Origin of the sequence: Dokdonia sp. Asnod3-C12 (assembly GCF_045063975.1) — a bacterium.
Taxonomy (GTDB): domain Bacteria; phylum Bacteroidota; class Bacteroidia; order Flavobacteriales; family Flavobacteriaceae; genus Dokdonia.
Map to the genome: position 1 here is coordinate 2,669,655 of NZ_JBEFNY010000003.1, position 230,686 is coordinate 2,900,340.

The following is a 230,686-nucleotide window of genomic DNA, read 5'->3' on the forward strand; positions in this document are numbered from 1 at the left end:
CGTCTTCTCTAGTTCCTGTAGCAATAAGACTTTGATCTACCTTCCAGGTAAATAAGTATGAGATAAAAGAGAACAGCAAGCCAAGACCGAGTAAGAATAAAAAGCATCCTAAAATGATTTGCTGCTGGCGCGTCAATTTAAAGGAGATAGATTTTCTAGGAGTCTTAGTATTTGTTTTTTTAGCCGTGGATTTCTTTTTTGCCATAGAAGCGTTCAAGGTTGTTTTTTGGTGGGAGATAAAAGTACAATATTGAAACGGAAAAATAGGTGGTTTGGTGCGTTGTAGAAGTGATAATTGTAGAAGGAAATTTTCTACAATTATTTTGAGTTGTAAATCAACAAGAAAGAATCACTATGCGTAAGATTATTTGTGTAGAAAAAATAACTCTATATAGTTGGTGTACATCTAGAAGGCAAGATGCTTAATTTCTACTAGGGCATCTAAAAAATGCGAGGTATATAGATAATCCCAGCCACAATCACAGACGCTAGCGCTGCAATACCTACCGCACCTGCAGCAATATCTTTAATGCGACCTATCTTCTCATGAAAGTCTGGATGTATAAAATCTGCAATTCCTTCTATGGCGGTATTGAGACCTTCGGCGGTCATTACGAGGCCTATGCATAATATTTGAGCAATCCACTCTGTGCGTGAGATGTTATAGTATAATCCAGCAATAGTAATTAGTATGGCAACGCCAAACTGTACTTGGATACTAGCCTCAGAGCGTATAAGTTGTATACCTCCTTGAAGAGAGTATTTCATTCCCTTAAGTCTTCCAGTAATAAATTTAATAGGCAATGGAGTGGAGGTGTATAGTTAAAAAAAATGCTGAGTATATCAGTCTGTGATATACTCAGCATTAAAGGTATGTATATTATTTAAGAGCGCTCATTGCACCTTCATAGTTAGGTTCTTGACCTACTTCTGGTACTTGCTCTGTATAAATTACTTTTCCAGCTTCATCGAGTACGACTACAGCTCTTGAGTGAAGACCTTCAAAGGCTCCACCTTCTATAGTTACCCCATAGTTTTTTCCGAAATCACCAGATTTAAAGTCAGAAAGAGTGTGTACATTTTCTAGACCTTCGGCTGCACAAAAACGAGCCTGTGCAAATGGTAGATCACGAGAAATACAAAGTACTTCTGTATTTTCTGCACCTGAAATTTTTTCATTAAATGTGCGTACAGATTGTGCACAAACACCAGTATCAACCGATGGGAATATATTTAATACCACACGTTTTCCTTTAAAGTCTGCAAGACTTGCAGTAGACATGTCATTTTTTGAAAGTGAAAAATCTGGAGCTGTTGTTCCTACTTTTGGAAGTTCTCCTATCGTTGTTGCAGCGTTTCCGCCTAAAGTTATATTTGCCATATTATTTTTTTTGGTTACGTAAAAGTACAGAAATGCGAGAGCAATTTTATTAAAAGTATGGTAAAGAAATTTTTAAGAAATAGAGTGTATCTATAAGGATGCTTCTGGTATTTCCCCTTTTACGGGACCTACAATCTCATCAGTAATCCACCCTCCATAAAAACCTCCGGGTTGTGGGCGTACTTTCTCGTCATCTATATAACAATCTAGAATCGCTGGGTAAAACGAGATACTATTACTTATGTCTATAAATTCTTTATAAGGATCTGGATAACTCCACGCAGCATTTTTAAATGTAGTTGATGGTAGTATAATGTCCCAATAAGCTGCAGCTCCTTTCCACTCACAGTGCGAACTACCAACGACCTCCTCAAGCAATTCCATATCTATATCCTCTTGCGGAATATAATATGTGGGCGGGCTAGCAGTTTCAGTAATTCTAAAAGCTCTAGTAGTAGCAGCGATAACAGTTTCTTTGTGCTTTACAATAATCAGCCTTTGATCTATCGTAATTTTTGGTGGTCTTGGGTAGTCCCATACAGATTCCTGATCCTCACTAGGAGTGATTGCAAATGGCGGTCTTTTTTGACCTCTATATTCCCAAGAGTCGCGGTGTTCTAGTATCCAGCTAGGTGCTTTTTTCATTTTTATTCTAAAGATAACTTTAAAAGAACGTATAAAAAAAATGCGATGTCTGTAAGACATCGCATTTTAAAATTTATGTACTCGGTAGACTTAATTGTCTATAGATCCCATCACTCGTTGCATGAAGCCGTTGAGAGCTTCTTTCTTTGCAGTACCGCTTTGTATGTCTTTGTGCACTTCAAGCGCACCATACATATTTGAGATTAGTTCGCCTATAACGTCTAGCTCTTCATCTTTAAGAGAAGGAACTTCTGTAAGGTTTTCTAAAGTCTCCACAGTCTCAATAAGAAAATCTTGATCATTTTCTTCTATAAAACTTACGAGGTGTTTAATTACTGGTAACTTCATTTACGAGATCTTTAAGTACGTCAAACTTGTTAGTTTGCACTTGGTTTTTAAATGCTCCTTTTGTAAACGTTGCAAATGTAGGAAGGTTATCTACCGTTGCCATTTTACGTGACTCTGGATTCTTCTCTGCATCTACTATTACAAATTTTACATTTTCATTTTCTGAAGCTAGTTTCTTGAACTTAGGCTTCATAATACGACAGTTACCACACCATGTTGCACTGTACTGTACAATAACAGTATCATTATCTGCAACAATCTGGTTAAGGTTATCTTGATCTAATTCTTGAATCATAGCTTCTTTATTATTTAGTTAGCGTGTGCAGCAAGGTAGCTAGCAACACCATCACGGTTTGCGCTCATTGCATCTTTTCCATCTTCCCAGTTTGCAGGACAAACTTCTCCTTTTTCTTGTACGTGTGTGTAAGCATCTACAAGTCTCAAGAACTCTGCTACATTACGACCAAGAGGCATGTGGTTTACACCTTCGTGAAAAACAGTTCCTTCCTCATCAATAAGGTAAGTTGCTCTATAAGTAACATTGTCACCATCTACCATAACATTTCCAGTCTCTTCATCAAAACGCTCGTTTGTCACGTCAAGAATCCCAAGTTGGTTTGCAAGATTACGGTTAGTATCTGCAAGAATAGGGTATGTTACACCTTCTATACCTCCATTATCTTTTGCAGTGTTTAACCACGCAAAGTGTACTTCTGGAGTATCACATGAAGCTCCTATTACAAGCGTATTACGATCTGCAAATGCTTGTTTTGCTGCCTCAAAAGCATGAAGCTCAGTAGGACAAACAAATGTAAAATCTTTCGGGTACCAGAAAAGAATGATTTTCTTTCCTTCTTCCTTAGCTTTTTCTAAGATATTTAATTTAAAAGTATCTCCCATTTCATCCATTGCGTCAACAGCAAGGTTTGGGAATTTTTTACCAACTAAAGTCATTGTTCTAGGTTTTTTTATTCGAGTGCAAAAATACCTAGAAAAGTGTTGTCATTGCATATAGTAAAATGGGATAATGTTATAGTAGTATTGATTTTACTTATGCCTGCTCTTTAGGAGCTGTAAATGTAGTAGTTACGCTTTCGCGAAAGCGTAAAAACCTATTTTGAAAAGAGGTCATCACTTGTTCCAAATTTCCTATCTCTACCTGCCGAATGTACAGAAAAACCATTGCTTTTCACTAAACGATATGCTGTTCCCCAAGAGTCCGTCTTCCAAGTTTTAAGTAGCGGTCTACTTTTGATTAAATCGTTAATTGATTGGATTTGCAGATTTTTAGCTTCATAAGATTGTATACGAGTGAAGATTTGAGACATTTCTAGTTCGGTATCCCGAACGTTTAAAACTCGATCTTTATAACTAAAGTAGATTATGGAAATTGTTGCGGTAAGAAATATAGAAATAAAGATTACTATGGAAGTAGGTTGACCAAAGAATTTTTTAAAAGGCTTACGTTTGCCTTCTTCTTTTTCTTCAATTTCTATAGATTTCTTATGCTTATAGTCTACAGAAATAAGTCCAAAATCCACTAATAATGTTAAAAGAAATTCAATCATTAAGCCGCCGAACGAGCATCTTTAAGTTGTCTGATTTTAATATTAAAAGCAGCAAATAGTAAAGTCATAAATGGAGAAAGCCAGTTAAAGATGGCGTATAAGAAGTATTCTCCCACACCTACACCTAACACACTACTTTGATAAGCACCACAAGTATTCCAAGGGATAAGAACAGAGGTAACAGTTCCCGAATCTTCTAGCGTACGAGATAGGTTTTCTGGAGCAAGACCTTTGTCTTCATATGCTTTTTTAAACATCTTACCAGGGATGACTAAGGCAAGGTATTGATCTGATGCAATAGCGTTGAGGCCAAGACAAGAGATCACTGTACTAGCAAAAAGTCCAAAAACTGTGTCTGCAACGCTTAGCAATGCTTTAGTAATACGAGCTAATGCTCCTATACCATCCATAATTCCTCCAAAAACCATAGCGCAACATATAAGTAATATTGTCCATAGCATACCAAGTATTCCTCCTGAACTAAAAAGCTCGTTTAGTGTTTCATTAGGAGTCTCAATAGCGGTATCTGTCCAGATAGCTGTGAGAATAGCATCTGTTTTTGAAGTAGATAGTATGTTTAAAATGTCTGGCTGGAAAATGTAAGCAAACACTGCAGCAAGAATAACTCCTACTCCTAGGGCAATTAATGGTTTTGTCTTCGTTACAATGAGTGCAATCACAACTCCTGGAACAATAAACAGGAGTGGAGTGATATTAAAGGTGTCATCTATTACACTTAGAAGCGCAGTGATATCTGCAGTACCAGTAGTGTCTATACTCAAGCTGATGATAATGAAAACAATGAGTGTAATCACAATAGTAGGTACCGTTGTGAGTGTCATGTATTTTATGTGTGTAAACAAATCTGTTCCCGCCATGGCTGGGGCTAGGTTAGTAGTATCACTTAGTGGTGACATTTTATCGCCAAAATATGCGCCAGAAATCACAGCTCCCGCTATCATTCCCGTGTCGATACCCAGTGCTTGACCTATACCTATAAGTGCAATACCTACGGTTGCAGAGGTGGTCCATGAGCTTCCAGTTGCAATTGAGATAATGGCAGCGATAATTACTGAGGCTGGTAAAAATATAGTAGGGTTAAGTACTTGAAGTCCATAATACACCATTGCTGGTATGATACCACTCACAAGCCAACTACCAGCTAGCGCTCCTACGAGAAACAAAATCATGATGGGTACAAAAACACTTTTGAGGTTTTCCCATACTTCGGCAAGCATTGTGCTCAGTGTGGATTTATTTAAGAAGCCTACAATAGCTGCTACCGCTCCACCCATTAAAAGGATATATTGATTTGAATATTCGCCAAGCCACTCACCATCCTTAAAGAAAATATTATAGGCTAATAAGCACATAAGAATCACCACTGGAATAAGTGCTTCCCATAAATTTAATTCGCGATTGTTAACAATATGATGGTTTTTTTGATCTTCCAGTTCTTTATTCATGAGAGTGTGCGGTTTCTATCCGTAATGTTACAATAATAGGAGGTATTCTGCAAGGTGTATGCTCAAAAACCAGCGATGTAACATCATATAGTATTTCAAATAAACATAACTCAAAGCGCTATCTATTTGAGTTATCACAAATTACTTGTCTTTAAAGTGCCTAAAATAGATCGGTTCAAAAAAAAGCGAGCACAAAGCGGTTATGCTTCATCCTCGCATATCAACAAAATTGAAAAAAGTTATGCCACTACAGATTGTAAAACACCTATCTCTTCCATACAAGACTTCATCATCTCATAGGTACGTTCTATATCTGCATCAAGACCTATTGAGAAGCGTATAAGACCATCTGTAAGTCCCATCGCTGCTTGCTCGTCTTCTGGAATTTCTGAAGAAGTCGAAGTTCCAGGAGCGCTAAAAAGTGTTTTATAAAAACCTAAACTCACTGCTAGGTATCCAAGATTCTTTTCTTGCATTAATTCCATCAAAGCATTTGCTTTGTCTAGAGAGCCTACATCTACTGTGAGCATTCCTCCGTAACCGTACTTGTCATTCATATGTCTATTAAACACATCGTGACTAGGGTGAGAAGGGAGTCCTGGATAAACCGTTCTTAATCCTAACTTTTCAAAACGCTCTGCGAGATACATCGCATTGTGACTGTGTTGCATCATACGTATGTGCAGAGTGCGTAAATTTTTAAGAACAGAAGCAGCGCGTAAACTATCCATTGTTGGCCCTAGTAACATACTTGCTCCGTCATTTACATTGCGTAACGCATCTATAAATTCTTGTGTACCGCACACTACACCACCTACCGTGTCTGAAGAGCCGTTTATAAATTTAGTAAGACTGTGTATCACCACATCTGCTCCATGTTGTACAGGAGAAATAGAAAGTGGAGAGAACGTATTATCTACCACAAGTTTCAAGTTATGCCTTTTGGCAATTGCTGAAAGTGCTGCAATATCTGCAATTTCTAAAAGCGGATTACTAACAGACTCACAGTACAGCACTTTTGTGTCTTCTGTAATAGCTGCCTCCACTACTTCAAGATTTGTGATATCTACAAAGCTCGTTGTAATATTAAGTCTTGGTGCAAAATTCTTTAAGAATGCATACGTTCCTCCGTAGATAGTACGGCTAGAGACGATGTGATCTCCAGCTTCACAGAGTTGTAGTAATACAGGTGTAATCGCTCCCATACCACTAGCGGCAACGTTTGCCGTTTCTGTTCCTTCCATTGCGGCAAGAGCTGCACCTAGATATAAGTTTGATGGAGTGCTGTGTCTAGAGTATAAATAACATCCATCTGCATTTCCTTCAAAGGTGTCAAACATTGTTTTTGCCGAAAGGAATGTATAAGTAGAGCTGTCTGATATAGAAGGGTTTACTCCTCCAAATTCTCCAAAATATTGTAAATCTTGAATCTCGTTTGCTGGTTTAAATTTCATGGTTGATATCGGTTTTTGTATTAGAGACCTGTTGAGGCTTTCTAGTACATTGGTTGTTAGTGTTACAGGATCAAAGTAATTGTCTTTTAATTATTAAGCTGGGGAGCTTGTGATTGTGTTTAGTAAATGTATGTGATTGTAGATTTATAGTCAACGTAAGGGGTTAATTATAGATTTTAAAACTGTATTTTTGATAAAAAATAGAATTTAGCTTTCGAGAAAGCGTAAAATAATAATCCTCACTGATAATTTTTCTACCATGAAACTAGACGAGATAGACAAAAAGATACTAGGTTACCTTCAACATGATGCCAAAATCACAAATAAAGAACTCTCTGCAAAGTTGAACCTTTCTGTAACTGCTATTTATGAGCGTGTAAAAAAGATGGAGCGCTCTGGTGTTATCTCACAATATATTACACTCATTAATAAGGAGATAGTGGGACTTGGTTTTCAAGTGTTTTGTCATGTTAAACTAGAAAAACATGCGAAGGATGCTATAGATTCTTTCGAGAAAGAGGTGACCGCACTTGATGAGGTGCTAGAGTGTTTTCACGTAAGTGGTGACTATGATTATCTATTAAAGGTGCTTGTGAGAGATATGGAGCACTTTCGTAATTTTATGGTAACCAAGCTTACTACGCTTAAATATATAGGGAGTACGCAGAGTTCCTTTACGATAAGTGAGGTGAAGAATACCACAACAATCTCCGTGTAATGAATAGCAAACACTATGTGCTTTCGGAGTTTTTTGTGCTCTTTGTGTTATTGCCATTAAGCCTCTTGCTGCCTTATGATTTCAAAATAAAAGTAGCTAGTGTACTCATAGGCTTCACCTATTTACTTATAATGCTTTTTAAGAGTGGTTCTGTAAGCTTCAAAGTGGAACGCTCTATAAATTGGCCTTCTTTTTTTAAGGAGACAGCTGCGAAGCTTCTTGTTATAGCCATTGTTACCACCATTTATGTTTATGTGGTGCAGCCATCAAGTTTGTTCTGCGTGCCATTAAGCAATCCAGGATTGTGGGTGATGATATTATTGTTTTATACTTTTCTGTCAGTATGGCCACAAGAAGTGATTTATAGAACCTTTTTCTTTAATCGTTATGGCAGTTTCTTTAAAGACAAGCGATTACTTATTGTGGTAAACGCTATTGTGTTTGCAATGGCGCATTTGTTCTTACGTAACACTTTAGTGATTGTGCTTACATTTTTAGGAGGATTATTATTTGCTTATACCTTTAAGAAAACAAGATCTACCACACTGGTTTCTATAGAACACGCATTATATGGTAACTGGTTATTTACAGTAGGGATGGGGCAGATGCTTGCATTCCCAGGGATGGAGGCTTGTTAAAAAATACTTATTAGATATAAAAAAAGCCAATCTTTCGATTGGCTTTTTTTTATTTAAAATTGATCCTTTTTAAAGCTCATCACTCGCTTCTTCTTGACCCATCATCATTAGGTATCCTTTTAAGAAAAGGTCGATGTTTCCATCTAGAACAGCATCTGTATTACCCGTCTCTACGCCGCTACGTACATCTTTTATGAGTTTGTAAGGATGTAATACGTAATTACGTATTTGTGATCCCCATTCTATAGCTTTCTTATCTGCCTCAATGGCATTACGGGCTTCCATTTGCTTACGTAGTTCAAGTTCATATAGCTGAGAACGTAGCATCTGTAATGCTTTTGCACGGTTGTCGTGTTGTGAGCGCGAGTCTGAACAAGAAATTTGTATACCAGTAGGGTGGTGGGTAAGTTGGACCTTAGTCTCAACCTTGTTTACATTCTGCCCTCCAGCACCAGAAGATCTAGCAGTAACAATATCATAGTCTGCTGGGTTAATTTCTATCTCGATACTATCATCTACAAGTGGATACACGTATACAGAGGCAAATGAAGTATGGCGTTTTGCATTACTGTCAAAAGGGGAGATGCGCACCAGTCTGTGTACACCGTTTTCACCTTTAAGCCAGCCAAAAGCAAAGTCTCCTTCTATCTCTAGCGATACGGTTTTTATACCCGCAACATCACCTTCTTGAAAGTTAAGTTCTTTCACCTTCCAGCCTTGCTTTTCTGCATACATTAAGTACATGCGCATAAGCATTGCTGCCCAGTCGCAACTCTCTGTGCCACCAGCACCAGCGGTTATTTGTAAGACACAGCTAAGCTCATCACCTTCCTCAGAAAGCATGTTTCTAAACTCGATATCTTCTATAAAAGCAGCTGCCTTGTCGTAACGATCTTGCACATTTTCTTCGGGAGCTTCTCCTTCTTTTGCAAATTCATACAAGACTTCAAGGTCCTCTATAAAAGTTTGAGCATCCTCATAATCTGTCACCCATTTCTTTTTAGAACGCAAAGCCTTCATAAAAGCTTCAGCTTCCTTAGGGTCATTCCAAAAATTTGGGTCAAAGGTTTTTTCTTCTTCGTTTTGTATCTCGATGCGCTTACGATCTACGTCAAAGATATCTCCTTAAGCCGTCTACGCGCTCTTGGAGTGATTTTATGTGATCTGTTGTAATCATATGTTTCCCAGAAAGTGGGTGTATTTAAATTGATAATGTATGTAGTAAGAAACCAAGTGATGTTAATTGTTGAGGTTGCGCTTTCGCGAAAGCGTACTCATTACTCATCTAGTAAATCCGGTCTTCTTTCTTTTGTTCTTTGGTATGCTTGTTCTTCTCGCCATTCTTCAATTTTAGGAGTGTTACCACTTGTTAAAATCTCAGGGACTTTCCAGCCTTTATATTCTGCTGGGCGTGTGTAAATAGGTGGAGCGAGTAATCCATCTTGAAAACTATCTGTAAGCGCCGAAGTCTCATTACCTAGCACGCCAGGAATTAATCGTATCACCGCATCGCAAAGTATAAGAGCGCCAAGCTCTCCACCACTCAAAACGTAGTCTCCTATGGATATTTCTTTAGTAATAAAATGATCTCTCACTCGCTGATCTACTCCTTTATAATGACCGCACAAAATGATGATATTTCCTTTGAGAGAGATGGTATTTGCCATCCCTTGATCAAGGGTCTCGCCATCTGGTGTCATATAGATCACCTCATCATAATCACGCTCAGATTTGAGCTTAGAGATACATTTATCTATAGGCTCAATCTGCATTACCATTCCCGCACCACCACCAAACTGGTAGTCGTCTACTTGCTTATAATTTGTATCTGTGTAATCACGTAGATTATGAAACTGCACATCTACTAATCCTTTTGCAATTGAGCGCTGCATGATAGAAGCTTCAAAAGGGCTTTTAAGTAAATCTGGTACAACGGTAATGATATCTATTCTCATAATCTTGATAAGGTTGAGCTATTGTAATTGGGGTATTATACTAGCGAGCCCAAAAGTAATGTAAATCGGGGTCTTTATTAAATCCTAGGCGCTCATAAAGTTGTTGAGCAGGGTTTGTAGTCTCAGTTTGTAAAACGATGCCTTTTTGCTGTAACGATACGCATAGTTCTTTTGCGCTGTTTATGAGTAATGTACCTATACCTTTTCCACGGTGAATTGGGGTTATATATAAATCATTAAGCAGCAGCATGCGCTCCATGCTCACAGATGAGAAAAGTGGGTAAAGCTGAGTAAATCCTACAGCTTCCGTTTCTTCTTTGTCATGAAAGGCTATAAGAATAGTACTCTCATTATGGGTAAGCCTTTCCGTTAGAAATACGCCTGCCCCTTCAAGGTCTGATGCTTGTCTATAAAACTGTCTATACCCGTCAAACAGTGGTGTTATGATGTCTAGGTCTTGTAAGGTGGCTTTGCGTATATGCATAAAAAAAATCTGTACTACAAAGTACAGATTTTTTGATTTTCTTAAAAATAAGCAGACTATCCTTTTGCAGACTTGAGTGCTTTATTACGCTCGTCTTGAAGCTGGCGTCCTAATTTTTGTTCTTTTTCTAGTGCTTTGCGACGGTACTCATCAAACTCAACTTCTGTTTCATCAAGTTTGTGCTGTGCTTCTTTAGTGAGTACGTTGCTGCTTCTAAACTTGAAAATAAAAAACACAAGTCCAAGTAATAGAAGTCCAATAATACTCCACATCATGGTCTGGTAACTTCCTTTACTCATCTGGATGCCAAAGAAGTTTATAGAGTCTTTTTCCTCTTCAGTTTCTGTAAGTGTTAGTTGTATTTTTTCTAAGTCGGCGCTTACTTTTGAGGCAGCTGTTTGCTGCTTATTCATTTCAGACTTAAGATTTTCTATTTCTGACTGCAATACATCAATACGTGCTTTTGCATTTTGTTGCAAGCGCGTCATTTTTACTTTATCAATAACCTTAAATTGCTGGTAGTTATTAGAACCCTCGATGACTTCGGTAAATTGTTCGTCTATTGTTTTAGTAGCATCTTGAGCATGTGTCACAGAAAATGACAGGAGGAATATAAAAGCAATTGCTCTAGTAAAAAATCTCATATAGGTTGTTGTTTAAATATAATTGCGGCTAAAATATAGCTTTAATGCTTGCCTCGGTTTACAAAAATACGTCAAAATATAGCTTTTGGACTTTTTTATTAAAAATTAAGAACCATCTCAATCACTTTAACTTTTTGCAAGGCATTTTGGTGTTAGTTATTTTAATGATAAAGCCACCTGGTGAGGTGGCTTTATGTGTATGCTTAAGATTACTGTGAAGCAATCTATCTTGTGTTTACATCACGCTTTCGCGAAAGCGTAACAACTACAAGTATAATCCTAGTAATATGTAAATCTGCGCACCTTTGCTATGTACTTAGCAAGGCGTATAACTTGATGGCTATATCCATACTCGTTATCATACCAAACGTAGAGCACAACGTTTTTACCGTCCTTACGTACTATCGTAGCATTACTATCATAAATACTAGGAGCAGATGATCCTATGATGTCGCTAGATACGAGTTCGTTATCAATAGAATACTTGATTTGCTCTACAAGAGCTCCTTCAAGCGCATATTTTTTAAGAAGCGTGTTGATTCCCTTTATGCTTGTTTTCTTATTGAGTTCGAGGTTAAGTATCGCAAGTGAACCGTTAGGCACAGGAACGCGTATCGCATTTGAAGTAAGTTTCCCTTCAAAATGAGGAAGCGCTTTACTTACTGCAGCTCCAGCACCAGTTTCTGTAATCACCATATTAAGTGCAGCAGCGCGACCTCTACGGTACTTGCTGTGCATGTTATCAACTAGGTTTTGATCGTTAGTATAAGCGTGTATCGTTTCTAGGTGTCCTGTTTGTACACCTAAAGTATCATCAATCGCTTTAAGAATAGGAGTAATGGCATTAGTAGTACAAGAAGCTGCAGAGAAAATATTGATTTCATCTGGGTTATTCTCTAGGTGGTTTACACCGTGTACAATATTAGGAATCCCTTTTCCAGGAGCAGTAAGAAGTACTTTAGCAGCTCCTTTGCTTACTAAATGTCTACTTAACTGTTCTTTATCACGGAAGGCTCCAGTATTATCAATAATCAACGCATCGCTGATTCCGTATGCAGTATAGTCGATATCTTCTGGTGCATTTGCACTGATGAAGTTTACCGTAGTACCATTGATAATAAGTGCTTTATTTTCTACATCTATAGACACAGTTCCAGTAAAGTCACCATGTACAGAGTCACTTTTAAGAAGACTTGCTCTTTTTTCAAGAACTGTTTGATCTACAACACCACGAGTAACTACAGCTCTAAGACGTAGCTGACTACCTTTACCAGTGCGAGTCATTAACTCTCTTGCAACAAGACGACCTATACGTCCAAAACCGTAAAGAACAACATCCTTAGGCTCAATAGGAGTTACATTTTCGGCAGGCTTTAAGCGCTGCGCTACAAAACTAGTTGCATTTGCATTATCCTCTAGGTGATACTCATAAGTAAGTTTACCTATGTCTAACTTAGATGGAGGAAGGTTAAGTTGCTTGATTGCTTCTGCAATTTCTACACTATCAAAAATTGAGATAGGCTTCCCTACAAAGGCACCTGCATACTCGTGTAAATCTAGAATCTGGCTCACGTTGCGATCCATTACTTGATTTCTAAATACTACAAGTTCTATGGCGCTGTCGTACCATAAATCACTAGCAATTTTAATAAATTCTACAGTTGCTCTACGGCGATCTGCTTGAAAGGATAGTTCTTTTTCGTACGTTTCTGATTGACTCATTACGATGTAGTTAAAAGGTTTGTTTTGGTTTTACGAAAATGTAAATTCACTTAAATTTTCGGCAAAAGTATATATTTTAAGTGGGTACGCAAACGATTTCGTTGTTGAATTTGATGTAAAAAAATAACCCCTCCGGTATGGAAGGGTTATTTGCTTTACGTGTGTTATGCTTAATCGAAGATAAAGCGGTTGCGTTCTCCTTTTTGGTCTACAAAAACGATGCTTACTGGCTCGTTTGCACTTTTATTTTTAAAGATGTTTTTTACGTCTTCAATTGAATTTACCATTACGTCATCTATCTCTGAGATTACAAGACCCTCGATTCTATAACGTTTCATAGCTTCTGTGAGCGTCTGGCTTATTACCACGCCATTTTTGGCTTTGTATTTTGCAAGGTCTTTTGGCGATGCATTTTTAACTTGTATCCCTAATCGCTCAATGTCAAAAGTGATTGACTTTATTAACTTGACAGGTAGTGTCATTTTAGTATCGTCTCTTAATATTTCAACTTGAACAACATCATCAGGTCTCTTTGAATTAATGTATCCAGTGAGATCAGAAAATTTTGTGATATTAATATTGTCTAATTTCTTAATGATATCTCCAGTCTTTAATCCTGCTTGTTCTGCGCCACTTTCAAACTCTACACCAGCTACATAAAAGCCTTCGGCAGTTTTTAGGTTTTCGGCTTTTGCAATTTCGGCTGTAAGTGTACCACCACTTACTCCCAAGATTCCTTTTTGTACCGAACCAAACTGCATGATGTCTTCCATGATCTTACGAGCATTATTTGAAGGTACGGCAAATGCGTATCCTACGTAAGATCCAGTTTGTGAGGTGATGGCAGTATTAATACCAATTAACTCACCAAAGATGTTCACCAAAGCTCCACCGCTGTTTCCAGGGTTGATAGCTGCATCTGTTTGTATAAAAGACTGGTAGTTTGCATCGCGTTCATCTATATCACGAGCTTTTGCAGATACAATCCCTGCGGTTACTGTAGAGGTTAAGTTAAATGGATTACCTACGGCAAGTACCCATTCTCCTACTTTTGTGTCGTCACTATCGCCAAATGGGATATAAGGAAGTTCCTCACCAGCATCTATTTTTAATATTGCGATGTCTGCCTTTGCATCTTTACCTACCACTTCTGCCATGAAGGTTTTGTTGTTGTTTAAAGTGACTTCTACTTCTGTAGCGCCATCTATCACGTGGTTGTTTGTGATTATAAAGCCATCGCCAGAGATGATAACTCCACTTCCTGCACCTACAATGCCTTTGTTTGCCTGGCCGCCTCCTCTCAGATATTCCATCATGTTACGAGGTTGTCTATATTCTTGTACGTTTTTAACGTGTACGACTCCGTTTACCGTCCTTTCGGCAGCTTCAGTAAAATCTACCCCACTTGCAGCAGCAGTAAGTGCTTCATAATTGACCGGTTTATAGGTAGGCGTGTTATCTATTTGAGTAGGGTAAGAAGCTACTTGTGTAGGCTGCTCAATAAAGAGTTTATATGATCCTAGCGTGATTGCGCCTGCTAGTACGGCGATTAAAAGTGTTCCTGCGATTTTTTTCATAGTCCGTTGCATTTAATCAATAATCGTTAAAATTAAAAATTTAGTATATCTACGGTTTCTATTTAACTGCCATTTAACACGAGAAACGAAATCGAGATTTGCTATTTTTGTCGTAATAAAGCATTAAAAATGACAATCCCATTTTCAAAATATCAAGGTACTGGCAATGATTTTGTAATCATAGATAACCGTACTCAATACTTTCCCAAAGATGATACCAAACTCATCTCAAAGCTCTGTGATAGAAAGTTTGGCATAGGAGCAGATGGATTAATGCTGTTAGAAAACCATCCTTCGGCAGATTTTAGAATGGTGTACTATAATGCAGATGGCAATGAAAGTAGCATGTGTGGTAATGGTGGACGCTGTTTGGTAGCTTTCGCGAAAGCGTTATCTATTATAGAAAACAAGGCAACCTTTGAAGCGATAGATGGTCTACACGAGGCAAGCATAGAAGGTGATATCGTGCAACTGAAAATGCAGGATGTATCTGAAATTAAGAAAGAAGCTGCTTACACATTTCTAGACACAGGCTCTCCACATCATATTGCAATGGTAGATGATGTAGAAAAAGTAAACGTAAAAGCTGAAGGAGCAGCATTGCGTTACGGTAGTTTATATGGTGAAGCGGGAAGTAATATCAACTTTGTACAGCAATTAGATAATGCTCATTTTGCAGTGCGCACCTATGAGCGTGGAGTAGAGGATGAAACGTTGAGCTGTGGGACAGGAGTGACAGCTGTTGCAATCGCAGCACATACAAATGGATTAACCACTAGCAATAAAGTAGCGCTAGATGTACAAGGTGGGAAACTGTCTGTACAGTTTGAGAAAACTAATGATGGGTATTCTAATATCTATTTAATAGGTCCTGCAACATTTGTTTTTAAAGGAGAATGGCAATGAAGACATTGCAAGGCACCCATTGCTATTTAAGAGCACTAGAATCAGAAGATATTGATCACGTGTATCGTGTAGAAAATGATGAAGGTTTATGGAGTGTGGGAGAGACGCTTGTTCCGTTTTCTAAATATGTGCTCAAAGAATACTTAGCAAACAGCCACCGTGATATCTTTGACGTACGTCAACTGCGTTTAGTAATATGTGATAGTACTTCACATAATTTTGTAGGTCTTATTGATGTATTTGACTTTGATCCACATAATTTAAGAGCAGGCATAGGTATAGTAATTGCTGGTGAAGAACATAAGAGAAAAGGCTATGCCACAGAGAGTATAAATCTTCTCAAAAATTACAGCAATACACATCTCAATTTACATCAACTATATGCTAATATAGAAGAGGATAATAAGGCGAGTATCTCACTATTTGAAAAAGCAGGTTTTGAGTTAATAGGTATTAAAAAACAGTGGAGACGTAAACGTAGTCTCACTACAGGAAAAGAATCATATATAAACGAATTACTATACCAACACATATTCTAGATGTACATTAAAAAGATTTTACTACTTATAGTTGCCATAGGCATTGTTATAGGAGGCGTATTTGCTTACACAGTATACACTTCTATTTTTTCTGACAATACTGCCTTTAACAATGATCGCGCGCACTTATACATTGCAACAGGATCTGCTTTTAATGATGTGGTGGCAGATCTCTCACCACTCTTAAAAGACGAATCATCATTTATAACGGTGGCAGAAAAGAAAGGGTATAATGATAATGTGAGACCTGGTCATTACATTATAAAGAAGGGGATGAGTAATAATGAGATCATCAATACCATCCGTATTAAAAATACACCTGTAAAAGTGGCTTTTAATAACCAAGAGCGTTTACAAGATATGGCGGGGAGAGTAGCAACCCAAATAGAAGCAGACAGTACATCGCTTATAACAGCGATGCTAGATACAAACTTCTTGAGAGAGCATGACTTTAATAATGATACTGCACTCACAATGTATATTCCTAATAGCTACGAGTTTTTCTGGAACACGAGTGCAGAAGATTTTAGAGCAAGAATGCTTAGTGAGTATAAAAAATTCTGGAATGCCACGAGATTAGCCAAAGCTGAAGCGCTTAATCTAACTCCACAAGAAGTATACTCGATAGCAGCCATTGTGCAAAAGGAAACTGCCAAAACTGACGAAAGACCTAGAGTGGCCGGTGTGTATTTAAACAGACTTAGAGATGGTATAAAACTAGATGCAGATCCTACTGTTATTTATGCCGTAAAGAGAGAAAAGAATGATTGGGACATGGTAATAAAACGTGTGCTTTATAAAGATCTAGAAGTAGACTCTCCATATAACACTTATAGAAATAGAGGTATTCCTCCAGGGCCTATATTCATGCCAGATGTAACGGCTATCCAGGCCGTGCTCAATCCAGAAAAGCATAACTACTATTACTTTGTAGCAGATGTAGAAAACTTTGGATATCACAAGTTTGCTAAGACATTGTCACAACACAATGCAAATAGCGCTGCATACAGACGCTGGATCAACAATAAGGGTATCAATCGTTAAGTCCTTGTTAACTTTCATGTTAACAGGTATTAAATGATATTTCTAACACACTAAAGCTCCTTATATTGAAGTTGTTACCGTGATTCTCATAGAGACGCGGTTAACAGAAAATTCCTGTAACAGGAATATGTTCTTTTAATTACAATAGAATAATGGCAAGCCGCGCTTGCAAGCTCTTATGAGAATTACTAAAGATTAGATCACACTAAGTGGTCGGTAATTGTAAACTTTAATTCGATTCATTATATGAAGAGACGTTATTTACTATTAGTAGTATTGCTACCTGTGTTATTTATAATATCTACAGGTTTCATTGTAAAAGATGATAATGGCAATGCGATAGCCGCAATGTGGTTCAAAAACCAGGCAGATACTTTTGTAACTCCTACGCTTGAATCATTTGTACCCGATTTTCCAGGAGGATTTAATAGTCCTGTTTTGGGAACATCGTATATAGGCTTTAAGGAAGCTTTGGCTTTTAGTGAGTCCAGTGGTAATTATTTTGCAGTAAACAGACTTGGTTATAAAGGCAGATACCAGTTTGGTCAATCTACTCTTAAGTGGGTAGGTGTAGACAGTGCAAGAGATTTTATGAATTCTCCAGCCATGCAAGAAAGTGCATTTGATGCGCTTGTTGCAAGGAACAAATATGTTTTACGTGAGTATATCAACGCCTTTGATGGTAAAACAATAGGAGGTCATAAAGTTACCGAAAGTGGTCTCATAGCTGCGGCACATTTATGCGGAGCAGGAAACGTCAAGAAATTTCTTGACTCTGGTGGTGAGGATGTATTTGCAGATGCAAATAATGTACCTCTCACATCTTATCTAAGTCGCTTTGGCAACTTTGATACATCAATTATCCCCGCAAATGCGTCGGCAAAAGCTACTTTATAATTACTAAAAACCCAGACACTAATAGGTCTGGGTTTTTTATTGCGCATTATTTAAGGATCTATATAGTTGAATGCCTTATGTTAAAGTAGTGTTATGTCTTGCTATTGAGGAAGTTTTCTGGTCTACTTTTGCACTGTTATTGTATCGTCTAGTAGTGTAAATTGACGTTTTGAAGTGGGATTGATTGTAGAGAGGTGAGCGTTTTTAAGTCTGTTAGGTGTCGTAAGAGGTGTGAATAACCTCATAAATGCAAGTAAATGAGCACAGAACAGTGCTTTTGAGTGATTTGCCGATTAGGCTTGTCCATTACTCAAGATAGTTGTATTTTTGCGCGCCGAAATAGAGAGCACTTTAAGAAAGGTTTTAATTATGACCTTTTGGCGATCGAAAAGCAACCCTATGCTAAGAAACTTGACTAAAGTTACTGTATTACCTTTTATGTTAGGTATTCTGATGATTTCCCCAACATCTGACGAAACATATGATTTTACTCACTACGCTACAGATGGAACATCTCTAGATTATAGCGTTGCCCTTCCTAATGAAACTGAAGAAGTTCCATTTGTTTTTAACCCCACACCACTTACCGGAAAAAATTATACAGGTTTTAAAGAAGCACTTGCTTTTAAAGAATCGAGAGGTGATTACTTAACAATTAATCGTTTTGGTTACCTTGGGAAGTATCAATTTGGTGCATCCACTCTGGACCTTTTAGGTATTACAGATGGATCTGAGTTTTTAGAAGATCCGCTACTTCAAGAACAGGCTTTTTTATTAAATGCTTCCCGTAATAAATGGGTTCTTAGACGTGATATTAAGCGTTTTGAAGGACGATGGATTGCAGGAGTACGAGTGACGGAGTCCGGTATACTTGCCGCAGCTCACCTTGCTGGACCTGGTAGTGTAAAGAAATTTTTAAGATCTGGTGGAGAAATAGGTTTTGCAGATGCCTTCGGTACTAACATACGTAGCTATATGAAACGATTTTCTGGTTATGATGTGTCTAATGTAAAAGCAGTAAAATATCCATCTATTGACAAATTAACGGCTAGTCTATAAAGTATATAGCTTAGTGTAAGAATATATAAAACATCCAGTATCGTATAGATGCTGGATGTTTTTTTTTACGCTTTCGCGAAAGCGTTATTACTCACACTTAAAACTCTGTCATTGTAGGTGTATTACTAGATAGAAACAAGAAGCTACCATCTTTAAAAGGTTGTAAAATGTCAGTTTGTCACTTATGTCGTTGTGGTACTTTTTTCGCTTTAAGCGAGAAAGAATTATTACAAATCAAAACACATATAACATGTCAACAGGAAAAATTAATGTATCGGTAGAGAATATCTTTCCGCTTATTAAAAAGTTCTTATATAGTGATCACGAGATCTTTCTCCGTGAGCTCGTTTCAAATGCAACAGATGCAACACTTAAACTAAAGCACTTAACTTCAATAGGAGAGGCTAGTGTAGATTATGGAAATCCTAAAATTGAGATTAAGATTGATAAAGAAGGAAAGAAACTTCACATTATCGATCAAGGCCTTGGTATGACACAAGATGAGGTTGAAAAGTACATCAACCAACTAGCATTTTCTGGAGCAGAGGAGTTTTTAAATAAGTATGAAGAAGGAGCAAAAGATACTGGAATTATAGGTCATTTTGGTCTAGGTTTCTACTCTGCTTTTATGGTAGCATCTACCGTAGAGATTATCACAAAGTCTTATAAAGATGAGCCAGCAGCACACTGGACGTGTGACGGTAGCCCTAACTTTACACTTGAAGCGGCAGATAAAACAGATAGAGGAACAGAAATCATACTACACATTGCAGATGATAGCTTAGAGTTTCTTGAAGAAAACCGCATCTCTGGATTACTAGCAAAGTATAACAAGTTTATGCCAGTGCCAATTAAGTTTGGTATGAAGACAGAAACACTTCCTAAGCCAGAAGATGCAAAGGCAGAAGATCCAGCACCTACACAAGAGGTAGATAATATCATCAACAACCCAGAACCAGCATGGACTAAGCAACCTGCAGATCTAGAGGATGAGGATTACAAGAACTTCTACCAAGAATTATATCCATCACAATTTGATGAGCCATTATTCAACATTCACTTAAATGTAGATTATCCTTTTAACCTAACAGGAATTTTATACTTCCCTAAGTTAGGACAGGATATGAACATGCAGAAGGATCGCATACAGTTATATCAAAACCAAGTTTTTGTAACTGATAATGTAGAAGGTATTGTACCAGATTTCTTGACAATGTTACGCGGAGTAATAGACTCTCCAGATATTCCACTTAACGTATCACGTAGCTATTTACAAGCCGATGGTGCCGTAAAGAAAATCTCTGGTTACATCTCACGAAAAGTAGCAGATAAGCTTAAGTCATTATTTAATAGTGATCGAGCAGACTTTGAGAAGAAATGGAATGACATTAAACTCGTAATCGAGTACGGAATGTTATCTGAAGATAAATTCTTTGAAAAAGCAGATAAGTTTGCTTTATACCCTACTGTAGATGATTCTTACTTTACATGGGAAGAGCTTGAAGCAAAAATAAAAGACAACCAGACGGATAAGGATGGTAAAATGGTGGTGCTTTATGCAAGTGATAAAGATGGGCAACACTCTTACATAGAGAGTGCAAAAGCAAAAGGATATGAAGTATTATTACTAGATACTCCTATTGTACCGCACTTAATCCAAAAACTGGAGACAAGTAAAGAGAATGTGAGCTTTGTGCGTGTAGATGGAGATCACATCAATAATCTTATCAAGAAAGAAGAAGAAGAGATTTCTAAACTTTCTGACGAGGAGATGGAAACTGTAAAAACTACCATTACAGAAGCGATAGGGACTACTTCTTATACGGTTCAAGTAGAAGCGATGGACAGTAGCGCTGCACCATTTATCATTACTCAACCTGAATTTATGCGTCGTATGAAAGAGATGCAGCAAACTGGCGGTGGCGGTGGTATGAACATGTTTGGTAATATGCCAGAGATGTACAACCTTGTCGTAAATGGTAACCATGCACTTGTGTCAGAAATTCTCAATGCAGATTCAGAAGACACTAAAAAGCGCTTAATCACACAGTCATTTGATCTAGCAAAGCTTTCTCAAAATCTTCTTAAAGGAGAGGAACTTACTAGCTTTATCAAACGTTCTTACGAGATGATTAAATAATTTTACTCGATATTATTTATATCTAGTAAGAAGTAAATTTTATAAAAGCCACTTTTCATTTATGGAAAGTGGCTTTTTGATTTTATAAAAGCGTAACTTTTTAAGTAGCTTACCGTCCTATGAGATAGTAGCGCAATAACTTCACTTGTTATTTTGCAAACGACTACATTTAATAAATAAAAAATATCATGTCACTTACTCCTTCTACCATGCTCGATCTGGGTACAAAAGCTCCAGAATTTCAACTTATAGATACAGTTACAAATCAGCTGTGTAGTTACCACGACATAAAAGGAGAACGCGGTACCGTGGTGATGTTTATATGTAATCACTGTCCTTTTGTTGTTCATGTGATAGACGAGATTGTACGTATTGCAAATGATTACCGCGTGCTTGGTTTTGGGTTTGTTGCCATAAGCAGTAATGATATTGTTAAGTATCCGCAAGATGGGCCAGAGATAATGTGGCAAAATGCTCGTAAAAACAACTTCACATTTCCTTATCTACTTGATGAAACACAAGAGGTAGCAAAAAACTATAAGGCGGCATGTACTCCAGATCTCTATGTTTTTGGACCTAATGACAAGTTAGTATATCGTGGTCAGCTTGATAATAGTCGTCCGGGTAATGGAATTCCTGTAAATGGACGTGATCTTAGAGAGGCGCTAGATAACATTTTCAATAGTAAGCCCCAATCTACCCTCCAGAAGCCAAGTATGGGTTGTAACATCAAGTGGAAATCATAAATAGTGTAGTGGGATTAGTACGCTTTCGCGAAAGCGTGACTCAATAAATATATCTTTTAAAATTCTTAAATATCAGTAAGCGTTAGAGTCGCAGTCTAGAAGTAAGCCGAAAGTAAAGACCGCAAAATCAAAGTAGTGCCACTTAAAATTAAGTTTTTAGGTGCTAGATTTTTTGCTCTCCCTTTTTCTGCTATTTTTACGTAAATCCTAGACTATTGGAAATTTTAGAAAATCTGCGCATCTTAGACGGTATCGACATTTTGCTCGTTGCTACCTTGATGTTTTACTTATACAGGCTTGTTAAGGGTACAGTTGCTATAAATATCTTTATAGGTATTGTGGTGATTTATCTTATCTGGCAACTCACAGTACTTCTCAAAATGGAAATGCTTAGTACCATACTAGGGCAGTTTATAGGCGTAGGTATGTTTGCGCTCATTGTAGTATTCCAACAAGAAATTAGAAAGTTTTTATTACTCATAGGAAGCACAAATCTCACGAAGGGCGGACTATTTAAAAACTTTAATTTTTCAAAAAAAGAAGGTGTTCTCAATCTAGATATTCATGCAATTCTAGGAGCTTGTGAGAATATGAGTAACACCAAGACAGGTGCACTTATCATAATAAGAAGGGCAACGAGTCTAGAATTTGTAAAAGATACGGGAGACCGTATGGAGATTGAGGTAAATAGACCTATTATAGAAAGTGTTTTTTATAAGAACTCTACGTTACACGATGGTGCAATGATTATTGAGGATAATAAAATAACAGCAACTCGTGTTATTTTGCCTGTAACTCAAGAACGCAATATTCCATTACGCTTTGGACTTAGACACCGAGCAGCAGTTGGAATTACAGAAAAGACAGACGCACTTGCTCTAGTGGTAAGTGAAGAAAGTGGTGCTATAAACTATATAAAGGATGGTGAATTTGTGCTTTTTGATACCATAGATGAGCTGCGTGTTTTATTAGAACAAGAATTAATGTAACGCCATGTCTAAGAAACCATCAGATAATAGTAAGCTAGATAAAAAGAGTAGTAAGCTTGCTAAAAAAATCAGAGATGTCCTCGTAGTTTCTGACCACTGTAAAAACTGCGGAACCCCATTACAACTAGACCAGCGATTCTGTTCTCATTGTGGAGCAAAGCGCATGTATAATAGGCTCAACACCCGTAATCTTCTAGAGGACTTCACAGAACGTTTTCTCAATATTGAGAATGTATTTTTAAAAACGTTTATCGTATTATTTACCGCACCAGAAGATGTAATCCATGGCTATGTAGAAGGTCTTAGAAAAAGATACATGTCTGCCTTTGGATATTTTGCTGTAGCACTTACAATAACGAGTGTCTATACCTTTTTCTTTAGAAATTGGTTTATTGATTCTGAGAGTTTTTCAGAGTTTTCAAATGGATTTGCTAGCGGATTCAAATCCCCTGATACTACAGTATTGAATGATTACATGGACTTTGTGTTTGATTATCAAAGTCTCTTTAGTTTTCTGTGTATTCCGCTGTATGCTGTGATTTCAAAACTGGTTTTTTGGAACTATAAGCAATATAATTTTATAGAGCACATTGTCATCTATTTATACACCTATTCTCAGGTTCAGATTTTAATGTCTGTGCTTGGTATGCTCTTCATCTGGTCAAATATGGCACAGATGATACTAGGAGTGGTGACTACTGTATTTCCTATAATTTATACGATTTATGTACTCTATAGAATATTTGATTTAACAATCGAAAAGGCTATACTTAAAACTATATTATTTCTTGCCATACTATTACCGCTATCATGTCTTTTTATGAGTGCTGTGGGTGGGATTATGTATACCACTGGTATGCTTGATGAGTTTGTAGCAGATGTAAAACAGCAATCTGAAATAGCCAGAGCAGCTAGAGAAGCCGCTGTAAAAGCAAAGGACTCTATACGTGTAGATAGTGTCAAAGCAGCTGTGCAAATCGTAAAAGATACGCTCAACTAATCTCTTGAATATTAAAACCAACCTATGTCTAAGTTATCTCGCGCTGAGAAAAAAGCTTTAAAAAAGAAACAGAACCAACTAGAAGTAAAGGATACCTGTGTAAACTGCGAGCAATTTATAGCACTAGATCAAAGGTTTTGCTCACACTGTGGTGGTAAGCGTATTTACAATAAACTCACATGGCGTAACCTACTAGAAGACTTTGTAGATCGATTTTTTAATCTAGAAAATTCCTTTGTAAAAACATTTGTAGCAATGTTTCGCCAGCCAGAAGATGTGATAGGTGGTTACATTAATGGGATGCGCAAGAAGTACCTTCCGGCTTTTAGTTATTTTGCTATAGCGATAACCTTGAGTGGATTTTATTCATTTATACTAAAGGGTTGGTTTCTTGAGGATTTTATATCTGCTCAATCTAGCTTCTATGGAGTAGATGCGGCAAGTGCTCAAATAGAAATGACCGAGACTGTTACAAACACTATGATGGAATATCAGTCCATATATATGTTTCTTAGTATTCCTATTATGGCGCTTATATCTAAGCTTGTATTTTGGAATTATAAAAATTATAATCTAGTTGAACATTTTGTAATATATCTGTACACATATTCTCATATATCAATAATATCAGTTACTCTTAACCTATTGGTTATTTGGAACACAACACTACTTTTTGCATTTAGTTTTGTAACTGTTTTCCTATTATTTGTATTTACTGTGTATGTGTTGAAACGACTATATCAACTAGATAACGCCAATGTGATTTTGAAGAGCTCCTTGTTTTTAGTCATTATACTAGCGTTCTCTTGCTTTTCAATTATTCCTCTTATGATATATGGAGCAGCGCAAGGTGTCAAGATTGCCAAAGGGGAGAAGTTAGACATTGATGAAAATTCATTTATGGGCAATATGATGAAGCCAGCTCTTGAGCAAGCAGAACGTAGAAAAATCAAAGACTCCATAAAACAAGACAGCCTCAAACGTCTAGAGTATGAGCTAGAGATCACTCCAGATATGATTAAAAATAGACCTCAGTAGATATACGCTTTCGCGAAAGCGTAACAACAATAAATTTTCTCACAAATATCTCTTAAACGAGTAGTGATTGTTAGTATATATAAGGTACTTTGATAGACGCAGCATAAGATAATATATGAAACTATTTAAAAAAGAATTTACCAATAATGAGATTCTATTCTATGTAAGGCGTGCCTTGTGGATTCTCTTTGCGTGGATGCTGGTTGCAAATATTATTTTTCTTTATGACTACGCAACACTCGTATCTGCAGATGCACTTACATCAGATTTTGATTTTGAAGTTTCCTTTAAGGCAAACTTACTGGTGTCTATCATGGCAGGTTTAATAGGAGGTATTTTTACCGTTAATATTATGGAGCTGTGGTTACGTAAATATGCTTTTTGGAGAGCACTTATTTACATCACGTTGCTCTATGTCATTATAGCGTTTATTGTAGGTACGGTTGGTGCATATTACTATTATGCAGATTACCTAGGCTTACAACTTACTAGTGATTTACTTTATGAACGTGTGATTTCCTTTTATACAGAGCACATATTTATTAAGAATTTTGTGGTGTGGCTGTTTATTGTCATTCTAACGCTTATCATCCTTATGATTAATGATAAGTATGGTCCAGGCGTTTTTCCAGATTATTTGATGGGGCGTTATTTTCATCCTAAAACTGAGACGCGCATTTTCATGTTTGCAGATATAAGAGATGCCACCAGAATCGCCGAAAAACTGGGCGAACAAGAATACTTCAACTTTTTAAAGGATTTCTTTAATGATATCGCTCCAGCTATTATGCAAACTAAGGGCGAGGTATATCAATACGTAGGTGACGAGGTTGTTATCACTTGGAAGATGAAGAACGGCGTAAAAAATGCAAATGCCTTGCGCTGCTATTATCGTATGAAAAATACAATCTACAAGAAATCTATAAAATATTACAAGCGCTATAATGCCTTGCCAGATTTTAAAGTTGGCTTTCATTATGGCCAAGTTACAGTAGGGGAGCTGGGCAAAATAAAGAGAGATATTGCTTTTTCTGGAGACGTACTTAATACTACGGCACGTATCCAGAGCATGTGTAATGAGAAGGGTGTTGATATACTCGCGTCAAAAGCATTTGCAAGTATATTACCTAAGTTGCCAGGCACTACGCGAGTAGTATCTATGGGTGATGAGCTTCTTAAAGGTAAAAAGGAGGAGGTATCGCTAGTAACTTTTGAGCAAGGTAATATTGACTAATCTTTGCAAACTATATACGCTTTCGCGAAAATGTGCTTAACAGATTAATAGTCAGAACTAGCTAGCCTCTGCTTGTGTAAACTGTACTTCATAAAGATTACGGTAATGTCCATCTTCCTTAGCGAGAAGTTCTTTGTGTGTTCCTTGCTCGATGATTTTACCTTTTTCCATTACAATAATTTGATCTGCTTTTTTAATAGTAGCAAGACGGTGAGCAATGACAATAGAGGTTCTTCCTTTAGTAATTTTATTAATCGCTTTTTGGATGAGTTGCTCACTGTGTGAGTCTACAGATGAAGTAGCTTCATCTAGTACAAGAATCGATGGATTACTTACATAGGCTCTTAAAAAAGCAATAAGCTGGCGCTGGCCGCTAGAAAGCATAGAGCCACGCTCTTTTACGTTATAGTGATATCCATCAGGAAGGCTAGAAATAAATTTATGAACGCCTATGGTCTTTGCACTTTCTATCACCGTTTCCTCAGAAATGTCAGGATTGTTAAGCGTGATATTGTTTAAGATAGTGTCGGCAAAGAGGAATACGTCTTGTAACACGACAGCAATCTCATTTCTTAGATTGTTCAGTTTTATGTCTTTAATGTCTGTCCCGTCTAGTAATATCTTACCGCTATCTATCTCGTAAAACCTACTAAGTAAGTTGATGATAGTAGATTTTCCAGCACCTGTAGATCCTACAATGGCAATGGTTTGCCCTGGTGCTGCAGTAAGTGATATTCCCTTGAGTACTTCTTCATTCTCTACGTAAGAAAATCTAACATCTTCAAAGTCTATTTTACCTTGTACGTTGTCAAGTTCTAAGGTTCCTATATCTTGTATAGAAGATTGCGTGTCTAAAATGCCAAAAACACGATTTGCAGCAACCATTCCCATTTGTAGGGTGTTGAATTTATCTGCTATCTGTCTAAGTGGTGTAAAAAGCATCTGGATATAGCTTATAAACGCAGTGATTAATCCTATGGTGATGATGTCACTTTGCGCAGCTTTAAGACCTCCGTACCACACGATGAGACCTATGGTGACAGAAGTACATATCTCTGCAATAGGGAAGAAGATGGAGTTGTACCAAACCGTCTTGTTCCACGCGTCCATGTGCTTTTTATTAATCGCTTGGAATTTTTTATGTTCGATAGCTTCACGGTTAAAAATCTGTACGATTTTCATCCCAGTCACACGTTCTTGTACAAAGGTATTAAGGTTTGCTACTTGCGTGCGTACTTCCTCAAAAGCTACTTTCATCGCTTTTTGGAATACACGAGTTGCATATAAAATCACCGGGAAAACAGCAAGAACAATGAGCGTAAGTCTCCAGCTCTCATAAAACATAAATGCAAGAACGACACTCATCTTCAATAAATCTGCAATAATCATAAAGAGACCTTGAGAGAAGATACTTGAGATGGTCTCAATATCACCTACAGCTCTAGTTACTAATCTCCCCACTGCCGACTTGTCAAAATATTGCATCTTGAACGTAAGCATGTGATCAAAGAGTTTTACTCTTATATCCTTAATTACTTGTTGCCCTATCCAGTTAGAAAAATAAATGAATAGCAGCTGAAATAAAACCTCACCAAAAAGTACAGCGGCCATAAGCCCTAGATAATGGAATAAATCATCACTAGATCGTTGTGAGATTCCTAAATCTATGGCGTTTTTAAGGAAATATGGGCGGAGCGCAGCACAAAGAGAAAGTACTACGGCAGCTATAGCAGCTATATATAATCTACTGCGATACGGTGTCGTAAAAGCGAGTAAACGTTTAAATAATTGCGTATCAAAAGCTTTTCCTTTAGTCTCTGCCATGATCTTTATAAATTGTTTCTGGGTATAAAATCTCTGTCAAGTACAAACCGCGTCCGGGAACTGATTTTCCAGCCTGTGATCTACTCTTGCCAGTTATTACCTCGTGCATCCATGCGATGTCTCTCTTTCCTTCGCCTATTTCTAGTAAAGTACCTACAATGGCTCGTACCATATTACGTAAAAATCTATTTGCCGTAATGTGAAAATGATACTCATCCTCGGTCTCTATCCACGTTGCACGTGTAATATCACAAAGATAGGTGTTCACGTCAGTATTTGATTTAGAAAAACACTCAAAATCACTATAGTCAAGCAGGATCGCTGCCGCCTTATTCATAGCTTCAATATGCACTTCATTCCGTACTGTTGGGGCGTGATCTGATGTAAATGGGTTTTTTTCTTTCCCTATGCGATACACATAAGACCTACTAGTGGCGTCAAAACGTGTATGTGCTTTGTCTGCCACTTGAAAAATGCGTTTAAAGGCTATATCTTTTGGTAAAAGACGATTGAATTTATGGGTAAGTTTTTCTATGCTTTCTTGAGTAGTAAACTGCTCGCCATCCCAATCAAAATGTGCATACATCTGTGTGGCATGCACACCAGCGTCAGTGCGTCCAGCACCCATGATTTGGACTGGTTTTCTCAAAATCATAGATAGTGCCTTCTCTATCGTTTCTTGCACGGTAACGGCATTAGGTTGACGCTGCCAGCCGTGGTAGTGTTTTCCAAAGTAAGAAAGCTCGATAAAATAACGCACTGTGTTGTATTTTTGTGGCAAATATACGCTTTCGCGAAAGCGCACTCAAATGAAAAAGATACTCCTACTAAGCGATACACATAGTTACATAGATAATCATATCTTGGGTCACGTCGATTGGGCAGATGAGGTCTGGCATGCGGGTGACATAGGTGACTTAAAAGTAACAGACGCTATATCAAAACGGAAACCGCTACGAGCTGTTTTTGGAAATATAGATGATACCGAGGCACGACAAGAATTCCCGCTCAATAATAGGTTTACTTGTGAAGGGGTAGATGTTTTGATTACTCACATAGGCGGTTATCCAGGAAGATATTCGCCAGCAATACGCGATGAGATATATAGTAACCCACCTAAGCTGTTTATTTGCGGGCATAGTCACATCTTAAAAGTGATGCCAGATAAAAAAAGAGGCCTCTTACATATGAACCCAGGAGCAATAGGAAAACATGGTTTTCATAAAGTGCGCACCATGCTTAGATTTACGGTTCATGCAGGCAAGATTGAGAATCTTGAGGTGATTGAGGTAGCGCGGTAGCTGTTGCTCTTAGCTATTGATAATCAATTTGTAAGACTTGCAAGTTAAGCCTTGTATTACTTGAAGCTGACAATGTGGAGGTTTGTAATATTTTCGCGCAAGCATATTTGCCTTCCCACTAGTAAATAGTATCTTTGCAGCTCATTAAAAATAAGGATAATGAAAGACGGAATTTACGCAAAGATACATACGCCAAAAGGCGAAATCATTTTAAAATTAGAGCACGAGAAGACACCAGGAACGGTAGGAAACTTTGTGGCGCTAGCAGAAGGAAATCTTGAGAACTCACAAAAGCCTCAAGGAACTCCATATTATGACGGATTAAAATTTCACCGTGTAATTCCTGATTTTATGGTTCAAGGTGGTTGCCCACTAGGAACAGGAACTGGTGATGGAGGATACAAATTTGATGACGAGATTCACCCAGACTTAAAGCATGATGCTCCAGGAAAACTTTCTATGGCAAATGCAGGTCCTGGAACAAACGGAACTCAGTTTTTTATTACACACATCCCTACAGATTGGTTAGACGGTAAGCACACTGTTTTTGGAAACGTTGTAGAAGGACAAGAAGTTGTAAATGCAGTGGCTCAAGGTGATGAGATGACAAAAATCGAAATCATTAGAGTAGGAGCAGAGGCAGAAGCATGGAACGCAGTTGAAGCTTTTAGAACTTTTGAAGGTTCAAGAACAAAACGTGTTGAAGAAGAAAAAGCTGCACAAGCTGCAGAAATTGAAGCGCTAGCAACTGGTTTTGAAACTACAGCTAGTGGACTACGCTACCAGATTATACAAAAAGGTACTGGTGCAAAAGCAGAAAAAGGTAAAACAGTTTCTGTACACTATAAAGGAGCACTTCCTGATGGGACTGTGTTTGATAGCTCATTTAAAAGAAACCAACCTATTGACTTTCAATTAGGAGTAGGGCAAGTAATTCCAGGATGGGATGAAGGTATTTCTTTATTAAACGTAGGAGATAAAGCACGCTTAGTAATTCCTTCAGATTTAGGATACGGAAGCGCTGGTGCAGGTGGAGTAATTCCTCCAAATGCAACATTGGTGTTTGACGTAGAGCTTGTTGCTGTAAAGTAATTAGTTTTTGATACATATTTAAAAGGTCTGACTTGCGTCAGACCTTTTTTTATGGAATTGAGTCAATAATGTTTTGTATCGCAAAGCTTTGCTATTTTTGATGATATGGAAACACTACAATATCCTATAGGAAAATTTCAAGCACCTGCGCAAATTACTCAAGAGCATCTCACAGCGTGGATTGATACTTTAGACCAATTACCAGCTAGACTACGAAGCCTCACAAAGGATTTAAGTGACCAGCAGCTAGATACTCCTTACCGACCAGAAGGATGGACAGTAAGACAAGTGGTGCATCACCTAGCAGATAGTCATCACAATAGTTACATACGTTTTAAATGGGCACTTACAGAAGATAACCCTATTATCAAGGCGTATGACGAGAAGGCATGGACATTACTGCCAGATCTAGAAGCATCACCTATAGAATGGTCATTGCGACATCTTGAGGTGATCCATCATAAACTGGTGCAATTACTAAAAGTAATGACAGAAGCACACTATAAAAGAACCTTCACGCACCCAGACGGAAATAAGATAGTTACTCTAAAAGAAAACCTAGGACACTACGCATGGCATAGTAACCATCACTATGCGCATATTGAAAATTTAGTAAAAAGGAGCAATTGGTAGTGATATGTTTAACACATAAAAAAATCCCACATAGTTTACTATGTGGGATTTTTATTTGACAGCAATGTACTAGTTACAAGTAATTACCATTTTATAATAGAGCTGGCCCAAGTGAATCCGCTACCAAAAGCAGCAAGGACAACAGTGTCACCTTCTTTGATTTTACCATTTTCCCAGGCTTCTGTGAGTGCAATTGGGATAGAAGCTGCGGTTGTGTTACCGTATTTCTGGATGTTGTTGTAAACTTTATCATCGCTTAACTTAAACTTTTTCTGCACAAATTGTGAGATACGTAAGTTGGCTTGATGAGGGATAAGCATGTCAATATCTTCTACCTGTAAGTTATTTTTTTGTAATCCCTCCATAATCACTTCAGAGAAGCGTACTACGGCGTTTTTAAATACAAATTGCCCGTTCATGTGTGGATAATATGGAATATCCTCTTGTGGATTGGTCTCTATAAGCTCTGGAACCCATTGCTCTGTGCTTGGTCCTTTAAGAGAAAGCTCTAATGCATGCTCACCTTCACTATGTAAATGTGAAGAGAGAATACCTTTACTATTGTCCTCTTCACGAGAAAGTACCGCTGCACCTGCACCGTCACCAAATATGACAGACACACTACGGCCTCGAGTAGTAAAGTCTAATCCTCCACTATGATTTTCTGACCCTATGACAAGTACATTTTTATACATGCCAGATTTTATAAATTGATCTGCCGTTGCTAGGGCATATATAAATCCAGAACACTGGTTACGCACATCTAGTGCAGGAACCGTCTCCATACCCATCAAGTGTTGTACTTGAACACCACATCCAGGGAAGTAGTAGTCTGGACTAAGCGTTGCAAAAACAATCATGTCGATATCCTTGTTTGTCAAGCCTGCACGTTCTATTGCGATTTCGGCAGCTTTTACACCCATTTTGGCAGTAGAGTTGCCATCACCTTTTTTTATATGTCTTCTTTCTTTTATACCCGTACGTTCTTGGATCCATTCATCATTAGTATCCATCAGTTTTGATAGATCATCATTTGTTACGACGTTTTCGGGAACGTATTTACCAAGACCGGTAATTTTAGAATTATACATAGTGTGTGATGTGTGTTTGAAAGAGGGTTTTGTGAGTAGATACGCTTTCGCGAAAGCGTATTAATCAATTTCTCGGGTGTAAAGATACTTTTTTACACGGCGGAGATAAAGCGTAAATGTGTCAATTGCTATGCACGCATAGTTTAATGACATGAAGACATAAAAAAGAGCGCCCGACTAAAAGCGCTCTTTTAAAAAACAACCTAACCAATAAAGTACCGTAAAAGATTACGGTACACTTATTACCGTTTATGCTACAGAATCTGTAGCGATATAATTTTTAAAATTATTGACCTTAATTTGTGCCTTTAAGTCATGCATCAAATTATAAAGTCCAAAAAATGTTCTGTTTATATACAAGAAGTGCTTACTTCCTCTATTTCCATTCATTTTGCGTATTTCTGTATCCTTACTGTATTTCTCACTTAGCACTGCTATTTGATCAAAGAACGTACTATCTCTAAAGTCAAAATCTTCTTGTTGCATGGGTTGTGTAAATAAACTCAACATCTCGTGGAAGAGTGCCGAAAAGAATGTTACAGTATCTGCATCATCATCTTTTCTCAGTATTTCTAGCTGATATAGTTTCTCTTCAAAAACAGCAGGATTATTAATATTTGCAGGCTCTGCTAGTTCGAAATAAGGAATATAAAAGTCCTCTGGAACATGCTTAATACAACCAAAGTCTATTGCGATAAGATTATTATCATTATCTACCATAAAATTCCCAGGATGCGGATCTGCATGTATACGTTTGAGCACATGCATTTGATACATATAAAAATCCCATAATGATTGTCCTAATTTATCGGCAGCTTCTTGATTGGTGTTATGTGCTACAAATTCGCTCAGGTGCTCGCCATCCATCCAGTCCATAGTAAGGATGCGCTCGCTTGATAAGTCTTCATAATACTTAGGAAAGGTAAGATTAGGTATTGCTGCACAGTCTTCTGTCATGGCAATACTTTGGGCAAGCTCAAGGTTGTAATCTGTTTCCTCGAGAAGCTTGTCTTCTATCTCTTTAAAGAATTTTTCTTTTCCTTCACCTTGAAGATTAAACATCTTTTTTGCAATAGGTTTTACTAATGCCAGATCACTACTGATACTGTCTGCGACTCCTGGATATTGGATTTTCACAGCAAGTTTTTTCCCATTTAATGTCGCTTGGTGAACTTGGCCTATACTGGCCGCGTTCACACTTTGAGCCGCAAACGTATCAAATAGATCTTCTGGGTATTTACCTAAATATTTTTTAAATGTCTTACGCACTAAGGGTGCAGAAAGTGGAGGAACTGAAAATTGTGATAAAGAAAATTTTTCTACATACGCTTTAGGCATAATGTTTTTCTCCATACTAAGCATTTGTGCTACCTTAAGTGCACTACCTTTTAAACTCTTTAAGCCGTCATAAATATCCTCAGCATTATCTTCATTGAGTTGATCCTTTGTTAAGGAAGGATTAACCACTTTCTTGCCGTAATACTTGGCATAATTAGCGCCTACTTTTACGCCAGTGGTAACGAGCTTAGAAGCTCTCTGGAGTTTATTAGTAGGTATGTGGTCTATTGTTTTCATATATGGAATCCCAAGAGGGATGTGTATTAAAATTTATTATTTAAGAACTTAGTCTTTATGATTTTGAGCCAAAGTTTTCTTTGAACAAGAACTTGCCAAAATCAATAATACTTTCTAAAGGTGTAGTCTCAAAAATGTCGAAAATTGCATTGACAGATTTTTCAATAGCTACATCTGTTTTCTCAAATCCTGGAGAGTTATCACTCATCCAATATTTTAATAAGAATAAGAATTGTACCCATGCTCCTTCGCTAAATAAACGAACAGGATTTTTTGTAATCTTATAGTTCTTATCGTCATTGCCAGCTTCAATAAGGTTTGATGCATATGAAGTGAGATGTCCTCTCAACTCCTTGAGCTGACTCATATTCTTAAGCATGTTTTTATGCCTGTCTAGAGAAAATAAGACATAACTTCTATTTGCTGTGAGCAATTCAAACATCGTAAAGAAGTAAGAAAGCATCTTTTCCTTATTTGGATAGCTGTCATAATCACTGTCCATATGTAGCACAGCTACAGTATTGGTGTGAAAAGCATTCCAAATACCAGCTTTAAGGTTATCAAAAGATCCAAAAAATTGATAGAATTCTGATTCTTCAATTTTTAGGTCTTTGCAAAATTTATATATAGTCTTTGGCTCCTCCCCATGTTCTAATACATAATCCATATATGCAGAGATAATCATGGTAGAAGTAACTGCTTTCTTTTTGGCAGTTGTTTTTTTAGTCGGTGTCTTTGTAGTTGCCATAATACTTGTTGTTTGATGTAAAGATACATTATGTTTATCATTGTGGCGATTTGATTAAACAAAAGTTAAGTTAAAATTATTTCAAATTATATGAAACTCTATGACTGTAATAGAGATGCATATTTGACGCTATAGATATATAGGAGAGTGTTAGAAGTACGCTTTCGCGAAAGCGTAACAACATTATACACGCATCTGTCTTATAATAGCTAGCTGCATATGCCTAGCTGTGACACCTTGTCATACTTTCTCTAGTGGCATACTCCTTGTCTATTTGTGTTTGTTGAAAATTAATAACACTTAAATACATATATAATGAGTAAAATAATAGGAATTGACTTGGGTACTACCAACTCGTGCGTTGCTGTAATGGAAGGTAACGAACCAACGGTAATCCCTAATGCAGAAGGTAAGAGAACTACACCATCTGTAATCGCTTTTGTAGAAGGCGGTGAGATTAAGGTGGGAGACCCTGCAAAAAGACAAGCTGTAACAAACCCTACAAAGACGGTTGCTTCTATCAAGCGTTTTATGGGAAACAAGTACAGCGATAGTACTAAAGAAGCAGATCGTAGTGCTTACAATGTTGTAAAAGGTGATAATGACACTCCACGTGTTGATATTGATGGACGTTTATACACACCACAAGAGCTTAGTGCAATGGTTCTTCAAAAAATGAAGAAAACTGCCGAAGATTATCTAGGACAAGATGTAACTCGTGCGGTAATTACTGTACCTGCTTATTTTAATGATAGTCAGCGTCAAGCTACTAAAGAAGCTGGAGAAATCGCAGGTCTTAAAGTAGAGCGTATCATAAACGAGCCTACTGCAGCAGCACTAGCTTACGGACTTGATAAGAAAGATACAGATCAAAAAATCGTTGTATTTGACTTTGGAGGAGGAACGCATGATGTTTCTATCCTTGAGTTAGGTGACGGAGTTTTTGAAGTATTATCAACAGATGGTGATACACACTTAGGTGGAGATGACGTAGATCAAAAAATTATCGATTGGCTTGCAGATGAGTTTAAAGCTGAGGAAGACATGGACCTTCGTAAAGATCCTATGGCACTACAGAGACTTAAGGAAGCAGCTGAGAAAGCAAAAATTGAGCTTTCATCATCTACATCTACAGAGGTAAACTTACCTTATGTTACTGCAACAGCATCTGGACCTAAGCACTTAGTACGTACATTAAGTCGTGCAAAGTTTGAGGCACTTATTGATGATTTAGTAAAAAGAACTATCGAGCCATGTCAAACAGCACTTAAGGCTGCTGGATTAAGTACAGGCGATATAGATGAAATTATATTAGTAGGAGGATCTACTCGTATTCCTGCAGTACAGGCAGCGGTAGAAAAATTCTTTGGTAAAGCACCATCAAAAGGAGTAAATCCTGATGAGGTTGTAGCTGTAGGAGCTGCTATCCAAGGAGGTGTACTTACTGGAGATGTAAAAGATGTTTTACTTCTTGATGTAACTCCACTTTCATTAGGTATTGAAACAATGGGTAATGTATTTACAAAGCTTATTGAATCTAACACTACCATCCCTACTAAAAAGTCACAAGTATTCTCTACTGCGGCAGATAATCAACCAAGTGTTGATATCCACGTACTACAAGGAGAAAGACCAATGGCTGCAGATAACAATACAATAGGACGCTTCCAACTTACGGATATTCCACCAGCACAGCGTGGAGTACCTCAAATTGAAGTTGTTTTTGATATTGATGCAAACGGAATCATTAAAGTTTCTGCAATAGATAAGGCTACTGGAAAATCTCAAGATATTCGTATCGAGGCATCTTCTGGTCTCTCTGAAGAGGAAATTGCAAAGATGAAAGCAGAAGCAGAAGCAAATGCAGAGTCTGATGCAAAAGCAAAAGAAACTGCAGACAAAATCAACGAAGCAGATGGTATGATTTTCCAAACGGAAAAGCAACTAACTGAATTTGGCGATAAATTATCTGATGATAAGAAGAAGCCTATCGAGGATGCACTTGCAGAATTGAAAGCAGCTTATGAAACTAAATCTGTAGATGCTATTACTCCAGCACTTGATAAAATCAACGAAGCTTGGAAAGTAGCCTCTGAAGAAATGTATAAAGCACAAGCAGAAGGAGCTGGACAACCAGGACCTGATGCACAAGCTGGAGGAGATGCAGGAGCAGATACCGCTAGTGATGTGGAAGACGTAGACTTCGAAGAAGTTAAGTAGCCTGTGCTGAGCGAAGTCGAAGTATAGATTTTGAGGAAGTGAAGTAATCATTTTCGCGAAACTGGAATTATTTGAGACGTATGATTTAATATCCCATACAACTTCAAATCAATAATAGAAAAGTCTCACAACGTATGTTGTGAGACTTTTTTTATGTCTTTTTTTCTAATTGTATTTATACAACAACTTGGAGTTTATCTAATTCTTATGTTCTTACAATTAAATCTGAAGTGATATTTTAGATGTTTTTCATATGGTAATGTCCATATTTACAGTGAATTACTGTAAGTTTTTTCTATGTTTTTGATATTAGAAGAAAATATTAAGATTTGTAATTAATTGATAATCAATAATAGCGAAGTGGTATAGCGGGAAAATTGTGTATTTCGTCGATATTAATTAACATAAAATTAGGTTTGTATAAGCGGTCTGATTTATCTTCGTTGCACCTTAATCCAACTTAACTATGGGGAAATTATACCTTTTTCTTACTTTATTGTTATGCTCTACGGTAACGGCTTTTAGTCAGTGTGCCGAGGTAGAGACATTTACTGTGTGCGACATGACTGTTGTAGATGGTAACGGTGATTCAATTCCAGATGGAATCATAAATCTCTATGAAGAGTTCTCTGCAATTACCGGAACAACAATCACTCCTGCAGATGGGATGTGGTTTGATCCTAACTTTAACTTTGCGCTTGATGTGGTAACTGGAGATCTGTATCTATGGGATCTTGATAGCTCATCTGAAGATATTGCAGACTATCAGTTCGAGTTTCTTAATGGAGCTACAGGTTGTCCAGATGATGTGCAGTTTTTATTCAATGTGGTATTAGGACCGTTTGCTGGAAATCCAGTACCTCCATCTGGATCTGGAATGGCAAATGTATCTGTTTGTGAAGCTGGATTAGTGGGTTTTGATTTGTTTCAAGTATTTGGGTCGATTCCAGCTCCTCATGAGAATGGTTTTTGGACTTTTATAGGTAATGATGGAGATCCCAGCAATTTTCAGTTCTTATCGCAAAATGGTAGGTTCGGAGCAAGCATTCCATATACACCGAATGACGGTAGTTTAGTGGATTCTGATGTTTTTGAGTTTACTTATACAGTACCAGGAATATCACCTTGTGTGGCAGAGTCTACTTCAAATTTTCGAGTGGAGGTCGTTAGAGATGTTCAGGCAGGAGATCCTGGTTCAGAGTTTATTTGCCAGTCAGAAATGGTAGCGGGAGGAATTTGGGATAGAGATATAAGGCTTGCAAGTGAATATTTAGTCAACGAGGATATAGAAGGAACGTGGTCGAGTGATTTTGATCCAAGTGGTCAAATTTCAGGACCTGGGGATGACGTTATAAATATTTACGAAGCTTATTTAGACTTTGTTACTAATAATGGACAAGATATTGGATGTCTAACATTTGGTTATACATATACTGTCGAACCTAGAATAAATTTAGCAAATTGTAATGAGAAATTATCAACGATAACATTTACTATAGCCGAAGAAATAAGACCTTTCTTTCAAGACAATCCATACGAAATTTGTGAAGATGCAGATACTCCTAGCACTATTAACTTATATGATCAATTAGAATTTACAACTGAAGTCTGGAATAACCCTTCAACGGGGATGGATCAGGATATTCTATTTGACTATCCAAATGAAAATTGTACTAATTGGGAGCTTGTGTCTGGCCCTTCTGGCTTAGGAATCTTAAGTAATACTGGTATGGTACCTGGAACTAGTTCAATCGATTGGTGTAGTGCCTATATATTAGGTATTGGTTGGACTACTGATTACAGGTCAACAGGAACTATAAATTTTCAATCGGCCGAGCCTGGAACTTACGTTTTTAGATATACGGTGTTGCCTTCATATCATTGTCAAGTTGTTGATACTTGCAATACCGACGCTAGCTGTACTCATCCTTGTGATATACAAACCGCGGATGTAACTGTTATTGTTCATCCTAAAAACTATGCAGGAGAAGACACTGCAGATCTTGAGATTTGTGAAACAGAGAGTCCTATAGTACTTACAGACTTATTAGATGTAAATGAAACTGAAGCTTCTATTTATGTAGGTGAAGACGGGGTATGGACTAATACTGCAAATGGAGACGTAGTTGATAATAACTTTGAAATACCTAGTATTACAGACTCTCAATTATTCAACTTTGAATATAATACTATAACAGAAAACGGATGTGAAGACAGTGCTACATTAAGCTTTACTGTATATGAGCAATACGATCCAGGAGAAAGTGGACCGCTCGCAGTTTGTAGTGATGCAGCTGAGGTTGATCTCTTTACTCTTTTAGGGGGAACTCCGGATACTAACGGTACTTGGTCTGGCCCTGATGGTTTTACAACCACAGATAACGTTGCTCTATTTACACCTGGGACAAGTGTTGAGGGTGAATATATTTATACCGTACCAGCAAATGGAACGTGTCTAGAAGCATCTACAACGGTAGATGTGACTTTAGGAGATGCAATATATGCAGGGGAAGATACTACGGGTGTTGAGTTATGTAATACAACGACAACTGTAGATTTAATTACACTTCTAGAAGATAACGGCACAGACACTATAGATACTAATGGTGATTGGACTGATAGCTCTGGAGCGGTTATAGTAAATCCATTTACAATACCATCGATTACAGATTCTCAAACTTTTGAGTTTATTTATACTACTGGAGGTGGTGGTTGTGAAGATACAGCGACTTTATCTTTTACAGTTTTTGAGCAAGGTGATGCTGGTATAGATGCAGCTTATGAAACTTGTGAAGATGGAACCACTATAAATCTCTTTACATTATTAGGAGGTACACCAGATATAAATGGAACTTGGTCTGGCCCTAATGGATATACCACTACGGATAATGAAGCTAACTTTGACCCATCTGTAAATACAGAAGGCGCTTATATTTATACTATAGCAGCAAATGATGCATGTGAAGCGGTAACTGCTACGGTGACGGTTTCATTCTTTGCAACAAATTATGCTGGAGAAGATACTACGGGAGTGGAGCTTTGTGATAATAGTTTTACAAATCCTCTTGATCTAATTTCACTATTAGAAACTAACGGGACAGATGCAGTTTACGTTGGAACACAAGGAGTTTGGACAGATACTGTCACCGGCGATGTAGTTAGTAACCCATTTACTGTCCCTGCTGTAGATGGGCAGCAAGTATTTAACTATACGTACACAACAACTACAGATGATGGTTGTGGAGATGCAGCAACATTATCTTTTACAGTATTTGAACAAGGTGATGCTGGGCTAGATGCAGCTTATGAAACTTGTGAAGATGGAACCACTGTAAATCTCTTTACATTATTAGGAGGGATGCCAGATACTAATGGTACTTGGTCTGGACCTAGCAGTTTTACAACAACAGATAATAATGCGGTTTTTGACCCATCTGTAAACTCAGAAGGCGCTTATATTTATACTATAGCCGCAAACGGAGCATGTGAAGCAGTAACAGCGACAGTTACGGTTTCATTTTTTGCAACTAATTATGCTGGAGAAGATACTACGGGAGTGGAGCTTTGTGACGATAGTTTTACAAATCCTATTGATCTAATTTCATTACTAGAAACTAACGGTACAGATACGATTTACGTTGGAACACAAGGAATTTGGACAGACACAGCTACCGGTGCGGTAATTTCTAATCCGATTACAGTTCCTGCGGTAAATGAGCAGCAAGTGTTTGATTTTACCTATACAACAACTACAGATGATGGTTGTGGAGATGTAGCTACATTATCTTTTATTGTTTTTGAAAGTAGTAATGCTGGAACTGGAGGTACTTTTCAGGCTTGTGAGGATGGTGCTATTGTTGATTTATTTACAATTTTAGGAGGAAGTCCTGATATTAATGGTAGCTGGTCTGGTCCAGAAGGATATGCTACAGCAGATAATAATGGTTCTATTGACCCAATGACCGCAGTGAACGGTGACTACGTGTATAGTATTGCAGCAAACGGAGCATGTGATGCGGTGAGTGCAACGATATCAGTAAGTATTGTACCTGTCTCAAACGCAGGAGACGATATAGATACGTTTGTTTGTGCAGGAGATTACACAACTTCTTTATTTGGATTATTATCTAATGATGCTCAGCTTACAGGAGAGTTTATAAATATCGATACATCAGAAACTGTAATAGATGGATTAATTGATGTGGGAGCCTTAGGTGAAGGTACTTTCTCATATCTATACATAGTTTTTACAGATGCTTGTGGTCAAGATGATGCAACTATTACATTTACTATTACACCGGTTATGGCGCCTACAGTAGTATTAATTGAGCCATTTATCTGTATTAATGATGGAGTTACCTTAGGGAATCTTGTTGTTAGTGTAGAAGACTTTGTTTGGTACGCTTCCGCGGAAGGTGGAGATCCATTACCATTATCTACTTTATTAGTAGATGAGACAACTTATTATGTAAGTGCGGTAGATGACAACGGATGTGAATCACCTAGAGTACCATATCTAGCAGATGTTTTACCACTAAGCGACGGAAGATGTCAGATTCAAATCTCTGATGGAGTGTCAGACAATGATGACGGTCAGAATGATTTCTTAGAATTAGGAACTTTACCAAATATCTTCCCGAATTTTGATATTCAAATTTTCAATAGATACGGAACTATCGTTTACAGAGGAAATAGAAATACTCCACTTTTTGATGGAAGTTCTAATACAGGATCTGGATTAGGTGATCAACTACCTACAGGTGTATATTTTTACATCTTCTATCCTAATGATTCAAACTCAGAACCGATAGACGGATCTTTTTACTTAAGTAGATAAAAAAACAACCTCAAGATGAAATTTAAAATATTCATACTAGCGGCATTTTGTAGTTTATCTACGTTTGCTCAACAAGAACCACAGTACACTCAGTACATGTACAATCAAGGTGTGGTAAATCCAGCCTATATGATTAATGAACCAGGACTTATAAGAGTAGGTAGTTTGTACCGCTCTCAATGGGTAGGTCTAGATGGTGCGCCAAAAACTGCAAATGTTTTTGCAAATATTCCTCTTAACGAGCGTGTAGAAATAGGCGTAAACTATGTGAATGATCAAATAGGAGACGTACTCACTACAAATAATTTTAATGTAAATTTTGCTTACAGAATTAATGTAGCAGAAAGTACAAACCTATCTTTTGGATTAAAGTTAGGTGTAGATAATCAGAGTCTTGATTTTACAGGTCAAAATGTAGGCGGAGATTTAGCTTTTCAAAATGGAGAAACCACCTCGCTAGATGTTGGTGTAGGAGCTTTTCTTTTTAAAGATAATTACTACATTGGGTTAAGTTCGCCAAGCGTGATACCGTATAAAATTGAAAATTTAGGCAATGGTGATTCCTCTATTCTATATAAGAAGGATCCTACTGCATATTTAATGGCAGGTTACGTGTATGATGTGAGTGATGTGCTTAAAATAAAGCCTTCTGCTGTTGCAAAATGGATAAGCGGGGCACCATTAACCTACGACCTTTCATTAAATGCCTTGTATGACGAGAAATTTGAACTCGGGTTTTCATACAGACATCAAGATGCTATCGCAGCACTAGCAGGATTTAATATTACAAATGATTTAAAAATAGGATACAGCTATGACTTTAATGTGAGCGATCTTAATCGTTTTAACAATGGAAGTCACGAGGTAGTACTATTATACACATTTGATTTGCTAGGCTTACAAAAACGTTACATCTCACCAAGATTTTACTAAGATGAAAAATATATACACATTACTTATTATACTCTGTGTAAGTGCAAGTGCATTTGGGCAAGTACAAAAGGGAGATCGTTTTTTTAATAAAGGAGACTACGCTAGTGCTGCAAAGTATTATGAAGTGGCTTTAAGAAAAAATAACTCTAAAGAAATACTAGGGAAACTTATTGACGCTTACTATTTAGATCAAGATTATAGAAGCGCATCTATATATCTTAATCAGCTAGTAGGACAGCGATTTAATGACGAGGATAGAACATATGATAATGAGTTTAATTTCAAAATGTTTCACGTACTTAATACTACTTTAGATTCTGATCAGGGTATTGACTACCTTGATATTTATTATAAAAACAAAGGTGAAGACTTTGATAAAGTCGCTGCTATTAAATTATTGGAAGATTTAATGAAGAAAAATCCAAAATTTGACGCTACCAAGAGTAATATAAGCTCAGAAGCAGACGACTTTGGACCCGTAAGAGTAGGAGATAGTGTTTTCTTTACATCAGATAGATTAAATGACGATGTGCTTAGAACCTTATTTGCAAGGCGTTTTAAGACTACACAAAGACCATTCTTAGATATTTACGGAGTACGAGTTAATGACAAAAATGAACTCGCAGGTGAAGCTGTAAGACTTAAGCAAGGAGTAAACTCACCACTTCATGATGGTAATCTGTGTTTTAACACAGCAGGCGATGAGATGTACTTATCTCGTAGTGCTTATAAAAATGGAGATAGCGGGAAGATGTTTGATGAAGAACAAACTAATAGGGTTCATCTTTATAAAAGTGTTCGTATTGATGGAATATGGAGAGATGCAGAACGTCTGTCATTTGTAAATGAAAATTATTCTTACATGCATCCTACACTTACTAGAGATGGAAAGCGTTTGTACTTTGCCTCAGATATGGAAGGAGGTCTTGGCGGGTTTGATATCTACTATGTAACCGTACAGCTAGATGGCACCTATAGTACTCCGGTAAATTTAGGGCCTACAATTAATACTATTCATAGAGAGCAATTTCCATTTGTTTCAAACACAGGGGATTTATATTTTGCTACAGATGGACGTTTAGGTTTAGGTTTGCTTGATATTTTTGTAGCACCACTCACAGTAAAAGGGTTCACAGAGCCTATTAACCTAGGAGCACCTATTAATTCTAAATATGATGATTTTAGTCTAAGTTACTATTCTGATAATAATGGACTGTATGCCACTAATCGTAGCGGAAAAGATGACGATATTTATAGTTTTGTACAAACTGGAGAAATCATAACTCGCGAATTTAAAACGCAGTTTGAAGTGCGTGATGCAGATACTGATGAACTTATCTCAGATGCAACAATACAGATCCTAGGATATCAAGGTAAGGAAGTTTATTCAGATCGTAAAGAGGATGCTGCGCCTTTCCAAGTGCCACTTACTGTAGATGATTATACTTTTATAGCCTCCGGAGATAATCATGAAGAAGGGCGTATGGATATTCAAATACGAGGCGTACAGACTGCACCTTATGTAATCAAAGTAAAGAGAATATTTACAGACAGTGAGCTCGCTCTTATGAAAGAAAAGAATCTTTCTAAAGATCTTAAAGTGAAAGATCCAAGTCGTTTTGAGTTGCTTACAGATGTAAATGCGCCGCAAGTAGTAGAGAGGGAAGGCAAGCTGTTTATGGATGTAGCACCTATTTATTTTGATTTTGATTTACATGTAGTACGTGAAGACTCAAGAGCTGTACTTGATAGACTGGCAGCTAAGCTTGTCAAATACGAGCGTATTAAAATAAAAGTAAGTTCTCACACAGATAGTCGTGGTCCAGCAGCATATAATATGCCGCTATCAGAAAAAAGAGCAAAAAGTACCTTTGACTATCTAGTTAGTAAAGGAATTGATGCTTCTAGAATACAATACCAAGGATATGGCGATACAGAGCCTGTGATTAACTGTCCTGTAGGTAAATGCACAGAAGATGATCATCAGCTTAACAGGCGTAGTGAATTTGAAATCACTGGTTATTAATAAGCATTTCTTTAAATAACAAAATCGGCAATTCAATAGAGTTGCCGATTTTTTTTTGTTTTACGCTTTCGCGAAAGCGTAACCTACACCATTAATTTACTCTTCCAGTGCAGTTAATATCTTTGGGAAGAATGATGTGTGAACCTCATGAATTCCAGAAAATACAACAACTTCAAGACGATTGCCAAAAAGAGCAGAACCGTTGAGATGCTGTTCTGTAACACGAGCTTCTGTGATATATTCGTCTTTATCTCCATAAATATATGTGACTGGAGTTGTGGTAGAAAGATGCTCAAAATCCGTCGGATTTAACTCGGCTGGTATCGCGCCAGAATGTAGTAAAAGATAGGAACAATCTATTTTTCTAGAAGCAATCCATCTGGTGACGATAGATACACCTTGAGAATACCCCATCATGATCACGTTTACAGCACTTTTATCGATAGATGCTAGTTCTGTAGTCCATAGCTCATCAAGGTAATTAAAAACATTGTCCTTCTCTGTTTCTGTATTTTCTTTAGTGAGCCAGCTAGCGCCTACATATTTAAAACGCTTGTCTTGGTAATATTTACTAGGTGCCTGTGGGGCTATGATGTAATTCTCTTCTGGTGGAAGCTCCTTGAAGTAATTGATAAAATACCTTGACAAGTAGCCCATGCCGTGAAAAACGAACCAAATATTCTTAGTTTTTTCTGATAGCTCGTTAAGGGTGGAGTACGTATTAGTATGTGTGTAGGGTATATTTTTTTCTATCATGAATAGTGAAAAATTTTATAGGATATATGTTTCAAGGTAATCTCGCAATATTGCATAAAAAAAAACCACTCATGGAGTGGTTTTTAAATAGAATAGGATCACCTATATGTTAATTCCTACAGGTAGTAATTTTTTGTATTTACGTCTGTTAGAACGCATGAATTTTGCAATTTCAGGACTCGTAGGTACGAGGCTTATTTCTCTCTCTGCAACTTCATTAAATACTGCTATAATAAATTCATTCATGTGCTCCTCTGTGCCTTCTGGCATGAAGATTTTTGTCAGGAAGATTTTACGCTCTTGTAACGAGTATTCCATTTTTGCCATTTTCCCTGCAAATGTTGCTTCAAACTGTCTTTGGAACTCATTATCTGTCAATTCAACTGCTGTCGTCGCTTCCATAAATTTTGAAAAATATTTAAAGTATTTGTAAAATTATTAACGGGGTTATTAGAAATCTCTCCTTAATTTTGACCCCTAAGAGGCAAGAAATAATAAGATAATCAAATCTTAATAATTTCTTTTTGAGAAAGTCTTGCAAATGTATAAAAAATTCCCGAAATAGAGCGCTTCTCTTATGTTAAACCCTTACTTATAAGTTAGATGACGCACGTGTATTTAATGCCAGGTATGGCGGCCAATCCTTCTATTTTTGAGAATATAAAGTTACCCGAGGATTCTTATCAAATTCATTTGCTAGAATGGTTCATTCCAGAGGTAGATGAGTCGCTACAAGACTATGCCTTGAGAATGACAACTCATATTAAGCATGACAATGTCGTATTGCTAGGCGTTAGTTTTGGCGGGATACTCGTACAAGAAATGGCAAAGCATATTAAGGTGGCAAAGCTTATCATTGTAAGTAGTGTTAAGACTAAGCATGAGTTACCACGTAGAATGAAGCTTTCGCGAAAGCTAAAGTTATACAACATATTGCCTACGAGATTAGTAGAAGATATAGATACACTTGCAAAATATGCCTTTGGCGAGACTATAAAAAATAGAGTGGCACTATATAAAAAGTACCTATCTATGAATGATAGAAGGTACTTGAGTTGGGCAGTAAAAGAAATGGTCTGTTGGGATCAAGAAACTGCGCCGTCAGGAATTATTCACATACACGGAAGTGCAGATAAGGTCTTCCCATTGAAGTATATAGATAACTGTATTAATATAGAAGGAGGGACTCACATTATGGTGATAACTCGAGCAAAATGGTTTAATAAAAACTTAATCGAACTGATTGAAAATGATTACATTGATTTAAAATAGAAAAGATGATGATAATGATAAAGAAAGTTGTTGCAGGTATTGCAGTAGTAGCTATTGCAGGCCTAGTTATAAACTCTGCACAAGCACCACAAGAAGAAGTGGTAGAAGAAAAAGGAGAGGTGCAGAATGAAAAAATGACATCAAAGAGGTTACTTAATGACTATAACGTGTATGCCATCCCAATGCCAGATGGATTAAACTTTGCAGGTGAGGCAGTTCCTGTTGAAAATCCGGATATACTGGAACGTATGGATCGTGAGCTCCTTGTGAACACGTACTGGCAGTCTAATGCGTTACTTATTTTTAAAAGAGCAAATAAGTATTTTCCAACGATAGAAAAGATTCTAGCAGAAGAAGGTGTGCCAGATGATCTTAAATATCTGGCAGTAATAGAAAGCGGACTGACACAAGCAGTTTCTCCTGCTAGAGCGACTGGTTTCTGGCAAATTCTAAAAGAAACTGGAAGGGAATACGGTCTAGAAGTAAACGATAATGTAGATGAGAGATATCATGTAGAAAAATCTACACGTGCTGCTTGTAAATATTTAAAGCAGTCTAAGGAGAAATTTGGAAGCTGGACAGCTGCAGCAGCTGCTTATAATGCAGGTAATTATGGAGTTTCTCGTCGTTTTAAAGAGCAAAATGTACAAGACTATTATGATTTGCTTTTAGGAGAGGAAACTGGTCGTTACGTATTTAGAATTATTGCTCTTAAGGAGATTTTAAGCAATCCAAAGAAGTATGGTTTCAACTTTAGAGCAGAAGATTTATATGCAGAGGTACCTACATATAAGGTTGAAGTAGACACAGCAGTGACAGATTTTGTAAAATTTGCAGAGCGCTTTGATATCAACTATAAGCTTCTTAAACTTCACAACCCTTGGTTACGTGAGACTAAACTCAATAATAGTTCAGGAAAGAAATATTATATAGAGATACCAGAAAAAGGTGCTTACACACTAGGTAGATAATACTCATAAATAATCAATTAATAAATAGGCATCTCATTTTATAAAATGAGATGCCTATTTTTATTTATAACACTCTCTAATATGGTATTTTTATTGAAACAAAATTTAATAAAATGAATGCATCAGTTATTATAGCGCTTATAGCCATAGGTCTTATTGCCGGAGTGTTGAGTGGTGTTATGGGAGTAGGTGGAGGTGTTATTATGATACCTCTTATGATTATGTTACTGCACTTTAATCAGCATGAAGCTCAAGGTACGAGTCTTGCTGTGCTTGCAGTTCCGGTAACATTCCTTGCTGCTTATAATTACTATAACGAAGGCTATGTAAACTGGAAATATGCTGCGGTTATCGCTGTGTTTTTTGTGGTAGGCGGGTTTCTAGGATCAAAACTAGCTGTAAATCTTGATCAAAAAACGCTTAAAAGAATTTTTGGAGCGGTGCTTCTCGTTCTTTCTATAAAAATGCTGTGGGGTAAATAACTACTAATTGATAACTATAGGATCATCACTTAGTAGTTGCTGGTTGTACAGTAACTCTGTAAGCATCCCTTTGTATAGTTCAAAATTATTGGTAGTAGATAATGCTTCATCTTGAGACAGCTTGTTAGATAGACGTCTTTTAATATCTATAATTTCCTTATCTGAAGTAATTGTGTAAGCAAGAGGAAGCCCTAAAGAATGCTTAAGGTTCTTGATAACCAAAGAGTAATTATTCTCAGAATCATCAACATAAAGTATGTCTATATTGCGATCGTAGTCTTTACTTAATTTTTTTACTTGCTTAACATCTCCCCAAAATAGAAGTACGATCGCTACATCATCACCATATTGATTTGCCAGCTCATTAAGAGCAGCTTGCTCTCCTTTGCTACTTATTCTCCAGCTAGAATAGGTGAGTAGCATTACAGGTTTATTATAATCTGCTAAAGATTTACTTTTCTTTGAAGTGGTTTTAACCTTAAAATTATTCATCAAAGATCCCACAAGTTTATCCTCTACAAGATTATCAAAAAGCACTTTGACTTTGTCTTGTTCAAGATTTCTAATAGCTTCTTCGGCTTGTAATAAATAAGAAGGAAGGTGAGCGTCTAGCGCTTCAGAAAAGAACATCTGAGAGTTCTGTGCTGATAGGTTAGAAATTGCTGTAAATACGAGTAAAAGTAATAATTTTCTCATAGTCTAATGATTTGGGACTATAAAGATAGGAGGGAAGAAAGGTGTAGAAAAATATTTTCGTTAACTGACTTATAAATTGGGTTAAAACGCAATAATCTGTACTATATTGATTCTTTTAGATGCGTAAAAACTTGATATTTAGTACTTTTTGTAAGAATGTCATATTCTTGTTAGTTTCCCTTATGAGAATTTCACTTCAAATATTGCCTGTTAATTCCCGTCTTTTTTAACGGATTTTAATAGTCTTGGTGTGTTCATCAAGGTTGGATTTTGAGTGCGTTGTGTAGAGGTGTTTTGGTTACGCTCTAATAAAGCTTCTTTCTCAAGTTTGCTCTTTTCATCTAGATTTTCTTGTCCATATTTTGGTTTATTTTCTTCTCGATTTTCTAGAGTTCCTTCTTTTATATCTGAGCTTTCAGATAGCGGTTTGATTGTTGGGTCATCAGTAGTTGAAAAGAAACCAGCATCAATTTCGGGTAGGGGTATTCCTTGAATTTTAGTAAGCTCAAACGGAGCTTCTCCTTTAAAAATATCCTCCTTGCTCAACAACTCTTCATCACCTCTCCAGTTAAAGCCCTCAAAAGTTTGTGGTTCATTCTTAAATTGTGATTCGGGAAAAATGGTTCCTCCCGGGCTTTTAAGTTTATTAATCTCGTCTATCGTATTTTCAAAAAAAGTAATTTCTATACGAGCAGAGGTTCCTCTGTCTATGCCTGTAAGGTCACCGTTTTCTTCACGCATATACATTATTGTCTCTGCGTTGTTTATAATATCTACCTGCTTAAGCTGATTTTCATCATCAAAAAAGCCATATAGTTTTTGTCCTTTGACTTGGTTAAATCCAGAAATCGTGTCTTTCTGAGCGATAAACGCATTATCAAAAACCTTTAGAGAATCTATTTTTTCTGTTTCTAGATTATTGAGAAGGTGAATGCTATCTCCTGTAATTTGGCTTTTCTCACTCCATAGTATAGGCTTTCCTATCATTTGAGTAAGTCCTGTGCGCTGGTTACTATGCAGGGAGTCGCTTTTACCACTCATATTACTCTTATAAAGTTTTACGTTCTTAAAAGCTCTTATAATTCGGTTCTCCGGCTTTCCAGTAAGTAAAAGTCTGTCGCCATGTACGTACACAGAGTCATTATCTTCTACTGTGATAGCAACTGCTCGTTGTGTGATTAAAACAGAATCCTTTGCTCTGTACACTTCTGCATAATGTCCTTTTACAAGACTTTTATTTAAGGTGTCAAGAACTTTGATGTTGTTAGTCGCACTTGCAAAGTTTCTATTTCTGTCAAAATAGAGGCTATCTCCATATACTTGCCTATTGTCATAATCTATTCTCGAGTTCTTTACAAAATAACCATAATCATTTGCAGTGTCATAAAACCCGCGCTCACAATATACCTTAGATGTTGAACTCGTGATTGTGGTAGGGCCATACAAATAAGCATGTTCTGGGACGCTGTAAAAGTCTAGTTGCTCGCTATTAATTACGTACTCAGTATTTGTAACCACAACATCGTTAATAAAAGAGATTTTATCCTGCTCTATATAGTAGCGACCTACGCGGCTAGTTATTTTACTATTAGGTGATGTGACAACTCCTCCTGTGCGATAGTACGCTTGCTGGCTTATGCGATTAAAGTACATGGTGTCTGTGGTTACTGTTGTAGTGTCTTTCTTTAAGAAGACATCACCTGCTGCATAAGCAAACTTAGTATCACCATTATATTCTATATATCTACCACGCATCGAGATAGAGTCACCTTGCTTTAAGCGTACGTTTCTGTATGCTTTTACAAAGTTCTCATCTTTATAATAAAAAGCAAGATCGCACCACATTTCGGCACCTTCGTGTTGTATGTATACTTGCTTGTTTGATTTCTGAAAAATAATTGCGCCAGGAAATTCTTCTTCATTGATGCGTTCAATGTCAGATTCTATGAGGATTTCTTTAGGTTGGTTTTGTTGCGCTTTCGCGAAAGCAGAACATAAAAACATCCCAGTAAGTAAAATGTAAAAGTAATTTTTCATCAGTGTCAAAAATAATCAAATTGCCTGCCGAAATCGATAACAGTTTATCAAAAAGGATGTGATACCGCCTTGTATCTACATTAGGGTATTCTTTTAACGTAATTTATTTGAGATAAGTGTATATAAAAAGCCTCCAGATATGAATCTGAAGGCTTTTTTATAATTTGAAATTTTGTAAGCTTATCTAAGTATGGTTTGTGTACGATCTGGTCCTACAGAAACTATTTTAATAGGTGTCTCAAGTTCTTTCTCAAGATAATCTATGTAATCATTAAGAGCCTTAGGAAGTTGATCTGCAGTAGTCATACCTGTTAGATCTTCAGACCACCCAGCCATTTCTTTATAAACTACTTCAACGTTTTCTGGCTCAATATTATAAGGAAGGTGCTCGATAGTCTCTCCTTTATATTTATATGCAGTACATACTTTCAAGGTTTTAAATCCAGAAAGTACATCACCTTTCATCATCATAAGTTGAGTAACCCCGTTTACACGTACGGCATATTTAAGAGCTACAAGGTCTAACCATCCACAACGACGTGCACGGCCAGTAGTAGCGCCAAATTCATTACCTACGCGTCCCATAGTCTCACCATCTTCGTCAAAAAGCTCTGTAGGGAATGGTCCAGAACCTACACGAGTGGTGTAAGCCTTAAAGATTCCAAATACTTCGCCTATTTGATTAGGAGCAACACCAAGACCTGTACAAGCTCCTGCTGCTGTCGTGTTTGAAGAAGTCACATAAGGATAAGTACCAAAGTCAATATCAAGTAGTGATCCTTGAGCACCCTCTGCAAGTATAGACTTACCAGATTTTTGTGCTTGGTATAAATACTCTTCTGAGTCTATAAACTTAAGGGTCTTAAGTGTTTTTATAGCAGCAAAGAATTCTGTTTCTAGTTCGTCTAGATCGTAATCAATCTTTGCATCATAAAAATCAATCATTGAGATATGCTTGTCTCTTAACGTAGCATAACGCTCTTTCCAGTCTGCAAGTTCTAGGTCTCCTACACGTATACCGTTACGACCAGTTTTATCCATATAAGTAGGACCTATTCCCTTAAGAGTAGAACCTATTTTAGCCTTTCCTTTTGAAGCTTCAGAAGCTGCATCTAGTAAGCGGTGTGTAGGAAGTATAAGGTGGGCTTTACGAGAGATCACCATTTTTGCTTTATAATCTAGTCCTTCAAACTTATCAAGATTTTGAAGTTCTTTCTTAAAAATCACAGGATCTATCACAACGCCATTACCTATGACATTCATAGCATTGTCATGAAAAATTCCAGAAGGAATCGTATGTAATACGTGCTTTATACCGTCAAATTCAAGAGTATGACCTGCATTAGGTCCTCCTTGAAAACGTGCAATAATATCGTAGTCCTTCGTAAGAACGTCTACAATTTTTCCTTTTCCTTCGTCGCCCCATTGGAGGCCCAGTAGTAAATCTACAGCCATTGTTATGTTAATTAGTCGTGTTTTTCTTTCCGTAAAAATAAAGTGAATGCTTGTCTATAGTAATATCAAAAACCTCTTCTATGGTTTTTTTAATAGACTGTATACGAGGATCGCAAAATTCTATTACTTCTCCTGTATCTGTAAGTATAACGTGATCGTGTTGCTTATCAAAGTACGACTTTTCATACTGCGCTTGATTATTGCCAAACTGATGTTTGCGCACGAGCCCGCATTCTAGTAAAAGTTCTATGGTGTTGTATAATGTCGCACGGCTCACCCTATAGTTCTTGTTTTTCATACTAATGTAGAGCGTCTCGATATCAAAGTGCTCTTCATTGCTGTATATCTCTTGCAAGATTGCAAAACGTTCAGGTGTTTTGCGGTGACCTTTTTCTTCTAGATAGGCTGTAAAAACGCCTTTTACAACGTCTTGATCCTTATTAATAGTAGCTTTTAGTGGCATCGTTTTTAGTAAAGGACGAATTTACGGATTTATACTCGAGTCACTTGGTCGATACCGTCTATTTTTTTAAGATTTTCTATCAAGGTTTTCAACAATTCATTGTTTCTCACTAGTACCGTTATTTTCCCTTTAAAAACACCTCCTTGCGTAGTGAAATTTATACCCTTTATTTCTACGTGCTGGTGCTTTGAAATCTCTGCCGTTACTGTATTTACAAGTCCTAAGTTATCAATACCTGTAAGTATAATGTCTGTTTGATAACCAGTGTCTGATGAGTCTACCCATTTTGCCTTAATAATTCTATAGGCATAATTACTTCTCATCGAGATTGCATTAGGGCAATTATTTTTATGCACCTTAATGCCGTCGTTTATAGTGGTAAACCCAAAAACTGGATCGCCAGGTATCGGGCTACAACACTTTGCAAATGAATAATCGAGTTTTTGATCTTCTGGGCCAAAAACTAATGAGTCATAATTATTGGTAATCTCATCTTTATGAACATCTGGCGGACTATTAGGCTTGCGTATTTTACTTTTTATAAATGACATCAAAGCATTGCTGCGTTGTGCGGCAAACTCTTTTATCATTTTGTTGTCTATGGTTCCGTTACCTATGCGATAAAATAAATCAAGACTAGTGTTTAACTTGAAGTACGAGACTAGTTCGTTTATAGTTTTCTCGTTAAGAGGTATTTTCTGAGATTTAAGTTTACGATTCAAGATAGCCTTTCCATCATCTGCAAGTTCTTTCTTTTCATCTTTGAGAGATGATTTTATCTTAGCTCGCGCTCTTGCTGTTGTGGCATAGTCAAGCCAGTTATTTGTAGGATGCGCAGATTCTGATGTGATGATTTCTACCTGATCACCACTTTTAAGTTCATGACTTAGCGGCACAAGTCTACCATTTACTCTTGACCCGCGAGTGTGTAATCCTATTTCTGTATGTACACTAAAAGCAAAATCTAGCGGAGTTGCACCTTTAGGGAGAGACTTGAGTTCTCCTTGCGGGGTAAATACAAAGATTTCCTTATTGTATAGATTGAGTTTGAAGTTTTCAACAAAATCCACAGCGTTTTGATCAGGATTTTCTAGCGCTTCTTGCAGTTTATTAATCCAGTCGTCTAGTGTAGAATCTCCGTCGTTTCCTTGTTTATACTTGAAGTGAGCTGCATATCCCTTTTCGGCTATTTCATTCATTCGTTCAGAACGTATCTGTACTTCTACCCATCGTCCTTTAAGACCCATTACTGTAATGTGCAGAGCTTCATAACCCGTAGTCTTAGGAGAAGAAATCCAGTCTCGCAAACGAGTAGGGTTAGGTCTAAAGTGATCTGTAACGATAGAATATATTTTCCAGGCTAAGAATTTTTCATTAGCCTTATCACTCTTATAGATGATACGTATCGCAAACTTGTCATACACCTCTTCAAAAGTGACTCCTTGCGCAAGAATCTTACGCCTTATACTGTATATCGATTTTGGACGTCCTTTGATTTGATAATTTAGTCCTTCTTCGTCTAGAGAGTCTTCTATAACTTTTTTAAATTCCTTAATGTAATCGTCTTGCTGTGCTTTGCTCTCTGTGATTTTACCAGAAAGATCTTTGTAAACTTCTGGTTCGGTATATTTTAAACTTAAATCTTCAAGTTCTGTCTTTATATTATATAGCCCCATTCTATGAGCTAGAGGCGCATATATATAAAGAGTCTCACTTGCTATTTTTGATTGCTTATCTGGACGCATGGAATCCATGGTCTGCATATTATGGAGGCGGTCTGCTATTTTTATTATGATTACCCGTGGATCATCATTAATAGTAAGCAGCATTTTTCTAAAATTCTCTGCTTGTAATGACACATCTCTATCCTTTTTTAAGCTGGATATTTTAGTAAGGCCATCTACAATACGAGCGACAGTCTCTCCAAACATTTGCTCAAGATCAGATAAAGTGTAATCTGTATCCTCTACCACATCATGAAGCAATGCACTAGCAATTGATGTAGCGTCAAGGCCTATCTCGCTAGCAACAATCTGTGCCACGGCAACTGGATGAAAGATGTATGCTTCGCCAGATTTTCGACGTTGTGATTTGTGAGCATCTACAGCTACGTCAAATGCTTTGCGTATCATTTTTTTATCATCCTCTGATAAGGTTTGATAGCTTATGCGCAACAGTTTTTTGTACTGTCTTGTCAGCTCCTTATTCTCTGCCTCTATAAATTCTGTCGTTAATTCCATATGATATCTTAAATGTACCATTTTCTCATAAATGAACAATATATAATAACAACATCTTGTGAGGATTTATGTAACGATGTCTTTTTAAGATATATGGAGTTTATTTTTTTATAACGCTTTCGCGAAAGCTTACTAACATTACCACTATCGCCTCTTGTTTATTCTCAGTACACATGACTGTTAATTCTTATCTTCGCCTTTAAAATTAGAATTTATGAGTATTTTTTATATCCTAGTGGGCTTAGTATTACTAGTAGTAGGAGGTGAGTTCTTAGTAAGGGCATCTGTAGGATTGTCATTTAAACTCAATCTTTCTAAGATGGTAATAGGTCTCACAGTTGTATCATTTGCAACCTCTGCACCAGAGTTGTTGGTGAGTGTTCAAGCAGCATTAGACGGTAGTTCTGATATTGCGCTAGGTAATGTAATTGGGTCTAATATTGCAAACATAGGTCTCGTTTTAGGTATCACTGCAGTGATTTCGGCACTTGCGATAGATCGTGATTTTTACCGTTTTAACTGGCCAGTGATGATGTTCTTTTCTGTAGCCTTGTTTTTCTTACTCTCAAATGATGGAAAACTCACCGCTACCGAAGGTGGAGGACTACTTACAGCACTTGGTGTTTATTTATATTTCTTATTGCGTAGAGCTAGAAAAAGTGCAGCCCTAGAAGAAAGTGATGGCGTAGACGAGGGTTTAGGACAAGCATCTTATTTTAAAATAATTCTCTGGCTTCTTATAGGTGGTGCGGCATTATATTTTGGTTCTGAGTGGCTTGTCTCTGGAGCAAAAGAGCTTGCAACGGCTGTTGGTATAAGCGAGTATGCTATTTCTGTTACTGTTATCGCAATAGGTACTAGTGTTCCAGAACTTGCGGCATCTGTAATTGCGGCATTAAAGAAAGAAAAAGCTATTTCTTTAGGAAACTTGATAGGGTCTAATATTTTTAATATTGCCTCAGTACTTGGGATAACATCGCTTATTAAGGATATTAACGTTGTAGATGATGCTATTTTAGGCACTAACATTTACTGGATGATAGGTTTTGCAGCCATATTATTGCCACTTGCATTTATACCTACAAAACTACAGATAGGGAGAATTAAAGGCTTAGTGCTTGTAGGAGCTTATATATTGTTTATAGCGCTTGCATTTGCAGCATAGCTAATGCCTTTTTTAGAATACGATTAGGTTCTCAATATTCTAGTCGTCTATCTAGATGTTTATAAATGATTTTAAGTATGCTTTCGCGAAAGCGTAACACAAAAAAAATGCTCAACCTAAGTTGAGCATTTTTACATTTATATATAAATCAGAATTAAACCTTTGCAGTTTTTACAGTTTCGATAATACGACCTGCTACGCGATATGGATCTGCGTTTGAAGCTGGACGACGATCTTCTAACCATCCTTTCCATCCTTGCTCTACAGTGATAATAGGAATACGTAATGATGCTCCACGATCTGACACTCCATAAGAGAAATCTGTAATAGAAGCAGTCTCGTGATCTCCTGTAAGGCGCTCTTCATTGTGAGCTCCGTATGCTTTAATGTGTTCTTTTGTTACTGGACGGAATGCTTCACAAATCTTATTGTAAGTTTCCTCAGATCCACAAGTTCTTAGTGTTGTATTTGAGAAATTTGCGTGCATACCAGATCCATTCCAATCTCCTTTTACTGGTTTAGGGTGATACTCAATGTACCATCCGTACTGCTCAGTAAGACGATCTAGAAGGTAACGTGATACCCAGATCTCATCTCCAGCTTTTTTTGCACCTTTTGCAAATAGTTGGTATTCCCATTGTCCAGAAGCAACCTCTTGGTTAATTCCTTCAAAGTTAAGACCAGCCTCGATACAAAGATCTGCGTGCTCTTCTACAAAATCACGACCGTGTGTATGGCGACCTCCTACAGAACAGTAATACATTCCTTGTGGTCCTGGATATCCACCTATTGGGAAACCTAAAGGTAGTTGAGTTTCTCTATCCATGATAAAGTATTCTTGCTCAAAACCGAACCAGAAATCATTATCATCATCATCTATTTTTGCTCTGTGGTTTGATGCATGTGGTGTACCATCTGCACTTAGCACTTCTGTCATTACTAAGAATCCATCAGTACGTTGTGGATCTGGGTAGATAGCTACTGGCTTTAGAAGACAGTCTGAAGCTCCTCCAGATGCTTGCTTAGTAGAAGACCCATCAAAAGACCATATAGGACAGTCTTCTAATTTTCCGCTAAAGTCGTTTACAACTTTAGTCTTGCTTCTCATATTTTGTGTGGGTGTGTACCCGTCTAACCAAATGTATTCTAGTTTTGACTTACTCATAATAGCATTTAATGTTTTAGTTAACGAAGACAAATATAAAATAATTTTAAAAGGCAATTGGTATTTTAGGGCTTAGTTATTAAAAAATATTGATTTTTATGAACAACCCCTCAAATTTTAGGGGGTATGTAATATTTGGCTATAATTTTTATATTTCCCTTATATTTGTGCCCTAGTTTAGGGGTGTTATTGGGTTTTTAGCAAGAGCTATGAATGAACATCTTATAAAATATTAATAATCATTGTGTTACAATAGTTCGTCTCTAGTTTGGTAGAAAATATTGTTACCGTAATAATGTAAGATCAATTATGTCAAAAATTCGTTTTAAAGCTTTGCATGATGTGCAGCATAGACCAGCCGTAACTTTTGAATCCTTAGGAAGACCGTCTTCATTATTTAAGTCTAACGTATTTGGAGAGCAAGCTATGCGTCAATTCTTGTCTAAATCTACCATAGACAGTGTGCAGACAGCGATACGAAAAGGAGATAATATAGATCGCATCACCGCAGATGCCATTGCTACAGGAATGAAATCTTGGGCACTTGATAAAGGAGCTACTCATTACACGCATTGGTTTCAACCGCTCACAGGTGCCACGGCAGAGAAGCATGATGCTTTTTTCGAAATTACAACAGATGGTCATGTTATTGATAAATTTGACGGTGGGCAGCTAGCACAGCAAGAGCCAGATGCAAGTAGTTTTCCTAATGGAGGAATACGCAACACTTTTGAAGCAAGAGGATATACCGCTTGGGATCCTACTTCTCCAGCATTTATATATGACAATACTTTATGTATTCCAACGGTTTTTGTGGCATACACAGGAGAAGCACTTGATTATAAGACACCTTTATTAAAAGCCCTTAATACTATTGATCAAGCTGCCACAGCAGTCGCTCAATATTTTAATAAAAATGTAAATAAAGTGACAGCTACCTTAGGGTGGGAGCAAGAATTTTTCCTCATAGATGCATCACTAGCAGCTGCGAGACCAGACTTGATGCTTACAGGGAGAACATTACTAGGTCATGCAGCTGCAAAAGGACAGCAACTAGATGACCATTACTTTGGATCTATTCCTATCAGAGTGCTGGCATATTTAAAGGAGTTAGAGCAAGAATGCTTGTTACTTGGTATTCCTTTAAAGACACGACATAATGAAGTAGCGCCTAATCAGTTTGAGATGGCTCCTATTTTTGAAGAAGCAAATCTAGCGGTAGATCATAATGCATTACTCATGGATGTAATGCAAAAAGTAGCGCAACGTCATCACTTTAAGGTACTCTTTCATGAGAAACCATTTGAGAATATAAATGGTAGCGGAAAACATAATAACTGGTCACTAGCTACAGATACTGGAGTAAACCTACTAAGCCCAGGAAGTACTCCGATGAAAAATTTACAATTCCTCACCTTTTTTGTAAATACTATTAAAGCGGTTCATGAACATGAAGCTTTGCTTAGAGCTTCTATTGCTAGTGCGGGTAATGATTACCGCCTTGGTGCAAATGAAGCACCACCAGCCATTATATCTGTATTTATAGGTTCGCAGCTTACTCAGGTACTGGACGAATTAGAAAAAGTAACAGATGGAAAATTATCTCCACAAGAAAAAACCGATCTTAAACTCAATGTAATAGGTAAGATTCCAGAGATTTTACTTGATAATACAGATCGCAATCGTACTTCACCTTTTGCATTTACTGGAAATAAATTTGAGTTTAGAGCCGTAGGTGCTACTGCAAACTGTGCAAACCCTATGACGGTTCTTAACGCAATCGTGGCGCAGCAGCTTATTGCATTTAAAAAGGAGGTAGATGCTCTCATAGATAATAAGGACATGAAAAAGGACGATGCTATCTTTAATATCCTTAGAGAGTATATAAAGGACAGTAAGAAAATAAGATTTGAAGGAGATGGCTATGGAGCTTCTTGGGAAAAAGAAGCAAAAAAGCGCAAGCTTAGCAATAATAAGACTACAGTTTCTGCTCTTGAAGCTCGTATAAGTAAAAGTACAGTAGTATTATTTGAGTCTTTGGGTATTATGAACAATGTTGAGATTCAAGCGCGTTACGAGATTGAACTAGAAGAATATGTTAAGCGCATACAAATAGAAAGCCGTGTGCTGGGTGATGTAGCTCGTAATCATATTATTCCTACAGCTTTGAGGTATCAAAATGTTTTGATAGACAATGTAAGAGGTTTGAAAGAAATATATGGTGAACATTTTACCGCTTTCGCGAAAGCGCAAACAACCATTATTAAATCAATCTCAGAACATACCGCTAGTATTAATAGTCTCATAACGGAAATGATAAATGCTCGAAAAGAAGCAAATGCACTTGACCTTAAAGACAAGGCAGGCAGTTATGCTGCGAAAGTGAAACCATTTTTTGAACAGATAAGAAGAGATTGTGACAAGCTAGAACTTTTAGTAGAAGATGAGTTATGGCCTTTACCAAAATATAGAGAATTACTCTTCGTAAATTAAGGGATGTTTTTAATTTAAGTCGCAAGGCTTTATAATGTACAAGTATAAGACGACTGTAAGTTTCTTATAGTCAGCGTACTCGTAAGAAAAATCTGATTCTAATATAGCTGCACCTATAAAGGGGTGTTTACCCCTACGTGCTTAGACACTGTAAACACTAGTGCTAACCAAAAAATGTTAAAAATACCATAACGTTTCATCGAAAACAGCTGGTAACTTCTTGGAAGAGAGATAGATTTCCCTAATTTAGTACTCGTATTACAGCCACTATCTTCCCCCTTTGTAATACTTACTCCCCCGTAATAATAGATTAAAAGACGCAATTGCGATGACAATGACGATGATTTGTTGTGTCTTATAAATATGTATTTATTAACCATTTATATATTATTAACTTAAACTCAATTATTATGAAAAAAGTAATTTTTAGTGCCGCGGCACTTATGATCGGAGCAGTTGCTTTGGGGCAGACAACCACAGAGGCGACTGAGGCAAATTTCCAGGACACTCCAGTACTAGTAACGGCAGGTTTTCCATTAACTAGTTCGGCAACTATTGAAACTGCCGACGCATTACCACAAGCTTTTGGAATAGGACCTAATACTGGTTATTCTACACAAAACGGCAATAATAACTTGGTACGAGCTCGTCAGGCTGGTGATTTAAACTCTATGTATGCAACTCAAGACGGTGATGGAAACCTTGTTTCTATGCGTCAAACAGGTAACACTAACAACGGAGGTTTCTTCATAAGCGCCATTGATAATGATGCACAAGCAAATCAAGTGGGTGATCAGAATGATACCCGCATTGAGCAACAAGGAGATTTTAATGATGCTCAAGTATATCAAGAAAACTCGGTAGCAGGAACAACAGGAAACTCTGCAGATATTCAACAAGGTACTGCTCAAAATGCAGAAAACAATTATGCAGGTGTAGATCAAAGAGGTAATGATAACTCTGCTAGAATTTTACAAACTTGGGATAACAGTGATGCATTAGCGCTACAAAGTGGTACAAACAATGCGGTTGAAATTAAGCAACAAGCAGATCCAGAAAACAGCTTAGGTCAAGAAGCGCTTTCTGAGCAAGTAGGTGTGGATAATCAAGGAACTATTAATCAACTTTCTGACGGTACTTCTGGACGTAATTATGCAAGACTTTTCCAAGAAGGTAATAACAACATGTCAAATCAAACTCAGACTACGGATGATAACGTTTTAGGAAATGAGGCATTAGTTAATCAAGGTAGTAATATCCTTTTAGATGATGCTAACACTGCAGCTCAGTTTACTGCTGTAAACGGTGTAGACGATATCTCTAACGGTATTGAAAGTCAAGTTTCAAGTTGGAGTAAAGCTATCCAAGTACAAGAAGGAAATAGCAATTTAGCTGAGACTCATCAATTTGGGGATGGTACTAGTGATACTAACGGAGATTATTCTGAGCAAAATCAAGACGGTGTAGGGAACGAAGCTTATGTATTTCAAAACATTTTTGGATCACCAACAGGTCGTGGTAACTCTGTAGTTCAAAACCAAACTGGAGACGATAACTATGTAGCGACTGGTCAAAATGGCCGTCGTAACGATATCACAATCGATCAGCAAGGAACAAACAACTACGCTATTTCTACTCAAAGAGGAAAAGATCACGTTGTTGATGCACTTCAAACAGGAGATTTTAACGCTTTAGAAACTGCACAAAGAGGAGATATGAACACTATCGTTGTTCGTCAAGATGGAGACATAGGACAAAGCTGGAAAGCTGAGCAAAATGTACCAGGAGGACTTCCTGATGGAGGAAATACACTTGATGTTTTCCAAACTACAGGTTTCTCAGGAATCTTACCTGCTATAGGAACTTCTCAAACTGCTAATATGGTTACAAGAGCTGCTATGGCTGCTCCAGCAAGAGCTAGATCTGGTTCAGGTCTATAAATCAATTGATTGAATTTTAGATTGGGTCATTTTTATTACAAAATAATGATTTACATCTAAATTAATAAAAACTTGGACATACTTGATATCAAGTATGTCCACTGTTTTTTTAAATATTTTATCTGAATTAACTTAATATGATAGTATTATGAAATTATATATAATGTGTTTTGTGTTTTTTTTTACGATGATTTCTGTAAATGCACAAACCTATAATGAGGATATTAAAGGAACTACTAAACTCACAAACGTAGAACTTGTAGAGAAAGATATTGTAACAAAAGCTGCTCTTGGTGATTTTGGAATAGGTACTGCAAAGAATACTAGGAATGCTACAATTCAGGGAAATAGTGTTTTTATTACGCAAATAGGAGACTTTAATGCTGCGTTGTTAAATGTAAAAAGTAGAGCAAGTGAAGTAAATATAGAGCAAAATGGAGACTTTAACTTTACGGGTTTGAATTATAATGTTGAAACTGTAATCACAGATATTAAACAGGAGGGTAATAGAAATGTAGTATTTGATATTGTTCAAGACAGAACAGCAAATATTTCATTAGATCTAGAGCAACAAGGAAATAATCTCAATTTTCAAAGATTAGGTTCTAATAGCCTTACAGAATCATTACAATTTATTCAAACAGCAGCATCACCATCATTAATAATTAGAAGTAGTACTAACGGAACACCAGATAATTAAAATTTTAAATACAGAGATAATTTTGAAGTTGTTTAAGAAGCTTATGTTACTGTTTTTCTTTTCATCCTTAGGGATGCAGGCGCAATATTATAATAAAGAAGTAGCTGCATCAGTAAGAATAGAAAGAAATAGCGAGTTTTTGAAGTTTTATGCATTAGCAGAAAATAAAACACCTGTCGAGTTACCTCTTGAATATGAATTTTTGATTTTCAAAACACAAGATGATGGTACTATACAAAAGGATAGTGATAAACAACGTTTTGTTTTAAAGCCGTATGAGAAAAAGGTATTGCAAACGTTGGTTTTGGGAAATGCGGTTACAAATAAAACAGTACTCGCATTACTCATTTTTGATAAAGATGGTAAACCTTTAGGTAAAGATCGAATAGTTCTAGAAAATGGGAGTCTTTCGGAAATTGATATCCAACTACCTAAGATGGATCTTTTTAGATCGAATGATCAAGCAAAACCGCAAGATGGCTTTGTCATAGAGGGGTTAGTAATCCAAAAAACAATTACAAAAGCGGGGAGAGATTTTTTTAAATATTTCTACTCGTTATACTTTAATAAATCTATCAAGTCACCTAAAGATATTATCATCGAAGAAGTGCCTGGTAGATCAAGAACAACATTAATAACAGTTAAGATTAACAATCAGATTGTATGGAAATTTTTCTCTCAACCTCAGCGTAAATTTTTGGAAGAGCAGGCACAGATTACAATTAGTAGAGTAGGTAAGTTATTGCAAGTTTTAGAACAACAAAAGGATCAAAAAATACAATATTGATATGAGAATACTACTTTTTTTATTCATGGCAGTAGGAGTTTCTGCTTTCGCTAAAGCACAACAATTTTCTTATAAACCTATAAGCCCTTTTTTTGGAGGAGATACTTTTAATTATCAGCAGATTATAACTTCTGTAACATTACAAAATAGCCTTTCGGAACCTGTTGATGAGCAAGAGGAGTTGTCAGAGTTACAACAATTTGGTAGAGAGCTTAATAGGAATTTATTAAATGCTATTGAGAGTCAGCTAAGCCAGGCACAACTAAACGCTTTAAATATTACTGAAGAGGGAACTTTTACATTTGGATCGCTCAATGTAGAGGTGTTTGAAACCTTTGAGGGATTAGTTATAAATATTTTGGACACCAATAATGGTGAAGAAACGCAAATAGTAGTACCTAACTAGAATTAACTGAATGTTTATGAGAATTTTACAAAAGTTGACACTTGTGACTGGCTTCTTTTTATTGTCTTCGTGTGGAGCTTATTTTAATCAGAAATTTGACCAGCAGCCTGCTCGAGTGGGGGAGTTTTCTAAAACTACAAAAAAGTTGTTAGATCTTCCAGAAGCATCATTGCCTGTAGAAGTAGCAGTTTATAATTTCAGTGATCAAACAGGCCAGTTCAAAGCTATTGAAACAGGAAGTACTTTTAGCACAGCCGTTACTCAAGGTGGAACAACTATTTTGATAAAAGCACTTGAGGATTCTGGATGGTTTAGACCTATTGAAAGAGAGAACTTAAGTAATCTATCTACAGAACGTAATATTATACGTAACACAAAACAGGAGTATATAAAAAACTCAGACCCCAATGAACCTCCTTTACCACCTTTGTTGTATGCAGGATTACTTCTAGAAGGAGGTATAGTTTCTTATGATACTAATATAGTTACAGGAGGTCTTGGCGTTAGATATTTTGGGTTAGGCGGATCTGCTAAATACAGACAAGATAGAATTACTGTTTATCTAAGAGCTGTATCAACAAGTAATGGTGAGATCTTAAAAACAATTTATGTTTCAAAAACAATATTATCACAGGCATTAGACGCAAGCTTTTTTAGATTTGTTAAGTTTCAACGATTGCTAGAGGCAGAAACGGGAATTACTCAAAATGAACCTGTTCAGATTGCTGTAAAAGATGCAATAGAACGGGCAGTACACGATTTAATAATGGAGGGGCTCATTGATCAATATTGGAGTGCAAAAGATGGTCGTGAAGTAAACGAAGAGCTCATTGAAAATTATTTGAAGGAAAAGGAGTTAGAAGAAAGTTCAGGTCTTTATGATAGAATGTTTGTAAATGATGAGTATGATACTCATGTTACACTTCAAGGTGGTGTGAACCTAATAGATGGTGATTTAACTCCAAATAAACCTGGTTTTATGTCAAAACTCACCATAGAGCAAGATGTTACAGATAAATTTAGTGTTGGTCTTTCTGGGAGTGTTTTTGAATTAAATAATGGTGACGCATACTCAAATATTATGGGTAGTGTAGATTTAAATGCAAGAATATTTTTATTGCCGAAAGATGATTTTGGTCCATATATATTTGGAGGACCTGGTCTGGTAGTTGATTTAATAGACTCTGCACAAGATGGATTAGGTCTTGGTAAAACTTTTCCAAAATTACAATACGGAGCAGGTTTACAATACAAGTTTTCACCTAGATTGAGCTTCACTGCTTTTGCCGAACATAATGTATTACTTAATGATGATATTGATTTCATTGATCAAGGTAAGCGCAATGATTTCTACTATAATTTTGGTTTTGGGTTGAGATACGGGCTAAATTTTAAAAGTCAAAAGAAGAAAGATAATGAGTCATTAGTAATTGAAAATTGAAGAATTTAAAGATGTCAATAATGAATAAGTACTTTTTAGTAATAGTCGCATTTGCAGTTTTATTATTCTTAGGTTGTTCTGAAGATACCATAGAGGCAGATGTATTCGGGTCAATCTCAGGAGTTGTTACAGCAGAAGACACAAACGAGCCATTAAATAATGTAAAGGTTTCTACTAGTCCTGCTAGTAATACCGTTTTCACAAATGAAGAAGGGAAATTTAGTATTTCTAATGTACTTGTTAATTCATATTCAGTGGAAGCCGAATTAGATAACTATAATACGGAGTTTGAGGGAGTAGAAGTTTTAGAAGGACTAAATTCTGAAGTTGCTATAGAATTAGTGCTCTCAAATACAGGAAATGGAGCTCCTAGTACACCTATTCTTCTAAGTCCTCTTGATGGGGCTATAGATGAGTTACTAGAAATTGAGTTTGCATGGAATTCAATAGATCCTGAGGACGATGAACTTACTTATACAATTCAATTAAGAAATGGATCTACAAATGAGATGGAAGAATTTCAAGTAGTGGGAGATACTACTTATACAGTAAATAATTTGAGTCTTGAGACCAATTATTTTTGGCAAGTTTCTGCAAAAGATGAACTTAATGAATCAGTAAGTTCAGGAATAAGTTCTTTTACTACATTTTCTGCTCAAAATAATCCTTTCTTATTTATAAAAAGAATAGACGGAAATAGTGTTATATTTTCTGGAGCAAATTCTGATGAGGTTAATGAAACCACTGATGCAAATGTTCTACAGCTTACAGATGAATCTAAAAATAGTTTTCGACCTAAGCGAAATAACAACGTCGGTAAAATTGCATTTCTAAGAACTATAGGAGGAGAAAATCAAATTTTTACAATGAGTCTTGCTGGAGCAAATGAACAACAAATCACTTCCACGGTTCCTGTTGCTGGATTTAGACAGGAAAGTATACAATTTACTTGGGCTGAAAATGGACAAAAATTTTATTATCCAAACTTTGACAAACTATATGCTATTAATAATGATGGTAGTGGGTTATCTCAAATATATCAAACGAATGATGGGTCATTAATATCTGATGTAGCTGTTTCGTCATTCAATCCCGATACTATTATTTTAAAAACCAATGATGTTGACGGTTACAATGTTAGAGTATTTGCTATTTCTCAGAGCTCAGGTCAACTATTATACACAGTTTTAGAAAATCAACTCGGTGCAGTTTCGGGAATAGATGTAACTGCAAATATGGATAAAGTCCTCTATGCGCGTGATGTTTCAGGCTCAGAAAATGGAGATTATAGAATTTTCACAAGTCGAATTTTTGAATATAATGTAAATACTCAAGAGACCTCAGTGGTAGAGACAGAGGTAATAGCAGGGGAGAATGATCTTTTTCCTAGTTACTCTCCTGACGAAGGGAGAATTATATTGACAAGAGTTTTAAATAACCAAGGAGCAATACCTTCAATATATCTCGCCTTTCTGAATGATTCTGATGACAATGATGAACTATTTACAAACTCTCTTATGCCAGATTGGGAATAATAACGGTGATCAATGGTAAGTTGTTTATTAATATATAAACTCACAGGAATTTTATACGAAAGAGCGCATTTATTTAAGTGCGCTCTTCTTATTTACTTAATATTCTTTCTATCTATTTCGCTCGCATTGCTTTCTTAAAAACGCTTCTTGTAGTTTTATTTAATGCATAATCAAGTGGTTTCTTGCCTTTGTGATTCATTTGACTTAAGTCTGCACCATTAGTTATCAAAAGTTCAATTACAGGTAGCGCATATTCTTTTTGACTTGCTAGAATATGTAATGCTGTATTACCAGATGGATCTTGAATGTTTATGCGAGTGCCAAGTTCAATAAGCATCTGCATAATTAATTTACTGTCTTCAGTTAATGATCTACTTAGGGTATGTATTGGGTAATTACCATTATTAAAAGCAGTATTTAAATGTATTTCTGGCTGTTGCACAAGTAGTAAAACTCCTTCGGTAAAATGATAATCTATAGCTATTCTTAAATGCTCTTGACTGCATATAGCTCCATTTTTAATAAGTTCTTTAAGCGAACCTATCATTTTATAGCGAATTGCATCTTCAATAGCTAGGGAAGAATTTGCTCCATTAGATAGTAATCTTTTTAGAACTGATAAATTTCCTTTGCGGGCTGCACTGCGAATGAATTCGTTGCCTTCTAAACTAGAAACATGATCCATTAGCAATAAAATGAGAGGTTCATTTTTAGTTTCCATTGCATTTGCTAGTGACTCATCAGCTTTAGCACCGCTTTTTAATAAGGAGCTTACAATTTCAATATTTTCTGTTTCTGTTGCGTCAAGTAATGCTTGGTTGAGGTTAACGTCTCCTTGGTTCACAAGTAACTCAACAAGACCTAGGTTTTCATTTGTAATTGCCGACTCAATAAGAAGTGGATCTGTGGTGTCTGCTCCCATAGAGATTAAGTACTGACTTATTATTTGGTTTTCTATTGTTATTGCTTTATTAATCCCTTTACTTGGGTTACTATCATTAGAAACTAACAGTTTTACCATATCAACATTCTCACCTGCTACAGCAAGTGGTAACAGATTATCAACATTCACTCCTTCTTTCTTTGTAGCAATCACAGACTCTGCAAATGGGAGATTATTTTCCTTAATTGCTGCTGTCATAGCTACATCTGGATTTCCTTTATAAAGGTGAAGTACATCATTAAATAATTGAGCATCATCTTTCTGAGCAGCATAAAATAAGGCGCTGTCTGGAGCTGCCTTATTTTGAAGCGCAATATTGATAGCTTTGATATTATCTTTTGTGATGGCATACTCTAATGACTCAGAGGCATTTCCACCATTTTTAAGTGAGATATCTAGAATTTCATAATTATTGTTGTCTGTTGCTATATTGGAGATTTTATTACTGCTTATACGTGCATTCTTATTGATAAAGTAATTGAATAACTCTGTGTTATCAAGCATTGATGTGACTTCGAGGGTATTTTCATTTGCTTCAGTTACAGGGATGATTATGTTTTTAAGCTCTTCATTACCATTTCTCAGAGCGCTATCTAAAAGAGATGCATCTGCGGTTGCACCTAGTATTGTAAATTTTTCAGCGAGCTCAGCATCATTGTTTTCCACGGCTAGAGATAGTTCTTTTTTACCTGCTTCAAATGCATCAAACTCAACACTCATTAAAGCTTTGACAGATGGATAGTGATAGGTGTCTAGTGCAAATGATAAATCATTGTTTACAGGAGTAGCTCCTTCCCTCAGTAGCGCATAAATAATAGGTTCACTTTGAAAAGCAACTGCTTTATAAATCATATTATTTTTAAAAGGAGCACCTCTTTCTAAAAGGATTAATACTTTTTGTTCATCAAAATACTCTTTGAGGAACAGCAAGTCGAGATCCTCACTATTTGGTATTACTCCTTTATCTAGTACAAAATTTAGTATTTGTGAAGATTGTTTTGAAGTAATAATAGCAGCGATTAAACCCGGGATTCTCCTAGTTGCATTTTGTGCCAATAAAGTTTTCATGCGAGCTAGATCGCCTATGTTTGCAGCTCTTACAATTTCTGTTTGTAATGCAGTATTGTAATGTTGTGCGCTATTTTCTAATAATTTTTTTTCCTTTTCTAGAGACAATACGTAAGCCACTTCATAAATATCGCCGTCTATAGTTGTTATCTCCACATCTTTATGAATATCCCTTACGAGTGCTTCTTTATAAAAAGTTTTTGCTTCTTCCGGACCAGAAACTCGTAAGCGCTTGCGTTCTCTGCTTTTGACTAGTTTTTTTGTGTCATCCCATACACTTACATATCCTTTTTCTAAGTCCTCAGGTTTTGCTGTAATGATGACTTGTTTATTGAGTTTTATTTCTTCGTCAGTGATTAAGGTTTCTAGCCGTACACCGCCACGGTCTATAAGTGGTGCTGTGCGTAACATGGCTTCATCTTTTGAAAATCCTCCAAAAAATAAATCACCCGTATAGGCATCTACATCGCTTGAGGTAACACCAGCACTTTTTTTAATTAGTCTGTCGATAGATTGTTTGAAACGCAAGGAATATTTAGTAAAATAAGCAGAAGGTTGCGGGGCATATAATTGATTTTTAGAAGTACGTATAGCTATGTTAATAACACTATCTAGTAATTGTATTTTCCTTTCTTTATCCTGTATATCTGCTGTAGTGAGGTTTCTTAATGCCTTGGTCCAGGGTTGTAATGTGACATCTATGGCTGCAGCATTATTTTTTAAAGTAGTTTGCCAGTCTGTAAACCAGGTCGCGTTTGTATCACCTCCCTTTGTAAATGAGCTGCTAGATCCAGCGGTAATGTATGGGTCTGTATCCTCTTTATTTTGGTGTGATGCACTAATGTCTTCTATTACTTTTTCCTTAAATAAGTCACGATCATACGGAGAGTATATGAAATCGTCATTTTTTATTAAGTTTCTCTTTAAGAAAAGACCTCCATAAATGACTTCATGAGCATAATGTGTGCCGTAACGATATATAAATCCTTCTGGAGTGATATCGCGTCCTAGTCTTTTAAAATCTTCAACCATTGCACTATCTAGTACGTTAGAAGAAACAGCTACAAGTATATCTTTTGATAATGGTATTTGTTTTTTAGTATAGACTAAGAGGGTTTTATTTGACTCATCGTTATTAAAGCCTTTGTAATGTGCTTCACTATTTAACGCATGATAGGGTTTTGAAAGCGTATCGGCATTTAAAATTTGTTTTTCAAAATCGTAGGGAGACGTTATAAAATGAAAACTCTCCACTGGGCTAGTATCAAGAGAAGTACTATGTATGGATCCATAGATAAGTTGCTTTCCTTTTGAAGATCCTAGCCAGTCTAAGGCATCAACATAACGTATGTCAAAACCCTGCCCAATGAGATTAGGATTTTGTGGTTGCTGGCAGAATAAAGGGTTATTTAAAATTAATAGGAATAGGGGGAGCATAAAGTATTCCTTTCGGAAAAAGCGTGTAGTCTCCAAAGGCAAAGGTGTTAGTTAAATAAAATGGTCAATAAGTATCTAAAATACTTATAAAAAAGCTAAGAAAAAATTCAATTAGATTAAGGTGTAAATAACTGGATTAAAGAGGGTTTGAAGTAAAATGTTTGTAAGAAACGACTGATTTTTAATGGTTTTTATCACGCTTTCGCGAAAGCGTAATTATAAAATACACCATAGAAATAATTATTTTAGAAACTTGGTCAAACTGTTTGTAAATCAATTTTAAAGCCCATTATATAATCCCTATTTTTGCGATGTAAAATTTATAGATGAGCCAAGAAATTTCTAAACGATACGCACAACGCGGAGTCTCTGCAGGTAAGGAAGATGTGCACAATGCCATTAAAAATGTAGACAAGGGATTATTTCCTAAAGCATTTTGTAAGATTGTACCAGACGCACTTACGGGAGACGAGGATTACTGTCTTGTAATGCATGCAGATGGGGCAGGAACAAAATCTGCTCTTGCATACATGTACTGGAAAGAAACTGGTGATATCTCTGTATGGAAAGGCATCGCTCAAGATGCTCTTATCATGAATATAGATGATCTATTATGTGTGGGTGCAACAGACCATATCATGCTATCATCAACAATAGGGCGTAACAAGAATGTAATTCCGGGTGAAGTTATTTCGGCCATTATTAATGGATCTGAAGAACTTTTGGCAGAGTTAAAATCTTACGGTGTTACAATTCACTCTACAGGTGGAGAAACAGCAGATGTAGGTGATCTTGTGCGCACAATCATTGTAGACTCTACTGTTACGGCACGTATGAAGCGCAGCGATGTTATTGATAATGCTAACATACGTCCCGGAGATGTTATTGTAGGTCTTTCATCAAGCGGTCAAGCGACTTACGAAAAAGAATATAATGGAGGTATGGGGAGTAACGGACTTACTTCTGCACGTCACGATGTATTTGATAAGTACCTTGCACAAAAATATCCAGAGAGTTTTGACGCAGCAGTACCAGAAGACTTGGTATATAGCGGTTCAAAAAAACTTACAGATTCAGTAACTGGGAGTCCTCTAGACGCTGGTAAGCTAGTGCTTTCTCCTACGAGAACCTATGCGCCCATTATTAAAGATATTTTATCTAAATATAACTCAGACAGTATACACGGTATGGTACACTGTAGTGGTGGTGCTCAAACAAAAATTTTACATTTTGTAGAGGACTTACATATTATCAAGGATAATCTATTTGAAACTCCGCCACTTTTTAAACTTATACAAGAAGAGAGTGGTACAGACTGGAAAGAGATGTACCAAGTGTTTAATATGGGACATCGTATGGAGATCTACTGCCCGCAAGAGATAGCTCAAGAGCTTATAAAGATCTCAACATCTTATAATGTTGATGCACAAATAGTAGGTAGAGTAGAGGCTTCTCAAAGTGGAAAGAGGCTTACCATAACTAGTGATAAAGGAACTTTTACTTATTAATATATAGTCTATAAAGTACCTTTTAAAAGAGGGATGTTGTTATAACACAGAAGGCCTGTATTCTTTGCAGGCCTTTTTTTATGCACAAGAAATAGGGTGCTAAGTTTTGTTTCACACATGGTAATAATTTGCTTTTAGGAAAGTTAGCTGTTTGTTTTAGGATTTTTTTATGATTTCAGAAATCTGCTGACTATCATTTTTTCGTATATTTTCTATTCCAAGTCAAACGATTATTTAACTACCCCTAATTAGTCAAATAACTATCCGTATGGAGAAAATTACATCCGCTATAAAATGTAGGAGATTACCATTAATCATCGGTTTTGTAATCTTGATTAATATAGTAGCTGTATTTACCTCAGATTTAGAGATTATGAGGATAATACGCTTACTTACAATTGGAGTATATGTAGCCTACTATCTTTTAAGCGTATCTCAAAGAAGTCTTATAGTCCTTGTAATATTATTTAGTTTGCTAGCTAGAGATATAGCGGTGCTATTTTATGAGACTAATGTAGGACATACATTATACCTTATATTAGGTATTGCGGCATATGCAACTATCTGTTTAGAAAGAGGAGATATACTTAAAGTGATAAGTAGAGATAAAAGTGCTTTGATTTTTACACTTGCATTTGTTGTTCTCAATACATTTGCCCTAAGTGAAATTGCTAGTTTTATTAATGTAGGGTTCCAAGGTCCATTTGACCCTTTTTTATTTTATGTGTATGGTGTGTTTATGATTGTTTTTGGAGCAACAGCAATCATTTATAATCAAGTGTATAATAGTAATAGATCTCTTGCTTATATATTATTTATGATTAGTTTTCTTACCAGTGATGTCACCTCGTTATTTGCATATTACTTTGGATATGAGATGCTTTTTTACGTAGACCGTGTTGCTTATGCAGTAGGATTAGGTCTTTTTTCTTATACAGTTATTGAAACTAGTAGTCAGCTTGAAGAAGCAGAGCAATATGATATGTTATCTTAATGAGCTGGGGTGCTTTTTTTAATTACCAACTTCTCTATAATTATTTCTTTACTGTGACCGCATCGCTTTATTAATGCAATGTACGACACGTGTGATTGTATTAATTTGGGTTGTAAATATCTTTATTTAAGCAGTTTATCATTATTTAGTTTTGTTAAAGTCTATCTGAGGCGGTATTTATATTTTTACTTTTACTTACTTTTATTAACAAGTAAAATGCTTTTAGTGTTCCCCCAACCAATAATTGACTAATGCAATTTTTATTACGTAAAGCAGGTAAATATTTACCATTAATAACTCTAGGTCTTATAGTATTAAACATACTGTCTGTTTATTTAGGGCGTCATGTTTATCTCTTAAGATACATGCAACTTTTTACAGTACTAGTCTTTCTCATTTACTACGTAATCAAAGCACCTCGTGTTAGGTTTATAGTGATTGCAATTTTAGTAATGCTATCGCTGCGAGAATTTTCCGTTTTCTACTACTATAAAAACTTTGGGCAGATAGCTTATATCCTTCTTGGCTGTGTGACTTATAGCCTTATTATTATAAAGCGGCTAGATATGTTTAATGCATTTTTAAAAGATAGAGCTGCGATACTACTTACTTTAGTCTTTATTGGTCTCAATATGCTTATACTTAATGAACTAATATCTCAGGTAAAGGAAGGTTACGAAGGGTCTTTTCAGTCTGGTCTCGTGTTCCTTTTTGGAATTATCATAAGTTTATTAGGAGCAATAGCAGTGTTATATAACCAGGTTATTAATAGTGATAGATCATTAGCTTTTCTGTTTTTTGTGTTTTGTTTTATCTTTTCGGACGTGGCATCTCTTATTGGGTACTATTTTGGAATTAGTTTCTTCTATTATATTGATTTTGTTAGTGCCGCATTAGGATTGGCCTTTTTTATATACACGGTTTTGGATGTAGATAATAAAGAAGAAGAGAAGAATCAACTTACTCAATCGTATTAATCACTATTTCTTTTTTGCTTTCGCGAAAGCGTATATAGACCTCCATTTAGCTTTCATTCCTTGTTTAAATTATCGTAAATTCGCTACTTATTATAGAAAGTAGATGTTAGAAAAATTACAGATAGTAAAGCAACGTTTTGATGAGATAAGTGATCTCATCATACAACCAGATATTATAACAGATCAAAAGCGCTATGTCCAGCTCAATAAGGAATATAGCGATCTTAAGGCACTCATGGAAGTGCGTGAGGTATATATAGAGCTTAGTGAAAACCTCAAAGAAGCCGAAGAAATCATAGCCGATGGTAGTGATGCAGAAATGGTTGAAATGGCCAAGATGCAATACGATGAGGCAAAAACTGGTATTCCTGAACTTGAGGAAAAAATCAGAATGATGCTTATTCCTAAGGATCCAGAAGATGCAAAGAACGTCGTTGTAGAAATACGCGCTGGAACTGGTGGTGATGAAGCAAGTATTTTTGCGGGAGACTTATACAGAATGTATACGAAGTATGTAGATTCTGTCCCAGGATGGAAACATAGCACGGTAGATTATTCTGAAGGTACTTCTGGAGGATTTAAAGAAATCCAATTTGAAATTACAGGGCAAGATGTATACGGTACTATGAAGTTTGAAGCTGGAGTACACCGTGTACAGCGAGTACCGCAAACAGAAACTCAAGGTCGTGTGCATACCAGTGCTGCAACAGTAATGGTACTTCCAGAAGCAGAGGAGTTTGATGTTCAAATAGAGCCTAAAGATGTACGTGTAGATTTTTTCTGTTCTTCTGGACCAGGTGGGCAGTCTGTAAACACAACATACTCTGCAGTACGATTAACACACATCCCTACAGGACTTGTAGCGCAGTGTCAAGACCAAAAATCTCAACATAAAAACAAGGAGAAGGCTTTTAAAGTACTACGCTCACGTTTATATGATATGGAACTTGCTAAGAAGCAAGAAGAAGATGCGGCAAAACGTAACTCACAAGTAAGTAGTGGTGACCGTAGTGCAAAGATTCGTACGTATAACTATCCTCAAGGACGTGTAACGGATCACCGTATTGGATTAACATTATACGATTTACAGAATATCGTAAATGGTGATATTCAAAAAATTCTTGAAGAGTTAAGACTTGTTGAGAATACAGAGAAACTCAAATTTACTGAAGGAGAATTATAGCATAATAAAGCTGACTATTATCTAGATCTGAAATAAACGACAATGAAAACAGCTGATTTAATTACCCAAATTAAAAAGAAGCAATCTTTTTTAATAGTTGGTCTAGATACAGATCTTGATAAGATTCCTGCGCATTTATTGAAAGAGGAAGATCCTATTTTTGCTTTTAACAAAGCGATTATAGATGCCACACACGATTTATGTGTTGGTTATAAACCTAATACTGCATTTTATGAAGCTTATGGTATCAAAGGATGGCAGGCGCTAGAGAAAACAATTAACTATATAAACGAAAAGTATCCAGAGCAATTCACGATTGCAGATGCAAAACGTGGAGATATAGGGAATACATCTACTCGATATGCTAAGGCATTTTTTGAGGACTTGAGCTTTGACTCTGTAACGGTTGCTCCATACATGGGTAAAGATTCTGTAGAGCCATTTCTGGAATTTAATGACAAGCACACTATATTGCTTGCGCTTACTTCAAATAAGGGAGCCTTCGATTTTCAAACAAAGGAGATTGACGGTAAAGAAGTGTACAAGCACGTACTTGAAACCTCTAAGTCATATACCAATAGTGAGCAGCTTATGTATGTAGTAGGTGCTACAAAAGCTGAGTACCTCACAGATATACGTGCTATTATTCCTGAGGCATTCTTACTCGTACCAGGAGTAGGAGCGCAGGGAGGTAGCCTGCGTGAAGTTTGTAAATACGGAATGACTAAAGATATAGGGCTTCTTGTTAATTCTTCTCGAGGTATTATTTACAATTCTCAAGGAGAAGACTTCGCCATCGCCGCGCGTAATGTTGCACAGCAAATGCAAGAAGAAATGAGAGAGCTCATTATAGAACATATCTAATATGAACATTACAGATCAAATAGGCACTCGTCTAGAGTTTGATCATACACCACTGCGCATTGTTTCTTTAGTACCTAGCCAGACAGAACTTCTAGTTCACCTGGGGTTAGAAGAGTGCATTGTGGGTGTTACAAAATTTTGTGTTCATCCATTGCATCTGCGTGGTGATAAAGAAGTAGTGGGAGGCACGAAGCAAGTAGATATTGCAAAAATCTCCGCGCTACAGCCAGATATTATTCTTTGCAATAAAGAAGAAAACACAAAAGAGATTGTAGAAAGTTTGCGGGCTATTGCTCCGGTACACACATCAGATATTATAAGCGTACAAGAGTCTCTAGATCTCATACTACAATACGGAGTAATTTTTAAAAAAGAGGAAGAAGCTCAACAGCTAGTTACCGCTATTACAAATGAGCGCAATCAATTTTTAAAGGAGCTAAAGACATCTACTCAAGGTCATGTAGGCTACTTTATCTGGAAAGAACCAATGATGGTTGCCGGTGCACATACTTTTATAAACACACTATTAGAAGAAGCAGGTTTTAAAAATGCTTTTACTTCTTTAGAAGGTAGATACCCAGAGGTCCAAACAGAACAGTTAGCAAATCTTGATTACATCTTCTTATCATCAGAGCCTTTTCCATTTAAGGAAGAACATATCGCATTATTCAAAAAAAATACCACTGCTAGAGTGGTATTAGTAGACGGTGAGTATTTCTCATGGTATGGGAGTAGGCTTCTTAAGGCATACTCATACTTTAGAAATTTACGATCACAACTAGAATTGCAAGAACTTTAATTTTGAATCAAGTTGAAGTGCTTCAAAGGTAAGTACATCGCTTTGCTCGTGATCTGTGTATTTTAAATTATAGGCCTCTTCTACAAGTTTTTTGTGCTTGCGCTCCATGTAGGTCTTGATGCGCTGGTGTTTATACTGGGAATTCATAATACAAGTAGGTTAATTTGGGGTTAAACTTATTTTCTCTACTTAAATGTATTAAAAAAAAACCAATCTGAAATACTATAACTGCATAAAAATCAAGTGATTAATGTAAGAATAATCTTATTAATCTTGAAGTGCAAATACACGCTGTAAAAGATCTGTAGTCCTACTTTGTGTTTTTGTACGGATTTCCTTTTCTTCTACCGCAATCATTTTATAAACTCCTTCAAGAGCTTGTTGCGTTACATAATCTGTAAGGTCAGGGTTTACATCATTAGTAAGTGGTAACTCGTTATACTTTGTAATTAGGTTAGTCCATATTTGATCTGCACCTACTTTTGCAAAGCTATTTTTTATCACAGGATTAAACTTTCCATAAAGTGCTGTTTGTGTTTTTCCTTCTAAGTATGAGGTAGCAGCATTATCAGATCCTAATAAAATGTTACGCACATCTATAAATGTTATTTCTTTTACAGCATTTACAAAGATAGGCGTTGCTTCACTCACTGCATCTTCGGCAGCGCGGTTTAGGGCTTTGATACCTTCATCTGCAAGACTTCCTAAGCCTATTGCTCTTAGTGTTTTATCTACTTTTTGTAACTCTTCTGGAAGTAATATTTTTACCAATTCGTTTTTATAAAACCCATCTGTAGACGTAAGTTTTGTTACCTGTTTATCAATTCCAAAGTCTAACGCTTGCTTGAGACCGTTACCTATCATTTGGTTACTAATTCCAGAAGTTCCAGATTCTGTAGGTAAACTATCTATTACGCCTTGCAATTCGGCACAAGAGATTAGTGAAAACAAAACAAATACAGCGATAATCTTTTTCATGATACTATGGGTTTTTAATGTGTGGTAAAGATAGTTTTTAATTGCGCTTTCGCGAAAGCGCAACTCAGCTTATTCATATGTTAAGTAAAAATCACCGTCTTATTACCGTAAACAAAACACTTGTGCTGTACGTGTAATTTTATGGCTCTTGAGAGTACAATCTTCTCCAGGTCTCTACCTTTTGCAATAAGGTCTGGAATGGTGTGGCTGTGAGTTACACGTATGGTGTCTTGCTCGATAATAGGGCCCGCGTCTAGTTCTTCTGTCACATAGTGACTTGTGGTCCCTATAATTTTTACACCACGAGCAAATGCTGCATGATAAGGCTTTGCGCCTACAAAGGCAGGTAAAAAGGAGTGATGTATGTTTATAATGCGATGCGTGTATTCACTTATAATAGTAGGCGTCACAATCTGCATATAGCGAGCAAGAACTATAAAATCAACCTTAAATTCTCGCAGTAAGTCTAGCTGGCGTTGCTCTGCGAGTGCCTTCGTATCTTTTGTAACGGGAATATGGTAAAATGGGATATCAAAATTTGCTGCAATATGAGCTAGATCCTTGTGATTACTCACAATAAACGGGATGTTTACTTGGAGTTCTCCGGCATTATAACGACCCAGAATATCATAGAGGCAGTGGTCGTATTTTGAAACAAAAATTGCCATTTGCAGTTTTTGCGTAGCAGGATATAACTGCCATTGCATCTCAAATGGATTTCCTATGTCTTGAGCGAAAGTTTTTGTAAAAAGCTCCACATTAAAATCTGCTTGTTCAAAAAAGCACTCTAATCGCATGAAGAACACATTTTCTTGCGCATCTACATGTTGATCTATGTAGGTGGTGTTTCCGCCATGATCAAGTATGAAATTAGTCACAGAAGCGATGATTCCCTTTTGATCTTTGCAATGTATAAGCAGTGTAAGATGTGCCATAAATCAGATTTTTATTACCTCTAAATTGCAATTATTATTACGCAATTCAGCTATAAACAATCCTTTTTGTGTTATTCATATTCAAGCGTCGTTTTTACTGATTATTACGTAAATTTACATCATCAAACACACCAATAATTACAGATGGAACAAGCTACTCCTTACACACCAAAATATAAAGTTAGAATAGTTACTGCAGCTGCACTCTTTGATGGTCACGATGCCGCTATAAATATTATGCGTCGTATCATTCAGAGCACAGGCGTTGAGGTGATCCATTTGGGTCACGATCGCTCGGTAGAAGAAGTGGTAAATACCGCAATACAAGAAGATGCAAATGCAATTGCGATAACCTCTTATCAAGGTGGCCACAATGAGTATTTTAAATATATGTATGATCTTCTTAAAGAGAAGGGAGCATCACATATTAAAATCTTCGGAGGTGGAGGTGGTGTGATCTTGCCAGAAGAGATTCAAGAACTCATGGACTATGGGATTACCCGTATCTACGCTCCAGATGATGGACGTGCCATGGGATTACAAGGGATGATTAATGATCTTGTACAAAAATCTGACTATGCCATAGGAGATAAGCTTGATGTAACTGTAGATAGCTTACGCGAAAAAGTGCCTACGGCAATCGCTAGAGTAATTTCTGCTGCCGAAAACTTTCCAGAGGTTGCAAAGGATACGCTTGACGCAATTCATAAAAAGAATGAAAACTCGCTTACACCCGTACTTGGTATTACAGGTACAGGAGGTGCAGGAAAGTCATCTCTTGTAGACGAACTAGTACGTAGATTTCTAATTGACTTCCCAGAGAAGCAAATAGGATTGATTTCTGTAGATCCTTCTAAGCGTAAAACTGGAGGAGCTCTACTAGGAGATCGTATCCGTATGAATGCGATTAATAGTGACCGTGTTTACATGCGCTCACTAGCAACTCGCCAGAGTAATCTTGCACTTTCTAAGTATGTAGGAGAGGCTATTGAGGTATTAAAAGCAGCCGAGTATGACTTAATCATTCTTGAGACTTCGGGAATAGGACAGTCTGATACAGAGATTATAGAACACAGTGATGTTTCTTTATATGTGATGACACCAGAATTTGGTGCAGCAACACAGCTAGAGAAAATCGATATGCTTGACTTTGCAGATCTAGTAGCTATCAACAAGTTTGATAAGCGTGGATCACTAGATGCATTACGTGATGTAAAGAAGCAGTACATGCGCAATAATAATTTGTGGGATGTACATCAAGATGATTTGCCAGTATTTGGTACCATTGCGAGCCAGTTTAATGATCCAGGAATGAACACGCTTTATAAGCGTATCATGGAGAAAGTAAACGCAGTAAACGAGTCTGATCTTACGAGTACGTTTGAGATCAGCCAAGAGATGAGTGAGAAAATCTTTGTGATTCCTCCATCTCGCACGCGTTACCTAAGTGAGATTGCAGAGAGCAACCGTGCATATGACGCTTTCGCGAAAGCGCAACAAGAAACAGCACAACGTCTCTACGGAATTTATAAGACCATAGAAACTATTGCCGGTACAGCTCCAGCACTAGACAAAGCAGGAGTACAGTTAGCCGACTTTACAACTGAAAACACAGAAGAAGATAAAGACCTTATTAAATTGTTGCTAGCACAGTTTGACCGAGTAAAAATGGATCTTGATCCGTATAACTGGGAAGTTATCACTGGTTGGGAAGAAAAAGTAAATAGATACAAAGCACCTGTGTATACCTTTAAGGTAAGAGATAAGGAGATTAAAATCCCTACGCACAGCGCATCGCTATCACATACAGAAATCCCTAAAATAGCATTACCTAAGTACCAAGCCTGGGGAGACATTTTAATCTGGTGTTTACAAGAAAACGTACCAGGAGAATTCCCATACACAGCAGGGCTATATCCTTTTAAACGTACGGGAGAAGATCCTACACGAATGTTTGCAGGAGAAGGAGGACCAGAGCGTACTAACAGACGTTTTCACTATGTAAGTGCTGGATTACCAGCTAAGCGTTTGAGTACGGCTTTTGACTCTGTGACGTTATACGGTAATGATCCAGGAATGCGTCCAGATATCTATGGAAAAATAGGAAATGCAGGAGTAAGTATTTGCTGTCTTGATGATGCAAAGAAGCTCTATTCTGGTTTTGACTTAAGTCATGCAATGACATCGGTAAGTATGACCATAAACGGGCCAGCACCTATGTTACTTGGTTTCTTTATGAATGCCGCTATCGATCAAAACTGTGAGAAGTACATTAAAGAAAACGAACTAGAAGCAGAGGTAGAAGCAAAAATCGCAGCTATCTACAAAGGAAAAACACGTCCAGCATACCAAGGCGATCTTCCAGAAGGAAATGATGGTCTAGGTTTAATGCTACTGGGAGTAACGGGTGATCAAGTATTACCAGCAGATGTGTACAGCCGCATAAAAGTAGAGACACTCACACAAGTGCGTGGTACGGTACAAGCAGATATTCTCAAAGAAGATCAGGCGCAAAATACCTGTATCTTCTCTACAGAGTTTGCACTGCGCTTAATGGGAGATGTACAAGAGTACTTTATCGAGCAAAAGGTGCGTAACTTCTATAGTGTGTCTATCTCTGGATATCACATTGCAGAGGCAGGAGCAAACCCTATCACACAACTAGCACTTACATTGTCTAACGGATTTACCTATGTAGAGTACTACCTAAGCCGTGGGATGGATATCAATAAATTTGGTCCTAACTTATCGTTCTTTTTCTCAAACGGAATCGATCCAGAATATGCGGTAATAGGTCGTGTTGCTCGTAAGATTTGGGCAAAGGCAATGAAGGAAAAGTACAAAGCAAACTCACGTGCACAGATGCTTAAGTACCACATCCAGACATCTGGACGTAGCTTACACGCACAAGAGATTGACTTTAACGACATCCGTACTACTCTGCAAGCATTATATGCGATTTATGATAACTGTAACTCGTTACACACAAATGCATATGATGAGGCGATTACAACGCCTACAGAAGAGAGTGTACGTCGTGCAATGGCAATACAGCTTATTATCAATAAAGAGCTAGGACTTACTAAAAATGAAAACCCAATACAGGGATCATTCATTATAGAAGAGCTTACAGAGCTTGTAGAAGAAGCAGTCTTACTAGAATTTGACCGAATCACAGAGCGTGGAGGAGTTTTAGGAGCAATGGAAACTATGTACCAGCGTTCTAAAATTCAAGAAGAAAGCTTGTATTATGAAACGCTTAAGCACAACGGTGAGTTCCCAATAATAGGAGTAAATACTTTCTTGAGTTCAAAAGGAAGTCCTACCGTGCGCCCTGCAGAAGTAATTAGAGCTACCGAAGAGGAGAAGCAATATCAAATCGATATGCTTAATCACCTCCACAAGGAGAAAGCAGATAAGATAGAAGCACAACTTGAGACGATACAAGATGCAGCGATTAATAACCGTAACATTTTTGAAGAACTTATGGAGGCGACTAAGGTTTGTTCTCTAGGGCAAATCACAAGTGCCCTCTTTGAAGTAGGAGGACAGTACAGACGTAATATGTAAGACTAGATGATAGTTATTAAAAAAAGGCGACCCAGAGGGTCGCCTTTTTTATAGATTTTTTTCAAGCTTAATCCTTCCAAGGTCCGCTCTCAGTGACATGTATAAAGCGATTATCTTTTAATCTTGAGAGGCCAAGATATCCTCCTAACCATATGGTTCCAGATGCATCCTCATAAATGCTTTGTATAGCATTGCTCTGCACACCATCTGCCTCTGTGAAGTTGGTGAATTTCTTTCCATCATATTTGTATACACCCGCATTTTCGGCAGGAAACCAGATGTTCCCTTTGGAGTCTTGAAAGAGCGACCAAACTTCTTCACCTGTAATGATACCATCTGTGGTAAAGTTGGTAAACTTAGATCCGTCATAGCGACTCACGCCTTTATGGTGTGTTGCAAACCAGATATCTCCTGCGCGATCTTCTAGCATGTCATTTACATTATTTCCCGCAAGTCCGTCTTTTGTAGATAAGGTTTTTAACTTAGTTCCATCCCAGATAAAGGCACCAGCGTTTGAAGCAAACCATAAACGACCTCTCGTGTCTTCCATGATACTATGCACAATTTTAGTACTTGAGACACCTCTAGAATTATCTGCTACCGTTTCTGGAAGAGCGAACGGTTTAAAAGTAGTTCCATCATAACTATTAACGCCATTTAAAGCTCCTATCCACAACGTTCCTTTTGAATCTAGTAACATACTCCATACATTACTTTCTTTGAGTCCTTGCGCTTCTGTGTAGTTTGTAAAAGAAGGTTTTCCTGTGGTTGCAGATGTGGTCAAGTCAAATGATGTAATTCCTCTATTGGTCCCAAACCAGATGGTACCATTTTTATCTTCTAGAATTGCTCTCACTGCTTCGCCATTAAAACCTTCGTCTATAGAAAAGTAGTCTACGCTCGTTCCATTATATCGTATCACACCATCACCATTAGTTCCCATCCACATCGTTCCTTGCGAATCTTGAAAGACCCTGCGTATGAATTGGCTTAATGGAGGAGGAGCCAAATCAATGACAGTAGGTCCCATCGTTGTTTTAGTAGCTGAGGTCGTATCGCTCAAGACGAAATGAGGAGCTTCATCTATAACAGGGGTTTGTATCGCTTCTTTACAAGAAATGCTAAGCAGTAGCACTATAGAAAATACAATCAAAGTAATTTTGCCGAAGGTCATAGCGATAATTTTAAGGGTGGATACTTAAAAGTAAACTATTCAAATCAATTTGTAAGTGTGATGATTACTGATTGTCCTTTGTCCAGATAGTCTCAAAAGTTTCACACACAATGAGCAAACTATCTATGGTCTGCACTCCGCTATCCTTTGTATAACTCTCAAAAAAAGCTTGATGTGCTTTTTTCCATTGTTCAAGAGCGTTGAGTGCTGTTCCCATATCTAGAATAGCATAGGTTTTCGAAATATCATTATAAGCCACCGTATCAACGGTTTTAGTTTTTATAATTGCCTGCGCTTTTCCTTCAAAATCTGTGATTATTTGTAAGTTTCCCGCCTGTGGTAGATCTACGCCATACTTCTCATACAAGAAATATAAACTAGAAGAAGCTTGCTTTTTACCTAGTACCGTAAGTGCTGCGAGCCGATTTGCATCTTCCTTATTATCGTGAAAAAAGTCAGCATTGGGTTGTGGCTCGTTTGCATATTCTGGATGCGCCTGTTTAAAATTTCGCCACATAGCCGAAACACTGCTCTCTATATACTGCTGCGTCTGTAGTTCTTCCAGCGAGGCCGTAGGTTTTGGAGTGGTAGCCTCATTTTTGCAACCTATAGAAACCAATAAAAGAACTGTGATTGCAATTTTCATAGTCGTGTATATTTCAAAAATCGCTTTCGCGAAAATGGCTATTGTGTTTTTTGATTTTGTAACTAAAACATATTGTAAACAACTAGTAATTGAATAACATAGTTCTTTGTTGGCTGTAGTTATTTGATCAAAGCATCAAACACAGTCTTATGCATTTCATCTACCGGGATGTATTTTGTATTCTTGTGAGGGTAGCCCGGAAATAAATAGGTGACAAAACCACGATCATCCAAAATCAAAAACGTTGGTATATAATAATTCTTAAAATTATCATCCAACCATTGAGAAGAATTCAATAATAATGGAAATTTGATTTTCCTTAATTGTGATTGTTTTATTCTCTCGTCTTTAATGAAGCCGATGACATTAAATTTATTGTTGAAGTATAATGAATTCAACGCTTTGATTCTTTTCATGCTAGGAATTGATCTGGAACTTAGTATACAAACTAGTGTGGGTTTATCAATCACCGATGAATTAGTATACGTTATATTATTCGAGTCTTTAAGGTTAAAATCAGGAAATGGTTTGTTCAATAAATAAAAAAATCCTCGAGAGTGCTCTGATTTATTCATGTACACCGAAATGTGGGCATTTTTGATAAGTGAGTCATTCTTGGTGACTTCTTCAAAATAATTGAGTTCTGTTTCTTTTGGAAAGTAGTATTGTTTTATCGTTTTATAATGAGATTGAAAATCAACCTCGGACAAAATACTATCACCAATTTTTACGAAGTTCTGTGAATTACAATAATTCGAGATTAGTAAAAAAAATATCAATGTTCTCTTCATAATTATGGTTGACAGACCACTGCCAAAAGCGAGTGCGGCTCCCGATAGCTATCGGGATTGCTGATCTGCTTTAGGTTGCAGTCTTATTTTTTTGCTCTAAATATACAATGAATTTTGGAGTTGTACGCCGCGCGTAGAGCTTTCAAAGTTGCATTTGACGAGTGAGAAATTAACGATTTCGGGAATTTCCTAGAAGGCTACTGCGTTGGATGTGGCTTATCTTAATATGAAAAATAGGTCTTTTGGAAATTAACCGCCACGGTTAAGTTAAGGGTAGTGCAGGGACCAGGGGATTTTTTTATTCTGTTTACTTACTTGGCTAAGGCTTATTGTTTTGAGTTATTCTAGAGCTAAACTCATAAGATTTTGCAACATCACAGATATACTCAAACCTTTCGATGTAGCCCTAAAGTCTCCATTATGTTTAGGTTTTGTTGTCTTTAGAATTGGCACACAACAATAAGAGCATTTCTCCTTGCTAGCTATATCCGTCTAAACTAATAATGTAAAAACTCAATAATAAAATTAAACTAGGTAACAGTTTACTTTTATTCAAGTTCCTTAATAGATTCACACATTTTATTGAAAAACTTTTGTGGTTCGTCTACATGAAATGAGATTGTTGTAAAATTATTTTTCATGCCATATAGACTATAGAGAATTCCAGTCTTTTTTAGAGTTAGGGTTACATTATGATTCTCATGTTTACCAAAAATGGAGAGTCTACTCCCTTTTTGGTATTTATTTTTTGAAGAAAGTACAATACTTTTAATGTTGCTTAACTCAATAGAAGTTTCTTTTATTATGCCATATCTTAAATGAAGAATATCTTCTTCAAAAGAGATTGGTCTTTTAATAATAGATTTTAGAAAACCTAGAATTTGTAGTAATGAATAGATACTTAAAAAGGTGATTAGCCATGCTTTTGGATTGCCCTCTTGCTCTAAGATATAATGAAAGACTGTAGTTTCTACGCCGATGATTAGCATAATGCCCAAAAATATTGAAATAGAAGTACTTTTTTTATGGATCGAAAATTCTCCATTTTTTAACGGGCGGCGTTTCCACTTTATAATACCATAGTACACTACTGTAATTTCTGTCGCAATTATTCTCGCCATAAAATTAGGGAGAAGGTCTTGAGAAATTGTTTTTACAACAGTATAAAAATCTATATAATTGCCCCTATTTTTGTTATAGTTCAGTCGTGCCTTTCGAAGGTTTATTAGAATATAAGCGATAATTCCAATTTCTAAAATAGGCAACAGCCAGGTGCCTAAAAATGGCAATACGGTTTGATTTTCTGTGGGTATTATTTTGTAACAGATAAAAAGACCAATAATTAAAACTAGAACAACTGTTTGCTTTGGAATTTCCTTTTTTCTAATTATTAAAAAGAAATAAATCAATGGAACGGTTAGCATTAAGTCTATAGTTATCCCCACAGAAATCAAACTAGGATTTGCTAAAAACTGAGTTGATTTTGAAAAAAGGATTAACACGCTTATAAGTGCAAGCGGAATTAAGAAAGGTATAACTTGATTCTTAAAATCGATGTTTCTAATATCCATAGAGATATATTAAAATTATATTATTCTTCTGATTTTGTCCTACCATCAGGCCACTGCATAAGTCACACACGATTTTCCCATAGCTATCAGGATTGCTGATTTATTATGATTTGCAATCTTATTTGTGTGATCTAAATATACAATGAATTTTGGAGTTGCTGCTGTAAGTAGCACTTTCAAAGTTGATTGCAAGAAGCACGCTTTCGCGAAAGCACAACGAGAGTTGAGTAGGAATAAAATAGCCATCATTACAGTGGTAAATAAGCTCTTAAAACAAGTCTTTGTCATCATAAAATAAAGAAGACCCTACGATGAAAACTATGGATTAAAATTAGTTTAAAAGCTTGTGCTGAGCGTAACCGAAGTAGGCTTGTTTTTTTAACTCAGTTCTTTGTTGGCAACCGTTATTTTTTGATTTTTTCATAGAAGAACTTATTTGATAACAAATTTAATTTCATACTTAGAGTGTCTTTTTCTTTAAGAAAAGAAATAAAATATCCACCACCTTCGTTATCTGTAAAATAGCAATCTTTAGTTAGTGGAATAAGGTTTAGCTGAAACTTCTTATTTTTATAAACCAGTATTGAATCATTTACGAATTTAATAGCTATTGTATCCTTAAGACTTTTACTCGAGTATAAACCTTTATATTCAGAAATAAGTGAATCTTTTTTCAATAAGTTTTTACTATCAAAGTTGTACTCATTTATTATTTTGGATCGTAAATTATAAGCTTTTTTGAGAAAGTCCTGATTATGTCTAAGTTGATTTTTAATTGCAATTATTGCATATTGACTGACATACGATTTATATTCTTGAGAAGTGCTAAAAAAATCAACAACGTCTTTTTTTATTTCTCCTTTATATGTCAAATCTCCAAAAGTTTTAGTGTTTTGAGCTAACATTGGTAAACTTTTATCATAAACAAAACTTGACATTCTTTGGTTAACTTCTTTTATACTTTGATTTATAGCATACAGTTCTTTTAAACTTGAAAGTAATTCTTCCTTATACTTGTTATCAGCTACATTTAACGATATTAGGTTTTGAAATGCTTTGTCTTCAATATCCAGATTATAAAAGAACAATATCAAATAGGCTAAATTTATGTCTTTGTAATACGCCTCAGGTTCAATCAAATCATTCATTACTAAATAAATCAAAGAGTCTTTTTCCTTAATTTTCAGAATAGTTTCTTGAGCTTCTTCTATATTTCCTTCTAACTCCGAGTACGCGCGCAATATATTATTATCAATTTCTTTTTTGTATTGATTATTAGCATTCTTGTTATTAATATATAAAGCCACAAGGATACCCAAAACTATGAGACATATTTCTCCTATTGCATAAAAAAAATAGCGTTTCAGTTTGTTGTCAATTATTGATTTTAATTTAATTAGTTTCAATGTTCTTTTCTTAATTATAGAGCAAATTTAATGGTTGCCTAACAGGCCACTGCATAAAGCGAGTGCGGTATTTTGCTGGATAGCCTGTATTTGTTTGTTTATTAATTGATTGTCTAAATATACAGTTATTTATGGTTCTGTCGCCGCGCGTAGAGCTTTCAAATCTCGATGTGCTTCGGGACGCTTTATGCTGTAGTTCTTGCATCCGACGAGTGAGGTACGATCGAGAGGAATTGACAGGCGCAACAACGTTTCGCGCTTTCTATGATTTAGATGTATTCTTTAGACATTTTTGAGCCCTGCCTCCGACGAGCATAGCGAGAGGAAGGCATCAAAGAACCGCTTAGTCAGCTCATCACCGTTTCTGAATAGAAAGACACCAAGAGCTTTAAAATCCCTGCGGATTTAATCTAACTTGATCTATACCCAACTCTCCGATATTTCAACGACTTTTGAGGTATTCTGATTTTGAAGTGGAGCCATACGACGGCGGGAATTTCCAAGTATGCTACTGCCTTGGATGTGGCTTATCTTGAGATGAAAAACATGTCCTTTGGCAATCAGCCGTCCACGTTAAGTATAAGAAATCGTAGGGCAGGTGATAAGCACTTTCGTTTCGGTTTATTACTTAGCTAAATATAAATATTTTGCTTTTATCTTTTTTACTATAAACGCCAAATTTTATATTTAGCGGACTTCATTAAATATTCACAGACCTTTTGGTTTTGGACAAATGCCCTATGTTTTTTATACCGTGTGTGTGCCCAGTATGGGCATCTTTAGACTACTTATTAAAAGTAGTTTATTTATCTAGAGGGTGCAAGTCCCTTATGGGCAGGGGTAACGCCTTGAACCATTAGTAAGCTGCAAGGTTGCTAGTTGTGTGTGTGCCCAGTATGGGCATCTTTAGACTACTTATTAAAAGTAGTTTATTTATCTAGAGGGTGCAAGTCCCTTATGGGCAGGGGTAACGCCTTGAACCATTAGTAAGCTGCAAGGTTGCTAGTTGTGAAGCTAGGACTGAAGAAAGCAGGACTACAAATCTCGGTACTGACCAACAGGAACCGTATATGAGGCATAATTATTTGGGTAAGCAAGCACATCATTGTTACGCCCTAAATAGTATCAAAAGGGTAATTATGTAGATACGGCAGGGATTGAGAGAAAGAAGATGTTCTTACCTGGGGAGGTCTCTATAACCACGAGTTGGTCTATTAGAGAAGTCAGCAGAAGTCATAGTAGCTAAAGCCTGATATTTTAGTGAAGGACAGAACAATAATTGTCTTTAATGATCAAAGGAGTTGTTTTATGTTACGGATAGTTTTCTAGTAAAACAATAGCCTTCGATTAAGCGAGACAGCAATTCAAATTATGAGTATTGATTAAACAAGTAACAAGTAAAAAGAATCTAAACGAAGCCTACGCGCGAGTGTATCGTAACAAGGGATCTGCTGGAGTGGATAAGGTTCACATTAAAGAGCTAAAATCTATACTACAGATTCATGGAAAACAATACATTTCGCACATAGAAAGAAAGCGCTATCAGGTGTCTCCTATATTAGGTGTTGAAATCCCAAAAAACAATGGCAAGAAACGATTACTCGGTATTCCTACAGTTGTTGATAGAGTATTTCAGCAGGCATTACATCAAGTATTGCAACCTTTATTTGAGCCAGACTTTCAAAAGCATAGTTACGGGTTCAGACCACAACGTAATGCCCACCAAGCCACGGCACAAAGCCTTTTAAATATCAATGCTGGTTTTCAAGATATAGTAGATATAGATTTAAAGAGTTTCTTTGATGAAGTATCACACTGTATACTTCTAGAGTTGATTTACAAAAAGGTACAGTGCAAAGCCACGATGCGGTTATTGCGTTCATTTCTTAGAGCGCCTATACTGATTAACGGTCGATTACAAAAACGCATAAAAGGCGTTCCTCAGGGTTCGCCATTAAGTCCATTGCTTTCTAATATTCTGCTCAATGAGCTTGATAAAGAATTAGAGCAACGAGGACATCGTTATGTAAGATATGCCGATGATTTTAGTATTTACGTTAAAAGTAAAGTGGCTGCAAAGCGTGTAGGTAACAGTATCTATAAGTATTTGCGAGACCACCTCCAACTTCCCATAAATAGGGTAAAGAGCGGTGTGCGGAGACCTTTAGATTTCCAAGTATTAGGCTTTGGTTTTGTGCCAACGTATAAGAAAGGGGAAAAAGGGAAGTATCAGCTTGTGGTAACTAGGTCTAAATGGCAAGATTTTAAGTCAAAACTTAAATACCTGACCAAAAAGACGATACCTGCAAGTTTTGATGAGCGTATCAAACGTATCAACCTATTAATACGTGGTTGGATAAATTACTTTAAACCTGCCTCCATTCAGTCGAAGCTTAAGAAGCTAGAAGAATGGCTAAGGAACCGATTGAGGTACTGCATATGGCATCACTGGAAGAAACCAGAACGGAAGCGTAAAAACCTAATCCGTTTAGGAGTAAACCAAGATCACGCCTATGCTTGGAGTCGCACAAGAATGGGAGGATGGGCAGTCGCTCAAAGCCCTATACTAGGCACTACAATTACTATTAAACGGTTAAAAATGAGAGGTTATGTTAGTTTAATTGAGTACTATAAACGAGCTGTATAATTATTGAACCGCCGTATACGAGACCCGTACGTACGGTGGTGTGAGAGGCGCACTCTGCTAGTTGCTAGCAGAGCCGTCTACTCGATTNCTATGCTTGGAGTCGCACAAGAATGGGAGGATGGGCAGTCGCTCAAAGCCCTATACTAGGCACTACAATTACTATTAAACGGTTAAAAATGAGAGGTTATGTTAGTTTAATTGAGTACTATAAACGAGCTGTATAATTATTGAACCGCCGTATACGAGACCCGTACGTACGGTGGTGTGAGAGGCGCACTCTGCTAGTTGCTAGCAGAGCCGTCTACTCGATTGTGTTTTCGTACTTTGTTCCGTTCTACTGATAGCGTTGGCGTTTAAGCTCTTTTATTTTTCAAGCGTTGGATTTAGCGTTGAAAAAAAATAAATGTGCTTGAACAAGTGTTGATTTTTTCAATTTAATTTTTTTAATTCAAGAATTGTCATTATGTTTGCATACTATAATTAGCGAAATAATTTTTTAAAAATGAACGAATTAGATCTATTCGGTAATAATATGAATGATAAGAAAAAGTCAGAAATTGAAGATATTTCAAATGTTGTTTCTGGATATACAATTTATAATGCAGAACAAGATAGAAGGACAGTCAGAAATGATTTACCTACTTTGTATCCAGATTTACCTGAAGGAAAATATGATATAATTTATTGTGATCCACCTTGGGATTATGGTGGTAAAATGCAGTTTGATAAGAGTGGAAAAAAAGATCTAAATTCAAATTGGGATAAAAATATTTTTATAAGTGCAGCAAATTTTAAATATCCTACTGTAAAAACAAAAGATTTAAAGAAAATACCGATTACAGAAATTGCAAGTGATGATTGTTTGTTATTTATGTGGGTTACAAGTCCGCATTTAGAACAAGGTATTGAACTTGGTAAAGCTTGGGGTTTTAATTTTAGAACGGTCGCTTTTGTATGGGATAAAATGGTTCATAATCCTGGGCAATATACTATGTCTTATGTTGAACTTTGTTTAGTTTTTAAAAGAGGAAGAATACCTAAACCTAGAGGTGCTAGAAATATCAAACAGCTAGTTAGAGTGCCGAGAGGAAAACATAGTCAAAAACCTTTGGAAGTTTTACACGGAATTGAAAAAATGTTTCCGACTCAAAAAAAGATAGAATTATTTGCTAGACACAAACCCAAAGGTTGGGATGTTTGGGGTCTAGATGTCCGTGAGGAATTTGAAGAAAAAACCACTGTTTAACTTAACAGTGGTTTAATATGTTCTAAAAAATGTTCTATTAAAGGATCTTGATTATTTGAATCTCTCCAAAAAAAGAAATGTGCTGTTAAATCTCCATACCAACAAGTTATTTCTCTTACTCTACAAGGATCTCTAGTAATATCTCCTTGAAAGACTGTCCAAAAAGGTAATACATCATTTCCTAGATTTCCTTTTTCACGTAAAATTTTCTGAAGACCTGGCGTAAAAAATTTACAAGATCTTTCGTGTGCATTACCACGACCATCAGACCTTTTTCCACCTTCTACCCAACCATCTTGCCTCTTTACTTCTATATAGATTGTTTTATTAGTTTCTGTATTATCAATAGCATAATCAGGATACACACCGTGTCTCGTAATTGCTTTGGCAGGTTTGTAAATCGCAGCAGCTTCTTCAACTCTTAAGGGAAAGTCAACATAAACTTTTCCAAATTCATTTGGTTGAGATCGTATTCTAAATTCTGTATCCTCAAAAATTATATTAAAAGTCTCAAAAAAATCCTTTTCTGCAATACCAGCATTTTTCCCACTATAATCTTGCCATTTTTTTCGCAATCTATTTGCATCACTTCCCATTATTGAATATCATTAGCTCATTAATATTTACTTCAAGTGCATTAGCAATTTTTTCAATATTCAAGAGTGTGATATTTTTTTCTGCTCTTTCAATCATACCAATATAAGTTCTATGTAAATCAGCTCTATGAGCTAATTCTTCTTGTGAAATTCCATTTTTCTTTCGAATTTCACGAACTTTTATTCCAAACTGGATTAGTATTTCTTTTTTTGATTCCATTGCTAATTAAAGTATGCAAAGCTAACTTTAGTATTCAGCTTAAACAACAGACTATAATTAGCATTAATAGTCAGAAGTGGGAAAAAAAAATAATGTGTGCCTTTTTCGGCACTCTTTATTTTGTGCGGCTGGTTTTCGGTATGAAACACAACAGGCCACTGCATAAAGCGAGTGCGGCATTTTGCTGATTTGCTTTAATTTATGGTCTTGTTTGTTTGATCTAAATATACAATGAATTTTGGAGTTGTGCGCCGCGCATAGAGCTTTCAAAAATGTCGTATTCGCGTTATGTAATAGTTGTGGCTGGTTGCAACCACGTCTCGAGCTTTCTATAATTTAGATGCAAGCCCTAGGCATTTTTGAGTAGTGGCCTGTGGACGGCTGATTGGTAGGGTGGGAGCTTTAAAATCCTAGCGGATTTCCTCCTGATTCGATTCATACTCAACCCTTCGATATTTCAACGACTTTTGAGGTGTTCTGATTTTGAAGTGGAGCCATACGACGGCGGGAATTTCCAAGTATGCTACTGCCTTGGATGTGGCTTATCTTGAGATGAAAAACATGTCTTTTGGCAATCAGCCGTCCACGTTTGTATAAACGCAAGTTATTACATATTAGTCATATATCATACCCATACTAGGTGTATAAACGAATGTTTTTACTTAATCCTAGCAATCTCGATTTTCAGCGTATAAACGCATGTTTTTCAATTGTACACGTTTGTAAACAACTATTAAAGGATTTGTAATAGGTCGTAATAATCTACCAATAGACTTGGTCGTGTGATATCACATTTTCGCGAAAGCGTAATGAAGAGGCTAGTTGGTTATTTTGGTAAGGGACTTGATGCTCACTGCTTCTTTACAGTTATCTAGTTCCATTTTGAGATCGTTTCCTGCTTCGTCTTGTCCTGTGATTACAAAATAACCACATGGCTCGCGGCGAGGTACACTCTCTCCAAAATCTACATCCCCTAGTTTTAATAAACGGTTTATAGTCACCGTATCTAGTTGCATAGCGGCAAGTGACTGTGTTGCTTCTGGGGTGAGATTATAGGGTTTTACACGTAAGTTTTTAAGCACACGCTCTTGTGGAAAGTAAGCACAGCTGGTTTTTTTACCGCTAAAAAAGAAAGCAAGTAAAACAAGCCCAATGGAAAAGCCACCGAGGTAATATCCTATACGTTTAAGAATGTGCATTGCGTTACTAGAAGATCAAAAGGTTGATGTCTCGGTAAGAAAGGTCAAACCAATCTGCTACCGATTTTTTGGTTAAAATACCGTGGTAAAAATACAATCCATTTTTTAATCCGCGGTCGTAGCGTAGCTTATTTTCTATACCACCTTCCTCTGCAATGTCAAGTAGGTAAGGAGTAAAAATATTACTGAGAGATACAGATGCCGTACGGGCAAATCTTGCCGGAATATTAGGCACACAATAGTGCGTCACGCCATGTTTTTTATACGTAGGCTTATCATGCGTAGTAACTTCTGAGGTTTCAAAACAACCTCCCATATCGATACTTACATCTATAATGACAGCGCCATTTTTCATCCCTTCTACCATACGCTCGCTCACTATGACCGGTGCGCGGTTTGCACCTCGCACAGCACCTATCACAACGTCACAACGTTTGAGGGCTTTTACAAGATTCTTAGGCTGTAGGGTAGAGGTATATAATGGTCTGCCTACATTAGTCTGTATGCAGCGTAGTTTTGTGATAGAGTTATCAAAAATCTTCACATTTGCTCCTAGTCCGATAGCAGACCGCGCGGCAAACTCGCCTACGGTGCCTGCTCCTATAATCACAATTTCTGCTGGTGGCACGCCGCTTATGTTGCCTAGCAGCATACCTGTGCCTGTTTCTGGGCTAGACATAATTTCTGCCGCCATTTGTACGGCTGCGGTACCTGCAATTTCAGAAAGTGTGCGCACGGCAGGGTAGGTGCCGTCTTCATCTTTTATAAACTCAAAAGCGAGTGCAGTGATGCGCTTGCTAGCGAGTTTTTCAAAATATTGTTTCTTCTGGGTTTTGATCTGTAAGGCAGAGATAAGCACCGTTTGTGGGTTCATCATCTCTATTTCTTCTAGAGAAGGCGGTTCTACCTTAAGAATCATAGGGCAAGAAAACACTTTGGCAGTGTCTTGCGTGATTTCTGCGCCGTTTTCTGAATAGTCCTTATCTGTGTACCGAGCTCCTTTTCCAGCTTTAGACTCCACCATCACGCGGTGTCCATTTGCAGTAAGTGCTCCCACAGCATCGGGGGTTAAGCACACTCTGCGTTCTTGAAAGTGTGTCTCTCGCGGAATCCCAATAAAGAGCTCTCCTCGTTTCTTTTCGACCTCAAGACATTCCTCTTGAGGAAGCAACATTTCTCTAGTAAAAGGTGAGCTATTGGTTTCCATGTGTGTTTGTATGCGATTACCCAAAAGTAAGGAATAATTTAAAATATAGACTAGATATAAATCAAGACCCAGCTGTAGTGTGGATTGCCGTATTGAAGGAATATGCTGTTGTATTATAATTGTCTATGCTTCCATGTTTTAATAGTAGATAATTAATAAAATAGTTATGCTTCTTAAAGTAAATGGGAGACAGCTTTCGCGAAAGCGTAAAAAACTACATTGCCAATAATCTGTAAAGGCATTCTCGCATCTGTCTTGTAAAAAGTATCTTTGCACCCACAAAAGAAGATTATGAAATACGCTGAAAATATATTAGGAACGATAGGGGACACTCCTATGGTAAAAATGAACGCACTTGTAAAAGACCTTCCTTGTCTTGTGCTAGCAAAATATGAAACTTTTAATCCTGGAAATTCTGTAAAAGACCGTATGGCATTACAGATGGTAGAAGATGCAGAGGCTGCAGGGATTCTTAAACCTGGAGGGACTATTATAGAAGGTACTTCTGGTAATACGGGAATGGGTCTTGCCCTTGCTGCTATTATTAAAGGGTATAAAATGATCTGTGTAATCTCAGACAAGCAGTCTAAAGAGAAGATGGATATCTTGCGTGCCGTAGGTAGTGAGGTGGTAGTGTGTCCTACAAACGTAGAGCCAGATGATCCAAGATCATACTACTCTACATCAAAAAGACTTGCCGAAGAAACACCAAATAGCTGGTATGTAAACCAGTATGATAATCCTTCTAACTGTAAGGCTCACTTTAATAGCACAGGACCAGAAATCTGGGATCAAACAGATGGAAAGGTAACGCACTTTGTGGTAGGTGTAGGAACAGGAGGTACCATCTCTGGGGTAGGAAGCTATCTTAAAATGAAAAACCCAAATGTAAAAGTATGGGGAATTGATACGTATGGATCTGTATTTAAAAAATATAAGGAGACAGGTATTTTTGACGAGAATGAGATTTACCCATACATCACAGAGGGAATAGGGGAAGATATATTACCACTTAATGTAAACTTTAGCATCATCGATGGTTTTACAAAGGTGACAGATAAGGATGCTGCAGTATACACAAGACGCCTTGCCAAAGAGGAAGGGATGTTCTTAGGAAATTCGGCTGGATCTGCAATCAAAGGGTTGTTACAGCTTAATGAGGAAGGAAAATTTGGTCCAGATGATGTTGTTGTAGTACTCTTCCACGATCATGGAAGCCGTTACGTAGGTAAGATGTTTAATGACGACTGGATGCGTGAGCGTGGTTTCTTAGACCAAGAATATAAAGTAGCAAGCGATTTGATCCAGAATCACATAGATAAACCACTTGTTACTGTAAAGACAGAGGAGCTTGTGTCACACGCTATAGAGCGCATGCGTGATTATAAAATCTCACAAATCCCTGTAGAAGATGTGACAGGTATTGTAGGTTCTGTAGATGAGGGAGACCTTTTTAGAGCATATATGGAGAACAACGAGGTGGCAGATTTACCTATAAAGGAGGTAATGGGAGCAGCATATCCTATTGTGCAAAAAAACGCAACCGTAGCAGAGGTGTCAAAGCTTATCTCAAAAGAGAATAATGCAGTCTTAGTAGATCTAGGAGATGGTAAACATCATATCATTACAAAGCATGATATTATTAATGCGATGTAATTAAATAGCACTTTTTAGAAAAAAACGCGGGACGTAGTCTCGCGTTTTTTTGTGCGCTATTGTGATGTTATTTTCATTTGTGAATTACGTATTTTGTTAGTAATCAGAAAGATGTATTTTAGCTTTGAGAAATAAGCTCATATGCAAGAAGACTTTTTACATTACTTATGGAAATTTAAGAAGTACGCTTTCGCGAAAGCAGAAACAACCTCAGGCTTGCCCATTACATTAATCAATGTAGGGCAACATAATCATCTATCCGGTCCAGACTTTTTTAATACCACACTTGTAATAGGTGATCAAAAGTGGGCTGGAAATGTAGAAATACACTTAAAATCTTCAGATTGGTATGCGCATAATCATGAGGTAGATGCTGCTTATGACAATGTGATTCTACATGCAGTGTGGGAGCATGATGTAGAGATTTACAGAAAAGACAACACTGCCATCCCAACCTTAGTACTCAAAGATCTAGTTGCCGAAAAATCATTGCATAATTATAAGGAGCTCTTTAATAATCAGTCACAACAATGGATTAATTGTGAGAATAGCATAAGAGAGGTGCCAAAGATGATACAAAGCAACTGGCTTGAACGTCTCTATTTTGAACGCTTAACGCGAAAAACGGAGCACATCACACCTATTCTTAACAAGGTAAATGGTGACTGGGAAGCGGCACTTTTTGTGTTGCTCATGCGGAGTTTTGGCACTAAAGTAAATGCAAATGCCTTTCAATCCATCGCCGAAAAACTTGACTTTTCTACCATTCGTAAATGCGCTCAAGAACCCTTTAGACTAGAAGCATTATTATTAGGCATGGGCGGATTGTTACCAGAAAACACCATAGACTCATACCCGATGCAGCTACAAGGAGAGTTTGAGTTTGTTTCTCATAAATTTCAGATTGTAAGCGATAGCATATTGCCAGTGCAATTCTATAAGTTGAGACCAGATAATTTTCCAACAATACGACTGTCACAAGTGGCGCAGCTCTACCATAAACACCTGAATTTGTTCCAAAAACTGATGTCTGCATGTACTATAGCTGAGTTATACGCCCTGCTTGATGTTAAAGCTTCTCAGTATTGGGATACACACTATTCTTTTGGGAAAGACCAGAAAAAACGTGCCAAGAAGCTATCGTCTTCATTTATAGATATTATCATCATAAACGCAATTATACCGCTAAGGTTTTCTTATAATCAATACCTAGGAAAAGATGAGAGTGAGGTGCTGCTGTCTATGATGCACGCTATCAACCCCGAAAGCAATAGTATTATCAAAAAATATAACAGCATAAGAGATCGAGCAAAGAATGCTCAAGAAACCCAAGCGTTATTAGAATTAAAAGCCAACTACTGTGATCTCAATAAATGCCTGTCATGTGCTGTAGGTAATTATTTGATTAAGCATTAATATGTGAAGACGTTTAAGAAACCTAAAAAGGTGTGCTCATTAAAATGAACACACCTTTTTTTAAAATAACTATACTCAGCTAGAGATTATGAGTATTTGTAATTTCTATGTAAAAGTTTTTTCCAATAAATTTAGCTAATTAATATTGGCTTAAAATAAGCTTATTTTAAGCTGTTATTTAAAAATTGTGATGCAACTAGCTGTCTTTTGCGGCAAAATGCTTTTAAACGTCTTTAAATTAGTTTTTTGCTAAAAATCTAGTTTAAAACCCTTAGTCTTTAAATTCACTTACATAGTGCATTTTTACAGATGGATACTTCTGTTGTGTCATCTGTAATGTAAAAGGAGAATCTGCTAGAAATACGAGTTGGCCTCTTTTGTCTTTTGCCATAAAACGTTGTTTTACTCGTAAAAACTCTTTAAACTCTTCGCTTTTTGGATCTTCTGGGTCTACCCAGCAAGCTTTTGATACACTCAAAGGTTCGTAGGTACACTTAGCCCCATATTCATGCTCGAGACGGTATTGTATTACTTCATATTGTAATGCTCCTACAGTACCTATTACTTTACGACCGTTAAGTTCTAGCGTAAATAATTGAGCTACACCTTCATCCATAAGTTGGTCAATACCTTTTGCAAGCTGTTTAGACTTCATTGGGTCTGCATTATTGATGTACCTAAAGTGTTCAGGAGAGAACGCAGGTATTCCTTTGTAATGCAGCTCCTCACCAGAAGTAAGTGTGTCACCTATTTTAAAGTTACCTGTATCGTGTAGTCCCACAATATCTCCTGGATATGAGATATCTACAATCTCCTTGCGCTCTGCAAAAAATGCGTTAGGACTAGAAAACTTAAGGTTTTTCTTGTGTCTTACATGTAAATATGGCTTGTTGCGCTCAAAAACACCAGAGACTATTTTTATAAATGCAAGCCTGTCTCTGTGCTTAGGATCCATGTTTGCGTGAATCTTAAATACAAAACCAGAGAAGTCTTTTTCGTCAGGTTGTACTAGACGTTCTTCACTCTTTTTTGGTCGTGGTGGTGGAGCGATTTTTACAAAACAATCTAGTAATTCTCTTACTCCAAAATTATTTAAAGCAGAACCAAAAAATACAGGTTGTTGCATTCCATCAAGATAATCCTGCTGATTGAAAGCTGGATACACCCCTTGTACTAGCTCTATCTCTTCTCTAAGATTATCGGCGGCTTTAGGGCCTACGAGCTTATCAAGCACTTCATCTTGAAGGTTTGAGATTTTGATAGTTTCCTCGATATTTTTTCTACTATCTCCACTAAAGAGGTTAACATTTTTCTCCCAAAGGTTGTAAATTCCTTTAAAGTCATATCCCATACCAATAGGGAAACTTAAAGGAGTAACAGATAGGTGTAATTTTTCTTCAATTTCATCTAGTAATTCAAAAGCGTCTTTACCCTCACGATCCAGTTTGTTTACAAAAACAATCATTGGGATGTTGCGCATTCTACATACTTCCACGAGTTTTTCTGTCTGTGGCTCCACGCCTTTTGCAACATCTACTACCACGATAACACTATCTACAGCAGTTAATGTTCTAAACGTATCTTCGGCAAAATCCTTGTGACCAGGAGTATCAAGGATGTTTATTTTAATCCCATTATATTCAAAAGCAAGAACAGAAGTGGCTACAGAAATACCACGCTGGCGTTCTATTTCCATAAAGTCACTCGTCGCTCCTTTTTTAATTTTATTAGATTTTACAGCCCCAGCTTCTTGAATTGCTCCTCCAAAAAGGAGTAATTTTTCAGTAAGTGTTGTCTTTCCTGCATCTGGGTGAGATACAATTCCAAAGGTTCGGCGACGGGCTATTTCTTTTTTAAAACTCATAGAATTCACTAATATTTTAGAATGTAAAGATACTATATAGTGTTAAAGAAAAAGAAGTATATTTGAAAGCTACTTTAAGGGGTATTTTGGCTGTGTTTAGGTCGGTTTTATGCACTTTCGCGAAAGCGGACTTGATTTTATATTAGTCGTTTTTTTAATGATAATAGTTAGAACATATTACGTAGAAGATTGATTTTTGTGTAGTTTGTCGATGATAATAAGTAGCATAACTAATACATTGAAAAGTAAAAATGTAGATGTAATATTCGCTTTATATTTGAATACCCAACTTATTGATATAGTATAAATTGCATTGTAATGATTTGCAACTGTGCTTTATACCTTTGTTTATTGTATTTGGGTTTTTCTGAGGTTTCCTTGTCTGGAGCCTAGTTCTCAAATATTTTAATAATTAAGTTGCATCATCCTGTTAAGAGGTGTTGGATTTTGGGTTTTTAATTTTAGAATTAAAGTTATTAGTCGTGTTGAGTTAGTGGACGTCTTTTAAAGAGGCAGAAGTTAGTTTTATAATAAATGATAATATGGTAAAAAAATTACAAATAACTAGTGTTACTAAAAATACGGTAAGAGTCTTTGCTCTTGCAGGTAGCTTTGTGAAAACTAGGTTTGATCTAGGTGCAAAGATGGTTTTAGCCATTGTATGTGTCTTTGGTTTTAATTTTACTGCACTTTCTCAAAATGGAGGAATGCCTGCAAATTTTGAGATTGATGGTGGGGTGTATTCTGGAACTATAGGTGCTGGAATTGATGATTGGTTCCAAGGTTCTTCAGGATTTGGTTTGATAGATACAAGTGACGCAGCTGCCTACTTAAATATTACACAGGGTAACTTAAATCAGCCATTTGTAGTAGGATCCAACTTCAATCAATATGAAGTTATAAATGGTTCTCTTTTGTATGAAGCTATATTTATAAGAGATTATGTTAACCTAAACAGTATAGGTGGTGGTCTTGATCGTACAACATTTGGTGGAGGTCAAAAAAATGCTGATAACCCTGTAACTGCTTGGTCTTTTAATAGTTCATCAGTAGGGGAGAAAAATGACATTGTTGATTCATATATTCACTTGAGAAGAGGTGGTAATAGCATAGATAGCAGTTTATGGATTGATCTTGGAGTGAGTTGTATGTCTAGTTCTGGAAATCACTTTATAGATTTTGAATTATTTAAATCCCAAATTGAAGTTGCAGGAAATGGCTTTGTAAACTCTGGTCCGGATCAAGGGCATACTTCTTGGGTGTTTGATGCCGCCGGTAATGTTATAAGTACTGGGGATATAGTCATAGGTTTTAGTTATACTAGCGAGACCGTTAATGAAGTTCTTGCTAGAATTTGGGTAAAGAGAACAGATTTTTCAAATATTAATCCTGTTAATTTTGACTGGGGTGTAAATTTTGATGGTGACTGGAATGGTTATGGCTATGCAGAGGTTGTTATACCAGATGGTTTAACAATTTTTGAAGATTTAAGTGGAGCTTCAACACCTGCGCCACCGTGGGGTACCTTTAATGATAATACAAATAGTCCTTTTTCTACAGTATATACTAGTGGGAATCTCGCAGAACTAGGAGTTGATCTTACCGCTTTAGGTGTTGATCCTAGGCTTGCTAAGGGAGGAGATGCTTGTGAGTCGCCATGGACAAAAGTTATAGTTAAATCTAGAACATCAACCTCTTTTACTTCACAATTAAAAGATTTTTCTGGTCCTTATGATTTCTTAGAGCCTCCTGTTTTTGATACATCTATCAAAGATCCGGGTATTTTTAATTGTAAGGCATCATTAGAGCTATCTCCAGAAAATCCAAATGATAGTGCTTATTTTACTTGGACTACTACCGATGGTGAGTTTATAGACGGTACTATGTCTGCATCTGGTGCTATTGTTGAAATCGTGAAACCAGGTTTTTATACATTAAGTGCTTCTCCTTTTCCAGGTTGTGAGGCTACAAGTACTACTATATACGTAGATGGCGGTCCTTGTGCAGAAGATGATACGAGAACAGTTTTCTTTGATTTGCCTTTAAATATAGATGTTGTTGCAAATGATGACTATGGAAATAATGGTCCTTCATTAACTGAGCCAATTATTATTACTCAAAACCCATCTAATGGTGTTGTTGAGATTAATGATAACAATACTCCGGATGATCTTTCTGATGATACTATTATCTATACACCTAATCCAGGTTACACAGGTTTTGATCAGTTTAATTACAAGATTATAGATGCTAATGGCCACGAAAGTGAGACTACAGTATATCTTTCAGTATCTGATGTATTTATCGTTCCTCCAGGAGAAAGAGGATGTGATTGTGCTCCTTTTTATGAAAATTCAAACTTTGCTAATCCTACGTTAATAGGAGGAGTTGCTTTGTCAGAAGGTGCCAAATATAGATTTCCAAATATTTTTCCAAATAACGTTCATGGAACAAGTATAGATGCAATTGTTGAGATTGTTGCGTTTATAAATGGTGCGACTTTATTAGATATAGATGTTGCAAATGAAGGTCTCCCAAGAGCCTTTCAGCCGAAAATAAATAGTACAAATAATGGTGATCAGAGTGTGAAATTTGATATTTCATTTGTTGCTTCTGGAACAATGACGCCCGTAGATATTTCTTTCTTCGGAAGTCCTTTTGATATTGACGGTGATAGCAGGGTTACAAGAGAGTATGCAGAATTAAGTCTTCCTGATTCATATTATACATCTGGTAATACCTTAATAGAGATTATAGATACAGGAGAATCAATAAGGGGTACAGCTATAAATCCTATAACTGCACCAGGAGGCGCTATTTCTCAAGATCCTAGGTTTACATTTAGTAACTATTGGGAAGGGAAAAATAAGCTTTCATATACTATAGGTAAGCAAAACGGAAATTTTGATAGATTCTATGCTCTCGTGTTGGATAATGCAGAGTATGTGAATCCAGAGTCTACTATACTCTCTGCTCCAGTTATTTGTGGAAATGTGTCAGATGAAGGAGGGGATCCTCTAACTAACGTAGAAGTAGATATTATTGGTTCAGACGGTAGTACAGGAACTGTAGCTACAGATATTAATGGTGATTATAGATATGCAACATCGATACCTTCTGCAATGGTAGATGTTACATATGTGGTTATAGAAAATGATAATTCGGGATATGTTTCAATATCTGATGTTGATGGGGCGAATGACAATAGAATAACTCGTGTTATAAACTTGATGTCCACATGTGGAAATGATTTTGTAGATGATGGAAGACCTGACGCAGTTGATGACTCAACTTCAGTACTCCCATTAGAAACAGTTACTATAGATGTGCTGTTAAATGATACTTTTGGACCTGATTTAGCAGCTACGGGTGCAATTACAATTACAACGCAGCCTTCACAGGGCACGGCAGTTGTTAATACTAATGGAACTCCAAATGATCCAACAGATGATTTTATAGAGTTTACCGCGCCATTAATTGATGCTACTGATCTCCAGTTTGCTTATCAAATTTGTGACAGCGATAATGATTGTGATGTTGCAACCGTAACTGTTACAGTTAATCCTCTAATTGATACAATAGCTGTTGATGATATTGAAAATACCTTTATCAACACTACTGTAGTTGGTAATGTATTAACAAATGATTTTGATGCTCAAGGTGATATTCAAAGTGTAAGCTCACTAGTTGTTACAACAGTACAAGGTATAACTGTAAATATTGATGCAAGTGGTTCTTATTCGTATACACCACCTGCTGACTTTGTAGGAGAGGATAGCTTTATTTATACTGTTTGTGATAACGGTAGTCCTCAAGCTTGTGATACAGCTACAGTTTTTATAGAGGTGCTGCCTATTCCTACAAGTAAGAATGATCCACCAGTAGCAAATGCTGATACTGGAGTAACAGAAATCAACACGCCTGTTGAAGGAAGTGTACTTTCTAACGATTTTGATCCAGACGGAGATCCAATTACGGTGACTGCAAATACAGATCCATCCAATGGAGTTTTAGTAATGAATCCTGATGGAACTTATGAGTACACACCAAACACTGATTTTGTAGGAGAGGATACTTTTACATACACAATTTGTGATAATGGTAATCCAGCTGCTTGTGATACAGCAACAGTTACTATTCAAGTAATCCCTGACTTTGCAAACATTACAGTAGCAAATGATGATGCTTACCTTGGAACTATCGATACAGATGTATTAGGAAGTGTATTGGATAACGATACGGATCCAGAAGGAGATGCTCAAACAGCTTCTTTAGCAACGGACCCATCAAACGGAAGTGTTATTTTAAATGCAGATGGTACGTTCACTTACACACCTGATTCAGGTTATACAGGGCCAGATGAGTTTACTTACACAGTAACTGATGCTCAAGGAGCGAAAGATACTGCTACGGTTTCATTAGTGATAGCACCTGTTAGTAATACAACAACAGCTATTGATGATATCAATAATACATATGTAAATACTGCTGTAACTGGTAATGTATTAACGAATGATGATGATGCAGAAGGAGATATACAGACAGTAAGTTCAAATACAGATCCATCTAATGGAGTATTAGTAATGAATCCTGATGGAACTTACGAGTATACACCAAATACTGATTTTGTAGGAGAGGATACCTTTACGTACACTGTTTGTGATGATGGTAACCCTCAAGCTTGTGATACAGCTATTGTTTACTTAGAAGTATTACCAGAGCCTACAAGTAAGAATGATCCACCAGTAGCAAATGCTGATACTGGAGTAACAGAAATCAACACACCTGTTGAGGGAAGTGTACTTTCTAATGACTTTGATCCAGACGGAGATCCAATTACGGTGACTGCAAATACAGATCCATCTAATGGAGTATTAGTAATGAATCCTGATGGAACTTACGAGTACACACCAAACACTGATTTTGTAGGAGAGGATACTTTCACATATACTATATGTGATAACGGTAGTCCAGCTGCTTGTGATACTGCAACGGTTACTATTCAAGTAATCCCTGACAAATATTGTAATTACAGATCCAATGGTAGCTGTAACTGGCGGACCTATTGATTTAGTTGCTGGTGCTTCAGATGCTACGACCTTCAGTGCTGTGTATACTATTACACAAGCAGACGTTGATGGAGGCGGAGTAACGAATCAAGCACTTGCTACAGGACAGAATCCTGATGGCGTTGATGTAACAGATACTTCAGATGATGATAGTAACTTAGAGGATGATGAAACAATCACAACTTTCCCAACAGATGCTGGATCAATTGCATTGATAAAGACTGGATTCTTTAATGACGAAAGTGGGGATGGGTTTGCACAGGTAGGAGAAACGGTAACATATAACTTCACAGTAACCAATACTGGAAATGTAACAATTACAAATATTGTGATTACGGATCCAATGGTAACTGTAACTGGCGGACCTATTGATTTAGTTGCTGGTGCTTCAGATGCTACAACCTTCAGTGCTGTGTATACTATTACGCAAGCAGACGTTGATGGAGGCGGAGTAACGAATCAAGCACTTGCTACAGGACAGAATCCTGATGGCGTTGATGTAACAGATACTTCAGATGATGATAGTAATCTTGAGGACGACATTACTGTAACAGACTTACCACAAGGAGCTAGCATAAGTTTAATCAAAACAGCTGTATTTAATGATATAGACGGTGACGGATTTGCACAAGTAGGCGAAACAATTACATATAACTTCACTGTGACAAATACAGGAAATGTGACAGTTACAAACATTATCATTGAAGATCCATTAGTGATTGTATCTGGCGGACCTATTGATTTGGAACCAGGTGAAACAGATAGTACTACATTTGTAGCTGTTTATACTATAGTTCAAAGTGATATAGATGAAGGTTTTGTAACTAATCAAGCGATTGCAACAGGACAAGATCCTGATGGTGTTGATGTTGTTGATATTTCTGATGACAATAACAGTGTAGAAGATGATGAAACAGTTACTAATCTTCCAATAGAAAGTTCAATAGCACTTGAAAAGGTAGGAGAGACACTTGATATCAATGGAGATAGTAATATTCAAGATGGCGAAGTGATTCTATATACTTTTACGGTAACTAATACAGGATTGGTACCGTTAGAAAATATCATTGTAACTGATCCATTAGTAACTGTAGATGGAGGTCCTATATCATTATTACCTGGGGAATCAGACAGTACAACATTTACGGCGACTTATATACTTACTGCTTTTGATATAACAAATGGATTTGTAATAAATCAGGCTATAGTAGATGCGACAGATTCAAATGGAATCGACGTAACAGATTTATCTGATGATCCTAATAACGATGAAAATGTTGATCCTAATATGGATGGTAATCCGGATGATCCAACACGTACTGAGTTTACAGGAGTACTTAATATCTTTGATGTCGAAGTATTTAACGGAGTTTCACCAGACGGTGATGGAGTAAATGACTTCTTTATTATAGAAGGTATAAATGCTTTCCCAGATAATAATGTTCAAATATTTAATAGATGGGGTGTTCAAGTATTTGAGCAAGATGGGTATACTGAGGATGAGGCTACAGGTTTTAAAGGTATCTCAGAAGGAAGAGCTACATTGAATGCAAAAGAGACATTACCGGAAGGAACGTATTATTACCTTATAACTTACCAGACACCAGATGGTCTGAAGAGAAAGAGTGGATATTTATACATTAATCGTTAATATAAATTTATGCTTTCGCGAAAGCGTAATAACAACTAACATAAATAATATTTGAGTTTTTGAAGTTTTAATGCGATTAGGATAAAATAATCAAATTTCTAGATGAAGTGCATCAAGATAATGTGAATCAACTGTGAAATTATAAATTATTCAAATTGAGCTATTTTTACCAAAAAGTCACTTATTGTAGGTGCAACAAATAAAGTTAGAATGAAACAATTACATCTTATAGTCCTATTAGTTATTACGGGTTTGAGTCTTACAGAGGTAAGTGCGCAGCAAGACCCACAGTATACACAATACATGTATAATACTGTAGCTATAAATCCAGCATATGCAGGTAACAGAGGTGTTACTAGCATTGTGGGATTACATAGAAGTCAATGGGTAGGCCTTGAAGGAGCTCCACGTACACAAAGTTTAAGCATTCACTCTCCTATAGGTGAAGGTAAAGTAGGGCTTGGCTTGTCTATTGTAAACGACGCATTAGGACCTGCACAAGAAACTTACATAGGTGCAGATTTTAGTTATACGATTAATACCTCAAATAGTGGTAAACTGAGTTTTGGATTAAAGGCAGGGGGACATGTCCTCGATGTTGATTTCTCTAAGCTTACACTTTTTGATGTTTCTGATCCTCGTTTTTCTCAAAATATAGATAATAAGATTTCACCAGTTATAGGAGCAGGGTTATATTATCACACTGATAAATTTTATGCTGGTTTGAGTGCGCCTAACCTAGTACAAACTGAGCACTTTGATGAGAGTAATAATAGTAACTCTGCTAGTTTTATCTCAAAAGAACGCATACATTATTATGGTATAATGGGATATACCTTTGATATTAATGAACAACTTAAATTTAAGCCTAGTACATTAGTGAAGGTTGTAGCAGGTGCACCATTACAAGTAGATTTAACAGCAAATTTTCTAGTAATGGAAAAATTGCATTTAGGTGCGGCTTACAGGTGGAGCGCTGCATTAAGTGGTCTCGTAGGTTTCCAAGTGTCTGATAGTATGCTTATAGGTCTTGCTTATGATAGAGAGAGTACTGATCTAGGAAATACAGTTTATAACGATGGAAGTTTTGAAGTATTCTTACGTTTTGAACTCTTCAATGAGTATGACAGAATGTTAACCCCAAGATTCTTTTAATAAAACTCTACTATGAAACATATTACTATTATACTCCTTTTGTTTGCTACAATAGTAGGAAACGCGCAGGAAGGAAAAATAGAGCGTGGAACTAAGAAATTTAATCAATATGACTTCGTTGATGCACAAGAGATTTACCAAAAAGTAGCAGATAAGGGTTATGAATCTGCAGATTTATACAAAAGATTAGGAGATTCTTATTATCTTAATGCACATTATGATAAGTCTGCGATATATTTTGGCAAGTTAATCCAGAAGTTCCCTGAAGCCGCAGAATCTGAAGCTTACTTTAGATACGCATTGTCCTTAAGGGCTATAAAGGATTACGCATTATCAGACAGAATGATGTCTAGATTCTTTGATCTTAAAGAGGATGATAAACGAGCTGGTCTATTTAAGGAATCACCGGATTACCTTAGAGAGATTGATTATCAAAAAGGGTCTTATGAAGTTTCAAAAACTACGATTAACTCCGGTTATTCAGATTTTGGTCCTATGTTATATAAGGACAAACTTATTTTTGCTTCAAACAGAGATACTGGGTCTTTTATAAAGCGCATTCATAAGTGGAATGGACAGCCTTTCTTAAGCTTATATGAAGTTGACCTAGACAAAGTTGATGTTGCTAATGGAAACAATTATGTAAGTAAATTTAGCCCTTATTTGAATACACAATATCACGAAAGTTCTCCTGTATTTTCTCAAGATGGTAAAACAGTTTACTTTACTCGTAATAACTATAATAATGGGAAGTACAGAGAAGGTAATGATGGTACAAACAAGCTTAAACTTTACAAAGCGTCACTAGTTGACGGTAAATGGACAGATTCGCAGGAGCTTCCATTTAATAGTAATCAATATACAGTTGCTCACCCTGCTTTAAGTTCAGATGGTAAACGTTTATACTTCTCTTCCGACATGCCAGGTACATTTGGATTATCAGATTTATGGTATGTATCAATTAATGAAGATGGAACTTACGGGACACCTGTAAACTTAGGGGGGAACATTAATACAGAGGGTAGAGAGTCATTTCCATTTATTAGTGCTGAAAGTGATCTTTATTTTGCCTCTAATGGCCATCCTGGATTAGGAGGGTTAGACTTATTTGTAACTGCTTTAGGTAAAAATGGAGAAATTGCAGAAATCCTTAATTTAGGAGAACCTGCAAATACTTCAAAAGATGACTTTGGATTTGTAATTAATAGTGAATCTAATATGGGTTTTCTATCATCTAATCGTGGTAATGCGGGTACTAATGATGACATCTACATGCTCAAGCAGATAAGTAAACCTAAGGTCGCCTGTGATATTTTACTTTCTGGAGTGGTTACAGACAAAGACACTGGAGATTATCTTGAAGGTACTACAGTTAGTCTTTATGATACAAATAATAACTTATTTAAATCTGTTGTTACTAGTTCTTCAGCAGCATTTGCATTTATTCCGGATTGTGATAAAATTTTCTTGATAAGAGCAGAGAAAGATGGGTATAACACATCAGAAAAGATGATTACTATACCTAATGAGTCTGGAGAAATTGAAGAGTTATTAGAACTTGAAAAAACTTTGAAACCAGTGGTTCCTGGAGATGATATTGCAAAAATATTAGATCTTAATCCAATTTATTTCAACTTTGATAAGTATGATATACGACCAGACGCAGAGGTAGAGCTTGCTAAGGTGTTGGTGTATATGGAAACTTACCCATCTGTGCGCATAGACGTAAGATCTCACACAGATAGTAGAGGTAGAGATGCATACAACCTTAATTTATCACAAAATAGGAATGTTTCTACTAGAGACTGGCTTATTTCAAAAGGAATAAGTGCCTCAAGATTGACTGGTCAGGGCTACGGAGAGACACGACTTGTTAATGACTGTGGTAATGGTGTACGTTGTAGTAAGGAGCAACATCAATTAAATAGACGTAGTGAATTTATAGTGGTAAGCAATTAGTACTAGAATCTCATATATTAATAATAAGAGCGCCTCAATTGAGGCGCTTTTTTTATGAGTTATTTGTATTTTTACAAAGCTTATGAAAGAAGAATTAGTCATCCTTGTGGATGAAAATGACAATCAAATAGGGCTTATGCCCAAAATGGAAGCTCATGAAAAAGCTGTGTTACACAGAGCTTTTTCAGTGTTTGTTTTTAACAGTAAGAACGAACTTATGTTACAGCAACGAGCATTACATAAATACCACAGTCCCGGACTGTGGACAAATACCTGCTGTAGTCACCAGCGTGAAGGTGAAAGTAATATAGAAGCTGGTATGCGACGTCTACAAGAAGAAATGGGCTTCTCTGTACCTTTAGAAGAGACGATCTCATTTATTTACAAAGCTCCTTTTGATAACGGTCTTACAGAACATGAGCTAGATCATATTCTAATAGGTCATTCTGAACAATCGCCGGCTATCAATGAAGACGAAGTTGCAGCTTGGAAATGGATGGATTTAGAAGATGTGAAAACTGATATCACAAATCATCCAGAACTATATACAGAGTGGTTTAAAATCATTTTTGACAAATTTTATACACACATTAAGCGATGAGAATAACTGCACACAGAAAAGCGCATTTTAATGCCGCTCACAGATTGTATAGAGCAGACTGGGACGACGCAAAGAATATGCAAATATTTGGGAAGTGTAGTAACCCAAATTTTCATGGTCATAATTATGACCTTACGGTTAGTGTAAGTGGAGAAATTGATCCCGAAACAGGATTTCTCATTGACCTTAAGATTTTAAAGGATATTATAAAAGCAGAGGTAGAGGATTATTTAGACCACAAAAACCTTAATCTTGAGGTTCCAGAGTTTAAAACGCTCAATCCTACTGCAGAAAATATTGCTGTTGTTATTCATCAAAAGATTAAAGCGGTTTTAGACCCTAAATTTGATCTAGAGATCACTTTATATGAGACGCCTCGTAACTTTGTAACCTATAAAGGCGAATAGTTATGGCATTAAAAATAGGAGATAAAGCACCTGGTTTTACACTCAATAATCAGGATAACGTAGCAGTATTAGTAGACGAATTGATAGGGAAAAAGCCTATGGTAATTTATTTCTACCCTAAAAACTTTACACCTGGATGTACAGCTCAGGCTTGTAGTTTTAGAGATCAATACCAAGATTTTACAGATGCAGGAGCAAAAGTATTTGGTATAAGTGCAGATAGTGTAGAAAGCCATAAACGTTTTAAAGCAAAGCATAATTTGCCATTTGACACACTCTCAGATACAAGTAACAAAGTGCGTAAAAAATATGGTGTTAAGAATGAATTATTGGGACTACTACCTGGTAGAGAAACATTCGTAGTAGACGCGAGCGGAATTATAAAGATGCGTTTCAACAGCATGATGGCTGCAAAACATATACCTAAAGCGCTTGCAGTTATTAAAGGATTGTAAGGAAAAGTATATTTTCGCGAAAGCGTAACCATTACATACCACCACAAAAATAAAAGGGAGATGCTTAGCATCTCCCTTTTTATGTTATATAGATTTTACAAAATCTAGAAATACCTTTTTATGTAAATCCAGATCTAAATCTGGTGAGAGAGAAGCTCTCACGATATAGTCTTTATCGCCCTCCTTAGTAGTTCCTTGCGTAGAGGTTGCAGGAATAGTCCAATAACATCCTTTAAGCTGGCCGTAGCTCACACAAAATTTACTTTCATTAGGAATCTCTGTAATCATTAAATTAATGAGCTTAAGATTGAGAGCTCTTTTGTATTGCTCTCTTTCTAAGTCATTAGCTCCTTTAGTAGGTAAGTCCAGAGAAAATACAGAAGGAGTAAATCCTTGTGCTGCTAGCTCTTCAGACACAAAATTAATTTTTGCACCTGGAAGTTCTTTTTCTATAAAGGTCACAAACTCACGCGTATTTACATAAGCTGCGGCAATACGGTCGTTCATAGAAGGTAATTGTGCAGCTAGAATCTCATATTGTAAATCTGTCGCCTCGTTATCACAAAGTTGAAGGTGAAAAGAGATGCTCTTAATAAGGTCTTCTGCTTTATTATTTACTACGCAATAGCCTGCAGTACATTTACCACCACTTGGAAATTTTGATCCGCTGGCATAAGAAATAGTGCGTACCGTAGATAGTATCTTATCTTCTCCTAAGAAATGAACATTAGGGCAAAACGTTTGATCAAGGATAAAAACAGGGTCTATTGCCGTTGCTCCACTAGGCGTAGTGCGCTTTTTACTAAGCGCCTCTTTTAGTTGTAAAAGATCTGGAACTTCTACTCTTGGGTTCGTTGGTATTTCTGCAATAATATAGGGTACTGCGTCCTCTGCGGCTATTTTGGTAAGCACAGTGTCAACGCTTTGCACCATATCATTATCACCATCTACCGGTAGATCTACAACTTCTACATTATCAAGGCAAGCAGCAACACGTCTGGCCTGATCATTTGTACCTCCATAACAGTTAGGAGGAACAATAAATTTAATCGCCTTTCCAGGGTGTTTATTGATAGCATCGTCTACTAACCCCATCATGATAGCATATTGTATAGAAAGTCCGCTAGAAGCTACTAGAGGCTCTGTATCGGTTCCATTTACTTCTTTAATTAGTTCGTGTACACGCGCTTTATCTTTTGCAACATCACCAGCCGTGTAATCTATAGGAGCATTGTTTACCAATGATTTTAATGCTACTAAAGAATTTGAAGGTGTCATGGCGATAGTCTCCCTTCTGCGCACATGTTGGATATCTGAAACATAGTGTGCGTTCTTCTCACCATTTATAAAGAGTAGACTACCTATATTTTCATATACACTTACGTGAAAATCAACGTTGTTTGCAATAGGTTCCGCTTTTATTTGGTTCTCTTGCGAGAGATAAACAGTACTCCCGTCAAAAGCCGAAATATCTTCTGGGCTGTCCACTTGATTAAGTTCGAAGTGATACCCGTACACGTTTTTCAAGGCTTCTGCATCGAAAATAGCAGGAAGTTGCCCTGTGTAGTTGATTTGTGTTTTTTTACCGTCTAGTAAATTTTTTCTCAGTACGGCAAGTACTGGAACGGTAATAGAATCAAAGCTAATAACGCTGTCTGACTCTAGGTCTAGTAATCTCGCAACGCTCCATTCTAGAATACTAGAAAGTGGGTGGCCTAACCTTATGTAATCATAAGCTGTAGGTAGATTTGCTAGAGCAGCAGTAGTTGCATTTTTCTCGTTGTATAAAGCTTCAAATTCATCTAAAAACTCAGATTTTGCAAGCTTTTCATTATAAATATCCAATCGGTGGGTGGTGAGACCTATCCAGTCGTTGGGCATATTATCGATTACTTCTTTGATGTAGTGTAACATTTATAAGTTTTAAAAGAGTGTCTTCATCACGTAAAGACACCTTGAATATTAATTTTTTTAAAGGTGATTTTTAGACGCTTTTTTCGGCTATTCCTAACAGTAAATACTCTCAAATAGTACTTATTTCAATTAGTTTAAATGTGGCTAATTACAAGTAATGTAAACCGTTCATTTACTTGAAAAATCAAGTAAAGCATGAGCAGATAAAACGATTTTACAAAAGTATGCGAGTCATTTGCAATAGCAAAGACTCGCACTGTGAATTATTATTTTTTAATGAAGGTTTAACAATGAAATGACTCAGCTAGTAAATAGCCAAGCTATTATACATTGAAAACTTACAATGATGGTTGTTATCTAATCTTTGATAATTGGTAGCTCGATAGATGATCCGTGCACCGCCGAATGATGCACGCTATTATGCGCTACAATACCTTCTTTTTCATCATAATTATTTCCTCCTGTATTGAGATTGCGAGCAAAACGTGGGAAGTTACTGCTTGAGATTTCTACACGAATACGATGTCCTTTTTTGAAATAGTTACTAGTAGACATCGGTGTGAGGTCTAGTTTGTAAACTTCGCCCTCCTCCATAAATACCTCTTTGTCATAACCTTCTCGGTATCTTGCGCGCTGTATCGTTTCATCCAGATTGTAAGCTGTACCGTCTGGATAAACATCAATCAGCTTGATAGTAAAGTCGGTGTCTTTCACATCAGATGATACGTATAAGGTGCTATTTATAAAACCAGATACTTCTACGCCTTCCTCTAGCGGATCTGTGGTATACACTAAGATATCGTTTCTGGTTTCCATTTGTTGTTGATCAAAAGCGCCACCTTGAACGGCGTTACCTGTACAACATACATTACCACCATAAGAAGGAACCGGTTGCATTGGGTCATAAGTAAAGCCGTCTACATTATCTGCAGTAGCTTTGTTGGTGGATAATGTTCCGTCTCCAAAACGGCTATTAGCATTTCCATTACTATTTAAATAATAGGTGGTAGGTTCAGCTTTTTTAGGTGGCCAAGTTTCCGCAGCTTGCCATTTATTGCTACCCATGGTGTAGTACTGAACCCTAGGTGTTTTTTCTTTAAAATCATTTTTCTCTCCCTTGAGCCATAAATCAAACCAACCATAAATCTGCTCTTCATAATTGAGTGTTGCATCACCTACGCTGCGCTCACCCACAATAGTATTTTCAGTTGCTCTTGTGTATGCACAGTGTAGGGTAGGAGCGATTACGAGATATTGATTATCTCTTATGCTCTCATCCTTAGTATTATTTCTTACGTGGTTAAATAAGGCTAGGTTAGGAGTAATGGAAACATCATACCAAGAGGCAAACCAGAAACTAGGAACACCAATATCTTTGTTGTCATGATAAATGCCACCTTCAAACCATGCCTTGTCGTTAGGTTTACGACGTATCATTTTGTCAAAAATCTCATTCTTACCGTTGATGTTTTTCAAAATATCTTGAATAGGCAAGTGCTTCAAAGCCTCTGCCATATCAACTGGCGGATTTTCTGGTGCTAAATCATAAAATCGTGAAATTCTTATTAAATCCTCTTGTGTCGCTCCCGCAGGAATACGAGGTTTAAATTTATCATGCTCTACGCCATACAACCAGGAGAAAAAGAGCATTTGCTCAACACCACCACGATACCAGTTTCCTTGTTCTTGAATATCGCCTATTCTTCCTACGCCAGCTCCATAGCCTTGCGGTACCATAGCTGCATGAGATGGATGATCTAAAGCTGCAACTGCCATCTGCCACTCTGCAGTAGAGGAGCAGCCAAGTGTGCCAATTTTCCCGTTAGACCATGATTGATTTTTCATCCATGTAAATGCGTCATATCCATCTGTGAGCGGTACGCCTAGAATATCCCATTCACCTTCAGAGTAGTATCTTCCTCGTTCGTTTTGAACTACGTAGGCATATCCTCTTTTTACAGCTTCTAGCGCTCTTTCGGCTGTTCTTGTTCTTTGTTTTCCGTCACCCCAAGAATTAAAATTATAGGGAGTTCGCGAGAAAATTATAGGAACCTTACCACTCGTCTTTGGTCTATAAATATCAGTAGCGAGGCGTATGCCATCACGCATAGGCATCATGACCTTTTGATCTACAATAGCTATTTGTTCAAGTTCGGCGAGTACATCGTTTTGTGCGTAAAGAGTGTCGCTCGATATCATAGACATCGCAAGCGATAGAAACAAAAGAAACGTAATTTTCTTCATCGTATAGGGATATTAGATTGTAATATGTATTACAATAATTAATCAATAAATATGATTCTAAATATACAATGAATTTATTGGTGCTTATAATTTTTGTGGTAACAAGTGTTTAGTTTTGAGGGTGGTAAGGTGTCAATCCTACCTAATCAAAGCTATTGCTTTCTTAATATATAGATCACTATCATAGTGTAGCGCACTCTCTTTTATCTCGTGATCTAGTCGTAATCCTTTACGTTGCACACCTTTATCATTTGGATAGAACGCGCCCATTGCTGTAAAGTCAATTTTAGTGCCGTCCATGAGTGGTACTTCATTTCTATTCATAATTGCGCCAAAGGTTTGCTCGCCTATGGTAATGCAGTTAGGTGATGCTTGGATTGCCATTCCCATCCATTCTGCCATGCTTGCCGTTGTTCTATCTACTAGCAATACTACTTTTCCTTTAAAGTAGTTCTTATTTTTCTTTCCTGCTTTAAATGGGTCCATGATAAAACTTGTCGCGGCATTTGCTCCATAGTTGCCATAAGCAGGTTTTACGGCGGTTAGCTTTTTTAAAAATGTTGTTCTCTCTGGATACAGATACTTTGCGATATCTGCAGTACTTATATTCCTCGGATAGTTACGTAAATCTATGATGATACCTTTAAATAGCTCAAAATCGTTAAAAGCTTCTTTCAGTTGGTTTTTATCAATCTTATTTAGATTTATATATCCAATCTTATCACTTATTTCTTTCCAGCCCTTGCTTTCAGTAGGCTTTAAGCGTTCATACTTTTGGTAGGGATATGCTAAAGGGCTTAGTTGGATATACTGCTCTTTGTTCTGACCATTTGTTTTTAAAATACTAACAAGAACCGAATCTTTAGTCGATGCCAGTAAATAGGTTTTTTCAATAGCGCGCCTTAGATAGTTCTTGTTTGAGGCACTTATTACATTGGAAAATTTTGCGTTGTAATAGGTCTCTAGCTTAACTCCATCCACGGCATAAATTACGTCGCCTTTAGTTAATGAGTCCTCTTGAAATATCTTTGTATCGTACACAGATGTAATCACTAAGGAATCATTAATGATTCTCCCGCCAAAGTTCGGGAACTTGTCTAATGAATTTAGCGTGTAGCTATATTGATAATTGGAATGCGAATCGTTGAGCTTGCTAAATAAATACTCCTTGGCTTTTTCAAAATTCTCCTTTCCTTCAGCGCTAAAAGCTGGTATTAGTTTGCTAAGAGTTTGTTCCCACGGTGTATCTGTTAGGTATAAATTCACATTCCAGTAATTCATCGTATTCCAGAACGAAGCAAGGAAGAGCAATCTATGCGCATTATTAGTGTAATCAAAATCTGCTAGGGCAGCGTCATTACTTAAATCAATAGAACTGCTTAGTTTTTTGATGTCAGCATAATGACTTTTATAGTTAGCGTTGTTTTTTAAGTCGCTTAGTAGTTGCGATAGCTGAACGCTATAACCAGACTCAAGAATCCACTTGAAATTATCATTTTTGGTAAAAAGCTCTTGTTTAAAGCTTTCTTTTATGTCAAAATCTGCCGTGCTATAACTTTCTATCCAAGCAATCATTTCCTTGTCAAAAGCTTCCTTTGTAACTAATGAGGGCAGTTTTTGATATTCCTGAATAAATTCTTTATTGACGTTATAGGCGCCGTTACTTATATCTGGGTGGTAATATTTTAGTAAGCCCCAGATTTTAATAAAATGCTCCTCTTTTTCATGTTCCTCTATTTGACTAAAAGAACTGGCAAGATTTAAGCAGAGTAGGAGTACTAAAATATGTTTCATGAAGATTTTAATTGTTTCAGGTTCGCTTTCGCGAAAGCGTAATTACTCAAACAGCACTGAGTTAATGGGTAGACATTTTTCTATTCATTGTAATTTCTGACTACATCACCTTTTTTTAATGTACTTGCATCTACGGCATTGTCAAATGTATACTCGGTAGATATGAGGCCATTAGTTGCAGATGGAATTTTAACGTTAAAATGTAAATGCTCAACGGTGGTAAAACCCGTCATTCCACTAATTGCGATGGGTTGTCCTTTCTCTACATAATCTCCAGGCTCAACGATTGCTCCATCATGGTTTAAGTGTACATATTGAGAGTACAAACCACTGTCAGGATGGTAAACGGTTAGGTAATTACTTCTATCATTATCTCTCCATTGCTGGCTTGTACCATGATCTTTGTATTCCTCAATCAAGCCTACCACATATCCATCATCTACACTAACGATGGTATCCCCTATCTTAAGATCAAAATCAATAGCATACTTACTCGTGATTTTATTATGAGAAAAGCTGTTGTTAAAGCCTTGTATGATTTTGTATTGTTTGCCCTTTGAAAATGGTAATCCTATGCTGCTTTTATTAATTTTACGCTGTAAATCTCCATATTCAATGCTGTATTTTGGTGTTACAGTAGATTGTACATCAGGATAATGAATCTTAATGATGGTGTCTTGCTGGTTTCTCAGGGTTACATGCCCGAATAGTGTTGCTAGGTCAGGATGCGTAGCATCTTTAACAAGCCTGACGCTTATGGGACACATAAGAGGGTTCTTTAATTGAAAAGATATGGTGTCATTTTCATACGCTTCTTTAAAGCTTAATTGAGCAGAGTGCTCCACTTTAGGGAAATTGTCTAGGCTTTTACAAGCTGCAAGGCAAACGATAGATAGTAAAAGGATAAGTTTTTTCAATGTTGATTTTTTAATTAATATCTGCATCAAAAGCTTACATAAAGGATGTATACTGTTTTTGATGTTGGCTTGTATCAAAGCTTCAGCCACGCTTTCGCGAAAGCGTAAAAAACCTAAAGTCTAAGCTTTAAGATCCTAGTGTTTTTTCCTTTTTTACCTGGAAGTATGACCGTTTGTTTATCAAGGTTGATGTTACCATTATTTACAATGTAATACACTTTTGATTCTTTATCATCAATAAGCTTTTTAAAGTCAAAATCTCCATCTTGATTAATTTTAATCATGTAAAGGTTTGATTTTTTAGCCTTTGTTTGTCTAAAGGAAATTCTATCTGCACTCAATTTTTTAATATTATCAGAGCAATTTATAAAGAAGTAAGAATCCTGAGCGACGGGGATTGAGGTAAAAGAACTCGTTCCAAAACCTGTTTGCCTTTTATTAATATTTCGTGCCCATTTTAAATTTCCATCCTTATCTAGTTTTACACTCATAATATCGTCAAAGTGATAGACAATGCGCGTTCTCATACTACCGTTAGTACCCATTGAGGTGTGTACGGTAGTATAAAACTCCTCTGCATTTAGAACAATGTCACCGTTGCCCATGATGTAAACACCTTTAAAATCCATATTCTTTATTCCTTTTTCTTTTTTTCTTTTCTTCTTGCCTTCTTTATTTCCGTACTTATCATTCAGAAATTCTTCAGAAAAAGGTGTGAATTTTTTCTTCTCGATCTTAAGGGTTTCGGGATTTAAATTAAAGAGGGTTACACCATTAATTCGGTTTGCGTTCTTTTGACCATAAAAGCCTATGCAGGATAATCCGTCTTTAGATTTTACAAGCTCTAGGGAGGAGATAAACTTGTCGTTATCTTTTAAATTAGTCTCGGTTTGTCCCTTTGCGTCAACTTTGTAAAGCTCATAATGATAACTGATTTCTCCCTTCTTCTTAGATTCTTTGGATTGTTTTTCATGAACCTTTCCTAAAAAATATACCGTTCCATTAGTGTCGTCTATGTCTACATTTTCATAAGTAAAGTCCTTATCCTTTACATCCTGTTGAATCAATTGATCATACACCTTATTGAAATTGCTGTCAAAAACAAAAATTTTATGGGTTTCCTGTTCCTTATTATTGATGTCAAAGTTGATTACAAAGTAGTTGTTGTTTTTAGACATAACTACTTCACCCGTGTGGTCACTATCTAGCTGAGATAAATTGCTTATCACAATTGGAAATATTGCAATACCAAAATACTTTTTTTGATTCTCTTCAGAGAAGGAAAGTATTTCCTTAGTATTGAACTTAAGATCTTTTAAATCTGCCGAAACTGCGTTAAAAGCAATCTTATCAGATTTTTTATTTATGGTGTATTCTATTAAATGGAGCTGATTGTCTTTAATGAATGCATTTTTAATCGTGTTATCCTTCACTTCATAGGTTACCTCGTTAAGTAGTTTTAAATCGGTGTCAAAGTGCTGTATGTAATATCCTTTAAGTGTTTGTAGAAGACCTCCATAATATGCTCTTATAGTTACTAGTTCGCCATTGTCACTTTCTAATGAAAATTTAAGGGAGCTACGTTTTTTAGAGTCTTTAAAAATCTCACTTTTAGTAATAGCAACATCTTGTGCATAATTATTAAAGCTTATTAAGAGTAAGAGGAGTACTATAATGTTTTTTATCATGGTTGTTAGTTATTCAAAGTGGGTTATGATGGTTGTAATATAAGAAGCTTTAATTTTATTGTTTGTTAGCCTTTCGGCGAAAATTTTAGGTTGAAGTTATATGGTTAACTTGGTAGTAGAAGTCTTGTTTCTAACTCAGTTCTCAATTTTAAAAGGTTATTTTTTTACACCTCTAATTCCGCTAGCGCAACCGAAAAAATATTCAATATACTCAACTTCAAAATTGGCTTTATTAAAAATATCAAATACATTTTTAGAGTTCCCGAATTCTTGAGTGTAAATACCTAGCATCTTGTAGGTCTCAGGACTTCCTAAAAATACTTTCCCTAAAATCGGAATAATATTCTTTAAGTAAAACATATAAAAAGGTTTTAAAATTCTGATTTTCGGCACAGAAACATCAATCAATGAGAACTTTCCGTTTGGCTTTAGAATCCGGTCAATTTCATTGGCAAGTTGTACAAGTTGCTCATCATTAAATGTTTTTAATCCAAACCCAGAAATCACGCAATCTGCAGAACCACTTTCTATAGAGTTATTAAATACATTTTCCTTTAGCAATGTTATGTTAGAATCGCTGAATTTAAGCTTTCTTCGTTCAGCGCGATTAATCATTCCAGATGAAAAGTCAAGACCAATTAGTTGAGAGTTACTATCTGAGTTTTTTAAAATATGTTTCCAGCATTCTCCCATTCCAGTCATTAGATCAACCACAACTTTCCCTCCTTCAATGTCAATTTCCTCCACACATTGTCTTCTCCATCTTTCGCTGAACCCAAATGATGTGATGTAATTCATTTTTGTATAAGAACTTGACATGTTATCAAATAGCCTTTCTACAAATTTCGGTTCGTAAATTTCCTTCATCTGCCGTAGTTGGTTAGTGTTATTTGCGATTTGCGTAGACGTAAGAAGAGTGTTTTTAAAGAATTTACCATCTTAAAAGCAATATACTAATCACAACTACTCCTTCCTTTCAAAAGTTTGCACAACGTTCTTTATGTCTGATATTGCTTGACTACTTCCAGGGACGTAGGTTCCTACAAATAAATAATACCCTCCATTTTCATCAAATAAAATCACTTGATACATCTCTTCGAGATTGTCGTCATTATTTGTGGCAAAGAGCTCAAAACCATCTAGTCCGTCAATTGTTATATCGTTGATTCCCTTGCTTGGGATTACCGAGTAGTCATCAGGGTATTTTTTTAATCGCGAGATACAAAACAATTTTTTATCTGGGATATTTACTTTTGCAAAAGATTTATCGGTGAGTAAGCTTGCTTTATCAATACTTTCTGTTGGTGTTTTTAGATCTCTATTAAAGAGCATTCCATTACCTATTACTGCTAGATATTTTAAAGAGCCTACATCTTCATTTAGTGAGTAATTAAGTGCCTCTCTAGGGTTGTTTTCTACCGTAGCGTCCACAAAAGTGCTTAGCACACTTTGTTTTATTTTTTCACCTAATTCAAGAGAATCCTTTACATACACACCATTTAGTAAGGTGCTAGATTTTTCGTCACCATAAATAAGAATGTGTTTTGAAAACATCATCCCGTTTGCGGGTTGTTCTATTTCTAGAAGTATTCCACTATAGTTACCTACTTTAATTTCCTTTCTGGTTTTCATTTCCATGCCTTGTGTCTTGAGCATGTCTGCATTAAACCCTTTTGATACTTCACTGTAAGGCCCTGGGATTTCAAAAGCCATAATCATGGAAGATGGGTCTTGTGGATTTTGAAAACCCTTAAAATTGCTTGAAGCTGCAAACGATGCTGGAGGAATCATAAAAATATTCGTTCCCTTAATTTGAAGGTGACGCTCCGTTTTTTGTGATGGTAATCCTTGCCCAACAACAATACTAGAAATGGATAATAGAAGTAGGGTGATTATTAATGAATGTTTCATTGTTATTGTTTTTAGCCTTACGGCGAAAATTTTAGGTTCAAGTTATATTGTAAAGATTTGTTTTTAGCGCAATGCATTATCAATGCTTAAATGTAAGTGGTATTTGAAATTTTGTTTTGACAGCCTTACCATTCCGGGTTGCTGGATTCCACTTAGGTAATTGTTCAAGTCGGCGGATTGCTTTTTTTTCAAAATTCAAACTAGTACTATTTAGAGGTTCAAAATCAGTCAATTTTCCATTCTCATCTACTACAAAGCTGATGGTGATTTTTTATTTAAAATCTCTTAATCGCCGCTTTTAATAGTGTAATATTCTTTTTCTGTCACTAGTTTCCCCATGTCGTAAAATTTTTTCGACCGAATACTTCCATTGAAAATATTGTGTTCACTCCAAACACTATCTTTTATGTTGTCTCTATAATATCCTCTCGTTTGAAGCCCTTTTGTTGAGGTATGATACTTTTCATATACACCATTAAGTGCTCCTTTTTTGTACATTTTTTTTATGTACAACACGCCGCCATTAGTAAATCTTGATACTAAACCATTGAGCGTATCTTTAGAATAATTTTCAATGGCATATAAAGTTCCATCTTTTAAATATTTTCTCCATTCTCCCTCTTTTAAACAGTTAACAATTTTACCCTCTAGTTTACTTGGACCAAATACTCCTTTGGGGCAAGGAGTACCATCTTCATTCACATAATTAAAAGATCCTTGAGCATAGCAGTAACTAGAGAAAAGGGTACATAAACACAGTAAGAGTATTTTCATTTTAATTATTTTTTTTTAAATAATAGAGTTATTAAACAAGTTGTTATTTATTAAATAAATTTTAATTAAAATCAACTACTAAAGTCTGTCCATTTCTAGCATTATAATACATTATAAGAGGCGTCTCAGAAGGTGAAGTTCCACCTACCCAAGAAGGAAACATATTGATGTTGGAATCAAGAGGTAACGTTAGCTCAGTTCCATCATCATTTACAGAAACAGACGACTCATTAAATTGATAAATTAAACCGTTATGCGCGACAACTCTAAGACCAGGCAGTAAATTATTTCCCGAAAGGATTAATGTGTCATTATAACTATAATTTGTTTGGTTAGAAGATATAATTTCTGGTGCATTTTCTGATAGGACATCAAGATTAAAAGGAGAAACAGATTTTACTTGGCCATCAACTATATATTTTAGTTTGTAGTCTATTGCGGTTACAATATCTGTAGGAAATTCAAATTGAAATGAGGTGTTTAATAAATCATTATTCTCGTAAGTAGTATAGTTATATGGCGCGATTTCATAACTATTAGCATCGTTCTCTAAAATTATATTCGAGTTTGGAATAGATAAATCTACATAGGTAGTCCTAACATAAGGAGTTGCATTACTATAATATCTAGTAGCAATGTCACTAGTGCTAATTGCGCTGTTCACAGAATTAAATGATATCCACTTAGTCATTACAGTATAAACATTAGAAGTTTCATCCTCTGCTGTTACAGTATATTGTATGTCACTATTAAAGTTTTGAGGTTCACTACTATTAGGTGAGATTGTAGCACCATCTGATATCATAATTATAGGCGATACATATGATGGGTTTTTATCAGTTTCTATCTCAATTGTTAAAGAAGCATGATTGATTACTCCATCAAATACTTCGTCATCAATATTTAGTTGAAAACTTAAAATTTTCTTTTCACTCGCTATTGGAGTATTATTGGTGATTACGGTATAAGTTGTCTGTTCTCCATTCTCTGCCGTAACAACATATGTTATATTTTGACTAAAATCTTGAGCACTTGAAGGGTTTGGTGATATTGTTGCGTTTTGAGAAATAGATATTTCAGGAACCAAAGTACTATTGGTCTCAAGCGCAACAGTGGTAAGAGTAATTGTTTTACTTTGTTCATTTATTACTCCATTAAAAGCATCTCCATTTGAAGTAATTTTAAATGAGAGGATTTTATTTTCTGAACTCAAATCTGGATCCTCGTCCTTAGAGCAACTAAATAATAATAAGCTTAGTATTAATAGTAATGATGCTTTTATTCTCATTTGTTAATTTTAAATAATTAGTTTATTTTTTTTATTATCTAATAGAAAGGACTTTGCAGATTTTCTTTGGATATATACCAGTGATAATCCTCTTTACATTATCGTGTTCTGATATATAATCACCAGAATAGTCCAAATCAAAATTTAAGTACAGATTGACATTGTTTTGTTTTTCTTGAAGCTTCAGATGTTTTATAAATTGTGAAAACAATCTTTTTCTTTCGGTTGTACTTTTAATAATTGGTGGGATTTTTAAAAAGAAGTACAAGGTGTGATATAATCTTACTTTTTTTCTCAAGCAATTAATAGATTTCTTTTCAATAGCGTTTAGATAAGTATTGTCTTCATGCATTGTGATAAAATATTGCGTTATTCCATAATTTGAATAATCAAGTCGTGTGTATTCAATATTAATATCATCAAATTTGAAAGTCAGAACTTCCTTCTTCTGAGAGTATGTAAGAGTAGCGATAAAGGAGAATAAAACTAAAAAGAGTGATTTCATAGGTTATAGTATGATTGTGATTGACTAGTGTAATTTAATTACAAGTTATTGTGAATAGCGTTCTTTGCTTGTATACCTTATTCATGATTTAAATGAACTAGTTTCCTCTTTTTTATTCTTTTTAGCTCTTTTCAATCTTTTTCTTTCGGCACGCTTTCTTACTCTACTTTCCTTTTTATCTTTTAGAAATGCAACGTTGGTTTTCTGGTCAATAACACCCGTAATATCAACGTCATAATTAAGGTCTTTTAATTTAGATTGTAATGAGGTTAATTCTTCTGTGGTAAGCTTGGTAAGTCTACAACTTACCTCTTTATATTCTTTGGTCAAATCTTCATTTACAACATAACAATAACATTTTTTTGAAAATGTTCTTTCTTTCTTATAAGTGCTTTGAGACTTCACCTGATAAGAGAAAATTAATAGTAAAGTAAGGAGTATAATATTTTTCATGTGTTTACTTTTCAATGATTTTAATAACGTTTCTAGCTCAAAGTAAGCTTGAAAGTATGAACAGAGCAATACCCAGTAGTCTATGTTTTAATTAAGCTAATTTTAAATGACACTCCATCAACACCCAAGTTCTATCACTACATGCTCAATCTTGGGGAATTTGTGATTTTTAGTATTTCACCCTTTTTTGGATGCTGAATTTTCTTAGCTAAGAAGTAAATACAGAGTCCAATTAAACTTAGTCCAATTATAAGAGTTCCTGTAGTTCCAAGCAATTCTCCAGTAGATGCAATTATTTTCTTTAGCCAGGCTCTTCTGCCTGTTGTTCTTACAGTTCCTCCACTTTCTGCTTCTACTGCTGCCGCATAGGTTGCTACAGTGAAAATTGAAATAATACCTAGAATAACTAGCTGAGGTATGATTTGTTTAAAAACAGAATAATTTTTCAACTCCGTTCCTTTCAATTTGGCCTTTAAATAGTCACGAATTTTTGAATAGACATCTTTATCAAGTTGGAATTCCTCGTCGGTGGTTTTGTCATCCTTGAAATTTAATTCTATGGTATCATCTGTATCAATAAATACAATCTCTTTTAAATCTTCATAATGAATACTTTGTACCGCTCCTAAACTTTTTGAATCGATAAGGTCATTGATATTTGAACCCTTAGTTAAATCAGTTATCCAAATAGCCTTTTCATTGGCTATTAGGTATTTGTCTAATAATTCAGTTTGTGAGATAATCCAATATTTCATTTATAGTTAGTTTTTTATAATTGCGTATTCTATTCTCGTGTTTGTAATTCCGCCTTTATGCTTTTGTGTTTTTTATCCAAAAATATAATCCCTAAAACCATTGCGATAGTAATTAATGTGAAGGAAGAATCAATTCCATCATCATTCATGATCCAATTGTAAACAAAAAATACAGCTGTTATTATGGTAACTGTTGATAGCACTTGTATGATTTTTTTGGTGCTATTAAGTTTAGTTTTTATCTAATTCTAAGTAATAGAGTTTTGCTGCTTCTTGAATTTCATTATCTAAGTTATCATCAAGAGCGTATGAATATAATACCCATTTGTCATTTGGTTTGTAAAATTTGAATATAAACCTAAGGGGCTGTCTATCGTATTTTACTAGGTATGAATATAATTCAAAGCTCTCAGCAAATTTCTTTGTAGTTATGATTTCATATCCATAGTACTTACCCATGTAGCTTTCAGAAAACCCATTCACAGTACCAATAATTTTATCGATATCATCTTTTATTCTATCAGTCCATTTGTTTGTCTCATATAATTCTTTTACAGCTTTACCAGCGTCTTTTTCATATGTTTCAAAAAAGGTGTCAATTAAATCTTGTGGACTAGATTGAGCATATGAGTTTCCAGATATTGTGATTAGTAATAGAAGTAATAATTTTTTCATTTATTTAGTTTTTAATGGTTATTAAGAGTGCTTTACATAGAGGTTGACTTATAAAAAGACCAAACCGTTTAATGCTAAACACAAGTCATATTTTTAAGTTCATTAATTCAATAGTTATCCACCCTAGAATAACCCAAAAAGCTTTTTTCTTTTAGCAGTGTTAGGTCTGTTAATTTCGAATATATCTGTCACAGCATGTTTATCAAAACCGTCAAAAAGCGCTTCTACGCCTTTTTTAATCTTTACATTAACTTCTTCGCTATAGAGAGGAATCAATGAATAAAAGTCAATGGTTTTGTTTGCCAACTTTAGAGAATGGAAATCTTCGTTAAAAACAATAGTTGGTAAGAGTACCATGGTGTTAAGCTGTGTGTTTGGAGCAAAAGGCTCAGCGGGGTTGCCATTGGGTATGGTGTGTCCGTAACCGACCCAAGTGTTGTATTCGTGAGGGAATCTAGCTATTTGTTTTAACCATCTAATAGGCCAGTAGTTGTTTTCATCCTTAAAGTCTTCTTCAGAGATTTTCCATTCAGCCGGTAGACAAATACTTATTTCTGCATAATCGCAATCTATTACATCTTCTGGTGTATTCATTGCCTTATCACTCATGCCAGAAGTAACGAGTGTATGAAATGGTCTTTCTTCTGTAGGCTTTACCCAGTGTACATCAATGTGAACTTGATCTGATATAAGCTCATGAAACACCATATGAATCTCTCCAATATGTTTTTCAATATGATCCGATATATCATCTATATGATCTCCTCCAGTAGCTAACTCAAAATCATTTCTATTGGATTCTGCGTAACGATAAATAGGCGCACCCGATTCAGATTTTTCCATGTTGTTTAAGGTTGTTTTAATTCAGCTCTTTGTTAGCGATTGTTTTTGAGATATTTAATAATTGTTCGTTATTCCTTCTTCATTTAGAATATCTCCAATAATTTCTCCGTCCACAATTTTCTCTTTGTTTACATCCCAACCTCTAAGAATTGCGTTCTCAATTAAGAAACATCTTATTTTTTTATTTAAAATATGCTCTACTTCAGTCCAGCATTTTGAAAAAAAATCAAACTCCAATTCCAACAAAATCGAGTTAATCTTTTCTTCATCTAATTCCATTGATAAATTATGTTTTTCAACTATTTCTTTCAGTGAGTTATAATCTTCTTTTTGAGATACTTCAACCACATAATTTTTAGCACCTAGTATTATGTATTTAAAATCAAAACTTTTGTAAAACCATATTTCATAAAAGTCTGGATTCGCAATTTCTGGTACATATGAATTTTCCTTTCCATTCAATACTGAAAGTAGCCCATTGATTAGCGCCTCCTTTTTAGGCTCTAAAATGATATTTATGATTTCAGTGTTAAGAGTTGTCATTTTTTATATAAGAGATAACGTTATCTATATGATCTCCTCCAGTAGCTAACTCAAAATCATTTCTGCTGGATTCTGTGTAACGATAAATAGGCGCACCTGATTCAGATTTTTCCATGTTGTTTAAGGTTGTTTTATTTCAGTTTTTTTGCGGCTCGATTTTTTTTATTGCGAGTTTCTAAATAGACTTGGCTTGTAAACGCATATCAACTTTAAGTAAGCTTATACTTTTTTATATATTTGAAATTCTCTTTAGTTCACTTTGAACACTTGTCTTGTCTTCTGATCTAGAGCTTAAATATTTTTCAAAAAGTGACCAACAGGAATCTATATCTTGAAAATCATGTTCCGTTAAAGTAATAGTAGTAATATCATATAATTCAAAATAGTCATTCCTTTTTTGCATTTCTTTATGCCACTTTTTACTTAATTCTTCGTTTACAATTTTTTGTTTTTCTTTTAGACCCTTTACACTCATATGAGATGAAGCAGGACTAATTTCAAAACCGATGTACTCTTGTGTATGTGAGTTAAGAATAGTAAAATCGAGTCTATATAGGTGCTTTTTCTCAAGCCCTAAATACCTTACTTCTGGGATTAAAAAAGGCTCAGATTCAAGATTTTCGGATTGTCTCAAATACTCTATGTATTTTTCACAAATTTGCTTCTCATATACTGAATTAGATAGTTGCTGAAATATTGATAAATAAATAGATTCAAATTGTTCAAGATTGTATATGTAAAACGGCTTGGATAAAGAATTGTCTATTAGCCCTTCTTTAAATACATGACCTATTGTCCAATAACTATAATCAGCTCTTCTTATTTCACTCTTGTCAATTATCCAAGTACCTTCTTCTCTTTTGGGTGCTATTAAAAGACCGAATATAACATTATAGCCAAACCAAACTTTCCATAACTCTACATTTGGTTTGAGTCTAGTTCTTTCTTTAAGATTTCTGTAGAAATTTCTCTCTAAAAATATGCGAATATATTTCTCTAATTTCGGCTCTTTTAAAAGTTGAGCATTGTGTCCTTCTATAGAGCCATATTTAGTCCTTTTTTCATAATCATTTCTGACCCCTTTTAGCCACTGACTATAAAAATCATTAAAGTCAGAAAACTGAGTCATTACACTATCAACATAAATATTATTTTTCCCTCCAACTTTGCCGTTAAACATTTGAAAGGTGTATCTATCTCGTTTAAGAATAACTCTTATTTTTTCAAGTATATAATCTCTGTTTTTAACAATTTCTAGTGTTAAGTCATTTTCGATTTCTTCTAATAAATTTTGTTCTATTTTCATTATTATATTTAATGCACTACGAAGTCCAGTATAAGAAAAAATAGCACTTTGAAAACTCAAACTTTTGTACTACAGCAAGACTTACTATTTATCAAAATTTAAATGTCACATTCTTAAAACAAGCCTTTGCCATCGTAGAAATAGGAAGAGCTTATGATGAAATCTATAGATCGTAATTAGATTAAAAAGACTTGTTTTTTAACTCAGTTCTTTGTTAGCTACAGTTATTATTCGCCACCTAATTTGGCTATTTTCTCCATTATTAATTCAGCCCTTTGCTTATAAAAGGTGTCATAATTATTGTCTTTGTAAATATTAATATCTTCAGGTATCAAATTAGATTTTAATATTATTCCAATATTCGCGGTAGGAATAATGTTTGTAAAATAATCTGCTGGTTCTTTGTCACTTATCAACCTATTTGAATTTGCAGGAAGAATACAAAAGTTAACTGCGCGATTGATTTGGTCATTTATTAGACCTTTACTTTTCAAAAATGCTCGTGGGAAAATATGATGATATTGCTTTCTATTGTATTGGGATAGTGCCAAGCCAACATCTACTATATTTCCATTAGTTAAATCAAGTGGTTTTTCTTGTGCAAAAAGCAATAGCAATGCTCTGACAAAAGAATTAGATTTTGAAAATTTCAGATTTTCTAATTGCCCTAAGCTTAAGTTTATTTGATATTTATCTAGACCTGAGAAGTCTGAATTAAGAACTAAGTCAATAAATTCAATATCATCATCCATCTTTTGATCAGTTGAAGCGGAATATCTCGTTGAAAAAGACGTTCTCCAAAACCAATTTTTTAAACAATCGCTTTGTTCATTTGTTAATGTATTTGTTTGGGCAAAAAGATACGTCAATGGTACTATCTGTTGTACTCTTGGTAAGAAGTCGTAGCAAGCACAATTAAATTGCGTACTCAAAAAATCAATTGTTTTTTCTAAACTTGATTTTAGTAAATCCATATTATTCCTAACATCTTGAGGATTTAGTTCTAAAATACTTTTGGTTTTGGTTGTTTTGCTAATAATTGCGCTAACACATTGTAAAACAACTTTATTCTTTACATTTCCAAAATTCTTATCTTCTAAAGTTTCAAATATATCTTCGAATTTTTCTTTAAGATGAAAATCCTCAACCCAAGTCCAAGCTATCATTAAATCTAAAGTTGATAGAGGCGTTCCAGTATTATTTACTCTTTCGAATATAATACCAACTTCGGTTTTCTCTCTTTTTTTTATTGTCACTAATGGCAACTCATAGTTTTGAAATAAGGATTGAATTTCAACGACTTTATTTGTTTTCTGTTCATCCAGCCTCTGTTCTTGAATAAATTTATTGAAATTGAAGTTGTCAAATATCAGTCGAAGTGGAAGATTGATATTGCTATCAATGGTATCTGTTTCACTCACAAATTCATCACGTGTTACGTCATAAATTATATTAAAAATGGCAGAATCATAATCCTCGTTTTCTACATTATCCAAATCATAACAAAAAACACCAAATATTGACGTTACTCTTTGTTGACCATCAAGTACGTAATTTATAGGATAATCTTCAGTTGGATTTGGTAAATCAAAACCACCAACATTACGTTTTGCAGGCAAATCATCTTTTGTTTCCCAAAGAAGAATACTCCCAACAGGATAATCTTTTATCAAACTGTCAAGTAGCTCAATAACTTGTTCTTGTTTCCAAACAAACTCTCTTTGAAATGGCGGAATTTTAATATTACCCTCAATAATTTTACTTCTTAATCTGTCAATTTTTATAGAGTTAGTAGTGATTTCTCCTTTCATTCGTAGTGTTTTTTTATTTGTGGCTAACTTGCATATAAGCAAGTCTGTTATTCACATCACCGAAGCCCAGTAAAACCAAGGCTATGATGACTTATTCTATTAATTTTCTCGTATTTCTATTTCAGCGTATAAACGCAACTTTCCCATTGTAAACGTTTGTAAGTATTTATAGTCGTTTGTAAATAGCTAATTGTCAAACTATCATCTTATCCTGTTTTAAGGATAACTTACAATTGGTTTGCTAATCTACAACCTCAAACCCATACTTCTTTACGACTTTCCTCATTTTGGGTAAAAAAATGTAAAATAGTTAGTTTCAGCATTCTAAATCTTGGTGCTAGGCATCATCATTTACTTCTATCCAGTAGCCGTCTGGATCTTGGAAGTACACTTGCTGTATCCCGTCATTGCGCACATAATCTTTAGTGGGCGTTCCTCGCCAGTCGGCATACTCTATATCTAGGCTTTTAAGGTGCGTGATAAAGGAAGCAAGGTCTGCGGTGGCAAGTGCAAGGTGTACTGCTTTGTTTGTGATTACGGTTTCGCCTGGTCTTGGGATGAGGTGCAGTTGCTTGCCATCACCTAGGGCGAGCCAGCGAGTAGGGGAGACAGAGGCGGTGTTTTCTATTTCGGTAAGCCCAAATACTTTTTGATAAAAAGCAATGGAGACGGCTACGTCTTGTACAGAAATGGCAATATGATTGATATAGAAAGTGCTCATGATGATTGGTTTTGGAGGCTAAATATCTTCATTTTTAATGAAATACACTGCTTCTCGCTAGCAATAGTTATCATGGAACGCAGGAGGTGTGAGGTGTCATATTTTCGCGAAAGCGTGGCTATTGTTATTGTTTACAAAAGAGCTATAAAATCATGGATTGTGGTTTTAATTCTTGTGATCAATCCGTACTTTGTACCCCTGCTATGGATTCAAAATTAGAAGTATATATTGAGGGCTTAAACGAGGCCCAACGCGCTCCCACACTACATAAAGAGGGAGCATTAATTGTAATTGCAGGTGCGGGATCTGGTAAAACGCGTGTGCTTACCTTACGTATTGCTTACCTCATGTCACAGGGAGTAGACGCCTTTAACATCTTATCACTCACCTTTACAAATAAGGCGGCACGTGAGATGAAAAAGCGTATCTCTGATATTGTGGGTAGCTCTGAGGCAAAGAATTTATGGATGGGAACCTTTCACTCCATTTTTGCCAAAATCTTGCGTATTGAGGCAGATAAGCTAGGGTACCCGTCTAACTTTACGATTTATGATACCCAAGACTCCCAGCGTTTAATAAGCGCGATTATCAAGGAGCTGCAGCTGGATAAGGATATCTATAAGTATAAGCAGATACAAAACCGTATTTCTTCTTTTAAAAACAGCTTGATTACGGTACGTGCGTACCAAAATGATGCTGAGCTGGTAGAGGCAGATGCGATGGCAAAACGCCCGCGCATGGGTGAGATTTATGCAGAGTATGTAGATCGCTGTTTTAAGGCAGGAGCGATGGACTTTGATGATTTACTACTACGCACAAACGAGTTGCTTAACCGTTTTCCAGAGGTGCTTAATAAATACCAGAATCGTTTTAAATACATACTGGTAGATGAGTACCAAGATACAAACCATAGCCAGTACCTTATTGTAAAGGCGCTGTCTGATAAGTTTCAGAATATCTGTGTGGTCGGAGATGACTCGCAGAGTATCTACGCCTTCCGTGGGGCAAATATTAATAACATTTTGAACTTCCAGAAGGATTATGAGAATGTAGCGATGTACCGCCTGGAGCAGAACTACCGTTCCTCAAAAGTGATTGTGGAGGCGGCAAACAGTGTGATAGAAAAAAACAAAACCAGACTGGATAAAACAGTATGGACCGCAAACCCAGATGGTGGTGAGATTATCGTGCACCGCTCTCCTACAGATGGTGAGGAGGGACGCTATGTGGCGAGTTCTATTTTTGAAAATAGAATGAATCACCAGCTCATGAATGGGGATTTTGCGATTTTATATAGAACAAACGCACAGTCCCGTGCGATGGAGGATGCCTTGCGTAAGCGAGATATCCCGTACCGTATTTATGGAGGTTTATCCTTCTATCAACGTAAGGAGATTAAGGATGTGCTGGGTTACCTGCGCGTGCTTATTAACCCAAAAGATGAGGAAGCACTTAAACGTGTGATTAATTATCCTGCAAGAGGAATAGGCGGTACGACCATAGACAAGCTTACGGTGGCTGCAAAGCACTATGGGCGCTCTATGTTTGAGGTGATGGATAAAATAGAGCAGCTGGGTCCCTCGATGAATATAAATCGCGGTACACAGACCAAGCTTAAGAATTTTGTCACGATGATTAAGAGTTTCCAGATTCTTAATGAGCAAAGTGATGCCTTTACCGTGGCAGAAACGGTTGCAAAGAAAACGGGACTCTTACAAGAACTTAAAAAGGATGGAACTCCAGAGGGCGTTGCTCGTATAGAAAATATAGAGGAGCTACTCAATGGTATGCGCGACTTTGTAGAGGAGCAAAGGGAGCTGGCAGATACTACAGGTTCGCTGGCAGAGTTTCTAGAAGATGTGGCACTTGCCACAAGTATGGATAATGATACGGGTGATGATGATCGCGTGGCGTTAATGACCATCCACCTGGCAAAGGGACTTGAGTTTCCATTTGTATACATCGTTGGTATGGAGGAAGATCTCTTTCCTTCTGGTATGAGTATGAGCACGCGTAGTGAGCTAGAGGAGGAGCGCCGCTTGTTTTATGTGGCACTTACAAGGGCAGAGAAGCAGGCATACCTTACCTATACAGAGTCTAGATATCGCTGGGGTAAACTGGTAGATGCAGAGCCTAGCCGTTTTATAGAGGAAATAGATGATAAGTATCTGGACTACCAGACGCCTATGATGAGAAATCGCTATAAGTCACTCATGGATATAGATGAGTATGGCGAGGTAGATAAAAGTAAATTACGATTAAAGAAGCCGGTGAGCGGTACACCTCCTAGAGTGGGTAACCCATCACAAGATCAGCTACGCAAGTTGCGCAAGATAAGACCTACTAGCGGTGATGAGCCTGTCTCTTCACTCGCAGGAGCACTAGAAGCGGGCACGGTGGTAAAGCATATCCGTTTTGGGAAAGGGATTGTGGTAGGACTAGAAGGGAAAGGCCAAGATCAAAAAGCAGAAATTAATTTTGAAAACGGTGGTCTCAAAAAGTTGTTACTACGATTTGCTAAGCTTGAGATTGTAAGCTAGTACTTGTACAAGCTGATATAAAACACAAATGCTGACGTCTATTAGATGTCAGCATTTTTTTATGGTAATATGTACGCTTTCGCGAAAGCTATACAGGAACACCTGCTATCTCGTCATATTGTTCAGCAATATGTAATTAATCTTCTATAGGTAAGTAGAGGTCGATGTAAGCACCTATTTTCTGCTGTACATCGAGATAGCTCGTTGCATCCCAATCTCCGTGACCACCTTCATAAATAGTAAGTATATGCGGAACACCAGCATTAGAAAGCGCCGTATCTAGTCGCTGACCATTAGTAAGCGGCACCAGCGGATCTTGATCTCCGTAAAATTGTAGGGTAGGGCTAGCACTTGCTGTGACAACTTTGGCAGGGCTTAATAGTTCGCTGTAATTTGCATCCTCAGGATAAGCAGTTTCATCAGTAAGTGCAGCTATGTAGATTTCAAAACCTGGGCCGTCTGCATAAAAAGGATCTGTAAAATCTGCTGGACCTACAATATTGGCTACAAATTTTACTTGGTCGTCCACATCATAAGTATAGTCATACATCATCGCAATATGCGCACCAGCACTCAGTCCTATAAAAGCATACTCGTTATTAAAGTGCAATTCGCTACTCGTATCATTAAGCTGATTGATCACCGCCTGCACATCCAAAAACTGATTAGGAAATGCCGGTATTGCTGGCGGATCTGCTAGAATGTAATTCATATTTACCACGCCATAATCTGGATGTTGTGATTGCACCAGGTTTATAAAAGCAGATACATTTTCCTTATCTCCCTCTGTCCAGCCACCACCGTGTATGAGGATAATCATCTTTGTTTTGGCAGCACTACGTCCTGCAGGTAAATAGATATCATACACCTGCGCAGGATCATTACCATAGGGAACATCTAGTAGGGTAAGCGCCTCAAGAGCAGCAGTTTCTTCCATCTCCGTATCAGGAGTAATGACATCTGTGGTAGTCTCGTCACTATCTGAGCAGCTCCAGCTCATTGCAGCCAGTAAGCAGAGGATATATAGTAGTTTCATTAAGATAATTTTAAGGTATAACGCACAGATTTTACTTTTATGTTAAGGTTGCGTTACTTTCTGCGAGATATTTTAAGCTTATAAGTAACTTTAAATAAAAAAGTTATGATCAAGGAAGGAACAAAAGTACAGTGGAAGTGGGGTAACGGTACCGCAGAAGGAAAAGTAACCGAAACTTTTACAGAAAAAGTGACCCGTACCATTAAAGGCAGCGAAGTCACTCGCAATGGTGAGTCTGGTAATAAGGCGTTATACATCGAGCAAGAAGATGGTGATAAAGTACTCAAACTTGAGGACGAAGTAGAGCGCGTAGATTAGGGAAGTTACGCTTTCGCGAAAGCGTGATTCTCATATTAATTGTTACTCGTACATTCACAAAAAAATACAGACATGTCAAAGTTTATAAAACTCTACGAAGAAAACCCGAACCCCAGGGACTTACAGGAAATCGTAAAAATCCTAAAAAACGGCGGACTTATCATTTACCCAAGTGATACAGTGTATGCGTTAGGCTGCGATATTACAAATACAAAAGCGCTAGAACGCGTTGCACAGATAAAAGGAGTAAAGCTAGCTAAGGCTAACTTCTCCTTTGTATGCGAGGATCTAAGTAATCTCTCAGATTATGTGAAGCAAATAGATACGCAGACGTTTAAAATACTTAAAAGAGCACTGCCGGGACCTTATACGTTTATATTGCCAGGTAATAATAACTTGCCTAGTGTCTTTAAAAAGAAAAAGGAAGTAGGAATACGTGTACCAGATAACGAGATTACAAGAGCCATCGTAAGAGCACTAGGTAATCCTATTATCTCTACGTCAATCTATGATGAAGATGAGGTGATAGAATACACCACAGATCCAGAACTCATCTTTGAGAAATGGCAAAACCGTGTTGATGTAATAGTTGATGGTGGTTATGGAGGTAATATTCCTTCTACCGTAATCGATCTTACGGGTGATGAGCCTATCCTCATAAGAGAGGGAAAAGGAAGCCCAGAATTATAAAATAGATACCTATTAAAAAACCTCTCCAAAGGGAGAGGCTCTTAACTAAATCTAATTAAAGATTTGGGGTACTTACTAATCTAACCTAAAGACTAGTAAATTATTCGCCAGCCGCAAGTAGGGTAGCCGTTTCTGTAAAGTTGTTGTTATTGTACGTAAGCTCATCTAAGTTAAGAGTATTAAGCTTAGTAGGAAACTCACCTGTGAAGTTATTGTCAAAAAGGTTAAGCTTCTTTAATTGTGGTAACGCTGCAAGACCGTTAGGTAGTTTACCAGTAAAGTTATTACTACTTAATTGTAAGTCTGTAAGTTTTTCTAATGAAGTGATTGCTACAGGAAGCTTTCCTCTAAAGTCATTATTTGCAAGACTTAATCTTTTCAAGTTTTTTAATCCAGCTACATCGTTCTGCAATTCTCCACTTAAGTTATTAAAGAAAAGATCTAGATACTCTAGACTTCCCATCGCAAGAATCTCGCTAGGAATGTTCCCTTCAAGTTTGTTTAAAGCTAAGTTGATTGTTTTAAGACCTTTTATTGCACCTAAAGAAGCAGGTATAGTTCCTTGAAGATTATTTTTCTGAAGATTTAATATTTTAAGCCCTGTAAGGTCACTTATACTTGCTGGAATAGTACCAGTAAGATTGTTGTCCTCAAGACTTACCGCAAATACTTTATCTCTAATGATAGTAACACCCATCCAGTTTTCTGGAGTTTGTGCAAGATCCCAAGAGTTTGTCCACTCATTTCCATTAGTGCTATTGTATAAGTCTACAAGAGCTTGCTTTTCCTTTGGAGAGATTCCTGCAACAAGTATTGATGAGCAGAAAAGAGCTAAGATAACAAGAGTAAAATTCTTCATGATGGGACGGTTTTAATTTACTATACATACGAAAGTATTGTGAAAACCTCTATGAACCGCACAATTAAGACGATAATCGACTAAGTACACTAAATTTTAACATTTAAACGTTTAAATTGTGTCTTTGAGCGATGATTTTGACGTTCGAGTACGCTTTTTGAAATCTCATCTGTGTTGTTAAACGAAAAAAGCGACTATCTTGCCGATAGTCGCTTTTCTCTGTAAGAGTTATCTAATGAGATTCCTAGTTCCCTTCTTCTACTTGCACATCTTCTCCAGACATGTTCTTCATTTCTTGCTCAATCATGTCATAAAATTGATCAATCTTAGGAAGTACATATATCTTCGTTCTACGGTTTGTAGATCTGTTTTCTGCAGTGCTGTTATCTACTAGCGGTACAAACTCGCTACGTCCAGCAGCAATAAGCTGTGCAGGATTTGCTCCTAAGTCTACTAACTTTCTTACGATAGCTGTAGCTCTTTTTGCACTTAAATCCCAGTTGTCTATAAGAACACCTCCTTTATTATAAGGAACGTTATCTGTGTGGCCTTCTACAAGTGCTTCAAAGTTAGGTTTACCATTAATTACAGTAGCAACCTTTCCTAAGATTTCTTCTGCTCTTGAAGTAATGTTATAGCTTCCGCTCTTAAATAATACCTTGTCAGAAAGTGATATGAAAACCACACCTTTCTCAACATTGATTTCAATATCGGTATCATTAATACCTACTTCTTTCTTAAGGCTAGTAACTAGTGCAAGTGTAACACTGTCCTTTTTAGTAAGGGCATCTTGAAGACGGTTAATCTTAAGATCTTTTTCTTTTAAGCTTTCTAGTGACTTTTCTAGGTTAGACGCTCCTTGCTTTGTGAGCATAGTAAGGTCTTTAGAACTTTGGATAAGGTCATTTCTGTCTTTTCTCATTTCTGCAATGCGCTCTTCTAGTGACTTCACACGAGTAGTAGCACTTGCTTTCTCTTCTAGACAAGAATTTAACTTTACCGTAGCAGAGTTCAATAGGTCTTGAGTTTCTTGTTGTCTTGCCTCAAGCGCAGCATATTCTTTCTTAGAAACGCAAGAAGTAAGCAGTAGGGCGCTGGTAATACCAGCAATCAATAATCGTTTCATAGTTTGTGTAACTTTTAAAATGAATGTTAAATGTACTAAAACCGTAGGGTCATAGGTGATTGTTAACAGTAATTTATGGTTTTCTACTTAAGTCTCTATAGGTGCCTTTCTTTTGTATGAAATAGCTCCATATAATAGAAGTTGTTTCGGCATAACGTCTAGAAGATACTAGATGTAAGCGTCTTTCTAATAGCGCAGGTATGTGTAAATAGAAACTTAAATGAGCTTTCAATATAGCCAAAAGATGCTTAGGCTGCCCAGAAAATAGAAACTTTAGTGCCGCAATGCCATCAAGTACAAGTCTTGAAAATATGATAAACAGCGCTTTGAACCCCTTAATATTCTTTACAACATTAAAAAGCGTATTTCTAAAATTATAAAATGTCTTCTTTGGGTTTGCAGAGGGTAATGTAGCTCCGCCTAGATGATATACCTCGCTATCACCACAAGCGAGTACACGATATCCCTTGTTTTTAATTCGCCAGCATAAATCTATTTCTTCCTGATGAGCAAAGAATATTTCGTCTAGCGCTCCCACTTCCCAGAAGGTAGATGATCTTACAAAGAGACAAGCGCCACTTGCCCATTGTACCTCTACGGTAGTATCGTATTGTCCTATATCTTCCTCACAAGTGTCAAATAGTCTACCTCTACAATACGGATAGCCTAACTTGTCTAGAAAACCTCCAGCTGCACCTGCATACTCGAAGTGCGTAGGTTTTTTTAAATCTTTAATTTTAGGTTGCGCCGCAGATACTCTAGGATCGTCAAAAAGAGCAATCATAGGTGCTAGCCAGCCCTTAGTCACTTGCACATCACTATTAATGAGTACATAGATATCTGCCTTTATGGTTTTAAGTGCATCATTATAACCCTTTGCATAACCACCATTTTCTGCATTCTTTATAATGTGAACGCTCGGGAAGTGTTCTTGCACGTAACCTACAGAGCTATCTGTACTTGCGTTATCGGCTACATAAATAGTTGCGAGGTCTTCACTATGCTCAATAATAGTGGGAAGGAATCGTTCAAGTAGTTCTTTTCCGTTCCAGTTTAAGATGACGATGGCTGTGTTCACACTACAAATAAAAGGTTTTTATGGGATTCCGCTTTCGCGAAAGCGTACTTATTTTACTTCTCGCTCATAATCTGGTAGTGATCGCAAGAAGTCATAACGCTCTGCTACTGTGTCTACTTGGCAATAATAATGTGAAAGTCCGTTGCTCACCATCAAGTAATCTGCTTGTAATTGCAAATTATAACGGGCTATCTGATCAAAGGTTTCTTGGGTGATTTTTATAGCAGGAGCTTTACACTCTACAATAAGTAGGAGGGAGCCATCTTTATTAAAAATGACAATATCATAACGCTTGCGCGTATTACCTACTTTTATTTCTTTCTCAACATTAATAAGGCTTAGCGGATATCCTTTTTCGGTAAGGAGCCATTGTAATATGTGTTGTCGCACCCATTCTTCGGGAGTGAGTACCAAGAATTTTTTACGAATGACGTCAAAAATATACCGTTTGTTTTCGCTACTTTTGAGTCTGAAAGAGTATGCAGGAAAAGAGAGTTGTTGCATACCACAATAGTACGAGTTCTGCAGGAAAACCCAAAGGTGAAGCACGCAAAAAACATAGTTGAAGACATTAAAAAAGGAATCATAAAACCCATTTACTTTTTAAGTGGGGAAGAACCTTATTTTATAGATCAAATCTCAGATTATATAGAGCATAATCTACTCGATGAAGCCGAAAAAGGCTTCAATCAAGTGGTGCTTTATGGTCGTGACGTGACCATAGAAGATATTGTGAGCAACGCAAAGCGCTATCCTATGATGGCAGAACGCCAGGTAGTGATTGTAAAAGAAGCGCAAGATTTGTCACGCCAGATTGAGAAGCTAGCCGCTTATGTAAAAAACCCGCAGCCTACAACAGTGCTGGTGGTGGCATATAAATATAAGAAGCTAGACAAACGTAAAGCACTCGCAAAAGCCTTAAAGGAATACGGAGTTCATTATGAAAGCAAGAAACTCTATGAAAACCAAGTAGGCGACTGGTTGCGTCGCGTGCTTATAGATGAGGGATACCATATCCAACCTAAAGCGGCACAAATTCTAGTAGACTATCTAGGGAATGACTTAGGGAAAGTAATTAATGAGCTCAATAAGTTGATGCTTATTTTGCCTAAAGGGAGTGAGATTACACCACAAGCCATCGAGGAGAATATTGGGATAAGTAAGGACTTCAATATTTTTGAGTTACGCAAAGCAATCTCAGAAAAAGATATCGTGAAGGCACAGCGCATTGCACAATACTTTACACAGAATCCTAAGGATAATCCGCTGGTCTTAACAGTGAGCCAGTTGTTTAGTTTGTTTGCGAGTATTCTCAAATATCACGGACTTCCTCAAAAGGATAAGACTACGGTAGCAAGAGCACTGGGTGTCTCGCCATTTTTTGTAGATGAATATATTACTGCAGGTCGCAATTACCCTATGAAAAAAGTAAGTGCATGTATCTCCTTAATAAGAGAAGTTGATGTAAAGAGTAAAGGGGTAGGAGCGAGTGCTTTTGCAAGTAACGACTTACTAAAAGAGCTGCTTGTAAAAATCATGAATTGAGATTTTACAAGCAGCTCTCAGAATTATTTGGAGTGTAGGTTAGCTTATTCAGCAGCGATAACACTTATTTCTACATTCACATATTTAGGAAGATTTGCCACCTCTACCGTTTCTCTTGCAGGAGCTGTAGCTTCATCAAAGTACTTTCCATACACACTATTAATCTTTCCGAAGTTTTCCATATCGCTAATGAAGATGGAAGTCTTGACCACGTTTTCAAAAGTCATTCCAGCTTCTGTAAGAATCGCTTTGACGCTTTGCATAACAAGTTCAGTTTCTTCTTCTATACTTCCTTTAAAAAGCTCACCAGTTGCCGGTATGATAGCAATCTGTCCGCTAGTGTATAGCATTCCATTTACTAATGTTGCCTGGTTGTAAGGGCCTATTGGAGCCGGAGCATTTAATGTTGTGATAATTTTTTTCATGAGTAATGGTATTTGTTACGCTTTCGCGAAAGCGTGATTATACATTTCGTACTTATAATTGTTGATCTGGAGTACGGCGTTTATCGTATTTAATATCACTAAGTAAGTTACCAGTAATCCCGATAAAGAAATTCCAAGAAGTTCTACTAGGATCTGAATTTACAGGAGGAACCCAGCTGAAACGCATGTTCCAACTCTCAAGATCACGCGCAAAATTAAGTGAAGTAAAAGTGATACCTGGGTTTGCAAGATCATATCCAGTAGATCCACCCACAGTCCATCTATTTCCTAATTTTACATCTCCGCTTATTACGATAGAGTGAGAGCTTACATCGTTTTGACGTGCATTGTTTGCGTATCCTACTTGATACCCAAAGCGTAAATTCCACGGAATTTTAAACCTATAAAATTCAATCTCTTTTTCTTCTTCGTCTTCTGGCTCTCGATTTCCAGCGTTTGTGTTTCCTGTAATGTCAACGCCTTTTCCTAATAAGTCATCTGGACGTCCACCACCGGCAAAGGTTTCGTTTTCTGTGCGATCTTTATTTACACCCGCCTTAGCATCTTTGTCAAAATCTCTACTAGAAAAGCTGTACCCAAAACTCGCCTGTCCGCTGGTAAGTCTAAAGAGACTACCACCATTATTTATGTTAAGTGTGTTTATTCGCTGGTTTGCACTATTAAGTGCGTAGAGATCTAAGTTTGCACTAAAGTTCACGTCAAGCTTCTCTTGTAAAATAGGAACAGATCCGTTTACAGAAATAGGTGATAACTTAAGGTCATCTGCAGCAAAGTTATAAGAGGTCCTAATGTTGAGGTTATTGATAAGCTTTATCTTCTTGGGCTCTGTATCTGTGCTATCCTTACTCCGTACTTTTGCTTCTAGTGTGTTAGCAAGACTAAATGAGAGCGAATTAGAAACGCGATTACTAGGAGCACCAAAGAATCCTCCGTCAAATCTTGAATACTCTACTTCTACATTTTGAGGATCTGTCACATCATTAGGATCAGGTCGTGTGTAGGTCTCGTAAAACTGATCAAAAGCCGGAGTATATGACCAACTTAATGATGGTCGTACTACGTGACGTATGGTTTGAATCTTGCTAGTTTCCTTAAAATTGAAAGTTCCGTAAACGGTCGTTCCTAAGCTCAATCCACCTCTGTAGGTTCTATACGCATCAAAACCATTTACAGTATCTCGTACTACAGCATTGATTTCTTCATCAAAACGTTGATCTATAGTTTTAAATACCCAACTTTCCTCAAGACTACCGCTTACCGAAGCACTGATGTAGTTAAAGAGTTTAAAGTTGGTTGCAATAGGGATACTATGTCTTATTCCAGTTTCTGCACCTTCAAACATAGCTGCAGTAAAAAACTCATCGTCGTTTGTTCTAAAACGATTGTCTGCTCTTAATGCGTAACTCAGGTTTACATTTTTAATAAGCCCTTTCTTAGATCCAGATTTTCCTGCAAATGGATAAATTCTATCTACGTTAAGTTGGGTAGTAGGAAGTGACATTGTGATTTCTTCCGTTCGTGAGTTTTGACTGTGAGTCGCAGCAACCGTTAGATTCACAGGGACTGTACCAGGGAACGTGCGTGAGTACGAAACAGAAGAGCTAAAGTTGTTATTTAAGAAGTTACCTGTGTTGGCCTGGTTAAGTGATTGTCTATAAAAGTTACTACTACCTAAGTTTACAGAGGCCGAAAATCTACTGTTAGGGCTAGACTTCGTATCCTGACTGTGATTCCAGCGTATGTTATACGTATTAGTCTCAGAAAAGTCTGGAAGACCACGCTCACTAAACAAGATACGCTCAGAACTGAAACTAAACCTACCGTTGTACTTGTAACGCACCTTATAATCAGTGTCTGCTCTAAAGGCATAACTACCGTTTGTATAATAATCACCTGTAAGTGCTAGATTAAAATACTCACTAAGCGCAAAATAATATCCACCATTTGTTAGTGAGTATCCACGCTCTCTACTTTCTCCTGGTCCAGGTAATATAAAGCCAGATACGCTAGTTTCCTTTTCCATAGGGAAAAAAGCAAAAGGTAAACCTATAGGAGTAGGAACATCTGCGATGTACATATTAGTAAGTCCAGCAACAAGTTTTTTGCCAGGTACAAATTTTACTTTACGAGCGAGAAAGTAATATTCTGGATTATCAAGATCTTCAGAGGTAGATATCTTTACATTACTCATAAAGATTACAGAGTCATTTACTCTTTTACTACGCTCTGCTTTTAAATTTATTTGCTGTCCGCCAGCTTTTTCAACGCGCGAACCATAAATAAGAGCTCGTTGCGTATCAAAATTAAACTTTATGGAATCTGGCTTTACTTGGTTAGGACCTTGAACAAAAAAGGGAATTTGAGAATAATTTCCAGCAGAATCTTTTATTCCTCGAGCAAATACGGTGTTAGTTTCATAATCGAGAATGATTTCACCGGCATTTATTTTCATGTCTTCATACACAATCTCTGCCTCATTATAAAGGTAGATTTTCTTTTTACGTTGTGATATGCGCTGGTAGTCTGTTGCTTTGTAAACAACCTTGTCTGTAAGGGTTTCGGGCTTTTGTTTTATAGAATCTTGTATTGTTTTGGTAGTGTCTTCTATAGCAACTACGGTAGGAGTGATGGAATCAAGCCTAGCAAAACCTTCAGTTGCAGATTGAATCAACGTAGTATCCCTTGCAGGTACGCGTCTGGCATCATTCTTGGATGGGAGTTCCTGTGCACTTGCCGTAAGCAATGGTAGCAAGCAAAGAGAGAGTACAATAAGAAAGTGTGCAGTTTTTGTTTGCAATGCGATTAGCCTATTTTTGTGCAAATAATTATCAATTAAAGTGTCAAAATTACGTATATTTTTTTCGGCTACAGCCCTAGAATTACAATTTTGAAAATAACAAGCGTGTAATGCACGTTACCTTATTTACATAGATCAATTTAATACCTAACGTTCAAAAGAGTCATATTTGATATAAATGATGCGTAAAAAAAACATATTTAATATTTATTTAACAACTATACTGCTTGTAGTGAGTTGTTTTTCAGGCGCTTTCGCGAAAGCGCAATCCAATAATTCTTCTAAAAAATTCAAGGTTGTTCTCGATGCTGGGCACGGTGGAGGTGATAGTGGTAACCGGGGGAATGGGTACTATGAGAAAAACATAGCGCTTAATGTAGTGCTAGCCTTAGGGAAAGAATTAGAAAAGCAATCTGATGTAGAAGTGATTTATACTAGGAAAACAGATGTTTTCTTAGAACTATGGGAACGAGCAGATATTGCAAACAATGCAAATGCAGATCTTTTTATAAGTGTACATTGTAATTCCCACTCCTCACAAGCAAAAGGAACGGAAACTTTTGTACTTGGTATAGACGGTAACGCTAAAAATATGGCAATTGCCAAAAAAGAAAACTCAGTAATCTTACTTGAGGAAAACTATGAAAAGCGATATGCAGGTTTTGATCCTAATAGTCCAGAGACGAGTATAGGCCTTGAGCTTATGCAAGAGGAATACCTTGATCAAAGTATAAACCTAGCAAGCTTTGTAGAAAATGAATTTACAGGTAGCGTGAAGCGCAGCAGCCGCGGTGTGAAGCAAGCTATTTTCTGGGTGTTGCACAGATCTGTAATGCCTAGTGTGCTTATAGAAACAGGTTTTCTTACTAATAATGAAGAGGGAAAATTCTTAAACTCTACTGCTGGTCAAGATAAAATGGCAAAGGCAATTAGTAAAGCTGTTACTAATTATAAGAAGAGTATACAGATGAACGAGCGTGTTGAGATTGCAAATCCTGTGATTGTAAAAACTACGACTCCTATTGCGACACCTAAGTCTAAGGTAGTAGAGGGTGTGACCTTTAAAGTACAACTGGCAGCGAGTAAACGTAAACTAGAAACTAAATCTTATAATTTTAAGGGTCTTAAGTCTGTAAGTCGTTCTAAAGATGGCCGTTTGTATAAGTATTATTATGGCGCAACCTCAGACTATAACTTAGCTCGTACACAATTACAAGAAGCAAAAAATAAAGGGTACAAAGAGGCTTTTATCGTGTCATTTAATAAGGATAATATCAAAGTGCCACTCAATCAAGTGTTAAATTAGTCTTATACGTTAGGACTGCCTTTAACAATTGACCTACATTTGTTTTAACCAATAAGCATCTTATTTAATGTCTAAAGAAATAAAAACCGCCATTCTAGTTATCGCAGCACTGCTGCTCGTTATATTTGGCTACAACTACCTCAAAGGCAATAATCTTTTAGATAAGAGTAAAATACTTTATGCAAAGTATGATAATGTAGAAGGTCTTGCACCATCATCTCAAGTAACTATTAATGGATTGCCAGTAGGTAGAGTAATGTCTATAGACTTTGCAGACAGTAGCGGTAAGCTCGTAGTTAAGTTTGTAGTGGAAAAGGATTTTGAGTTTTCAAACAATAGTCTTGCTAGAGTATATGGGGGTGGACTCATAGGCGGTAAATCGCTTGCCATTGTCCCTTCTTACGAAAAAGGAAGAAATGCTAAGTCTGGAGATACCTTACCTGGTGAAATGGGTGAAGGGATCATGGAACTTGTAAATGAACGCCTTACGCCACTTCAAAACCAAGTAGAAAAAGTTATAGGAGATACAGATTCACTATTAGTTAATGTGAACTCAGTATTAGATAGAGATACGAGGGCAAACTTGAGAGATGCCATCGCAAACTTTACAGCAGCTTCTCGTGAGATGAAAGGGATATCTAAATCTGTAAATGGATTGCTAGCTTCTAATCAAGATAAATTAGATCGTACGATTACTAGTCTAGATAAAATGAGTGGCAACTTTGCTACATTATCAGATTCGCTTTCTAAAATTCAAATGGGTACAATGGTTGCAGATTTAGAAAAAACCATCGCAGATTTCCAAGAATTGTCTAATAAGTTAAATTCTCCTGAAGGAACCGTAGGTAAACTTTTGAATGATGATCAACTTTACTTAAATTTGGATCGTACAGCAAACCAGATGGGAGATCTTCTTCAAGATATGAAGCTTAACCCAAAACGTTATGTACATTTTTCACTCTTCGGGAAAAAACCAGGGGAGTACACTCCGCCTAAAGATTCGTTACAGTAGGCGCGAGCTTAACTAACGAATTTATATGCAATACGTACAAAACATCATTTTTCTCATTGTTCTAGTTTTAGGAGTTGGTTTTTTTGTTAAAAACATCAAGAAACTTCTACGTAATATTAATCTAGGAAAGGACGTAGATCGATCCGATAACAAGCCAAAACGCTGGCGAAACATGGCGAAAATTGCCTTGGGTCAGTATAAAATGGTAAAGAGACCAGTTTCTGGAATTTTACACGTAGTTGTTTACGTAGGTTTTATCATTATCAATATTGAAGTCCTCGAGATTATCATAGATGGACTTTTTGGTACTCACAGAATTTTTAGTTTTCTAGGCGGACTTTATGACTTCTTAATTGGAAGTTTTGAGATTCTTGCATTTCTAGTACTTGTTGCCGTAATTATTTTCTGGCTTCGTCGTAATGTGATGAACATAAAACGATTCTTAAGTCCAGAACTTAAAGGATGGCCTAAGTCTGACGGTAACATCATCTTATATTTTGAGGTGGTATTAATGGGTTTATTTCTTACAATGAACGCCGCAGATTTACAATTGCAAATGATGGGAGCAGATCATTATGCTTCGGCAGATGGTAGTATTACAGGTGCATTCCCAATAAGTAGTTTTATTGCTCCACTTTTTGACGGAATGTCAATAAGCGCACTTGTGATTGTAGAGCGTGCTGCATGGTGGATACATATTGTAGGTATCTTGATTTTCTTAAATTACCTATATTATTCAAAGCACTTACACATTCTTCTAGCATTCCCAAATACTTGGTATGCTAAGCTTAAACCTCAAGGAGAGTTTGATAACCTTAAAGCGGTAACAGATGAGGTAATGCTTATGATGGACCCAGATGCAGATCCTTTTGCAGCTCCAGCCGAAGGTACCGAGGAGGTTGAGGTTGGGAAATTTGGAGCAAGTGATGTGACAGATCTTAACTGGGTGCAACTTATGAACTCATATAGCTGTACAGAATGTGGTCGTTGTACAAGTGAATGTCCTGCAAACCAAACTGGAAAAAAATTGAGCCCTCGTAAAATCATGATGGATACACGTGACCGTCTTGAGGAAGTAGGTAAAAATATAGATGAAAATAATGGAGTATTTGTGATGGATAACAAGCAGTTGCTTGATGATTATATCACAAAAGAAGAGCTTTGGGCTTGTACTACATGTAATGCATGTGTAGAAGCTTGTCCTATAGGTATCGACCCATTAAGTATTATTGTTGATATGCGTCGTTACATGGTAATGGAAGAAAGTGCAGCGCCTACAGATTTAAATAACGCGATGACAAACATTGAGAATAATGGAGCGCCATGGCCGTTTAACCAGATGGATAGAGGTAACTGGATTAATGAAGCATAGATATTTTATAGTTGTAGGGTTATTGTTGAGTTTCGCTTTCGCGAAAGCGCAATCTCCTACAAAGAATTATAAAATTGATAGCTTACAATTTAAAATGTACACGCGTCTTTTTGTAAATGAACAGTTACAAGTAGATAGTGTTACCGTAAAAAAGATTTTTTGTGATTATTGTAGTGACTCTCAAATGGGTGTGCTACGTGAAGAAGCAATGAGGCAATCCCTTATAGAGCGCTATAATCCAAAGTATAATAAACCAGGAGAACACAGACTGGCACTTTATGTGAGATTTAGTAAAGAAGATTTTAAGAATTTAAACGACAACCATGAATAAAGAAGACGTAGACAAGATGTTAAGTGAGAAACTAGAGGATGGTGAACACGTAAGTCCGGTGCTTCCAGAGGGAGTCAAAAATTACTTAATTGATATAGATGGTACCATTACAGAAGATGTTCCTAATGAGGAGCCAGAACGTATGGGTACATGTGAGCCATTTCCAGATGCGCTTAAAACATTAAATAAATGGCATGATGAAGGTCATATTATTTGCTTCTTTACCTCTAGAACAGAAGAGCACAGAGCGGTTACTACAGAATGGCTTAACCGTCATGGGTTTAAATTCCATAGCTTACTTATGGGGAAACCTAGAGGAGGTAACTATCACTGGGTAGATAATCACTTAGTAAAAGCAACTCGTTACAAAGGGAAGTTTACAGACCTTATCGAGAAGAAAGTAACTATTGAAGTTTTTGAAGATTAATTAAATACCGTTTTTTACACGGAATACAAGAATATGAGCGAGACACTTAAAGTACCCACTATGGCCGAGTATGTGGCGCTAGGAAAACAACCAGAAGTATTATTTTGGGTAGGTTGTGCAGGAAGTTTTGATGATAGAGCAAAGAAGATAACAAAGGCTTTTGCACGTATCTTAAATAAAGCAAATGTAGATTTTGCAGTATTAGGAGCAGAAGAAAGCTGTACTGGAGATCCAGCAAAACGCGCTGGAAATGAATTCTTATTCCAGATGCAAGCTGTGACCAACATTGAGGTGCTTAATGGATATGAAGTTAAGAAAATAGTAACGGCTTGTCCTCACTGTTTTAATACTCTCAAAAATGAGTACCCATCATTAGGTGGAAATTATGAAGTAGTACACCACACGCAATTTTTAAAGTCATTATTAGACGATGGCCGCCTTACGGTAGAAGGAGGTAAGTTTAAAGGAAAGCGTATCACTTTTCATGATCCTTGTTATTTAGGTCGTGCAAATGGAGTATATGAGGCGCCAAGAGATTTACTACGTAAGCTTGATGTAGAGCTTGTAGAAATGCGTAAGTGCAAGACTAACGGTTTATGTTGTGGAGCTGGTGGAGCACAAATGTTCAAAGAACCAGAGCCAGGAAATAAAGACGTTAACATAGAGCGTACGGAGCAAGCACTCGAGGTAAAGCCTGATATTATTGCTGCTGGATGTCCTTTCTGTAATACGATGATGACAGACGGAATAAAAGGTAAAGAAAAAGAAGGTAGCGTCGAGGTAATGGATGTTGCCGAAATGATAGCATCTGCCGAAGAATTATAGAGGCTATGAATGATAAGGATAAACCTAGTCAGAAGCCGGATTTGTTCGATAAGTTCGTTCATATTATAGCTACTCCTGGCAGTATAGTACTCCTTATAATTATTGTAAGACTCACATATCGATACTTGAAGTACGATAGTTTTAGTTTATTTTAAAGCGGATTAATTTCCGCTTTTATTTTTAAAAACAAATATAAAAATGCTTGTAGATTTTAATTCACTTTCTGACTCATCAAGAATCTGGTTATATCAATCTGATCAAAAATTTACAGAAGAACAAGTAGCTCAACTAGAGAAAGATATGGCTACTTTTTTAACAAGTTGGACAGCTCACGGAGCAAGCCTAAAAGCTGGTTTTGAGATTAAATATGACCGCTTTATTGTAATAGGTCTTGACCAGTCTGAAGCTGCTGCAACAGGATGCTCAATTGATAGTCAAGTGCGTTTTATCATAGCGCAACAAGAGGAGTTAGGTGTAGACTTATTAGATAAAATGAATGTGACCTATTATCAGAATGATCGTATTCATTATAAAACACTGCTTGAGTTTAAGAAGATGGTTAAAGATGGTGCGGTAAGTAAAAACACTATAGTTTTCAATAACCTTGTTGCAAATGTAGGTGAGTATAAAACTAATTGGGAGATTCCGGCAATAGATAGCTGGCATTCTCGTTTTCTCAAGAAGGGTAAATAGAAGTGACGTGAAGGTCTTAAGATGTTGTTAAGATTTGCACGCTTTCGCGAAAGCGTACCTCAAACCCTTTACTTTTATATTAGAATGTAATAAGCGCTATCTGGCGTTGTTATTGCAGTCGTTTCTACAACTTAAAATATTGCATTTATGGCGCCTAGACGCATTATCACCATATTCTTCTTCTTATTTGTTTCCGTAATTTCTTATGCTCAAGAGCGATACCCGCTCTATGCAAATGACATTATTGCGCAGCGTAAATGGGTAGATTCTGTTTATATGCAAATGACACCAAAGGAACGCGTGGGACAGTTATTTATGGTTGATGTGTTCTCTAGTGATCCTAAGGCTAAAATTGATAAAATTAAAAAGCTTATCAAAGAAGAACACATAGGCGGACTTATATTTTCTAAGGGTGGGCCTATGCGTCAAGCAAAACTCAATAATGAGTTTCAAGACCTTGCAAAAACGAAGCTTCTCATAGGGATGGATGCAGAGTGGGGACTTGCGATGAGATTAGATAGTACCTACGCCTTTCCTTGGAATATGACGCTAGGAGCTATACAAGATAATAATATCGTAAGGAAAGTAGGAAAGCGTATAGGAGAGCATTCTAAGCGTTTAGGAGTACACATTAATTTTGCTCCAGTGGTTGATATCAATATCAACCCTGCAAATCCTATTATAGGGAACAGATCTTTTGGCGAAGATAAAATCAATGTTACAGAAAAAGCAATTGCCTTCATGGAAGGAATGCAAGAAGCTGGAGTCTTAGGAAGTGCAAAACACTTCCCAGGTCACGGTGATACAGATAAAGACAGTCATAAAACACTACCTACACTTAACTTCACTAAAGAACGTCTCCAGAGTGTAGAGATGTATCCATATAAGCCAATTATTGAGAATGGTATTGCGAGTATTATGGTTGCACACCTTAATGTGCCAGCTCTCGTACCAGAAGTGGGAGTGCCTACAAGTATCTCACCTACTATCGTGACAAAAATGCTTAAGGAGGATTACCGTTTTCACGGTTTGATATTTACAGATGCTTTGAATATGAAAGGCGCTGCAAATTTTAAAGAACCTGGAGATATTGATCTAGCAGCTTTTGAGGCAGGAAATGATATTTTATTGATAAGTGAAGATGTACCTTCTTCATCTGCCAAAATTATTAAGGCTCTTGAGTCTGGTAAGATTACAGAAGAGAGACTAGCGCACTCGGTAAAGAAAATTTTATATGCTAAGTATAAAGTGGGCTTAAACAAATACAAACCCGTAGTCACAAAATACCTTCTTGATGATCTTAATGCACGTATAGATGACGTGGTTTATAGTGAAGCTATAGAAAATGCAATAACCGTTACTAAGAATAACAATAATGTGCTTCCTGTAGTAAACATTGACCAAAAGAAAATTGCATATTTAGGGCTAGGTGATGATGACGGATCTGCATTTAAATTCCAACTACGCAAGTATGCACAGGTGGATGAGATAAAATCTAAAACACTTGAAGCGGCTAAGAAAGAATTAAAAGATTATAATTATGTTATCATAGGTTTTCACAGATCTAACGCAAACCCTTGGAAATCTTATAAATTTTCGGCAGAAGAAATTAGATGGATTACAGAGATAGCAAAAACTAAAACTGTTGTTTTGGACCTTTTTGTAAGGCCTTATGCAATGCTAGATTTGCAAAATAGCGCAGATATTGAGGCTATAATTCACAGTTATCAAAATAGCCAGCTAGCCCAAGAAAAAAGCGCCCAACTTATTTTTGGAGCTATACCTAGTAAGGGAAGGTTACCAGTGTCTCTAGGTAAAACGCCTATAAGAACCGGTTTACAATCTGGAACATTAAGAAGACTTTCATATGGAATCCCAGAAGAGGTTGGTCTTAATGCAGACACGCTTAACATTAAAATTGATTCCCTTGTAAATCTCGGAATCAAAAGAGCTATGATGCCAGGTGCTCAGGTACTAGTGGCCCGTCGTGGTAAAGTGATTTACGATAAAAGCTTTGGGTATCACACCTACAATAAAAAGCGCGCTGTACGTCCAGAAGACTTGTATGACATTGCTTCTATGACAAAAATACTCGCTTCTTTACCTTTATTGATGGAGCTTGAGAGCGAAGGATCTATTGCTTTAGAGGATAAATTAGGCAACCTGATACCTGCACTAAAGGGGAGTAATAAGGCAAATATCACACTCAAAGATGCGCTATCACACTATGGTCGTTTCAAGGCATGGATCCCTTTTTATATAAGTACGCTAGATTCTGTTACAAAAAAGCCACTTGATGATTATTATAGCACAGCATACTCAGAAAATTATAATATCAAAGTTGCCGAAAAAATGTATCTCCGTACAGGGTACGGTGATACACTAGTTAAGAAAATAGCAGATAGTGATCTTCGTTCTAGATTATCCTATAAGTACAGTGACCTTCCTTATTATTTGATGAAAAGATTTCTAGAAGATCACTACAATGATAATCTTGATGAAATTACAAGATCACATTTTTATAACGCATTAGGAGCAAACTTTACAGGCTACAGACCATTGCGCAAGTATGCCAAAGATATGGTTGTACCATCAGAAAACGACTCTTACTGGCGCAACCAGAAAGTACAAGGCTATGTGCATGACATGGGAGCAGCCATGCAGAGTAATATGGGTGGTCATGCTGGTTTATTTTCAAACTCAAATGACGTTGCCAAAATGATGCAAATGTATCTTCAAAACGGATACTACGGTGGTAAGCGCTACTTTTCAAAAGAGACCATGGATCGCTTTAATACTTGTTATTACTGTGATAATAATGTGAGACGAGGTGTAGGTTTTGATAAGCCACAATTGAGCGGTGGTGGTCCTACTTGTGGTTGTGTGCCTATGACGAGTTTTGGGCACAGTGGTTTTACGGGTACATACACTTGGGCAGATCCAGAAAACGAACTTGTCTATGTGTTTCTATCAAATAGGACATTTCCTACGATGGATAACCGTGCACTCATAAAATCTGGTTTGAGAACCAAGATTCAAGAAGTCATTTATAATGCTTTAATTGATTAAATTTGAAGTGCTATTTATATACTCGTATTATAAGTGATATGATGTGAGTACGCTTTCGCGAAAGCAAGAAAGAAATCTACCAAAAATCCTGTTATGAAAATTGCAATTGTCTGTTACCCAACCTTCGGAGGAAGTGGAGTAGTAGCAACAGAACTAGGAATCGCTTTATCAAAAAGAGGTCACGAAGTACACTTTGTAACGTACAAGCAACCTGTGCGCCTAGCTTTATTAAATGACAATATTCATTTTCACGAGGTAAACGTTCCAGATTATCCGCTTTTTCATTATCAGCCATATGAGCTAGCACTTTCTAGCAAGCTGGTAAAAATCATTAAGAAAGAGAAAATTGATATTTTACACGTACACTACGCGATTCCTCACGCATATGCAGGATACATGGCAAAGGAAATGCTCAAGCAAGAAGGAATTCATGTACCTATGGTGACGACGCTACATGGTACAGATATTACCCTTGTAGGTAGTCACCCATTTTACCGTCCGGCAGTAAGTTTTAGTATCAATAATAGTGATGTGGTAACTTCAGTTTCAGAAAGTTTAAAGCAAGACACACTGAGACTCTTTGAAATAACAAGAGAAATAGATGTGGTACCTAATTTTATAGATTTTGGAGCAGTAACAGACACTTTTACAGAGTGTCAGCGTGATTTAATGGCAAATGAAGGGGAGCGTATTGTTACGCATGTGAGTAATTTTAGAAAGGTAAAACGCATCTCAGACGTGATCGAAGTTTTTTATCGTTTACAATTAGAGATTCCTTCTAAGCTACTTATGGTAGGTGAAGGTCCAGAAAGAGAAGCTGCAGAGGAGCGCGTAAAGGAACTTGGTATAGAAGATAAAGTACGTTTCTTAGGAAACAGTAATGAAGTAGATAAAATTTTATGTTTTTCTGATTTATTCCTACTGCCATCTGAAGCAGAAAGCTTCGGACTTGCGGCGCTAGAAGCTATGGTAAATCGTGTCCCTGTGATTTCAAGTAATGCAGGCGGTATTCCAGAAGTAAATGTAGATGGAGTGACCGGTTACTTATCTAACGTAGGTAACATTGCAGATATGGCTCAAAATGCTATCAGAATTTTAGAAGATGATGATACGCTTGAGAAGTTTAAAACAAACGCAAGAAAAGAAGCGGCCAAGTTTGATATACAAAACATTGTGCCGCTTTATGAATCTCTTTATAAGAGAGCTTTAGAGAAAGTCTCTTAATTAAAATAGGTAACGTATCCCTAACGCTACGTCAAATTCAAGACTATCGTCAAAGTCATTTAATATCCCTACTTCTGGTCTAAAATCTAGAGATAATAGTAATGGGATATCAAAACGATACTCAATACCTATATCTCCAGCCGCGTTTACAAAAAACTCATTGTCATCATCGTCAAAAAATGGAGCGTCGTTATCCACATCAAAAGCGCCTACAGATGCACCTACACCTGCATACCAGTTAAAACCGCCATCAATGTTCCATACCCACTGGTAAATTCCAGTTCCTTTTACTGCATCAAAGTTGTTTCCAGATCTCCAAGCTAGTCCTAACTCTAGTCTGTTGTTTTCACTTAAAGCTCTTTGGTAATTTACTTCTGTGCTAAATCCGTCGTTGTCTCCTATTCTCAATCCTATTGCATTAGGAGAGATTTCTTGAGCATAAACTATCCCACTTAATCCTAGAAAAAGTAGGGCAATAACTAGTGTTTTTTTCATTGTAATTGTTTGTTTGAATTGGCAAAACTATTGGTAATTATATAGTCATAACGTTAAGGGCTACATAAAATTTTAGTTACTTTTATCTTAATGAAAATGGGCCTAAAAAATTTAGAAAATCAGTTAGAAGGAGAATTACATGTAGATCAACTACATAAAATTATCTATGCAACAGATGCATCTGTTTATCGCAAGATTCCGCTTGCTGTTGCCTTTCCTAAGACCGTAAATGATATTAAGGAGTTATGCGCTTTCGCGAAAGCGCAACAGATCACCCTTATCCCAAGAACGGCAGGAACTTCGCTTGCTGGACAATGTGTGGGAGATGGTATTGTGGTAGATGTGTCTAAGCATTTTACAGAGATTATTCATTTTGATAAAGAAAAGCAGCAGGTAACAGTACAACCTGGTGTTATAAGAGACGAACTCAATTTATTTTTAAAGCCCCATGGTCTGTTTTTTGGACCTAATACGTCTACTGCAAACAGATGTATGATAGGTGGAATGGTGGGAAATAACTCCTCTGGAACCACCAGTATCAAGTACGGTGTTACAAGGGATAAAGTCATTCGATTAAAGACGGTATTATCAGATGGTAGTGAAGCTATTTTTGAAGAACTAGATGTAACTGGCTTTCGCCAAAAATTGAACCTTGACAACTTGGAAGGTTCCATTTACAAAAGAACAAATGATTACTTTTCTCAAAGTATCGTTCGCAATGAGATTAAAGAGCAGTTTCCCAAACCCGAAATCCATCGCCGAAATACCGGTTACGCACTTGATGAAATTGCTAATGCTGCGCCATTTGAAGAGCACGGAAAGCCTTTTAATTTCTGTAAACTATTATCTGGGAGTGAAGGTACACTTGCATTTACCACAGAGATCACCTTGCAGTTAGATGTGCTACCGCCTGCTTTTGGTGTTATGGTTGCAGGGCATTACAAGGATTTAGATTCATGTTTACAGGCTGTGGTACCCGCCATGAAGCATGATCTTTATACTTGTGAGATGATGGACAAGGTGATTCTAGATTGTACAAAGAACAATCGTGAGCAAGAGAAAAATAGATTTTTTATAGAAGGTGATCCGGCAGCAATTCTAATGTTTGAACTCAGAGATCAAACCATAGAAGGCGCTCGAGAACAGGCGAATAAACTTATTGAACAATTAAAGCTAGAAAGCGATGGGTATGCGTACCCTATCCTAGAAGGTCATGAAATTGCTCAAGCGCTTGAATTACGCAAAGCAGGCTTAGGTCTTTTAGGTAATATGATAGGTGATAGAAAGGCCGTTGCATGTATAGAAGATACAGCGGTAGCGCTAGATGATCTTGCGCCATATATAAGTGAATTTACTGCGCTCATGAAAAGACATGAGCAAGATGCCGTGTACTACGCCCACGCTGGTGCCGGAGAGATACATTTACGTCCTATTCTTGATCTCAAAACTTCGCAGGATGTAGCGCTTTTTAGACAGATAACTACAGATGTAGCGCATCTGGTTAAAAAATACAATGGCTCAATGAGCGGCGAGCATGGAGATGGTATCGTGCGCGCAGAGTTTATCTCTATGATGGTAGGTGATGAAAATTATGAGGTAATGAAAGCTTTAAAAAAAGCTTTTGATCCCCATCAAGTATTTAATGCTGGAAAAGTAATCGATGCTTTCCCGATGGATGAAAGCTTGAGGTATGAAGTAGATCGCAAGGAGCCAGCGGTAGAGACACTCATGAATTTTGAGGATAACCAAGGAATTCTAAGACTTGCCGAAAAATGTAATGGAAGCGGCGATTGTAGAAAATTACCAAGTGCAGGAGGGGCGATGTGCCCTAGTTACAGAGCAACAAGAGACGAGAAAGATACTACTAGAGCAAGAGCAAATGCGCTAAGAGAGTTTCTAACTACATCAGATAAGTCTAATAAATACGACCATACAGAATTAAAGGAGGTCTTTGACCTTTGCTTAAGCTGTAAAGCCTGTGCTAGTGAGTGCCCTAGTAATGTGGATGTAGCTACACTAAAAGCTGAGTTTGAGTATCAATATCAGAAAGCTAACGGGAGCAGTCTTCGTACAAAACTGTTTGCAAACACGACAAAAATCAATAAACTAGGAGCATTTTCTCCTAGAATATATAATACACTTCTTAAAATAACTGCAGGTATAGCAAAAGCTAGCTTGGGCATAGCACCAGAGCGAAGTCTACCTTTATTAAATGTATTTTCAGATTCCGCAGATGTATCTGGAAAAGCTAATTCTAGTGTAAATCAGAAATCGAAAAGTAAAACAAAAGTCATTTTATATATTGATGAGTTCACTCAGTATCTAGATGGAAACATTGGTCAAGATGCTTTAACGCTGTTACGTCGCCTTGGTTATGAGGTGGAAGTTGTGACTAACCATGATAGTGGGCGCTCTTACATTTCAAAAGGATTTCTTGAGGAGGCTAAGACACTGGCAAATAAGAATATTGAACTATTCAAGGATTTAGCTGAAGACAGTGTAATTCTAGGCATTGAACCTTCGGCTATTTTGTCATTTAGAGATGAGTATCTTAGGCTTGCAGATGATGTGGAGGTTGCTCAAAAGCTTTCGGCACAATCATTTTTAATTGAAGAGTTTTTACATAGTGAAATCAAACGAGGGGTTATTACCTCCGAGCAATTTTCGGCGAAAGCCAAAAAACTAAAAATACATGGTCACTGTCACCAGAAAGCACTTTCCTCAGTGTCACATACTTTTGCAATTCTTAACCTTCCTTTAAATTACACTCCTACTATTATCCCTTCGGGTTGTTGTGGTATGGCTGGTAGCTTTGGGTATGAAAAAGAACATTACGCGGTGAGTATGAAAGTGGGTGAGCAAACGCTATTTCCTGCTGTAAGAAAGGCTAGTAATGATACCATTATTGTTGCAAACGGTACAAGCTGTAGACATCAAATAAAGGATGGTACTGCACGTGTAGCTTTACATCCTATAACGGTATTAAATGATGCGCTTTTAATGTAATTTTCAATTAAGCTCTGACTGAAATTTATTAGTTAAAAATATCTGGTTGGAACATGCTAGGCTCAAGGAGAACTTTTGAGGTATTGTTACGTTTATTATTTTGGTTTTCTCTATAGTAATTGAGACTCCATTTGCTATTATTATATTCTAGGTAGCTCAAATTTTCTATCCAGTCACCACTATTTAAGTAGAGTGTACTTCCTTTTTGATTATGTACTAATCGCTTTGCGGGTTGATGTATATGACCGCAAATAACGTAATCAAATTTGTTTTCTATAGCGAGATCTGTTGCTGTTGTTTCAAAATCATTGATAAACTTCACTGCTCCTTTTACACTATTCTTAATCTTTTTTGAGAGAGAGTATTTCTCTCTTCCCATACTTATAAGCCATTTGTTAAGAAGCCTATTAAATAGAATCAAGAAGTCATAACCCCAACCGCCTAGTTTTGCAATCCATTTAGTGTGCTGTATAGAAACATCAAAAACGTCACCATGAAAAAACCAAGCTTTTTTACCATCTAGATTAAGCACAAGCTTATCTATAAGGTGTATATTTCCCATAGTAGCATCACTAAATTTTCTAAGCATCTCATCATGATTACCTGTGATGTAATACACGTGAGTTCCCTTAGAAGCAAGTGTGATTATTTTTTTGATGACTTTGAGATGCTCTTTAGGGAAGAAACGTTTTCTAAACTGCCAGATGTCAATGATATCACCGTTTAAGATGAGTATTTCTGGTGTGATAGAATTTAAATATTGGCAGACTTCTGCAGCGTGGCAGCCGTAAGTGCCTAGATGTATGTCTGATAGTACAGCAATTTCTACGGGTCTTTTCACCGAGATTGTTTTGCTTGTAAGATCTTTAGAATTTTAGATAGGGTGGTAAATTAGACGTTAAGAAGTATAAAAGTTATAGTTATTTAATAGAGACCAAGTTAATTAATCATTAAGTGAGTTTTTAGCTTTTGATTATGGCCTTTTCAATTTACATTTGTTAAAAACACATACGATGGCAGGTAATACGTACGGAACTATATTTAAGGTCACAACTTTTGGAGAATCACATGGTAAGGCTATAGGTGGAATTATAGATGGATGTCCTGCCGGTTTGAGCATTGACTTTGATGCGATTCAGCACGATTTAGATCGTCGTAAGCCTGGTCAATCTAAGATTGTAACACAACGTAAGGAACCAGATACCGTAGATTTCTTATCAGGAATTTTTGAGGATAAAACAACGGGAACGCCTATTGGGTTTCAAATTGTAAATACTAATCAGAAATCTAAGGATTACGGTCACATTAAAGATACCTACAGACCTAGTCACGCAGATTACACCTATGATAAAAAGTACGGGAACCGTGACTACCGTGGCGGAGGAAGATCTTCGGCAAGAGAAACTGCCAGTCGCGTTGTAGCTGGAGCCATTGCAAAACAATTTTTGAAAGGGATGTCATTTCACGCATTTACAAGTGCTGTGGGAGATTTATCTATGGATACACCATATCAAGATCTTGACTTTAGCGAGATTGAAAAAAATGATGTGAGGTGTGCAGATCCCGCTTTCGCGAAAGCTTGCGAAGAAAAAATTAAAGAAATAAAAAAACAAGGAGACACCATAGGAGGTGTGATTACTTGTGTGATACAAAATGTGCCTGTAGGTCTTGGAGAGCCAGTTTTTGATAAACTTCATGCAGAGCTAGGAAAAGCAATGCTATCTATAAATGCTGTAAAGGGTTTTGAATACGGAAGCGGTTTTGAAGGAGCAACTATGAAAGGAAGTGACCATAATGATCATTTTAATACAGATGGAACTACTAAAACTAACCTGAGTGGCGGTGTTCAAGGAGGTATTTCTAACGGGATGGATATTTACTTTAAGGTAGCATTCAAGCCAGTTGCAACTGTAATGCAAAAGCAAGAAACTATTAATGCAGCCGGAGAAGTGGTGGAAATGCAAGGAAAGGGAAGGCACGATCCGTGTGTGGTACCTCGTGCAGTGCCTATTGTAGAGGCGATGGCAGCACTTGTAATAGCAGATTTTGTACTACGAGATAAATCTATTAGATTGTAGAAATAAAATTGCGAGGAATGGTAAGTAGTAAAGCTGTTTGCCTCTGAGGGATTTATAGTATTTTGAAATAAATTTAAACATCACATATTCAACTCACTAGTTGGGTTTTCATTCAAGAAGGAACTACTACCTATGAAAAAATTAGCACTACACTGGAAGATTATTATTGGTTTAATTTTAGGTGTGGTTTGGGCACTGGTGTCTTCTTCGGTAGGATTGAGTGAATTTACTATTAATTGGATTGCTCCTTTTGGGACTATTTTTATTAATCTTTTAAAGCTTATTGCAGTTCCTTTAGTACTGTTCTCTATCATCGCTGGAGTTGCTGGTATAGGTGATCCTTCTAGTTTAGGTAGAATGGGTGGTAAAACATTGCTAGCATACCTCATTACAACATTACTAGCGGTAGGACTAGGATTAACACTTGTAAATATTGTTAAGCCTGGAGCGCTTGTAGATCAAGAAAGCCGTATAGATAATAGAATAAGTTATGAGCTGTGGGCTCAAGAACAAGGTGTAGAGATTAAAGATGGCGTAAATTATTTACAAGATCCTCAGTTTATGGAACGCGCTGGACGTGTAAACGAACTGGTAAAAACAAAAGGAGAGGACGCTACCGTTGCGGAAAAAATGAAAACTGCAAATGCCACTAAAGATGCAGGCCCTTTACAGCCTCTTATAGATCTCGTACCTCAAAACTTCTTCAAAGCACTTACTGATAATGGATTAATGTTGCAAATTATCTTCTTTGCGATATTTTTTGGGATTAGCTTGCTGTTTATTCCTAAAGAAAAGTCTGGACCAGTCATTAAACTAGTAGATAGTGTCATGGAGGTCTTTTTAAAGATGGTAGATTTTGTGATGCAAGCTTCTCCATTTTTTGTATTTGCATTACTTGCTGGTGTTATAAGTAAGATGGCAGGTGACGACATAGGAAAAGTGGTAGAAATATTTAAAGGACTCTCATGGTACTCACTTACAGTGTTCTTAGGCTTAATGCTTATGATATTTGTAATGTATCCGCTTATTATTAAAATCTTTGTACGTACCATTCCTTATAAAGGCTTTTTTAAAGCAATGGGTCTTGCGCAAACTACAGCTTTCTCTACCTCAAGTAGCGCCGCGACACTTCCTGTAACGATGGAGTGTGTGGAGGATAACTTAGGAGTAGATAAGAAAATAACAAGTTTTGTGCTTCCAATAGGTGCTACTGTAAATATGGATGGTACAGTTTTATATCAAGCTGTAGCAGTTGTTTTTCTTGCACAACTTCACATGATTGACCTTACTATAGGGCAACAACTTACTATTGTACTCACGGCGACACTAGCCTCTATAGGATCTGCAGCGGTACCTAGTGCAGGACTTGTGATGCTAATTATTGTCTTAGGTTCTGTAGATTTAAATCCAGCTTGGATTGCGATTATCTTTCCTGTAGACCGTATTCTTGATATGTGTAGAACGGTGGTAAATGTTACTGGAGATGCAACGGTTTCTTCCATTATTGCAAAAACGGAAGGAATGCTTAATTATGATGATACTGTAAATCCAGACGACGCCTTTAATCCTGATAAATAGGTAGTTAGGCGAAAAGTTGGCTTAAAAAATGTTTGTAGGGGAAATCTTCATTACTTTCATAATCCCAGACTACTATATTGTAAGTTAGATACTTAGCTGTGATATTTAAAATCATAGTTATGAAAGTCTTTATGTTTTCTTTGTTGCTACTAGCAACTTCATTTTCGTATGCCCAAGTTGGTATAGGAACCACTACACCCTCTGATGCTGCTATGCTCGAAATAAGTGGTGTTACTACAGCTGGTGCTTATAAAGGGTTTATACCTCCTAGAGTAGCAACTACGGCAAATCAAGCAAGTATCGCACCTACTACTACAGATATAGGTCTAATGGTTTTTGTAGAAGAAACCGGCTGCCTCGATTTTTGGACTGGTACCACATGGGAAAGTATCTATTGCTCAGGAGGTCCCTCAGATATTTGGATTAATGAATTTCATTATACAAATGGTGGGACAGATGTAAATCAGTTCATAGAAATCGCTGGTCCAGCTGGTTTAGATATATCTGGTTATTACTTGGTGAGATACCGTGCAGATACGGGACAACCGTATGGCATAATTCTAACACTTTCAGGCACTATAGATGATGAAGAGAATGGCTACGGAGCTGTTTCTGTAGATGCCAATTTAAGAAATGATACAAGCGGTTTCGCACTTGTAGGGCCTGACGGTAAGGTGATACAGTTTTTGAGTTATGAAGGAACTATCACAGCTACTGGTGGACCAGCAAACGGACTTACATCAATTAATGTAGGTGTAGTAGAGAATACAAGTACAACAGCAACACAATCTATACATCTTACAGGAACAGGCAATTCTTTTATGGATTTTTCTTGGAGTACAAGTGCTACAGGTCAAAGTACAGCTGATTTGAAGAATATAGGACAAACTTTTAATTAGAAGATTATGAGTTTTTCAAAACAGTGTTTGTGTCTAATTGGAGTGATTTTCTATTCATTTGTTGTAGTAGGCCAAGTAGGAGTAGGTACAAGAAACCCCTCAGAAAAGTCGATGCTTGAAGTAAGTAGTCAGGTAGATGGTGCTGGAGCTTATTTAGGTTTTATGCCACCACGAATTCCATCTGATGCGGCTAGAGATGGTATACCAACAACTATCGCAGATAAAGGTATGATGGTCTATGTAGAAGCTACTGGATGTATTGATATTTTTAATGGAGAATTTTGGGGACATATAAAATGTGCTTCAGAAATTCCTGTGAGAACAGATATTTGGATAAATGAAATTCATTATGATAATGCGGGAGTAGATGCAGGCGAATTTATAGAAGTCGCTGGTGTTGCGGGACTGGATATAAATGGATATTCTGTGGTGTTATATAATGGGAACAATACCTCTCCATATAATACTACATTTCTTTCCGGTCTTATAGGTAACGACACTGGTAATGGTTTTGGCTTTACACTTATTAACTATCCACCTGGTGGAATTCAAAACGGAGGACCATCTCCTGATGGTATCGCACTTGTAAATCCTGCAGGTAAACTCATTCAGTTTTTAAGTTATGAAGGTGCGTTTACTGCTACGGCTGGAGTGGCAGCGGGAATAACTTCTATAGATATAGGAGTAGAAGAAGAAGGTACAAACCCCGCAGGCGAATCTCTACAACTTACCGGTGGGCCAGGTAATATGTATGCTAATTTTAGCTGGACAACTTCTGCTACTAGTACTCCTGGAGCAGCAAATAATGGTCAGAGTTTCAATTAGGAGTTATTTGGTGTTTACACCTATAAACTATCAAATTCTATGTATTCAAATTCTGGAGAGGCTTCATAAAGATGTCTAAGTATCGATGCATGACCATTACCTATTATTACCAAAACCCTATCATTATTATCATTAGTGATTTTCTGGATGTTGTTAAAGATTCTAAGATTACGATCATACCACCAAGTAGCAAGGTGATCTGCTCCTTGACCATCGCCAGTTTCAAAAGAACCTGTTAAGTACAAACCATAATTAAAATTATGAGCGGCTCTCGTATTCATTCTTTTAAAATAATCGAGGAGTGGTAGCTCCTTGGTGAGTTTATCATCTTGCTCAAAAGATTTTTCTGCCATCTCCCAGTATGGATCAGATACTTCCCAATCTATCTTTCCAAAAAGCTCTTTAAAAGTAATAGAATCTCTTTCCCATAGTTCGCTTCGCATATTTCCAGCATCCACGGGATATAAAGAGTCTATAGATAACTCTTGCGCGATACGCATGCCAAGCTGGTAGCGCTCATCGCGCTCATTATTTTTGAGTCCATTTTTGTAGTCTTTAAATTTCTCGTTCGTGTTCCACTGAGGAAAAGCTTCTATAGCAATTTTAGTAGGATTAAAGCGCTTTATATAGTTGACTAGCGCTGTTACTTCAGATTTTTTAGGCTCTGTAAGAATATCTATTTTATCACTTTCTGCAGTTTTGACTTCATCGAGGCCAGGATAATCAAAATGAAATGTACCCACTACAAGTACCTTAGCCCTTTCTTGGTTATAGAAAGAGTCATAGCTAGCAACAGACGGATTTTCAGAGAATTTTGGCTCGACTTGTACACAAGAAGCCATTAAAATTGTACTTAATAGAATAACGTATTTCATGGTGTGGTTGTTTACTCATATTGATCCATTTCATTTATGATTGTTACAGTTATATTGTATTTTTAAACTTTATAAATTCACACCATATTATCATGAAAAATAGCATCCTTCTAATATTTATTTTTACAGCTATTGTGAGCTGTAAAGAAACAAATCAAAACAATAAGGAATTAGAGAGTAATGTTGAACAAGTAGAATCCTCTTCTCAAGAAGCAACAGAAACTAAAAAGTTAAAGTGGAGTGAAGAATTTAATGGTACAACTGTAGATACCTCGCAGTGGAATTACAAAACAGGTGCTACTGGGTGGGGAAATGACGAATTACAAAATTATACAGATGGGAATAATGTTGAGGTGGCAGATGGGTCTCTCAAAATTATTGTAAAGAAAGAGGGCGAAGGTCAAAAAGTAGGCGATTATACTTCTGCTAGAATTACAAGTACTCAGAAAGTGCAATATGGTCACGTAGCCATCAGAGCAAAGATGCCAGATTATAAAGGAAAAGGTATCTGGCCTGCATTATGGATGCTTGGAGCAGATATTACAGAGATAGGATGGCCACAATGTGGGGAGATTGATGTGATGGAGTATGTAAGTAAGAATCCAGATCAAGTATTACAAACTATACATAGTGTTGCAAATAACCACTCTAATGGAACACAAATTTCAACAGATTTTATTGCGCTTCCTACTATCGAAGAGGAGTTTCACATTTATGGATTGCTGTGGAAAGAAGATCAACTTCAATTTTACATAGACAGCCCAGATAACATCACGCTTACCATAGATCGTCCAGAAGATTATAATAATGAAAACTGGCCTTTTATGAAGGAGTACTATTTTATACTCAATATTGCCGTTGGAGGTAATCTTGGAGGTGAGGTAGACGACCTTATATTTCCGGCAGCAATGGAGGTAGATTATGTACGTGTGTACGAATTGGATTAAAGGAATTATTACGCTTTCGCGAAAGCGTGCTTAAAACAATACCATGAACAACATTCATACGATTGCCTTTGATGCAGATGATACCTTATGGGTAAATGAAACTTTTTTTCGTGATGCCGAAGATGAGGTGTGCAAGCTACTGAGCCCGTATATTGACTATGAGTCGTGCCAGCAACGACTCTTTGAAATGGAAATGCGTAATCTCTCTCTTTACGGATACGGGATAAAGCCCTTTACTTTATCATTAATTGAATGTGCGCAAGAAGTTTCTGAAGGGAAGGTGACTAATAAGATTATTGCAAGCATTATAGATATAGGTAAGGAGATGCTTAACGCTCCTGTAGATCTTATTGATGGTATTGAAGAGGTGCTTGAGAAGCTTTCTGATAAGTATAAACTTGTAGTAGCTACTAAGGGAGATCTTCTCGACCAAGAGCGTAAACTTGAAAAATCTGGACTTTCAAAATATTTTCATCATATAGAAGTAATGTCAGATAAACAGCCGGCAAATTATCTAAAGCTAGTAAAACACCTAGATATCAGCCCAGACACCTTTCTTATGATAGGTAATTCATTAAAGTCTGATGTGCTGCCAGTCTTAGAAATAGGAGGTCATGCATTTCATATTCCTTTCCACACTACATGGGCGCATGAGCAGGTAGATATAGAGATTACTCACGAGCGTTTTAAATCTTTTGGAACGTCTAGCGAGATTCTTAAGCATTTATAATGTCAATTTTATGATAGCCATTTCATAAATACTGTTCATATTTATGAAGATTATTGATGATCTGGTAAAATGAGTTTTTTAAGTACGCTTTCGTGAAAGCGTGACACATCTTTTTGCTAACTTTAAATAAATCTCAACCTAGATATTATGAATTTTCACACACGTAAATGGATAAAACCTGAAGACTTAAATCCTAATGGAACACTCTTTGGCGGAAGGCTCTTAGAATGGATTGATGAAGAAGCGGCGCTTTATGCCATCATCCAACTTGAAAATCCTAGGACGGTTACAAAGTACATGAGTGAGATTGATTTTCGCTCTAGTGCCAAAATAGGTGATATTATTGAGATAGGGATTGAAGCTACTGCTTTTGGTACAGCATCACTCGCATTAAGATGCGAGGTGCGCAATAAGATGACTAGAGAGATTATTATCAGTATTGAACGTATTGTAATGGTAGGTCTAGATGAAGATGGAAAGGCGCAGGCACATGGTAAAACACAAATAGAATTTGTAAAAGATAGACTGGACAAATAGTGAGTGATAAACACTAATGTTAATACGTCCGTTTTCTGTTAATGTTATCTAAAATTAATCTTGCTCGTTGCAGTCAATTCTTATTTTCGGAGTACTTTAAACAAACTCCATGAAAAGAATACTACTTCTCTGTCTCATTACTACCTTTTTTAATGTTCAAGATTCTTTTGCACAACGCAAAGAATTAAGAAAGCGTAAGTCAAAAAATAAAAAAGAGCAGGTTGCAACTCCTAAAAAAGCTGATAAGGGTGCAATCAAATCATATACTGATGTAATTACAAAAGAAGCAGTTACAGATTCTGGCTTATTTCAAGTACACAAAATCAAAAATAATTTTTATTACGAAATCCCATTTACTGCGCTTGAAAAAGACATGCTATGGGTGACTCGTATTGCTCAAATTCCTAACGGACTAGGAGGTGGTTATATGAATGCTGGTTCAAAAACTAACGAGCAAGTTGTACACTGGCAGCGTTTTCAAGATAAGGTCTTACTTAAGATAAAGTCATACACCAACATTGCAGATAGCAGCAAGGCGATAAGCAACTCTGTACGTGTAAACAATTATGAACCTACATTATATGCTTTTGATGTAGAAACTTTCAATCAAGACTCTACTGCCGTAGTCATTGATGTTACAAAATTATTCTCTACAGACGTAAAAGCGATTAGTCCGCTATCTGGTCGTTTACGTAAGGAATACAAAGTAAAAAAGCTTGATGGTAGCCGTAGCTTTATCAACAGTGTTAAGAGTTTTCCAGAAAACATTGAAGTAAAGCAAGACTTTACGTATGATGCCTCAGAGCCACCTACAGAACGTTCTGCAGAGAGTATCAGTTTGCAAGTAAATCAATCTATGATTTTACTTCCAGAGGTGGCAATGCAACCTAGATTGTATGACCCACGTGTTGGTTTTTTTACTGTAAATCAGTTTGATTATGGAAGCGATGCTTTAAAAGCAGATGAGAAAACATACATACGTCGCTGGAGACTAGAGCCTAGTGATCCAGAAGCGTATAAAAGAGGTGAGCTGGTAGATCCAGTAAAGCCTATTGTCTACTACTTAGACCCAGGAACGCCAGAAAGCCTTAAAGAGTACATTAAACAAGGAATAGAAGACTGGCAAAAGCCTTTTGAAACTGCAGGATTTAAAAATGCAATCATTGCAAAGGATGCGCCTACACCAGAAGAAGATCCAGATTTTAGCCCAGAAGATATAAGATACTCTGTTGTAAGATATGTAGCAAGCACTACGCGTAATGCGGTAGGACCAAGTGTTTCAGATCCACGTAGTGGTGAGATTATAGAAAGTGATATTATCTGGTATCACAATCACCTGCGCAGTTATAGAAATAGATACCTCCTTGAAACAGGAGCAGCAAACCCAAGCGCGAGAACGCTAGATACTCCAGAGGAAGAGATAGGAGAGATGATGCGTATGGTTATTGCTCATGAGGTAGGTCATGCATTAGGTTTTCCACATAACATGGCAGCAAGTTATGCATATGATGTAGAATCTTACAGAGACGGAGCTTTTACACAAGAAAACGGGATAGCAGCTAGTCTTATGGATTATGCTAGATATAATTATATAGCGCAGCCAGGAGATACAAACATCCGTTTTGTACGCCAGATGGGGCCTTATGATCATTATGCGACTAACTGGGGTTACCGCTGGTTACCAGAAGCTTCTTCACCGTTAATGGAAAAAGCAACCCTTAATAAGTGGATTCAAGAAAAAGCTGGAGATCCTCGTTTTAAATTTGGCCGACAGTCTAGTAGTTTTGATCCGCAGTCACAGACGGAATCTATAGGTAATGATCCTGTAAAAGCAAGTACTTACGGAATTAAGAACTTGCGTTATGTAGCACAAAATCTTCCAAGTTGGACATCAGATAAAACAAACGACTATGGAGATCTAGAAGAACTTTATGGAGAGCTTGTAGGTGTCTATAGCAGATTTGTAGGTCATGTAGTTACAAATATAGGAGGAGTTTTTGAAGATATTAAAATGCCTTCACAATCTGGAGTAGTGTACACGCACCTAGATAAAGCTGCACAAAAAGAATCTATGAGCTGGTTACAAAACAATCTTTTTGAAACTCCTACATGGCTTGTAGATCCAGCGATCATGCAAAACATAGATCACGCAGGATATGCAGAGAAGGTGAGAAGAACACAATCACGCTATCTTAATAGAATTTTGAGTTTTGACAGAATAGGTCGTCTTATAGATGCAGAGACTACGCAAACAGATTACTATAGCGCTCTTGATATGCTTTCAGATCTTAGAAATGGTATCTGGTCAGAAACTAGCAGAGGCACTTCGGTAGATCTTTATCGTCGTAATTTGCAGCGTTCTTACTTAGATAGAATGGAGTTTTTAATGACGGACCAAGGTCCAAAAGCTAGATCTGGAAGATCTGGTTTTGAAGGAACTCTATATTACGATGTGAGTGTATCAGATGTAAGGCCACTAGTAAGAGGTGAGTTAGGAAGACTGCGTAACAAGCTACGTTCTGCACGCAATAGCAATGTGAATACGATTACAAAATATCACTATGAAGATGCTATTGCACGCATAGAGCAATTACTAGATCCTAAATAAAATTACTCACAGTCAAAATCGATGTCGAGCACTTTGAGACCATAGTTCTTTGCATCATAATTAAAATGCCACCACTCTGTACGAATAGGTGAGAAGCCAAATTTTTTCATAACAGACCATAGCTGCTTTCTATTTGCAGTTATGGTCTCATTATGTGGATGATCAATATGAGCAGCTTTACCAAAAAAGTCATAGTCACTCCCCATATCTAGCGGAGTGCCCTCAAGCTTAACAATAGTCATATCTATAGCAGCACCACGATTATGTATGGAACCACTACCATATGGATTTCCTACGTAACCTGGATTAGGATAAATTTCCCACATTTTTTTCTGTACAGATAATGGTCTGTAGCAATCATATAGCTTTACCATGTAGCCTAACTCACAGAAGTAATTATTTGCATCAACAAGCGCCTCTGCCACCTCGGGTATGAGTAAGCATTGCACACAGTCATAAACCGTTTGTTTTAAAAAATTATCATCTGTAGCATAACGTACATCGTATGCAAAAGTTGAGTCAAACTGGTCTATATTTACCAGCGGACTTTCATCATCACTTTGGAAGGTTAGAAAAAAAAGGGCCGATACTACTAAAAAAAGCGTGCGATACATTCTCATACTGGAAAATTACGATTAATTTGGTTTTTTTCACGCTTTCGCGAAAGCGTAATTTCATAATACTACATCTTACATGATAGATTTACCTCAAATAAAGACAAAGAGACTTGCAGTACACCTCACTACAAATGCCGAAAAGCTTGTAAAACAAGGACATCCTTGGATTTTTGAAAATAGCATAGCAAAGCTTAATAAAGCTGGAACCTCTGGTGACATTGCCATTCTTTTTGATAATCGATCTGATAAAGTGTTTGGAATAGGATTGTATGATCCAGATTCTCCTATAAGAATAAAGGTTCTTAGTAACGTACCGGCAACAATAAATGAGGAGTTCTTTAAAACTAGAATAAAAGAAGCATTCTCCTTGAGAAAACAACTATTAAGGACAAACACCAATAGTTATCGTCTCATTTTTGGAGAGAATGATGGTTTTCCAGGACTCATTGCAGATGTTTATAATGATGTCATTGTTGTAAAAATTTACAGCGCTATCTGGTTTCCATATCTCGAAGAAATATTACCTGATCTTATTGAAACCTCAAAAGCAAATACAATGGTATTGCGCTTAAGTCGCAATGTTGCAAAAGGTAAATCACATGGACTTACAGATGGACAAGTTATCTTTGGAACCCTCAAAAAAGAAGTAGTTCGTTTTGTGGAACACGGAGTGAAATTTTCGGCAAACGTGATTCATGGGCATAAAACAGGATACTTTCTCGACCACCGCAACAATAGGAAAAGAGTAGGAGACATGGCAAAAGGAAAGACTGTGCTAGATGTCTTTAGTTATGCAGGAGGATTCTCTGTACATGCACTTGCTGGAGGAGCAACAGAGGTGTTGAGCCTTGATATAAGTGCTCAGGCATTACAAGTTGCCCTAGAAAATGGTAAACTCAATAAACATACAGGAAAACATAAGATTCTTGCCATAGATGCTTTTGTAGGCTTACAGCAACTTATAGATGATGGGGAGAAGTATGATATCGTAGTGATAGATCCACCAAGTTTTGCAAAAAGTGCAAAGGAAGTACATACAGCAAGAAATAGCTACGCTAGACTTGCTCAATTAGGAACCAAATTAACAGCCAAAAAAGGGATGCTTGTACTAGCATCTTGTTCATCTAGAGTAGAAGCAGAGGCATTTTTTGATATCTGTGAACTAAATATAAAAAAGGCAGATCGCAAGTTTACGGTTGAAGGTAAAACCTACCATGATAGCGATCACCCTATTAGTTTTCCTGAAGGAGCATATCTTAAGTGTGGTTATTATAGATTAAATTAATCAAGTTATGGCTTTGAGATTTTTAGTGCTAGTTATTTGTTTCTCATTTTTCTCTTGTAAAAAGGAGAAACCTCTTGTGCAAACAAGTATTGAAAAGCTCGTTCTTATCCCAATTCCAGATCAGATAGTTGCAGAGGATTATGGCTTTTTATTTGATCAGGAAACTAGAGTGATGAGTGATACATTGCCAGAAGTGCAAGCAATTGCCACGCAGTTTAAAAATCTTTTAAAACAAACACCTTTTCCATTAACACTAGATAATGAAGTAGATGAAAATGTAGTTTCATTTAATATTGTGTCTAGTGATAGTATACCTTCCCCAGAGGGATATGCACTTGCTATAAATAATAAGAGATTGTCGCTTGCTGGGTCTACACCTAGTGGTGTCTTTAGGGGTATGCAAACGCTATTGCAAGTTTTACCAGATGCTCTTATTGCAGGAAAGCAGATTGATAGTCTAGTCATCCCAGGACTAAAAATTGTAGATGCACCGCAGTACGAGTATAGAGGTATGATGCTAGACGTTGCACGTCACTTCTTTACCGTAGATGAAGTAAAGCGTCTCATTGACCAAATGGCATTGTATAAACTCAATAAATTGCACTTACACTTAACGGATGACCAAGGGTGGCGTATAGAAATCAAATCTTGGCCTAAGCTCACTGAAATAGGAGGTAGCTCTTCTGTGCGTAATGAACGCCCTGGGTTTTATACGCAAGAGGATTATAAATCTATCGTAGCCTATGCTCAGTCAAAATTTATTGCGGTGATTCCAGAGATTGATATGCCTGGACATACTAACGCAGCATTGGCATCTTATCCAGAACTCAACTGCAATGGTAAAGCCACAAAGTTGTATAAGGGAATGCGTGTAGGCTTCAGCACCTTGTGTGTGGATAAAGATATCACATACACATTTGTAGAAGATGTGATAAAGGAAATAGCAGCAATGACCCCTGGGCCATATATACACCTAGGAGGGGATGAATCCCATGTCACTTCAAAAAAGGATTATAATATTTTTCTCAATAAAGTATTTTCAATAGTAAAGAAATATAAAAAACAAGTGATAGGCTGGGAAGAGATAGAAAGTGCCGGTGTAGATAGTACTTACATAGTACAACACTGGCAAAGAACTACTACCGCATCACGAGGACTTGCTCAAGGTGCAAAAGTCATTTTATCTCCTGCAAAGCGCATGTACTTGGATATGAAATATACTAAGAAGTCACCTATAGGTCTTACTTGGGCTGGAACGGTTGAGGTGGATAGTGCTTATATCTGGAAACCATCACAAATTTTTGAGGATGTACCGCCTTCACAAGTGTTGGGAATCGAATCTCCTTTGTGGTCTGAAACCATAAAATCGTCTGATGATATTGAATATCTCGCTTTTCCTAGGCTTATAGGTCACGCAGAGTTGGGCTGGAGTAAGCCCGAAAATTATAATTGGGATTCTTATAAGAGGCGATTATATAAGCATTATAAGAGAATGGATATTTTAAAGATTAACTATTATAATTCTCCAGTACTTGAAACTAAAATCAAGCCGTAGTTTTCTTAATAATGTATTCTTTTTGCTGCTCTTTAGCCCAATCTACTGCTTCATTTAAATCAAAGAATTTTTTGATTTTAGATTTAAAGAAAAGGCGTTCTAGGAGTATGTCTGAGCGTTCTTGCTGACTGTAAGAAACCACAGCAAATGCACTTATAGAATTACGTGCTTTAAAATATTTAAGCCAGTCTTGAGGTACTAAAGAATAAGAGTGAACACGATTTGATATGTAGGCTATCTTATTTTCTGTTCCATAATGGTTTTCGGCTAGATGGAGGAGTTCTTGCGCCATCTGCCAGTCAAAGAGCATACCTTCATTAATTTCTGAGATAATAAAATCTTCAAAAAAATAGTAAGTTCCTGTTTCTAAGATGTAAACATCTTCTAATACATTATTAAGGTTTGATTCTGATACTAGCATAATACAAAGATATACTATTGTCAAAATTGTTACTTGATAATAGTATCTTGTAATCGGGCGCATCTGTAAAGCTGCCTTTTGTGTCGATTAACTACTCAAATTGAGTAGTTAAAATAGCTATTCACAACCACTAGTGAATCCTGTTGCATCAAAGGAAGTTTGAACTAGTCCATCTTGATTCCCATTAATTACTTGAATCACAAGGTTATTCATACCACTTCCATCACGTTTTGGGCTGCAGTATTCAAACAAGTAAAAACTATTTGCTTGTCCAGCTACACCATTAGATATATCATTAAAGACAGACTCTAGCTCTTCTGCATTAGATGCAAATACACTTTGTGTTTGTCCTATTTTAGAAAGTATGCCTTCATCTATCTCTGAGCCAAGACCTATAGTAAAGAAGCTTATATCATCATCTGCATCAGAAACAGCATCTACTGCCTCTTGTTCTGTATATCTAGCTGCTTGATCTGTTCCGTCTGTAAAAATTACTACAGAGGCTGCTGCAAATAGTTCTTCATTTTCAGAAACGTCAATAATATCATCTGCAATTTCGGTAGCTTTAATTACGGCACCATATAAATCTGTTGAGGGATCATTACTGATATCCTCTGTAATTCCATCTATAGCTTCTTGTAGCACAGCTGCACTGGTGGTGAGTGGTTGTAATTCATGAAGAACATCTTCTCCATCAAACCAGTAAATTGCCATTTTAAAAGAATCTGTTGGGATTGCTGGCATTACATTAGATATAAAACTGCTTGACGCTTGCTTAAGTTCTTGCAAGCTTGTGCTCAAGACACTGTTACTTAAATCTAACACTAGTAGTGTGTTATTTGAAAATATTTGAGCATTTGGAGATATTGCGCCAGATGCCTCAGAATTTGAAATTTCATTATAGCAATCGTCATTACGGCCTTGCTCAAAAATTGTAAAATTAGAAGGTGTTAATCCTGCTACGGGACTACCGTCACTGCCATTTACTTTAAAGAAAACAGATACCTTAGAAGGTAGTGTGGTAAAAGATTCTTGTATGGTAATATCAAGCTCTTGGGTTCCTAAGTTGAGACAGTCTATATCTGTTGCGCTATTTCCATCGTCGTCTCTTGAGCTACAAGAAAAAGATAAAGAGGCTAGGACAAAAAGAGCAAGTAATGCACGTAGTTTCATAAGTATTCATTTGTTTGATGTGGTTAGAACGCATTACATTTCAATTTATTTCTTAATATGTTGTAATGAACGATAAATTTTGCCAACTGATATATTGACCTATAAATTTCAAATATTTTATCTTTGAATACGTTAGGTTGCTGTTACGCTTTCGCGAAAGCGTAATTTTAATCAACAATGGCATACTTTATGGTAAATATGCATGGAAGCCATAACTCTAAAATGTTACATCGACTCACTTACTATTTGAAAACTACTTTCCCCATATCAATTAAAGCTCTTCCATTATTAGCCTTACTCTTAGTATCTCTAAGTGCACAAGCTCAAATAGATGCACCTAGTGCTTCTATAGAAATTAAGGGAAAGCAGCCTAATGATGTGCCAGCGCCTGTGTTTATAGCACCTATGGCACGAGAAAAGAGCAGTGATGTACAATCTGGCTCCCTTATTTTTAAGAGCAAAGTAAAGCTTAAAGATCCTTTTAAATCAAATGAGAAAAGAGAGATCAATTTTATGGAAGGCACTGACTTTGCAGAAAAAACGTACACTGCTCTCGAAAATAAGATGAATAATTCTCAAGAAAAAGATAGAGAAAAACTCCGTCCAGAATATTTTAGAGATCAATACTTAGGCGACTTTAAAAGCGGATCAAAATTTGTAAACTTTACTTACAGAGATCACGGCGCAGTAGATGGAGATCTAGTGAGCGTGAGTGTAAATGATACCATTGTGCATCCTAGAATATTTCTTGAAGGTCAGTTTCAAGGATTTTATCTCGATCTTAAAAAAGGGTTTAATAAAATAGAAATTAAGGCACTTAATCAAGGCTCAGTAGGAGCAAATACTGCACAGTTTGTAATGTATGATGATATGAAAAAGGTGATTTCTTCAAACACTTGGTTTCTAGCATCTGGCTATACAGCAACCGTTGTAATTGTTAAAGAAAACGACTAGTCTAAGCCTCTTCAAAAGATTGCATTGATACTAGTTTGTGATACATTCCCTTCTTATCAATAAGCTCTTGATGTTTTCCTTGCTCTACAATTTCTCCTTTTTGCATGACCACAATCTCATCTGCGTTTTGAATAGTAGAAAGTCTGTGAGCAATTACAATTGAAGTTCTGTTCTTCATCATATTTTCTAGCGCTTTCTGCACGAGACGCTCACTTTCCGTATCTAATGCTGAGGTAGCTTCATCTAGAATCATTATAGGCGGATTCTTAAGAACCGCTCTAGCAATAGAGAGACGCTGCTTTTGTCCTCCACTCAATTTATTACCACTATCACCTATATTAGTATCAAGCCCCTTAGGGAGGTCTTGTACAAACTCCCAAGCATTAGCAATTTTAAGTGCGTCAATAATTTCTTCATCTGTGGCGTTTTCTTTACCTAGATTAATATTGTTTCGTATTGTATCGTTAAATAGTATCGCATCTTGAGTCACTAACCCCATAAGGTTACGTAGAGATTTTTTAGAAATATCTCTTATGTCAGTTTCGTCTATTTTTATGCTTCCTTCATTAACATCATAAAAACGAGTAACTAGATTTGCAATCGTACTTTTTCCAGAACCAGACTGACCTACAAGTGCCACGGTGTGTCCTTTCTTTACATTAAGTGTAAAATTTTTCAGTACACTTTCACTATCATATTTAAATGATATACCTTCTATGTGTACGTTCTTATCAAAAGAGTTTTTGATTATAGGATTGTGATTGTCTTTTATAGTTGTTTCGGTTTCTAATACCTCAAGTATACGCGCGGCAGCAGCGTCTCCTTTTTTAACTGAGTAACTTGCTTTTGCAATAGATTTTGCAGGAGTTAAAATTTGATAAGCTAATCCCATGTATACAATGAATTGAGCTCCATCTAAACCTCCAGACCCATCTAACACCATATTACCACCGTACCATAATAAAATTCCGATTACCGTAATTCCTAAGAACTCACTTACAGGAGAAGCTAAGTTTTGCCTATGTGTAAGAGTATTACTGTATTTTTCAAATTTACTAGTAGAGGTTTGAAACTTAGTTTCCATTCTATCTTCGGCTGCAAATCCTTTTATAATTTTAAGATTGGCTAGCGTTTCCTCTACGAGAGACAAGAAGTATCCTTGCTCTGTCTGTACTTGACCTGATTTCCTTTTGAGACTTTTTCCAATTTTTGAAATTATAAATCCAGCCACAGGTATGAAAATAAATACAAAAAGAGTCAGTTGTGCACTCATAAACAACATAGTGCCTATTGCAAAAAGAATAGTAAGAGGTTCTCTTATAAAAAGTTCTAGTATCGATAAGAAAGAATGTTGCACTTCAAGAACATCAGACGTGATTCTTGCAATAGTATCTCCTTTCCTTTTTTCTGAGTAGAAACTTAAATTAAGATTGACGATACGGTTGTACATCTTGTTACGGATGTCTTTAAGAACGCCATTCCTTAGATAGGTGATGAAGTAGTTTGCTAAGTATCCAAAGACGTTTTTTAATAAAAAGGTGACAATGACAAGCCCAACCATGATACCTAATACATACACATCTCCGTGAAGATCAGTTTGCGTATTGATAAAGTAATTAAGAGAGTCATCTAGAAAGCTTTTTAAGCTACAGGAAGATTCAAGAGTAGGTTTTATTCTCACAGGGTCTACTTGTTTAAGTAGCACCGTAAGCATAGGTATAAGCGAAACGAAAGCTAGCGTACCAAAAAGAGCATATAAAATATTAAACAAAATATTTAAAAATCCGTATTTCTTATAAGGAATGGCAAACTTGAGAATCTTCTTAAAATATTCCATAGAGTGTTTCCGCTTGCGCGAAATTTTGAATTATTTAAACGCCTAATGCATTTTTTATACCAGCAAGACGTTTATCTAGTGTTGCAGAAATTGTGTCATACTCACTCAACGAAGCCAGTGGAGCATTGACGCTTATATAAAACTTTACTTTAGGTTCTGTACCGCTAGGTCTAGCAGCAACTTTGCTGCCATCTTCTGTATAAAAAATAAGCACATTAGATTTTGGGACATCAATGGTAGTGGTCTCTCCCGTAAGCAGGTGACGACTAGTAGATGATTGGTAATCTTCTACACGTATCACTTTACTTCCATTAATTTCTTTCATAGGCTCTAGACGAAGATCTTTGAGCATTTGCTTGATTTCCTCTGCGCCAGATTGTCCTTTTTTTACAAGGGCAATAAGTGTTTCCTTGTAAAAACCGTGTTTTACGTACAGCGTTTTCAGTTTTTCAAACAGTGTCTGTCCTTGTTCTTTTGCTTGAGCAGCAATGGTACAAGCGAGTAGGGTAGCGGTCACGGCATCTTTATCTCTTACAAAATCACCTACCATATAGCCGAAGCTTTCTTCACCACCACCTACAAAGTGCTGGTTAGGATGATCAACAATCATTTTGGCAATCCATTTAAAGCCTGTAAGTCCTGTTTTGCATTCTACATCATACGCATCTGCAAGAATATCCATCATAGGTGTAGACACGATGGTACTTCCTATAAATGGTGCTGTGTGTTGATCTGCGCTTTCGCGAAAGCGTTCTAATAAATAATCTGTCATTAAGATCATAGTTTGATTACCATTTAAAATGGTAAGCTTGCCATCATCTCCTCTCACAGCAATCCCTAGTCGATCACAATCCGGATCTGTACCTATAACGATGTCTGCATTTTTTTCTTCACCAAGTTCGAGCGCCATTTTAAGAGCGGCAGTTTCTTCTGGGTTAGGAGAAACAACGGTAGGGAAGTTACCGTCTGGAACTTCTTGTTCTTTTACAATATGAAGGTTTGTAAATCCTGCTTGTCTAAGCGTATCTGGAACGAGCGTGATTGAGGTTCCGTGTAACGAGGTGAAAACGATATTTAGGTCCTTCTTTGTTTCACTAGTAAGACCAAAAGACACATTTGCAACACTTGCATCTACAAAAGCTTTATCTACTTCTTTATCTACAAGTTCAATAAGAGAGTCATCTCCATTGAATTTTATAGCACTAAAGTCAAGCGCATCTATTGTGGCTATGACTTCGTTATCTTGTGGTGGTACGAGCTGTCCACCATCTTCCCAGTACACTTTGTAACCGTTATATTCTGGAGGGTTGTGACTCGCAGTGAGTACAATACCGCACTGGCAATCTAGGTGACGCACAGCAAAACTCAATTCTGGTGTAGGTCTAAGATCAGAAAATAGAAATACTTTAATCCCATTTGCCGAAAATACATTTGCAACCACTTGAGCAAGTTCTTTACTGTTATGACGGCAATCATAAGCAATAGCGACCTTTATTTTTTTGTCAGGAAACTGTTTGTGCAAGTAGTCAGATAGACCTTGGGTGTTTTTTCCTAAGGTGTATTTATTAATTCTGTTAGTTCCAGCTCCCATGATACCGCGCATTCCGCCAGTACCAAATTCTAGATTCTTATAGAAACTATCTGCAAGCTCATCTGGATTGTGAGCGATATTTTCTTTAATGGCTTGTTGAGTTTCCTCATCAAAGGTTGCTGTAAGCCATGCATTTGCTTTTTCTAAAATAGAGGGATCGTGGTATACCATAAGAATGTGTGTTGTTTACTAACAAAAATACGATTTTGTTATAATTTATAAAGCTCACTACGAGGGATGTCTACGTGTTGAGCTGTATGTTATAAAGTCTCTTTAACATTGTATCTCTTTTTATCACGTTTTGATCTTAGTACGAGTTCGCCTAAGAAGCCAGCAATAAATAGTTGAATACCCATAAGCATCGCAACAAGTGAAATATAAAATTGTGGTCTCTCTGTAATCAGTCTGCCCGCTCTATGAAAGAATACTTTATCTATACCTAAGTATCCAGCAAAGCCAAAACCTATTACAAACATAAGAACACCTAACGCACCAAAAAGGTGCATAGGTCGCTTTCCAAAACTTCCTAAAAACCAAATCGTGAGTAAATCTAAGAAGCCATTTAAAAAACGTTCCATACCAAATTTAGTCTCACCATACTTACGAGCTTGATGCTGTACTACTTTCTCACCTATGTTTGAAAACCCTGCATTCTTAGCAAGTACGGGTATGTATCGGTGCATCTCACCATATACATCCACGGTTTTGATTACTTCTTTTTTGTAGGCTTTTAAGCCACAGTTAAAGTCGTGTAGTTTGAGGCCGCTAGTTTTTCTTGCTGCGGCGTTAAAGAGTTTACTAGGTAAGTTTTTTGCAATTACAGAGTCGTAGCGCTTCTTTTTCCATCCTGAGACTAAGTCATACTTATCTTCGGTAATCATGCGGTATAAGTCTGGAATCTCCTCTGGATTATCTTGCAAATCTGCATCCATAGTGATGATTACATCACCTTCGGCAGCTTCAAAACCTGCGTGTAAGGCTTGTGATTTACCGTAGTTACGATTAAAGCGAATTCCTTTGATGTTATCACGCTTTCGCGAAAGCGTTTCAATCACCTCCCAAGAAGCATCTGTACTTCCATCATCTATAAATAGGATTTCATAAGAAAAACCATTGGTTTCCAGGGTTTCTGAAATCCAATGGTGTAGTTCTTTAAGTGATTCTTCCTCATTAAGTAGAGGTATGACAACAGATATTTGCATAAATAATTTTTAAGCGTCTGCGTATGGGTTTTCTTTTTTCATTATTAATCCTCCTATTAAAGAGATAATGAAGCCGAAAAATAATGATAACATGATAGCAATAGGAATCATGAAGCCAATCTTAGTAAAGGGCTCTTGAAAAGAAATAGTCTGATCAATTTGTGAGTCTGTCATATCTGGGTACATCTCAATCATTTGAGTACGTAGCGCGTCAAGTGCTAGTTCTGAGTAATTAGGTTCGAGAACTTGAGTAAGTACGACAACCCATAGAGCACCTAAAAGTGCTGCTATAAGTGAAACTCCAAGGCCAATTTTAATCGCTTGTCCAAGTTTTAAAAAGCCACCGTTACTTTCTTTAAACGCTTTAAAAGCTAGAATAATAACTACGACTGTCATTACAAAATTGAGAATTCCTAATGACCAGTGAGGGGCAAGGAAGTTATCTGTTACGTATAATATTACATTAAATAGAATAGCTAGTATACCCAGTACTAGACCAAATTTGAGCATTACATCTTTTGCAGATGTTGGTTTGTCTTCTAATATCATAATAATGGTTGTTTTGGTTATGGTCAGTTAGTAGACAAATATACAATATCGTTACGCCGAGCGTAGAAAAATCGTAACTTCGTGAAATAGGTAATATTTATTTTAAAAAATAGTTGCTCATTTTTAAAATTTATGTAAATTTGCACCTCGAAAAATAGAATAATTTTTAAGTACGATTATAATGAAAGCAGATATACACCCAGAAAATTTTAGAGTAGTAGCATTTAAAGACATGTCTAATGATGAGGTGTTCTTAACAAAATCTGCTGCAGATACTAAAGAAACTATTGAGATCGAAGGAACTGAGTATCCTTTAATAAAATTAGAAATCTCTAGAACTTCACATCCATTCTATACAGGTAAAGCTAAGCTTGTAGATACAGCTGGACGTATTGATAAGTTCAAAAACAAATACGCTAAGTTCAAGAAGTAATTTCTTGTTCTTATCAAGTACAAAGCCTCCTTTTACGGGAGGTTTTTTTTTTTTGTTACAACTCATGTTTAAAAGCTGTTTGGTTTTCTTATTAGAGTTGGTGCTGAGTCTATTAGCTCTTCATGTAAATAGCAGTTCCTTGCTTACTATCCCATCTTATAAGAAGTTAAGCGCAAGCATGAATCAATTGTACTAGTGGCACTCATTGCATTGCTTCTAGTTATTAAGTAGTTTTCTACACATTTTTATAGAATCTGTAATTATTATAGGAGTGATAAACCACTACAAATCCTTAAATTTGCAACCTTTACAATAGCAGATAACTATGTTTGATAATTTAAGTGATAAGTTAGATAAAGCCCTACACGTACTCAAAGGTCACGGTAGCATTACGGAAGTAAACGTTGCAGAGACACTTAAGGAAGTGCGTCGTGCTCTTATAGATGCAGATGTTAACTTTAAGACTGCAAAGGAATTTACAAACCGTGTTAAAGAAAAAGCTTTAGGATCTGACGTATTAACGACCCTACAACCTGGGCAGTTAATGGTGAAGCTTGTAAAAGATGAGCTTACAGAGTTAATGGGAGGTGATGCAGAAGGAATTAATCTTTCTGGTACTCCGTCTATTATCTTAATGTCAGGTTTACAAGGTTCTGGTAAGACAACCTTCTCAGGTAAGCTTGCAAACTTCCTTAAAACAAAAAAAACAAAGAAACCTTTATTAGTAGCTTGTGATGTATATCGTCCAGCGGCTATTGATCAGTTACACGTAGTAGGTGATCAGATTAAGATAGATGTATATTCTGATCGTGATGAGAAGAATCCAGTAAAGATTGCTCAAGATGGTATCGCTTTCGCGAAAGCAAACGGTCACAACGTAGTAATCATTGATACAGCAGGTCGTCTTGCTGTAGATGAGGTGATGATGAAAGAAATTGCAGACGTTCATGCTGCAATACAACCACAAGAGACACTTTTTGTAGTAGACTCGATGACTGGTCAAGATGCTGTAAATACGGCAAAAGCCTTTAATGACATTCTTAACTTTGACGGTGTTATCCTTACAAAGCTTGATGGCGATACTCGAGGTGGAGCAGCAATCTCTATTAAATCTGTAGTAGATAAGCCTATTAAGTTTATAGGTACTGGTGAAAAAATGGAAGCGATAGATGTATTTTATCCTTCACGTATGGCAGATCGTATTCTTGGAATGGGAGATGTTGTGTCACTTGTAGAGAGAGCACAAGAGCAGTTTGACGAAGAAGAGGCTAGAAAACTACAAAAGAAGATTGCAAAAAACCAATTTGGTTTTGATGACTTCTTAAAGCAAATACAGCAGGTAAAGAAAATGGGTAATATGAAGGACCTAATGGGAATGATCCCAGGTGCCGGAAAGATGCTCAAAGATGTAGACATTGATGACGATGCTTTTAAGCATATAGAAGCAATCATTCACTCCATGACGCCTAGTGAGCGTGAAAATCCCTCCACAATCAATGCGAGTCGTAAAAAACGCATAGGTAAAGGTTCTGGTACTTCGGTACAACAAGTAAATCAGTTACTCAAGCAATTTAATCAAATGAGTAAGATGATGAAAATGATGCAAGGAGGCGGAGGCCGCAAGATGATGCAGATGATGAATCAAATGAAATAACAATATCCTTAAAAGGCACCCATAACGGGTGTCTTTTTAATTTATATGAAACAAACTAAACCATAACGCTATTACCTATGACTATTCTTGACGGGAAGAAAACTTCAAACGACATTAAAAACGAAATCAAAGCCGAAGTTGACAAAATGAAAGCAAACGGTGAGAAGGTGCCTCATCTTGCTGCAGTGATTGTAGGTAATGATGGAGCTTCTCTTACATATGTAGGAAGTAAAGTGCGCGCCTGTGAGCGTGTAGGTTTTGAGTCTACCATGGTGCGCATGACAAACATGACTAGCGAAATTGAATTGCTAGACAAAATTGAGGAACTTAACCAGAACGAAGATATCGATGGTTTTATAGTGCAGTTACCATTACCTCCTCAAATTGATACTCAAAAAGTATTACTAGCAGTAGATCCAGATAAGGATGTAGATGGTTTTCACCCTACAAACTTTGGAAAGATGTCTCTTGATATGAGTACATTTATCCCTGCAACGCCATTTGGTATTCTTGAGCTTATGGATCGCTACGGTGTAGAGACTAAGGGAAAACATACCGTGGTTATAGGACGTAGCCACATTGTAGGTAGACCTATGAGTATATTAATGGGGCGTAAAGGCTTCCCAGGAAACTCTACTGTTACCTTAACACACAGTCATACTAAGAATATAACGCAAATTACATCACAAGCAGATATCATTATTACTGCACTAGGAGTTCCTGGATTCCTTAAAGCCGAAATGGTAAAAGATGGAGCTGTAATTGTAGATGTGGGAATCACTCGTGTACCAGATGAAACTCGTGAGAGAGGATATTATATTACTGGAGATGTAGACTTTGAGCCTGTAAGTAAAAAGGCAAGTTTTATCACGCCAGTACCAGGAGGAGTAGGGCCTATGACAATAGCCATGCTGCTTAAGAATACTTTACTAGCTCGCGAGCGTCACAGAGCGATGTCTAAGAAAAAATAACTAAGCATGCTTTGCGGCTCCAAAGAAAATAGGAATCGCGATCATGAGCATGCTCATAATACCTAGGATAGTGATAATCCAGTTATATCGTTTACCAATTAATCTTGATAAAACATATAACAAAGCTGTTGCAGCTCCTAGAATAAGTGGAATCCCAGCAACCGAAGCTGCGTTCTTGCTTAGCGTACCATAATCGCCATAGTAGAGCATTGCGGTGCAGATAATAATAAAACAGCCCAGAGTGATTAAGTTCCACTTTGGGCTGTTCTTTTTTTGTTTAAAACTCATATTATTTGATGACGTTTACATCTGTAAAGTATAGTCTAAAGCTACCATCTTCACTCTTGTGATCTGTAGCTATAGAAAGCCCTTCGATATTTTTGTATCCTTCAAAAGTTGTAACCATAGAAGGTTCGGTAGCATTTCCTTTTCTAAAAACCCATTCGGTAATTACATAGTCATCGCCATAGTAGAAGTCGTAGGCGTCTCCTGGTGTGTAACCTCCTTCATTTCCGTAGAGAAGGGTAAGTTTTTTAGTTTGCTTTCGCGAAAGCGGACTCATTACACTGTCGGTTACTTTTATTGAAGTTCCTTCATCCCAAACAAGTTGATAAGGAGCAAGAAGCCAGTATTTATCATTTATAAACCCTTGGTCTGCTTGCATAGAGGTGCTGTCTACGGTAGCACGATTATAAGAAATGGTATCTCCAGCGGCAATCATAGTCACATCATTTGTTACTGGTTTCCATGACCATGAACGACTTGCTACAGTAGCGCCGTTGCGATCTACATTAAATGTAAAGTCAAGTTGTTTTACATCTTTCCAGTTTGCAAGACCGTTTGCATAAGCAACTTTTTCTGCCTCTGTAGTAGGTGTGAATGTAGCTTCAACTTCTAGGTTATTGGTGTCTCCTGTAGTTGTGGTGTTTTCCTCTTTACAGCTTAATATAACTAGAGAAGATGCAAGAAGCATTGAGTATAATTTCATAGTGTTATTTTTGAAGTACAAAAATAACTAAAAAAAGCCCTGTATAAGGTTATACAAGGCTTTGCTATATTTTAATATAGGTTACTGCACTACAAGAACGTTGTCTGTAGATGTCTTGTTAAGTGGGCAGAAGTAAACATACTCACCTTTAGTAAGTTTTGTAACGTTTGAAGTTCCTGTCGTATTGTTAGGTACTACCGCAGTTACATAGGCAGTTTTGATGTGATTTTCTGGATTAGAAATATCTTTTCCTTTAGGTACTAAAACAAAACCTACATCTGTACCTACATTGTTATTTGCAATTGAAAACGTGTAAGTTCCTTCACTTACTACAATTTGCTTTTGGGTAAACTCTCCTTTAGTTTGCTCTAATGCGATTACTTTGTTAGAGCTCTCCTTCATCATTTTATCTTGCGCTTGTGCAGAAAAAGAAACCGTTAAGATAAGTACGAAAATTGAAATTATTTTTTTCATTGTATTGGATTTTGAACGTAAATGTTTTTTTAAAAATCAGTTTAGTAATTTCATGGTGGTTATAGTGATCACTAAAGCTTTACCATTTGAAATTCTTATGCTCGGTTGGACGGAGCTTTATGAGAACGCTTACATTTTAGTAGAGATAATTTTGTAATTAAGTAGTAACTATTTGTAAGTCAATTATAAATAGCACTTTTTTTATGCAGAGTAATCCAAATACAATCTTTCTAGCGTATATCATATTATATAATGGTTCTTAAATGTGTTGAGTCATTTAAGATTGATAAATAGATTACCGCAAGTTTCCCAAATAAATCCCTCATTCTAAAATGCGTTCTGCAGAGCCATTCTTCAAAACGCATTTTTTCTTGATAACATGAGAAACAAAAAAAAGCCTTTCCGTTTTGGAAAGGCTTTTCTATTAAAAATTTTGATGCGATTAATCTACTGCATCTTCAACGTCATCTACTGCATTTTCTACTGCGTTTCCTACTTTTTCGCCAGTAGTTTTTTCTCTACAGCTTGAAAATGAAAGTGTAAAAATTGCGATTGCTGCTAGTGTTAAAAATTTCTTAGTCATTGTTTTATGGTTTATTGATTACTTTGTTTTATAACTTTTTTCCGGTTGCTAGCCTGTAGAGAATTCCTACTACGGCCAATACAAGTAAGATGTGAATTAAACTTCCTACTGCATCTCCAAAGCCAAAATAGCCTACGAGCCAGCCTATAATTAATAGTACTACAATAAGCGATACAATATCTCTCATAACAATTGGTTTTATAGTTGTTCAATGTTAAAAGTAGGTGGATTGCTGAAATCCAGATGTTTGCTTAACGATATTTAACAAGGCATTCTTAATATATTGACAATTTCCCTGGAGACGTTGGGGAAATTTATCTTGCTAGTTTTGACTTGTCAACTGTAACGACCACTTTTTAAATCCTGCCTCAAGCTTATGAGCTGTATGTGCTAATTGTTGTACACTATGACAGCGATTGCGGTAAAGGACTTCGAGCTTTTTACAAAGTTTAGAAAGTTGGCTTACGCGCTCCTCTATATGCTTTTGAAAATAAAGCTTTTTTGAATAGTCGGCAGTTATTGCGGCTTCGGCAATAGACATAGGTAGTGATAGCGCTGTGTGCGAAATAAATTCAGATAGATTTGTGGCAAGTTCTTTTTCTGAAGGACAGTTTAAAATACTGTGTTGCAAATTTCCATTAGACAGCTTTCGCGAAAGCGTAAAAAGATCCATAGCCTCATTGTATAAAGCGTGGCGCTTTATATCAAAAGATTGCTTAAACTGTGGTTCTTGAACTATTTTCATCGTAAAGTAAAAATACAATCAGAATACTTATTGTAAATTTGGTTTATTAAGCAGAATGCTATTTTTGCTTTAAGAATATTGTATTATTAACCTTGAAGTTTAAATTATATGGTAGATGCACTTAATAATCGTATTTTAAAATGTTTGCAAGAAAATGCGAGACAGTCTAATACTGCAATTGCTACGCAAGTAGGAATAAGTTCGCCAGCCGTAGGAGAGCGCATAAGAAAGATGGAAGATGCAGGGATAATACTAGGTTATAAGGCAGAAGTCTCTGAGGAGGCTTTGGGGTATCAACTCAAAGCAATTATTACGATAAGAGCTTTTATGGGGAAGTTAAAACCTTTTTTAGAAAACGTAAAAGGATGGGAAGAGGTAGTGAATTGCTATCGTATTACAGGTAATGAAAATATTGTGATGGAAGTCGTGTTGCGCAATCAAAAACACCTAGAGCAATTTATAGATAGAGTGATATCGTACGGGGAGTCAAAAACGCAAATAGTACTTTCTCACGTAGTTGCTCAAAATCCTATTCTTAAATAACAAAGAAGCTTAATTTTTTAAGCCTTCGTCCTCACTATCATCCCAGTCATCATCTTCATCTAGATTATTTAAAAATGTGTTTGGGTCTATGTTCTTTAGTTGGGCGGGATCATCAAAATTTACACCTGGGGGATTAAAGAGACCCCATCTATCAATGATATATTGAGTGGCATCAAAGGTCTGAACCCAGCGAGCAAAAATAGGTCTAAGCATCTCAATAGCATCTCCTAATAAATCGAGATACTCAACATCTTTATAGCCAGAGGCTAGTAAACCTTTTGAATCCTGAATGATTTCTCTAGCCGCCTTTCTTACTACGGTAGCATTCTCCATTTTGAGGTCATACAGATCTACTCCGTGAGCAGTGGCTATGGCAGATGGAATAAGAATCGCATTATCCATCATTTGTTGTGTATATCGCTGGTAGAGCGCTTTTTTATATTGAGAGTTAGGATTGTTGTCCTCTAGCTTAATACCTTCTATGATATGCTCTACAAGATGAAGAATCACAACGCCTTGTCTAAAAACAGGGAGCTTGCGCCATTCATCTATTCCGCTTTCATAGTGATTGTTTTCATCTTCGGTCATAAGGATTTATAAGAAGTTGTTTATGTGGTCGTTACTTACTGTTAAGTATAGTTAGAGATACATAATTGCATGTAAAATTAAATATTTTATAATAGTTTGAAATTAGTAATTAATGTACTTCACTACTTCTCGTTGAGTAGGTAGAAATCACCGTTTATAGGTTACTAATTTCTGAAATATAACTGCTGTTGCATTCTTCATGCAACGGATTAATAAAAGTCATTATAACCTTTAACTTAGTAGCTATTATAGACTGCAATTTTAAATAAGTTTAAGTGGTTACATGGGATGTCCTCTAATGGTAAAAGCGCTGTAGAAAAAAATCCAAATATTTCTGCTTTTGTCTTTATAGGAACTCTATCAAATTATGCTATTTTTGTCTATGCAAAATAACGTCCTCATATTAGACTTCGGGTCTCAATACACGCAGTTAATAGCACGTAGAGTGCGAGAATTAAATATATACTGCGAGATAAAACCATTTAATAATCCACCAAAAGATCTTTCTTCTTATAAGGCTGTAATCCTTTCGGGATCACCGCATTCTGTAAGAGGAGAAGATGCACCGCATCCAGATCTTTCAGAAATAAAAGGTAAAAAACCTCTTCTGGGAGTTTGTTACGGAGCTCAATACCTTGCTCACTTTTATGATGGTGAGGTAGGACAATCTAATACTCGTGAGTATGGACGAGCAAAACTTTCTGTAGTAGACGAAGGAGAACTTTTCTTAGAAGGGGTTTCTGTAGGAAGTCAAGTGTGGATGAGTCATAGTGATACCATCAAGAAATTACCAGTAGGAGCAAAACGTATTGCATCTACACATGATGTGGAAAACGCTGGATATAAACTAGAGGGAGAAGAAACTTATGGAATACAGTTTCACCCAGAAGTATATCACTCTACAGACGGGAAGCAGATTTTAGAAAACTTCTTAGTGAAAATAGCAGGAGTAGCTCAAACATGGACGCCAGATGCCTTTGTAGATACTACGGTTGCAGATCTAAAAGCAAAGCTTAATGACGATCGTGTAATTTTAGGACTCTCTGGAGGTGTAGATAGTACTGTTGCAGCAACTTTACTACATAAAGCAATAGGCAAGAATCTATATTGCATCTTTGTAAATAATGGATTGTTACGTAAAGACGAATACACTCAAGTACTTAAGCAATACGAAGGTATGGGGCTTAATGTAAAAGGTGTAGATGCTTCGGCACGTTTCTTGGAAGCGCTAGAAGGAGAGAGTGATCCAGAGACTAAGCGTAAAGCTATAGGACGCGTTTTTGTTGAAGTATTTGATGACGAGAGTAAACTTGTAGAAAATGCAAAGTGGCTTGGTCAAGGTACTATTTATCCAGACGTTATTGAGTCTGTAAGTGCAACCGGAGGACCTAGCGCAACTATAAAATCTCATCACAATGTAGGTGGATTGCCAGATTATATGACGCTTAAGGTAGTAGAGCCTTTAAGAATGTTATTTAAAGATGAAGTGCGTAGAGTAGGAGCGAGTATGGGATTATCACCTGAGTTATTAGGTAGACATCCATTTCCTGGGCCTGGTCTAGCGATTAGAATTCTAGGTGACATTACTGCCGAGAAAGTACGCATCTTACAAGAAGTAGATCATATATTTATCAGTGGTCTTCGTGAGTGGGGATTATATGATAAAGTATGGCAAGCAGGAGCAATGTTATTACCAGTAAACTCTGTAGGAGTGATGGGCGATGAGCGCACGTATGAAAAATGCGTTGCACTTAGAGCTGTAGAGAGTACAGATGGAATGACGGCAGACTGGGTAAATCTTCCTTATGAATTTTTACAAAAAGTGTCTAACGATATAATTAATAAGGTAAAAGGCGTTAATAGAGTAGTCTATGACATAAGCTCTAAGCCACCTGCTACAATTGAGTGGGAATAAATCTTAACTATGAAAAAATATATTACTGTAATTGCGATAGTTGTTTTTAGCGCTTTCGCGAAAGCGTGCTCAACACCAGCAGCTACAATATCTAGCAATACTGCTACTGTTCAAAAGTTCGTTTCTCATCAAGTGAAAGCTGGAGAAACACTAAAAGACATAGCCGATAAGTATGGTATTACTACAAAAGAAATCACTAAGCTCAATCCAGATGCTCGCAAAGAAGTGTACGAAGGCTTGGTATTGATATTGCCATCTACAGCAACTGCTGTTAGAAGGGTAGATAGTGTTACTCAAGATAATGTAAAGTTTAAAACACACAAGGTAAAACGCAAGGAGACGCTTTATAGCATTTCTAAAAAGTATGGTGTTTCTCAAGAAACCATAAAGCGCTTTAATAAGTCTTTATATAGCGAAGTGCTACGCAAAGGTGATAAGCTACGTATACCAGTTAATTATTCTGAAAGTGCGGTGACAGATACCACAGTAAGCTTACCAGATTCTCAAGGAGCTTATATAACTCATGATGTCATAGCAAAAGAGACTAAATACGGGATCGCTAGAAAGTATGGAATTACCATAGCAGAGCTTGAGAGTAAAAATCCGTCGCTTAGAGAAGGTCTTAAAATAGGTGATAAACTAAGAGTTCCTAAAGCAAATTTTGCAAAGAGTACCATCATAGATAATGATGAATATGCTTTTTATGAAGTGCAAAAAGGAAACACTTTATATAGTTTATTACGCATTTTTAAGCTAGAAGCCGATGAATTGATAGCACTAAATCCTGCACTAGACGAAGGTCTTAAGGAAGGAATGATCCTCAAAGTGCCTAAGGGAAGTCCAGGTTCTGGTACATCAACACAAGCCGTTGCAGGAAACCCTGATGTTACTATTTTAGAAGGTGAAAAAGGATCTTTAGTTAATCAATTAACTGATTTCTCACCAAAACGTGTTGCTATAATGCTTCCTTTTGGAGTAGAGCGTGTAAATACGGGTAATGCAGAGGTAAATGAAAATTTACTTAGAGATGATCGTATTCTTAGGCTATCATTAGATTTATATAGTGGTATGCTTATGGCAGTTCAAGATGCTAAAAAAGCTGGTATTACCACCGTTGTAGATACCTATGATACCTCATACAATCGTAAAGATGGCGCGGCAACAAATGCACGCAAAGTAGAAACTATTATACAGTCAAATGATTTTTCTGCGGTTAATGCCGTAATAGGACCGCTTTTAGGTAATAATATAGATAGAGTGTCATCACTACTCAATGCACGCAACATACCTGTAATATCACCTATGTCTAATAAGGTGGCTGGAAGAAATAATATTTTTGTATCAAGACCAGAGGATGATTTGTTAAGTAAAAAGATGCTTTCTTACTTAAAGGCTAATGGATCAGGTAAAAATATTGTGGTAATAGCAGATAAGAAAAATAGCGCTACATTATCAAAGATAAGAGCTATTTTCCCTAATCTAAAGACGGTAACACCTCGCTCTAACGATAAAGGGTACTTCTTATATCCAGGTGATATTCCAGCACAGCTTTCTAGCGAACTAGAAAATTGGGTGATTGTAGAGACTAATGATGTTCCTTTAATTAGTAGTGTTACTACAAGTCTTAATGGGCAATTGGGTACTATGAAAGTAGTGATGTTTACTACTGATAGGAGTAATGCTTATGATAGTGATGAGATACAGCATGATCATTTAAAGAATCTTTCCTTTCATTTCCCATCTGCCGAGAAAGAATATAAGTACAGTCAAGCAAAAGCATTTATTGATAGTTATGAAACTATGTATGGAGTGAGTCCAAGCGAATCTGCTATAAAAGGTTATGATTTGATGTATGATACTTTATTGCGTCTAGCATACTCATCAGATTTATATGCTGCAGCAGCTACTGGTGTGGAGACAGATTATGTAGAAAACAAGTTTAAGTATAGCTCAAGAGCAAAAGGCGGCTTTTCAAATAACGCTGTGTATCTTATGAAATATACAGATACATTAGAACTTGAAGAAGTGCCATTTGTAGAGGAATAACTTGATAAAATTAATTGTATTAAAAAAGGGATTGACGTAAGTCAATCCCTTTTTTAGTTGTTGTAATAAACTTTTATAATCCTCCGTTTGCTTGTAAATCTTGAATACATAGAGCATCAAAATTAGGGAGAGATGCGGTATTACTAGTATTAAAGATGGTAGTTACAGTTTGAAAATACATTAAGCAATCTTCTACGCTACAGTGTCTACCATTTTCCGCATCATGGTGATCAGACGTAAGTGGTGTTCCACCATTTACAAGCCCAAAAATATGACCAAACTCATGACGGATAGTACCTGTTTCAATTGCTGTTCTGTTACCAGGAGTTATAGCATTCTCACTTATATCTATTAAAGTTTTTTCATAGATAACCATCGATGTGTTTCTGTAGGCAGTACCTAATACTACAGAAGTGTCAGTATCTGTTGGGTTGCTTTCGTCAGAAAAGAATAGCCACACGCCCATCTCATCCCCATTATTAAAAACAGATCTATTCGCATCTTCTATGGCCACGATATCATTTATATCATATGGACCTTCTGTATTTGTTATTACCGTAGATTCTACAAGTGTAATACCGTCTGGTTTGTTAAGTCGTTCTTCAAGAAATGGGATTAATAATTCTATAGTGTTATCTGTTGGTCTAAAGCCTTCTGGATATGCTATTTCTACTCGTAGGCTAGTAAACTCATCACTAGATAGTAATTCGTTTGCAGAGGTTCCTAGTGGTTGTTTATTTGCAGCATTCTCTGTTGGGTCAGATGATAGTGTAGTAGGGTCATCATCGTCACAACTTATAATAAAAAGGAGTGATAGTATTAAAAATGCAAGCTGTTTCAATGATTTCATGTGTATAATGTTCTATATTTATGCCCTTATTAGAACAACAAAAATGATGAAAAAATTATTTATAGCCGTATTTCTCTTTACTTCTTTAGCTGGATACTCGCAGGAGAAAACGTATCACGAGCAAGTTTTGAGATATTTTCAAGTGAATGGTACTGCAGATCAGTATAGTAACGCAACTAATGGCCTTTTTGATTTATTAAAAAATCAATACGCTAGCAAGAATGTTCCAGACGCTGTGTGGAATGAATTAAAGACAGAAACACCTAAACAGGTAGATCGCATCTTAAATATGCTGGTTTCTGCTTATAGAGGAAGCTATAATCAAGAGGACATTCAGAATATGCTTGCTTTTTATGAAACGGGTGCAGGACGTCAAATGCTTACAGATAAAACAGCATTAGATTATGAGCAACAGAAAGAAGTAACGGTATTTTATAATACACCTACAGGACAAAAGATTTTAACTGTAGAACCAGATATTGCTCAGAATATAGGAGAAATATCAGAAATCTGGAGTAGAGATTTATACAGAATGATGGTAGATAAACTTGCCGAAAAGGGATATACTATGTAAGCGTAAGTTTCGCTAGATATTCATAATGATCACCTTCTAAAATGAGCTCACAATTGAGCTCATTTTTTTGTGCATACCATGCAAGTCTTTCATAGTCTAGATAAAGCCAGTCAAAGCTAGAGCTCTGCTCACCTTTATAGCTCATCGAGTACGTCACCTCTCCATAGTAGTCACGATGTGTATCCATCCAGAATCCGCCATCCTCGTCCTCAAACATAAATGCGATATCTGATCCGTCTATAAGAATCTGACCATCTTTATTGAGTAACGTTTTAAGGTGCTTTAAGTAATCGTCAATTTTTGATATTCGCTCAAAAATTCCTGTGCCATTCATAAGTAGTAAAAGCGTGTCGTAGGTGTCTTTATGTTCTAGAATATTAGAGTGCACTGCTTTTTTTAAACCACGCTTTCGCGAAAGCGTAACAGCTCCCTCACTAATATCTATTCCAGTAACATCAAGTCCTTGCTCTTGCAACCACAAACTATGACTGCCCGCGCCACTACCTATGTCGAGTATAGTTCCCTTAGAAAGTGATAATGCTCGTTGTTCTATCACTGGCATTTCTTCAAAAGGCCTGAATAAATATGGAATAGGGATTACATCATCTTCTGCAATAGAGGAGTGTACCACGATATCTTCTGTGTACTTGTTATCAATAAAATCTTGGAGCGCTGCCCCAAAAATATCTACCTCTTTTGCCATAGCTTTATGATTACCTTTGCGCCATGGAAGATTTTATTAAAGCCCTCCCGCAGCTGGCCAAAGATAAGCAGAATGAGAATAAAAAGTTCTTTGCAAAGCTGCGCAGTAAACCTCCAAAAAACTTGGACTACATCATGCAAGAACTGCATGAAGATGAGTTTGAAAGAACAGATTGCCTTACGTGTGCAAATTGTTGTAAGACAACAGGGCCGCTCTTTACAGATAAGGATATCCAGCGTATTTCAAAACACTTCAGAATGAAGGAATTTGACTTTATTAAGACGTATTTACGTATTGATGAAGAGAAGGATTATGTGCTACAAGAAACACCGTGCACTTTTCTAGGAGCAGATAACTATTGCTCTATCTATGATGTGAGACCTAAGGCTTGTAGAGAGTTTCCACATACGGATAGAAAGAAATTTCAGCAAATTTCTAAGCTCACTATGGAAAACGTAAAGATGTGTCCAGCTGCTTTTAATATCGTAGAGGAGATGAAAAAGAGAATCAAAGTATAATTAACCTACTTAAAAGTGAAAGGCTGCGATATTTTAAAAACTCTTTGCCAGTTCAATTCCGCCAAACACTGCAAGAATACCAAGAGCGAAACTTGCAATGGCATACAATGCAAATGTCATAAAATCTCCAGATTTTAGAAGTACGTGATTCTCATATGCAAAAGTGGAGAAAGTGGTAAAACCTCCACAAAAACCTGTTGCTAGTAATAATGTAGTGTTACTGTTAAGTGTGTTGTTTTTAAGGGCCCATCCTAGTATAATACCTATCAGCAAGCTACCTATAATGTTTGCCGCAAAGGTGCCGTAAGGTATACCAGAACTAGGATCATTTATAAACTTCCCTAGAAGGTATCTTGCAATACTTCCAGTACCACCACCTATAAAAACGAGTATAAGAGTTTTCAAGAGAGCTTATTTTAAATCTTCAATTGGTACATAAATTTCTGTAATCCAATCTGCCGGGTTAGGATGATCTTGAGGGTCTGTTACATAGACCTCAAAAGGTTTTTCATTGGAAAGTGTATATCCTTTGTCCTGCACATGTTTCATAGCAGTGCTCCATGCCTCTCCCAGATTTATATAATTACCAACTAGTGTAACTTTTACCGCAGTTACTGTAGGCATATATCCGCTAAAAACGTTTGTATCTCCAGCTACAATAATCTTCTCACGCACAGGTAATGCATTTGTCATAATAACATCACCATTAGGGAATGTCTCATTGTAAATAGTAAAAGGCATCCCAGTTACTGCAATATTATTTTCTGACATAAATGTAGAGATGCCGTTATAGTTTTGGGACATGATAGTAGGTACAGAAGGAGCTTTGGCAGAAGTAGTTCTGTATAAATAGAAACCTCCACTGTATTGCGTGATTCCATCTATATTAACGTTGTATTTTCCTATTTCTTCACGAGCAGCTGCTTCAAGACCAGTAAGCCCTTGCTCATACATTTCTTGCATATCGGCTTCAAAGTCCATTCCTGTAAAGGCAAAATATACTTTATCCATGAGCGTATGCTCACCTTTAATTCCCCATGTTGCTATGGTAGCAAGTTGTTCTGTAGTTTCAAATGTCCAGTACACCTCAGGTTTGCGTTCACCTCCTGGTGTTTGCAGCGTCATGTCTTGTTTTAGTGAAATGCCAGGAACAGCTTCTGTAGTAGTCATGCTTCCGTCCACTTCACCTTGCCAGCTGTACGAAGCTCCTTCTCCAGATGTTTTATCAGCATAATTAAAAACCATAGTAGGCTCTTCCTTCTTCCAAGGACCCCATTCTTCCCATGTTTTGTACTCGTTTACAATATCGTAAACCACCTCTCTTGGCGCATTAATCTCTCTAGAAGCTTCTATTTGATAAGTGCCATCTTGAGTGCCAAAGTATATTGCTCCAGCAATAACAACAATAAGAATAACGAAGAGTAAAAATTTTAAAAATTTCATTGGTGATGGTTTGGTTTGCAGTAAAGATAACAAAATTCATCGTGTGGAATTTTGCTATATTTACGTGCACAAATTATTAAATAACTTATGAGTCACAAAGGAATATACGCGCTAGCAATTGCAGCGATTCTCGCAGTAGGATGTGGAGAAGAAAATAAGGATGATAACGCTTTCGCGAAAGCGGAAACAACAACTGCAGATTTTGATTTTACAGTTGGCCAGTTTGCCGATATTAAGATATTACGTTACCAAATTCCAGGTTTTGAAGACCTAACACTTAAGGAGCAAAAGCTGGTGTATTATATGACACAAGCAGGACTTGCAGGTCGTGATATTATGTGGGCTCAAAACTACCGTCATAATCTTGAGATTAGGAATGCGCTAGAGACGATTTATACATCTGATAAAGTTGCAAAAACAGGAGAGGAGTGGGAGCAATTTGAAACATTCATGAAGCGTGTATGGTTTGCAAATGGTATACACCACCATTATAGTAATGCTAAGATGAAGCCAGATTTTTCTCAAGACTACCTAAAACAATTACTTGCCGAAAGTGGAGCAACACTAGAAGGTGAAGCTTTTGAAGTACTCTTTAATGATAAAGATAGCAAGAAAGTAAACCTAGCCAAAGATGTTGATATCGTTCTAGAAAGCGCGATTAACTTTTATGGACCGGATGTAACTACAGCAGAGGCAGAAGCATTTTATGATGCAATTAAAGTAGATGAAAATGAGCCTATAGAAAAAGGACTCAATACACGCCTTGTAAAAGAAAACGGTAAACTAGTAGAACAAGTTTACAAGAGTGGAGGATTATATGGCGAGGCTATAGATAATATAATCGGTTGGTTAGAGAAAGCACAAACCGTTGCCGAAAATGAGCAGCAAGGAAAAGCTTTAGGACTGCTTATTGAATATTATAAGACGGGAAGCCTTGACACCTGGGATGATTACTGTATCGCATGGGCAACTTCTACAGAAGGAAATATAGATTGGATTAACGGATTTATAGAAGTTTACAATGACCCAAAAGGTTATAAAGGTTCTTATGAGACAGTAGTTCAAATTAAAGATTTTGACATGTCAAAAAAAATGGCAGCACTATCTGTAGATGCACAGTGGTTTGAAGACAACTCACCGTTAATGCCAGAGCATAAGAAGAAGGAAGTAAAAGGAGTTTCTTATAAAACAGTGATTGTAGCAGGAGAAGCAGGAGATGCCTCACCATCTACGCCTATAGGTGTAAACTTGCCTAACAATAACTGGATACGCCAGACGCATGGTAGTAAATCGGTTTCTCTAGGTAACATAATCAATGCTTACAACAATGCTGGTGGATCTGGACGTCTTAAAGAATTTGCACATGATGCAGAGGAAGTTGAGCTAGAAGAAGCATATGGACAATTAGGAGATAAGCTTCACACAGCTTTACATGAAGTAGTAGGTCATGCCTCTGGACAGATTAACAAAGGAGTGGGTACACCTAAGGAAACTCTTAAACGTTATAAGTCTACTATAGAAGAAGGTCGCGCAGATCTTTTTGGGCTGTATTACCTTATGGATCCAAAACTTCAAGAAATAGGATTAGTAGAAGACTGGGAAAAAACTGGGATGGCTGCTTACGATGGTTACATCCGTAATGGATTGATGACACAGCTTATACGTCTTGAATTAGGTGACAACGTAGAAGAAGCACACATGGTAAATCGTCAGTGGGTAAGTGCATGGGCTTTTGAGCGTGGTGCAAAAGAAAATGTTATTGAGAAAGTAACTCGTGATGGTAAGACCTACTTTAATATCACAGATTATACGAAGCTTCGTGCAATCTTTGGAGAATTACTAAGAGAGACGCAGCGTATTACTTCAGAAGGAGATTATGAAGCAGCAAAAGCTCTTGTAGAAAATTATGGGGTGATTGTAGATCAGGATATCCATAAGGAAGTGCTAGCTCGTAATAGCCAATTCAAAAGTGCTCCATACAGTGGTTTTGTAAATCCTGTAATCGTTCCGCAAATGGAAGGTGAGGAAATTACTGGCTTTACTATAGAGCAACCAGAAAGCTTTGAAAATCAAATGCTTGATTATTCTAGCAAATACGGTCATTTAGATTAAGTATAATAAGTACGCTTTCGCGAAAGCATAAATCTAAAACCTCCCATCTTAAAAAAAGATAGGAGGTTTTTTTTATAATATAATATCAAAAAAAATCTCCACTACAATATCTTGCAGTGGAGATTTTAAATTGTTGGGTAAGATTTTTTTATAAGTCTCTTAGCACTCTACTTACGGCATGTATCACACCATTTGTAGCTTGTACATTTGTAGCGACAATTGGGTTTGCATCGCCATCTGGGTCAATGATTGCTGCAGGATCTGCTTGTATAGTTACGTCTGCTCCTCCTAGTGGAGTAACTGCAGTACCATCAAGATCTGCAAGATCTTCTGCTCTTACATTTGCATTAGGAATCACGTGCAATTCTAAAGTTGCAGCAAGTGTCTCTGTAGGAATATCTGATAACATCTCTAACTCTAGGTCTGCTAGTAAATCTGCAAAAGCATCATTAGTAGGTGCAAATACAGTGAACGGTGCTGGTGATGTTCCGAAATGTGTCTGTAATGCAGCTACATATCCAAAAGATTCATCTGCAGTTAATGCTGCAACAAGTGTAGAAAAATTAGGATCTGCAGTGGCAAATGTCGTGATATCTGGAAGTCCTATTACGGTGTCAACTACATGAATCACACCATTTACAGTTACAATATCTGCTATAACTACATTTGAGCTACCATTTAGTGTTACCCCATCATCTGTGTTTACATAAAGACTTATAGGCGCATCTTCGTTTCCTTCAAAAGTAGCAGCTGTATTTACATATCCATTACTTAATGTAGTAGAAATCGCAACAGCTCCCGGTACTACGTGGTTTGATAATACTTGTGCAAGCACGCCATTATCTACATCTGCAAGGGTGTTATCACCTAAAAATGTTGCAAAGGCGTCGTTAGTAGGTGCAAATACTGTAAAGTCTGCATCTGTATCACTTAATAGATCTGTAAAAGTTGTATTTCCTTCATCTGTAAGAGCGGCAACTAGTGATGTTAATGCAGGATTTGTAGTTGCAAATGTTACGATGGTTGGTAAATCAATTACGGTGTCTACGGCATGTATTACGCCATTATCTGTTACAATATCTGCAGTAGTTACTGCAGATTGTCCATTAAGAACGACACCATCTGTTGTATCTACATATAGACTTATATTTGCGTTAGAAGAAGGCTCTGTGGCCAAGTTGCTTACGTATCCAGTTGACAGTTCGCTAGAAGTAACTGTCGAGTTAAGAACATGGTTTAATAGTACTTGGGTTAATACCGCATCATCTACTTCCTCAAGAGCAGCTCCATTTAAAAATGTTTCAAAAGCTGCGTTATCAGGTGCAAATACAGTAAATGTTCCGCTTCCTGCTAGTGTGGCGTCGAGATTGGTGCGTTGTAAAGCGGCTAGTAAAGAACTATAGTTTTCATTACCTGCTACAAAGTCTGCAATGGTGTTGCTTTCTCCTTCTATAATGTTTCCATTATCGTCGTCATCGTTACAAGAAATTGTAACTAATAGCGTTAATGCAATAAACGCTAATTTTGTGATACTCATTAGATTTTTCATATAAGTGTAGTTTTGATTTTGTTTAACGTAAAATTAAAATGAGTAGACAAAATAATCTCCTAATAAATAGTTAAAATGTCAAGATTAACAATTGTTTTAATAATTATAATGGCTCAATATCAGCAGTTGAGCGTAGCACAAAGCTATAATCAATTTGATGAAGATGGTAAGCGCCACGGCCTATGGCAGAAAACTTTTGATAATGAAAATCAATTGCGATATACTGGAGCTTTTAGTCATGGTCAAGAAGTAGGCACCTTTAATTTTTATGATAGTAAAGGAGGTCATCCCACTGCTGTAAAAGTATATACGCCAGATTCACCTTATATAGATGTAACCTTTTTTACAACCGATGGAAAGATGGTAAGTAAAGGGAGGATGAATGGGAGAGAACGCATAGGAGAGTGGTTGTCATACCATCAAGATGGAAAATCAGTAATGATAAAAGAGAATTATGAAAACGGCAAATTAGAAGGAGAACGATCTGTTTACTTCATAAATGGCGTCCTTGCGCAACAAGAATTTTATAAGAAAGGTTTAAAAGAAGGGAAAGCCACTTATTACTCAGAAGAAAAGAAAGTACTTAAAGAATTACAGTATGTAAATGACAAACTAGAAGGGGCAGTACGATTATACAATGGTTTTGGACAACTAGAAGTAGAGGGTACTTACAAGAATAATCGTAAACATGGTCTCTGGAAGTATTATAAAGGCGATAGGGTAGACAAAGAAATTAAATACCCTCGTAACAAGATAGGAGTACAGTAATCTTAGTGTAAGTTTTCTCTATAAATATCAACTACTTCTTATGTAAAAAAATGCACTCTTATTGTGTAAATTTGCATCCTCAATTATGAGCTAGAATTATAGCTCTTAAAATAGCAAAGTGAAGCTATAATTAGCCGATGTTTTGCAAACATATATCAGAAAATGAAAACGGTAGTAGTAGGTCTTAGTGGTGGAGTAGATAGTAGTGTTACGGCTCATCTATTAAAGGAACAAGGATATAATGTGATCGGTCTTTTTATGAAGAACTGGCACGATGACTCTGTAACGATATCTGACGAGTGTCCATGGCTAGATGATAGCAATGACGCAATGCTCGTTGCTGAAAAATTGGGAATTCCTTTTCAAACAGTAGATTTAAGCGAGCAATACAGAGAGCGTATTGTTAATTACATGTTTAAAGAATATGAGATGGGACGCACTCCTAATCCAGATGTGCTGTGTAACCGTGAGATTAAGTTTGACGTGTTCATGAAAATAGCACTTTCACTAGGTGCAGATTATGTAGCTACAGGACATTACTGTCAAAAGACTTCGATTGAAGTAGACGGTAAGACAATGTATCAGCTTAAAGCGGGAGCAGACGATAATAAAGATCAATCATATTTTTTATGCCAGCTATCACAAGAGCAATTGGCAAAGACATTATTTCCTATAGGTCATTTACAAAAGCCTAAGGTGCGCGAGATAGCTTTAGAGCAAGACCTCGTAACTGCAGGAAAGAAAGATTCTCAAGGACTTTGTTTTATAGGGAAAGTACGATTGCCAGACTTTTTACAACAACAATTAAAACCTAAGGAAGGTGTGATTGTTGAGGTGATGGAAGATACTATTCCTGAGGTTGCAGGTGGTATGGAGGCTAGTAACGCTTTCGCGAAAGCGGACTTAGAAAACCTTGTAAAAAAACCAACCTATAGCGTTGCCGAAGGAAAGGTGGTAGGAAAGCACCAAGGAGCACATTACTTTACCATTGGCCAGCGCAAGGGACTCGCAGTAGGAGGTACCGTAGAGCCACTTTTTGTAATAGATACAGACGTAAATGAAAATGTGATTTACACAGGTCAAGGTAAAAATCACAGAGGATTGTACCGCAAAGGTCTCTTTGTAAAAGAGGAAGAAATACACTGGATACGTGAAGACCTTACGCTTGCTATAGATGAAACGATGGAGGTTGAGGCTAGAATACGCTATAGACAACCACTAGAAAAAGCTACGCTTTATAGAGTGGAAGGTGGAATGTATGTGATTTTTGACAATCCTCAAACCGCAATTGCCGAAGGTCAGTTTGTGGCATGGCACCATGGAGAAGAGTGCTTAGGTTCTGGAGTTATTTCGTAACTTACATACTCACCTTATGGAGCTTAGCTCAACTTGTTGCTTATGAATATAAAATTACTCCTAGTACTGCTACTTATGACGGCTTATGGAAACGCCCAGCAGGATGCTTGGGTATTTTTTGTAGATAAAGAAAACGTTGCGGCCAGCCTTGATAATCCTATTTCTATTCTTTCTCAAGAAGCATTAGACCGTAAGGAGCTACACGGTGTAGCTATAGATGAAAGAGATGTGCCCGTAAATGAGGATTATATCACTCAAATTAAATCTGAACCTGGAATTACTGTACTAGCAAAATCTAAATGGATGAACTGCATCCATGTAAGAGGGACAGAAGCAGAGATTGCAGCATTAGAAGCACTGCAAATTGTAGATTATATAGAGTATGCAGATCGAAGTATAACAAGGCAATCTACTCCTTTTGAGTTTTTAAAAGATGATCCTTTACCTCCACAATCACGAGTTACATTTAATTATGGAGCTACCGATAATCAAGTAACCATGCTTTCTGTAGAAGAATTGCATGAGCAAGATTATACAGGTACAGGAATAGTGATAGCAATCATGGATTCTGGTTTCCCAGGAGTTAATAATAATGAAGGATTCTCACGATTGAGAAATGCAGGAAACTTGCTAGATGGTTATGATTTTGTGGGGAGAAATAACGATGAGTTTGAATTTTCAAACAGTAGCCACGGCACTAGAGTAGCAAGTGACATTGTAGGTTTTATAGAAAATCAATTTGTAGGCACAGCTCCAGATGCAGCCATCTACTGTTTTAGAACAGAAGATGTGGCAAGTGAGAATCCAGTAGAAGAATCTTACTGGGTGGAAGCCGCAGAAAGAGCAGATAGTCTTGGGGTAGATGTTATAAATACATCACTAGGATATAGAACCTTTGATAATCCTAATTATGACTACAGCTACGATGATATGGATGGAGAGACTACATTCATTTCTAGAGGAGCAACGCTTGCATTTGAAAAAGGATTACTAGTGGTTACTAGTGCAGGAAATAGTGGCACAGGAATGATAAGTGCACCAGCAGATGCTGTAGGTTCCTTTACTGTAGGAGCTGTAAATGCCAGTGGTAATTATGCTAGTTTTAGTAGTATAGGACCGTCAAGTGACGGCAGGATAAAGCCAGACGTAGTAGCAAAGGGAGTGGGTAGTGCGGTTATAGATCAAAATAATAACATTACTACAAATAATGGTACAAGCTTTAGTTCGCCGATAATGGCTGGAGCAATAGCGAGCTTTTGGCAGGCAAATCCAGAGGTTACAAATGCTCGTATAATGCAGCTCGTTCGGGAGAGTGCTAGTATATATGAAAATCCTACTGCGCAGTTGGGGTATGGTATACCAGACTTTGGCGCAGCATTAGAAGAGGTTTTGAGTACTTCAGCGCTTAATGAAGCTCAAGAGTTTAAAGACTATCAAATTTTACCTAATCCAGCATCTGAGATGGCAGTATTAGTATTGCCTAAGGAAGTAACTCAAGTTGAGGTGACCATTTTTGATATTTTAGGTAAGAAGATTTCGACCAAACGTATGACACAACAAGTAAATGCACTTCCTATCTCAACACTTAGAAAAGGAGTGTATCTCATTCAAATAAACGATGGAACTTCAATCGTTACTCAAAAATTTATAAAAGCATAATGAATAGAATCACATCCCTATTTAACGTTAAGTATCCACTAGTACAAGGTGGAATGATATGGAACTCTGGCTGGCGTCTCGCAAGTGCTGTGAGTAATGCTGGAGGTTTAGGATTAATAGGAGCAGCGTCTATGTATCCAGATGTTCTAGTGGAGCATGTAGAGAAGTGTAAAAAAGCAACCAATAAACCTTTTGGGGTAAATATACCTATGTTATATCCCAACATAGAAGAGCACATGAAAACGGTAGTAGACTATAAAGTCCCTATTGTCTTCACAAGCGCTGGTAATCCAAAACTATGGACTAAAGAATTAAAGAAGCACGGAATAAAAGTGGTGCACGTAGTAAGTAGTGTAAAGTTTGCCTTAAAATCACAAGAAGCAGGAGTAGATGCTGTAGTAGCCGAAGGTTTTGAAGCTGGAGGTCACAATGGTAGAGAGGAGACTACAACATTCACGCTAATACCAATGGTGAAAGAAAAGTTAGATATCCCTCTTATTGCGGCGGGTGGTATTGCAACAGGTAGAGGTATGCTTGCAGCAATGACATTAGGCGCAGACGGTGTACAGGTAGGAAGTCGTTTTGCAGCAAGTGAAGAATCTAGTGCGCATCAATTATTTAAACAAGCAATAGTCGATACTCAGGAAGGAGATACCGTATTAACACTTAAAGAACTTGCGCCTGTAAGACTTATAAAAAACAAATTTTATGAGCAGGTAGCAGAATTATATACTACGGCACCATCAAAGGAGCAGCTGTCACAATTATTAGGACGTGCACGTGCAAAACGCGGTATGTTTGAAGGAGATCTTGAAGATGGCGAACTAGAGATAGGTCAGATTTCTGGACTTATACATGATATAAAGCCAGCAGGGCAAATAGTCTCAGATATGATAACAGAATATACGCAAGCAAAAAACGCTTTAATCAATTTTGATAACTGGTAGGTTTGTCTAAACGAACTAAAAAAAACGCTCTGGTTTACCAGAGCGTTTTTTGATTTATAGTAAGATAGAATAGAGTCTAGCTACTCTTTTTTACATATTGAGTAACAATGACAACTTGTTGGCCTTGTATACGACCTTCTATGTGCTCAGGATTATCATGTACAAGATTTATATTACGCATAAACTCTCCGCGTTTTGCAGTAAAGTTGGCTCCTTTTACATCTAGATCTTTAATTAAAACAACACTATCACCGTTAGCTAGTCTCGTTCCGTTTGAGTCTTTATGAATGATGGTGTTTTCATCCTCCTCTATGTGCTCTCCAGTAGCTTTTGCCCACTCAAGCGTTTCTTCTTCTAAGTACATCATGTCAAGAAGATCTTGTGGCCAGCCTTCTTTACGTAATCTCGTAAGCATACGCCACGCGACAACTTGTACTGCAGGTTCTGTGCTCCACATACTATCATTGAGACATCTCCAGTGATTTGGATCTACCTCTTCTGGATTGTTAATCTGGTTGATACATGTTTTGCAGGCAAGAATATCATCTTCTCTTGGTTCCACGATAAATGGAGAAAGATCATATTCGTTACTACATAGCTCACAAATGGTGGTGCGTTTATTAAGTTCTCTTAAGCTCACAGTACTCGATTTATAGGTTATAAAAGCAGATTAATTTGCTGTCAATTTAAGGCATTGCCTTGATAGTGCTGCGAAGTAACAAAATTTCCATCTAAGGTGCTTTAATCCTTACGCTCTTTTTCTTGTTTATAGATTTCACGACCTAGTTGCGCGAGAAAAGGGATGCCTATATTTTCATACTCATAGGTATCATCATTAAAAATTGCATTCTCATTTACTAAAATAGTTGCAGAGAGTATAAAGCGAATGTCATTCTCTGTGTCAATAATATATGCAGTCTCTGTAAGCGTTCCATATGCATATCCCACTTTATTGTAAACTTTGATATTGCGAGGTATATCATCTTTGGAGTCTCCATACATGAAAAACTTAACGTAACTATCATAATACTCCGGCGAGGTATATTTTGCCTCACTAGGTAGTGCTTTCATTGCAGATAGTAAGCGAGTTCTACTTTCTTCGGAGAGGTCAAATCGTTCTGCTGCGGGAAAGACTTCTGGGGCTATAAGCTTTTTGATTAGTACATGTTGCTCTTCTAGCGGGAAGTAGTTTTTCTCGCTAAAGTTCATTGGAGATTCTTTTAGCACTCCATCTTCTATATATCCTTTGCCTTTGTTAATTCCTTGTATAGTAACTGGATTGATATCTCTATCTGTTTGATTTTTTAATTCAATCACGTCTTCTGTATATCCTGGAAAAAATCGAATATTGCTCCTGCTAGCTTTATCAGCATTTGGCGTAGATAATCTGTGGACGACACGGGTGTTGTTTAGTCCTTTTTCGCGTAAGCGGTTGTTAATATAATCTCTACCTAAAATCTCATAAAGCCTGTTGTAGGATTCATTATCACTTACTGCAAAAATCTGTCTAATATCGTCAGACACTGTGTGGAGGTTGTCGTCATCATCTATAATATATGGTGTGTCAAGGTTGAGGTTCTCATTTGCATCCATAAACTCTGCTGCTAGTAGGGCTACAGGTAGTTTTATAGTGTTTGCTGGATAGAAATACTGATCAGTATGTACGTTATACTCGTAATCTGTAAATATCATTTCGCCACTATCTGACGTGTCGATCTGTGTAAATAATATTTGTACTTCGTGTTTTTTAATATCGCTCACAACGGTTTTTATAAGCTCGTTTTTTGAGCTTAATGCTGTCTCGATAGGATTGCTGCAACTTGCAAATATTACTACTATAAATACCCAATATTTCATAGTATAAATGTACTGAGTATTCATAAAAAAGACCAGCTGTTTGCTGGTCTTTATGATAGTTTTATGTGTGATTATTCTTTGAGAATAACTTGGTTACTTATGAGGTCTTCAAAGGTTTCTCGTTTACGTATTAAATGCGCTTCGCCGTTTTTGATCAACACCTCTGCAGGTCTGTAGCGACTGTTATAATTGCTCGCCATCGTAAAGCAATACGCACCTGCATTATCAAATGCTAGAATGTCACCTTCAGAAATTTCTGAGATACGACGGTTGTTTGCAAAAGTATCTGTCTCACAGATGTATCCCACAACACTATAAAAACGTTCTCTCCCTTTTGGGTTACTTATATTGCGTATTTCATGCTGGCTTCCGTAAAGCATAGGTCGTATTAAGTGGTTAAACCCACTATCTACTTGAGCAAACACCGTTGACGTCGTTTGTTTTACTACATTAACTTGTACAAGAAATTTACCTGCTTCGCTCACAAGGAATTTACCAGGTTCAAAGGTAAGAGTGAGGGGTTTTCCGTACGCTTTCGCGAAAGCGTTAAAACGTTTACCTAATTTCTCTCCTAGTTCCTCTATGTTAGTCTCAATGTCTCCTGCTTTATAAGGTACTTTAAAACCGCTACCAAAATCAATAAAAGTAAGGTCGCTGAATTTTTGTGCAGCATCAAATAATATTTCTGTAGCATATACAAATACATCAATATCGAGAATGTCACTTCCAGTGTGCATGTGAATTCCATTGATATTCATCCCTGTATTTTCCACAATACGGAGTACATGTGGTAGCTGGTGAATACTAATCCCAAATTTACTATCGATGTGTCCTACAGAAATGTTAGTGTTTCCACCAGCCATTACGTGAGGATTCACACGGATACACACGGGTATTTGAGGATGCTTTGTCCCAAATTGTTCTAGTATAGAAAGGTTGTCTATATTAATTTGTACACCCATTTGTGCCACTTCCTCTATCTCTGCAAGCGATACGCCATTAGGTGTAAAGATGATGCGATCTGGAGTAAAGCCAGCAAGAAGGCCTAGTTGTACTTCTTGAATAGAAACAGTGTCTAGTCCAGAACCCAAGCTCTTTAAATGCTGTAATATAGAAATGTTGCTTAAAGCTTTTACGGCATAGTTAAGTCTTAAATGTTTTACATCCTTAAATGCATTAGTAAGTCTATTATATTGTGTCGTAATAGTCTCTGCATCGTATACATAAACTGGACTTCCGTGGGTGTTGACCACGTTTAAAAGATCTCTGTTTTTCATCTTAACGTATTTAAAGCAAAATTAGAAGAGTTTTGGAAATTGATAAGATACAATGTCAATAAATGTTGAACAATAAGGTTAAAAATTGTTCATTATATAACAGTGGGCATAAGCTTTCGTATTTTTCATTGATAAAACTGAGTTATGGCTACAGCAATTTTACCTATGTTCCCTTTAGAAATGGTTGCCTTTCCTGGCGAGCCGCTCTCTTTGCATGTGTTTGAAGATAGATACCAGCAATTATTACAAGATTGTGAATCTGGAGGTATCACCTTTGGTATTCCCACTTATATAAATAATAGTCTTGCTTATGGTACAGAAATGGAAGTTACACAGGTGGTAAAACGATATCCTTCTGGAGCTGCAGATATTATCTGTAAGGGCTTGAGGGTTTTTAAACTTATGAACTTTTATAATACGCTAGGAGAACGATTATATGCTGGAGGTGAGGTTACATTTATAGAGGAACGTCAAGAGCCATCTTCATCTCGTAAAATAAGACTTATCACATTACTTTCTGATTTTTATGATGAGCTCGATATGAAAACGCCAGAAATTAATGTGAATACCATACGAAGTTTCACACTTGCTCATAAAATGGGATTGACCTTAGAGCAAGAATATGAGTTGCTACAAATTCCTTCTGAAGATAGACGATTACAATATCTCATTGAACATCTAGAGATATCATTACCTACGCTTAAATCTGTAAATAGGACTAAAAGACTAATAGCTCTTAATGGGCATTTCAAAAACTTTGATCCTCTAGACTTTGAGGATTATAACATACAGTAATTAAGTCAAGATATAGAATATCCCATAATTGACCATATAATTGCGAAATCCTTAATAGTTGTAAAATTATTAAGGATTTTACATATAATATTATGATTTTATTTGGCTTTTTTACAAGTAAATATCGAATATTTACTGGATTTTTTAAAACTATAGTAACTTTATGGGTTTTCAATCTGCTGCTTTTCAAGTGGTTGATTCCCAAAAAAGGATTCCCTTTATTGCTTTGCGAATAATTATACTATTTAAATGATTATTTGATAAAAATATTAGCGAAAACGTTATAGTGGTATGATTACTATATTTTAATTGTTAAAAATAGTTAAATTTGGATCAAATGTTAACCCTTATAAACAATCCAAATGAAAAATCAATTCAAATTTAGTGCAATGGCTATCGCGATGATGGCTATTACATTCACATCATGTGAGAAAGAAACAGAAGAAGCAATCGAGAATGATCTTGTAACTGAAGAGCTTGTAGCAGAAACTAGAGAAGCTGTGACTGATGCAGGAATTTTAGGTAAAATTAGAGAGGACCTTAAACTTGATGCAGGTGCAGTAACAAAAGGAGATTTCCACCTTCCTGATGGAACTGTACAAGAACGTATCTATATAGGTGAAGATATTGTTGTGACAGCAAAGGAGCTAGAAGAAATGACAGCAAACCAAGACACAAGACAGTTTAGAACAAACAACCTTGTAACTGGAGCAAACAGAACAGTAGATATCATAGGTTATACTGGTAATGATAATTTCGGACTTTCTTCAAAAGGCCGTACTGCATTAGAGTGGGCTGTAAATAACTACAACCGTATCTCTGGATCTGCATTACGTTTCCGTCTTACATTTGGAACTAACTTCAATAATAGTGATATGGTAGTGTATGACAACACTGCAAATAATCCTGGTCAAAGTGGAGGTGTAGCTGGTTTTCCAAGTGCACAAGGACTTCCTAATAAGTTTGTACAGATTTATGGTCTTGAGGGATCATCTACAAACGTAAATGAGCACGTGATCACACACGAGATAGGTCACTCTATAGGTTTCCGTCACTCAGATTATTATGATCGCGCGAGCTGTGGAAGCGGTGGTGGTGAGTCTGCTGGATCTACAGGAGCAATACAATTACCTGGAACTCCAACAAGAGATTTTGACTCTATCATGCAAGCTTGTTTCTCAAACAATGAGGATGGTGAATTCAGCTCAAATGATGTTACTGCATTAAGAGCTATGTACTAAGAGCTATAGTTTACCCACACTATAGGTTAAAAATTAAGCACCTCGTCTGTAAAAGGCGAGGTGTTTTTTTTGTGTGACGCTTTCGCGAAAATGTGATAGATCTTACTTAATCTCTTCGCGACCATCTGCATGCAGGGCAAAACGCCCACGTTCTTTAGGGTGCGTATGATCATAAGAACTCCAAGGCCAGCCACCAAAAGCCGTCTTTCTAAATTCGGTGATGGCTTCATGAATTTCTTGAGGGTTGTTCATTACAAAAGGTCCTTGTTGAGCAATTGGCTCATTTATAGGTTTACCTTGTAAGAGTAGAAAACTTGCAGTGGTATTGCCGTTTTTTATCTCAAGCTCTTGATCACTTAAAAGATCAATACTGTGATTAACTGGTATCTGATTACCTTCTATAGTTACTTTTTCTCCGCTATAAAAATATAGAGATCTATTTAGTTGAGCAGCTGCTGAGGGTATCTTCCACACAGCGTTTGATTCCATAGTAATTAGCCAGATGGCCACGTGATTACTAGCATCCATTGCCCAAGAATCTGGAGCAGCATCGGGAGCTTTTGTATCATTGTAATCTCCAGATATGAGTTTTATGCTTGTACTTTTTCCATCGTCGTCTTGTAAGTTATGAATAGGAATGTCTTCATTCCACAGCATTTTAAAATGCGGATCAACCAGCTTATTCTTTTTAGGAAGGTTGAGCCAGAGTTGAAATAATAACAGCGGATTTTCTTTATCATCATTCAGCAGCGGAAACATTTCGCTGTGTTGTACGCCTTTGCCAGCGGTCATCCACTGTACATCTCCATTTCCAAAACGCCCAGCAGCTCCTAGAGAATCACTATGGTCTGCGAGACCTCGCTCTACAATAGTTACAGTCTCAAAACCGCGGTGTGGATGCGCAGGAAATCCCGGTACTGTAGTGCCGTGATACATATTCCATCCATCTGGATGGGGCTCAAAATCCATTCCTAGATTACGTCCTTGTAGTGATGCAGCGGGACCTAGCTGCTCATTACCTTTTGGGTAATTATCTAGATGATATGCACAAAAAAGAAATGGATCTTGTGTTTCCCATTGAAAGCCTAGTTGTTTGATTTTTATAATTGCTGTCATCGATGTTTCCATTTGCTCTTAATGTTACAAAGGTAGGGAGGAATGTTATGTATTGTTAGGTGTTGTGCAATGTCAAAATTAAAATAGAATACAGTCTAATCTCACTTCAGGTGGCTAATTTACTTAGAAGCAAGAGGTTCGATTTTAATTGTTTTGCTTTTTGAAGTAATCTTTTAGACTGTTAAAATCCTTTTCACAACTTGATATAATTAACAAAGATTTCTGACGTTATCCTTAAGGAAGAAAGCTAACTTTGGTGAGGTGTAAATGATGCGTTTTGCTTTCGCGAAAGCGTGCTTATATTACACTTTTTTAGTCTATTCCTGATAATGATCAGAACACATAAAACAACTCTTAACTATGCATAAAATCAAGTACGTACTTGTTGCATTATTTTTATATTCAACTATTGCTGTAGCGCAACAATCGGCAATATATACGAATGATCTTGTACAATTTAATAAGGCACTCTCCTTATATAATAGTAAGCAATATCTAGCATCGCAAACTCTTTTTGAGGAAGTAAAGGGAGATACAGATGATACCACCGTAAAAGGTGATTGTGCTTATTACATTGCAAACGCGGCAGTGCGTCTTAACCAGCAAGGGGCAGATGATCTTATGACCACTTTTGTGACAGAGTACCCTACAAGTACAAAGCGCAACAGTGCATTTCTAGATGTAGCTCAGTATTACTTTGATAATGGCAAATTTGCTTACGCTCGTAAATGGTATGATCGCGTAGATGAAAGTACGCTTACGGCTGGAGAGAAGGAGACTTTTTACTTTAATAACGGTTATGCTTATTTTAAAAGTAATCGTTTTGATGAAGCAAAGAAGTACTTAAACCGTGTACGTGATTCAAAAAAATATGGAGCGCAGGCTAAGTATTACATAGGTTTTATGGCTTATGAGGGTGATGAATATGAAGAGGCAAATGAGCTTTTTGAGGAAGTAGAAGCAGAAACAGGAGGAGCGTATAATGAGGATCTTGCATACTTTAAAGCAGACCTTAATTTTAAGTTAGGGAAATTTGATGAAGCAATTTCTGAGGGAAAGTCACAGCTAGCAAAGGCAAACCCAACAGAAAAGTCTGAGCTTAATAAAATTATAGGAGAAAGCTATTTTAATCAAAAGAAGTATGCAGAGGCATTACCATATTTACAAGCTTACAAAGGAAAACGTGGTAAGTGGAATAATACAGATTACTACCAGCTAGGGTATACTTATTATAAGCAAGGAGATTATGCAAATGCTATCAATGAATTTAATAAAATTATTGATGGGGACAATAGTGTAGCACAAAATGGATATTACCACTTAGCAGAATCTTACCTAAAATTAGATAAAAAGCAAGAAGCACTCAATGCATTTAAAAATGCAAGTGAGATGGATTTTAATGCACAAATTAAAGAAGATAGTGGTCTTAATTATGCAAAGTTGAGCTATGAAATAGGTAATGCATACAAGTCTACACCTGCTGTGATTACAGATTATATAGACGCATATCCAAAATCACCAGCTAAGACAGAGCTAGAAGCGTTGCTTATTGATTCTTATATCACCTCAAAAAATTACAAAGAGGCAATGCGCTTGCTAGAAAGCAACAGCAATTTTGATAATAAGGTAGCTTATCAAAAAGTAGCGTTTCTTTATGGTCTTGATCTTTATAATGAGGGCAATTATCCAGAGGCTGCTGCTGCATTTAAGAAATCTCTTAAAGAGCCACGCGATCCATTATATGTGACACGTGCAACTTACTGGAAAGCAGAAAGTGATTATGTTGCAAATGATTTTAAAGAAGCAATTATAGGGTACAAGCAGTTTTTAAATAACAGTAATGCTGCAAGTACTCCAGAATATAAAGACATCAATTATAATCTTGCTTACGCATATTTTTCTGATAAGCAGTATGAGCAAGCAGCGACAGTTTTTGAATCGTATGCTGCAAGTAATATGCAGGATCAAACTAAACTTAATGATACGTACTTACGTCTAGGTGATAGCCGTTTTATAAGTAGTAAGTACTGGCCTGCACTTGAAGCCTATAATAAGTCTATAGCGCTTAATATGACAGATCAAGATTATGCGACTTTTCAAAAATCGATGAGTTATGGTTTTATAAAAAAGGATGAGGACAAAATAAACGGACTTCAAACTTTTTCGACCAAGTTTCCAAATTCTACTTATCGCGATGATGCGCTTTATGAATTAGGTAACATCTATGTATCTCAAAACAAAAATGATCAAGCAATTACTGCTTATGATAAACTAGTAAGAGATTTGCCTGGTAGCTCTTACGTGTCAAAAGCAATGCTTAAAAAAGCGTTGATACTTGATAATAAAAACAAGTCCGACGAGGCACTCGCACTATTACGCAAGGTAGCTGGAGATTATCCTGGGACTCCGGAGGCATTACAAGCAGTGACTACAGCAAAACTTATTTATATAGACCTAGGTCGTGTAGATGAATATGGTCAATGGGTGAGTACACTAGATTTTATCGATGTGGAGGATGCAGAGCTTGATGATGCTGCTTACGCTTCGGCAGAGAAGCAATATGTGGAGAATAATGTAGGTCAAGCAGAACGACTTTTTGAGTCATATTTGAGTGATTATCCTAATGGGCAGCATGCATTACAAGCTCATTTTTACTTAGGACAGCTCGCTTTCGCGAAAGCAGAATACAAAAAAACAATTCCGCATTACCAATTTGTTATTGCAAAGGAGCGTAGTGAATTTACGGAGCAAGCACTTGCACGTTTAGGACAAGTATATCTTACAGATAAAAATTACTCAGCTGCAATTCCGGTGTTAAAGCGACTAGAAACAGAAGCAGACTTCCCACAGAATATTGTTTTTGCTCAGTCTAATCTCATGAAATCTTTTTATGAAGGTGAAGACTTGATAAAAGCAGTAAGCTATGCCGAAAAGGTACTTGGAAATGCAAAAATTGATAATGCAGTAAAAAGTGATGCGCAAATAATAATTGCTCGCTCTTCTATAAAAACAGGGGATAAGGCAAGAGCTAAAACAGCATACGCCGAGGTTCAAAAAATTGCTACAGGTGCACTAGCAGCAGAGGCTTTGTATTATGATGCCTACTTTAAAAATGAGGCTCAAAACTTTGAAGCATCTAATGTGGCAGTGCAAAAACTTGCTAAAGATTACAGTGGTTTTAAAGAGTATGGAGCAAAAGGACTTGTGCTTATGGCAAAGAACTTTTATGCATTAGGAGATGCATATCAAGCAACATACATTCTAGAAAGTGTAATTACAAACTTTGCAGATTATCCAGAAACTGTAGAAAAAGCACGTGGCGAACTAGCAATTATTAAACAAGCAGAAGGAAAAACAAATGCCTCTGTAGAAAAAGGGTAGTTGTTGATTAATACATCAACATATCACTTGCTTTATAAATAAGACAAACGTCTAACGAATTAAGACAATACATTATATGAATCGTTCATTCAATACATTATATAACTTAGGACTTGTTGCATTTGCAATGCTTTTTGTTCAAGTAGTTACTGCACAAGAAGAAGAGTCTACCATAGGTACAGAAGTGGTAAACGTTGTAAAAGCGTATACTCCTACCATAAGTGATGCTTTTAAAGTAAAAGCGACTCCTGCGCTTAATGACTCTATCACTACAGCAAAAAAGAAGGTGACTTATAGCATCTTTTCTGTGCCTGTAGCGAGTACGTTTACTCCAGCCAAAGGCAAAGCTGCCGTAGTAAAGAAAACTAAAAAAGAGAAGTTGTATGATAACTATGCAACTGTTGGTTTTGGTAGCTATACATCTGTTTTAGCAGAGCTTTATAGTAATTTTCAAATAAGCCGTACAGAGGATTTTGGTGTCTTTTTAAACCATAATTCTTCTCAGGGCGGAATAGACGGTACTGTAGTTGACGATTATTTTTATGATAGCAGACTTAATTTAAGTTACGGAGCGCGTGAGCGTGATATGACATGGAGAGCAGATCTTGATGCAAAACATCAAGTATATAATTGGTATGGAATTCCTGAGGAACTTAAGACAATTAACGGAGCAGGTAACACGCCTTTATTTAATGAAGATTTTGACGTGTCTCATTCTTTTCTCACAGCAGGATTAAATGGTAGTGTGAGTTTGCAAGATTCTTTCTTTAAGAAAGCAAATGCTACGTTGAGATACTTTGGTGATGATCAAGATAGCGGCGAACTTAGAGCAGTAGTTGCTCCTACATTTGAGTTTCCTATTGCGGGAGAGCTTATTACTACTAAAGTAACAGCAGATTATGTAAGTGGTTCTTTTGACAACGCATTTGGTACCGTAGATACAGAAATCAACTATAGCTTTCTTAATGCGGGGATTAATCCAAGTCTTGTAATTTTAAGAGATGATCTTGAGGTGACTTTAGGAGTAGAGGCTATGGTGTCGCTTGATACTGAGGCCAGTGAAACAAACTTTTTTGTGTATCCAAAAATTACAGCTTCTTACCGAGTGGCTGGAGATTATTTCATTGCGTATGCAGGACTTGAAGGTGGATTACAGCAAAATAACTACCATGACTTTGCTCAAGAAAATCCATTTATCTCACCTACACTTACTATCAAGCCAACAGATAAACAGTATGACGGTTATTTAGGAATGAAGGGTAAATTATCTGAAGCTTTGAGTTATAACCTACGTGCAAGTTATACGGCAGAGAGTGATAAGGCTTTATTCATTCACAATCCATACTCGCAAAGCGGTAATGGCTTTGGTGCAAATGGATATGCAAACGGAAACTCTTTCTCAATTGCTTATGATGATATCAATACGGTAGGAGTATTTGCAGAGCTTAATTTTGATGTGAATGCAAACTTTAAAATGAAAGTAAACGGTCAATATTATACTTATAACACAGATAGCCAGCAAGAAGCTTGGAACCTTCCAGACTTGCAGGCATCTGTTTTTGCAGATTACCAGATTACAGAAAAATGGTTTGCCGGAGTAAACTTATTCTTCATGGGAGAACGCAGTGATTTAGTATCTAGTAACGACCCTGCAGATCTTTTGATTACAAATACAGTGGAAACCCTAGATAGCTATTTTGATGCAAATGCTCATGTGGGCTATCGCTTTAATAATCGTCTGTCTGCATTTGCTCGTGTAAACAATATTCTAGACAGTAATTACGAGAAATGGCTTAACTATGAAGTGCAAGGTCTTCAAGGAATGGTGGGAGCTACTTATAAATTTGACTTTTAAAAGCAACCTTTCTACAAAGAGTGCATCTTCCATATAAACCCCTAAGGTTATGAAGAGATTAATAGGTGCGCTAGCATTCATTATTATGCTGAGTTCTTGTAGTAGTGATTTAGACAGCGCTCTAGCAGATTGCAGTGCAGTATCTTGTGCGTCAGGTAATATTATTATACAATTCTTAGACTCCGAAACTGGAGAAGATGTATTCTTTAACGATACATATTCTTTTGATGAACTAGTAGTTACAGATGTGTCGAATAATGCAGACTTCCCTTTTTTTACGGGTATATCTGATGAGTCACAAATGGCTCAAGTAGCACTTAATGCTTTTTCTGAAAGTCGCTCTAATGTAGTGTTGCGTATAACAGTTCCTGATGGTTTTGATACAGATTTGTCTTTTGACGTGGAGTTTCAAGAGGGAGAGTGTTGTAATGTAAACAACTACTCAGATGTACAGTTTTCAAATGTTGAAAATGTGGTGCAGAGTCAGGGTGGTTTTTTCTATAATGTATATCTTTAAGCCAGTCTGTTATTAAGATAGTAGCAGTTATTTAAGATATTAGAGACTATTGAACAATAATTGGCACTGCGAACTTTGTAATCACCAGCGTAAAAACTTACGTGAGGGTTCAATTTGTAATCTCACAAAATGCAAACCAGACTTTAACCGTACGTGCTCAAAAAAGCTATTTTCTACAAAATTCAAAAACAGGCTAAGAGAGGTTAATGTTCTTTTTGAGTATGCTAAAATTGAAAGGAGATCAAAGTTTAAAAGTGTATTTGTCTTTGGTCTATTAGGTTTGTTCTTAATAGGCGTGGGAGTTTATTTTCTACATTACATGTATACGATACTTGAATCCATGAAACCCCCTGGATATTATCTGATTTTTAAATTGTATGGATTACCTTTCTTCATTTTTATTTTCGCTTACAAATTTCTGACACATTCTGTGAAGATGTACAATATGTACATCTTGAAAACTCGAGAGGCAAAACTCAGAAAAGATAGAATAGATGCAGTTCTGGAGATGTATAATATTACTTATGATTTAGAAATTGATCTTCACCCCAATTATAGGTCACCACAAGAAGCAAAAGTTAATCTTGAGGTTCATAATCTTAGATAAAAACTATCAACGTACTAGGAGTCTTTTGTATTTTTAAACAAAAAACCAACGATGCGTAAAATTCTATATTCTTTAGCAATTCTTCCTTTATTATTCTCTTGCGAGACTAAGCAATCTGTAGACCTTATTGTCACAAATGCAAATGTGTATACGGTAGATAACGCTTTCGCGAAAGCGGAATCTTTTGCAATCAAAGATGGGAAATTTATAGCAGTAGGTACGTCTAACGACATTACCGAAAAGTATGAAGCTGCTGAAACAATAGATGCTACAGGAAAAACTGTGTTGCCAGGACTTATAGATGGTCACTGTCACTTTTATGGACTTGGTCAAAACCTCCAAATAGCAGATCTCGTTGGTACTGAAAGTTATGATGAGGTAATTGCAAAAGTATCTGCCTTTGCAAAGGCAAATCCTGATGCAACTGTGTTGAGAGGAAGAGGATGGGATCAGAACGATTGGGCTGTAAAAGAATTTCCTACTAAGGAGAAGCTTGATGCTTTATTTCCAGATGTTCCTGTTGTTTTAGAGCGTGTGGACGGTCACGCATATTTAGTAAATCAAAAAGCGTTAGATCTTGCTAGTATAGATGCTTCTACAAAGGTAAGTGGAGGAGAAGTCGTACTTGTAGACGGCAAAGTAACGGGTGTTCTTATTGACACACCGCAAACATTAGTTGACGCAGTATTACCACAACCTAGCACTGCCGAAAGTGCTCAAGTGTTACTAGAAGCACAGGAGCTTTGTTTTTCTTACGGTCTTACTACAGTAAATGATGCAGGTCTTAATAAAAACATTGTAGAACTTATAGATAGTCTTCAGCAAGCTGGAAGTTTGCAAATGAGAGTATATGCAATGTTATCTAATAATGAAGAAAATCTAGATCACTACCTAACTACAGGAAAAGTAAAAACAGATCGTCTTAATGTACGTTCTATAAAAGTATATGGTGATGGAGCTCTTGGTTCTCGTGGAGCGACAATGCGTGAGGCTTATAGTGATAAGGATGGACATTTTGGAGCGATGATCACACCATCTGAAGAGATGAATGATCTTGCAAAGCGTATCGCCGCAGCAGATTTCCAAATGAATACACATGCCATAGGTGATAGTGCAAACGTAGTCGTACTAAGAGCTTATGAAAAAGTGCTAGCTTCAAAAACAGATCCAAGATGGAAAGTAGAACATGCACAAATAGTATCAAGAGAAGATTTTGATGTTTTTAGTGATAAGATTTTACCTTCTGTACAGCCTACACACGCGACTAGCGATATGTACTGGGCAGAAGATAGAGTAGGAGCAGAGCGTATCAAAGGAGCTTATGCATACAAAGACTTATTAAATCAGTCAGGAATTGTAATCCTAGGAACAGATTTTCCTGTAGAGCAGGTAAGTCCGTTTTATACATTTTATGCATCTGTTGCTCGTAAAGATTTAAAACAATATCCAGAAGGTGGATATCAAATGGAGAATGCACTTACTAGAGAAGAAACTTTAAAAGGAATGACAATCTGGGCTGCCTATTCAAATTTTGAAGAAGACGAGAAAGGAAGTATTGAAACTGGAAAGTTTGCAGATTTCATCATCATGGATGAAGATATCATGACGGTGGAAGAGGATAAGATTCCTAACTTAAAAGTCGCTGCTACGTATGTAGATGGTGTAAAAGTGTATCAGCAGTAGGCGATCCTACTTTACAGTCTAGGTGAGACTCGCACTACTTTACATTAATTACTATCACACTATAATTCTATGAGCTTCCTTACCGCAGTATGGCGCCAGCTTGCTTTTATAAATTATGAGGTAGATCCAGCTCTTTTAGAGCCATATGTCCCTTATGGAACAGAGTTAGATTTTTATGAAGGTAAATGTTACGTGAGTGTCATTGCCTTTATGTTTCTGGAAACACGTATTAAGGGTGTTAAAATTCCGTTTCACGTAAATTTTGAGGAAGTGAATCTGCGTTTTTACGTGCGTAGAAAAGATGGTGGTATTTGGAAACGTGGAGCAGTATTTATAAAAGAAGTAGTTCCTAAGCCTGCAATTTCTTTTGTTGCAAATGCACTTTATAATGAGAGCTATGAAACCTTGCCCATGCGACATGAGTGGGAGATTACAAGTGAACATCGCAAGATCTCATATGGATGGAAAAAGGATGGCACGTGGCAGTCTATTAATATAGAGGCCGCTGTAGCTTCACAACCTATTGAGAAGAATAGTGAGATGGAGTTCATATCAGAACATTATTGGGGATATGCGAGTCCTTCTAAGTTTAAAACTAATGAGTACGAGGTAACGCACCCGCGATGGAATTATCATCCTATAAAGAAAGCAACGTTTGATATTGACTTTGAGGCGATGTACGGTGCTAAATTTAGCTTCCTACAAACACAGAAGCCTACTTCTATATATTTGATAGAAGGTTCGGCAATAACGATTGAGGGTAAAACGGTGATTAAGAAATAACAAGCATGGCAGATATACATAAAGAAGCACAGGATCACCTCATCGAGATGGCTTATTATAGAATGCCTTTTGGTAAATATAAAGGTTGGTACTTAGTAGATCTGCCAGAATCTTATTTTGTGTGGTTTAGACAACAAGGTTTTCCAGAAGGTAAGCTGGGAAGGTTACTTCAAGAAATGATGGAAATTAAAGTAAATGGTCTAGAACCTATGATCAAAAAAATCCAACAAAAATATCCTAGGCCAGCTAATTTGAGGCGCTAACTTAATATGACTTGTGAATTATAAAAATTGCAGGTCTTTTGTGTAAGTCTGGTGCATTAGTTTTCCAGAAAGAAGCACTTTTTGTAACTATATATTCTGTAGGAAGCGTGATATCGCAAGCAATACAAACTTGTGTTTCAGGATGAACAGTATTGCAAATGTCTTCTAGCATCTTATTATTGCGATACGGAGTCTCAATGAATAATTGCGTTTGTCCCTGCTCAGAAGATAATCGTTCTAATCGTTTCAACTCTTGCTTACGCTGTTGTGCGTCAATAGGTAGATATCCATTAAAAGCAAAATTTTGACCATTCATACCGCTGCTCATCATTGCCATGAGTATAGAAGATGGACCTACAAGTGGTACCACCTGAATGCCTTTTTGATGGGCAATTTTTACAACTTCTGCTCCAGGATCTGCAACACCTGGAACTCCAGCCTCAGATAGTAACCCTACAGATTCCCCTTGTAAACATGGCTCTAAATACGATGGGAGCTCAGCAATATCTGTGTATTTATTTAATGGGAATAATTTTAATGAGGGTTGTGATTTGCCAGGAGATATCGCTTTAATGGAGCGACGTGCTGTTTTTTCGTTTTCTACGATATACGTATCTATAAATTCTACCACCTTTTTTACTGAGATAGGCATTACTTCTAGAGCGCTTGTGTCACCTAGAGTCGTAGGTATCAGATATAATTTTCCAGTTGCGGTAAATGAACTCATAGGTAAGTAGTTTATAGGTTGGGGTTATCGTATGGGTTGCAATATAAATACATCGTCTCATATGAGCAATATTTACTTTTGCAATGTCTATAATTTCTAATAAGATGTATGATGTAATAAATTACGCTAGTTCCTTTGCGATATGATCGCATGCGGTATCCAGCATTTCATATACTCTCTCAAAGTCTTCTGCACTTCCATGATATGGATCTGGAACATCTACTTTTTCTCCATGAAACACTACATCGAGAATCATCACTACTTTACGGCGCTGCTCATCTGAAGTTGCTTTGGCTAGCACATCTTCCAGATTGTTTTGATCCATCACATAAATATGATCAAAATCATTAAAATCACTTTCAGATAACTGTCTCCCTCTAAGTCCTGAGATATCCACACCATGAGATAATCCTACTTTTACGCTCCTAGGATCTGGCGGATTACCAACGTGCCAATCTCCTGTACCTACGGAGTCTACAGTAAAAAGAGTTTCGTCTAGCTTAGATCTTAAAATACCTTCGGCTAGCGGAGAGCGGCATATGTTTCCTAGGCAAACCATTAAGATCTTTGTAGTGGTGGGAGCTTGTTCGTTCATTACTCTAAGGTACTTAATTTATATACGCTTTCGCGAAAGCGTAATAAAATACCGATAATAAAAAACCCTGACCATCTGGTCAGGGTTTTAAAATTAAAGTAAAATATGCGAATTGAGGTTGATATTTAATTACTCACCTCTATCTCTTTTTCCTGGGTAAGCTATGGTACCGTGTTCTGCCATATCAAGACCTAATTCTTCTATTTCTTTACTTACACGTAGTCCAATAGTCTTCTTAAGTGCAAATAAAATGATGAATGATAAGCCAATAGACCATGCTGCATACGCCAAAGCACCTAATGCTTGAACGCCTAGTTGACTAGCGCCACCACCATTAAGTAGGCCTATTCCTGCATCTCCATCAATTCCCCAAAGTCCAATTACTATGGTTCCCCAAACACCTACAACTCCGTGTACTGAAACTGCACCTACTGCATCGTCAATTTTAAGTTTCTTCTCGATAAACTCTATTGAAAATACGACTAGGATACCTCCTATTAATCCAGCTAAAACCGCTCCTCCAGCGCTCATATTACCACAACCCGCAGTAATACTTACTAAACCGGCAAGGGCTCCATTTAAGGTTTGTGCTAGGTGTGGTTTTCCATACCAGATCCACGTTGTTATTAATGCACCTAGTCCACCTGCAGCAGCAGATAGGTTAGTGATCAATACAACATTTGAAGCTCCTATAGCATCTGCTCCACCCCAAGCGAGTTGAGATCCACCATTGAAACCAAACCATCCTAACCAAAGAATAAATACACCTAGAGTGGCTAGTACTTGGTTGTGTCCTGGTATTTCAAATACTTTTCCATCGACAAATTTTCCAATACGTGGTCCTACCAATACAGCAGCAACTAATGCAGCCCATCCACCTACAGAGTGTACAATAGATGATCCAGCAAAATCAATGAAGCCTAGGTTAGATAACCAGCCTTCTCCTTGCCATTGCCATCCTCCTGAAATAGGATAAATAACGGCTGTCATTATTAGAGAGAATATAATGTAAGTAGAGTATTTTGTTCTACCTGCAATTGCTCCAGATACGATGGTCGCAGCTGTTGCAGCAAACATTGTTTGGAAGAAAAGATCTGCACCTTCTCCTTGAAAAAGACCACTCCAGAAAAACCAACCGTTAGAAGTGTCTCCATACATCAGAGAGTATCCTACAATCCAGTATGTTAAAGAACCTACGCAAATATCTAGTAGGTTTTTCATTGCAATATTTACGGCATTTTTAGAACGTGTCATTCCAGATTCTACTAATGTGAATCCGGCTTGCATAAAGAATACTAGTATACCAGATAGTAGCATCCAAAGCATTCCTATGTCTCCATTAATCGCAGTGATTGCATTTTCTAAATCTTCAGGACTTACAGTGTCTTGTATAAACATGAGATTAGGCATAATTGAGTTTAATAGTTGTATCATAATTAGAGATTAGTTTTATTAGAATTTATAGATACCTGCAATTAGAAATGAAGATAATGAGCTGTTAGGTTCAAGGTCAGTATCAAGGAATGTGTCTTCACTAGCACTGTCTAAGCGAAATTCTGGTTTGATGGTAAGGTCACCTACGGTATAACTTCCAGTAAGAGTAACTGCAAGTACAGATGCATCTCCTTCATCATCATAACCTCCTATGGCTCCAGCACCACCTTCTGCTTCTGCAAAGTATTCTCCTCTCAGTCCTAGTGTGAAAGATTCTGATGTTTTGTATTGTGGATATAGCGCAACACCATAAAATGAAGCTCCGTCTGTGTCATTGTATGTTGCGTTAAGACCTAGGTAAAAGTCATCTGATAGATCGTGACCAGTAGTAAGATCTACTTGGAATGTACTTTCTGTACTTCCTCCTTGCTTTCCATACAAGAAATTAAGATACGTGGATTTATAACCTAGCTGAGCGCCTAGTGTGTAATCGTTATCAAAATTAAATTCTGTAGCATCTGTCTGGTTAAGTACACCTACCATAGCGCTCCAATCTTCAGATAAAGTAAAGTCTGCTTTTATACCCGTATGAGAAAATGGTCCATATGAAAACATATAAGACGTTGAGTAGTTAAAGTTGAGAGTAGGAGAGATTACTTCATAACCTAAGAAGGTATTAAAGTTTCCTAAAGTAAGTTTTACTTTTTCCGAAACATTCCAGTATACGTAAAGTTGGTTTACAATATTTGAAGAAGGTCCAGATAAGAAAACAGCTTCTTCACCTCTAGGGCCAAAAACTAAATCTGCGACAGCACCTACTTTTCCATTTTCACTTTCAAAAGAACCTATCACATTTGCCATACCAATTGCAAAACCATTGCGATTTGCAAAGGAGGTATTTGGAGCGATAGCATCCTCGCCATTAGGTCCAGAAAGGTTTTGTCTAAAGTAAGTGTCAACACTTCCTTCTACAGTAAATTTTTTCTTTGTTGATTCTTCCTGAGCAAATAGGGAAGTGGTTGTAATGGCTAGTACTAAGAACGTAATAATGGACTTCATAAGAGTGTGGTTTTATTGTTGATTAGTTCCCAAATGTATCTTAAAATTTAGTTAAGGCTATAAATTGTGGTGTTGTTTTGTAAATTTTTATGTTTTTTTTAAAATCACCCCTAAAAAATTAGGGGTGTGGTAAATAATTTGTGATTTTGTTGTGATATGTGTTTTTGGGTTGTTGGGTTTTTAGTGCTAAATGAGTTAAATTATTAAGGATATTTTGGTCTTAGGCAGTATTCGTTGCAATGGCGATAACGTTTTCGTGGTTTTTGAGCAATTTTATTAATTTGAATATGATAAAATAACCTATGTTTTAATGAGGTTATATGAATTAAGTGGTGTCTATAATTTATTAATCGCAATAATGTGTGGTGGTTTTTGAGACTTAGATAAGTAGGATTATCTTGTGAATAAGTAATGATGGTTTCACCATAAAAATGTAGACAATGCTTAAGGATCAGGGATTATATTTAAAAGAATTTGAACACGATGCTTGTGGAGCGGGATTCATTTGTAGTTTAAAAGGAATAAAGTCAAATGACATTATTCATAAAGCACTAGAAATTCTAGAAAAACTAGAGCATCGAGGAGCTGTAAGTGCAGATGGAAGAACGGGAGATGGCGCAGGAATCCTTATAGATATACCTCACGATTATTTTCAAGCGAGCTGTGATTTTGAGTTGCCACAAGAAGGAAGTTATGCTGTGAGTAATGTGTTCCTTCCTCGTAAACAAAACCAACGAGATTACTGTATTTCGGTGTTTGAAAAGAACCTTACGGATCAGGGTATACATATTATAGGATGGCGAGATGTACCGGTAGATAAATCTATTTTGGGTGAGATTGCTCAAGTTTCTGAGCCCTTTGTGAAGCAAATATTTGTTTCTTATGACGGTGGTGATAAGAATCCCGCTTTCGCGAAAGCGCAACAAAAACCAACTCCAGAATTTGCATTTAATTTAAAATTATTTACTGCACGTAAAATTGCAGAACACACCATATATGATTCTAAGCTATCTGAAAGTTCATTCTTTTATGTGCCTAGTTTTTCAACCAAAACCATCATTTATAAGGGACTACTAATGCCTCAAGATATTAAGGTCTATTATAAGGACTTGATGGATCCTAGGGTTGTGACACGTCTGGCACTTGTGCATCAGCGTTTTTCAACAAATACATTTCCTACTTGGGATCTTGCACAGCCTTTTAGATATATGTGTCATAATGGGGAGATTAATACGTTGCGTGGTAATGTAACTCGTATGTACTCCAGAGAAGAGCTTATGGAGAGTCCGCTTTTTGGGGATGATATCAAAGCTGTGTTACCAGTGGTAATCCCAGGTAAATCTGATAGTGCGTCTATGGATATGGTGGTAGAGCTGTTATTAATGACCGGCCGCTCACTTCCAGAGGTAATGATGATGCTCGTGCCAGAAGCGTGGGAAAAAAATAAGGAGATGTCTCCTGCAAAACGTGCTTTTTATGAATTTAACTCCTGCCTTATGGAGCCTTGGGATGGTCCAGCGTCTATTCCGTTTACAGATGGTAATTATATAGGAGCGGTACTTGATCGTAATGGATTGCGTCCATCGCGTTATTCTGTTACAAAGGATGGCTACGTGATTATGGCTTCAGAAATTGGTGTGGTAGATATTGAGCCTAGCAATGTGCAGTTCCACGGTCGTTTAGAACCAGGTAAGATGTTTCTAGTAGATATGGCGCAAGGTCGTATCATTAACGATGAGGAAATAAAAGAGGAGATTGCAACGCGTCACCCGTATCAAGAATGGCTTGATGAAAATTTAATTCACTTAAGGGACATTCCTTATAATGAGTGTCCGCTATTTTTAAATGAAGCGCCCCTCAAGGAGCGTTTGATCACCTTTGGGTACACACAAGAAGATATAAATACAATTATACTACCCATGGCAGCAAATGCTAAGGAGCCTATAGGTTCTATGGGTAATGATGCTCCTATTGCTGCGCTTTCAGAAAGACCGCAACTCATTTATAACTACTTCAAACAATTATTTGCTCAGGTTACAAACCCACCACTAGATGGTATTAGAGAAGAGTTGATTACAGATATTTCTCTAACCTTGGGAGCCGATTATAATATTTTTGACATAAATCCCGAGCATTGTAGAAAACTTAAAATTCAAAATCCAGTTATATCAAAACAAGATTTAGATAAGATAAAAAGTCTAGATGATAAAAACTTCAAAGTGGTTTCTGTGCCGATGCTATATCAGGTAGAGAGAGGTCATAACGGTCTTGAAGAAGCGCTAGAAAAACTGTTGCAAAATGTAAGCAAGCAGCTTGATGAGGGGGCAAATATTGTTATTCTATCAGATAGAAATACGTCAATTACAGAGGCACCTATACCAGCATTGCTTGCCTGCTCTTATGTAAACAATGGACTTGCAACTCATAAGAAGAGATCTCAATTAAGTTTAATTATTGAGTCTGCAGAGCCTAGAGAGGTGCATCATTTTGCATTATTGTTTGGTTATGGTGCGAGTGCGATTAACCCTTATATGGTTAATGAGATTATAGAAAATCATCCAGAAGATCTTGAGCTTGCTAGTGTAGATGTAGAGGAGGCTATTCAAAACTTCAATAAAGCTGTAGGTAAGGGTGTGCTTAAGGTGATGAATAAGATTGGTATTTCTACACTTAATTCATATCGTAGTTCGCAACTTTTTGAGTGTATAGGCATTAGCAAAAAAGTAGTTTCAAAATACTTTCCGCGCACGGTGACTAGAATTGAGGGAGTTGGGTTACACCAATTAGAAGGGGAAATAAGTAAGCGTCATACAGCTGCTTACGATAAGAAGGAAATTGCTGCAGACTTACCGCTAGAAATAGGTGGTGAGTATAGATGGAGAAGAGATGGTGAAGCGCATTTATTTAATCCGCTTACGATTGCAAAACTTCAAGAATCTGTACGAAGCAATAAGCCGGTAATTTATAAGGAATATGCAGATCGTGTAAATAATCAAGCTAAACAACTAATGACCATTAGGGGCTTGTTTGAGTTTACAAACTATGATCCTATAGATATTGACGAAGTAGAGCCCTGGACGGATATAGTAAAACGTTTTAAAACGGGAGCAATGTCTTATGGATCTATTAGTAAAGAGGCGCACGAGACACTAGCTGTAGCGATGAATCGTATAGACGGTAAATCAAATTCTGGCGAAGGAGGAGAAAACCAAGAGCGTTTTTATAAAGATGTAAACGGTGATTGGAAAAATAGTGCAATAAAACAAGTGGCTTCTGGGCGATTTGGGGTGACTTCAAATTACCTTACAAATGCTGCAGAGATTCAAATAAAAATGGCACAAGGAGCTAAGCCTGGTGAAGGAGGGCAGTTGCCTGGGCCTAAAGTAAATCCAGAAATTGCAAAAACACGTAATTCTACTCCTTATGTAGGATTGATTTCTCCACCACCGCACCATGATATTTACTCGATTGAAGATTTATCACAACTTATTTATGACCTTAAATCTGCAAATAGAGAGGCACGTATTAATGTAAAATTAGTATCAGAAGTAGGTGTAGGTACTGTAGCCGCTGGTGTTGCAAAAGCTAAGGCAGATGTAATCTTGATCTCTGGGCATGATGGAGGAACTGGTGCAACGCCGCTTACTTCATTAAAACATACAGGGCTTCCGTGGGAGTTAGGACTAGCCGAAGCGCAGCAAACACTCGTTATGAATGATTTGCGTGGTCGTGTGAGGTTAGAATGTGATGGCCAACTCAAAACCGGTAGAGACGTAGCAATTGCATGTCTTTTGGGAGCAGAGGAGTTTGGTTTTGCAACTGCACCGCTAGTAGCTTCTGGATGTATTATGATGCGCGTATGTCACTTAAATACTTGCCCTGTGGGAATTGCTACGCAAAACCCAGAGTTACGTAAGCGTTTCAAAGGAAAGCCAGAACATGTAGTTAACTTCATGTATTTCGTAGCGCAAGAGCTTCGTGAGATTATGGCAAAGCTTGGCTTCAAGACCGTAGATGAAATGGTTGGGCAAGTGCAAAAACTAGAGCGAAACACCGCTATAGATCAGTATAAAGCATTAGGTCTAGACTTGTCTCCTATATTACACAAGATTGCTGTTAAAGAAGGACAGTCCTTACGAAATACAGAGAAGCAAGATCACGATTTAGAAAAAGCATTAGATTTTAAAATTATATCTCAGGCGCACCCTGCATTATTCAGAAAAGAGAAAACCACGCTTGATCTTAAGATTACAAATGAAGACAGAGCAGTAGGAGCCATTTTAAGTAATGAGATCTCAAAAATTTATGGAGTTAATGGGCTGCCAGAAAATACATTAAAAATCAACTTTGAAGGTTCGGCTGGACAGAGTTTTGCAGCATTTGCAACGCATGGACTAACACTTTCGGTTACTGGAAATACAAATGACTATATAGGCAAAGGACTTTCTGGAGCAAAAGTGATTGTAAAAGTACCTGTAGAGGCAACCATAATTCCTGAGGATAATGTGATTATTGGAAACGTAGCATTTTACGGTGCCACTGCTGGAGAGGCTTACATCAATGGAAAGGCTGGAGAGCGTTTTTGTGTACGTAACTCGGGAGCTAGAGCTGTTGTAGAAGGTATAGGTGATCATGGTTGTGAGTATATGACAGGAGGAGTAGCAGTGATTTTAGGAGCTGTGGGTAGAAACTTTGGAGCTGGAATGAGTGGTGGAATTGCATATGTGTATGATGTTGATAGTTCGCTTTCGCGAAAAGCAAACTCAGAGGGCTTAAACTTCTTAAAAGTAGAAGAAACACAAGATCGTGAGGAACTTAGACAATTGGTCGAAAACCATTATAATGCTACACTATCTCCACTAGCACAACGTTTCCTAGAAAATTGGGATGTGGAAATAGGCAATTTCACGAAAGTGTTACCAGAAGAATACCGCCAGGCTTTAATAAGACTAGAGGAAGAACAAAAATTAGCAAACTAAGAGATGGGAAAAGTAACAGGATTTTTAGAATATAAGCGCAAAGATGAGAGCTATGTAGCTCCGGAGGAACGCTTAAAAAATTACAAAGAATTTACCGTTCCACTTGAAGAGTCAGATCTTAAAAAGCAGGGAGGAAGGTGTATGGATTGCGGGATTCCATTTTGTCATTCTGGATGCCCGTTAGGTAATCTTATACCAGATTTTAATGATGCAGTGTATAAAGGTCGCTGGAAAGAGGCTGCAGGGATATTACATGCAACCAATAATTTTCCAGAATTTACAGGAAGACTTTGTCCTGCCCCATGTGAGGAAGCTTGTGTTCTTGGAATTAATGAAGATCCAGTAAGTATTGAAAATATAGAAAAAAATATAGTAGAGCGTGCTTTTGAAGAAGGATGGATTACAGCGCAACCACCTGTGAAACGTACAGGTAAATCTGTTGCTGTTATAGGTTCTGGGCCTTCTGGGCTTGCTACAGCGCAACAGCTCAACAGAGCTGGACATGCGGTGACTGTTTTTGAAAGGGACGCAAAAGTGGGTGGATTACTACGTTATGGAATTCCAGATTTTAAGATGGAAAAAAATGTAATAGATCGTCGTCTTGAGGTCCTTGAGGAAGAAGGAATCACCTTTAAAACAAATGCACATGTGGGTAATAACATAAGTGTAGAGGTGCTCCAAAATGAGTATGATGCTATTGTACTGTGCGGAGGAGCAACCATAAGAAGATCAATACCAATTAAGGGTGCACATCTTAAAGGAGTGTATCAAGCAATGGATTTTTTAAAGCAAAATAATGAGCGTCAAGATGGCTTAAATGATTGGGAAGAAGAAATTGTAGCAACCGGTAAAAACGTTGTCGTAATAGGAGGAGGAGATACAGGTTCTGATTGTATAGGCACGAGTAATAGGCAAGGAGCGAGTAGTGTGACTAACTTTGAGATTCTTAATAAGCCTACTGTAGAGCGACCTACAGAACAGCCTTGGCCATATTATCCTATGCGATTGCGCACAAGTTCTTCACATAAAGAAGGGGTTGATCGTGTGTTTAGTATATCTACCAAAGAATTTGTGGGTGACGCTGCTGGAAATCTTACAGGATTAATTACCGCAGAGGTGGAGTGGATTACTCATGACAGTGGAAGGCGAGAGTTAAAAGAAGTTCCTAATTCAGAAAAAGAATGGGAATGTGATATGGCATTTCTAGCATTAGGTTTCACCGGTCCAGAAAAAACATTAATTGACCAATTACATCTCGATACAGATTTGAGAGGTAACATTAAGGCAACTGATTATAGTACTAATGTCTCGGGTGTATTTGCAGCAGGTGATATGCGTAGGGGGCAATCCCTTATCGTCTGGGCAATTTCTGAAGGACGTCAAGCAGCACATCACGTAGATAAGTTTTTAATGGGAAGTTCTGAGCTTCCATTAAAAGATGAGGATAGCGATTTGCCTAGACGTTAACTATTTGTGATGTTAATTGTATATTGACATTTCTAACAATAGAAGTAGTATCATGAAAATTCAAAAAAGTTCAAAAGGAGAATGGGTATCAAATTTTGGAGGAGTGCTTGTTGTAATAGGAATCATGTGTATGGTTTTTGAGGCCAGTAGTTATTTTATTTTTGGATTTCTCATAGCGGGTATTCTTGTTACGAGTGTTGGAGTGGTCAATTCACTTAAGAGTGGTGTCGCAAAAAAGAAAATAGAAAAAGAGAATTAAATTTGACTATAACAGTAAAAATAACAAAGCCTCTACATGAAAATGTAGAGGCTTTGTTATTATAATCAATTCAAGATAGAAGTTACACAGATAGCTTCTTTCCTAAATCTTCTACGTATTTTCTAAACTGCTTGTCTGTGCTGGCAAGGTTATCTACCGTTTTACAAGCGTGTAATACGGTTGCGTGATCGCGTTGTCCTATTTGAGAGCCTATACTTGCAAGTGATGCCTTTGTAAGCTTCTTTGCAAAGAACATAGCGAGCTGTCTCGCTTGTACAATGTGACGTTTACGAGTTTTAGACTGTAGTGTCTCTACATCCATCTGGAAGTAATCTGATACAATCTTTTGTATGTAATCTATAGATACTTCGCGCTTCGTATGCTTCACGTAGTTGTCTACAATCTTCTTAGCTAAATCTAATGTGATTTCTTTCTTATTGAAAGAAGAGTGAGCAATAAGTGATATAATAGCACCTTCTAGCTCTCTTACATTTGTCTTGATGTTATTTGCAAGAAATTCTACAATCTCTTCTGGCATCTCAACACCATCTTGATATAGCTTTTGCTTTATGATGGCTATACGCGTTTCAAAGCTTGGGTGTTGTAGCTCTGCACTTAATCCCCATTTAAAACGAGAAAGAAGGCGTTGCTCGATGTCTTGCATATCAACCGGCGCCTTATCTGAGGTAAGAATTACTTGCTTACCATTCTGATGTAGGTGATTAAAGATATGGAAGAACACATCTTGAGTTCCTGCTTTACCACTTAGTAATTGAATATCATCTACAATAAGAACATCAATAACTTGATAGAAATGTATAAAGTCATTTCTGTTGTTCTTTTTTACAGACTCAATATACTGTTGTGTAAACTTCTCAGCAGATATGTATAAAACAGTCTTTGCTGGATATTTATCTTTTATTTGAACACCTATAGCGTGTGCAAGGTGAGTTTTTCCTAAACCTACACCGCCAAAAACGAGTAGTGGATTAAATGATGTTCCTCCAGGTTTATTTGCAACTGCCATTCCTGCAGAACGTGCAAGACGGTTAGAGTCGCCTTCAAGGAAGTTATCAAAGTTATAATTAGGATTGAGCTGTGATTCAATTTGTAAATTTCTGATACCAGGAATTACAAAAGGATTTTTAAGCTCTGGGTTCTTGTTTTTAAATGGAGCATCAACATCTTGAGATTTCATAGTGCTACGATTTGCACTAGGAATCTTTTCAGTAAACGGTTGATTGTTTCCGTAAGTGTTTTCCATTCTGATTACATAAACCAGTTTGGCATTTTCACCTAGTACTTTGTTAAGCGCAACTTTAAGAAGTTTAACATAGTGCTCTTCTAGCCATTCATAAAAGAACTTACTAGGCACTTGTATGCTTAATGCGTTATCTGTGAGCTTGACCGCTTTAATCGGTTCAAACCACGTCTTGTATGCCTGGGGTGTAATATTGTCTTTAATAAAAGAGAGACAATTATCCCATACAGATTGCGCAGTTAGAGTCATTCGTTGAGTTAAATTATTGGTTGTTTTTTAGTACAGAATGCCTTTTAAAAGGATTATCGTATTGTTGATAAGGCCCCCTTTAAAAGCTAAGCAAATATGTGAACAAAAAAAGTAATAAAAAAACTAGTAGAGGGTTGTTTTTTCGCAAATTTTGTTGCATCATATATCAGATTTAAAATTACAAAAAATAAGACCTCTCTACTGTGAAAAACCATATTACTTTTGTTAAAGTTCGCTACTCAGAAACCGACCAGATGGGCTTTGTGCACCATAGTAACTACGCTCAATATCTTGAAATTGCGAGACTTGAATGGCTAGAACAGCTTGGAATTTCTTATAAATGGATGGAAGAAAATGGAGTTATGCTACCGGTATATAATTTAAATACGACCTTTAAAAAATCTGCACTTTTCGATGATCGCCTTAAAATAGAAACTTCACTTAGGAATATTCCTACGGTGCGTATTATGTTCGATTATAAAGTTTATAACCAAAAGGAAGAGTTATTAACAGTGGCAAGTACAGAATTGATCTTTATGAATACTAAAACTGGGAGACCTATGAGGTGTCCAAAATACATTTTAGAGAAGCTCTAG

201 protein-coding genes and 2 pseudogenes (1 of these 203 running past the window's edge) are annotated in these 230,686 nt (G+C 36.8%); 102 read left to right on the forward strand and 101 right to left on the reverse strand.

What is annotated here, in order from left to right; translation table 11 throughout:
- From ACJJVW_RS12110 to ACJJVW_RS12155, 10 genes are all read right to left on the reverse strand, one after another.
- Positions 1-205: the start of a DNA translocase FtsK 4TM domain-containing protein gene (locus ACJJVW_RS12110; protein ID WP_405252149.1), read on the reverse strand. It extends 2,246 nt beyond the left edge of the window; only the first 205 of its 2,451 coding nucleotides appear in the window; its start codon is at positions 203-205; the stop codon falls past the left edge of the window.
- A gap of 236 nt (positions 206-441) precedes the next feature.
- Entirely contained in the window at positions 442-768 is a 327-nt protein-coding gene (locus ACJJVW_RS12115; RefSeq protein WP_051583939.1) for a diacylglycerol kinase, read from the reverse strand.
- A 112-nt stretch (positions 769-880) separates the two neighbouring features.
- The gene (gene tpx, locus ACJJVW_RS12120) at positions 881-1,381 is read right to left on the reverse strand and encodes a thiol peroxidase (protein WP_339848429.1); all 501 of its coding nucleotides are present in this window, start codon (positions 1,379-1,381) and stop codon (positions 881-883) included.
- Positions 1,382-1,471: 90 nt separating this feature from the next.
- The gene (locus ACJJVW_RS12125; RefSeq protein ID WP_405252151.1) at positions 1,472-2,026 is read right to left on the reverse strand and encodes a DUF427 domain-containing protein; all 555 of its coding nucleotides are present in this window, start codon (positions 2,024-2,026) and stop codon (positions 1,472-1,474) included.
- 90 nt (positions 2,027-2,116) lie between these two features.
- On the reverse strand, positions 2,117-2,374 hold the full coding sequence (locus tag ACJJVW_RS12130; protein WP_013749699.1) for a DUF6952 family protein: 258 nt from the start codon (positions 2,372-2,374) through the stop codon (positions 2,117-2,119).
- Positions 2,355-2,669 carry a co-chaperone YbbN gene (locus tag ACJJVW_RS12135; protein ID WP_108878340.1) on the reverse strand — a complete coding sequence of 105 codons (315 nt, stop codon included), beginning with the start codon at positions 2,667-2,669 and terminating at the stop codon, positions 2,355-2,357. Before ACJJVW_RS12135 ends, ACJJVW_RS12130 begins: the two co-directional genes overlap by 20 nt.
- A 14-nt stretch (positions 2,670-2,683) precedes the next feature.
- Entirely contained in the window at positions 2,684-3,328 is a 645-nt protein-coding gene (locus ACJJVW_RS12140) for a peroxiredoxin (RefSeq protein ID WP_405252153.1), read from the reverse strand.
- Positions 3,329-3,486: 158 nt separating this feature from the next.
- The gene (locus ACJJVW_RS12145) at positions 3,487-3,942 is read right to left on the reverse strand and encodes a hypothetical protein (RefSeq protein ID WP_405252155.1); all 456 of its coding nucleotides are present in this window, start codon (positions 3,940-3,942) and stop codon (positions 3,487-3,489) included.
- Complete coding sequence (locus ACJJVW_RS12150) at positions 3,942-5,408, reverse strand: Na+/H+ antiporter NhaC family protein (RefSeq protein WP_405225884.1); 1,467 nt, start codon at positions 5,406-5,408, stop codon at positions 3,942-3,944. The genes ACJJVW_RS12145 and ACJJVW_RS12150 overlap by 1 nt, the downstream gene beginning before the upstream one ends.
- Before the next feature lie 239 nt (positions 5,409-5,647).
- Entirely contained in the window at positions 5,648-6,862 is a 1,215-nt protein-coding gene (locus ACJJVW_RS12155) for an aminotransferase class I/II-fold pyridoxal phosphate-dependent enzyme (RefSeq protein ID WP_405252157.1), read from the reverse strand.
- A 259-nt stretch (positions 6,863-7,121) separates the two neighbouring features.
- On the opposite strand from ACJJVW_RS12155, the gene ACJJVW_RS12160 reads away from it, so the two are divergent.
- Together ACJJVW_RS12160 and ACJJVW_RS12165 are read left to right on the forward strand one after the other, a co-directional pair.
- Positions 7,122-7,580: an Lrp/AsnC family transcriptional regulator gene (locus tag ACJJVW_RS12160; RefSeq protein WP_298325732.1), complete on the forward strand. Its 459-nt coding sequence runs from the start codon at positions 7,122-7,124 to the stop codon at positions 7,578-7,580.
- Entirely contained in the window at positions 7,580-8,218 is a 639-nt protein-coding gene (locus ACJJVW_RS12165; protein ID WP_405252159.1) for a CPBP family intramembrane glutamic endopeptidase, read from the forward strand. Before ACJJVW_RS12160 ends, ACJJVW_RS12165 begins: the two co-directional genes overlap by 1 nt.
- A gap of 69 nt (positions 8,219-8,287) precedes the next feature.
- Here ACJJVW_RS12165 and prfB read toward each other — a convergent pair.
- The 6 genes from prfB to ACJJVW_RS12195 form a co-directional block, all read right to left on the reverse strand.
- Positions 8,288-9,395, reverse strand: a protein-coding gene (gene prfB, locus ACJJVW_RS12170; protein WP_108878351.1) for a peptide chain release factor 2 whose coding sequence is annotated in 2 segments (ribosomal slippage) — positions 8,288-9,331 and positions 9,333-9,395 — 1,107 coding nt in all. Because the reading frame shifts where the segments join, the coding sequence is not laid out codon by codon here.
- Positions 9,396-9,495: 100 nt separating this feature from the next.
- A complete protein-coding gene (gene trmD / locus ACJJVW_RS12175) occupies positions 9,496-10,173 on the reverse strand; it encodes a tRNA (guanosine(37)-N1)-methyltransferase TrmD (RefSeq protein ID WP_298325723.1) in 678 nt (225 codons plus the stop codon).
- A 40-nt stretch (positions 10,174-10,213) separates the two neighbouring features.
- Positions 10,214-10,657, reverse strand: a complete 444-nt coding sequence (locus ACJJVW_RS12180) for a GNAT family N-acetyltransferase (protein WP_405252161.1) — start codon at positions 10,655-10,657, stop codon at positions 10,214-10,216.
- Between the two features lie 56 nt (positions 10,658-10,713).
- Complete coding sequence (locus ACJJVW_RS12185) at positions 10,714-11,301, reverse strand: hypothetical protein (protein WP_298325716.1); 588 nt, start codon at positions 11,299-11,301, stop codon at positions 10,714-10,716.
- A gap of 279 nt (positions 11,302-11,580) precedes the next feature.
- A complete protein-coding gene (locus ACJJVW_RS12190) occupies positions 11,581-13,023 on the reverse strand; it encodes a glyceraldehyde-3-phosphate dehydrogenase (protein ID WP_405252163.1) in 1,443 nt (480 codons plus the stop codon).
- 170 nt (positions 13,024-13,193) lie between these two features.
- On the reverse strand, positions 13,194-14,600 hold the full coding sequence (locus ACJJVW_RS12195; RefSeq protein WP_405252165.1) for a trypsin-like peptidase domain-containing protein: 1,407 nt from the start codon (positions 14,598-14,600) through the stop codon (positions 13,194-13,196).
- A 129-nt stretch (positions 14,601-14,729) separates the two neighbouring features.
- Between ACJJVW_RS12195 and dapF the strand changes: the two genes are divergently transcribed.
- The 11 genes from dapF (at position 14,730) to ACJJVW_RS12250 (ending at position 26,192) form a co-directional block, all read left to right on the forward strand.
- On the forward strand, positions 14,730-15,506 hold the full coding sequence (dapF, locus tag ACJJVW_RS12200) for a diaminopimelate epimerase (protein ID WP_405252168.1): 777 nt from the start codon (positions 14,730-14,732) through the stop codon (positions 15,504-15,506).
- Positions 15,503-16,045: a GNAT family N-acetyltransferase gene (locus tag ACJJVW_RS12205; RefSeq protein WP_405252170.1), complete on the forward strand. Its 543-nt coding sequence runs from the start codon at positions 15,503-15,505 to the stop codon at positions 16,043-16,045. The genes dapF and ACJJVW_RS12205 overlap by 4 nt, the downstream gene beginning before the upstream one ends.
- Positions 16,046-17,089: an endolytic transglycosylase MltG gene (mltG, locus tag ACJJVW_RS12210; RefSeq protein WP_405252172.1), complete on the forward strand. Its 1,044-nt coding sequence runs from the start codon at positions 16,046-16,048 to the stop codon at positions 17,087-17,089.
- A 246-nt stretch (positions 17,090-17,335) separates the two neighbouring features.
- Entirely contained in the window at positions 17,336-17,986 is a 651-nt protein-coding gene (locus ACJJVW_RS12215) for a peptidoglycan-binding protein LysM (protein ID WP_405225852.1), read from the forward strand.
- Between the two features lie 399 nt (positions 17,987-18,385).
- On the forward strand, positions 18,386-19,045 hold the full coding sequence (locus ACJJVW_RS12220) for a hypothetical protein (RefSeq protein ID WP_013749676.1): 660 nt from the start codon (positions 18,386-18,388) through the stop codon (positions 19,043-19,045).
- Positions 19,046-19,295: 250 nt separating this feature from the next.
- Complete coding sequence (htpG, locus tag ACJJVW_RS12225; RefSeq protein WP_405252174.1) at positions 19,296-21,185, forward strand: molecular chaperone HtpG; 1,890 nt, start codon at positions 19,296-19,298, stop codon at positions 21,183-21,185.
- Positions 21,186-21,373: 188 nt separating this feature from the next.
- Entirely contained in the window at positions 21,374-21,931 is a 558-nt protein-coding gene (locus ACJJVW_RS12230; protein ID WP_405252175.1) for a thioredoxin family protein, read from the forward strand.
- 215 nt (positions 21,932-22,146) lie between these two features.
- Positions 22,147-22,920 carry a diadenylate cyclase gene (locus tag ACJJVW_RS12235; protein ID WP_298325686.1) on the forward strand — a complete coding sequence of 258 codons (774 nt, stop codon included), beginning with the start codon at positions 22,147-22,149 and terminating at the stop codon, positions 22,918-22,920.
- Between the two features lie 4 nt (positions 22,921-22,924).
- A complete protein-coding gene (locus tag ACJJVW_RS12240) occupies positions 22,925-23,920 on the forward strand; it encodes a DUF3667 domain-containing protein (RefSeq protein ID WP_405252176.1) in 996 nt (331 codons plus the stop codon).
- Positions 23,921-23,944: 24 nt separating this feature from the next.
- Positions 23,945-24,958, forward strand: coding sequence for a DUF3667 domain-containing protein (locus ACJJVW_RS12245; RefSeq protein WP_405252178.1), 1,014 nt, complete (start codon positions 23,945-23,947; stop codon positions 24,956-24,958).
- A gap of 115 nt (positions 24,959-25,073) precedes the next feature.
- The gene (locus tag ACJJVW_RS12250; protein ID WP_405252180.1) at positions 25,074-26,192 is read left to right on the forward strand and encodes an adenylate/guanylate cyclase domain-containing protein; all 1,119 of its coding nucleotides are present in this window, start codon (positions 25,074-25,076) and stop codon (positions 26,190-26,192) included.
- Between the two features lie 57 nt (positions 26,193-26,249).
- Here ACJJVW_RS12250 and ACJJVW_RS12255 read toward each other — a convergent pair whose 3' ends face one another.
- Positions 26,250-28,016, reverse strand: coding sequence for an ABC transporter ATP-binding protein (locus tag ACJJVW_RS12255; protein ID WP_405252182.1), 1,767 nt, complete (start codon positions 28,014-28,016; stop codon positions 26,250-26,252).
- The gene (gene truA, locus ACJJVW_RS12260) at positions 28,003-28,776 is read right to left on the reverse strand and encodes a tRNA pseudouridine(38-40) synthase TruA (protein ID WP_405252184.1); all 774 of its coding nucleotides are present in this window, start codon (positions 28,774-28,776) and stop codon (positions 28,003-28,005) included. The genes ACJJVW_RS12255 and truA overlap by 14 nt, the downstream gene beginning before the upstream one ends.
- Before the next feature lie 49 nt (positions 28,777-28,825).
- Here truA and ACJJVW_RS12265 point away from each other — a divergent pair, with 49 nt between their 5' ends.
- The 3 genes from ACJJVW_RS12265 to ACJJVW_RS12275 all read left to right on the forward strand — a co-directional run bounded on the left by ACJJVW_RS12265 (position 28,826) and on the right by ACJJVW_RS12275 (position 31,042).
- On the forward strand, positions 28,826-29,317 hold the full coding sequence (locus ACJJVW_RS12265) for a metallophosphoesterase (protein ID WP_298325670.1): 492 nt from the start codon (positions 28,826-28,828) through the stop codon (positions 29,315-29,317).
- Between the two features lie 159 nt (positions 29,318-29,476).
- Positions 29,477-30,409 (forward strand): peptidylprolyl isomerase, encoded by a 933-nt coding sequence (locus ACJJVW_RS12270; RefSeq protein ID WP_298325667.1) that lies wholly within the window; start codon positions 29,477-29,479, stop codon positions 30,407-30,409.
- 105 nt (positions 30,410-30,514) lie between these two features.
- Positions 30,515-31,042, forward strand: coding sequence for a YfiT family bacillithiol transferase (locus ACJJVW_RS12275; RefSeq protein WP_405252187.1), 528 nt, complete (start codon positions 30,515-30,517; stop codon positions 31,040-31,042).
- Between the two features lie 83 nt (positions 31,043-31,125).
- On the opposite strand, the gene ACJJVW_RS12280 is transcribed toward ACJJVW_RS12275, so the two are convergent.
- The 3 genes from ACJJVW_RS12280 to ACJJVW_RS12290 form a co-directional block, all read right to left on the reverse strand.
- Positions 31,126-32,133, reverse strand: coding sequence for a 3-oxoacyl-ACP synthase III family protein (locus ACJJVW_RS12280; RefSeq protein WP_405252189.1), 1,008 nt, complete (start codon positions 32,131-32,133; stop codon positions 31,126-31,128).
- A 249-nt stretch (positions 32,134-32,382) separates the two neighbouring features.
- The gene (locus ACJJVW_RS12285) at positions 32,383-33,708 is read right to left on the reverse strand and encodes an ABC1 kinase family protein (protein ID WP_405252191.1); all 1,326 of its coding nucleotides are present in this window, start codon (positions 33,706-33,708) and stop codon (positions 32,383-32,385) included.
- A 55-nt stretch (positions 33,709-33,763) separates the two neighbouring features.
- On the reverse strand, positions 33,764-34,456 hold the full coding sequence (locus tag ACJJVW_RS12290) for a TetR family transcriptional regulator C-terminal domain-containing protein (RefSeq protein ID WP_405252193.1): 693 nt from the start codon (positions 34,454-34,456) through the stop codon (positions 33,764-33,766).
- Positions 34,457-34,771: 315 nt separating this feature from the next.
- Between ACJJVW_RS12290 and dnaK the strand changes: the two genes are divergently transcribed.
- The 4 genes and pseudogenes from dnaK to ACJJVW_RS12310 all read left to right on the forward strand — a co-directional run bounded on the left by dnaK (position 34,772) and on the right by ACJJVW_RS12310 (position 44,472).
- Positions 34,772-36,676 carry a molecular chaperone DnaK gene (gene dnaK, locus ACJJVW_RS12295; RefSeq protein WP_298325653.1) on the forward strand — a complete coding sequence of 635 codons (1,905 nt, stop codon included), beginning with the start codon at positions 34,772-34,774 and terminating at the stop codon, positions 36,674-36,676.
- Between the two features lie 466 nt (positions 36,677-37,142).
- A complete protein-coding gene (locus ACJJVW_RS12300) occupies positions 37,143-41,513 on the forward strand; it encodes a gliding motility-associated C-terminal domain-containing protein (protein ID WP_405252195.1) in 4,371 nt (1,456 codons plus the stop codon).
- Between the two features lie 15 nt (positions 41,514-41,528).
- Positions 41,529-42,386 (forward strand): annotated as a pseudogene (locus ACJJVW_RS12305) (type IX secretion system membrane protein PorP/SprF); the annotation flags it as partial.
- Positions 42,387-42,447: 61 nt separating this feature from the next.
- Positions 42,448-44,472, forward strand: a complete 2,025-nt coding sequence (locus ACJJVW_RS12310; protein ID WP_405252197.1) for an OmpA family protein — start codon at positions 42,448-42,450, stop codon at positions 44,470-44,472.
- A 96-nt stretch (positions 44,473-44,568) separates the two neighbouring features.
- Here the strand turns inward: ACJJVW_RS12310 and ACJJVW_RS12315 are convergent, their stop codons facing one another.
- Positions 44,569-45,228 (reverse strand): alpha/beta hydrolase, encoded by a 660-nt coding sequence (locus ACJJVW_RS12315; RefSeq protein WP_405252199.1) that lies wholly within the window; start codon positions 45,226-45,228, stop codon positions 44,569-44,571.
- Positions 45,229-45,330: 102 nt separating this feature from the next.
- Positions 45,331-45,630 carry a hypothetical protein gene (locus ACJJVW_RS12320; RefSeq protein ID WP_013749656.1) on the reverse strand — a complete coding sequence of 100 codons (300 nt, stop codon included), beginning with the start codon at positions 45,628-45,630 and terminating at the stop codon, positions 45,331-45,333.
- A gap of 201 nt (positions 45,631-45,831) precedes the next feature.
- On the opposite strand from ACJJVW_RS12320, the gene ACJJVW_RS12325 reads away from it, so the two are divergent.
- From ACJJVW_RS12325 to ACJJVW_RS12335, 3 genes are all read left to right on the forward strand, one after another.
- On the forward strand, positions 45,832-46,500 hold the full coding sequence (locus tag ACJJVW_RS12325) for an alpha/beta fold hydrolase (RefSeq protein ID WP_405252201.1): 669 nt from the start codon (positions 45,832-45,834) through the stop codon (positions 46,498-46,500).
- 8 nt (positions 46,501-46,508) lie between these two features.
- The gene (locus ACJJVW_RS12330) at positions 46,509-47,471 is read left to right on the forward strand and encodes a lytic transglycosylase domain-containing protein (protein ID WP_339848538.1); all 963 of its coding nucleotides are present in this window, start codon (positions 46,509-46,511) and stop codon (positions 47,469-47,471) included.
- 113 nt (positions 47,472-47,584) lie between these two features.
- Positions 47,585-47,953 (forward strand): sulfite exporter TauE/SafE family protein, encoded by a 369-nt coding sequence (locus ACJJVW_RS12335; protein WP_298325638.1) that lies wholly within the window; start codon positions 47,585-47,587, stop codon positions 47,951-47,953.
- 3 nt (positions 47,954-47,956) lie between these two features.
- Here the strand turns inward: ACJJVW_RS12335 and ACJJVW_RS12340 are convergent, their stop codons facing one another.
- From ACJJVW_RS12340 to ACJJVW_RS12360, 5 genes are all read right to left on the reverse strand, one after another.
- Positions 47,957-48,649 carry a redoxin domain-containing protein gene (locus tag ACJJVW_RS12340; RefSeq protein ID WP_339848485.1) on the reverse strand — a complete coding sequence of 231 codons (693 nt, stop codon included), beginning with the start codon at positions 48,647-48,649 and terminating at the stop codon, positions 47,957-47,959.
- Positions 48,650-48,859: 210 nt separating this feature from the next.
- Positions 48,860-50,686: an OstA-like protein gene (locus ACJJVW_RS12345; protein WP_405252203.1), complete on the reverse strand. Its 1,827-nt coding sequence runs from the start codon at positions 50,684-50,686 to the stop codon at positions 48,860-48,862.
- Between the two features lie 180 nt (positions 50,687-50,866).
- Positions 50,867-52,141, reverse strand: coding sequence for an adenylosuccinate synthase (locus ACJJVW_RS12350; protein WP_013749650.1), 1,275 nt, complete (start codon positions 52,139-52,141; stop codon positions 50,867-50,869).
- 7 nt (positions 52,142-52,148) lie between these two features.
- Positions 52,149-52,604: a Fur family transcriptional regulator gene (locus ACJJVW_RS12355; protein WP_035333992.1), complete on the reverse strand. Its 456-nt coding sequence runs from the start codon at positions 52,602-52,604 to the stop codon at positions 52,149-52,151.
- A gap of 29 nt (positions 52,605-52,633) precedes the next feature.
- A complete protein-coding gene (locus ACJJVW_RS12360; protein WP_405225790.1) occupies positions 52,634-54,844 on the reverse strand; it encodes a RelA/SpoT family protein in 2,211 nt (736 codons plus the stop codon).
- A gap of 214 nt (positions 54,845-55,058) precedes the next feature.
- Between ACJJVW_RS12360 and ACJJVW_RS12365 the strand changes: the two genes are divergently transcribed.
- Complete coding sequence (locus ACJJVW_RS12365) at positions 55,059-56,009, forward strand: calcium/sodium antiporter (protein ID WP_405252205.1); 951 nt, start codon at positions 55,059-55,061, stop codon at positions 56,007-56,009.
- Positions 56,010-56,163: 154 nt separating this feature from the next.
- On the opposite strand, the gene ACJJVW_RS12370 is transcribed toward ACJJVW_RS12365, so the two are convergent.
- Positions 56,164-57,174, reverse strand: a complete 1,011-nt coding sequence (locus ACJJVW_RS12370) for a glutamine synthetase beta-grasp domain-containing protein (protein WP_405252207.1) — start codon at positions 57,172-57,174, stop codon at positions 56,164-56,166.
- A gap of 309 nt (positions 57,175-57,483) precedes the next feature.
- On the opposite strand from ACJJVW_RS12370, the gene ACJJVW_RS12375 reads away from it, so the two are divergent.
- From ACJJVW_RS12375 to ACJJVW_RS12405, 7 genes are all read left to right on the forward strand, one after another.
- On the forward strand, positions 57,484-59,667 hold the full coding sequence (locus tag ACJJVW_RS12375) for a glutamine synthetase III (RefSeq protein ID WP_339848492.1): 2,184 nt from the start codon (positions 57,484-57,486) through the stop codon (positions 59,665-59,667).
- A 410-nt stretch (positions 59,668-60,077) separates the two neighbouring features.
- The gene (locus ACJJVW_RS12380) at positions 60,078-61,607 is read left to right on the forward strand and encodes a hypothetical protein (protein WP_298325619.1); all 1,530 of its coding nucleotides are present in this window, start codon (positions 60,078-60,080) and stop codon (positions 61,605-61,607) included.
- 148 nt (positions 61,608-61,755) lie between these two features.
- Entirely contained in the window at positions 61,756-62,307 is a 552-nt protein-coding gene (locus ACJJVW_RS12385) for a hypothetical protein (protein ID WP_298325616.1), read from the forward strand.
- Between the two features lie 43 nt (positions 62,308-62,350).
- Entirely contained in the window at positions 62,351-63,094 is a 744-nt protein-coding gene (locus ACJJVW_RS12390; RefSeq protein WP_405252210.1) for a CsgE family curli-type amyloid fiber assembly protein, read from the forward strand.
- A gap of 1 nt (position 63,095) precedes the next feature.
- Positions 63,096-63,500, forward strand: a complete 405-nt coding sequence (locus tag ACJJVW_RS12395) for a curli assembly protein CsgF (RefSeq protein WP_298325611.1) — start codon at positions 63,096-63,098, stop codon at positions 63,498-63,500.
- Between the two features lie 16 nt (positions 63,501-63,516).
- Positions 63,517-64,941 carry a CsgG/HfaB family protein gene (locus ACJJVW_RS12400; RefSeq protein ID WP_298325608.1) on the forward strand — a complete coding sequence of 475 codons (1,425 nt, stop codon included), beginning with the start codon at positions 63,517-63,519 and terminating at the stop codon, positions 64,939-64,941.
- 20 nt (positions 64,942-64,961) lie between these two features.
- Positions 64,962-66,476: a carboxypeptidase regulatory-like domain-containing protein gene (locus tag ACJJVW_RS12405; protein ID WP_405252212.1), complete on the forward strand. Its 1,515-nt coding sequence runs from the start codon at positions 64,962-64,964 to the stop codon at positions 66,474-66,476.
- Between the two features lie 112 nt (positions 66,477-66,588).
- Here the strand turns inward: ACJJVW_RS12405 and ACJJVW_RS12410 are convergent, their stop codons facing one another.
- On the reverse strand, positions 66,589-69,924 hold the full coding sequence (locus tag ACJJVW_RS12410; RefSeq protein ID WP_405252214.1) for an MAC/perforin domain-containing protein: 3,336 nt from the start codon (positions 69,922-69,924) through the stop codon (positions 66,589-66,591).
- A 326-nt stretch (positions 69,925-70,250) separates the two neighbouring features.
- Here ACJJVW_RS12410 and ACJJVW_RS12415 point away from each other — a divergent pair, with 326 nt between their 5' ends.
- The 6 genes from ACJJVW_RS12415 to ACJJVW_RS12440 all read left to right on the forward strand — a co-directional run bounded on the left by ACJJVW_RS12415 (position 70,251) and on the right by ACJJVW_RS12440 (position 76,249).
- On the forward strand, positions 70,251-71,432 hold the full coding sequence (locus tag ACJJVW_RS12415; protein ID WP_298325597.1) for an AIR synthase related protein: 1,182 nt from the start codon (positions 70,251-70,253) through the stop codon (positions 71,430-71,432).
- Between the two features lie 268 nt (positions 71,433-71,700).
- Positions 71,701-72,426 (forward strand): hypothetical protein, encoded by a 726-nt coding sequence (locus ACJJVW_RS12420; RefSeq protein WP_298325595.1) that lies wholly within the window; start codon positions 71,701-71,703, stop codon positions 72,424-72,426.
- A 251-nt stretch (positions 72,427-72,677) separates the two neighbouring features.
- Positions 72,678-73,403 (forward strand): hypothetical protein, encoded by a 726-nt coding sequence (locus ACJJVW_RS12425; RefSeq protein WP_298325593.1) that lies wholly within the window; start codon positions 72,678-72,680, stop codon positions 73,401-73,403.
- 103 nt (positions 73,404-73,506) lie between these two features.
- Positions 73,507-74,586 carry a peptide chain release factor 1 gene (gene prfA / locus ACJJVW_RS12430; protein WP_298325592.1) on the forward strand — a complete coding sequence of 360 codons (1,080 nt, stop codon included), beginning with the start codon at positions 73,507-73,509 and terminating at the stop codon, positions 74,584-74,586.
- A 42-nt stretch (positions 74,587-74,628) separates the two neighbouring features.
- A complete protein-coding gene (gene pyrF / locus ACJJVW_RS12435) occupies positions 74,629-75,450 on the forward strand; it encodes an orotidine-5'-phosphate decarboxylase (RefSeq protein ID WP_298325590.1) in 822 nt (273 codons plus the stop codon).
- Between the two features lies 1 nt (position 75,451).
- On the forward strand, positions 75,452-76,249 hold the full coding sequence (locus ACJJVW_RS12440) for an ABC transporter substrate-binding protein (RefSeq protein WP_298325585.1): 798 nt from the start codon (positions 75,452-75,454) through the stop codon (positions 76,247-76,249).
- Here ACJJVW_RS12440 and ACJJVW_RS12445 read toward each other — a convergent pair.
- From ACJJVW_RS12445 to purU, 3 genes are all read right to left on the reverse strand, one after another.
- A complete protein-coding gene (locus tag ACJJVW_RS12445; protein ID WP_013749631.1) occupies positions 76,229-76,396 on the reverse strand; it encodes a Lacal_2735 family protein in 168 nt (55 codons plus the stop codon). The genes ACJJVW_RS12440 and ACJJVW_RS12445 overlap by 21 nt on opposite strands.
- A gap of 120 nt (positions 76,397-76,516) precedes the next feature.
- The gene (locus ACJJVW_RS12450; protein ID WP_298325581.1) at positions 76,517-77,227 is read right to left on the reverse strand and encodes a DUF4197 domain-containing protein; all 711 of its coding nucleotides are present in this window, start codon (positions 77,225-77,227) and stop codon (positions 76,517-76,519) included.
- Positions 77,228-77,307: 80 nt separating this feature from the next.
- The gene (gene purU, locus ACJJVW_RS12455) at positions 77,308-78,162 is read right to left on the reverse strand and encodes a formyltetrahydrofolate deformylase (RefSeq protein ID WP_405252218.1); all 855 of its coding nucleotides are present in this window, start codon (positions 78,160-78,162) and stop codon (positions 77,308-77,310) included.
- Positions 78,163-78,306: 144 nt separating this feature from the next.
- Here purU and ACJJVW_RS12460 point away from each other — a divergent pair, with 144 nt between their 5' ends.
- Positions 78,307-81,732 (forward strand): methylmalonyl-CoA mutase family protein, encoded by a 3,426-nt coding sequence (locus ACJJVW_RS12460; protein WP_298325576.1) that lies wholly within the window; start codon positions 78,307-78,309, stop codon positions 81,730-81,732.
- 67 nt (positions 81,733-81,799) lie between these two features.
- Here the strand turns inward: ACJJVW_RS12460 and ACJJVW_RS12465 are convergent, their stop codons facing one another.
- The 4 genes from ACJJVW_RS12465 to ACJJVW_RS12480 all read right to left on the reverse strand — a co-directional run bounded on the left by ACJJVW_RS12465 (position 81,800) and on the right by ACJJVW_RS12480 (position 85,914).
- On the reverse strand, positions 81,800-82,906 hold the full coding sequence (locus ACJJVW_RS12465; RefSeq protein WP_405252220.1) for a two-component regulator propeller domain-containing protein: 1,107 nt from the start codon (positions 82,904-82,906) through the stop codon (positions 81,800-81,802).
- A 64-nt stretch (positions 82,907-82,970) separates the two neighbouring features.
- Positions 82,971-83,552 (reverse strand): ASCH domain-containing protein, encoded by a 582-nt coding sequence (locus tag ACJJVW_RS12470; protein ID WP_405252222.1) that lies wholly within the window; start codon positions 83,550-83,552, stop codon positions 82,971-82,973.
- A 119-nt stretch (positions 83,553-83,671) separates the two neighbouring features.
- A complete protein-coding gene (locus ACJJVW_RS12475) occupies positions 83,672-84,343 on the reverse strand; it encodes a TlpA family protein disulfide reductase (RefSeq protein WP_379953045.1) in 672 nt (223 codons plus the stop codon).
- 548 nt (positions 84,344-84,891) lie between these two features.
- Positions 84,892-85,914, reverse strand: coding sequence for a hypothetical protein (locus ACJJVW_RS12480; protein WP_405252224.1), 1,023 nt, complete (start codon positions 85,912-85,914; stop codon positions 84,892-84,894).
- Between the two features lie 142 nt (positions 85,915-86,056).
- Between ACJJVW_RS12480 and ACJJVW_RS12485 the strand changes: the two genes are divergently transcribed.
- Positions 86,057-86,212, forward strand: a complete 156-nt coding sequence (locus ACJJVW_RS12485) for a hypothetical protein (RefSeq protein ID WP_405252226.1) — start codon at positions 86,057-86,059, stop codon at positions 86,210-86,212.
- Between the two features lie 106 nt (positions 86,213-86,318).
- Here the strand turns inward: ACJJVW_RS12485 and ACJJVW_RS12490 are convergent, their stop codons facing one another.
- Complete coding sequence (locus ACJJVW_RS12490) at positions 86,319-87,320, reverse strand: hypothetical protein (RefSeq protein WP_405252228.1); 1,002 nt, start codon at positions 87,318-87,320, stop codon at positions 86,319-86,321.
- Between the two features lie 1,378 nt (positions 87,321-88,698).
- On the opposite strand from ACJJVW_RS12490, the gene ltrA reads away from it, so the two are divergent.
- The 3 genes and pseudogenes from ltrA to ACJJVW_RS12505 all read left to right on the forward strand — a co-directional run bounded on the left by ltrA (position 88,699) and on the right by ACJJVW_RS12505 (position 91,213).
- Entirely contained in the window at positions 88,699-89,967 is a 1,269-nt protein-coding gene (gene ltrA, locus ACJJVW_RS12495) for a group II intron reverse transcriptase/maturase (RefSeq protein ID WP_405252230.1), read from the forward strand.
- Between the two features lie 89 nt (positions 89,968-90,056).
- Positions 90,057-90,191, forward strand: a pseudogene (locus ACJJVW_RS12500) (group II intron reverse transcriptase/maturase); the annotation flags it as partial.
- A 278-nt stretch (positions 90,192-90,469) separates the two neighbouring features.
- Positions 90,470-91,213, forward strand: coding sequence for an MT-A70 family methyltransferase (locus ACJJVW_RS12505; RefSeq protein ID WP_405252233.1), 744 nt, complete (start codon positions 90,470-90,472; stop codon positions 91,211-91,213).
- Here ACJJVW_RS12505 and ACJJVW_RS12510 read toward each other — a convergent pair.
- The 4 genes from ACJJVW_RS12510 to ACJJVW_RS12525 form a co-directional block, all read right to left on the reverse strand.
- The gene (locus ACJJVW_RS12510; protein WP_405252235.1) at positions 91,210-91,809 is read right to left on the reverse strand and encodes a MunI family type II restriction endonuclease; all 600 of its coding nucleotides are present in this window, start codon (positions 91,807-91,809) and stop codon (positions 91,210-91,212) included. The two genes, ACJJVW_RS12505 and ACJJVW_RS12510, sit on opposite strands and share 4 nt — an antisense overlap.
- Positions 91,799-92,029, reverse strand: a complete 231-nt coding sequence (locus tag ACJJVW_RS12515; protein ID WP_405252237.1) for a helix-turn-helix domain-containing protein — start codon at positions 92,027-92,029, stop codon at positions 91,799-91,801. The genes ACJJVW_RS12510 and ACJJVW_RS12515 overlap by 11 nt, the downstream gene beginning before the upstream one ends.
- Before the next feature lie 818 nt (positions 92,030-92,847).
- The gene (locus ACJJVW_RS12520) at positions 92,848-93,228 is read right to left on the reverse strand and encodes a hypothetical protein (protein ID WP_405252239.1); all 381 of its coding nucleotides are present in this window, start codon (positions 93,226-93,228) and stop codon (positions 92,848-92,850) included.
- Positions 93,229-93,235: 7 nt separating this feature from the next.
- The gene (locus ACJJVW_RS12525; protein ID WP_013749615.1) at positions 93,236-94,435 is read right to left on the reverse strand and encodes an alanine dehydrogenase; all 1,200 of its coding nucleotides are present in this window, start codon (positions 94,433-94,435) and stop codon (positions 93,236-93,238) included.
- A 291-nt stretch (positions 94,436-94,726) separates the two neighbouring features.
- Between ACJJVW_RS12525 and ACJJVW_RS12530 the strand changes: the two genes are divergently transcribed.
- Together ACJJVW_RS12530 and ACJJVW_RS12535 are read left to right on the forward strand one after the other, a co-directional pair.
- Positions 94,727-96,091, forward strand: a complete 1,365-nt coding sequence (locus ACJJVW_RS12530) for a pyridoxal-phosphate dependent enzyme (protein WP_405252241.1) — start codon at positions 94,727-94,729, stop codon at positions 96,089-96,091.
- A gap of 141 nt (positions 96,092-96,232) precedes the next feature.
- Positions 96,233-97,507 (forward strand): DUF2851 family protein, encoded by a 1,275-nt coding sequence (locus ACJJVW_RS12535; RefSeq protein ID WP_405252243.1) that lies wholly within the window; start codon positions 96,233-96,235, stop codon positions 97,505-97,507.
- A gap of 271 nt (positions 97,508-97,778) precedes the next feature.
- Here the strand turns inward: ACJJVW_RS12535 and ACJJVW_RS12540 are convergent, their stop codons facing one another.
- Positions 97,779-99,371 carry a peptide chain release factor 3 gene (locus ACJJVW_RS12540; protein ID WP_405252245.1) on the reverse strand — a complete coding sequence of 531 codons (1,593 nt, stop codon included), beginning with the start codon at positions 99,369-99,371 and terminating at the stop codon, positions 97,779-97,781.
- Between the two features lie 542 nt (positions 99,372-99,913).
- Between ACJJVW_RS12540 and ACJJVW_RS12545 the strand changes: the two genes are divergently transcribed.
- From ACJJVW_RS12545 to ACJJVW_RS12575, 7 genes are all read left to right on the forward strand, one after another.
- The gene (locus ACJJVW_RS12545; protein WP_405252247.1) at positions 99,914-104,440 is read left to right on the forward strand and encodes an Ig-like domain-containing protein; all 4,527 of its coding nucleotides are present in this window, start codon (positions 99,914-99,916) and stop codon (positions 104,438-104,440) included.
- Entirely contained in the window at positions 104,412-106,091 is a 1,680-nt protein-coding gene (locus ACJJVW_RS12550; protein ID WP_405252249.1) for a gliding motility-associated C-terminal domain-containing protein, read from the forward strand. Before ACJJVW_RS12545 ends, ACJJVW_RS12550 begins: the two co-directional genes overlap by 29 nt.
- Positions 106,092-106,301: 210 nt before the next feature.
- Positions 106,302-107,246: a type IX secretion system membrane protein PorP/SprF gene (locus ACJJVW_RS12555; protein WP_405252251.1), complete on the forward strand. Its 945-nt coding sequence runs from the start codon at positions 106,302-106,304 to the stop codon at positions 107,244-107,246.
- A gap of 12 nt (positions 107,247-107,258) precedes the next feature.
- On the forward strand, positions 107,259-109,205 hold the full coding sequence (locus ACJJVW_RS12560; protein WP_298323888.1) for an OmpA family protein: 1,947 nt from the start codon (positions 107,259-107,261) through the stop codon (positions 109,203-109,205).
- An 82-nt stretch (positions 109,206-109,287) separates the two neighbouring features.
- The gene (gene idi, locus ACJJVW_RS12565; RefSeq protein ID WP_298323890.1) at positions 109,288-109,806 is read left to right on the forward strand and encodes an isopentenyl-diphosphate Delta-isomerase; all 519 of its coding nucleotides are present in this window, start codon (positions 109,288-109,290) and stop codon (positions 109,804-109,806) included.
- Entirely contained in the window at positions 109,803-110,213 is a 411-nt protein-coding gene (locus ACJJVW_RS12570; protein ID WP_405252253.1) for a 6-pyruvoyl trahydropterin synthase family protein, read from the forward strand. The genes idi and ACJJVW_RS12570 overlap by 4 nt, the downstream gene beginning before the upstream one ends.
- Before the next feature lie 2 nt (positions 110,214-110,215).
- Positions 110,216-110,668, forward strand: coding sequence for a peroxiredoxin (locus ACJJVW_RS12575; protein ID WP_405252256.1), 453 nt, complete (start codon positions 110,216-110,218; stop codon positions 110,666-110,668).
- Between the two features lie 84 nt (positions 110,669-110,752).
- Here the strand turns inward: ACJJVW_RS12575 and ACJJVW_RS12580 are convergent, their stop codons facing one another.
- The 20 genes from ACJJVW_RS12580 to ACJJVW_RS12675 all read right to left on the reverse strand — a co-directional run bounded on the left by ACJJVW_RS12580 (position 110,753) and on the right by ACJJVW_RS12675 (position 130,810).
- Positions 110,753-112,582 carry a cystathionine beta-synthase gene (locus ACJJVW_RS12580; RefSeq protein ID WP_405252258.1) on the reverse strand — a complete coding sequence of 610 codons (1,830 nt, stop codon included), beginning with the start codon at positions 112,580-112,582 and terminating at the stop codon, positions 110,753-110,755.
- Between the two features lie 357 nt (positions 112,583-112,939).
- Positions 112,940-114,826, reverse strand: a complete 1,887-nt coding sequence (locus ACJJVW_RS12585) for a CocE/NonD family hydrolase (RefSeq protein WP_298323903.1) — start codon at positions 114,824-114,826, stop codon at positions 112,940-112,942.
- 138 nt (positions 114,827-114,964) lie between these two features.
- A complete protein-coding gene (locus tag ACJJVW_RS12590) occupies positions 114,965-116,620 on the reverse strand; it encodes a S41 family peptidase (protein WP_405252260.1) in 1,656 nt (551 codons plus the stop codon).
- A gap of 80 nt (positions 116,621-116,700) precedes the next feature.
- The gene (locus tag ACJJVW_RS12595) at positions 116,701-117,537 is read right to left on the reverse strand and encodes a M23 family metallopeptidase (RefSeq protein WP_405252262.1); all 837 of its coding nucleotides are present in this window, start codon (positions 117,535-117,537) and stop codon (positions 116,701-116,703) included.
- A gap of 113 nt (positions 117,538-117,650) precedes the next feature.
- Positions 117,651-119,225 (reverse strand): hypothetical protein, encoded by a 1,575-nt coding sequence (locus tag ACJJVW_RS12600; RefSeq protein ID WP_405252264.1) that lies wholly within the window; start codon positions 119,223-119,225, stop codon positions 117,651-117,653.
- Between the two features lie 156 nt (positions 119,226-119,381).
- Complete coding sequence (locus ACJJVW_RS12605) at positions 119,382-120,092, reverse strand: class I SAM-dependent methyltransferase (protein ID WP_379953049.1); 711 nt, start codon at positions 120,090-120,092, stop codon at positions 119,382-119,384.
- Positions 120,093-120,188: 96 nt separating this feature from the next.
- Entirely contained in the window at positions 120,189-121,136 is a 948-nt protein-coding gene (locus ACJJVW_RS12610; RefSeq protein ID WP_405252266.1) for a hypothetical protein, read from the reverse strand.
- A 79-nt stretch (positions 121,137-121,215) separates the two neighbouring features.
- Positions 121,216-121,404, reverse strand: coding sequence for a TonB family protein (locus ACJJVW_RS12615; RefSeq protein WP_405253102.1), 189 nt, complete (start codon positions 121,402-121,404; stop codon positions 121,216-121,218).
- A gap of 17 nt (positions 121,405-121,421) precedes the next feature.
- Positions 121,422-121,910 carry a toxin-antitoxin system YwqK family antitoxin gene (locus tag ACJJVW_RS12620; RefSeq protein ID WP_405252268.1) on the reverse strand — a complete coding sequence of 163 codons (489 nt, stop codon included), beginning with the start codon at positions 121,908-121,910 and terminating at the stop codon, positions 121,422-121,424.
- 61 nt (positions 121,911-121,971) lie between these two features.
- Positions 121,972-123,198: a DUF5018 domain-containing protein gene (locus ACJJVW_RS12625; protein WP_405252270.1), complete on the reverse strand. Its 1,227-nt coding sequence runs from the start codon at positions 123,196-123,198 to the stop codon at positions 121,972-121,974.
- Positions 123,199-123,232: 34 nt separating this feature from the next.
- A complete protein-coding gene (locus tag ACJJVW_RS12630) occupies positions 123,233-123,703 on the reverse strand; it encodes a hypothetical protein (RefSeq protein WP_405252273.1) in 471 nt (156 codons plus the stop codon).
- An 81-nt stretch (positions 123,704-123,784) separates the two neighbouring features.
- Entirely contained in the window at positions 123,785-124,156 is a 372-nt protein-coding gene (locus tag ACJJVW_RS12635) for a hypothetical protein (RefSeq protein ID WP_405252275.1), read from the reverse strand.
- Positions 124,157-124,293: 137 nt separating this feature from the next.
- On the reverse strand, positions 124,294-124,911 hold the full coding sequence (locus ACJJVW_RS12640; protein WP_405252277.1) for a hypothetical protein: 618 nt from the start codon (positions 124,909-124,911) through the stop codon (positions 124,294-124,296).
- A 231-nt stretch (positions 124,912-125,142) separates the two neighbouring features.
- A complete protein-coding gene (locus ACJJVW_RS12645) occupies positions 125,143-125,586 on the reverse strand; it encodes a hypothetical protein (protein WP_013749594.1) in 444 nt (147 codons plus the stop codon).
- A gap of 123 nt (positions 125,587-125,709) precedes the next feature.
- On the reverse strand, positions 125,710-126,429 hold the full coding sequence (locus ACJJVW_RS12650; RefSeq protein WP_405252279.1) for a suppressor of fused domain protein: 720 nt from the start codon (positions 126,427-126,429) through the stop codon (positions 125,710-125,712).
- Positions 126,430-126,483: 54 nt separating this feature from the next.
- Positions 126,484-126,972 (reverse strand): hypothetical protein, encoded by a 489-nt coding sequence (locus tag ACJJVW_RS12655; RefSeq protein WP_405252281.1) that lies wholly within the window; start codon positions 126,970-126,972, stop codon positions 126,484-126,486.
- Entirely contained in the window at positions 126,959-127,087 is a 129-nt protein-coding gene (locus ACJJVW_RS12660) for a hypothetical protein (RefSeq protein ID WP_405252283.1), read from the reverse strand. The genes ACJJVW_RS12655 and ACJJVW_RS12660 overlap by 14 nt, the downstream gene beginning before the upstream one ends.
- Positions 127,088-127,201: 114 nt before the next feature.
- On the reverse strand, positions 127,202-128,278 hold the full coding sequence (locus ACJJVW_RS12665) for a hypothetical protein (protein WP_405252285.1): 1,077 nt from the start codon (positions 128,276-128,278) through the stop codon (positions 127,202-127,204).
- Positions 128,279-128,505: 227 nt separating this feature from the next.
- Positions 128,506-130,089 (reverse strand): DUF262 domain-containing protein, encoded by a 1,584-nt coding sequence (locus ACJJVW_RS12670; RefSeq protein WP_405252287.1) that lies wholly within the window; start codon positions 130,087-130,089, stop codon positions 128,506-128,508.
- Positions 130,090-130,426: 337 nt separating this feature from the next.
- The gene (locus ACJJVW_RS12675; RefSeq protein WP_405252289.1) at positions 130,427-130,810 is read right to left on the reverse strand and encodes a VOC family protein; all 384 of its coding nucleotides are present in this window, start codon (positions 130,808-130,810) and stop codon (positions 130,427-130,429) included.
- 203 nt (positions 130,811-131,013) lie between these two features.
- Here ACJJVW_RS12675 and ACJJVW_RS12680 point away from each other — a divergent pair, with 203 nt between their 5' ends.
- Positions 131,014-133,350, forward strand: a complete 2,337-nt coding sequence (locus ACJJVW_RS12680) for an ATP-dependent helicase (protein ID WP_405252291.1) — start codon at positions 131,014-131,016, stop codon at positions 133,348-133,350.
- A gap of 136 nt (positions 133,351-133,486) precedes the next feature.
- Here the strand turns inward: ACJJVW_RS12680 and ACJJVW_RS12685 are convergent, their stop codons facing one another.
- Positions 133,487-134,386, reverse strand: coding sequence for an alpha/beta hydrolase fold domain-containing protein (locus ACJJVW_RS12685; protein WP_405252293.1), 900 nt, complete (start codon positions 134,384-134,386; stop codon positions 133,487-133,489).
- 105 nt (positions 134,387-134,491) lie between these two features.
- Here ACJJVW_RS12685 and ACJJVW_RS12690 point away from each other — a divergent pair, with 105 nt between their 5' ends.
- Both ACJJVW_RS12690 and ACJJVW_RS12695 read left to right on the forward strand, forming a co-directional pair.
- On the forward strand, positions 134,492-134,704 hold the full coding sequence (locus ACJJVW_RS12690; RefSeq protein ID WP_405252296.1) for a DUF2945 domain-containing protein: 213 nt from the start codon (positions 134,492-134,494) through the stop codon (positions 134,702-134,704).
- Positions 134,705-134,776: 72 nt separating this feature from the next.
- The gene (locus ACJJVW_RS12695; protein ID WP_013749585.1) at positions 134,777-135,394 is read left to right on the forward strand and encodes an L-threonylcarbamoyladenylate synthase; all 618 of its coding nucleotides are present in this window, start codon (positions 134,777-134,779) and stop codon (positions 135,392-135,394) included.
- Positions 135,395-135,494: 100 nt separating this feature from the next.
- Here the strand turns inward: ACJJVW_RS12695 and ACJJVW_RS12700 are convergent, their stop codons facing one another.
- The 4 genes from ACJJVW_RS12700 to ACJJVW_RS12715 form a co-directional block, all read right to left on the reverse strand.
- On the reverse strand, positions 135,495-136,253 hold the full coding sequence (locus ACJJVW_RS12700) for a Two component regulator three Y domain protein (RefSeq protein ID WP_405252298.1): 759 nt from the start codon (positions 136,251-136,253) through the stop codon (positions 135,495-135,497).
- Between the two features lie 244 nt (positions 136,254-136,497).
- Positions 136,498-137,379 (reverse strand): OmpA family protein, encoded by an 882-nt coding sequence (locus ACJJVW_RS12705; RefSeq protein WP_108878476.1) that lies wholly within the window; start codon positions 137,377-137,379, stop codon positions 136,498-136,500.
- Positions 137,380-137,452: 73 nt separating this feature from the next.
- Entirely contained in the window at positions 137,453-138,457 is a 1,005-nt protein-coding gene (locus ACJJVW_RS12710; protein ID WP_405252300.1) for a glycosyltransferase, read from the reverse strand.
- 48 nt (positions 138,458-138,505) lie between these two features.
- On the reverse strand, positions 138,506-138,961 hold the full coding sequence (locus tag ACJJVW_RS12715) for a type I restriction enzyme HsdR N-terminal domain-containing protein (RefSeq protein WP_013749581.1): 456 nt from the start codon (positions 138,959-138,961) through the stop codon (positions 138,506-138,508).
- Positions 138,962-138,997: 36 nt separating this feature from the next.
- Here ACJJVW_RS12715 and holA point away from each other — a divergent pair, with 36 nt between their 5' ends.
- Positions 138,998-140,002 carry a DNA polymerase III subunit delta gene (gene holA / locus ACJJVW_RS12720; RefSeq protein ID WP_298323973.1) on the forward strand — a complete coding sequence of 335 codons (1,005 nt, stop codon included), beginning with the start codon at positions 138,998-139,000 and terminating at the stop codon, positions 140,000-140,002.
- A gap of 44 nt (positions 140,003-140,046) precedes the next feature.
- Here the strand turns inward: holA and ACJJVW_RS12725 are convergent, their stop codons facing one another.
- Positions 140,047-140,427: a Rid family detoxifying hydrolase gene (locus ACJJVW_RS12725; protein ID WP_298323975.1), complete on the reverse strand. Its 381-nt coding sequence runs from the start codon at positions 140,425-140,427 to the stop codon at positions 140,047-140,049.
- Between the two features lie 52 nt (positions 140,428-140,479).
- A complete protein-coding gene (locus ACJJVW_RS12730; protein WP_405252302.1) occupies positions 140,480-143,245 on the reverse strand; it encodes a putative LPS assembly protein LptD in 2,766 nt (921 codons plus the stop codon).
- A 178-nt stretch (positions 143,246-143,423) separates the two neighbouring features.
- Between ACJJVW_RS12730 and ACJJVW_RS12735 the strand changes: the two genes are divergently transcribed.
- The 9 genes from ACJJVW_RS12735 to bshA all read left to right on the forward strand — a co-directional run bounded on the left by ACJJVW_RS12735 (position 143,424) and on the right by bshA (position 153,504).
- Positions 143,424-144,551 carry an N-acetylmuramoyl-L-alanine amidase gene (locus tag ACJJVW_RS12735; RefSeq protein ID WP_405252304.1) on the forward strand — a complete coding sequence of 376 codons (1,128 nt, stop codon included), beginning with the start codon at positions 143,424-143,426 and terminating at the stop codon, positions 144,549-144,551.
- A gap of 67 nt (positions 144,552-144,618) precedes the next feature.
- Positions 144,619-145,563 carry an MlaD family protein gene (locus tag ACJJVW_RS12740; RefSeq protein WP_405252306.1) on the forward strand — a complete coding sequence of 315 codons (945 nt, stop codon included), beginning with the start codon at positions 144,619-144,621 and terminating at the stop codon, positions 145,561-145,563.
- 25 nt (positions 145,564-145,588) lie between these two features.
- A complete protein-coding gene (locus tag ACJJVW_RS12745) occupies positions 145,589-146,935 on the forward strand; it encodes a 4Fe-4S dicluster domain-containing protein (protein ID WP_405252308.1) in 1,347 nt (448 codons plus the stop codon).
- The gene (locus ACJJVW_RS12750) at positions 146,925-147,266 is read left to right on the forward strand and encodes a hypothetical protein (RefSeq protein ID WP_298323987.1); all 342 of its coding nucleotides are present in this window, start codon (positions 146,925-146,927) and stop codon (positions 147,264-147,266) included. The genes ACJJVW_RS12745 and ACJJVW_RS12750 overlap by 11 nt, the downstream gene beginning before the upstream one ends.
- A complete protein-coding gene (locus ACJJVW_RS12755; RefSeq protein ID WP_013749573.1) occupies positions 147,259-147,693 on the forward strand; it encodes a phosphoheptose isomerase in 435 nt (144 codons plus the stop codon). Before ACJJVW_RS12750 ends, ACJJVW_RS12755 begins: the two co-directional genes overlap by 8 nt.
- A gap of 33 nt (positions 147,694-147,726) precedes the next feature.
- Entirely contained in the window at positions 147,727-148,518 is a 792-nt protein-coding gene (locus tag ACJJVW_RS12760) for a (Fe-S)-binding protein (RefSeq protein WP_013749572.1), read from the forward strand.
- A gap of 198 nt (positions 148,519-148,716) precedes the next feature.
- Positions 148,717-149,211: an ABC transporter ATPase gene (locus ACJJVW_RS12765; protein ID WP_298323995.1), complete on the forward strand. Its 495-nt coding sequence runs from the start codon at positions 148,717-148,719 to the stop codon at positions 149,209-149,211.
- Between the two features lie 147 nt (positions 149,212-149,358).
- Positions 149,359-152,280, forward strand: coding sequence for a glycoside hydrolase family 3 N-terminal domain-containing protein (locus ACJJVW_RS12770; protein WP_405252310.1), 2,922 nt, complete (start codon positions 149,359-149,361; stop codon positions 152,278-152,280).
- A 93-nt stretch (positions 152,281-152,373) separates the two neighbouring features.
- Positions 152,374-153,504: an N-acetyl-alpha-D-glucosaminyl L-malate synthase BshA gene (bshA, locus tag ACJJVW_RS12775; RefSeq protein ID WP_298324001.1), complete on the forward strand. Its 1,131-nt coding sequence runs from the start codon at positions 152,374-152,376 to the stop codon at positions 153,502-153,504.
- On the opposite strand, the gene ACJJVW_RS12780 is transcribed toward bshA, so the two are convergent.
- Positions 153,505-153,999, reverse strand: coding sequence for a hypothetical protein (locus tag ACJJVW_RS12780; RefSeq protein ID WP_298324004.1), 495 nt, complete (start codon positions 153,997-153,999; stop codon positions 153,505-153,507). It abuts the gene before it with no gap.
- Positions 154,000-154,089: 90 nt separating this feature from the next.
- Here ACJJVW_RS12780 and ACJJVW_RS12785 point away from each other — a divergent pair, with 90 nt between their 5' ends.
- Complete coding sequence (locus ACJJVW_RS12785; protein WP_405252312.1) at positions 154,090-157,005, forward strand: FAD-binding and (Fe-S)-binding domain-containing protein; 2,916 nt, start codon at positions 154,090-154,092, stop codon at positions 157,003-157,005.
- Between the two features lie 28 nt (positions 157,006-157,033).
- Here the strand turns inward: ACJJVW_RS12785 and ACJJVW_RS12790 are convergent, their stop codons facing one another.
- Positions 157,034-157,846 (reverse strand): UDP-2,3-diacylglucosamine diphosphatase, encoded by an 813-nt coding sequence (locus ACJJVW_RS12790; protein ID WP_298324009.1) that lies wholly within the window; start codon positions 157,844-157,846, stop codon positions 157,034-157,036.
- 172 nt (positions 157,847-158,018) lie between these two features.
- Here ACJJVW_RS12790 and aroC point away from each other — a divergent pair, with 172 nt between their 5' ends.
- From aroC to ACJJVW_RS12810, 4 genes are all read left to right on the forward strand, one after another.
- The gene (gene aroC / locus ACJJVW_RS12795) at positions 158,019-159,083 is read left to right on the forward strand and encodes a chorismate synthase (protein ID WP_405252315.1); all 1,065 of its coding nucleotides are present in this window, start codon (positions 158,019-158,021) and stop codon (positions 159,081-159,083) included.
- A gap of 132 nt (positions 159,084-159,215) precedes the next feature.
- Positions 159,216-160,661, forward strand: a complete 1,446-nt coding sequence (locus tag ACJJVW_RS12800) for a dicarboxylate/amino acid:cation symporter (protein WP_405252317.1) — start codon at positions 159,216-159,218, stop codon at positions 160,659-160,661.
- A 119-nt stretch (positions 160,662-160,780) separates the two neighbouring features.
- Positions 160,781-161,560: a hypothetical protein gene (locus tag ACJJVW_RS12805; protein ID WP_405252319.1), complete on the forward strand. Its 780-nt coding sequence runs from the start codon at positions 160,781-160,783 to the stop codon at positions 161,558-161,560.
- Positions 161,561-161,566: 6 nt separating this feature from the next.
- Complete coding sequence (locus tag ACJJVW_RS12810) at positions 161,567-162,385, forward strand: hypothetical protein (protein ID WP_405252321.1); 819 nt, start codon at positions 161,567-161,569, stop codon at positions 162,383-162,385.
- A 20-nt stretch (positions 162,386-162,405) separates the two neighbouring features.
- Here the strand turns inward: ACJJVW_RS12810 and ACJJVW_RS12815 are convergent, their stop codons facing one another.
- Positions 162,406-163,260 carry a DUF5694 domain-containing protein gene (locus ACJJVW_RS12815; RefSeq protein WP_405252323.1) on the reverse strand — a complete coding sequence of 285 codons (855 nt, stop codon included), beginning with the start codon at positions 163,258-163,260 and terminating at the stop codon, positions 162,406-162,408.
- A 92-nt stretch (positions 163,261-163,352) separates the two neighbouring features.
- Here ACJJVW_RS12815 and ACJJVW_RS12820 point away from each other — a divergent pair, with 92 nt between their 5' ends.
- From ACJJVW_RS12820 to ACJJVW_RS12835, 4 genes are all read left to right on the forward strand, one after another.
- Positions 163,353-164,207, forward strand: coding sequence for a family 16 glycosylhydrolase (locus tag ACJJVW_RS12820; protein WP_405252325.1), 855 nt, complete (start codon positions 163,353-163,355; stop codon positions 164,205-164,207).
- 43 nt (positions 164,208-164,250) lie between these two features.
- On the forward strand, positions 164,251-164,937 hold the full coding sequence (locus tag ACJJVW_RS12825) for an HAD family hydrolase (protein WP_405252327.1): 687 nt from the start codon (positions 164,251-164,253) through the stop codon (positions 164,935-164,937).
- A gap of 147 nt (positions 164,938-165,084) precedes the next feature.
- Entirely contained in the window at positions 165,085-165,474 is a 390-nt protein-coding gene (locus ACJJVW_RS12830; RefSeq protein ID WP_405252329.1) for an acyl-CoA thioesterase, read from the forward strand.
- A 109-nt stretch (positions 165,475-165,583) separates the two neighbouring features.
- Positions 165,584-168,082, forward strand: coding sequence for a zinc-dependent metalloprotease (locus ACJJVW_RS12835; RefSeq protein ID WP_405252331.1), 2,499 nt, complete (start codon positions 165,584-165,586; stop codon positions 168,080-168,082).
- 2 nt (positions 168,083-168,084) lie between these two features.
- Here ACJJVW_RS12835 and ACJJVW_RS12840 read toward each other — a convergent pair whose 3' ends face one another.
- Complete coding sequence (locus ACJJVW_RS12840; protein ID WP_405252333.1) at positions 168,085-168,702, reverse strand: M15 family metallopeptidase; 618 nt, start codon at positions 168,700-168,702, stop codon at positions 168,085-168,087.
- A 73-nt stretch (positions 168,703-168,775) separates the two neighbouring features.
- Here ACJJVW_RS12840 and ACJJVW_RS12845 point away from each other — a divergent pair, with 73 nt between their 5' ends.
- Both ACJJVW_RS12845 and ACJJVW_RS12850 read left to right on the forward strand, forming a co-directional pair.
- A complete protein-coding gene (locus tag ACJJVW_RS12845) occupies positions 168,776-169,984 on the forward strand; it encodes a class I SAM-dependent rRNA methyltransferase (protein ID WP_405252335.1) in 1,209 nt (402 codons plus the stop codon).
- Positions 169,985-169,991: 7 nt separating this feature from the next.
- Positions 169,992-171,539, forward strand: coding sequence for a family 20 glycosylhydrolase (locus ACJJVW_RS12850; protein ID WP_405252337.1), 1,548 nt, complete (start codon positions 169,992-169,994; stop codon positions 171,537-171,539).
- On the opposite strand, the gene ACJJVW_RS12855 is transcribed toward ACJJVW_RS12850, so the two are convergent.
- The gene (locus ACJJVW_RS12855) at positions 171,529-171,960 is read right to left on the reverse strand and encodes a hypothetical protein (protein ID WP_339845192.1); all 432 of its coding nucleotides are present in this window, start codon (positions 171,958-171,960) and stop codon (positions 171,529-171,531) included. The two genes, ACJJVW_RS12850 and ACJJVW_RS12855, sit on opposite strands and share 11 nt — an antisense overlap.
- 117 nt (positions 171,961-172,077) lie before the next feature.
- The gene (locus tag ACJJVW_RS12860; RefSeq protein ID WP_405252339.1) at positions 172,078-173,133 is read right to left on the reverse strand and encodes a vWA domain-containing protein; all 1,056 of its coding nucleotides are present in this window, start codon (positions 173,131-173,133) and stop codon (positions 172,078-172,080) included.
- A 177-nt stretch (positions 173,134-173,310) separates the two neighbouring features.
- Here ACJJVW_RS12860 and ACJJVW_RS12865 point away from each other — a divergent pair, with 177 nt between their 5' ends.
- Positions 173,311-174,087, forward strand: coding sequence for a hypothetical protein (locus ACJJVW_RS12865; RefSeq protein ID WP_405252341.1), 777 nt, complete (start codon positions 173,311-173,313; stop codon positions 174,085-174,087).
- A 1-nt stretch (position 174,088) separates the two neighbouring features.
- On the opposite strand, the gene ACJJVW_RS12870 is transcribed toward ACJJVW_RS12865, so the two are convergent.
- From ACJJVW_RS12870 to ACJJVW_RS12885, 4 genes are all read right to left on the reverse strand, one after another.
- A complete protein-coding gene (locus ACJJVW_RS12870; protein WP_405252343.1) occupies positions 174,089-175,924 on the reverse strand; it encodes an ABC transporter ATP-binding protein in 1,836 nt (611 codons plus the stop codon).
- 34 nt (positions 175,925-175,958) lie between these two features.
- The gene (locus tag ACJJVW_RS12875) at positions 175,959-177,686 is read right to left on the reverse strand and encodes a phospho-sugar mutase (protein WP_405252345.1); all 1,728 of its coding nucleotides are present in this window, start codon (positions 177,684-177,686) and stop codon (positions 175,959-175,961) included.
- Between the two features lie 89 nt (positions 177,687-177,775).
- On the reverse strand, positions 177,776-178,717 hold the full coding sequence (locus ACJJVW_RS12880) for a glycosyltransferase (RefSeq protein WP_405252347.1): 942 nt from the start codon (positions 178,715-178,717) through the stop codon (positions 177,776-177,778).
- Positions 178,718-178,726: 9 nt separating this feature from the next.
- Complete coding sequence (locus ACJJVW_RS12885; protein WP_405252349.1) at positions 178,727-179,266, reverse strand: DUF4199 domain-containing protein; 540 nt, start codon at positions 179,264-179,266, stop codon at positions 178,727-178,729.
- Between the two features lie 181 nt (positions 179,267-179,447).
- On the opposite strand from ACJJVW_RS12885, the gene ACJJVW_RS12890 reads away from it, so the two are divergent.
- The 3 genes from ACJJVW_RS12890 to ACJJVW_RS12900 all read left to right on the forward strand — a co-directional run bounded on the left by ACJJVW_RS12890 (position 179,448) and on the right by ACJJVW_RS12900 (position 182,324).
- Complete coding sequence (locus ACJJVW_RS12890; protein WP_035337593.1) at positions 179,448-179,699, forward strand: type B 50S ribosomal protein L31; 252 nt, start codon at positions 179,448-179,450, stop codon at positions 179,697-179,699.
- 325 nt (positions 179,700-180,024) lie between these two features.
- Positions 180,025-181,353, forward strand: coding sequence for a signal recognition particle protein (gene ffh / locus ACJJVW_RS12895; RefSeq protein ID WP_405252351.1), 1,329 nt, complete (start codon positions 180,025-180,027; stop codon positions 181,351-181,353).
- Positions 181,354-181,430: 77 nt separating this feature from the next.
- Positions 181,431-182,324 (forward strand): bifunctional 5,10-methylenetetrahydrofolate dehydrogenase/5,10-methenyltetrahydrofolate cyclohydrolase, encoded by an 894-nt coding sequence (locus tag ACJJVW_RS12900; RefSeq protein WP_108878511.1) that lies wholly within the window; start codon positions 181,431-181,433, stop codon positions 182,322-182,324.
- Here the strand turns inward: ACJJVW_RS12900 and ACJJVW_RS12905 are convergent, their stop codons facing one another.
- From ACJJVW_RS12905 to ACJJVW_RS12930, 6 genes are all read right to left on the reverse strand, one after another.
- Positions 182,325-182,612, reverse strand: coding sequence for a hypothetical protein (locus ACJJVW_RS12905; protein ID WP_405252353.1), 288 nt, complete (start codon positions 182,610-182,612; stop codon positions 182,325-182,327).
- Position 182,613: 1 nt separating this feature from the next.
- Complete coding sequence (locus ACJJVW_RS12910; RefSeq protein ID WP_405252355.1) at positions 182,614-183,312, reverse strand: hypothetical protein; 699 nt, start codon at positions 183,310-183,312, stop codon at positions 182,614-182,616.
- A gap of 81 nt (positions 183,313-183,393) precedes the next feature.
- Positions 183,394-183,786: a cupredoxin domain-containing protein gene (locus tag ACJJVW_RS12915; RefSeq protein WP_298324083.1), complete on the reverse strand. Its 393-nt coding sequence runs from the start codon at positions 183,784-183,786 to the stop codon at positions 183,394-183,396.
- Between the two features lie 442 nt (positions 183,787-184,228).
- On the reverse strand, positions 184,229-184,369 hold the full coding sequence (locus ACJJVW_RS12920) for a hypothetical protein (protein WP_013749540.1): 141 nt from the start codon (positions 184,367-184,369) through the stop codon (positions 184,229-184,231).
- A 28-nt stretch (positions 184,370-184,397) separates the two neighbouring features.
- Positions 184,398-184,556: a lmo0937 family membrane protein gene (locus ACJJVW_RS12925; protein ID WP_298324086.1), complete on the reverse strand. Its 159-nt coding sequence runs from the start codon at positions 184,554-184,556 to the stop codon at positions 184,398-184,400.
- A gap of 135 nt (positions 184,557-184,691) precedes the next feature.
- The gene (locus tag ACJJVW_RS12930; protein ID WP_405252357.1) at positions 184,692-185,114 is read right to left on the reverse strand and encodes a hypothetical protein; all 423 of its coding nucleotides are present in this window, start codon (positions 185,112-185,114) and stop codon (positions 184,692-184,694) included.
- A gap of 108 nt (positions 185,115-185,222) precedes the next feature.
- Here ACJJVW_RS12930 and ACJJVW_RS12935 point away from each other — a divergent pair, with 108 nt between their 5' ends.
- Complete coding sequence (locus tag ACJJVW_RS12935) at positions 185,223-185,657, forward strand: Lrp/AsnC family transcriptional regulator (protein WP_013749537.1); 435 nt, start codon at positions 185,223-185,225, stop codon at positions 185,655-185,657.
- A gap of 9 nt (positions 185,658-185,666) precedes the next feature.
- Here ACJJVW_RS12935 and ACJJVW_RS12940 read toward each other — a convergent pair whose 3' ends face one another.
- Complete coding sequence (locus ACJJVW_RS12940) at positions 185,667-186,245, reverse strand: hypothetical protein (RefSeq protein ID WP_405252359.1); 579 nt, start codon at positions 186,243-186,245, stop codon at positions 185,667-185,669.
- Positions 186,246-186,627: 382 nt separating this feature from the next.
- On the opposite strand from ACJJVW_RS12940, the gene guaA reads away from it, so the two are divergent.
- Together guaA and ACJJVW_RS12950 are read left to right on the forward strand one after the other, a co-directional pair.
- The gene (guaA, locus tag ACJJVW_RS12945) at positions 186,628-188,160 is read left to right on the forward strand and encodes a glutamine-hydrolyzing GMP synthase (RefSeq protein WP_405225500.1); all 1,533 of its coding nucleotides are present in this window, start codon (positions 186,628-186,630) and stop codon (positions 188,158-188,160) included.
- A gap of 9 nt (positions 188,161-188,169) precedes the next feature.
- Positions 188,170-190,206 (forward strand): LysM peptidoglycan-binding domain-containing protein, encoded by a 2,037-nt coding sequence (locus ACJJVW_RS12950; RefSeq protein ID WP_405252361.1) that lies wholly within the window; start codon positions 188,170-188,172, stop codon positions 190,204-190,206.
- A 73-nt stretch (positions 190,207-190,279) separates the two neighbouring features.
- Here the strand turns inward: ACJJVW_RS12950 and ACJJVW_RS12955 are convergent, their stop codons facing one another.
- On the reverse strand, positions 190,280-191,056 hold the full coding sequence (locus ACJJVW_RS12955) for a membrane metalloprotease (RefSeq protein ID WP_405252363.1): 777 nt from the start codon (positions 191,054-191,056) through the stop codon (positions 190,280-190,282).
- Between the two features lie 43 nt (positions 191,057-191,099).
- On the opposite strand from ACJJVW_RS12955, the gene ACJJVW_RS12960 reads away from it, so the two are divergent.
- On the forward strand, positions 191,100-191,630 hold the full coding sequence (locus ACJJVW_RS12960) for a DUF2059 domain-containing protein (RefSeq protein WP_339845147.1): 531 nt from the start codon (positions 191,100-191,102) through the stop codon (positions 191,628-191,630).
- On the opposite strand, the gene ACJJVW_RS12965 is transcribed toward ACJJVW_RS12960, so the two are convergent.
- On the reverse strand, positions 191,623-192,333 hold the full coding sequence (locus ACJJVW_RS12965; RefSeq protein ID WP_298324109.1) for a bifunctional 2-polyprenyl-6-hydroxyphenol methylase/3-demethylubiquinol 3-O-methyltransferase UbiG: 711 nt from the start codon (positions 192,331-192,333) through the stop codon (positions 191,623-191,625). The two genes, ACJJVW_RS12960 and ACJJVW_RS12965, sit on opposite strands and share 8 nt — an antisense overlap.
- A gap of 23 nt (positions 192,334-192,356) precedes the next feature.
- Between ACJJVW_RS12965 and ACJJVW_RS12970 the strand changes: the two genes are divergently transcribed.
- Positions 192,357-192,851 carry a YkgJ family cysteine cluster protein gene (locus tag ACJJVW_RS12970; RefSeq protein WP_013749530.1) on the forward strand — a complete coding sequence of 165 codons (495 nt, stop codon included), beginning with the start codon at positions 192,357-192,359 and terminating at the stop codon, positions 192,849-192,851.
- Positions 192,852-192,884: 33 nt separating this feature from the next.
- On the opposite strand, the gene crcB is transcribed toward ACJJVW_RS12970, so the two are convergent.
- Positions 192,885-193,256, reverse strand: a complete 372-nt coding sequence (gene crcB, locus ACJJVW_RS12975; protein WP_013749529.1) for a fluoride efflux transporter CrcB — start codon at positions 193,254-193,256, stop codon at positions 192,885-192,887.
- Between the two features lie 6 nt (positions 193,257-193,262).
- Positions 193,263-194,294, reverse strand: a complete 1,032-nt coding sequence (locus tag ACJJVW_RS12980; protein WP_013749528.1) for a GyrI-like domain-containing protein — start codon at positions 194,292-194,294, stop codon at positions 193,263-193,265.
- A gap of 87 nt (positions 194,295-194,381) precedes the next feature.
- Here ACJJVW_RS12980 and ACJJVW_RS12985 point away from each other — a divergent pair, with 87 nt between their 5' ends.
- A complete protein-coding gene (locus ACJJVW_RS12985; RefSeq protein WP_405252367.1) occupies positions 194,382-196,406 on the forward strand; it encodes a dipeptidyl-peptidase 3 family protein in 2,025 nt (674 codons plus the stop codon).
- 148 nt (positions 196,407-196,554) lie between these two features.
- Here the strand turns inward: ACJJVW_RS12985 and ACJJVW_RS12990 are convergent, their stop codons facing one another.
- Positions 196,555-197,955 (reverse strand): fasciclin domain-containing protein, encoded by a 1,401-nt coding sequence (locus tag ACJJVW_RS12990; protein WP_405252369.1) that lies wholly within the window; start codon positions 197,953-197,955, stop codon positions 196,555-196,557.
- Between the two features lie 75 nt (positions 197,956-198,030).
- Between ACJJVW_RS12990 and ACJJVW_RS12995 the strand changes: the two genes are divergently transcribed.
- The 4 genes from ACJJVW_RS12995 (at position 198,031) to ACJJVW_RS13010 (ending at position 202,685) form a co-directional block, all read left to right on the forward strand.
- Positions 198,031-198,723 carry a hypothetical protein gene (locus ACJJVW_RS12995; RefSeq protein WP_405252372.1) on the forward strand — a complete coding sequence of 231 codons (693 nt, stop codon included), beginning with the start codon at positions 198,031-198,033 and terminating at the stop codon, positions 198,721-198,723.
- A gap of 162 nt (positions 198,724-198,885) precedes the next feature.
- Positions 198,886-200,079, forward strand: a complete 1,194-nt coding sequence (gene mnmA / locus ACJJVW_RS13000; protein WP_405252375.1) for a tRNA 2-thiouridine(34) synthase MnmA — start codon at positions 198,886-198,888, stop codon at positions 200,077-200,079.
- A 42-nt stretch (positions 200,080-200,121) separates the two neighbouring features.
- A complete protein-coding gene (locus tag ACJJVW_RS13005) occupies positions 200,122-201,738 on the forward strand; it encodes a S8 family serine peptidase (protein ID WP_405252377.1) in 1,617 nt (538 codons plus the stop codon).
- Positions 201,738-202,685: a nitronate monooxygenase family protein gene (locus ACJJVW_RS13010; RefSeq protein WP_298324135.1), complete on the forward strand. Its 948-nt coding sequence runs from the start codon at positions 201,738-201,740 to the stop codon at positions 202,683-202,685. Before ACJJVW_RS13005 ends, ACJJVW_RS13010 begins: the two co-directional genes overlap by 1 nt.
- A gap of 76 nt (positions 202,686-202,761) precedes the next feature.
- Here ACJJVW_RS13010 and ACJJVW_RS13015 read toward each other — a convergent pair whose 3' ends face one another.
- The 3 genes from ACJJVW_RS13015 to lysA form a co-directional block, all read right to left on the reverse strand.
- A complete protein-coding gene (locus tag ACJJVW_RS13015; protein WP_339845126.1) occupies positions 202,762-203,325 on the reverse strand; it encodes a PhnA domain-containing protein in 564 nt (187 codons plus the stop codon).
- Between the two features lie 101 nt (positions 203,326-203,426).
- Positions 203,427-204,542: a serine hydrolase gene (locus tag ACJJVW_RS13020; RefSeq protein WP_405252380.1), complete on the reverse strand. Its 1,116-nt coding sequence runs from the start codon at positions 204,540-204,542 to the stop codon at positions 203,427-203,429.
- A 71-nt stretch (positions 204,543-204,613) separates the two neighbouring features.
- The gene (gene lysA / locus ACJJVW_RS13025; RefSeq protein ID WP_405252382.1) at positions 204,614-205,819 is read right to left on the reverse strand and encodes a diaminopimelate decarboxylase; all 1,206 of its coding nucleotides are present in this window, start codon (positions 205,817-205,819) and stop codon (positions 204,614-204,616) included.
- Between the two features lie 144 nt (positions 205,820-205,963).
- On the opposite strand from lysA, the gene ACJJVW_RS13030 reads away from it, so the two are divergent.
- Positions 205,964-206,614 carry an LON peptidase substrate-binding domain-containing protein gene (locus ACJJVW_RS13030; RefSeq protein ID WP_405252384.1) on the forward strand — a complete coding sequence of 217 codons (651 nt, stop codon included), beginning with the start codon at positions 205,964-205,966 and terminating at the stop codon, positions 206,612-206,614.
- A gap of 362 nt (positions 206,615-206,976) precedes the next feature.
- A complete protein-coding gene (locus ACJJVW_RS13035) occupies positions 206,977-207,855 on the forward strand; it encodes a zinc-dependent metalloprotease (RefSeq protein WP_405252386.1) in 879 nt (292 codons plus the stop codon).
- 102 nt (positions 207,856-207,957) lie between these two features.
- Here the strand turns inward: ACJJVW_RS13035 and ACJJVW_RS13040 are convergent, their stop codons facing one another.
- Positions 207,958-208,971 carry a pirin family protein gene (locus tag ACJJVW_RS13040; protein ID WP_405253104.1) on the reverse strand — a complete coding sequence of 338 codons (1,014 nt, stop codon included), beginning with the start codon at positions 208,969-208,971 and terminating at the stop codon, positions 207,958-207,960.
- 360 nt (positions 208,972-209,331) lie between these two features.
- Here ACJJVW_RS13040 and ACJJVW_RS13045 point away from each other — a divergent pair, with 360 nt between their 5' ends.
- From ACJJVW_RS13045 to ACJJVW_RS13075, 7 genes are all read left to right on the forward strand, one after another.
- The gene (locus ACJJVW_RS13045; RefSeq protein WP_405252388.1) at positions 209,332-212,352 is read left to right on the forward strand and encodes a tetratricopeptide repeat protein; all 3,021 of its coding nucleotides are present in this window, start codon (positions 209,332-209,334) and stop codon (positions 212,350-212,352) included.
- A gap of 76 nt (positions 212,353-212,428) precedes the next feature.
- Complete coding sequence (locus ACJJVW_RS13050) at positions 212,429-214,207, forward strand: TonB-dependent receptor (RefSeq protein WP_379953064.1); 1,779 nt, start codon at positions 212,429-212,431, stop codon at positions 214,205-214,207.
- Positions 214,208-214,256: 49 nt separating this feature from the next.
- Positions 214,257-214,724: a hypothetical protein gene (locus tag ACJJVW_RS13055; RefSeq protein ID WP_379953065.1), complete on the forward strand. Its 468-nt coding sequence runs from the start codon at positions 214,257-214,259 to the stop codon at positions 214,722-214,724.
- Positions 214,725-215,169: 445 nt separating this feature from the next.
- Positions 215,170-215,331 carry a hypothetical protein gene (locus ACJJVW_RS13060; RefSeq protein ID WP_405252391.1) on the forward strand — a complete coding sequence of 54 codons (162 nt, stop codon included), beginning with the start codon at positions 215,170-215,172 and terminating at the stop codon, positions 215,329-215,331.
- 51 nt (positions 215,332-215,382) lie between these two features.
- Positions 215,383-217,014 carry an amidohydrolase gene (locus ACJJVW_RS13065; RefSeq protein ID WP_298324173.1) on the forward strand — a complete coding sequence of 544 codons (1,632 nt, stop codon included), beginning with the start codon at positions 215,383-215,385 and terminating at the stop codon, positions 217,012-217,014.
- 69 nt (positions 217,015-217,083) lie between these two features.
- Positions 217,084-217,797 carry a YqjF family protein gene (locus tag ACJJVW_RS13070; protein ID WP_405252393.1) on the forward strand — a complete coding sequence of 238 codons (714 nt, stop codon included), beginning with the start codon at positions 217,084-217,086 and terminating at the stop codon, positions 217,795-217,797.
- 5 nt (positions 217,798-217,802) lie between these two features.
- A complete protein-coding gene (locus tag ACJJVW_RS13075; protein WP_013749509.1) occupies positions 217,803-218,060 on the forward strand; it encodes a DUF3820 family protein in 258 nt (85 codons plus the stop codon).
- Position 218,061: 1 nt separating this feature from the next.
- Here ACJJVW_RS13075 and ACJJVW_RS13080 read toward each other — a convergent pair whose 3' ends face one another.
- The 4 genes from ACJJVW_RS13080 to ACJJVW_RS13095 form a co-directional block, all read right to left on the reverse strand.
- Positions 218,062-218,787, reverse strand: a complete 726-nt coding sequence (locus ACJJVW_RS13080) for an SAM-dependent methyltransferase (protein ID WP_298324182.1) — start codon at positions 218,785-218,787, stop codon at positions 218,062-218,064.
- Between the two features lie 121 nt (positions 218,788-218,908).
- The gene (locus tag ACJJVW_RS13085; protein WP_298324185.1) at positions 218,909-219,382 is read right to left on the reverse strand and encodes a low molecular weight protein-tyrosine-phosphatase; all 474 of its coding nucleotides are present in this window, start codon (positions 219,380-219,382) and stop codon (positions 218,909-218,911) included.
- A 129-nt stretch (positions 219,383-219,511) separates the two neighbouring features.
- Positions 219,512-220,780, reverse strand: a complete 1,269-nt coding sequence (locus tag ACJJVW_RS13090) for an ammonium transporter (RefSeq protein ID WP_405253106.1) — start codon at positions 220,778-220,780, stop codon at positions 219,512-219,514.
- 54 nt (positions 220,781-220,834) lie between these two features.
- Positions 220,835-221,875, reverse strand: coding sequence for a porin (locus ACJJVW_RS13095; RefSeq protein WP_298324188.1), 1,041 nt, complete (start codon positions 221,873-221,875; stop codon positions 220,835-220,837).
- Between the two features lie 440 nt (positions 221,876-222,315).
- On the opposite strand from ACJJVW_RS13095, the gene gltB reads away from it, so the two are divergent.
- The 3 genes from gltB to ACJJVW_RS13110 are packed head-to-tail and all read left to right on the forward strand — an operon-like array spanning position 222,316 to position 228,580.
- Positions 222,316-226,854 carry a glutamate synthase large subunit gene (gltB, locus tag ACJJVW_RS13100; RefSeq protein WP_405252396.1) on the forward strand — a complete coding sequence of 1,513 codons (4,539 nt, stop codon included), beginning with the start codon at positions 222,316-222,318 and terminating at the stop codon, positions 226,852-226,854.
- A 3-nt stretch (positions 226,855-226,857) separates the two neighbouring features.
- Positions 226,858-228,321 carry a glutamate synthase subunit beta gene (locus ACJJVW_RS13105; RefSeq protein ID WP_405252399.1) on the forward strand — a complete coding sequence of 488 codons (1,464 nt, stop codon included), beginning with the start codon at positions 226,858-226,860 and terminating at the stop codon, positions 228,319-228,321.
- A gap of 52 nt (positions 228,322-228,373) precedes the next feature.
- Positions 228,374-228,580: a hypothetical protein gene (locus ACJJVW_RS13110; protein WP_405252401.1), complete on the forward strand. Its 207-nt coding sequence runs from the start codon at positions 228,374-228,376 to the stop codon at positions 228,578-228,580.
- Positions 228,581-228,662: 82 nt separating this feature from the next.
- Here the strand turns inward: ACJJVW_RS13110 and dnaA are convergent, their stop codons facing one another.
- On the reverse strand, positions 228,663-230,090 hold the full coding sequence (dnaA, locus tag ACJJVW_RS13115) for a chromosomal replication initiator protein DnaA (protein ID WP_013749500.1): 1,428 nt from the start codon (positions 230,088-230,090) through the stop codon (positions 228,663-228,665).
- Positions 230,091-230,293: 203 nt separating this feature from the next.
- On the opposite strand from dnaA, the gene ACJJVW_RS13120 reads away from it, so the two are divergent.
- The gene (locus tag ACJJVW_RS13120; RefSeq protein ID WP_144783688.1) at positions 230,294-230,686 is read left to right on the forward strand and encodes a thioesterase family protein; all 393 of its coding nucleotides are present in this window, start codon (positions 230,294-230,296) and stop codon (positions 230,684-230,686) included.

Coding starts and splice junctions, on each gene's coding strand:
- ACJJVW_RS12115 (WP_051583939.1), bottom strand. CDS start 768: ATGAAATACTCTCTTCAAGGAGGTATACAACTTATACGCTCTGAGGCT.
- tpx (WP_339848429.1), bottom strand. CDS start 1,381: ATGGCAAATATAACTTTAGGCGGAAACGCTGCAACAACGATAGGAGAA.
- ACJJVW_RS12125 (WP_405252151.1), bottom strand. CDS start 2,026: ATGAAAAAAGCACCTAGCTGGATACTAGAACACCGCGACTCTTGGGAA.
- ACJJVW_RS12130 (WP_013749699.1), bottom strand. CDS start 2,374: ATGAAGTTACCAGTAATTAAACACCTCGTAAGTTTTATAGAAGAAAAT.
- ACJJVW_RS12135 (WP_108878340.1), bottom strand. CDS start 2,669: ATGATTCAAGAATTAGATCAAGATAACCTTAACCAGATTGTTGCAGAT.
- ACJJVW_RS12140 (WP_405252153.1), bottom strand. CDS start 3,328: ATGACTTTAGTTGGTAAAAAATTCCCAAACCTTGCTGTTGACGCAATG.
- ACJJVW_RS12145 (WP_405252155.1), bottom strand. CDS start 3,942: ATGATTGAATTTCTTTTAACATTATTAGTGGATTTTGGACTTATTTCT.
- ACJJVW_RS12150 (WP_405225884.1), bottom strand. CDS start 5,408: ATGAATAAAGAACTGGAAGATCAAAAAAACCATCATATTGTTAACAAT.
- ACJJVW_RS12155 (WP_405252157.1), bottom strand. CDS start 6,862: ATGAAATTTAAACCAGCAAACGAGATTCAAGATTTACAATATTTTGGA.
- ACJJVW_RS12160 (WP_298325732.1), top strand. CDS start 7,122: ATGAAACTAGACGAGATAGACAAAAAGATACTAGGTTACCTTCAACAT.
- ACJJVW_RS12165 (WP_405252159.1), top strand. CDS start 7,580: ATGAATAGCAAACACTATGTGCTTTCGGAGTTTTTTGTGCTCTTTGTG.
- trmD (WP_298325723.1), bottom strand. CDS start 10,173: ATGAGAATAGATATCATTACCGTTGTACCAGATTTACTTAAAAGCCCT.
- ACJJVW_RS12180 (WP_405252161.1), bottom strand. CDS start 10,657: ATGCATATACGCAAAGCCACCTTACAAGACCTAGACATCATAACACCA.
- ACJJVW_RS12185 (WP_298325716.1), bottom strand. CDS start 11,301: ATGAGATTTTTTACTAGAGCAATTGCTTTTATATTCCTCCTGTCATTT.
- ACJJVW_RS12190 (WP_405252163.1), bottom strand. CDS start 13,023: ATGAGTCAATCAGAAACGTACGAAAAAGAACTATCCTTTCAAGCAGAT.
- ACJJVW_RS12195 (WP_405252165.1), bottom strand. CDS start 14,600: ATGAAAAAAATCGCAGGAACACTTTTAATCGCCGTACTAGCAGGCGCA.
- dapF (WP_405252168.1), top strand. CDS start 14,730: ATGACAATCCCATTTTCAAAATATCAAGGTACTGGCAATGATTTTGTA.
- ACJJVW_RS12205 (WP_405252170.1), top strand. CDS start 15,503: ATGAAGACATTGCAAGGCACCCATTGCTATTTAAGAGCACTAGAATCA.
- mltG (WP_405252172.1), top strand. CDS start 16,046: ATGTACATTAAAAAGATTTTACTACTTATAGTTGCCATAGGCATTGTT.
- ACJJVW_RS12215 (WP_405225852.1), top strand. CDS start 17,336: ATGAAGAGACGTTATTTACTATTAGTAGTATTGCTACCTGTGTTATTT.
- ACJJVW_RS12220 (WP_013749676.1), top strand. CDS start 18,386: ATGCTAAGAAACTTGACTAAAGTTACTGTATTACCTTTTATGTTAGGT.
- htpG (WP_405252174.1), top strand. CDS start 19,296: ATGTCAACAGGAAAAATTAATGTATCGGTAGAGAATATCTTTCCGCTT.
- ACJJVW_RS12230 (WP_405252175.1), top strand. CDS start 21,374: ATGTCACTTACTCCTTCTACCATGCTCGATCTGGGTACAAAAGCTCCA.
- ACJJVW_RS12240 (WP_405252176.1), top strand. CDS start 22,925: ATGTCTAAGAAACCATCAGATAATAGTAAGCTAGATAAAAAGAGTAGT.
- ACJJVW_RS12245 (WP_405252178.1), top strand. CDS start 23,945: ATGTCTAAGTTATCTCGCGCTGAGAAAAAAGCTTTAAAAAAGAAACAG.
- ACJJVW_RS12250 (WP_405252180.1), top strand. CDS start 25,074: ATGAAACTATTTAAAAAAGAATTTACCAATAATGAGATTCTATTCTAT.
- ACJJVW_RS12255 (WP_405252182.1), bottom strand. CDS start 28,016: ATGGCAGAGACTAAAGGAAAAGCTTTTGATACGCAATTATTTAAACGT.
- ACJJVW_RS12265 (WP_298325670.1), top strand. CDS start 28,826: ATGAAAAAGATACTCCTACTAAGCGATACACATAGTTACATAGATAAT.
- ACJJVW_RS12270 (WP_298325667.1), top strand. CDS start 29,477: ATGAAAGACGGAATTTACGCAAAGATACATACGCCAAAAGGCGAAATC.
- ACJJVW_RS12275 (WP_405252187.1), top strand. CDS start 30,515: ATGGAAACACTACAATATCCTATAGGAAAATTTCAAGCACCTGCGCAA.
- ACJJVW_RS12280 (WP_405252189.1), bottom strand. CDS start 32,133: ATGTATAATTCTAAAATTACCGGTCTTGGTAAATACGTTCCCGAAAAC.
- ACJJVW_RS12285 (WP_405252191.1), bottom strand. CDS start 33,708: ATGAAAACAATAGACCACATACCTACTAATAAACTCCAGAGAGCTTCT.
- ACJJVW_RS12290 (WP_405252193.1), bottom strand. CDS start 34,456: ATGGCAACTACAAAGACACCGACTAAAAAAACAACTGCCAAAAAGAAA.
- dnaK (WP_298325653.1), top strand. CDS start 34,772: ATGAGTAAAATAATAGGAATTGACTTGGGTACTACCAACTCGTGCGTT.
- ACJJVW_RS12300 (WP_405252195.1), top strand. CDS start 37,143: ATGGGGAAATTATACCTTTTTCTTACTTTATTGTTATGCTCTACGGTA.
- ACJJVW_RS12310 (WP_405252197.1), top strand. CDS start 42,448: ATGAAAAATATATACACATTACTTATTATACTCTGTGTAAGTGCAAGT.
- ACJJVW_RS12315 (WP_405252199.1), bottom strand. CDS start 45,228: ATGATAGAAAAAAATATACCCTACACACATACTAATACGTACTCCACC.
- ACJJVW_RS12320 (WP_013749656.1), bottom strand. CDS start 45,630: ATGGAAGCGACGACAGCAGTTGAATTGACAGATAATGAGTTCCAAAGA.
- ACJJVW_RS12325 (WP_405252201.1), top strand. CDS start 45,832: ATGACGCACGTGTATTTAATGCCAGGTATGGCGGCCAATCCTTCTATT.
- ACJJVW_RS12330 (WP_339848538.1), top strand. CDS start 46,509: ATGATAATGATAAAGAAAGTTGTTGCAGGTATTGCAGTAGTAGCTATT.
- ACJJVW_RS12335 (WP_298325638.1), top strand. CDS start 47,585: ATGAATGCATCAGTTATTATAGCGCTTATAGCCATAGGTCTTATTGCC.
- ACJJVW_RS12340 (WP_339848485.1), bottom strand. CDS start 48,649: ATGAGAAAATTATTACTTTTACTCGTATTTACAGCAATTTCTAACCTA.
- ACJJVW_RS12345 (WP_405252203.1), bottom strand. CDS start 50,686: ATGAAAAATTACTTTTACATTTTACTTACTGGGATGTTTTTATGTTCT.
- ACJJVW_RS12350 (WP_013749650.1), bottom strand. CDS start 52,141: ATGGCTGTAGATTTACTACTGGGCCTCCAATGGGGCGACGAAGGAAAA.
- ACJJVW_RS12355 (WP_035333992.1), bottom strand. CDS start 52,604: ATGCCACTAAAAGCTACTATTAATAAGGATCAAGACGTTGTAAAAGGC.
- ACJJVW_RS12360 (WP_405225790.1), bottom strand. CDS start 54,844: ATGGAATTAACGACAGAATTTATAGAGGCAGAGAATAAGGAGCTGACA.
- ACJJVW_RS12365 (WP_405252205.1), top strand. CDS start 55,059: ATGAGTATTTTTTATATCCTAGTGGGCTTAGTATTACTAGTAGTAGGA.
- ACJJVW_RS12370 (WP_405252207.1), bottom strand. CDS start 57,174: ATGAGTAAGTCAAAACTAGAATACATTTGGTTAGACGGGTACACACCC.
- ACJJVW_RS12375 (WP_339848492.1), top strand. CDS start 57,484: ATGTCAAAAATTCGTTTTAAAGCTTTGCATGATGTGCAGCATAGACCA.
- ACJJVW_RS12380 (WP_298325619.1), top strand. CDS start 60,078: ATGAAAAAAGTAATTTTTAGTGCCGCGGCACTTATGATCGGAGCAGTT.
- ACJJVW_RS12385 (WP_298325616.1), top strand. CDS start 61,756: ATGAAATTATATATAATGTGTTTTGTGTTTTTTTTTACGATGATTTCT.
- ACJJVW_RS12390 (WP_405252210.1), top strand. CDS start 62,351: ATGTTACTGTTTTTCTTTTCATCCTTAGGGATGCAGGCGCAATATTAT.
- ACJJVW_RS12395 (WP_298325611.1), top strand. CDS start 63,096: ATGAGAATACTACTTTTTTTATTCATGGCAGTAGGAGTTTCTGCTTTC.
- ACJJVW_RS12400 (WP_298325608.1), top strand. CDS start 63,517: ATGAGAATTTTACAAAAGTTGACACTTGTGACTGGCTTCTTTTTATTG.
- ACJJVW_RS12405 (WP_405252212.1), top strand. CDS start 64,962: ATGAATAAGTACTTTTTAGTAATAGTCGCATTTGCAGTTTTATTATTC.
- ACJJVW_RS12410 (WP_405252214.1), bottom strand. CDS start 69,924: ATGCTCCCCCTATTCCTATTAATTTTAAATAACCCTTTATTCTGCCAG.
- ACJJVW_RS12415 (WP_298325597.1), top strand. CDS start 70,251: ATGAGCCAAGAAATTTCTAAACGATACGCACAACGCGGAGTCTCTGCA.
- ACJJVW_RS12420 (WP_298325595.1), top strand. CDS start 71,701: ATGGAGAAAATTACATCCGCTATAAAATGTAGGAGATTACCATTAATC.
- ACJJVW_RS12425 (WP_298325593.1), top strand. CDS start 72,678: ATGCAATTTTTATTACGTAAAGCAGGTAAATATTTACCATTAATAACT.
- prfA (WP_298325592.1), top strand. CDS start 73,507: ATGTTAGAAAAATTACAGATAGTAAAGCAACGTTTTGATGAGATAAGT.
- pyrF (WP_298325590.1), top strand. CDS start 74,629: ATGAAAACAGCTGATTTAATTACCCAAATTAAAAAGAAGCAATCTTTT.
- ACJJVW_RS12440 (WP_298325585.1), top strand. CDS start 75,452: ATGAACATTACAGATCAAATAGGCACTCGTCTAGAGTTTGATCATACA.
- ACJJVW_RS12445 (WP_013749631.1), bottom strand. CDS start 76,396: ATGAATTCCCAGTATAAACACCAGCGCATCAAGACCTACATGGAGCGC.
- ACJJVW_RS12450 (WP_298325581.1), bottom strand. CDS start 77,227: ATGAAAAAGATTATCGCTGTATTTGTTTTGTTTTCACTAATCTCTTGT.
- purU (WP_405252218.1), bottom strand. CDS start 78,162: ATGGCACATCTTACACTGCTTATACATTGCAAAGATCAAAAGGGAATC.
- ACJJVW_RS12460 (WP_298325576.1), top strand. CDS start 78,307: ATGGAACAAGCTACTCCTTACACACCAAAATATAAAGTTAGAATAGTT.
- ACJJVW_RS12465 (WP_405252220.1), bottom strand. CDS start 82,906: ATGACCTTCGGCAAAATTACTTTGATTGTATTTTCTATAGTGCTACTG.
- ACJJVW_RS12470 (WP_405252222.1), bottom strand. CDS start 83,552: ATGAAAATTGCAATCACAGTTCTTTTATTGGTTTCTATAGGTTGCAAA.
- ACJJVW_RS12475 (WP_379953045.1), bottom strand. CDS start 84,343: ATGAAGAGAACATTGATATTTTTTTTACTAATCTCGAATTATTGTAAT.
- ACJJVW_RS12480 (WP_405252224.1), bottom strand. CDS start 85,914: ATGGATATTAGAAACATCGATTTTAAGAATCAAGTTATACCTTTCTTA.
- ACJJVW_RS12485 (WP_405252226.1), top strand. CDS start 86,057: ATGAATTTTGGAGTTGCTGCTGTAAGTAGCACTTTCAAAGTTGATTGC.
- ACJJVW_RS12505 (WP_405252233.1), top strand. CDS start 90,470: ATGAACGAATTAGATCTATTCGGTAATAATATGAATGATAAGAAAAAG.
- ACJJVW_RS12510 (WP_405252235.1), bottom strand. CDS start 91,809: ATGGGAAGTGATGCAAATAGATTGCGAAAAAAATGGCAAGATTATAGT.
- ACJJVW_RS12515 (WP_405252237.1), bottom strand. CDS start 92,029: ATGGAATCAAAAAAAGAAATACTAATCCAGTTTGGAATAAAAGTTCGT.
- ACJJVW_RS12520 (WP_405252239.1), bottom strand. CDS start 93,228: ATGCACATTCTTAAACGTATAGGATATTACCTCGGTGGCTTTTCCATT.
- ACJJVW_RS12525 (WP_013749615.1), bottom strand. CDS start 94,435: ATGGAAACCAATAGCTCACCTTTTACTAGAGAAATGTTGCTTCCTCAA.
- ACJJVW_RS12530 (WP_405252241.1), top strand. CDS start 94,727: ATGAAATACGCTGAAAATATATTAGGAACGATAGGGGACACTCCTATG.
- ACJJVW_RS12535 (WP_405252243.1), top strand. CDS start 96,233: ATGCAAGAAGACTTTTTACATTACTTATGGAAATTTAAGAAGTACGCT.
- ACJJVW_RS12540 (WP_405252245.1), bottom strand. CDS start 99,371: ATGAGTTTTAAAAAAGAAATAGCCCGTCGCCGAACCTTTGGAATTGTA.
- ACJJVW_RS12545 (WP_405252247.1), top strand. CDS start 99,914: ATGGTAAAAAAATTACAAATAACTAGTGTTACTAAAAATACGGTAAGA.
- ACJJVW_RS12550 (WP_405252249.1), top strand. CDS start 104,412: ATGGTAGCTGTAACTGGCGGACCTATTGATTTAGTTGCTGGTGCTTCA.
- ACJJVW_RS12555 (WP_405252251.1), top strand. CDS start 106,302: ATGAAACAATTACATCTTATAGTCCTATTAGTTATTACGGGTTTGAGT.
- ACJJVW_RS12560 (WP_298323888.1), top strand. CDS start 107,259: ATGAAACATATTACTATTATACTCCTTTTGTTTGCTACAATAGTAGGA.
- idi (WP_298323890.1), top strand. CDS start 109,288: ATGAAAGAAGAATTAGTCATCCTTGTGGATGAAAATGACAATCAAATA.
- ACJJVW_RS12570 (WP_405252253.1), top strand. CDS start 109,803: ATGAGAATAACTGCACACAGAAAAGCGCATTTTAATGCCGCTCACAGA.
- ACJJVW_RS12575 (WP_405252256.1), top strand. CDS start 110,216: ATGGCATTAAAAATAGGAGATAAAGCACCTGGTTTTACACTCAATAAT.
- ACJJVW_RS12580 (WP_405252258.1), bottom strand. CDS start 112,582: ATGTTACACTACATCAAAGAAGTAATCGATAATATGCCCAACGACTGG.
- ACJJVW_RS12585 (WP_298323903.1), bottom strand. CDS start 114,826: ATGAAGAAAATTACGTTTCTTTTGTTTCTATCGCTTGCGATGTCTATG.
- ACJJVW_RS12590 (WP_405252260.1), bottom strand. CDS start 116,620: ATGAAACATATTTTAGTACTCCTACTCTGCTTAAATCTTGCCAGTTCT.
- ACJJVW_RS12600 (WP_405252264.1), bottom strand. CDS start 119,225: ATGATAAAAAACATTATAGTACTCCTCTTACTCTTAATAAGCTTTAAT.
- ACJJVW_RS12605 (WP_379953049.1), bottom strand. CDS start 120,092: ATGAAGGAAATTTACGAACCGAAATTTGTAGAAAGGCTATTTGATAAC.
- ACJJVW_RS12610 (WP_405252266.1), bottom strand. CDS start 121,136: ATGAAACATTCATTAATAATCACCCTACTTCTATTATCCATTTCTAGT.
- ACJJVW_RS12620 (WP_405252268.1), bottom strand. CDS start 121,910: ATGAAAATACTCTTACTGTGTTTATGTACCCTTTTCTCTAGTTACTGC.
- ACJJVW_RS12625 (WP_405252270.1), bottom strand. CDS start 123,198: ATGAGAATAAAAGCATCATTACTATTAATACTAAGCTTATTATTATTT.
- ACJJVW_RS12630 (WP_405252273.1), bottom strand. CDS start 123,703: ATGAAATCACTCTTTTTAGTTTTATTCTCCTTTATCGCTACTCTTACA.
- ACJJVW_RS12635 (WP_405252275.1), bottom strand. CDS start 124,156: ATGAAAAATATTATACTCCTTACTTTACTATTAATTTTCTCTTATCAG.
- ACJJVW_RS12640 (WP_405252277.1), bottom strand. CDS start 124,911: ATGAAATATTGGATTATCTCACAAACTGAATTATTAGACAAATACCTA.
- ACJJVW_RS12645 (WP_013749594.1), bottom strand. CDS start 125,586: ATGAAAAAATTATTACTTCTATTACTAATCACAATATCTGGAAACTCA.
- ACJJVW_RS12650 (WP_405252279.1), bottom strand. CDS start 126,429: ATGGAAAAATCTGAATCGGGTGCGCCTATTTATCGTTACGCAGAATCC.
- ACJJVW_RS12655 (WP_405252281.1), bottom strand. CDS start 126,972: ATGACAACTCTTAACACTGAAATCATAAATATCATTTTAGAGCCTAAA.
- ACJJVW_RS12660 (WP_405252283.1), bottom strand. CDS start 127,087: ATGGAAAAATCTGAATCAGGTGCGCCTATTTATCGTTACACAGAATCC.
- ACJJVW_RS12665 (WP_405252285.1), bottom strand. CDS start 128,278: ATGAAAATAGAACAAAATTTATTAGAAGAAATCGAAAATGACTTAACA.
- ACJJVW_RS12670 (WP_405252287.1), bottom strand. CDS start 130,089: ATGAAAGGAGAAATCACTACTAACTCTATAAAAATTGACAGATTAAGA.
- ACJJVW_RS12675 (WP_405252289.1), bottom strand. CDS start 130,810: ATGAGCACTTTCTATATCAATCATATTGCCATTTCTGTACAAGACGTA.
- ACJJVW_RS12680 (WP_405252291.1), top strand. CDS start 131,014: ATGGATTCAAAATTAGAAGTATATATTGAGGGCTTAAACGAGGCCCAA.
- ACJJVW_RS12685 (WP_405252293.1), bottom strand. CDS start 134,386: ATGAAACTACTATATATCCTCTGCTTACTGGCTGCAATGAGCTGGAGC.
- ACJJVW_RS12690 (WP_405252296.1), top strand. CDS start 134,492: ATGATCAAGGAAGGAACAAAAGTACAGTGGAAGTGGGGTAACGGTACC.
- ACJJVW_RS12695 (WP_013749585.1), top strand. CDS start 134,777: ATGTCAAAGTTTATAAAACTCTACGAAGAAAACCCGAACCCCAGGGAC.
- ACJJVW_RS12700 (WP_405252298.1), bottom strand. CDS start 136,253: ATGAAGAATTTTACTCTTGTTATCTTAGCTCTTTTCTGCTCATCAATA.
- ACJJVW_RS12705 (WP_108878476.1), bottom strand. CDS start 137,379: ATGAAACGATTATTGATTGCTGGTATTACCAGCGCCCTACTGCTTACT.
- ACJJVW_RS12715 (WP_013749581.1), bottom strand. CDS start 138,961: ATGCAACAACTCTCTTTTCCTGCATACTCTTTCAGACTCAAAAGTAGC.
- ACJJVW_RS12725 (WP_298323975.1), bottom strand. CDS start 140,427: ATGAAAAAAATTATCACAACATTAAATGCTCCGGCTCCAATAGGCCCT.
- ACJJVW_RS12735 (WP_405252304.1), top strand. CDS start 143,424: ATGATGCGTAAAAAAAACATATTTAATATTTATTTAACAACTATACTG.
- ACJJVW_RS12740 (WP_405252306.1), top strand. CDS start 144,619: ATGTCTAAAGAAATAAAAACCGCCATTCTAGTTATCGCAGCACTGCTG.
- ACJJVW_RS12745 (WP_405252308.1), top strand. CDS start 145,589: ATGCAATACGTACAAAACATCATTTTTCTCATTGTTCTAGTTTTAGGA.
- ACJJVW_RS12750 (WP_298323987.1), top strand. CDS start 146,925: ATGAAGCATAGATATTTTATAGTTGTAGGGTTATTGTTGAGTTTCGCT.
- ACJJVW_RS12755 (WP_013749573.1), top strand. CDS start 147,259: ATGAATAAAGAAGACGTAGACAAGATGTTAAGTGAGAAACTAGAGGAT.
- ACJJVW_RS12760 (WP_013749572.1), top strand. CDS start 147,727: ATGAGCGAGACACTTAAAGTACCCACTATGGCCGAGTATGTGGCGCTA.
- ACJJVW_RS12765 (WP_298323995.1), top strand. CDS start 148,717: ATGCTTGTAGATTTTAATTCACTTTCTGACTCATCAAGAATCTGGTTA.
- ACJJVW_RS12770 (WP_405252310.1), top strand. CDS start 149,359: ATGGCGCCTAGACGCATTATCACCATATTCTTCTTCTTATTTGTTTCC.
- bshA (WP_298324001.1), top strand. CDS start 152,374: ATGAAAATTGCAATTGTCTGTTACCCAACCTTCGGAGGAAGTGGAGTA.
- ACJJVW_RS12780 (WP_298324004.1), bottom strand. CDS start 153,999: ATGAAAAAAACACTAGTTATTGCCCTACTTTTTCTAGGATTAAGTGGG.
- ACJJVW_RS12785 (WP_405252312.1), top strand. CDS start 154,090: ATGAAAATGGGCCTAAAAAATTTAGAAAATCAGTTAGAAGGAGAATTA.
- aroC (WP_405252315.1), top strand. CDS start 158,019: ATGGCAGGTAATACGTACGGAACTATATTTAAGGTCACAACTTTTGGA.
- ACJJVW_RS12800 (WP_405252317.1), top strand. CDS start 159,216: ATGAAAAAATTAGCACTACACTGGAAGATTATTATTGGTTTAATTTTA.
- ACJJVW_RS12805 (WP_405252319.1), top strand. CDS start 160,781: ATGAAAGTCTTTATGTTTTCTTTGTTGCTACTAGCAACTTCATTTTCG.
- ACJJVW_RS12810 (WP_405252321.1), top strand. CDS start 161,567: ATGAGTTTTTCAAAACAGTGTTTGTGTCTAATTGGAGTGATTTTCTAT.
- ACJJVW_RS12815 (WP_405252323.1), bottom strand. CDS start 163,260: ATGAAATACGTTATTCTATTAAGTACAATTTTAATGGCTTCTTGTGTA.
- ACJJVW_RS12820 (WP_405252325.1), top strand. CDS start 163,353: ATGAAAAATAGCATCCTTCTAATATTTATTTTTACAGCTATTGTGAGC.
- ACJJVW_RS12825 (WP_405252327.1), top strand. CDS start 164,251: ATGAACAACATTCATACGATTGCCTTTGATGCAGATGATACCTTATGG.
- ACJJVW_RS12830 (WP_405252329.1), top strand. CDS start 165,085: ATGAATTTTCACACACGTAAATGGATAAAACCTGAAGACTTAAATCCT.
- ACJJVW_RS12835 (WP_405252331.1), top strand. CDS start 165,584: ATGAAAAGAATACTACTTCTCTGTCTCATTACTACCTTTTTTAATGTT.
- ACJJVW_RS12840 (WP_405252333.1), bottom strand. CDS start 168,702: ATGAGAATGTATCGCACGCTTTTTTTAGTAGTATCGGCCCTTTTTTTT.
- ACJJVW_RS12845 (WP_405252335.1), top strand. CDS start 168,776: ATGATAGATTTACCTCAAATAAAGACAAAGAGACTTGCAGTACACCTC.
- ACJJVW_RS12850 (WP_405252337.1), top strand. CDS start 169,992: ATGGCTTTGAGATTTTTAGTGCTAGTTATTTGTTTCTCATTTTTCTCT.
- ACJJVW_RS12855 (WP_339845192.1), bottom strand. CDS start 171,960: ATGCTAGTATCAGAATCAAACCTTAATAATGTATTAGAAGATGTTTAC.
- ACJJVW_RS12860 (WP_405252339.1), bottom strand. CDS start 173,133: ATGAAACTACGTGCATTACTTGCTCTTTTTGTCCTAGCCTCTTTATCT.
- ACJJVW_RS12865 (WP_405252341.1), top strand. CDS start 173,311: ATGGCATACTTTATGGTAAATATGCATGGAAGCCATAACTCTAAAATG.
- ACJJVW_RS12870 (WP_405252343.1), bottom strand. CDS start 175,924: ATGGAATATTTTAAGAAGATTCTCAAGTTTGCCATTCCTTATAAGAAA.
- ACJJVW_RS12875 (WP_405252345.1), bottom strand. CDS start 177,686: ATGGTATACCACGATCCCTCTATTTTAGAAAAAGCAAATGCATGGCTT.
- ACJJVW_RS12880 (WP_405252347.1), bottom strand. CDS start 178,717: ATGCAAATATCTGTTGTCATACCTCTACTTAATGAGGAAGAATCACTT.
- ACJJVW_RS12885 (WP_405252349.1), bottom strand. CDS start 179,266: ATGATATTAGAAGACAAACCAACATCTGCAAAAGATGTAATGCTCAAA.
- ACJJVW_RS12890 (WP_035337593.1), top strand. CDS start 179,448: ATGAAAGCAGATATACACCCAGAAAATTTTAGAGTAGTAGCATTTAAA.
- ffh (WP_405252351.1), top strand. CDS start 180,025: ATGTTTGATAATTTAAGTGATAAGTTAGATAAAGCCCTACACGTACTC.
- ACJJVW_RS12900 (WP_108878511.1), top strand. CDS start 181,431: ATGACTATTCTTGACGGGAAGAAAACTTCAAACGACATTAAAAACGAA.
- ACJJVW_RS12905 (WP_405252353.1), bottom strand. CDS start 182,612: ATGAGTTTTAAACAAAAAAAGAACAGCCCAAAGTGGAACTTAATCACT.
- ACJJVW_RS12910 (WP_405252355.1), bottom strand. CDS start 183,312: ATGAAATTATACTCAATGCTTCTTGCATCTTCTCTAGTTATATTAAGC.
- ACJJVW_RS12915 (WP_298324083.1), bottom strand. CDS start 183,786: ATGAAAAAAATAATTTCAATTTTCGTACTTATCTTAACGGTTTCTTTT.
- ACJJVW_RS12920 (WP_013749540.1), bottom strand. CDS start 184,369: ATGACTAAGAAATTTTTAACACTAGCAGCAATCGCAATTTTTACACTT.
- ACJJVW_RS12925 (WP_298324086.1), bottom strand. CDS start 184,556: ATGAGAGATATTGTATCGCTTATTGTAGTACTATTAATTATAGGCTGG.
- ACJJVW_RS12930 (WP_405252357.1), bottom strand. CDS start 185,114: ATGAAAATAGTTCAAGAACCACAGTTTAAGCAATCTTTTGATATAAAG.
- ACJJVW_RS12935 (WP_013749537.1), top strand. CDS start 185,223: ATGGTAGATGCACTTAATAATCGTATTTTAAAATGTTTGCAAGAAAAT.
- ACJJVW_RS12940 (WP_405252359.1), bottom strand. CDS start 186,245: ATGACCGAAGATGAAAACAATCACTATGAAAGCGGAATAGATGAATGG.
- guaA (WP_405225500.1), top strand. CDS start 186,628: ATGCAAAATAACGTCCTCATATTAGACTTCGGGTCTCAATACACGCAG.
- ACJJVW_RS12950 (WP_405252361.1), top strand. CDS start 188,170: ATGAAAAAATATATTACTGTAATTGCGATAGTTGTTTTTAGCGCTTTC.
- ACJJVW_RS12955 (WP_405252363.1), bottom strand. CDS start 191,056: ATGAAATCATTGAAACAGCTTGCATTTTTAATACTATCACTCCTTTTT.
- ACJJVW_RS12960 (WP_339845147.1), top strand. CDS start 191,100: ATGATGAAAAAATTATTTATAGCCGTATTTCTCTTTACTTCTTTAGCT.
- ACJJVW_RS12965 (WP_298324109.1), bottom strand. CDS start 192,333: ATGGCAAAAGAGGTAGATATTTTTGGGGCAGCGCTCCAAGATTTTATT.
- ACJJVW_RS12970 (WP_013749530.1), top strand. CDS start 192,357: ATGGAAGATTTTATTAAAGCCCTCCCGCAGCTGGCCAAAGATAAGCAG.
- ACJJVW_RS12980 (WP_013749528.1), bottom strand. CDS start 194,294: ATGAAATTTTTAAAATTTTTACTCTTCGTTATTCTTATTGTTGTTATT.
- ACJJVW_RS12985 (WP_405252367.1), top strand. CDS start 194,382: ATGAGTCACAAAGGAATATACGCGCTAGCAATTGCAGCGATTCTCGCA.
- ACJJVW_RS12990 (WP_405252369.1), bottom strand. CDS start 197,955: ATGAAAAATCTAATGAGTATCACAAAATTAGCGTTTATTGCATTAACG.
- ACJJVW_RS12995 (WP_405252372.1), top strand. CDS start 198,031: ATGTCAAGATTAACAATTGTTTTAATAATTATAATGGCTCAATATCAG.
- mnmA (WP_405252375.1), top strand. CDS start 198,886: ATGAAAACGGTAGTAGTAGGTCTTAGTGGTGGAGTAGATAGTAGTGTT.
- ACJJVW_RS13005 (WP_405252377.1), top strand. CDS start 200,122: ATGAATATAAAATTACTCCTAGTACTGCTACTTATGACGGCTTATGGA.
- ACJJVW_RS13010 (WP_298324135.1), top strand. CDS start 201,738: ATGAATAGAATCACATCCCTATTTAACGTTAAGTATCCACTAGTACAA.
- ACJJVW_RS13020 (WP_405252380.1), bottom strand. CDS start 204,542: ATGAAATATTGGGTATTTATAGTAGTAATATTTGCAAGTTGCAGCAAT.
- lysA (WP_405252382.1), bottom strand. CDS start 205,819: ATGAAAAACAGAGATCTTTTAAACGTGGTCAACACCCACGGAAGTCCA.
- ACJJVW_RS13030 (WP_405252384.1), top strand. CDS start 205,964: ATGGCTACAGCAATTTTACCTATGTTCCCTTTAGAAATGGTTGCCTTT.
- ACJJVW_RS13035 (WP_405252386.1), top strand. CDS start 206,977: ATGAAAAATCAATTCAAATTTAGTGCAATGGCTATCGCGATGATGGCT.
- ACJJVW_RS13040 (WP_405253104.1), bottom strand. CDS start 208,971: ATGACAGCAATTATAAAAATCAAACAACTAGGCTTTCAATGGGAAACA.
- ACJJVW_RS13045 (WP_405252388.1), top strand. CDS start 209,332: ATGCATAAAATCAAGTACGTACTTGTTGCATTATTTTTATATTCAACT.
- ACJJVW_RS13050 (WP_379953064.1), top strand. CDS start 212,429: ATGAATCGTTCATTCAATACATTATATAACTTAGGACTTGTTGCATTT.
- ACJJVW_RS13055 (WP_379953065.1), top strand. CDS start 214,257: ATGAAGAGATTAATAGGTGCGCTAGCATTCATTATTATGCTGAGTTCT.
- ACJJVW_RS13060 (WP_405252391.1), top strand. CDS start 215,170: ATGTACATCTTGAAAACTCGAGAGGCAAAACTCAGAAAAGATAGAATA.
- ACJJVW_RS13065 (WP_298324173.1), top strand. CDS start 215,383: ATGCGTAAAATTCTATATTCTTTAGCAATTCTTCCTTTATTATTCTCT.
- ACJJVW_RS13070 (WP_405252393.1), top strand. CDS start 217,084: ATGAGCTTCCTTACCGCAGTATGGCGCCAGCTTGCTTTTATAAATTAT.
- ACJJVW_RS13075 (WP_013749509.1), top strand. CDS start 217,803: ATGGCAGATATACATAAAGAAGCACAGGATCACCTCATCGAGATGGCT.
- ACJJVW_RS13080 (WP_298324182.1), bottom strand. CDS start 218,787: ATGAGTTCATTTACCGCAACTGGAAAATTATATCTGATACCTACGACT.
- ACJJVW_RS13085 (WP_298324185.1), bottom strand. CDS start 219,382: ATGAACGAACAAGCTCCCACCACTACAAAGATCTTAATGGTTTGCCTA.
- ACJJVW_RS13090 (WP_405253106.1), bottom strand. CDS start 220,780: ATGTTTATACAAGACACTGTAAGTCCTGAAGATTTAGAAAATGCAATC.
- ACJJVW_RS13095 (WP_298324188.1), bottom strand. CDS start 221,875: ATGAAGTCCATTATTACGTTCTTAGTACTAGCCATTACAACCACTTCC.
- gltB (WP_405252396.1), top strand. CDS start 222,316: ATGCTTAAGGATCAGGGATTATATTTAAAAGAATTTGAACACGATGCT.
- ACJJVW_RS13105 (WP_405252399.1), top strand. CDS start 226,858: ATGGGAAAAGTAACAGGATTTTTAGAATATAAGCGCAAAGATGAGAGC.
- ACJJVW_RS13110 (WP_405252401.1), top strand. CDS start 228,374: ATGAAAATTCAAAAAAGTTCAAAAGGAGAATGGGTATCAAATTTTGGA.
- dnaA (WP_013749500.1), bottom strand. CDS start 230,090: ATGACTCTAACTGCGCAATCTGTATGGGATAATTGTCTCTCTTTTATT.